Consider the following 167,852-nt stretch of genomic DNA (forward strand, 5'->3'; position numbering starts at 1 on the left):
ACCGGATATGCAATGACTCCCGGTGAGAATTTAAAATGTTCGTGCTGTTTCATAATGATGAATATAGCAAATAATTAACCAACTTAGGGTGATGTGCTAAATTGGCAGATTAACCCCGCGTGAGGGATTGAACGGCCTGTTTGAGCTCCCGACCTTAGGAGGAGCGAGTAGTGAAAGCCGGACCCTTTTAGGGGCACGCCCAAAAAATGTAAAAATAGACTATTGAAGTATTCTAATTTCACGGGAATTTACTTTAATTTTACAGTTATGAACGCACCTTTAGCAGAACGATTACGCCCACAGACCTTAACGGATTATGTTAGTCAAGCCCATTTGGTGGGGAAAAACGGCGCCTTAACGCAACATTTAAAAGTAGGATTAATTCCGTCGATGTTATTTTGGGGTCCTCCGGGAACTGGAAAAACGACCTTGGCAAACATTATTGCAACGGAATCTGGACGGCCATTTTATACGCTAAGTGCTATAAATTCGGGTGTTAAGGATATTCGGGAGGTGATTGATAAAGCCAAACAAAGCGGCGGATTGTTTACCACGAAAAACCCCATATTGTTTATTGATGAAATCCATAGATTTAGTAAATCGCAACAAGATTCGTTGTTGCAAGCGGTTGAAAAAGGTTGGATTACATTGATTGGCGCTACAACCGAAAACCCAAGTTTTGAGGTGATTCCCGCGCTTTTATCGCGTTGCCAAGTGTATATTTTAAATGCTTTTGATAAAAAAGATTTAGAAACTTTGCTGAACCGCGCGATTGAAAAAGACGCCTTGTTATCGAAAAAACATATTATTTTAAAAGAAACCTCGGCATTACTGCGTATTTCGGGTGGCGACGGACGTAAACTGCTGAACATTTTTGAGCTGTTTATAAATAGTTTTGATACCGATACGATTACGGTTACCAATGAAGTCGTTTTGGACAGAATACAAAACAACACGGCGCGCTATGATAAAACGGGCGAGCAGCATTACGATATTATTTCGGCGTTTATAAAATCGATTCGTGGTAGCGATCCTAACGGCGCTGTGTATTGGTTAGCGCGCATGATTGAAGGTGGCGAGGATGTAAAATTTATTGCGAGACGTTTGCTTATTTCGGCTTCGGAAGATATTGGAAATGCCAACCCAACGGCCTTGGTTATTGCTAATAACACCTTTCAGGCAGTGAGTACCATTGGATATCCAGAATCGCGTATTATACTTAGCCAATGTGCAACATATTTGGCCTGTTCTCCTAAAAGCAATGCGGCTTATATGGCTATTGGTAAAGCCCAACAATTGGTTAAACAAACAGGCGATTTAGGAGTTCCGCTAGAGCTTAGGAATGCACCAACCAAACTGATGAAAGAATTGGGTTATGGTGATAATTATAAATACGCACATAACTACAAAAATAATTTTGCCGAGCAAGAATTCTTGCCTAAAGACATTGAAAACACCACGTTTTACGAACCTGGAGATAATGCGCGAGAAAATGCACACCGCGATTTTTTAAAACAACGCTGGAAGGATAAATACGGCTATTAAAAACACACAACACGTTAAAAATTAAGACAATAAAAACTAATATTTTATTCTATTTGAATATTTTGTATGTTTGACCCGCTATTAATTATTCATACAAATATAAAATATGATAAACTTAAAAAAACTAACCTTAGCTATGCTATGCATAGCGGGTTACACCAACTTACAAGCGCAAAGCTATGTAGGTTTTGATGTTGATAATTATGCGGGTGTGCATGGTTTAATCTCTAACCCATCGAATGTTGTGGACTCCCGACTTAAAACCGATGTTAATTTATTTTCCGCGAGTGCTTTTGGTGGGAGTGATTATTTTGGCATTAGTTTAAGTGATGCCGTAAATTCGGACGAAGGCTTCGATTTTGATACAAGTGCTGAAAAATACCCAACAAATGCTAACAATTTCTTTTTGAATGTTGACATTTTAGGCCCCTCTTTTATGTTTAACCTAACGCCAAAAAACAGTATTGGTTTTGTAAGCCGTGTACGTGCTTTTATGAACATTAACAATATTAACGGTGAACTTTATGAAACGGTTGCTGATGATTTTGAAAATACTGATGCTTTTGATTTCGATTTACAAAACCTATCTGGAACCATCCATGCTTGGGCTGAAGTTGGTTTAGTTTACGGACGTGTTTTAGTGGATAACGAAAAAAGCTTTTTAAAAGGTGGTGTAACTTTAAAATACCTACAAGGTGCCGGAAGTTTATTTTTAAGTAGCCCTGGATTAAAAGGAAGATATGACAGTAATGTCGAGAAAGACCTAACCACCAGCGGTAACTTAAATTATGGCACCACTCAAGATTTCGATAACGATGATATTAGTCTTGATAATTTAGGTTCTGGTTTTGGTGCCGATATTGGATTTACTTACGAGTTTAGAGGTAACGATTATACCGATCAAGATTTTGAAACCTTAAAAGATAAAAACAAATACAAGTTAAAAATTGGAGCTTCTATTACCGATATTGGGTCAATAAGTTATGATGAAACGACTGTAAGCACTTATGATTTAGGAACTGCCGATGCTCCAAAAAGCGTGGATACCGATAATGCAGACAATGATACAGAACAGTTTTTAAAAGACAAATACGATGCAACTGACAAAGTTATCGATCAAGAAATCAAACTTCCAACGGCATTACATTTATTGGTAGATTACCACATTAAAAGTAAGTTGTACGTGAGTTTACAAGGGAATTTCTCTTTAATAGATTCCAGTAAAGCGAATGCTAATACTATTATTAATGCCGTAACAGTGGCACCACGTTTAGAAACCAAATGGTTTAGCGTGTACTCGCCAATAAGCATGAGAAAATATGATGAATTTGCTTGGGGTGCTGGTTTACGTTTAGGTCCATTAATGGTTGGATCTGGATCGGTATTATCGAATTTAGTATCGGGGAGTACTGCAAAATCTACAGATGTTTTTGTCGGTTTAAAAATCCCTATTTACCAATAAAACGTATTTATATTTACTTTTAAATAAAAAAAGCCCCTTTTAATGGGGCTTTTTTATGCGTTCTATTTAAAAACTTAACACGATATTAAAACTTAATATTTAAAGTTTCTGTTGTTAGTACCTTGTTTTCTAGGTGTTCTAAAACCCAAGTATTTCCATTTTTATAGATAATAGCCGATTGTCCTTCTACTAAAAACACCTCGTTTAATTGTGTTTTTTGAATGCGGTACAACACTTTTGGCGCACTATCGACTAACTGAAACCCGTTTTTAATAGCCTGTGCGTATAACACATTAGTTGCACTGCTTTCGCTCATGGAAACCTGTTCTGTGATGGTTACTGAAGTTTCTTCTGGCGCTTCTGTTTCATTAACGACCTCAACGGCTTTCTCTTTTTTAAGTGTATTAATTTCTTCTTTTAGTTTTTCTATTTCTTTTGTTTTTTCAGCGGCCACAACTTGGGGTGTTGAGGCTGATAACTGACTTGCTTTAGGTTCGTATTTATAGTCTAAATCTTTAAACGAAAGGAAGGCATTACGAGTGGCTTCAACATAAGATTTATCGAATTCCTTTTTCCTACTTTCCCCAACTTGCGAGGTGTAAACCACTCTATCATTACAATCGGTAAGCTCTACGGTTAGTTTTGTTTTAAACATTCCTGGCGCTTTTAATAGATCGGCATCTAATGCTAAACAACGGTTTCTCATTAAATCTTCAGGATAATCTTCACCCTCAATAAAAGCTTCAAATCCGTATTTGTTAAATAGGAATTTAGACAAATCATTCAATTGATATTGATTGGCTTCTTTTAAAAAATCGAATTTCTTAGAAACAATAACATATTTGTAATTGTTTAATTCTGTTTGAGCGAAAGCGCTAGTTATAAATAAACAAGCGAAAATGGTGGTTAAAAATTTTGTCTTCATTTCTTTTTAAATATATAATTAAATCCTAATTGTAAAGATACATGCTGTGCATCATAAATATTTTTGTAGGCTAATAAATTATCGGCCATTATATAAAAATTAGCTCCCCAAATGTGTGCTGAAACCCCAAGACCTACATTACTAAACGAATAAGAATCTATAGTGTACGCCGCTTTTAAACGCAACCCATTAAACAAACGGCGGTAATAATACGCGGTTAGCGCCAATTGTGGTTGCTTAGGTCTATTTATGCCGTACAACTGCAAACCAACGGCATTTTGATAGCCTGTATCATCAGGTATACAACTACAGGTTTTGCTTCGTTTTTCTCCAAAGGCATAATTTAATGAGGCATTAAACTTCACTGGCCGCCAAGTAGTATATTTTGTTCTTGTTGTATCAACTATAAAGGTATCCTCAAAGTCATCTTCAATAGTATCCCAATAATCATCAGCTGTTTGTCCGTCCTCGGCTTCTGGGAAAAGTGGATTTACACCGCTATATGTAAATTCACCATTTACAACGTAATTTTCCACATCTTTAGTATGACTAATAAACCCGATATCGAGCACACTGGCATCTAAACTCCATTGGTTATTTAGTTGGTAAGTAAACCCTAAATCGACCCCCAAACCTAAATTACCACCAAAAAACGCACGCTTTTTCAATGTGTCGATATTATCGTTAACATCTACATTGTCATCGTCAATTAAACTTGCAATTCCTGAGGTTTGCACCGCTATCCCGAAATCGAACTCATGATCGTAATAATTATCTTCTCCCCGAGTTGTAATAAAGCCGCCTTTATTTTTAGTTGAATGTATATTGGCGAGACTAGAGTATATTTTTCCACGGATCCCGTAAGTGAATTTTTTATTCACTTTTTTATTATATCCCAAATGAAATACCGAAAGTACATCGGCCGTTCCACTTAAATGATTAGCCTTAAATAATTGATTGATGTTATTTTTATTCCCTTCCAAAGCTAAAGTAGCAAAATCTTTTGGAAAGTATAACATAAAATCGAGCTCTTGATAAAGCCCAAAACTGAGGTATTCGTTTTTCTCGAACCTATTCCCCACAGCAACACCTCCCGAAAAAATTTCTAATTGTTGATTAACAGTATAAAAATCGTTTGGGTTCATACTACTAACAGCCGTCCTTAGCTTGTCGTTAAAATCGATATTATCATCACTAAAAACATCATAAACAGTACTTCCTGTCGTTCCCAGATCCACATGAATTTGTGATAACAATGGCACTCCCACATACCAATCATTGGTTACTTTCCCTCCGGGGTTTTGCATGAGTGCTTGTGGAATTTCAGAAAAACCATAGAGTAATTGTTTGTTTTGGGAAAAGGTAAACAAACCGATATGCAAGATAATTATTAGAATGATTTCTCGCATTTCTAGTCTACCAAATTAATTTGAAATGCGGCGTAGGATTTACAGGCAACACGCCCTAAGCTGTCCGTATCTATAGGCGTTCCATTCCGCAAACGTAAGGTATAGGCAATTCTTACGGTTTGTTTTAGGGCTAAAAGGTCTTCATTTTCAAACACCTCGGTATAAGTAGATACTGTATCGGTATGATCTGCAGAAGCATTTTCCTGAACGGTAAAACTGTGTACCACAGTATTTGTAATATCAATAAAATCTATGGTAAAAGCAAAGGCTCTGTTTATGGTGTTTTGTGTTTCAAACACTAGCTCAACTCGTTTTAAATGATTGGATGTAAATTGATATCTAAAAAACTCGATATCTATAAAATCTTGAGAAGTAGATACCTCCACCCCATTCGCCAAAAACCGACTTGCTGGTTCATTAAAATGAATGAAGCTAGCTTCGAATTCTGGAGTCACCTCTAAATCTTCCACTTGATTGAAATCTATAGATTTTGTACACGAGAAAATGAACATACTCGAACATAGAAAAAAAGCAATTTTATATTTAAAAGTATTCATTAAGGTGTCAAACGATTTAAAACAGGGTTTAGTGTATAGGCTATAAATAATGCTTTAAACTCATTAAATTATCAACTTTCTTAATGTTTTCATTTAATTCTGTATTATTAACATCGAAAAAAATAACATCCATCCCTATATTTTTTGCACCGAGAATATCGGCTTCAAAACTATCGCCAATCATAATGCTACGTTCTGCTTTTGTATTGGCCTGCTCTAAGGCATGATTAAATATTTTAGGATTTGGCTTTTTTACACCCACCATTTCAGAATTTGTAACGGTATCAAAATAGTGTAAAATATTAGATTTTTGCATCTTTTTATGCTGAACCTCATCAAAACCGTTAGTAATAATATGCAAACTATACTGTGTTTTTAAATAATCGAGAATTTCAAAAGTGTTATCAAACAAATGATTAAAACTTGATAAATGCTCTAAATAATCATGAGATAATTTATGCACCATATCCACCTCTTGCTCAATATTTAAAGCCAAAAAAGTGTCGTTTAAACGACCAAAACGCAAGTTTTCTCTAGTTACCTTTTCTTCCCTATAAAGTTTCCAATATTTAAAATTAATAGGAACATAGTGTTCTAAAAACGTATCAATTTCAACGTCTATATCATTTATTTCGAATATTTTCTCGAATGTTAATGCCGAATTTTTATCGAAATCCCAAAGGGTGTGGTCTAAATCGAAAAACACATCGGTAATGGTATTAATCTTCATAATCTGCGGAATCTAAAATAATATTAAACAATTCTTTAAAGCCTTGCCATCTATAACCTTCACTTAAGGTATAATTATGAAATACGGAAACAAACTCACCATTCACCTGTTTTACTTCATTAATAATATTATTCAACACCCGCTTTTTATCTAATAATGATTTATATTTTAATAACGCAAAATCCATGAGGTGATAGGGACAAATTTTAAGTGGTGTTTGTACTTCGTAGTCTAAATCGTAAAATAAAAACGGTGTACAGGTGCCTGCTCTAAATCCAATTTCATTAGCATAGCCCATGGTATAATCTTCACGTATATTTAACTCTATTAACCCTCTATAACTTTCTGGCAAGTTTAATTTAGAAAAAGACTGCCTGGTGGCTTTTAAGGGCTTATTAATAATTTCTTCCATTTTATTTTTTTCTTTCTTCAAAATATCTGGTTTATCTATTGCGAAAAAAGACACTTTTAATCCAACATGACAGTAGTCTGCAACGTGTTTTATAAGGGATATAAAGCCTTTATTGTTTGCACTAATTCCCTTATCGTAAGTAGAATATTCGCCCAATAAAAAGAAAAAAACAAATTTAAATTTAGACTGTTTTTGTTTATTTATATAGTATTTAAACGAATCGAATGGATCGTGTTTCAAATTCATAAGCACCATAAAGCGCGTGTATAGGGCTTTAAATTTTAGTTTAAAAACATCTTTTATAGTGCCACCAACGGTTCTAATAATACCATTTAATTTATAAAGGTAGGGGTTAGGAATATCGATAACTGGTTTTATACGATATGTTTTTACTGGAAATTTAAATTCTGGAAATTGTTTCTCTATGGCTTTTTTAAATCTATAAGCCCAGATATCTACAACGGGTTGCTTTAAAAATTGATGTTTAAAAGCTAAGCTTTCGGAGGCGGTAAACCTACCAAATTCATCTTTTACATGAGGTAAATATTCTTCATATCGAGATAATAAATAAAATGCTGCGGCAAATATATCGAAAGGCAAACCACTATTTTCTCCAATATAAAAAAAGCATTTAGTGTTTTCCCAGGGTTGGATATTAATATCGACATCGCTTAAACCTTGCTCAAATAATAAATCGTTACTTTTTATAAAAAACTCATTACCAAGTGCTTGTTTGGTGTAAGACATTTTTATACTATCGTGGGCTATAAAACTTTCTATTTTTGTGGTAAAAGTAACCTCTATGCCTAGTATTCGTGTACAAATATGCTTAAAAACATACTTTAATCGTGGGGATATTTTATGAGTATATACTAATAACATAACTATTTGAATAAGGCTTTCCTATTATTAAATGAAAATTTACAACACATTTTCATCGGCGAAACTAAAGTATGCTTTTTCAGTAATAATTAGGTGATCTAACACCTTTATATCTAAACTTTGTGCGGCAATTTTTAATTTTTGTGTGATATTTTTGTCGGCTTCGCTAGGCTTTAATGTTCCAGAAGGGTGGTTGTGCGCCAAAATTAACCCTAAAGCACCAACTTCGAGCGCGTTTTTAAGAACTAACCGAACATCAACTAAGGTGCCTGTAATACCACCTTTACTTAATTGATTTTTCTGAATGACTTTATTGGAATTATTCAAATAAATTATCCAAAACTCTTCGTGATTGAGATCGCCAATAACCGGTTGCATCAGTTCGAACACCGATTTACTAGAAGTAATTTTCTTTTTCTCTAAAGCTTCTTCACCACGCCTTCTGCGTCCTAATTCTAATGCCGCAATAATACTAATCGCTTTGGCTTCCCCAATACCTTTGAATGCCATAAGTTGTTTTACAGAAAGCTTTCCCAGGGCACTCAAGTTATTTTCTGTACTGGCTAATATACGTTTGCATAGTGCTACGGCACTTTCTTCACGATTACCCGAACCAATTAAAATAGCCACTAATTCCGCATCGCTTAAAGCGGCTTTTCCTTTGTAGAGTAATTTTTCTCGAGGTTGGTCGTCCTGACTCCAATTTTTTATAGAAAATGCACGTTCTTTATTCCTCATTCTATAAATCTACATATTTTTTTTATACCATAGCTATAAATTTAAGTAGAACTATATGATTTTAAAACAGCATATAACTTACTTGCTTCAAAAGGTTTACCTATAAAACCATTCATTTTATATTGTTTGGTTTTTTCTTTTATATCGGTTTGCGCCAATGCGGTTAAAGCAATAATTGGAATATTTGCTATTTTGGGGTCTGGCAATTCTCGAATATATTTTGTAGCCTCGTAACCATTCATTATTGGCATTTGCAAATCCATTAATATTAAATCGAAATCACAAAGAGCCTTATCTATTAGTTTTGTTACTTCCTCTCCATTTTCGGCAACTGTAAAATTAACGTTCCAATTTAAAAACATTTTTTTTAAAACAAACACGTTCATTTTACTATCTTCTGCAACTAAAACATTTATGTTTAATGGTTTATATGTAGGTTTTAAATCGATGTTTTTATTATTAAATGAGTCACTTTTTTTATCTAACTTAAAATCTATTTTGAAAAAAAACATAGATCCTTTTCCTAATTCACTTACAAGTTTTAAATCGCTATTTTGTAGTTTTAATAAGCGCCTACAAATAGAAAGCCCAAGTCCTGTTCCCCCATATTTAATAGCCGTTTCGGAACTGGCTTGAACAAAACTTTCAAAAATTGCTTCTTGCTTACTTTTAGTAATACCAATTCCTGTATCGATAACTTTAAATTCAAGAGAGATTCTATTAGCAACTTCCTCTAGTTTTTTTATACTGAGCGTTACACTGCCATGCGCTGTAAATTTAAATGAATTACTTAATAAGTTTTGAATAATTTGGGTTAAAACGACTTGATCTCCAATAATGTTTTTGGGCAGGTTATTTTCTTTTATCAATTTAAAAACGAGTCCTTTTTTATTGGCTTGGTAATCGAATTGTTCTTTAATTTTATCTAAAAAAGTCAACAAATTAAATTCGCGTTGTATAATTTCTACTTTACCCGATTTTATTTTATCAAAATCTAATAAATCATTAATTAAATCAAGCAAGTGTTCGCTAGAGTATTTTAACCCTTTAAGGGTTTCCTCTTGGTGTGGCAAATATGTTTCCATTAACAAAACATTAGACAAACCGGTTACTGCATTTAGTGGTGTTCTAATTTCGTGAGACATGGTAGAGAGAAACTCATCTTTAGATATGCTGGCTTTATGTAGTTGTATTTCTATTTCTTTTAAATTGGTTATATCGATAATGGTTCCTATAAAACCATGCTCTTTATTTTCTGTATTATAAAAAATTTTTGCAGTTAACTCGAACCAAATATCTTTATTTGGTGTTTTTAATTTAAACGTAAAAACGGTCTTATTTTTCCTAAAAAATCTATAGTTACTTTTATTTTCATTTATATCTGTATTGGATATAAATTCTTTATAATTTCGCCCTAAACTCTCTTTTACCGAATACCCAGTATATTTTTCCCATGCCACATTTAAATAGGTAAAATTCCCTTTCAAATCAGTTTCAAAAATAATACCGCCAATATTATCTACAATATGCTCTAATTTAGACGCTGTAGTATCGCGTTCTTTAATTAATTGTTTATTTACAGCCAAAAGCTCCTTAGAGCTTAACTCTAAAATATTTTCTAACCTATAAATATCTTCATCAAAACTAGTATAAGCGGCGCTTACTGCTTCTAAAAAGCATTTAAAATTAAGATTATCAATAGGGTTTACTCTAGATTTTTTTAATTGACGTCTTAACAGTTTATGATAGCCTTTGTTTAACATTCTTTAAGTGTTGTTATGGTCATTGTTTGATGGTGTAATTCGCAGGGAGACCACTCACCAAAAGGAGCTATTTCTCCATAAGAATAAACCCCAGTTATTTTTGGATCTCTTCCAACAACCTCTTGGACGATCTCTACCTCCTCTTCTACTAATTGTTTTAAAATCAATCTTCTGCCTAAACAGCTTATTAATATTGCCAATTCTACCTCTTCTTTTAACTGTTGGGTAACCGCAACAGCTGAATCTCTGGCACCTTTAATTAATTTATAGGTACTCCCTTTTATTAAGGGTCTTACGGCGCCTTCAGGAATATTGATTCCAAAAATTAAACTTTTATCGTTTTTATTAATTCCAGAAATACCACGAACTACAGGTGTTTCATTTTCATTAGTTCGCATGCTTAACGGAAATAGTAAGCCTTTTCCTGGAAAATCACCTACATTACTACCTAACAATCGTTTATAAATGGCTAGGGCGGACTCGACATCTAATTCATATAATGTTTTTTTATCCGATTTTGTTACCAAACGTTCAATACCAAAACTATCCCAACCGCCTTCAGAACCATAACCAACCTGTAAACTATTACCATAGAGCCCAACAGCGACTAAGGTTTTAGTAAAATTTTTATCAGCTAAAGCCAGACCTCCGGTAATACTAACACCATTTAAATTCTTTTTTAAACCTGCTAACAATTCTGCACCATCCACGTGCAATCCTTCACTTAAAACAAATACATGTTTTAAATTTTCAGCATACCATTTTTCAGCAATTATTTGACCCGCTTTTTCACTAGATAAGCTGGCTTCAACTTGAACAGAAGCCAATTTTACTCGTGTATTTTCAAATTGAATAGCGGTTAAAGCAATGGTATTATCTTTAACTGTAATTTCAGAAATCTCGCCAGCTGTCGAGCATCCTATCATTATGGCTTCTGGATATCGCTGATGTAATTCGGATAAAACGTCAGCTTTTAAAACGAAATCTGGAGACACAAAAAGTAAAAATAAATTTGGAGTAACCGTAATAGCCGATAAAGCATCGAGCCAATGGCTTGCGCTTAAAGATAGTTGATAAACCTTCATAGTTAAGTTTAATTTGCAACGCCTTAAACAAGGACTGCGTCTTTAATTTAATAAAAAACAATATGCTTTTCTGTTAATTATTTTAAAAACGCATAACATTTTTAACATTACTCAAAAATAACAAAAAGAATCTAAGTAATAAAACTGCTGTTTTTTGTTTGGTAGATTATTTTAGACCAATAATGAAACCTATATAAACCAATACATAACCTTATTTATTTTTTTAAAAAACAAAGGACTTTATTTTAAGCTAATACCACTAAACTCTAAGCCATAAGCTTTTTTACAGCATCAAAATCTAAACCACCATAATTACCCGAACTCATTAAAAGCAAGGCTTTATCATCAAAATTTTGGTCGAACAAAAAGGTTTTAAAATCCTCGGGGTTTGTGTAAATAATTAAATCGTCTCGCTCAAAAGCATCAGCAATTTGTTCGTGCGTTACAGCTTCCAATTTTTTAATTTCTACAGCGTGTGGCGAGTAAAAAACCACCGCCACATCGGCAGCATCAAGAGTGCCTTTGTATTCTTTTAAAAACTCGGCATTTAAACTGCTATAGGTGTGTAGCTCTAAACAAGCCACTATGGTTCTATTTGGGTACTGCTCTTTTACGGCATTAGTTGTCGCTTCCACTTTACTTGGCGAGTGTGCAAAATCTTTATAGGCTACACTTGTTTTACCTTCGGCAATTTTCTCCAAACGTTTACTAGCGCCTTTAAAGGTGGCAATGGCTTCGTAAAAATCATCTTCATCAACCCCCATGTGTTGGCAAATCCATTTAGCACCCGCTAAATTATTAAGATTATGTTTTCCAAAAACCTCAATTGGCAAAAGACCTTCGGGAGTATCTAAGAGCGTTTCGCCATCTTCCACCGTATATTCGGGTGTTTTATAAGCTATTTTCCGAATGGTATTTTCACTAGCTTCCACCACACGTTTTACCTCGGCATCTTCTTCATTATAATTTATGCTCCCACCTTTTACAATAGAATCTACAAATATGCTGAATTGCTCCACATAATTCTCATAAGTAGGAAACACATTTATATGATCCCAAGCAATACCACTCAACAAGGCAATATTAGGTTTGTAGAGATGAAATTTTGGGCGTCTGTCTATAGGCGAACTCAAATATTCATCACCTTCTAGCACTATAAAATCGTTGTCTTCGGTAAGTTTTACCATCACATCAAAACCTTCCAACTGTGCGCCAACCATATAATCAACATCAATATCATGATAATGCATCACGTGTAAAATCATTGAGGTAATGGTTGTTTTTCCATGACTTCCACCAATAACCACACGGGTTTTGTTTTTAGATTGTTCGTATAAAAATTCCGGATAACTATAAATTTTTAAACCTAAAGCTTGTGCTTTTAATAGCTCCGGATTATCAGCTTTAGCGTGCATACCTAATACCACAGCATCTAAAGTTTCAGAAATTTTTTCGGGAAACCAACCAAATGCCTCAGGCAATAAGCCTTGAGATGCTAAGCGCGATTTCGAAGGTTCGAAAATAGTATCATCACTTCCTGTTACTTGGTATCCTTTATTGTGAAGCGCTAAGGCTAAATTGTGCATGGCCGAACCGCCAATGGCTATAAAATGTACGTTCATCTGCTTTTTTTGAATATATCAAAGATACTTTTTTGTCCTGAATTGCTGAAGGGTTCCTTAGGAAAATTGTTCCTTTATTTTAATTTTTAAAAGGCTTTAAAGCTCGTTTTTTATTGATGGCTTGCAAAACCAAAAAGCATGATCTTTTTTTTATTTTATTTTTCACCCCCTTGAATTTATAACAAAAAGTAATAACTTCGTTTAACTCATTTTATAACACCCCATTGTATGATATGAATTGGATTCTATTAATAATAGCAGGTCTTTTTGAAGTCGCCTTTGCTGCCTGCCTAGGGAAAGCTAAAGAAGCCAACAGCCCGGAAAGCCTCTATTGGTATTTAGGCTTTTTAATCTGTTTATCTTGTAGCATGATTTTACTGGTAAAAGCCACACAAAACATTCCTATTGGCACAGCATATGCCGTTTGGACCGGTATTGGTGCCGTAGGAACCGTGTTATTGGGCATCCTAATTTTTAAAGAACCCGCCACCTTTTGGCGTCTCTTTTTTCTATCGACTTTAATTGCCTCTATTGTGGGGCTGAAATTTGTTTCGAACTAACTGTTTTAATACACCTTAACCCACAGGCATTCCTAAGAAGTTTTATTTCATTATTGTTGTTATAATTCGTTTTTAAATTGGTTTTAAATCTGGCCACTACTTGGGACGATTTATCACAATTTCTAAAAAAAAGGAGTGCTGTTCGTCTCTCGTTCGGGAGTGTTTTTTCTAGATGGAGGTTTGAACGAACAAAGGTGGAATAAGGCTGTATTGAAACCTTATGGATGCGCGTTTTAAGCGGTTAAAAAATAATTAACTCCTGGCTTGTTTTGGCTGAAAGTACGGTGCTAGTACTATATTATATTTTAAATATATGCTTATAAATACAATAAAAATATAGCAATTATGTAAGAAAGTGATTATATTCGTGACATGAGTTAAAGGCGATAGCATAGGAATGGAAAAGAAGGTAAAAACCATTGTTATACTTTCTTTTTGGAATGTTATTTGGCTTTTGATTATTTATATGAACACGTTGTAAGTAATGCCGAAAAACCCAGAAACCGAATGAAAAAAACAATATTCGAAATTACCAAAATGGACTGTCCTTCAGAGGAAAATCTAATCCGAATGAAATTGGACGGAATTTCAAGTATTGCGAATTTGGACTTTGATATTCCGAACCGAAAACTGACTGTTTTTCACAGCGGAGAATCCGACCAAATCGAAAAGTCCGTTATTGAACTAAATTTAGGCGGAAAGAAAATCTCGACCGAACAGACCGACCAAACAGAATTTAATGAAAATGCAAACCAAAAAAAGCTACTTTGGTCTGTACTTGCAATCAATTTTGCCTTTTTTATTATCGAAATGACAACAGGAATAATCTCAAAATCAATGGGTCTTGTTGCCGATAGTTTGGATATGCTTGCCGACAGTTTCGTATACGGAATTAGCTTGTTTGCGGTTGGCGGAACGTTGATTAAGAAAAAGCGGATTGCAAAACTTGCTGGATATTTTCAAATAACACTTGCGATTATTGGATTTGTGGAAGTTTTAAGAAGATTTTTTGGAAACGAGAAACTTCCCGATTTTTCGACAATGATTATCGTTTCGATTTTTGCACTTATTGCAAACGGAATTTGTCTTTACATTTTGCAAAAGTCAAAAAGCAAAGAAGAGGCTCATATGAAAGCGAGTATGATTTTCACATCAAATGACGTGATTATCAATTTAGGAGTAATAATTGCTGGAATTTTGGTAAATTGGTTGAGTTCGAGCAAACCTGATTTGATTATCGGAACAATCGTTTTTGTTTTGGTAATTCAAGGAGCATTTAGAATATTGAAATTAAGTAAGTGAATAAAAAAGCACTACTTACAACACCGTGTATAATTCATTGCTAGTTATAGTTTACTTACGAAAGTCCTCGCGGACTTTCTATCTGTGATTTATTTGCTAACTTTAGTGCTTAAACACGCAACGAAATCATACACAAACACGTTAGGCATAATTATGACCGAACGCTAACTAATTTATCGAATTTGATTGTTTTTTTCGAGTCATCTAAAGACAATTTATATAAATCTTCTGACTGGATACACTCTAAAACTTTTTTATATAAATAAGCTTTTGACTCATCTGTTATGTTATCCGAACCTTGAGAACCTGTTTTAGGATGGACAAACATTAAATACAAAGAATCATTTTTAATTACTAATAAAAAGTAAACTCTAAAACCACCTCGACCACCTAATCTCTTTTTTATATATGTAACATCAATACTGTGATTTAATCTTACACCTGAACAAAGCTGTTCGGTTGTCTTTCCAAAAAAAAAGTGATAATTTCTTGCTCGATTGTTTTATAAGATTTTTTAGATTTTAATTTATCAAATTCAACCTTAAAATCTTCTAAACAATACAATTCCATATCTACACAAGAGAAAGTTTTGAAGTAGTTTCAACAAAATCTGGCATTTCAGGAAGAAAGAAAAATACAGATTCTAAATCCTCATAGGCTTCTTTTAATTCATCAATAGAATTTTTGAAATCTTTTATTTCTTCTTTAGCAATTCCTTTTCTTCTAAAAGAATTCATTGAAATAAATTGTCTGATTAAAGAAGTTCTTAAATCTTTTGCAGATGAAATTAAATCATTCAAAAGCATTAAACTTTCTTCATCTAACTCATTAAACCAAGTGATTTTTTCAATTCTTTCACTTACATTATAAATCTTATCGGTCTTTTCTTTTAAACTATTTTTAAAATCAAGAATAGCGTCCAAAAGCGAATTCACTCTTTCTTCGTCCATTAAAGGAGCTTTCTTCTCTTGGTAAGAAAAACTTCTGACATTAGAAAAAGTGTTAACAATTTCTGATTTATGTGATAAACATTCCATCTCGAACAACAGTTTTATAAAGTGAATTTACAAAATAATAAGCAAATATAAATAACTATGGCTAACAACGTATATAAAAAATAGCTAATTCTGTGCCAAATATTATTGTATTGCTCATTTAATAACGTTATTTTAGTCGGAAAAGTATACGTTTCTTTACACGCTACTTTTCATATACAAGACCGTTGTGCATAATTTAAGCGGAACGTATAAAAATGAAAAAACCCCTCGGAAATTGAGAGGTTTTGTATATCTTTCACTTAATTACGTTTCTATAAAGAAAGAGGCTTGATTAAGCATTACAATACAAAATAAGTGAATTATTTTGTATTAGACAAATAAAAGTAAAAGAATATTGGAATATCAAAATTTAGAATACTACTTATCTCAACCAAGATTAGACCGATTTTTAATCGCTACAGGAAACTCAAAATCGAAAGCACAAAAATTATATAGAATAAATTTGAGAGTAGCACAATCCTTTTACCCTGTTTTAAATCTTTTCGAAATATTTTTTAGAAACATTGTCAACTACCAAGTTTCATCACATTTTGCAAATCCGAATTGGATAATAGCGGAAAAGAATGGGTTTATGAATCATCCTTCACTAACTGGCTCAAGGTTCTTTTTAAAAAATTCAGTAAACAAAGCCGAAAGAACAATTAGACGGAAAGGCGGAATTGTAACCTCTGGAAAAGTCATTGCGGAACAATCTTTTGGTTTTTGGACAAGTTTGTTTGACACTCATCACTACAGGTTAATTGGAGGTGTTGTAATCCATTGCTTTCCCAACAAACCAACTCACGTGAACAGAAATATTTTAAACCAAAAATTAAATAACGTTAGAGAATTTAGAAATAGAGTTTATCATAACGAACCTATTTGCTTTAATAGAAACGCAATTGATTTTACAGAAGCAATTAATATTAAAAATGAAATTTATGAATTATTGGAATGGATAGACGCTGACTTGACTGATTATGTGGACTATTTCAATGGAATTGACACTAGAATAAATATGATTAATAACCTATAAAAAACTATGCCCAACAAAGTACTGTGGTAAAAAACAAGTAAAACCTCATTAACTTTTCACTAAAACACTTCTATAATTATTATCATAGGTTAGACCAGATTTTGCGATAGCAAAAGCCTGTTTTAAAAGCTTATTACAAACCGCTATTAAGGCTAGTTTTTTTTGCGCTTTCCTTTGGCTACTAAGCGATCGTAAATTGCTTTGCAAGCATGGTTATATTTACAGGTATTAAAACTGTAGACTTGCGCCCTATAGATTAATTATTTACCTTGCCGTAAATACAAGATGCCCATACTAGGCACACACATTGTATAAAAATAATGCGTAAGTTTAGTGCTTAATCAAGAGTCCGTGCACTTTTGTTACGTCTGATTTTCCTGCAGAAAATCCTCGCATACAAACTCGCAACTATTCTTATACATAACCGTTGCCAACAATACAAGCGCACTCTTACGCGTTAAAAGACTTACTGAATTATTTCTTAGTTACTCGTTTATTTTATAATTTATTCGATGATATTTGAAAGTTAAAAACAATTAAAAGACTATTTTTCTATAGCTAAAAACTATAACTAGTAAATACAATATAAATACATAGTATACTAAGTATATACTTAATTTGGAATAGTTATTGTAGTTTTGTATGTAATTAACAAACAAGTATAACGCAATGATACGCTCAACGACAATAAAAGCTAATCACAATACAATTAAAGTATTGGAAAAAATGGCTCTTGATAAAAAAGAGCACAGAAAGAAAATCATAGCTAAAATAAAAGAAAAAGCTAAGGATAACAACTAGTTATGTATAAATATTATAAAGAACAAGGGGCTGATGGCCCCTATTTTTATTTTTACACAGAGCACAACCTTACATATTACGTTGCGTTTAGAAATATGTATCAAGAAACCTTTCCTTTAAATAACGTATACTCTCTAGACTTTGGAGAAATTAATGAAAAAAAAGGCAGAAAGGATACTAAAATATCCTCAACAATATTAAGTATTATAATTGAATTTTTAGAAACAGACCAATCTTTAGTAATTCATTTTTTATGCGATAGTGCAGATTCTAGACAATTAAATAGAAAAAGATTATTTAGCCGTTGGTTTTCAATTTGCGGGATGGAACAATGGGTTAAATATGATTATGACTTTGATTCAGCAGATTATAATATTTCATTTTTGTATTGTTCAAACATCTATGATACTGCACTTATGGAAACTGAAATACTTTTAACGTTAGACGTTTATGAAAGAGCTAAAAATGAATGATTTCAGTATGTCTATGAACATATTTAAAAAGTACTGTTGGCAACAAAGTACTGTGATAAAAAACAAGTAAAACCTCATTAACTTTTCACTAAAACACTTCTATAATTATTATCATAGGTTAGACCAGATTTTGCGATAGCAAAAGCCTGTTTTAAAAGCTTATTTCAAACCGCTATTAAGGCTAGTTTTTTTGCGCTTTCCTTTGGCTACTAATCGATCGTAAATTGCTTTGCAAGCATGGTTATATTTACAGGTATTAAAACTGTAGACTTGCGTCCTATAGATTAATTATTTACCTTGCCTTAAATACAAGATGCCCATACTAGGCACACACATTGTGTAAAAATAATGCGTAAGTTTAGTGCTTAATTAAGAGTCCGTGCACTTTTGTTACGTCTGATTTTCCTGCGGAAAATCCTCGCATACAAACTCGCACTATTCTTATACAACAACGTTGGCTGTAATGCAAAACGACATTCCCGAAAACAAAGAAAATGACCCAATCTGAACTTATAGTTTTAAATTTTACAGAAATAAGAAGAAGAAGTATAAAACTTTGGAATGGATTACCAGAGAAATATTATAATTGGAAACCTGACGAAAAAGCAATGAGTGCGTCAGAAATGATAAGACACGTTTTAGAGGCTGATTATGGATGGAATATTATTATTAATCAAGGTGATATGACAAATTATAAAACACCTTGGGAAAACCGACCATTCATTAACGTTACTGATGAACTTGAATATGCCGAACCTTATAGAAAAAAATTTATAGAAAGTGTAAGGCAATTTTCGGAAACGGAATTAAACGAAACCGAAATCATTCATCCAGGGAACGGTGAAAAAAAAATACTTGGAAAATATTTATTGCGGATTGGATATCACGAATCAGTTCACGCAGGACAATTTTTATCTTATTTAAGAGCAATGAAAATTGATAGACCAAAAATATGGGATTGAAAAAACACTACAGCCAACATTAGTACTTAAACGTAAATCATTTTTATAAATTTAAGGTTAGTATAAATCCGAAAAGCTAGTGCATAAAAATCCACTACTTTTCAAATACAAAACCGTTGTGCGTAATTAAAAAAAACGATAATGAAAACACCTTTTAAGGTATTATTTATACTCTTCCTGACTATTTTTAGCACGAAATCTTTTTCACAGAAAATGGTTGAATATTACGAACCCGTAAAAAATGATAGTCTAAAAGTCGGAATAAGAGAAAAGGACTTTTTGCCTTTTATTCAAAAAGGTTATACTCTAATGCTTCCTGAAAATAAAGAAATTAAAGGCGTACTTATTTTCCTCGAAGACTCAAAGTATGACAAAAAGAATTTTAGTTCAAAGCAGATGTATAGTCAAGCATCTGAAAATAACTTTGCGGTATTGTCAATTTCAACCGAAACCCCATTAGACTTTTACTTTTCTAAATCATCTATGAATTATACTCATAATTTAATTCAAAAGGTTTTTAATAAACATAATTTACCTAATAAAAATATTTTCTTTTTAGGTGCAAGTTTAGTAGGTCATAGAGCGATGAAATATATTGAATTTATCAAAAAGGGAAATTATGATTTTCAGGTTAACATAAAAGGAGTTGTTATTTGTGATTTCACATTAGATTGGTTAAGAAAATGGCAACAACACAAACGAGATATAAAAATAAATCGAATTAACCTTTGGGAGCCAATATTTATGAATTTTATGTTGGAAACCTATTTGCAAGGCACGCCGAAAACTGCCCAAGATAATTACCACAATTTCTCGACGTATAGTTACTCTGATGAAAATAATGAAAATATTAAATTTTACAAAAATTATGCTGTTAGAGCTTACATTGAGCCTAAAATAAAATATAGACTAAAAAAATACTACAGAACCTTATATGAAAACAATTCGACTGACATCGTTGGATTTTTAGCTGAATTAGAACTTGCAGGAAATGAAAATACGGAATTAATTGTTTTACATCCGGATTATAATCAATCCGAAAATCGGAATACACAGACAACTTGGAATGAAATAAATAAAGATGAATTAATGGATTGGATAAATAAGCAAACGGAAAAATAACGAACGCCCAACACAGTATAAAATTTATTGCGGTTTAGTGCCTAACCAAAGGTCGTTGCGAGTTTGTTACGCCTGATTTTCCTGCGGAAAATCCTCGCACACAAACTCGCTATTATTCTTATACATCAACGTTGTGCCCAATTAAAAAATTCCGTTTCATTAGATAATTCAGAATAAATGATTGTATCTTTGATAGTATCAAATGATAGTATCACAAATGAAACCACCTTACGAAATAACATCGTCTATTTTAAAATTAATAACTTCGATTTCAGAAAAAATAGGAGAAGTAAATGCTAATTTATTAAACAGACCTTCACCTAAATTGAGAAAACAGAATAGAATCAAAACTATTCATTCTTCTTTAAAAATAGAAGGAAACACACTTACAGTAGAACAAATAACAGCACTTCTTGAAAACAAAAGAGTTATTGGCCCTAAAAAAGATGTTATTGAAGTTTTAAATGCAATTAAAATCTATGAAAACTTAGAAGATTATAATCCTTCAAATGAGAAATCCTTTTTAAAAGCACATCAAAACTTAATGGAAGGTTTAATTGAAAATTCTGGAAAATATAGAAATCAAAGTGTCGGAATTGTAAAAGGCTCAAAAGTTGAGCATTTAGCACCACCTTATGAAAATGTGCCATACTTAATGAAAGACCTTTTTGAATATTTGAAAAAATCTGATGAAATTGAATTAATTAAAAGTTGTGTGTTCCATTACGAAATGGAATTTATACATCCATTTTTGGATGGAAATGGTAGAATGGGAAGATTATGGCAAACTTTAATTTTAATGGAAAAATATCCAATCTTTGAGTTTTTGCCTTTTGAAACCCTAATTAGTAAAGACCAGGAAAAATATTATAAATCTTTAGCTGAAAGTGATAAATCTGGAAAGTCAACTAATTTTATTGAATATATGCTAAACGTTATTGATATTTCAATAAGTGAACTATTAGATTTCAATAATCGAACGTTAAATGAAAAAGATAGATTAGAATATTATGTTTCTTTAAATAAAACTGAATTTACAAGAAAAGATTATATGAATATTTTTAAAGATATTTCTTCAGCAACTGCAAGTAGAGATTTAAAGAAAGGATCTGAATTGGATTTATTTGAAAAAATTGGAGAAAAAAATAAGACAATCTATCGTTTAAAATAACTGGGCACAACAAAGTACTGTGGTAAAAAACAAGTAAAAAGGCATTAACTTTTCACTAAAACACTGCTATAATTATTATCATAGGTTAGTCCTGATTTTGCGATAGCAAAAGCCTGTTTTAAAAGCTTATTACAAACCGCTATTAAGGCTAGTTTTTTGCGCTTTCCTTTGGCTACTAATCGATCGTAAATTGCTTTGCAAGCATGGTTATATTTACAGGTATTAAAACTGTAGACTTGCGTCCTATAGATTAATTATTTACCTTGCCTTAAATACAAGATGCCCATACTAGGCACACACATTGTATAAAAATAATAGACGAGACAGTAGTCAATTTATGGCTTGCAACCCGCTTCAGCTTTCTTATAACTTGACAGGAATAAAGTCCAAAATTGGCTACTATTATACTAACCGTTAGGCAACATTAACAATACTGTATTTTAAAATTGAAAAATACCAATAACACATACCCTATTTTTATTCTGGGGATTATAATATGCTTATTTTCTTCTTGCTCAAATATAGAAACTGATAAAATAAAACATTCATTTAAGTATGCTATTAATGTTGAGCAAAGCATTAACGAATTTGGTAACGTAAAATATGAAACTTTTAACAATTTAAACCTTGGTTTCTTTAGAGGTAATTTATGGATAAAATTAGAAATTAAGAATGAAGAAAGTGAGAATAAATCATACATGTTTGTTAGTAATGATAGGTTTAATAGAAATTATGTTTTTTATAAATTCGATACGATTGATAATTCATTAAAATTAGTTCATCAAATAAAAGATACCTTAAAAACGGATTATAGAACATTTAACAACCCCAATCCAAACCTCAAGATAGATTTAGCACCAAATGAGAAAGCAACATTTCTAATTACATCAGCTAGTGACGGAAGAACAAAAGATGCAACCCCCAAAATAATGGCTTTAGAAAGTTATTTTAATTTTGTAAATGAAACCACCTACTGGAATATTGTTTTTTACGGAATAATCTTTTGTCTTTTACTAATCAATTTGTATCAATGGAATATCTATAAACAAAAAATCTATTTTTATTACATTTTTTACATAATATCTACTGTACTCGTATACTTGGGAATAGAAGGTTATTTGTATAATCTCAAGATAAATCAAATTATAATTGATCATTTTATATTTGTATCTGTTAAGTTGTGGGCGCTATCTTTAATTATTTACACATCTAAATTTTTAGAAATTCAAATAATAAATCCTAAATACTATAAATTTATTAAAATTGTTTTATTTGTAGTATTGGGTGGTACGCTACTCTACCAATTTTCTTTCTACAATTCTTCAATTCAGTATTTACACTATTTTGAAAATGTACTTTCATCACTTTGGTTACTATTAATAATTGGGATGATCCTATTCTCTGTAAAAACAAGACAGCTAGAATTGAAATACTACCTAATTCCCTTAGCTTGTTTTATTCTCTTCACTATCATTGGACTCATTGATGTTCATCTTCAAATTACATCAATTAATTCATTTACCTTTGTTAAAATTGGAGCTATTATTGAACTCAGTGGTTTTACTTATTTTATGACCGTTTTAATTAAGAAGAAACTCAAAAAAACAGAACGTTTAGAAAATGAGCTTCTTGAAAATAGAAAAAAACTACAAACGGCTTCGGAAGAATTAGAAGAAAAAGACAAAATTTTATCAACTAAAACAAACATTGAAAAAACGGATTTGATAAGTATTTTCAAGTTATTAGAAAACTCATTATCCACAGAAAACGAATGGAATGAATTTAAAGTAAAGTTTAATGAATTAAAACCTGAATTTCATAAAAAACTTTTAGCCCACCAACCTAATCTAACTAAATCAGAAATCAGACTTTTAACTTTGATAAAAATAGGATATTCTCAAAAAGAAATAGCAAACATACTATCTATAGCTCCTGATAGTGTAAAAAAAGCAAGAAGTCGGGTTCGAAAAAAAATGAATTTACCGAAAAATGTAAGTCTGAGAGAAATGTTCTCACAGCTTTAAAAGTACTATAAATAAGTCGATTATAGTTTTGTCCCCCGCTTTGTCCCCTTTGTAAATTACTAAAACACAGTTTTTACTTCTATGTTTGTTTTCCTAACATAAAAACAAACGAACATGAAAAAAACATTACTTTTTTTAACAGCTAGTTTTACATACGTTATAGGATATTCGCAAACAATCTTTACAGATAATAATATCGAATATACCGTAATCCCTTCTACTACGAATGTTAAAGTTTCAGGTTATAATACAACAGGAGGTGTTGTAAATATACCTGCCACTATAACAAATAATTCAACTAATTATAATGTTACAGTAATAGGAGAAAGTGCTTTTTTGAACAAATTTATAACAGGCGTTACTATTCCAGATGGAATTGTATCTATAGAATACCAAGCTTTTCGTGGCAATAACTTAACAAGTGTAACTATACCTGGAAGTGTTAACACTATTGGATCTAGCGCTTTTACTACTAATTTATTATTAACTAGCGCAACCATTGAAGAAGGAGTTGTAACCATTTCTAATAGTGCTTTTTTCTATTGTGGATTAACAAGTATAGTTATTCCAAACACTGTTACTTCCATAGGACACCAAGCTTTTGATGATAATGACTTAACCAGTGTAACATTAGGCAACAACTTAGAATCTATTGCATATGGTGCATTTCGGAATAATGAAATAACAACTCTAACGCTCCCTTCTAGTGTAACAACTATTGGTGCTCTTGCTTTTCAGAATAACCTTTTAACAGATGTTTATTCATTATCTACAACGCCGCCAACAATTGTGACAAGCGCTACATCTGACACTTTTGATACTAGAAGCAATATACATTTACACATACCGGCTAGCACCATGGGAGCTTACGTTACAGACCCTGGTGCCTTATGGACAAGTTTTAACCCTGTTACTGAAAATGCTGCATTAAGTGTTTCCGACTTTGAGTTAGCTAACGATATAAAAATCATCTCAAACTCAGATAGTATAAAAATATTCAATGCTAATAGCATTCACTTAAAAAACTATACTGTTTACAGTATTTCTGGAACTAAAGTAGCTACAGGCCCTGAAAATGAAATCCCAACTTCCTTTTTATCTAGTGGCATTTATGTTTTAAAACTTGAATTTGATAGAGGTGTTATGACAAAGAAAGTCCAAATTAATTAGCCAAGTATTATATAAAATACCACTAAAATGCAAGTGTCTAAATTTTTTAGAAAAATATAAATTAAAGCTGTTTTTAGTGGTATTTTTTTACACTGGTTATTTTGTTAGTTTTAAACATAATATAATTATTACCAAAGCTAGTAAAACAAGACTATGTTGTTATAAATATACCATAATTATAGTTTATGTTGTAATCTTATTTAGTTTAGCATGTTATGGGCCAGTAAATTTTAATACTATAAATCCTAATACACTTTTATACATAAGACCTCAAACTAAGCAGCACCTAAAATGATGGCGTTTTAATTCCAAGAATAGATAGTTTTTAACCATTGATCCAACTGCTACTTAAAACGGTTCAATCCATTTCTAACTGATGTATCTCATTTAACAAAGGGAGTATACGTTTACAAGCACATACGGATAAAGGGTTGTTAGTTCATGAAAAATTCATCAAAGTCCTTTACTCCCATGGCATTATCTTCTATTTTAAGCATAGGCAACAACAAGTGCTCCTATACGAATTTTGAAGTACATAACGTTCAGTCCTTCCTTACTTGTGAGTCCATCGGAGGTATTTCTGCTCATTTCCCGCAGGTACTATAACCGCTATTGACTTCCCCAAATAACTGCGGTAAAAACCAAGTAAATTATTCTTTAATAATTAAGGGTTAAAGAATAATATCTAAAAATAACACCTATTTTAGCGATTAATCTAGGGTTGACACCGTTTTTCATATGTTTTATTTTTCACCGAAAAACCATCGCCATCAATACTAGACTATTTTTATTTTTAACCATTGCACTTAATTAACCCCAATAAAAATGCACCATAAATTTCTTAACCTATTTTTTTTAACCATGTTTCTTTCACTAGGCGCTTCTTCTTTCGGACAAAAAAAAGCACCAACAACGGGCCCCGTTTTTGATACTATTGGAGCGGTATTCTCTATTGATAATTTAGATTTTATACCCGATACTTCGCAACACTTAAAAGCCATTTTTGATGTGGATAGAAAGCAAACTAAACCAAATGAAATCAACTCTATTATCTCGAGTTTGCACCGCTATTACAATATGCACGTACGCTACGGCATCCCAAAGGACCAAATTCATTTAGCTCTTGTTTTACACGGGAATTCAACTAAAGAAGCCCTATTATCTTCTGTTTACAAAGAAAAATTTAAAGTAGACAATCCTAATAAAGACTTAATTAAGTCTCTTTCGGATATTGGTGTCGAAGTATTTATATGTGGTCAATCCATGTCGTATAGCGGCTATACTAAAGAAGATTTATTACCCGAAGTTAAAGTGTCATTATCAGCCATGACCGTGTTAACCGTATATCAAATGAATAATTACGCCTTAATTAAATTCTAAATCCAAGCATGACAATCTCTAAACGACATGAAGAATTCGTTTAGCAAAAAGCGAATAAAGTGATCATTACTAAACATTTTAATTTTCTATAAATAGTAACCCTTGAAAGTAGGCAAATAATTGAAATTATAGGTGATACCCACAGATTTTCTATTCAATTTTTATTTATTAAATTAGGTGCTTAAGCATGCACAAAAACGTCTGTGAAAATATAAAATTATGAAAACAAAACTACTTTCTTTAATATTAATGACACTAACATTATTATTAACTACAAACCTATATAGTTTAACAGGTATTACTAAAAGTGAGCTCAATGATCTGGCTGATATAAAAAACGGAGTTAGTGACTTATCTTTTGTAGCTGATTATTGCGATGAAGATAATAATGGCGGAATAATGGATATACAAGAATTAGATGATACATTTTTTTTAACTTTAAATACTGGTGCTCTAATTTTAATTGAAATAGATTTGGATCAATTTTCAACAGAAATTGGATGGTCATTATCGCAAGAAGCTACAACACTTTTCTCGGTGCCGTATGGAACTTATACTGCAGGAAATATAACAGTAACTCAAACAATAACCGTTACAAAAAACGGTAATTATCAGTTTATTATTACTGATCTTTTTGGTGATGGTATGCAAGGAAACTCGTACCGAATAATAGTAGATGGGGTTACCGTTATCAATAGGACTTTTGGAACACCTACAGGTGCAACTACATTCTCACAAACAAATGATTTCTTAATTAATACAATTACAACACTAGGTACTACTACTAATTCATTTGATGATGAAATGATAGTTTATCCAAACCCAACTCATGATAGCTTTGAAATTTCATTCAATAACAATCAAAAGGCATTAAAGATTAATATCTATTCATCTTTGGGCCAATTAGTACAAACTGGAATTTTTAAAAACACTGACCAAATTCAGATGAATTTAAATCAGCCAAGTGGAACTTACATTGTTGAATGTATAAATGATATAGGAAATCAAACTGCTTTCAGATTAATTAAAAAATAAACTAACAAAAACGTTTGCTAACACTTAGTATAATTCATTGCTAGTGCTAGCCTTGCTAACTCTAGTCTCTACTAGTACCGTTAAAGGCAGAATATACAAGCTTCAAAATAAATAAGATCTGTATATTGTGAGTTTTACTAGTGTTAACGGGATAGACGGCTTTTTAAAAACTTTTAAAGAAACTCCCAAAAGATTATGGCTACTTAGTATGCTTCCCTTAAAATTAAATATCTATATTTCTTCTTTATTTAAATAAACCTACTCAATTATGAAAAAAATAGTTTCAGTGATATTAATAATGCTGTTGGTAATGAGCTGTAAAAACCCCACAGAAAAAAAGATTAAAAACACGGCAAAAGCAAATGAGTTTGCCATTGTAATTCATGGCGGTGCGGGTACTATTTTAAAGAAAAACATGTCGCCGGAAAAAGAAAAAGCATACCAAGAAAAATTAACCGAGGCCATTACCGTTGGACATAACATTTTAAAAAATGGCGGTACTAGCGTGGATGCCGTTATAAAAACAATTCAAGTTATGGAAGAAAGCCCTTTATTTAATGCTGGTAAAGGTGCTGTTTTTACACATGATGAAACCAATGAATTGGATGCTTCCATAATGACAGGAAACGATTTAAATGCCGGAGCTGTCGCTGGCGTATCGAATGTGAAAAGTCCTATTGCTTTAGCCAAAGAAGTTATGTTGCATTCGCCTCACGTCTTACTTTCGGGTCAGGGCGCTAGTGTTTTTGCAAAAGAACAAGGCTTAGAAATGGTAGATCCATCGTATTTCTACACAGAAAAAAGATTTGAATCCCTTCAAAAAATCAAAAAGAAAATGAAAGCAGAATTGGATCATAACACCACCACTGCTTTTTACGACCCCGACATAAAAGACGCGAAGTTTGGAACCGTTGGCTGTGTTGCTTTAGATAAAACCGGAAACATTACCGCAGGAACCTCAACCGGTGGCATGACTAACAAACGCTGGAACAGAATAGGTGACTCACCTATTATTGGAGCAGGCACTTATGCTAATAATGAAACCTGCGGCGTATCGTCAACAGGTTGGGGAGAATATTTTATTAGAGGTGTGGTAGCCTACGACATCTCGGCAATGATGGCCTATAAAGGCGTTTCTTTAAAAGAAGCTACAACAGAAGTTATTCAAAATAAATTAAAAAAACTTGGCGGAACAGGTGGCGTCGTGGCTATTGACAAATATGGAAACATGGTGTATGAATTTAACACCGCAGGCATGTACAGAGCAAGTATGAACGATAAAGGCGTATTAGACGTTAAAATTTATAAAGAATAAAACATGGCTTTTAACAGGCTTTTTTATTAGATATATTTTTTACTTTTTAGCTTTTATCTCCACCATACACTTAGTTAAAGCTGCCATAAAACTATATCTTATAAAATGATATTCCGTTTTTTTAAGGTCTTTAAATTACTTTTTTTAAGTGTATTTATATCTCCAAAACTCTAGCCAACCCTTCAAAATATTTCCATATTTTCCATTCCGTTTTTATTTATTAAATTAGGTGCTTAAAAACAGCTCACTAAACAGATAGAAACACCAACTATAAAAACTCCAATGAATAAAATTGTAATCGCCTTTTTCGCCCTTTTCTTATTAGCCCCTTTTAGTTTTGCCCAAACTTCGGAAAACGATAGTCAACAGGACATCAATCCAAATATCGAACTAAAACAAAAAATTGAAGAGTTAAATAAATTGTATAGCATTCTTAAAAATCAAGTCGATCACTCCAATGCAAAGCTAGACAATCAAGTGCAAGACATCAATTCCAGATTGGAACATTTTTCCGAAAACATCAATACCTCCTACAGTAAAATTGATAACAGAACCGGTTCTATTGAAGGCAAATTAAAAATAAGCGAAGCTGAAAAAAGAAAGAACTTTACCACCAGTGTAGAACGTAATATTGAAGTTCAAGAAAACTTTTCGCAATACATAAAATTTTATGGAGATAAATACAGCCAATTGGATGAAAAAGTCACCAGCGAAGAATTGTCTTTAGAATTAAGAAAAATAGTAAACCCACAATCCGGCTCTTTAGGGTTTAAACTAAGCGATACGCTTAACAATGTGCTATCGAAAAACTTAATGAATTTGGTAGACGAAGTTATCGTAGATAAAAAAGCCACCAAAGAGGAAATAAAGGAAAAAGTTAATAATACGGTAGGTGTGGTAACCTCTATTTTAGATAATAAAACAGTCACCGATATTGTTGGTATTATTCCTTACGGCACCAATATTAAAAATATGATTGGTACGGTATCGGGCTTAGTGATTAATCTGTTTGATAAAAAGAGTGTGAAAAAAGAGTTTCAGGAAAACTTTACGGCAAAAATATCCGACTATCAAAACCATGTAATTTCGGATATACGACCTATTTTGTCCTTTTACGATAACATTGCCAAACTAGATAGTGAATACCAAATTACACTGCAAACCATTCGTAACGATGTCGATGTTTTAGGTATTGAATTAAAAGAGTTTTGCATGGCCATGGAAGTACCTTTACAGAAAGTAAGCCCATCATTATCCATCAATAAAAATGATAAATTAAGAGAAATTACTATCGCCCTTGCCGATATATTTGAAGGCCTTAAAAATGATGAAGATTTAAACAAAAAGAACTTAGGTATATTAACCAATGTTTCTTTAGAAATAAAAAACAGATCTCGCGATTTGTTTAATCGTTACAGAGAAATTCAAGAAAATAAAATTAATGCCAATAATGAGTTTGTTAATGAATTTAAAAAGGTTGTTGAAGACAGCAAAATTACTTTAAACACCAACTATATTACTAAAAAATTAAACGATAAAAACATGGAACTTCTTGAAAAAATGGAAAGTAACCATGCCATTGATAAAACCGAATTTGAAAAGTATTTGAATAAAATTTCGGAATTGAATTAGGTAATAACTGGCTTCCCTAAAAAGGAATCGTTTATATACCGATTTTGCAACGTAACAAGCCACTATATAAGACCTAGCATCGCCAAAATAATAGGCGTTAATATGGCTGTAAATAATCCGTTTAAAATAAGTCCCATACTAGAGTAGGCACCAAAACGCTGACTTATAGCCATAGCTTGAGCCGTTCCTAGTCCATGGCCAGCAGTCCCCATAGATAAACTTCTAGACATTGGATTTTTCACATGTAAAAGTTGTAAAATTTTAAAACCCGCTACAGAACCAAAAATACCTACCATAACCACCATGGAAGCCGTAAGCGATGGAATCCCTCCAATTGACGATGAAATATCGATAGCCAGCGGTGTGGTTACAGACTTAGGGGCTATAGATAAAATCACCTCTTTTGAAGCGCCCAACCATTTGGCTATAAAAACCCCTGAAAGAATACCAACGATGGACCCCACTAATTGCGAAATAACAATAGGCATCACTTGTTTTTTTATTTTACTTAATTGCAGGTATAAAGGCACGCCCAACGCTACAATGGAAGGCTTTAGAAAAAATTCGATATATTTTCCAGCTTCATGATAGGTATCATAAGTAATACCGGCAGATTTCAAAATACATATTACCGCAATTATGGTTATTAATATGGGATTTAAAAGCACAGAATTGGTTTTATTTTGAAGTAACTTTGTTATCCAATACATACCCACAGTTATGGTTAATAACATATAAGGTTCGGCTATCAATTTCATTTTTTTCCTTTTTTTAGTTTCTTAGACCTTATTTTTCTCAACACTTGATGCGTAAAACTTGTGCTTACCAAGACTAAAAATGTACTCCCTATAATCGATGCCAATATGGGAAGTAATTCTTTTGAAATTAAATCAAAATAGCACATAATGGCCACGCCAGGAGGGATAAAAAAGAATACCATATTGTCTAAAAGAAAATCAGCAATACTTTGTATCGATTTAAGTTTAATAACTTTAAAATGAAGCGCGGCAGTTAACAACAACATACCGATAATACTTGATGGTATTTTAACACTTGTGAAGTAGACGATAATTTCACCAAAAGCAAGACATATTAGTATTATAAATAATTGTCTAATCATAACTATTTTTTTCTACTACAAAAGTAAGGTTCTATCAGAGGATAGCCTTAATAATTCCTATAGAATCCGCTCATTATTTCTTATTTTATTATATTGAAAAGAAAGCCCCTATAATAAAATGAAAAGCACTAAAACCTGATAAATAAAATGTATTTTTTATAGATAAACCACCGGATTCTTAAAAAAATTGATAACTTCGTTTTACTACAAATTCAAAACATAGAAACGGTTTTATTTTATAGAAACTAAACGCTCTAAAATCACCAAATTTAAAAACGAACAGGATGTTTAGACACCAAGGGAAAAGCAGAACCTTAAAACATAATCTGCGCATAGCCACCGTATTATCTTTTGTTGCTGGCATTGTAAATATCACAGGTTTTTTATACGCCAAACAATTAACAACAAATGTAACCGGCCATTTCGCCTTATTTATTTACGATATGGCTAATGTAAAATTTTGGAAAGGCACTATCTATTTTCTTTATATTTTTTCGTTTCTTTTTGGGTCGTTTTTATCCAGTTTTTTAATTGAAAAATATCGAGAAAATAAACAACTTAATGTTTTTGTTTTACCAACCATTATCGAATCTGTTATTTTAATATCTATTGGGATATTGGGCGATAATACGGGTACAGATTTTTTAAATCTTATTGTGTGTTTATTGCTGTTTGCCATGGGGATTCAAAACTCGTTTGTAACTAAAATATCGGATGCCGTTGTAAGAACCACACATTTAACAGGGCTATTTACCGATTTAGGTATTGATCTTTCTCATTTATGTTTTCCGAAATCGTACAAAAACAGAACAACTATTAAAGCGAATATTAAACTTCGTATTTATATTATTCTATTCTTTTTCTCTGGCGGATTGTTTGGTGGATTTTTATATTCTGAAATTAATTTGAAGCTAAACACCTTAATTTTTGGTGCCTTATTTTTACTACTCAGCTTATTTTTCGATGATTTTAGATATAAAGTTATAAAAACAAGACGACGATACACCCGTTAAAAAAACAAACTAACTTCCAAAAACAGACCTTTCTCCCTGCGTTAGGGATTGTAGTGAAAAGCCCACAGCCTGACGAAGGAAGTGCGAGGACTTGTAGCGTAAAGCCCGACCTTTATCCTGACCTTATTTCAGGATAAAGGTAACGCCCAATTTATTTTACAAATGGCCTCCTAGATTTTATCGGTTTCTCCAGAAAAATGGGGTAAATAATATGAGTACGGTAAAGAGTTCTAAACGCCCGATAAGCATTAAAAAGGATGCCCACCATTTTGCTAGTGGCGGTAGTGCGGCGTAGTTATTTACGGGACCAAAATCGCCCAAAGCAGGCCCAACATTCCCGAGACTAGATGCGGCTAAACCAACTGCCGAATCGTATTGAATGCCGAACATAGAAAACACTAGCGCCCCAATAATAAAAGACAGCATATAAAGGATAAAAAAGCCAAGCACATTAAACACGATATCTCCAGAAACGGCACGTTTATTATAACGAACAGGTAAAATAGCGTTGGGATGCAGGGTGCGTTTAAACTCTAAAAAGCCATTTTTAATAAGTATTAAATGACGCACTACTTTTACACCACCCGAAGTGCTTCCTGCCGAACCTCCCAAAAACATAAGTCCGAAAAAGAACACCACCAAAAAGGACGTCCAAAGGGTGTAATCTGCCGACACAAAACCGGTAGTAGTAATTACCGACAAAACTTGGAAGAGCGCATGCCTAAAAGCACTTTCAGCTTTTCCCCAAACCATAGGGTGCTCTATACTCGATATGGAAGCATCGGCTTTAAAATAAATAATTACGGCTGCTATTACCGTGAATATTATGATAAATCTGGTATAGAATTTAAACTCTTCGTCTTCTATAATTTTTTGAACTTTACCTTTAAAAGCGAAATAACTCAACACAAAATTTATCCCTGCCAAATACATAAATAGGATAATGATATACTGTATAATAGGCTGATCGTTCCAATAGGCTACACTGGCATTTTTGGTTGAAAACCCGCCGGTGGACAGCGTGCACATAGCATGATTGATAGCATCGAAAAAGGACATACCTGCCAAGTTTAAAAGCAAGGTTTCTGCGGCGGTATAGCCAAAATAAATAAGCCATAAACGCTTGGCTGTGTCTGTAATGCGCGGATGCAATTTATCGGCACTTGGGCCTGGCGCTTCGGCTGCAAAAAGCTGCATCCCTCCAATTCCAAGCAAGGGTAAAATAGCGATGGCTAGCACAATAATGCCCATCCCTCCTATCCAGTGGGTTAAACTTCGCCAAAACAATACGCCTTTTGGTACGGCTTCAATATCGTTTAAAATAGAGGCTCCTGTGGTGGTATAACCCGACATGGTTTCGAAAAAGGCCTCGGTAAAACTAGGAATACTACTGGTGAAAATATAAGGTAATGCCCCAAAAACAGACATAATAACCCAGCCAAAAGTTACCACAATATACCCTTCGCGTTTGTTCATTTCTTTGTTATGGTGCCTGGTTAAAAACATAGAAATAACGCCTACCAGTAAGGTTGCAACACCGGCTAAACTAATTTCTAAGGTAACCCCATCTTTATAAAGAAAACCGACTAATGCCGATAGCAACATAAAACCCCCATTAAATAATAGTAAGAGTCCTAAAAAATGAAAAATAATTTTGTAGTTTAATTTCATGTGGGCGTTTATGTTTTTTTGTGTAATAGTTTTTTTGTATTAGGTAGCGTGTTAGTACACAAATACTTTATCGACTAAAATAGCGTTATTAAATTAACAAGACAAATATAAGTTAGACGAGTCTTTCATTGTTTTTTATTTACGCTGTGATACAAAAGTTTTATTTAATATATTTGTTTGTATCAGAAGTATATAAAAATATTTTAATGCAATTACTTCATACAATTGAAGATGTTCATAAAGTTTTTGACACGTAAGGAAGTAGTCCGTTACTTGTAACTTGCGATGATTTCAGAGATTGGGTATGTAAGTATGATAGGTTTCCTAAATATTTGTTTAACGAGTTGATAGCATCTGAATTTGCTAAAATATGGGGAATTAAAACACCCGAAACTTGTTTTATCAATGTTAAAAGAGAACATATACCAGATAAAAAATTTCCACAATTACAGTTAGGTTGGTTTGAAAAGGATTGTTTCGGGTCTTTGTATTTAGAAACTTCTAAAGAATTAGACCACACTATGGTGTCTATGTTTAAAGAAAAATCTTTTAGAGATAAAATAGCTGATAAGACCGATTTTTTAAAAATAGCATTATTTGATATTTGGACAGCAAATGAAGATAGGAATCACAACAACTTTAATTTACTGTTATATGTTTCTCCTGATAATATGAGTTTTTTCTATGCAATAGATCATGTAAATATTTTTAATATGACATTTCTTGATTATGGAATAGCAGAATTGACTGAGGATGATTCAATAATTAAGACTGATATAGCAAAAATTTTATTTGGAAAAGACAGGAAATTAACAGCCATTGTGAATAACTTGGTTGAAATGTTATACATTTGTACCAAAGAATGTGAAAATAAATTAGACGATATTTTAGATTTAGTACCTGGCTCTTGGAATATCGACAAAATCTTAATTAAGAAAAGAATTATTGATAATTTATTTTCTAATGATTGGAAAAATCAATGTGAATCGAACTTTAGAGAGTTTATACAATCTTTTGTAGCTAATTAAAATGAAAACTATTTATTCAATACTTTACGTTAATTTGAATACTACTCTTAATGAAAGAGTTAGTATAGGCGTTCTTGTGTCTAATGGTTCGAAAAATTATTTTAAATTCTCTTCAGACAAGCTTTCTGCTTTTAAAGGTATTTTAAATAGTGAGAGATATGGTTTAGTTAAAAGTTACCTTAAGTCTTTTGATAAAGAGATTGTTTCTGATAATATAGTTGACTCTAATAAATTATTTATTAAAGGAGATTTTAAGAATGATTGGATTAATGAGAGTTATTTAGTTTATCTTTCTAGATATTCAAATAATATTATTCAGTTTTCTGAACCAAAAACGATTGATGTAGATTTAAATGATAATACATTTAGAAGAATTTTTGAAAAATATATTTTTAAATTTTCTGATGACTCGAATGTTGAACCTGAATTTAATGTTCATTCTATAGTCAAAAAACAATTATTTCCTAAAATTCAAGAGAAAGTTAACATTGAAAAGACATTGACCTCTGATGATTTTGAAAATTTATTTGCACCAATAGATATAGATTTTATAGGTGTAAATGGAATACCTGTTGCTGGTCAAACAATAGATTTTGATAAAAAACATTATTACCTTGAAAATGATGTTACCCGATTTGTTTCATTAACAAAAGCTATCGAATTAGAAGGTGACTCTAGAGGAAAATATTTTGTTTTAGGAAGAGAACCCCAAAAGAAAATAAACAAAAATCATTTGCTCTGGGAACATATTAGAAATACTGAATTTCTAGAGTTTGTTGATATTAGCGAAGTTGGAATTATTGAAGATTATATTCAAAAAAATAATGTTAGACCTTTTTTTGATTAAAATTTGACATTAAGAATTTAGATTGCTTTACTTTCTTTTTTTCAGAATTTCTGATTAATATTATTTCCTTAATTCTTAAAACTTGCAGCAAAATTAACGGAGAGAATTATGCAAATTCAGTAATATTCAATTTTATTATTAATTACATTTTCTATTATTTCTTTAATTTCTTCTGGACTCATAAAGGTTCATTTTAGCATTACCCACAACCCGAGTATTACAATATTCATCATTTTAACGAAATAATTTTTCAACCCCTTTTATAGATTGCAATAAACTACAAACAACAACGCGGTCTCCAGCTTCAATTTTAAAATCACCTAAAGCAATAACGCCCAATCCATTGCGGATAACGCCGCCAATAATAGCAGAACGCGGAAAATCGACATTTTTAATAATTTTATTACAGATCTCCGATGTTGATTTTACTTCAAACTCTAAAAGCTCGGCATTCATATTACTAAGCTTGGTCATGGCAACAACTTCCCCTTTTCTAATATATCTAAAAATATTATTTGCAGCTAGTAGTTTTTTATTGATTAAGGTTTCGATACCAATAGAATGCGATAACTCAAAATAATCCATATTTTCAACCAAGGCAATGGTTTTTTTAACCCCTTTAGATTTGGCAACTAAACAGGACATAATATTAGTTTCGGAATTTTTACCTACGGCAATAAAAGCATCCATATCGCTAATATTTTCTTCTTCCAATAAATCGACCTTTCGGCCATCACTATGCAGTACCAAAACCTTTGGTAGCTCGTCGGCAATATCGAAAGCCCGTTCTTTATTTTCTTCTAACAGTTTTACATTAAATCCTTTATCGGAAAGGGATCGCGCTGTTTTAAAACCAATTTGGCTCCCCCCTAAAATCATCACGTCTTTAATAATTCTGTTAGGTTTTCCTGTAAGTCGGCACAACTCATCTTCACCACCTTTAGAGGTTACAAATACCACATGATCGCCACGTTGAAACTCCGTATCGCCACGTGGAATAATAGTATATTGAGTACCAAAACGCTGAATAGCAATAGGTACAAAGTGTAATTCTGGAAATATTCTAGCCGCCTCTTTCACCGTTTTTCCCACAAAGGATGCGCTGCTTCTTAAGGTAAGTCCAATCATCATTAAGGCGCCATTTTCAAATTCATAAGAATCATTAAACGACGATTGTTTAAGTGATAATTCAATCTCGGAAGCCGCTAAGGCCTCAGGCGAAATTAATTCGTCTATTCCAAATTTGGTAAAACCAACTTCATCTTTATGATGGATAAATTCGGTATTAGAAATTCTAGCAATGGTACGTTTAGAACCCAACTGCTTCGCCAACACACACACCGTAATATTCGTGGTTTCACTTGCTGTTACGGCTATTAACAAATCGCTAGATTCTACTCGAGATTCTTTTAAAATAGATATAGAAGTGGCATCGCCCTTAATAACTCTAATATCTAAATGATTATCAGCGTAAGCTAAACTCTCCTTGTTGGTATCTATTAAAGTAATTTCTTGAGACTCGTACGAAAGGAGTTTTGCTAAATGAAACCCAACCTCGCCAGCTCCTGCTATTATTATTTTCATTTGTAATGCTTCAGGATAAAGTGTTGCAAATATAGTGCAAAATAAATATTTGTTTCTGTATTGAAGTAATAAGTAGAATATGCACCCATTTGAAAATCTACATTATAAACCAAAATCTAACCTAATGATACCAATAAATTTAATAAATTTGACTGCGTAAAACAGCAGAACCTCCTATTCACTTTACGGAATATTATAAAGTAGAAATAATTTATGTAGGTTTGCCAAAAAATTAAAGATTTGTCGAAAATTAAACCATACAAAGACAGCGATTTAGGTAAAAAAGAACAAGTTACCCAAATGTTTGATACTATTTCTGGAGATTATGACGGGCTAAACCGTGTTATTTCTTTTGGAATTGATATAAAATGGCGGAAAAAAGTTGTTAAAATCGTTAAGGATAGCAACCCGGATAGCATTTTAGATGTTGCCACCGGAACAGGAGATTTAGCGATTAATTTAGCTGAAACTAATGCTTCTAGAATTGTTGGTTTCGATATTAGCAATGGTATGCTAGAGATTGGCAAAACTAAAGTGACTAAGAAAGGTTTAGATTCTAGAGTTGAAATGATTTTAGGCGACGGTGAAAGTATGCCTTTTGAAGACAATAGTTTCGATGCCATAACCGTGGCTTTTGGGGTGCGTAATTTTGAATCTTTAGAAGATGGTTTAAAGGAAATTTACAGAGTGCTAAAACCTAAGGGGACTTTTGTAATTTTAGAAACCTCGATGCCAGACAAAACACCTTACAAGCAAGGCTATTATTTTTATACCAAAAATATTTTACCACTTATAGGAAAATTATTCTCGAAAGACCGCAGTGCTTATAAATATTTATGCGAATCGGCCTCGGTTTTTCCTTATGGAGAAGCTTTGAACAATATTTTACGAAAAATTGGGTTTATAGATGTTGAAGATTTACCACAAACTTTAGGTGTGGCAACAATTTATAAATCGAGTAAGTAGTATTTATGAAACAGGCTTTTGCATTATTTGCATTTTTATTTCTTTTTCAAACATCGAATGCGCAACTTTTTAAAAAAGAAAAGATAACCTACGATGCCAACCAAGGACGTGGCACCACAGATTTTAAAAGATTTCGTTGGGGGTATTTTTTAGGCTTTAATAATTACGATTTCAATTTTGACTACAACCAAGATTTACAAGATATTTATGTAAAAACAACGACCGGTTTTAATGTGGGATTAATAGGAAATATGCGTATTAATAATTTTTTAGATTTACGCATAGAACCCGGTTTAAACATTACAACAAGAGAATTAAACTACAGTACCACCTATTTTCTAGACGAAGAACCTCGAGACATTGATTTAATACGCGAAGTAAAATCGACCTATATCCATCTACCTCTATTATTAAAAGTTTCAACAAAACGAGTTAGTAACTTTAAACCTTTTATTGTAGGTGGGTTTTCTGTGGCTTTAAACTTATCGAGTAATCAAGATAACCCGAACGATAATAAAAATGGTGAATTTAGATCTATTAAAAACCCAACATTTTACGAATTAGGATTTGGAATAGATTTCTATTTACACAATTTTAAATTTTCCCCTTCCATTCGTGGCGTATTTGGTTTAAATGATGAATTGGTTAGAGACGAAGACCCCAATAGTCCTTGGACAAGTAATGTACATAGTATGAAAACCAGAGGTCTTTTTGTTAATTTCACCTTTCAATAAAAATAAAACAGCCAAAATAAGTTCACCTTTTTTACTGTAAACTGAGACCGCTACTAAGACTGTGACTGAGACTGAGACTGTGACTGTGACTGTGACCGCGACTGCAAACTTAAACCTCTACCCCCGTCTAAATTCACTTAACAAAATAGCGGTTGCCGTAGCCACATTTAAGCTTTCCGTAGCTTGCAAATCGCCAAATCTTGGAATGGTTATTTTCTCTGTAATTAAAGCTTCCACAGTTTTAGACACGCCGTTAGCTTCATTCCCCATGACCAAAATTCCTTGTTCTGGCAATGCTATTTTATAAACCTCATCGCCGTCCATAAAGGCGCCGTAAATAGGTAAATCTACATCATTAAAAAAGGTTTCCAAATCCACATAACTAATATTCACCCGGGTAATAGACCCCATAGTAGCTTGTATCACTTTTGGGTTAAAACAATCCACTGTAGCTTTACTACACACCAATTCTTTAACGCCAAACCAGTCGCAAAGTCTAATGATAGTTCCTAAATTCCCAGGGTCGCGCACATCGTCCAAAGCTACAATTAATCCTTTGGTATCAATAGGGGCTTGTTTTGGAATTTCAAAAACAGCCATGGCTTTATTTGGTGTTTTCAAAAAACTAATACGCTTTAAATCGGTTTCAGAAATTAAAACCTCATCTTTGGCATCAATCTTGAACGATTCCGTCGTATATAATACGTGGAGTTTTAAATGAGACGCCAACAGTTCTTTTATTGTTTTAACCCCTTCAACAACAAAAAAACCTAGGTCCTGTCTATATTTTTTTTGCTTTAAACTCGTTATTAATTTTATTTGGCTTTTACTTAGCATGCCTTTTTTAAATTTTTTATAAAGAAAAAGAAAATATTAGTAACATTGGCCTTGACCATAATTTTTAAGTTGAAAAAATGTATTTTTGAACGCCTAACATATATTTTAATTATTTTTTTCAGTTGAAATAAACTTTAAACAAATTTAACCCCTATTAACTATTAGCACATTTGAAAGCTCAACTCAAAAATATATTAATTTTAATAGTTTGCTTTTCCGGACTTACCGCATGTAACACTTTAAAACGAGTTGCTGAAGATGACCATATACTTTCGGAAAACACGATTCTTGTTAATGGTAAAAAAGAAAGCTCGGAAACTCTAAACAATTTGCTTTACCAAAAACCGAACACTAAAATTCCGTTTTTAGGGCTCCCTTTACGCTTAGTTATTTATAATTTAGCCCGACCAAATATAGATTCTATTATAGATGCTCGGCTTAATTCTAGACCCAATAAACAAAAACATTTAGAAAATTTCTTATCAAAAAAACAACTCAATAAATATTTAGACTCTAAAAAAGCATTTAATACTTGGTTAAAAAAAACAGGTGAAGCTCCCGTTATTGTAAACGAATTAAAAACAAAAAAATCGATAACCCGCCTAAACGATTACTACATTAATAACGGCTGGCTAGATGTAGAAACTAATTACACCATTAATAACACCAGTGATAAACGCGCAAAAATTGAATACCAAGTAAACACGGGAAAACCTTTTATTATAGATTCCATTACCACAAATATTAAATCGCCCATTATTGATACACTGTATCAAAAAATAAAAAAGGAAAGTTTAATTAAAAGTAATGAGCAATATAAAACCTTAAATTTTGAACAAGAACGTGAGCGCATAGCAAACAATATTAGAAATTCTGGTGTGTACCACTTTAGCCCCGATTATATTACGATGGATATTGACACCATTGGCACCAATAAAAAAATGAATGTTGGCATCCATATTCAAGATCGTGCCATTAGAAATCAAGACTCTATAACTCGGGTTCCTTTTAAAATTTTCACCATTAGAGATGTTAATATTATTACCGATTACTCTTTTGAAAACCGTGGAAAACCTTTTCAAGATTCTATAAAATACAATGGCTATAATATTTATGCTTACAATAAAATAAAATATAGACCCCGAGCCCTTACCGATGCCATGTTTATTAATGTAGGTACCATTTTTAAAGATTTAGACCGAACAAGAACAAACCGTCACCTTAACGAGCTACGCACCTTTAAATACCCAAACATTGAGTATTATGAACATGAAGACCATACGCTAACCGATACCATTAGGCTTACACCATTAAAAAAATTCAACTTTGGTTTTAGTACCGATGTGTCTAAAAGCAATATTCAAAATTTCGGATTTTCCATAAATCCAAGTTTACAAATACGAAATATATTTAGAGGCGCTGAAACCTTTCAAGTTTCAGGAATAGCATCTATTGGATCTTCCATTGATAAAAATAATCCCAGCGATCCTTTTTTTGATATTAATGAATTTGGCATCGATTTAAAATTAACCATTCCAAGGTTACTTTCGCCTTTTTATACCGAGCGTATTATCCCCAAATACATGTCGCCCAGTACAAGTATTAGTTTATCAACTACGAGCCAAACTAATGTTGGCCTCGATAAAGAAACCTTTAGCGGTATGTTTAGCTATAAATGGAAACCTAATAATAGTGCTACCAACAAATTAGATATTTTCAATATTCAGTATATTAATAATCTCAACATAAAAAATTATTTTAGAGTCTATTCAACTTCTTTCAACACTTTAAACGGCATCGCTCAAGATATTGGTTACATTTCCGATGATGCAGATTTAAACGTCCCAAATCCCGACAACCCAAATAACGAAGCCGATGCTTTTATAGCCTACGCCCTTGCCGATGATACACCTTCGGAAATATCAACCAGTCAATTATCAACCATTCAAGCTATAGACGAACGTAAAACACGGCTTACCGAAAACAACTTAATTTTATCATCTGCTTTTAGTTTTACACAAGACGGACGAACGAATATTTTTGACGAAGATTTTTCAATCTTTAAATTTAAAATCGAACTCGCTGGTAATTTATTATCCAGTGCATCCAACCTATTAGGACTTAGCAAAGACGAAAAAGGACGATACGAATTACTAAACGTAGCGTTTTCACAATATGTAAAAACAGAATTAGACTATACCAAACATTGGGATTTAGGAAGCAAAAACGTACTCGCTATGCGTAGCTTTTTCGGTATTGCTATTCCTTACGGAAACTCTACAAGTATTCCGTTTTCAAAGAGTTTCTTTGCTGGTGGCCCCAATGATAATCGCGCCTGGTCGGCCTATAATTTAGGCCCAGGAAATTCGCAAACCACAAATGAGTTTAACGAAGCCAACCTTAAAATTGCCCTAAATTTAGAACACAGGTTTAACTTATTCGGAAACTTAAACGCTGCTTTTTTTATAGATGCTGGAAACATTTGGAATGTATTTGACGACGTAGAAACCGAAGGTGCGACCTTCGATAACTTCAACTCATTAAAAGATATCGCCATAGGTTCTGGAACCGGTTTACGCTACGACTTTAGTTTCTTTGTTTTTAGGTTCGATGTTGGCTTTAAAACCTATAACCCATCCAACGAAACTCAAAAACGTTGGTTTAACGAATATAACTTCTCCAATGCCGTGTATAACATTGGCATAAACTACCCTTTTTAACCCTCTATTTATTTCTATTTTCACTATAACGTTTTAGTAAAATTTACATTTTTCAACACAATAAATACAAAGGTTTTATTTAAAAATTCATTACTTTTGATAACTTAGTAATTATAAATAAATAATTTAAAATGGGACACAATATAAAACCAGGTGTAGCTACAGGCCTAGAAGTACAAGCAATTTTTAATCACGCTAAAGCAAACGGATTCGCTTTACCTGCCGTAAACGTAATTGGATCGGATACCATTAACGGTGTTTTAGAAACAGCAGCCGAATTAAATGCGCCAGTAATAATCCAATTTTCTAATGGTGGTGCGCAATTTAATGCAGGTAAAGGCTTAAGCAACGACGGTCAAAAAGCAGCAATTGCTGGTGGTGTTGCAGGTGCAAAACACGTACACACTTTAGCCGAAGCTTACGGTGTTCCAGTAATTTTACATACCGATCACTGTGCTAAAAAATTATTACCTTGGATCGATGGTTTATTAGACGCTAGTGAAGTGCACTTTAAAGAAACTGGAAAACCATTATTCAGTTCTCACATGATTGACCTTTCTGAAGAGCCAATTGAAGAAAACATCGCAATTTGTAAAACATACCTAGAACGCATGTCTAAAATGGGCATGACACTAGAAATCGAATTAGGTATTACAGGTGGTGAAGAAGATGGTGTAGATAATTCAGATGTTGATGATTCTAAATTATACACACAACCAGAAGAAGTTGCTTACGCTTATGAAGAATTAAGTAAAGTAAGCCCACAATTTACAATTGCAGCAGCTTTTGGAAATGTACACGGTGTTTACAAACCAGGAAACGTAAAATTAACACCGAAAATCTTAAAAAATTCTCAAGAATTTATCACTAAAAAATACGGTGTAGAAGAAAACCATATCGATTTCGTATTCCACGGTGGATCTGGTTCTACTGTAGAAGAAATTAGAGAAGGAATTAGCTACGGGGTTATCAAAATGAACATCGATACCGATTTACAATATGCTTTTATGGAAGGTATTCGTAACTACATGGGAGACAAAGCGGAGTATTTAAAAGCTCAAATTGGAAACCCTGACGGATCTGATGCTCCAAACAAAAAATATTACGACCCAAGAGTTTGGTTACGCGAAGGTGAAAAAACCTTTGTTACCCGTTTAAAGAAAGCTTTTGAAGATTTAAACAACATAAACACCCTATAAATTTAGGTCGTTTTAACACATATATAATAAGGCTCTGCATCGCGCGGAGCCTTTTTTACGCTTAATTAACTGTATTACAAACAATTAAACTATAAAAACTAATAAAATGACTTTGGCGTTACCGCAAAATTAAAAAAAGGTTTAATTTTGCGGTCAGGCTTTCCGCTGTATCTTTTTTGTTTTACTTAAAATGGCTTACCATTTCAAATAAAACAAAAAAGGATGCCGCATCAATCCTTAACGCAGTTAACGGCTTAATATTAAAGCTTTAAACTTTAAAACACACATTACTATGTCTTGGTTTAAAAGAAAAACAAAAGGTATTACTACAACTACGGAAGAAAAAAAAGACACACCCAAAGGGCTGTGGTATAAATCTCCAACAGGTAAAGTTGTTGATGCCGAAGAATTAGAAAAAAACTTTTACGTAAGCCCAGAAGACGGCTACCACGTAAGAATAGGAAGTAAAGAATATTTCGAAATCCTTTTCGACGATAATACATTTAAAGAATTAGATAAAAATCTAGATTCTAAAGATCCCTTAAAATTCGAAGACACTAAAAAATATCCAGCGCGTTTAAAAGCCGCACAAGAAAAAACAAACCTAAAAGATGCCGTACGCTGCGCCGTAGGAAAATCTAAAGGAAAAGACCTTGTAATAGCTTGTATGGATTTCGCTTTTATTGGTGGATCTATGGGTAGTGTTGTTGGAGAAAAAATTGCACGCGCTGCCGATTATTCTTTAAAAAACAACCTACCATTAATGGTCATCTCAAAATCTGGAGGAGCAAGAATGATGGAAGCGGCATTATCTTTAATGCAATTAGCTAAAACATCAGTAAAACTAGCTCAATTAGCCGATGCTGGTATTCCATACATCTCGCTTTGTACAGACCCTACAACAGGAGGCACAACCGCATCCTTCGCTATGCTAGGCGATATCAATATTAGTGAACCAGGCGCCTTAATTGGCTTCGCAGGGCCTAGAATTGTACGCGATACTACTGGAAAAGAATTACCAGAAGGTTTTCAAACCGCAGAATTTTTATTAGAACACGGTTTCTTAGATTTTATTACCCTAAGAAAAGATTTAAAAAGCAAAGTAAATCAATACATCGATTTAATTACAAATCAACCGTTGAGAGCTTAAAAACACGTAACAAAGGAAATTCAAAATTTCTAATAGAACAATTTATTCTTCATTAGAAAAAAATTAAAATATAAAAAAAGCGTTTCAAGATTTTGAAACGCTTTTTTTATCACTTATAACTTCGAAATTACTAAAGCTCTAATGCTTTTTTAACATCGTTATCCATTAATAATTCTATTGGGTTTTCTAAAGCTTCTTTTACAGCAACCAAGAATCCTACACTTTCCTTACCATCAATAATTCTATGGTCGTAAGATAAGGCCACATACATTATTGGACGAATAACCACCTGCCCATCTACAGCAATAGGACGCTCAACAATGTTGTGCATACCTAAAATACCACTTTGTGGTGGATTAATAATTGGTGTAGATAACATACTTCCAAAAACACCTCCATTAGTGATCGTAAAGGTTCCTCCGGTCATTTCATCAACTGTAATTTGCCCGTCTCTTGCACGAAGTGCTAAACGTTTTACTTCAGATTCCACGCCTCTAAACGATAAGTTTTCGGCATTTCTAATAACTGGAACCATCAATCCTTTTGGACCTGAAACGGCAATACTAATATCGCAAAAATCGTATGATAACATTTCTTTACCATCCATCATAGAATTCACTGCTGGATACATTTTTAACGCTCTAACCACCGCTAAAGTAAAGAAACTCATAAACCCTAAACCAACGCCATGTTTGGCTTTAAAGGTTTCTTTGTATTCTGATCGTAATGCAAAAATAGGCGACATATCAACTTCGTTAAACGTCGTTAACATAGCCGTTGTATTTTTCACCTCAACTAAGCGTTCGGCTACTTTTCTACGCAACATAGACATTTTACTTCTAGAAGTACCACGGCTACCACCTGTTGGGGTTCCCATAGAAGGCACTGCTTTTACAGCATCCTCTTTAGTGATACGTCCTGCTTTCCCTGTACCGGTAATCGAGGCTGCATCAATGCCCTTTTCAGCCAAAACTTTTTTAGCTGCTGGACTTGCAGAACCTGTAGCATAGGTTTTAGTTTCCGCCGCTTTTGGAGCTTCCACTTTTGGTGTTTCTACCTTAGCTTCTGCTTTTGGTGCTTCACCACCTGCTGGTTTTTCTGCGCTTGTATCAATTAAACAAACTACAGCTCCAACTTCTACAGCATCACCTTCTTCCGCTTTAAGTGTAATAGTCCCACTCACTTCCGCTGGTAATTCTAAGGTTGCTTTATCACTATCAACTTCTGCAATAGCTTGGTCTTTTTCAACGTAATCGCCGTCTTCAACTAACCAAGTCGCTATTTCTACTTCTGTAATAGATTCGCCTGGTGAAGGCACTTTCATTTCTAAAATCATTTTTTATAATTTTAATGGTATATGAATTTTATTTTTTTTTAATTTCCAAAAACTTCGTCAATAACACGACGTTGTCTTCGTTTATCTCTAGTACTAGATCCTGGCGCTGGTACAGAATTAAAAGGACGCGATGCTACTTCTAGCTTCACTAAATCCATGCGCTGTGCCATGTGCATCCAAGCTCCCATATTTTTTGGTTCTTCTTGAGCCCAAACATAGGTTTCTACATTTGAATATCTATCTATAACGCTTTGTATTTTTTCTAAATGTAGTGGAAATAATTGCTCTATTCTTACTAGTGCAATATCTTCTCGTCCAAGTTCTTCACGTTCCGCCAATAAATCGTAATAAAATTTACCTGTACAGAACACTAATTTCTTAACGTTTGTTGGGTTAATGGTATCATCGATAACTTCTTCAAACTGACCATTTGCTAAATCTTTAATACTAGACACCGCTTTTGGATGACGCAATAAACTTTTAGGCGTGAAAACAATTAAAGGTTTTCTATAATTACGTTTCATTTGGCGACGTAACAAGTGGAACATATTTCCAGGTGTGGTACAATCGGCAACCGTCATATTATCCTCTCCACATAATTGTAAGTAACGTTCTATTCTTGCCGATGAATGCTCCGAGCCTTGCCCTTCATAGCCATGTGGTAATAATACAACAATACCATTTTGAGATTTCCATTTATCTTCCGCAGCCGATAAATATTGATCGAATATAATTTGAGCACCGTTACTAAAATCACCAAACTGAGCTTCCCATATAGTTAATGTATTCGGATTTGCCATCGCATAACCATAATCGAACCCTAACACACCATATTCTGATAAAAAGGAATTATAAATATCCATTTTACCTTTATTTTCTGGGTTGGTATTTAAAAGATTAATACGTTCTTCTGAAATTTCGTCGCGTAAAATAGCATGACGGTGACTAAATGTACCACGTTCTACATCTTGTCCAGAGATACGTACATTAAAACCTTCTTCAAGTAAACTTCCATAAGCTAAGGTTTCTGCCATACCCCAATCTAAGGTATCGGTTTCAAAAACCATTTTAGCACGTCCAGCAAGAATACGTTCTGCTTTACGCAAAAACTTAACACCTTCTGGTACTGTAGAAACCACTCTAGAAATCCCTTCTAAACGCTCCTTAGAATAGGTTGTATCTTCTGGTTTTAACATAGATTCTATTCCCTGACGTTCAAAACTATCCCAACGTTCTTGCATAAATTCGCGAACTACCGAAGATTTTGATTCTTTAGCTTTTGCGTATTCTCCTTCTAATGTTCCTTTAAAATCTGAAATAATTTTATCAACATACGCTTGATCAATCGTTTTTTCAGCGATTAATTTATCGGCATAAATTTTAAATGGGTTAGCATGTTTCGAAATTTGTTTATATAACTTAGGCTGGGTAAATCGAGGTTCATCACCTTCATTATGGCCATATTTTCTATAACCTAATAAATCGATATACACATCTTTTTTATAACGCATTCTGTATTCTAATGCCATTTCCACAGCGTGAACAACCGCTTCTGCATCATCAGCATTTACGTGTAAAACAGGCGATAAGGTTACTTTTGCAACATCTGTACAATAAGTACTAGATCTCGCGTCTAAATAATTGGTTGTAAAACCAATTTGATTGTTTACCACAATATGTACCGTTCCACCAGTTTTATAACCAGCCAATTTACTCATTTGTCCCACTTCATAAACAACACCTTGACCAGCTATGGCGGCATCTCCATGTACAATTATTGGTAAAATTTTAGAATCATCACCATTATAGTCACTATCAATTTTTGCACGAGTAATCCCTTCGGCTACTGGCCCAACAGTTTCTAAATGCGATGGATTTGGCACCAAATTCATCTTGATATTTTTACCATTTTGGTATGTTTTATCAAGGGTTAAACCAAGGTGGTATTTTACATCACCATCGATATCCATATCTTCAAAATCCTTTCCATCAAACTCACTAAAAAGTTCGTGTAAAGGTTTTCTAAAAATATTAACCAAAGTACTTAAACGTCCACGGTGTGCCATACCTAAAACACATTCTTTAACACCGTATTTTTCTACAGCATAAAAAAGCGCATTACTTAAGGCAGGGATTAAAGATTCTCCTCCTTCTAAAGAAAAACGTTTTTGCCCAACATATTTAGTTTGTAAAAAGTTTTCGAAAGTAACCGCTTGGTTAAGCTTTGAAAGAATATACTTTTTAGTCTCTGTAGAAAAATTAGGTTGATTATCGTTAACATTAAGCTGACTTTGCCACCAACCAATCACCTCGGGGTTACGTAAGTACATGTACTCTACACCTATAGAGCTACAATAGGTTTTATTGAGGTGAACAATAATTTCACGAAGTGTTTTTGTTCCAATACCAAGAATTTCTCCGGCAGTAAAAACGGTATCTAAATCGTTTGCGCTAAGTCCGAAATTTTCGATATCCAAAGTTGGTTCATAAGTACGACGATTACGCACAGGATTTGTTTTTGTAAACAAATGTCCACGCATTCTATAGCCATCGATAAGCCTTACTACTTGAAATTCTTTTTGAACTTGTTCTGGTATTTGTGCAGAAACGTTTTCTACGGTTTCTGCTTCAAATTCGCTGTTTTCACTACCAAAATCATATCCTTGAAAAAAAGCTCTCCAACTCGGTTCTACCGAATCTGGGCTTTGTAAATATTGATCGTATAAGTCAGCAAAATATGCTGTGTGTGCTGCATTTAAAAATGAAAATTTATCCATTGCTATTTTTAATCCCTTGTAGGTTAGTCAAAATATTTTTCAAAAATACAACTTTTAGTAAAATTAGAGGTTTCTTTAACTATATTTATGCAAATATTGTTCATTTAGCGAATACACCAGTAATTACTGTTAAATTCTTAATCTTTTCTAATTCCTATGAAACTTTTTTTCTCAATTAACAAAGGCTTTCTTGTTTTTTCAATCTTTTTTATTGTTCTGGTTAACCAATCCAATTCTCAAAATTTTAAAAGTGATTTTTGGAACCATGTAAAATACGGTGGTGGTATTGGCTTAAATTTTGGCGATGGCTTTTTTAGTGGCACTTTAGCTCCAAATGCGGTTTATGAATTTAACAATTCATTTTCTTTAGGATTAGGAATAAACGGCACCTATAATAGTCAGAAAAACGCTTATAAATCCACTATTTTGGGTGGTAGTCTCATTGGATACTACAATCCATTAAGGGAAATTCAACTTTCTGCAGAATTTGAACAACTTAATGTAAACCGTAAGTATAATGTAAATTTAAATATCCCAAATGATAACTACTGGATTCCCGCTTTATATTTTGGAGCCGGTTACAGAAATGGCAACGTTACTTTTGGTATTCGTTACGATGTATTATACGACCAAGATAAAAGCATATACTCCGAAGCTTGGGCGCCATTTGTTCGGTTTTATTTCTAAATACCTACCCAAAACAAAAATTAATCTTTAAACCTGACTTTTGTCATATTCTATGATTGGCTTTGTTATTAATTTCGCTTCAACTAATTAAGACAAAATTGTCTTTTTTAAAAAACTATTTTAAATAACTAAAAACCAACACTAATGAAACAATCACATTTATTATTTGGCTTCACCTTATTAAGCGGATTATTACTAAATTCTTGTTTTGATTCTAAAGAAAAAGAATACCAAAGCACAGCTGATATTCCTGTAAGTAGAGAAATGATAGCGGAATTAACATCGCCCCCGCACGTCCCCACTCCTGTTGGCCGACGAAAAGCCAAAAAACTAATTGTAGAAATGGAAATTCTTGAGAAAGAAGGCGAAATGACCGATGGCGTAAAATACATGTACTGGACCTTTGGCGGTACCGTTCCGGGAAGTTTTATAAGAACTCGTGTTGGAGACGAAGTAGAATTTCATTTGCAAAATCACCCAGATAATAAGTTACCTCACAATATAGACATGCACGCCGTTACTGGACCAGGTGGTGGAGCCGAATCCTCCTTTGTAGCACCAGGACATGAAAAAACCTTTAGTTTTAAAACATTAAATCCTGGCTTATTTGTTTACCACTGTGCAACTGCTCCTGTGGGCATGCATATTGCCAATGGTATGTACGGCTTAATTTTGGTTGAACCCGAAGGCGGACTACCTCCTGTAGATAAAGAATACTACATTATGCAAGGCGATTTCTATACCAAAGGTGCTAATGGCGAACGTGGTTTACAACCCTTCGATATGCAGAAAGCCGTTGATGAAAATGCCGATTACGTCGTATTTAACGGCAAAGTAGGCGCACTTACTGGCGACAACGCTTTAACCGCAAAAGTAGGTGAAACCATTAGATTGTTTGTTGGTAACGGTGGCCCTGGTTTGGTATCTTCTTTTCACGTTATTGGAGAAATATTCGACAAAGTACATGTTGAAGGAGGCGACCTAATTAACGAAAACGTACAAACCACATTAATTCCTGCTGGCGGCGCCGCCATGATGGAGTTTAAAGTGGATGTTTCTGGCACTTTTATTTTGGTCGATCACTCTATTTTTAGAGCCTTTAATAAAGGAGCTTTAGGCATGCTGAAAGTAGAAGGTGAAGAAAACAAAACACTTTATTCTGGTGAAATTCGTGATGATATTTACTTACCAGAAGGCCCTGGAATACAAAATATGCCAACAACCGATGAAATTGTAGCTTCGGAAATTCCGGCAAAATCTTTTGAAGAACAAATGGAATTTGGAAAACAAACCTATATGCAAACCTGCTTTGCTTGTCACCAAGCCGAAGGACAAGGTATTCCAAACGCCTTTCCGCCTTTAGCTAAATCCGATTATTTAAATGCCGATGTCGATCGTGCCATAGGCATTGTGCTTCATGGTAAAACGGGTGAAATAACCGTTAATGGCAACAAATACAATAGTGTCATGACCAGACAAATGCTTTCTCCAGATGAAATTGCAAACGTATTAACCTATGTTTATAACAGCTGGGGCAACTCTAAAAAAGTCGTTACAAAAACCATGGTAGAAAAAGTAAAAAACAGTAAATAATTAATAGTATTATGAAAAACCTAGCCTTTAGATTATTGTTTGTTTTGTTGGTTATCCAAACATGTGCTTTTAGCCAATCTAAAGGTATGGTTTATATTGAGGGTAGCAGATACATTCCATTATATGGGAGAGATTCTACGGTGGTTGAAGTTAAAGATTTTGAAATAGATGTTTACCCAGTTACCAATGGAGAATATGAGAAGTTTGTTTTGGAACACCCAAAATGGCAAAAATCTAAAATTCTAAAATTATTTTCAGATAAAAGTTATTTAGCCAATTGGAAATCGGACATAGAACTCAAAGATTCCGAAAACCCAAATAGCCCCGTAACTTATATATCGTGGTACGCCGCAAAAGCTTATTGCGAATGCCAAGACAAACGCTTACCCACTATAGACGAATGGGAATACGTGGCCATGGCAGACGAAACCACTAAAGACGCTCGCGTAAAACCAGAATTCAATAAACAAATACTCTCTTGGTATGAAGCGCCGCACTCTAACGAAAACACTATTGGTTTACACCCTAAAAACGTATGGGGCGTTTACGACCTACACGGCTTAGTTTGGGAATGGACTTTAGACTTTAATTCGGTTTTAATTACAGGAGAATCTAGAAAAGACGTTGATAAAGATTCTAATTTATTCTGCGGAAGTGCGGCATTAAACGCTACCGATTTAATGAACTATGCCGCCTTTATGCGTTACGCTATTCGCGGAAGTTTAAAAGCAAAATATTCAATGAAAAACTTAGGGTTTCGTTGTGTGAAACCTATTAAAAAATAATTATTATGAAACCACTTAAATATATCCTCATCCTTTTTGCTACAGGTTTACTATTCCAAAACTGTCATTCTGATAAAAAGAAAAACACTGAAATGGCACAAGTTTATAAGTGTCCAATGACCTGTGAAGATGATAAAACATACAGTGCTCCAGGAAACTGTAATATCTGCAAAATGGACTTAGTAGCTATTGATGAAACTCCAAAAACACAGGTAAATGACGATAACATTTCCGAGGAATCGATATTCAATTTAACTTCAAACTGGCACACCGAAGAAAATAAAACCATTCAATTAAAAGAACTCAAAGGAAAGACTTTGGTGATGGTTATGATTTATACCTCCTGCAAAGCCGCCTGCCCTAGGTTAGTTGCCGATATGCGTAATATTGAAGCCCAACTTCCTGATGATAAAATAAAAGATCTACAATTTGTTTTAATCAGTATCGACCCGACAACAGACACGCCAGAACGCTTAAAATCTTTTGCTATAGAAAATATGATGGATGGCGAACAATGGATGTTTCTCCAAGGGACAGAAAGTGGTGTACGCGAATTCGCCAATGTACTCTCTGTAAAATACAAAGAAATTTCACCAATAGATTTTTCACATTCAAACATTATAAGCGTGTTTAATCCCGCAGGCGAATTAATTCATCAACAAGAAGGTTTAGGGGTGGATAATAAAGAAACCATTGCAAGCATATTAAAAACTGTTGAATAAAAAGGACGCAACTTTTCAGATAAAACTAAATTAAACCACTTTATTTTTTATCAAATTAAACAGTATTAAAGCAATTCCAAAAGGCAATAACGTACTGCAAAGAAAAAGCAAAAGGTAATAGTTTGACAACATGCCGCTTCCAACAAAAAACTTATAACCTTGAATAAGCAGTAGCATTTCGGTTAAAACAAAGCCCAGTAAAAAGCTATAAATTCCAATATAAAGCCTTTTAGAATAGGCGAGTAAATTATTTTTCAGAATAAAAGAAAACAGAAATCCAGAAATAACGCCAAGCATTAATAAGTGAATAAAACCAATTACAAAATTACGATGTGTATAAACCACATTTGAAAATTCTGAAACGATGGAACTGGCCTGAAAAACCGTTTTTAAAATAAAGCACAACACGGCAAAACGATATAAATTAAGGACGACTAGGCTATCTTTATTAACTTTTTGATACGCTTTAAACTTAATAAGTTTTAGGAATAAAACAAGTGTTACAAGCTGTAAAATAACACCAACACCATTTATCCAAGGTAAGATAGGATGTGGCGCAAACCACTGAATAGGAAGCGCAAAAGTTAATACAGTCGAGATCACTAAAACCCAATAAAAAAGCTTGAATTGCTTTGTATTTTCAACTTGAAATAGATGAAAAAACACAGCGAAAACAGCCATTAAAAACCAACCGTTAAACTGAAAGTGTAAAAAGAATTGGATCGCTATTTGATAAAAAGCCGATGCTTGCCCTAGCATAGACACCGCTGGCCCTAAGCACCAAACGCCTGCTGTGGAAACCAACATAAATACTAGCGCCGTTTTTAGTAAACGACTAACCACTACAGATTCCGTTTTATGATGTTTCCAAACTAGATAAGCGAAATAATAACTACAAAAAATATGCAAGGTTGAAAAGGAAATTGAAACCGCCGCATAGCCTTGAAACGGAAAACTACACATCATGCCTAAAACCGCAAATTCTGTTAACCAAAACAACTTTGTAAAAGCAGGTTTCTTGTCTGGTACAAAATAATGCACCATACAAACATAAAGCATTAAATACACCCAACCCAGCATGGCTATATGCGAATGTGCATGGGTTAAAAACCTATAATTTAACCCCACAAAACCAATAAAAGAATAGCGCAATGCTAAACCCATTAAGGCGGCTATTAAAAAATTAACTAAACAAACTACAACAAACTTTTTAGGCATTATTATGTTTTATAAACTACTAAATTAAAAATAAAAATCCCAAAAGGTTTAATAAACGTTCTGGGATTAGAACACGACTTAAAAAAGTTAGTGATTCAAACTACCAATTAAAATGACGGCTTAAGCGCATAAAATATAACAGATGTGTTTTTAATACTAAGCGTGTAACACAAGTACTGGCTTTGGTATTTTAGAAATGCTTATTTGAGTGCTTTTCTGTGAAAATAAAGTGTCTAAAACACGCTCCTTTTTCATAAATACAACTAAAACATCAATAGGATTTGTTTGCAAATAAGTGAGTAACGCAAATTCCATTGGCACGCCATTTACAACATGATATTTACATGCCAATATGGATAAGTTAGACTTATCCTCTTTCTCTATTTTTTGGTTTTCATGATTTGGATTAATCCTTAAAACATGTAAATTTAATTGATACGCCTCTATAAATTCCAATAAATCCAGGTAATGTTTCCCTTCAATATGATCACGAGAATCTAAGGGTAAAAACAATTCTTTCATTGGAGAAAATTTATAATCTTCAGGAATAGCCAAGGTTTTACAATGCACTTTTTTAATAACATTTATGGTGTTACTTCCAAAAAGTACTTCTTTAGCACCACTAATTCCATTGGTTCCCATCACAATAAAATCGATATGCTTAGTTTTCACCGCTTGTTTTACAGCATCGGTAAAAACATCAAAATCGATATGAATTTCAAATTGATGCTTATCATTTTTATAAGTAGTCTTTAATTCTTCAGAAATACTATTTAATTTCTCTCTTGGTACTTTTGTAATAGATTGGTAAATGCTTTCTTTAGGAGAATGCATTAAATCATCGGACACAAAACTTCTTATTTTATGTACATGCATTAAATAAAATGTACAGATTTCGTTTTTAAAAAAGTGCATGGCATAATGCATAGCATTTTTTGAATTGCTCGAAAAATCTGAAAGTAAGAGTATATTTTTCATGATATTACAGATTAATTCTTAAAACTATTCAAAATAAAAAAGAAATACTATGATAAAAATCAATTTTCCAATTACTGAAAACCCTTGAAACATAAACCTAATAATGCTCCAAGAGTTACACTAATAAAATTTGCTATTAATTAAACTGTTTCTCTAATTTCACTGCCTTTGGAAATAAAATATTATTTTCTAAATGAATGTGTAAATGCAAATCTTTTTCAAATTCATCGAGCATGGCATAAGTAACTCTATAAGTATTACAAGCATCTGCAGGCGGCGTATAATTATCCGTAAGTTCTGCTATTTGTCTAAAACGTTCGCCTTCGGTATCATGTTCCTCCATCATCATAGCTATAGGGTTTTCAACGGTTCCAAAATGCGGTGCTTGCACGGCTCCATTTTCTAAAGTGGCTTTCACCATTTTTTTTATGAATGGAAAAAGGATCAATTCTTCTTTTTTTAAATGTGCCGATAATTCGCCGGCCGATGCTGTAAACAATTCATTAATTTTAAAAAGCTCCGGATGGTGCTCGCCGTGCACTCGGCATAATTTATCTAAAAACTGACGTAATACAGGGATTTTTTCTTCCACATAGCGGTGATGGGTTTTCTCAATATATTCTGCCAATAAATCTAAAGGCCAAGATTTATAATCTATAGATTGTCCGGTAGACGTATTTAATACGGCTTCGAGTTCGTCTAGCAATCTATTACGGTCTATACCTTTCTTTTGGCAAGCTTCTTCAATAGATCGGTTGCCGTTACAACAAAAATCAATTTTATATTTAGAAAAAACCGCAGCGGTTCTAAAATCTTCGGCAACAAATTGCCCAATGTGTTTTTGAGTGTCTTTATGTAGTGTTTCCATAGGTTGTTTTATTTCGGATAAATTTATCCTATTTATGTTTAAAAAATTTTTTATGTCTTTAAAAATGCTGTTCCAGATTTAATATTAAGCGCTAACTCTTCCAACGTGGTATTTTCTAACATGTTTTTAAGCTCGTCTCTAACAATTTTAAACTTGTCGTGTGCGGGACATGGGTGGTTTTCATCGCACTTTTCCATACCTAAACCACAACCAACATATATTTTATCGCCATCAATGGCTTTTACTATTTGCGCTAATTTAACTTCGGAAATTCTATCTTTTTGAATTTCGAAACCACCGTGAGCCCCTTTTATAGAATTTACAACATGATGCCTAACTAAGGATTGCAATATTTTTGCTGTGAACGCTTGAGGCGAATTAATTTTTTCGGCTATTTCTTTAGGGCTAACACGCAAACCCTCATAAGATTTTGTAGCAATAAAAATAGCTGCTTTAATTCCGTATTCACAAGCTTTAGAAAACATAATGATAATTTTGAGTTACAAATATACAAAGATTTTTTAAATAGGATAAAAACATCTTTATTAAATTTTAGGAATATTTATTTCGAAACCAGACCTTTTGCCATTCCCTTTTCAGAATTAAAAATGAAACCGCTTCGGAGAGCATTAATACATCATCGCCGTTTAGCGCTTTCACATCTTTTTCCGGAACATCAATAATGTAAAGCAAGTTTAAATACTCGGTAAATTTTTCCTGAATAAGTCTATAGACCGTTTCGTGCAACAATAGCTTTAAACTAGACGGTAACACGTCTTCATGAAAATCTAAATCCACATTGGCCAACAAAAAATCTTTATTAAGTTGTAAAATAAGTTGTTTGTATAAATCCAAAGCGTTAGCTTCTTCAATTAACTGATTAAAATTAGTTGGTACTTGCATCATTGAGATTTACACTTCTGTGGAAAAAATAAATTTTAAACTACACGGCTCATTAAATTACTACCAAAAGTTTTAAGCGTCGCTTTTTTACCTTCCGGAATATTTAAAGATTCTAAGACTTCAAAAGCTTTTAACGTATAAGTTTCTATAGCTTTTTTAGTAGCATCGGCAGATCCTGAATTTACAAAAAACAGTTTTGCTTTTTCTATTTTAGTGGCCACATCTTCTGGATTAGATGCAAATAACTGAGTAAGCTCGGCACTATCCGTTTCATTCGAAAACTCCAAAGCTTTTAAATACAAATAGGTTTTTTTATTTTCTATAATATCGCCACCAACTTGTTTTCCAAAGGTTTCTGGATCGCCAAAAGCATCCAAATAATCGTCTTGCAATTGAAACGCAATCCCTAAATAACGTCCGAAACTATAAATATGATCTTGATCTTCTTTTGACGCTTTTGTTACAATAGCACCCATTTTCATGGCAGCAGCCACTAAAACTGCGGTTTTATATTCAATCATTTTTAAATACTCTACCACCGTAACATCGGTTCGTGTTTCAAAATCAACATCATATTGTTGCCCTTCGCAAACCTCTAAAGCGGTTTTACTAAATAGTTTTGCGAGCTCAAGAAACACAGGGGCTTCGTAATTTTCAAAAAGTTGATATGCCATAATTAGCATAGCATCACCCGAAAGAATCCCGGTATTTATATCCCATTTTTCATGGACCGTTTTATGTCCTCTACGCAAAGGAGCATCGTCCATAATATCATCATGAACTAAAGAAAAGTTATGAAAAACTTCGATACTTAAAGCCGCGTTTAGAGCTTCTTTATAATCGCCTCCAAAAATATCGGCAGCCATTAAAGTTAAAACAGGACGCAACCGCTTTCCTCCTAATTCTAAAATGTATTGGATAGGTTGATACAGGTTTTTAGGTTCTTTTGCTGTTGAATAATTTTTTAAAAAATCAACAAATTCCTTTTGGTATTTTTCTATTACAAGCATGGCACAAAAATAAACCAATTGATCACATTAATAACTCAGAACGTAAATTTAATATTAAAAAATCATTAAAACTTAGGAAACTATTTTTGTTTTTAAAGTTTCCTATTGTACATTTGTTGCAAATTATGAAAGAGAAGATAATAAAAAAAGCCACCGATTTGTTTTTAAACCTAGGGTTTAAAAGCGTTACCATGGATGATATTGCTCATGAAATGGGCATATCTAAAAAAACCATTTATGTTCATTTCACTAACAAAACCAAACTTGTAGAAGCTGTTTCGTTTTCTGTTTTTGATGTTATTTGCGATGGCATTGATGGTATTTGTAGCACATCATTAAATCCCATTGAGGAACTATACGACATAAAAATGTTTGTCATGAACCATTTGGAGCGCGAGAACTCGTCTCCTCAATTTCAACTAAAAAAATATTACCCTCAAATATATGCAACACTCCATTTAAAACAATTTGAAAAAATGCACGACTCGGTTTGCGAAAGTCTTAAAAGAGGTGTAGATACCGGATTGTTTCGTGACAATATTGATATCAACTTTATATCTCGAATGTATTTCAATGGTATGTCTGGCATAAAAGATCATAGCATTTTTCCTTTGGAGCTATTTTCAATGCATTATTTAATGGAAAGCTATTTAGAGTATCACCTTAGAGCTATTGTTACCGAAAAAGGATTCAAAATTTTAAACCAATTTATAACCACTAACCAATTATAAAAATGAAAAACAAACTAATTGTATTTTTTAGTTTATTAATTTCTATAACAGCTGCTGCTCAAGAAAATATACAGCATTTTTCTTTAGAAGAAGCGATTTCTTTTGCCTTAGAAAATAATAGAACTGCAAAAAACGCCAGCCGCGATATCGAAGCTGCCAAGCAACAAAAATGGGAAACTACTGCTACCGGTTTACCGCAACTTAGCGCCTCCGTAGATTATCAAAACAGCATAAAACAGCAGCTACAAGTTGCCGAGGCCTCTGCCTTTGGTGGTCCTGAAGGTGAATACGTTGCCTTAGCCTTAGGCTTAAAACAAAGTTTAATAGGATCTACTACTTTAAGTCAGCTGCTTTTTGATGGTTCTTATATCGTAGGCTTACAATCTGCTAAAGTGTATTTAGAAATATCTAAAAACGCCAAAGCTAAAACAGATTTAGAGGTTAGAAAAGCTGTTGTTAATGCTTATGGCAATGTTTTATTAACCGAAGAAAGTGTCTCTATTTTAGAACGTAACAAAGCAACACTTCAAAAAAACCTGGATGAAACTACCAAAATTTACGAAAATGGTTTAGAAGAAGAAGAAAGTGTAGAGCAATTAAAAATAACACTTTCTAGCATTAACAGCACCCTAAACAATAGTAAAAGGCTAAAAAAAGTAGCCTACCAAATGTTTAATATTACCTTAGGTTTAGATATTGATAATAACACCGTACTCACAGATAATCTAGAAACTTTAACTGCAAAAAACATCGATTTAGAGTTTACAAACAATCCCTTTTCTGTAGAAAACACCATAGATTATAAAATTGCAGAAAACGACAAAACTTCTAAAGAATTATTATTAAAACTAGAAAAATACAAAACATTACCTACGCTTAGCGCATTTATGACGGGAGGATACAGCGCCTACAGTCCAGAATTCACCTTTTTAGATAGCGACCAAAAATACTACGGTTATGCTATATTTGGAGCAAAATTGAGTATTCCTATTTTCTCTTCGGGAGGAACAAATTCTAAAATAAAACGCGCCCAAATAAACTTAGAAAAAGCTAAAGATGATTTAACTGAAACGGAACAACAACTAAAACTTCAAATCGCATCGGCAACAAGCGATTATCAATATGCCATTGAAGAATACAGCAATAAAAAAGAAAACTTAAATTTAGCCGAACGTATCGAGAAAAAAAATCAAACCAAATTTTTCGAAGGTATCGCCTCTAGCTTCGAGCTACGACAAGCACAAACCCAACTTTATTCGGCACAGCAAGATTTTTTACAAGCCATGCTTAATGTTATAAATAATAAAGTGGCATTAGAAACCATAACGAATCAATCAAATTAAACCAATCAACTTAATTTAGTAAACTCAGCAATATCATGAAATACATATATTCACTATTACTTACAACCCTAATTCTTTCATCTTGTGGTGGTAAAAAAAACCAATCTGTTGAAGAAATTATTGCAACAGATAACCTTGAATTAATTAGAGAAAAGAAAACAGAATTAGACCTTTCTGCTCAACAAATTTCTACGCAATTAAAACAACTAGAAGCAAAAATAAAAAGCCTTAACCCACAAACTAAAATACCTTTAATAACAACATTTACAGTTAAGGAAAGTGTTTTTACACATTTTGTAGAATTACAGGGGAGTGTAGATACGAAACAAAACTTAATAATTTTCCCAGAATATTCGGGTGTTTTAACCAAAGTGTATGTTAAAGAAGGTCAAAAAGTAAATAAAGGACAAATACTTGCAAAAATTGACGATGGCGGTTTAAGTCAGCAATTAGCACAAATTCAAATTCAAACCAATTTAGCTAAAACCACCTTTGAACGTCAAGAGCGCCTATGGAACCAAAAAATAGGCAGTGAAATTCAATTTTTACAAGCCAAATCTAGTTTTGAAGCGCAACAAGAAGCTGTAAACCAATTAGAACAACAAGTGAGTAAAACGGTAATTCGCGCACCGTTTTCTGGAACGATAGACGATGTTATTACCGATCAAGGTAGTGTTGTGGCTGCGGGGCAATCGCAACTATTTAGAATTGTAAATTTAAACAACATGTTTATTGAAACTGAAGTTCCAGAACGTTACGTATCAGACATTACAAAAGGTAAAGATGTTAAAATCAATTTCCCAATATTAGGAAAAGAAATAGACGCTAAAGTTCGCCAAGCTGGAAATTTTATTAATCCAGCAAATAGAACTTTTAAAGTTGAAGTTGAAATTCCAAATAAAAACGGAGATATAAAACCAAACCTTACAGCTAAACTTAAAATTAACGATTACACCAATAACAAGGCCTTTTTAATTCCGCAAAGCATCATTTCAGAAAATGCCGAAGGCCAACAATACGTTTACACGATAACCGATAAAAGTAACAATATAGCTAAAGCAAAACGTGTTATTATAGAAACAGGAAAAACACAAGGAGATTTAATTGAAGTATTATCTGGTGTAGAACACAACGAAGAAATTATTGTTGAAGGCGCACGTAGCGTGAAAGAAGGACAAAACGTAAAAATTCTTGAAAATAACGCTAACTAATTATAAAAACCAAAATAATGACTGAGAAAAAGAAAAGCGTAGATAAAGAGTTTTGGTTATCCTCTTGGGCCATAAACAATAAAACAACCATGTATGTTTTAATTGTTATGATCCTCTTTTTAGGAACTGGCGCCTATTTTAGTATGCCCAGAGAAAACTTTCCTGAAATAAAAGAAACCAAAATTTATATAAGCTCAATATACCCCGGAAATACCGCTGAAGATATTGAAAAGCTGATTACAGACCCTATTGAAGACAAAATTAAAACCATAAGTAATATTGTTGAAATTACCTCAACATCTCAAGAAGATTACTCTATTGTTATTGTTGAATTTGACGAAAATATTTCGGTTGAAGCTGCCAAACAAAAAATTAAAGATGAAATAGATTCTGAATCTGCAGGAGAAGATTGGCCAACCTTTAATGGTGCCAAAGTAGAACCCGATGTTTTCGATTTAAGCATTTCGGAAGAAACCCCTATTTTAAACATAAATATTTCGGGAGATTACCGCATTGATAAATTAAAAGAATTTGGAGAATATCTTGAAGATGAAATTGAAAGTTTGCAGGAAATTAAACAAGTAGATATTCGTGGCGCTCAAGAAAAAGAAGTTGAAGTTGCTGTAGATATCTATAAAATGATGGCGGCTCAAGTTAGTTTTTCCGATATTATTAATACCATAAACAACGAAAACATTACCATGTCTGCGGGTAATTTAATTTCTAGCGGACAACGACGTACGATTCGTATTTTAGGTGAAATTGAAAACCCAAAGGAACTTGAGGATTTTGTTGTAAAATCCGACCATAACAATCCTATTTACTTAAAAGATGTTGCTAAAGTGTCTTTTAAAGATGAGGACAAAACCACCTATGCTCGAGAATTTGGACATCCCGTAGTCATGCTCGATGTAAAAAAACGTGCAGGTAAAAACATGGTAGCCGCAGCAGAACAAATTCAAGACATCGTTAAAAATGCTAAAGACAACGTTTTTCCACCAGATTTAACGGTTACCATCGCCAACGATCAATCATCTAAAACCATTGGCCAAGTAGACGATTTAGTAAACAACATTATATTTGGTATCATTCTAGTGGTTACCGTTTTAATGTTCTTTATGGGCTTTAAAAGTGCCCTATTCGTCGGGTTTGCCATCCCAATGTCTATGTTTATGTCTTTAATGATATTAGAACTTTTAGGCTACACCATGAATACCATGATTCTTTTCGGACTTATCATGGGCTTAGGAATGCTGGTTGATAATGGTATTGTAGTTGTAGAAAACGTTCATCGACTTATGAGTGATGAAGGTATGAGTAGGATTGAAGCTGCTAAAAATGGTATTGGCGAAATTGCCTTTCCTATTATTATATCTACAGCAACTACCGTTGCCGCTTTTATTCCTTTAGGTTTATGGCCGGGAGTTATGGGGCAATTCATGATCTATTTTCCAATAACACTCTCCGTAGTTTTAGGTTCATCGCTATTTGTTGCTATATTTTTCAATTCCGTAATTGTATCTCAATTCATGACTATTGAAGATACAGATATGCCTTTAAAACAAATTATTAGAATCTCTGTAATCTTTGGAATATTAGGAGTTTTAATATTCATTTTTGGCGGAAGTTACAAAGGCTTAGGAACTTTAATGATTATTACCGTTATTTTACTTTGGATATTCAGACTGTTTTTAAGAAAATGGACAAATAGTTTTCAAAATAATCTTTTACCAATTTGGGAACGTATGTATGAAAAAACATTACGCTTTGCTTTAAGTGGTAAAAAACCTATTTTTATTACCATTGCTACGGTTGTTTTATTATTTATTGCTTTTATGGGCTTTGGAACCTCCGTAAGTAGCCAACGTACCAAAGTAGAATTCTTCCCAGATAACACGCCAAACCAAATTATAGTTTATATAGAATATCCCGAAGGCACAGATATTAAAAAAACAAACACCATTACAAAAGATATAGAGCAACGCGTGTTTAAAATTATTAACGATCCGATTTATAAAGATGGTGATTATAATTTTTTAACAGAAAGTGCGGTATCTCAAGTGGGGGCAGGTGCTGGAAATCCGCAAACTGATGGTGGTTCGGCTGCAGAAATGCCACATCGTGCTAAAATTACAGCCTCAATGCGTGAGTATAAATTTAGAAGAGGACAAGACAGTAAAGAATTACTTAAAAAAATTCAACTAGATTTAAAAGACATCTATCCTGGCGTTGCTATTTCTGTTGAAAAAGATGCGGCTGGCCCTCCTGCTGGATATCCTATCAATATAGAATTGGAAGGAGAGGATTATTCCGAATTAATAAATACTGCCGAAAAAATGCGCGATTTTATTAATTCTAAAAATATCCAAGGTATCGATGAGTTAAAAATTGATGTTAATAAATCGAAACCTTCCATGCAAGTTGTGGTTGATAGAAAAAAAGCAGGAGAACTGGGCGTAAGCGCAGGACAGGTTGGGCAACAACTTCGTAACTCTATTTTCGGGTCTAAAGCTGGAATTTATAAAAAAGATGGTGACGACTACGATATCTATGTGCGTTTTAATGAAGAAAATCGATATAATACCAGTGCCATTTTCAACCAAAAAATAACGTTTAGAGATATGGCTTCTGGCCAAATAAAAGAAATCCCGGTTTCTACAGTAGCTAAACAAAAAAACACCTCTGGTTTTAGCGCTATTAAACACCGCGACGTAAAACGTGTGGTTACTTTATACTCTGCTTTAGCGCCTGGTTTTACCGATGCTGGTGCTATTGTTTCTAAAATTAGAAACGAAATGCAAGGTTTTACCGAACAACCAGACCAAGTTAACATTGATTACACGGGCCAAATTGAAGAACAAAATAAACAAATGGCCTTTTTACTTGGTGCTTTTTTCACGGGTTTAGGTTTAATTTTCTTTATTTTAATTTTCCAATTTAACTCTGTTTCAAAACCAGGCATTATCATGTTAGCTATTTTTCTAAGTTTAATTGGGGTATTTGGTGGTATTGTAATCACAGGAAGCTCATTCGTTATTATGATGACCATGATGGGAATTATCTCTCTTGCAGGTATCGTGGTAAATAACGGTGTGGTACTTTTAGATTACACCCAACTTTTAATAGATAGAAAAAAGATTGAACACGATTTAGACGACGATCAATACATTGAGACCAACGAGCTTTTAGAAATTATTGTTAGAGGTGGTAAGGCTCGTTTACGCCCTGTTTTACTAACGGCAATTACCACAATTTTAGGTTTAATTCCATTAGCTACAGGTTTAAATATTAACTTCTTTACATTCCTAAGCGATTTTGATGCTAATATTTATGTTGGTGGAGATAACGTGATATTTTGGGGTCCATTGGCTTGGACCGTAATTTACGGACTTTTTGTAGCCACTTTTTTAACCCTAATTGTAGTGCCTATTTTGTTTTATTTAGTAACACAATTTAAAATGTGGTTATTTAAAAACAGAGTAGCCAACAACAAAAATATTAATAAAATTGGCAGTGATATAGATTAATTTAATTGTGCGACTAACTCAATTAATAGCGAAAACCCAGACTTTCTTAAATGAAACGTCTGGGTTTTTAATTTAAATTTAGTTGAAGTTTTAATTGCTATTAAAGTATTTTCAATCTAGAAAATGTACATTATTACAAGACAAACATTTCTATTTTAAACTGAAGTCTTCAATTATTTTAAATTAAGCCTTCATTTAATTAAAAAAACAATTATAATAATTTATACTCCGCGGTATTTCATTAAATTTGCACCTCAATTTTACAACACATGTACAGAAGTCATAATTGCGGCGAATTAACAGCAGCACATATAAATACAGAAGTTACCCTATCTGGTTGGGTTCAAAAATCTAGAGATAAAGGTTTTATTGTATGGGTCGATTTACGTGACCGTTACGGTATTACCCAATTGGTTTTCGATGAAGAGCGTACCAGCAAAGATTTAATAGAACAAGCCCAAAACTTAGGGCGCGAGTTTGTTATTCAAGTTACAGGAACGGTAATAGAACGTGCTTCAAAAAACCCTAATATTCCAACAGGAGAAATAGAAATATTAGTTTCTAAACTAGACATTTTAAACAAATCTATACTACCTCCATTTACTATTGAAGATAAAACGGACGGTGGCGAAGATATTAGAATGAAATATCGCTATTTAGATATTCGTCGTAATCCAGTGAAAGACAGTTTAATTTTTAGATCGAAAGTATCTCAAGCCGTTAGAAATTATCTTTCAACTGAAGGTTTTATCGAAGTTGAAACCCCGTATTTAATCAAATCTACTCCCGAAGGCGCTCGTGATTTTGTGGTACCTTCTCGAATGAATGCCGGCGAATTTTACGCCCTTCCGCAATCGCCACAAACCTTCAAGCAATTGCTTATGGTTGGTGGAATGGACAAGTATTTTCAAATTGTAAAATGCTTTAGAGATGAAGATTTACGTGCCGATCGTCAGCCAGAATTCACACAAATTGATTGCGAAATGGCTTTTGTAGAGCAAGAAGATATTCTTAATGTTTTTGAAGGTTTAACACGTCACTTGCTTAAAGAAGTAAATGGGGTTGAGATCGAAAAATTCCCAAGAATGTTGTACGATGACGCCATGCGTTTATACGGAAACGACAAACCAGATATCCGTTTTGGGATGGAATTTGGTGAATTAAATGAAGTAACACAACACAAAGATTTTGGCGTTTTCAACAATGCCGAATTGGTTGTTGGTATTGCTGTACCTGGCGGAAACCGTTTCACAAGAAAAGAAATTGATAAATTAATCAACTGGGTTAAACGCCCACAAGTTGGTGCTTTAGGCATGATTTATTCGCGTTGTAATGACGACGGAAGCTTCAAATCATCAGTAGATAAATTCTACGATCAAGAGGATTTATCCAAATGGGCCGAAATTACTGGGGCAAAACCAGGCGATTTAGTGTGTGTTTTATCGGGCGATAAAAACAAAGTACGCGCACAATTAAGTGCTTTACGTATGGAATTGGCCGAACAATTAGGCTTACGCGATCCAAAAGTATTTGCGCCTTTATGGGTAATCGATTTTCCTTTATTAGAATTAGATGAAGAAACCGGACATTACCACGCCATGCACCACCCATTTACTTCACCAAAACCAGGTCAATTAGAGTTATTAGATTCTAATCCAGGCGAGGTAAAAGCCAATGCCTACGATTTGGTGTTGAATGGAAATGAAATTGGAGGGGGTTCTATTCGTATTCACGATAAAGAAACACAAGCCATTATGTTTAAACATTTAGGTTTTTCTGAAGAAGAAGCTAAAGCTCAATTTGGTTTCCTAATGGATGCCTTTCAATACGGTGCACCACCTCACGGCGGTTTAGCTTTTGGATTAGATAGACTGGTTGCTATTTTAGGCGGACAAGAAACCATTCGAGATTTTATTGCCTTCCCGAAAAACAATTCGGGCCGCGATGTTATGATCGATGCTCCTGCTCCAATTGACGATGACCAATTAACTGAATTAAGCTTAAAACTTAATTTAAAATCATAATATTAAAATCCTGCTTTTGCAGGATTTTTTAGTAAATCGAATATATGAAAAACTTAACCTTTCTTTTACTAATTTTCACTTCAACCCTGACCTTTGCCCAAAATATAACCGGTTCGGAATTATTAAAAAAATCAATCCAATTTCACGACCCAAATAACAATTGGAAAACCTTTAATGGAAATTTCGCTATTACCATGGAAATACCAAACAAACCCAACCGAGAAAGTGAAATTAAAATAAACTTACCCAAAGAATATTTTTCTTTAAAAATTATAAAAGACACTGTAGTTACCGAATCTATCGTTGATAAATCGGAATGTCAATTATCAATTAACGGCAACACCAAATTAACAGACGCACTTAAAAAAGCACACAATCTAAATTGTAAACGGGCCAAGTTTTTTAAAAATTATTATACCTACTTGTATGGATTACCAATGAAATTAAATGACGAAGGCACCATAATCGACCAAAACGTCATTCAAAAAACCTTCAAAGGAAAAAATTATTTAGTTTTAAAAGCAACCTACACCAAAGCAGTAGGTAAAGATACTTGGTATTTCTATTTTAACCCAAAAACATACGCCATGGAAGTTTATCAGTTTTTTAAAGATGAAACAAAAAACGACGGCGAATACATTTTACTAACCGATTTAGAAACCATAAACGGAATTAAAATGCCAAAAAACAGAGCTTGGTATTACAACAAAAACGATAAATATTTAGCAACAGATATTTTATCCAAAAACACACAACACTAAAAATGCCAGCTAAAAACACCTTCTTAAAACAAATACTTATTTGGAGAGCCAAACATATTTCCAAAAAGCAATTTGTAATGATATTGAGTATCATTATAGGTTTTACTGCAGGAATGGGAGCCGTGGTTTTAAAAAACTTAACGCACTTTATTCAGCATTTATTAGAAACAAAACTAGTAAAAGATTATCATCACGCTTTTTATTTCTTATTCCCTATTTTGGGTTTAAGTTTAGTGTATTTAAGTATAAAATATATTATTAGAAATAAAGTAAGTCATGGTATTCCGTCTACACTTTACGCTATTTCTAAACGTAAAGGGATCATGAAACCCTTTCAAATGTTTGGATCTATTTTAACCGCACCTTTAACGGTTGGTTTTGGTGGATCGGTTGGATTGGAAGGACCAACGGTTGCAACAGGTGCCGCCCTAGGGTCTAACATTGCCCGAATGTTTCACATGAACCAAACAACCAGAACATTACTGGTTGGTTGTGCTGCTGCCGGAGCCATGAGTTCTATTTTTAAAGCCCCCATTGCGGCTATTATTTTTGCCATTGAGGTCTTTAGTTTAGATTTAACCATCGCCTCTATGCTTCCTCTATTACTAGCCTCACTTTCGGCAATTTTAACATCGCAATTTTTCTTTGGAGACGATGTATTATTACCATTTAGAATAGAAGATAAATTCTATCTTGCCGATGCGCCTTTTTATATCCTTTTAGGAATTATAGCCGCATTCATTTCCATATACTTCACCGAAGTTTACGATCGTATTCATAAATTTTTCGACACCCTAGGTTCACCTATAAAAAAACTTTTAGTTGGTGGAGTTGGTATCGGTTTACTAGTGTATTTAGTACCACCTTTATATGGTGAAGGTTTCGACGTTATTAATAATCTAATTGCTGGAAATCCACAAAAAGCAATAGCTAATAATATTTTTAACTTAGATATCACAAATGTTTGGAACGTTATCATACTTCTTATAGCACTTATGTTATTCAAAATTATTGCAAGTGCCCTTACTTTTGGAGCTGGTGGTGTTGGTGGTATTTTTGCTCCAACATTGTTTATGGGAAGCATTATGGGATTTTGCATGTCGAAAATTATTAATCATAGCGGTTTATTTGGACATCAACTTTCGGAAAGCAATTTCACTTTAGTGGGTATGGCAGGCCTTTTAGCAGGTGTATTACACGCCCCACTTACAGCCATATTCTTAATTGCAGAACTTACTGGTGGCTACGAACTTTTTGTACCACTTATGCTAACCGCAACCATTTCATTTAGTATCACAAAATACTTTAAACCGCATTCCGTTTATAATATGGAATTGGGACGAAAAGGAGAATTATTAACACACAATAAAGATCATGCGGTTTTAACCTTAATGGATATTGATCGCGTTCTTGAAACCAATTTCACGATTTTAAATCCAAAAATGACTTTAGAAGAAATCATTCAAAAAGCGGTGATAAAATCGAAACGAAACATTTACCCAGTTGTCAACCCAAGTACAAAAAGATTAGAAGGCATTATTTTATTAGACGATTTGCGATCCATTATGTTCGACAGATCGTTATATAAAGACATTACAGCATCAGATTTAATGCAAAAACCACCAGAGGTTATCAATCTTAATAAAGATAAAATGACCGATATTATGAAAAAATTTCAAGACAGTAGCGCTTGGAATTTACCCGTAAAAAAAGACGGAAAATATTATGGTTTCATTACAAAATCTAAACTTTTAACCTCTTATAGACGCCAGCTTATCAATTTACAAGCCGAATCTTAAATCTCAACACTTCGCTAAAAACACAAAATTTATGCGATTAAATCGTGTAATTCCAAAAAAATTACAGAAATTAGTGTGTTTTTGATATAAGCACACTAATCTGCTTTATATATAGATAAGCACTAAAAGTTTTAGTCATTTAAAACCATGCCTTCAGCCACAAACAAACTCTTACGAAAATTCTTAATTTGGAAATACAAACATGTTTCCGAACGCGAATTTGTATATGTGCTTAGCATTTTAGTTGGTTTTTTAGCAGGAATAGGTACCGTTTCCCTAAAAAACCTTACGCATTATATCCAAATGCTTTTTGAATTTGAAACCTTTAGAGATCACCATCATGCGCTGTATTTCATTTTTCCAATAATAGGCTTACTGCTTGTTTACATTATTAAACAAACTTGGTTAAAAAAACATATTGGGCATGGCATTTCATCCACATTACATGCCATTTCAAAATTAAACGGCATCATTCCTAGATACAATATTTACGCCTCCTTAATAACAGCACCATTAACAGCTGGTTTTGGTGGATCGGTAGGTTTACAAGGCCCAGCCGTAAGCGTAGGATCGGCATTAGGTTCTAACGCCGCACGCTTATTTAATATGAGTACAAAAACACGCTTGCTACTTATAGGTTGCGCTGCAACAGGCGCTATGGCCTCCATGTTTAAAGCCCCCATTGCGGCCATTGTTTTTGCTGTAGAAATTTTCAGTTTAGACATTGCTTTCACCTCTTTAGTACCGTTGCTATTAGCGTCGGTTTCGGCCGTGGTAACATCGTATATGTTTTTAGGAACAGACGTTTTACTTCGGTTTGAATTAACCGATAAATTTGAAGTAAACGACATTGGGTTCTATCTCGTTTTAGGCTTAGTAACTGCGGTAGCTTCTGTTTATTTTTCAAAAGTATTTTTCGCTATAACCCATTTTTTTAAACAATTTGAAAGTCGAGCAGTTCGTCTCCTTATTGGCGGATTAGCCATTGGCACGATGCTTTATTTTATCCCGCCATTATACGGTGAAGGCTATGGCATCATGAATAATTTATTAAAAGGTGATCATTTGGCCGCTATTGGAAAAACCCCTCTAAATTTCGATGTCTCGAACATTTGGGTGGTTATTGCTCTCTTATTTGGCATTGCTGTTTTTAAAGCCATTGCCATGACCACTACTTTTGGTGCTGGTGGTGTTGGAGGTATATTTATCCCAACGCTTGTTATGGGAAGCGCCATAGGAAATGCCTTTGCTAAAATTATTAATAACATCGGACTTGGGTTTCATGTGTCCGAATCTAATTTCACATTAATTGGGATGACGGGTTTAATGGCCGGTGTACTACACGCCCCGCTAACCGCCATTTTCCTAATTGCGGAAATTACCAGTGGTTACGAACTTTTTGTGCCCTTAATGATTGTTTCGGCCATATCCTTTACCATCACAAAATACTATATTTCCCACTCTATTTACACCTTAAAATTGGCTGAACGTGGCGAACTCATGACCCACGATAAAGATCAAAATGTCCTTATGGTTTTAGATATCGATAAAATTCTTGAAACCAATTTCATTATCCTAAAACCCGAAATGAAACTTGGGGATATTCTTAAAAACGCGGTAGCAAAATCCTCCCGAAATCATTTTCCCGTGGTTAACGACCAGCATGAATTTCTCGGGGTTATTCGCCTAGACGATGTGCGCCATATCATGTTCAATTCCGATTTATACGACACCGTAAATGCCCAAAGCCTCATGCACGCCTCTGCCGGAATTATAGATTATAATACCGATAATATGAACACCATTATGACCAAGTTTAAAACCACCGGCGCATGGAACTTACCAGTCACTAAAGATGGCAAATACTACGGTTATATTTCAAAATCCAAATTATTAACCGCCTATCGCGAACAACTTATTCAGTTCACCAAATAGCACTAAATATCATATTCAAACCTAAATGAAATACCTTATATCTCTTTTAACCATTGCAGCATTTACCAGTATTCTTCTCGGATTTTTTTTAGACGTCGATTATTCAGAAAAACTCATTGGTTTTGGCGTTATGGGACTATTTTTTATTGTTTTCCCCATATTTTCATACCACCGCTGGAAAGATAAAGACCCTAAAGATTATATGCTTACTAAAGAAAATTTAGATAAAATGAAAGCTTCTCAACGCGATAAAAAAATTTAATTTTTTGGGCGTTACCCAAGGGTCGGGCTTTTACTACTCGCTCCCTCCCAAAAGGTCGGGGAGCTCAAACAGGCCGTTCAATCCCTAACGCGGGTATATCTGCTAAATACATTTTTCAACCCGTACTTGGTTATTGTCAAATTAAAAATGCTAGTTCAAATTTCGGCGTTCAATAAAAAAACGTTTCATAAGCGCCGAAGCTTCTTCAGCTAAAACACCGCCTTTTATTGTGGTTTTAGGATGTAGTTTCGTGTTCAAATTAATACAACCACGTTCCAAATCTCTCGCCCCATAAACAATATTAGAAATCTGACTCCAATACAAAGCCCCAGCACACATTTGGCAAGGCTCTAGGGTAACATACAGCGTACATTTTTGTAAATACTTGCCACCCAAAAAATTGGCCGCTGCCGTAATAGCTTGCATTTCTGCATGTGCTGTTACATCGTTCAGTGTTTCGGTTAAATTATGTCCGCGTGCAATAATTTTATTATCAATAACAATTACAGCTCCCACCGGAATTTCGCCTTGCTCATAAGCAGCCTCGGCTTCCTGTAAGGCGCGTTTCATAAAATAGGTATCATCAAAAGGTTGTATCATAAAAGCAAAAATACAATTTGAAATACTACATTTGTAAATTAATGAGCAATCTTTTAAACCATATAAACTCCCCTAAGGAACTTCGTCTTTTAAACCAAAAAGACTTACCGCAACTTGCTCAAGAATTACGTGAGTTTATTATTAACATTGTCGCTACAAAAGAAGGCCATTTGGGCGCTAGCCTTGGTGTAGTAGAACTCACCATTGCATTGCATTACGTTTTTAACACGCCAGACGATCAACTTATTTGGGATGTGGGCCACCAAGCCTACGGCCATAAAATTTTAACCGAGCGTCGCGAAATTTTTCACACCAATCGGCAATTACACGGCATAAGTGGTTTTCCAAAACGCAGCGAAAGTATTTACGATACGTTTGGCGTTGGACACGCTTCCACCTCTATTTCCGCAGCCTTAGGCATGGCCATTGCTTCCAAATTAAAAGGTGATTTTAGTAAACAACACATTGCCGTAATTGGAGATGCTAGTATTGCGGGAGGCATGGCTTTTGAAGGTTTAAATCACGCCGGTGTTACCGATGCTAATTTACTCGTTATTTTAAACGATAATGCCATAGGCATAGACCCAAGTGTTGGTGCTTTAAAACAATATTTAACCAATGTAAAAAAGGGCACACAAAAACAAGATAATATTTTTGAAGCCTTAAATTTTAATTATTCGGGTCCTATTGACGGGCATAATTTACCCAAACTTATTACCGAGTTGGAACGACTAAAAACCGTAAAAGGTCCAAAGTTTTTACACGTAATAACCACGAAAGGCAAAGGTTTAAAACAGGCCGAAGAAGATCAAGTAAAATACCACGCACCAGGAAAATTCAATGCTAAAACAGGCGATTTAAATATAAAAACACCTGTTATTGAACCTCCAAAATATCAAGATGTTTTTGGACATACCATTGTAGAACTTGCCAAAACAAACCCAAACATTGTAGGTATAACGCCTGCTATGCCCACAGGAAGTTCTCTTAAATACATGATGAACGACATGCCAGACCGCGCTTTCGATGTTGGCATAGCCGAGCAACACGCTGTAACCTTAGCCGCAGGTATGGCAACACAAGGTTTGGTACCGTTTTGCAATATTTATTCCACCTTTTTGCAACGTGCTTACGATCAAATTATTCACGATGTGGCCACACAAAAATTACCTGTTATTTTTTGTTTGGATCGCGCCGGTTTGGTTGGAGAAGATGGGGCAACGCATCATGGGGTTTTCGATTTGTCGTATTTACGCTGCATTCCTAATTTAATCATTTTCGCTCCAAGAAATGAAATTGAATTACGAAACATCATGTACACCGCACAACTAGGATTAGAATACCCTATTGCCATTAGATATCCAAGAGGTCGTGGCGTCACTATAGACTGGAAACAGCCTTTTTCGAAAATTGGAATAGGACAAGCTACCGAATTAAAAAAAGGAAAAAACCTGGCTATTTTGAGCATAGGTAATATGTCCAAAAATGTAAGCGAAGCTATTGAAAACTTAAACGTTTCGCATTATGATATGCGTTTTGTAAAACCTTTGGATGCCAATTTACTTCATCGTGTTTTTAAGGACAACAAAACTATTATTACGGTTGAAGATAATGCCATTACGGGTGGTTTTGGATCGGCTATTTTAGAATTTGCTGCACATCATAATTATAAAAACACGATTAAAACACTGGGAATTCCAGATCAATTTATAGAGCACGGTAACGTATCTTTACTACACAATATCATAAACTTAAATGCTGAAAACTTAGAAAATTACTTTAACAAATATCTTTGATAACTTTCAACACTTCTCATTTAATGAACAGTTTTAATAGAACTTTGCCATTTTTGTTAAAACCCGTAAGTACTAAAAATGAAGAAACCCTGTGGGTCTCTCACCTCCACAGGGAATATCTAATGATAAATCAGTAACAAAAAAAATGAAGTATATATTTTTTAGGCAACCAATTGTTCAAAGATAAACATATATTTTCTTTTAAACATAAGAAAATTTAACGGTTTTTAACAAAAAAATACTATTTTCCTTATAAGGTAGATTTATTTTTTACAATACTGGTTTTTACAATAATGGTTTTTACATCGGCATTAGCATGTTCCTTTTGCATTCTGGTAATTAACATTTGAGCAGCATTTACTCCAATGGCTTTGGCATGCTGACGAATAGTTGTTAGTTTTGGAATCGTATGATGCGAATCGGATTTACTAGCAAAAGCAATCACCGAAAAATCTTTAGGAACTTTTAAACCTAAATTTATAGCGGTGTTTAAAGCAATAATTCCAGACGAACTATCGGCAGCTACTACGGCATCAACCGTTCTATTTTTCTTTAAAAAAGACTTAATAACTTTTTGATGATCGTCTTTTCCTTTCTTTATTTTTAAAACTAAAGGCTCTTGCTTACCGTGTTCTAGAATGGCTTTATTGTAACCACGTTCGCGTAATTTACCAACACTTAAATCGTTTATGTTACTTACAAAAAGAATGTTTTTTCTTTTTTCCAATAAAAGACTTTTTGTGGCGTTATACATGGCATCAAAATCATCCACAATTACCTTATCACACATCACATCATGAGCCACACGATCGAACATCACAATAGGCAAGCCTTGACTAATGGTTTTTTTAAAGTGTTCTATTTCATTTTTAATTTGCGTTTCTTCTGCAACCGACAAAATAAAACCATCTACACTACCATTAGCAAGTAACTGTAAACTTTGTTTTTCTTTCTCTAAAGACTCGTTGGATATACAGGTAATAATATTGTAACCGTGTTTTGCTGCTTCCGTTTCTATACCAAAAAGGACTTTTGCTAAAATTCTATTTAAAATATTGGGAATAATAACACCAATTGTTTTGGTTTTATTATTTTTTAAACTTAACGCGACTTTATTCGGTTTATAGTTATACAATTCAGCTAGTTCTTTTACACGTCTTACTGTTTCCTCTCCAATTTCTTCGCTATTATTTAATGCTTTTGAAACCGTAGAAATAGATACGCCTAATTCTTTTGCTAACTGTTTTAATGTAACCATATATTTTTTTATATAACGCTAACGCAATTTACAAAAATACACGTTGCAAATTACTATGCTAAAAATAAGTTATAATAATTTTATATTTTTACAAAATACAATTAAAATTTCCTTTTTTATTTTTAAAATATTCCCTTTAAGCCATAGGTATATGACAGAACTTACAATAAAAGATAAAACTAAGGCTCAAGAATATATAAAAATTGAATCGTTTAGAAAACATACCCGAGTAACAAAACCACATAAGCACAACAAATATTTAGAATTTGTTTATTTTAAAAAAGCTACAGGTTTTCATGTTATCGACCATTTTAAAATTGAAATTACCAATCCTATTTTTTTTATAGTTAGAAAGGAGCAAATTCATTATTGGCATTTAACTTCAGAGCCTGAAGGTTATGTTATCATTATAAAAGAAGCTTTTATCGAGCAGTGCGTAGATATTGAAATAAAGCAACAATTAGTAAAAATAAGTGCGTTTCCTTATTTAACACCAGAAGATAATAGGACGATAGAACAGTTGTTTCAATTATTAATTTCTGAAAACAAGCACAAGAAAAACAAAACCATTGTTGAAAGTTTATTGAAAGTACTGTTAAGCAAATTACTTCAAATTGAAAACAAAAACGAACTTCCCCATCAATCCATTTACCAAGAATTTATTGGGTTATTAAGCAACCAAGAAACGTTATCTAATAGCGTAAAGTTCTATGCCGATTTACTCAATACAAGTCCGCAAAACTTAAATAAAAGTTGCCGAAATGAATGTAACAAAACAGCCTCTGAAGTATTATCCGATTTTATTTTAAGTGAAGCCAAGCGTTTGCTTTTATATACTGAAAAAAACATCTCTGAAATTGCTTACGCCCTTTCTTTTCGAGATAACTCTCATTTTACAAAATACTTTAAACGCCATGTAGGTAAAACGCCTAGTGCCTTTAGAAGTAAAACATCATATATACCATAAATTTTTCAAAAACACCATTCTGTTTTATTAAATAAGTATAATTTCGCACCAAATTACCAATCCAAATTAATAAAACTAATATCGAATGAAAATTAAAATTTCAGTAGTATTTACACTCCTATTCTTTTCTTCCCAATTTATTTTTAGTCAAATTACCGGAAAAATAATCGATGGTGATGTTAACGAACCATTAGAATACGCAACGGCTGCGCTATACAAAACAAACGGCAATTTAGTTACAGGTGTTGTAACCAATACAGAAGGTCTGTTTTCTTTAGAAAACATAAAAACCGGAAGCTATTTTCTAGAAGCATCTTTTATGGGATATACCGCTTTTAAATCGGAAACCATTTTGGTGAACAAAAAAGGTCAAGCCATTAATTTAGGAAGCATCAAATTAACTTTAGGAAGCCAATTAAACGAAGTGTTGGTAAAAGCCGAACGTTCTGCTGTTGTTCACAAAATTGACCGTCAAGTATTCGATACTAAAAAATATCAAAATGCCGAAGGTGGAAATGCCGTTGATGTTATAAAAAACTTACCATCGGTTACCGTAGATGGCCAAGGTGAAATTAGCGTTCGTGGCAGTAAAGGTTTTACCGTATTAGTAAACGGAAAACCAACGCAAGGCGATGCCGCTTCAATTTTAGCGCAATTACCTGCAAATGCTTTAGAAACCGTAGAACTTATTACAGCACCATCTGCAAAATACGATCCCGAAGGAAAAGGAGGTATTCTAAATATTAAAACTAAAAAAGGCGCTACAAATGGTACGTTTGCTCAAGTGAATGTTCGTGGTGGTTTTCCTTCTATTGAACCTTACGACACTCAAGTTCCAGCAGAACGTTACGGTATAGATGCAACTGTAAATAAACGTACCGATAAATGGAATATTTCCGTTGGAGCAAGTTACCAACGTAATGATAAAACAGGGCGTCGTGAAGGCGATATGTTTATTGTAAATCAAGCGGAAGATAAAACCACTTTCTTACCTTCGGATGGTGAACGTAGTTTTGATGACATTAGTTATAATGGTCGTTTTAATATTGATTTTACACCAAATGAAAACGATGAATTTTCATTAGGTTTTTTCGCTGGAAAACACACAAAAGAACGTCTTGCCGATATTGTGTATTATGATAATCACGCCCTTTCTCCAATTGGAACAGAAAATAGATTATATACTTTTTCATATTACAACCACAACTTAAGAATTAGAAAAGGCGATTTTGCTTTAGGAAGTTTCGATTATGCGCATAAATTTAATAACGATTCTAAATTATCAACTTCCATTTTATATGAATATACTTTTCTTGGAGGACCAACAGTGAATGATAATTTAGGATTCTCCGACAACTCTAACGACCAACAAGAATACAACACCAATGATAATCCTCTTTACGGTACACGCTTTAACCTCGATTACGCGTGGAAACCTTTCACATTTGGAACGCTTGAAACTGGCTACCAATACCGCGATATTGATCACACAGGCGAGTTTGTTTACGAACGTGATGGTGAATTAGTCGAGGCATTCTCTAGTGATATCCAATTAAAACGTGCTATTCATGCTGGATACGCGCAATTAACAGGCAAAAAAAATAACTGGGATTATAATGCTGGCGTGCGTTTAGAATCTATGGATAGAACCTATACAGAAACCTTAGAAGGTAAGTCTCCAAATGTTTACCAATACGATTTTGTAAAATTATTCCCTTCGGCATCTGTGCAATATGCCGTTAACGACAAAACAAATATTAAAGCCGCCTACAGTAAACGTGTAGAACGCACCACCACTTTTAAAATGAATAGTTTTGCAGAGCGCGAGCATTCGGAAGTTTTTGAACAAGGGGATAACACCTTACTGCCAGAGTTTATCGATTTAGTAGAATTAGGGGTTACTAAAAAATTAAAAGGCGGCAATTCCGTTTATGCCACGACGTATTTCAGACATGTAGACAACGTCATAAACCGAGTAAACACCTTAGCTTACGAAACTAACGGTGCCGTAATTGATAGTGTTATAAACCGTGTATATTCTAACGTTGGAAAAAGCAATGCGATAGGCTTAGAGTTTGGAGCAACCATAAAACCTACAAAAAACTGGACAAACGTTATTGGTGCAAATGTCTATAATTATGCTATTGATGGCGTTCTAAACTTTAATCATAGAGATGGAATTCCTAGAAGTTATGGTATTGATTCAAAATCGACTATTTATTCTTTCAACTTAAATTCAACCTATTTATTTTGGGATAATGCATCGTTACAATTTACATTCAATTATTTATCCGATAGAAATACAGCTATGGGTGAGGATTCACGATTCTACTCGCCAAATTTAGCCTTTAGAAAAACCTTTATCGACAATCGTTTAACGGCAACGCTACAATGGCAAAACATAGATATGGGGCTGTTAGATACCAACGAGCAACGTATTACAACCTCGAGACCCGACCAATTTTATACCACTACAAATTATGTTTACGAAGTCGATATGGTATCCTTAAACCTATCATACACCTTCAATACGGTAAAAAACAAATCTAAATTTATTGATAGTGAATTTGGTAAAAAAGAATTTTAGTAAACCTACTCGTTTTTAAAAACATAATCCTGTAAGACTTCAAAACCTTACAGGATTTTTTATTTTAATAGTTTACTAACATGCCTATCAGTTCTAGTTTGTACTTTTGTAACAAGAATTATATTATATGAATTTATCTGAAGTAAAACTCGTAGTCTCCGATATGGATGGCACGTTGTTAAATAATAATAGCGAAGTAAGCGATCGCTTTTTTAAACAATTTGAAGCATTAAAAAAACGAAACATACATTTTGTGGCTGCCAGTGGACGCCAGTACCAAAGCATTGTGCATAAACTAGACACCATAAAACATGACATTTCTATCATTGCAGAAAATGGAGGATTAATGCAATATAAAAATGAAATTAATATTTTATTAAAATTATCTTCGGAAGATGTTTTTAAATCAATTGAAATACTTCGGAAAATACCAGGTTGTTACATTGTTTTATGCGGAAGAAAAGCCGCTTATGTTGAAACGAAAGATGATGAATTTATTTCAAAATTTAGTGAGTATTATACCGCTTATAAAATTGTTGAAGACTTAACAAAAGTAACCAACGACGATTTTATGAAAATAGCTGTCTATCATTTTGAATCGTCCGAGAATTGCATTCTACCCAATATTTCGGGGCTTAAAGAAGACTATAAAATTACGATTTCAGGACAAAATTGGCTCGATATTTCGCATAAAAACGCTAACAAAGGTTACGCCTTACATATGCTTCAAAAAGATATGGGCATTAGTAAAAATGAAACTATGGTTTTTGGCGATTATAACAACGATTTACAAATGCTAGAATTAGCACATTTTAGCTATGCTATGGAAAATGCGCACCCAAACGTTAAGAAAATAGCCAACTTTGAAACTAAAAGCAACATGAATGAAGGCGTAGAATCTGTTTTAGAAGCATTGATAAACAGCAAATGCATTTAAAATTTCACGCTTATAAAAAATAAAAAAACCTTCCTGTTTCAATTAAAAAAAGGAAGGTTTTTATTATATATTTATTTTGAAACTTACTTTCTAACCGACTTTACAATAGCTAAAGCCGCTTTAACATCTTGCTCTAATTTTGCATAATCTTTGTTAGCAATAATCTCTTTAGAAATTAATTTAGATCCCATTCCAACGCAAGTTACACCTGCATCGAACCAACCTTTTAGGTTTTCTTCGGTTGGAGAAACACCACCTGTAGGCATCACGCTTGTCCATGGTTGTGGCCCTTTAATACCTTTTACAAATTGAGGTCCGTAGATATCACCAGGGAAAAGTTTTACGATTTCGCATCCTAATTCTTCAGCTCTTGCAATCTCAGTTAATGTACCACATCCTGGAGACCATAATACTTTTTTACGGTTACAAGCAATGGCGATATCTTCTCTTAAAACAGGAGTTACAATAAAGTTTGCACCTAAAGCCATATAAAGAGAAGCTGCAGCACCATCGGTAACCGAGCCAACCCCCATAATCATTCCTGGTAATTCTGCAATAGCGTATTTAGTTAATTCACCAAAAACTTCATGAGCGAAATCACCACGAGCCGTAAATTCCATTAATCTTGCGCCACCATCGTAACACGCTTTTAATACCTTTTTACTTAATTCTATATCGTTATGAAAAAATAAAGGAATCATTCCGGTATCTTTCATGGCTTGCGCCACTTCTAATCTTGAAAATTGTGCCATTTTTTATTTAATATTTAATTGTTGATTTGTGTTTTTGTTGAACTGTTAAACATATTAAACCATTTAACAGTTCAACAATGAAACACTAATATTATCTTGCTACACGTCCAGAGGCATCACCACCCATAAGTTTTTCAACTTCAGCAACAGTTACTAAATTTGCATCACCTTTAATGGTGTGTTTTAAACAAGAAGCAGCTACTGCAAAATCTAATGCGTTTTGGTCGTCTTCTGGGTATTTTAATAATCCGTAGATTAAACCTCCCATAAATGAATCTCCACCACCTACTCTATCTACGATATCTGTAATTTGGTATTGACGTGTTTGGAATAATGTTTTTCCATCGTATAAAACACCAGCCCAAGTATTGTGCGATGCAGAAATAGAACCTCTTAAAGTTGTAATTACTTTTTTAGCTCTAGGGAATTTAGCCATCATTTGCTCACAAACCGATAAAAAAGCTTCAGCTTTTACGTTGTGGCCTTCAGTTTGCACAGAAATACCTTCTGGTTTAATGCCAAAGTGCATTTCTGCATCTTCTTCATTTCCTAACACAACATCACAATATGACGTTAACTCTGTCATAACCGCTTCTCTATGAGCATCATCACAATATTTCCATAATTTAGCGCGGTAATTTAAATCTGTAGAAATTTTCACACCTAATTTGCTAGCCGCTTTTACAGCTTCTAAACAAACATCGGCAGCCCCTTGAGAAATAGCAGGAGTAATACCTGTCCAGTGAAACCATTCAGCTCCTTCGAACACTTCATCCCAGTTAATCATTCCAGATTCAATTTCAGCAATTGCCGAATGTGCACGATCATAAACCACTTTAGACCCTCTTGATACTGCACCCGTTTCTAAGAAATAAATCCCTAAACGATCTCCTCCGTAAACAATTTTATCAACTCCAACGCCTCTTTTACGCATTTCCATCATGGCACACTCACCAATATCATTCTTTGGCAAACGTGTTACAAAATCTACATCTACGCCGTAATTAGCTAAAGAGACTGCTACATTAGACTCACCTCCACCATAAACAACATCGAAATTATTTGCTTGTGAAAATCTTAAAAATCCTTGTGGAGCTAATCTTAGCATGATTTCTCCAAATGTTACTACTTTACCCATTTTTTAATACTTATTTTATTTTTAATTAAAGTTGCTTAAACGTTTAACCTTAAATTTAGAAATAACATCAAAAAGCACATATTTTAAATATAATATTTTGATTCTATAAAGGAAGGCTATACCTTTGCTTAAACGTTTAAGCAAAGGTATAAAAAAAAACAATATGAAAAAGAAAACGACTATAAAAGATATAGCAAACGTTTTAAATATCTCTGCTGCTGCTGTTTCGAAGGCACTTCATGACGATTCTAGAATTAGTGAAAAAACGAAAAAAGCCGTGAGACAGGTTGCCAAAAACCTAAACTATCAGCCCAACCATTTAGCCAGTGCATTGCGAAAAGGAAAAAGTAATTTGGTAGGCGTTATTGTTCCTCGAACTAATAGTAACTTTTTTTCATCGGTAATTCAAAACATGGAAGAAGTTTTAAATAAAGCTGGGTACAATATTATTATTACCCAATCTAACGAATCGTACATAAAAGAATGTAATAATATAGACACCTTATTGTTTACCCAAGTTGATGGTATTATAGCCTCTATGGCCAATGAAACTATAGATTTAGGATATTATGAAAAAATAAAATCTAAAGGCATTCCGTTAATTTTATTTGATCGTGGTGAAAACGATTTGAATGTAGATTATATAGGAATTAACGATTACAATAGCAGCCATATGATTGTGGAGCACTTGGTAAAACAAGGCTGTAAACGTATTGCTCACATTGGCGGTTTTAAACGTACTCGAATTTTTAATAATAGAATTCGTGGTTATGTGGATGCTTTAAAAAAACATAATTTACCTTTAGATAACGAACTTTTAATTGAAAGCAGCTTAACGACTGAAGATGGCCGAGAAAAAATGATCCAACTGTTAGCGCTTAAAACAAGACCCGATGCTGTTTATGTTGCTGGCGATTATGCTGCGTTGGGTGCCTTTCAGGTTTTAAATGAACAACAGATTAAAATGCCCGAAGACATTGCTTTAGTAGGTTTTGGAAACGAGCCTTTTACCGCCATGGTGTCTCCTACCATAACAAGTATAGAACAACACAGTTCGGAAATTGGGCAACAAGCAGCAAAAACATTTTTGCAGTATGTTAAACAAAAACCCGTTAAACAAACACTAAATAAAATTATTTTAAATGCGGAATTAGTAGTTCGCGATTCTTCTAAAAACAATAAAGCGCTTTTGTAACGAAACAAAAGCGCTTTATTATTTTAATAAAATCTATAATTTTTTAGATACCTAAAGCTTGACCACCACCTATTTGTACAGTTTCAGCAGTCATAAAAGACGCATCTTTACTAGCTAAAAAAGACACCACTCCTGCAACTTCTTCAGGCTGGCCTAACCGACCTAATAAAACACTGTTTGCCCATGAAGCAAAAACTTCTGGTTTCGTAGATTTAATTTGTGCATGAAAAGGCGTATCGATAGTACCAGGAGATACTGCGTTGACTCTAATTCCATATTCTGCTAAATCTTTAGCTAAAGCTCTAGTGATAGATTGTACTCCACCTTTAGAAACTGAATAAATTCCAGCTCCAGGTCCTGCTCCATTCCATGCGGCATTAGAAGTATAGTTAATTATGCTAGGATTTTCACTTTTTTTAAGGAAAGGAATAGCCGCTCTTGATGCAAAAAATACTGAATCTAAGTTTAATGCCATAACAAATCTGTATTGTTCCGTTGTCATTTCTTCAAATCTAGCTCTAACACCGATACCACCTGCATTATTAACAAGGACATTAATTTTTCCATATTTTTCACCAATTTTATTAATATTTGCTGTTACTTCATCTTCATTTGTAACATCAAATCCATAATATTCAGCTTTAATACCTGCTATTTCAAGTTCCTTTACACGTTTATCCCCTGTTTCACTCTCTATACCATTTAAAATTATGGTATAACCATCTTTACCTAATCTTTTTGCGACTTCGAAACCAATACCTCCTGTGGCTCCTGTTATCACTGCAACTTTTTCGTTTGAATTACTCATTTTTTTTATTTTAAGTTATACTTCTTTATTCTTAATTACTTATTCTACAGATTTAATATCTTTTGCGAAATAATAGATAGCTCCAATTCCTAGAGGTACAAATAATGCTATGGCAATAAATACAGGTGTATAAGAAACTTTGGCTACTATAGGCACAATAAAATTCATGATAATAACGGAGAATACCCCAACCATTCCGCCTAATCCAGCTAACGAGCCAACATTTTTGCCACTAAACAAATCGCTAGGTAATGTTTGTACATTACCAATTGCAAATTGGAAACCAAATAATACTACGAATACAATACCCACAAAACGCTCTGGTGTATTACCAAAAAATATGGTTGCCACAAGCCCCGAGAACATAATAATTCCACCAATTAAAATGGTATATTTTCTACCTTTGTCTATAGAGTTAGTTTTAGATATAATTTGGCCAGACACATATCCGCCAACAATACTACCAATAGCTGCGCCTACATAAGGTACCCAAGCAAACATGCCAACTTCTTTTACGTTGAAACCATAAACATCAAATAAGTAAATAGGCATCCATCCTACAAATAACCACCAAATTGGCTCTAAAAAGAAACGCCCAACAACAATAGACCAAGCTTCTCTATGTGATAAAATTTCTCTTAAACTTAATCCTTTTGCACTTTCTTCGGCATCACGATCGGCTTGACTTTGCCCATCTAAAATATATTTCTGTTCTTCTTCTTTAATCCATGGGTGTTTTTTTGGACCTGCTTTATTAATAAGTAACCAAGGAATAATCCATAATATACCAAAAGAACCTACCACCATAAATGTTGTTCTCCATCCATAAGCTACAAAGAGCATAGCTATAAATGGTGGCGCCACTACAGATCCTATAGAAGCTCCGGCATTAAATAAACCTTGAGCAATTGCCCGTTCTTTAATTGGAAACCATTCTGCATTACTTTTAACACCGCCAGGCCAGTTTCCTGCTTCGGACAAACCTAAAGTACTTCTAAAAAAAGCCAAACCAATAAACCCTCTTACTGTAGAGTGTAAAAACGACGATAATCCCCAAACGCCAATACTAATAACATACCCAATACGGGTGCCTACTTTATCGAATAATTTACCTGAAAATAATTGACCTAAGGCATAAGCAACCATAAAAATGTTAAGAATATAACTATAATGTTCTTTTGTTAAACCTAAAGAATGTGAAATGGAACCTTCTAGGTTTTCATTTCCCCACATAACGGCTAACGCACTTCTATCGATATAATTAATTACTGACGCCAAAAATATGAGTCCAATAATAAACCAACGTAATCCTTTTACTTTCATATAAATACATTTTAAAGTAAACTATATATGCTTACTAAATTGATATGGTAATTAAACTTTTTAATTATCCATTTATATACTTTTAAAGTTTTCTATTTTAACATTTAAAAACTACCTACCTTAATTACAAGTCCTTAAACTTTATAACAGTACTGATAGAGAATTTTAAAATGATCTTTCATTTTTTGTTTTGCCAATGCTGGATCTTGTTTCTTTATGGCTTCATAAATACCACTGTGTTCTTCAATTCCAGTAACAGCTTGGTTAATATCGCAAACATGATATTTCCCAAAATCAATAATTATTTGTGGTGTAATAGTTAACATAAACGTGTTTATAGTACTATTTCCACATGCTTTAGCAATAGCTAAATGAAAAAGTAAATCTTCTTGAACCGCATCTTCTCCGGATAAAGCTTTTTCTTTATAAGCATCTAAAGCTGCTTTTATATTTTTTAAATCTTCATCTGTTCTTCTTAAAGATGCTAACCTAACTGTTTTTAGTTCTAATAGAATTCTGGTTTCTACTAAAGATTTAAAATCTGGCGTTTCCAGTCTTAGAATATCTTCAATCATTCCATTCATAGCGATTACGCCAATATTGGCAACAAAAGTTCCGCTTTGAGGAATGGACTTTAATAATCCATAAAACTCCAATCTTTGGATAGCATCTCTAACATTAGATCGAGTTACTCCAAACTTTTCAGATAAGGTTCGCTCTGCCGGTAATTTATCACCTGGCTCTAAATTTTTATAATTGATAAGATCTCTTATTTTAACAATTATTTCATTTTGTGTTTTTTGGCTATCGCCTACTGATATTGCTCCTAATTTCATATATTATGACATTTTTTTACTCATATTTTAACTAACCCTACAATTGGTTAACCAAGCAATGCTGCTAAATTTATACAAAACCACTAAAAATTTCTATCGGATTTTATTTAGCTTAAATTGCATTATATAGTAAAACTTAACAAATCATGTTATTTTAATGTATTAGCACCACATTATAATATTTCACTTTAGAATATAGTATTAATCTATGCATGTTAAATAACTATTGCCTTTATAATAATTTCTAAAAAACGTTCTGTTTTTTTTTGATAACATCACTATAAATTATAAGTTATTTAACGTTAAAAAGCACCTCTATTTATTCACTATTACATTATAAATTTTACTCTTAAGTTTTCTATAAAATTGTAACTTTGTAGAATGCATGTTTTTTTATTATGAAACGTCATGTTTTAATTTACTATGCTACAAAAAGAAGTAAATTATTTAAAAAAAGGGCAGGCGGCAACCTGTCCTTTTTTGCTTTTTAGTCTATGGTATTTTATTAATAGTTCTCATGATATATTTAGTTTATGTTTTTTATTTAAATCTGGTATACCAGATTGGTTTACCAAATATATACATTTTTTTGTTAATTATGAACTTTTATTAAAATTTAAATAAAAAATGTTGCTAATATTTTTAACTACACTATAAACCGACTCGCAAAGGGCAAAAATTATTAAATTTCCTATCTAAGTTGATTATTTATTTCCAAAGTAAGACACTTCACCTCCACTTAAAAAATCTTCCCTTACTGGGCTAAAGGTGTCAATAAGCTCCCCTGCTTCTATGCAAACAGCACTATGCAATAAATTAGGCTCAATATAAACGCCATCACCAGCTTCTACAATTTGTTTTACGCCATCAATTTCAAACTCAAATTTACCCGAAACAACAAAGGTAGCTTGGGTATGAAAATGTTGATGAGGAGCCCCTAATGCGCCTTTGTCAAATTTCACTCTTACCATCATAATTTGGTTATCGTAACCTAAAAACTTTCTGGATACACCGCCGCCAAGCACTTCCCATTCCATGTCTTTTGTGATTACGTACTTTTCACTAAATCTTTTCATAATAATTTTATTTAATTGTTTTTATTTGAAATAATAAGAACCTGACCATTCATAATTCTTATTGCTAATTGTTAATTTATGTTCCGGTTCTGTATTCGTATTTGCTGTTATAAATAATTTAGAAACACCTTTAACAGTCGTAATCATGATTGCTGTATAATCTTCGGTATCTAAAACGACTTTTAAGTCGGCTATGTTACTTTTAGAGTTTACCGCAGATTCTGTTACGGTGCTATAACTTCCATGAGCTTCAATTGCAGATACAAACGTGGTGTTTTTTACATTTTTACGTCTTAAAAGCAAAGCAGCCTCTCTTCTTAAATTAAAATCTGGATCGTTTGCACCTATTCGGGTAAATAACAAATCGTCGGCAGCAGTAGTCACTGTGGTTAAGGTATAAAACTTACCGTTATTTAACCAAGATAGTTTACTATTGTTACTTTGAGCCTTTGCCGATCCTTCAACAAATAAATGCTGGTACCCATTTTTAGTTCCTAAAGGTTTAAGTATTTCTGGTATTTTATATTCAAAATTAGTTTGCAAAACCTGCCCCAAAAAGTAATACGGAAAATCATATTGATTAGCTTTATCGGACGTTACTCTCATAAGATCTAAAACATAAGGTTTTTCGAAATCTTCATCTTTTATAACAGCCATGGTACGCAGCATTTCTGTTCCTGGATATGCATGAACATCTTTGGCACTGGCTACTTGAATACGTGTATCCTTTGAAGAAAAATAATTAAGGTCTGGGTGATATTTATTACCTGTTTCAAATTCACCTTTAAAATGAGAGGTTTCATTTTGGGTAACTGTATTATGAGCTATGGTTTGTTTAGCCCAAGTTTTATTTTCTTTTAAATAATTCCCGCCACCTTTTTGTTCAATATTTACAAAACGTGCTAAACCATAATCCTGAATAACCTCATCGCCGTTGTCGTATAATGAATACGATAATTTATCATAATGCCCGTGACTAGAACCTTGTGACGTATATTTAAAAACAAGTTCTATCTCTTCGTTACGCAAAATACTTACACCACCTTGATTGCCATTAGGCCCATCGGTTAAGTTAATCGACTTTTTATCAAAGGGTTTTTCTTCGCCATTTTTTATTCCAAGTGCTACTGCTAAACCAGAATCGTCCAACAATACGCTATTTTGCAGCTTTGCAATACTTAACAACCCTGGATCTTGTCCTCCAAAATGATAAGAAATATCTACAGCACTAACTAAAGCACTGTTGTAATACGACATGCCTTTTTGACCATCGTTAAGAGGGAAAAACTCACCGTCGGCATCGGATAAGTTCAAAAGGGCTTTTATAGATTTTAGAAGTACACCCTCCTTATATTCAAAAATCTTCACCTCTGGTTTTACATGATGTAAACCTTCAGCAAAAATTAAAAAAGGATACATGGCATATCTTTGGTAGTATGGCCCTTCGTTATAATATCCATCCGGAGAAAAAGGCTCTTCAATATTTGCTAAAAATCCTGCTTTTCCATCTTTATTAATATATCCGCCGTCATCATCTTTAGCGGTTTTATCCATTTCCAAACCTCTAATACCATATAATGCACGGTTGATTAATTCCTCGTCATTCATAACCAAACCAATCATTCCAACTGCGGCATTTCCCCATGTACTATGGTTATGCACTCTGTTATAAAATTGTGGATTCTCTATAGAAATATAATCGGCAAACGGCTTAAATAAATTAGTCTCTAATTTGTTTCTTTCTTCTTCCGTTAAATAATTATAAATACAATCGTAAGCCTGACTAACATACACCAACCAATTAGAATCATTTAAACATTGCCAGAATAATTTACCTCTAGCATACGATCTTGTTTTAGGGTGTTTAGGTAATGTTTTGTACATACCCTCGTATTGCATAAGCATATTTTTTGCATATTTTGCATACTTTTCATCATTTAAAATTTGATATAAAACCCCTGCTTTTTGCAAAATGATCATGTTTCGTTTATGGCGTGCATGCGTATACCCACCCGAATAATCTTTTGGTATGGGCGTATCTATACCTAAGGCCATCTCGGTATCTACCTCGGCTTTGGTTTCAGCTAAACTTTTATCGAAAATCGGGATATGTCCTAAATTTGCCCGAATATCCTTTACGCCTTTTTGAGTTAAAATCAAGTTTGGATGATTGCTTTCAGCTTCAACAGAAATGGCTTCTTGATTTTCATTTTCTGCTTTTTCTTTACAAGAAAGCATTATTAATAGGACGAGCGTTATAGCCAGGAAACTAGCTCTTGAATTATTCATATGATTAGTCGTTAGTTTAATTGGTTTACCAGTTTGGTTTACCAAATATAAGTATAATTATCACATAAGCCAAAGAATGCTTTATAAATTCTAAATTTTAACAACTAGGACGTTATTTTTATTTTTTTAAAAATAAGTGATACCCTAAAAAAATAATTAAAAAATTATACTCAAATTGATTAAAAAGGTTAAATTATAGAATAAAAAGCACTCCCAATTTTAAAATGAATAGGTTTAAAATGGATTTCAATTTGTTTAAACAACATAAAAAAGCACCATTTATACCGTTCTTAACTTACCAAGCAAATAAATTATAACTCATTTTATTTTTTTTAAACCATACATTATCAGTAACAATACAGGCTTTTAAGCCTATTTTATTATCTAAATTATTTAAAACAAACCTAGCATTTCTTGTTTATAATAAAAAATTAACTATATTTGGTAAACCAAACTGGTAAACCAAATTGGTATGGCAGTTAAAATTTGTATTAATTACTAAGCTTTAATTTAAACTGATAAAAAAATATGAAACGCTAAAAAAAATTTAAGAAAACAACCAAACCAAGATGTTTGTTAAATCACCACGACAGCCAACACATATCTTATTATTATTCTAATCTAAACGTATAAAACTAATGAAAAAACACAAACGATTAAAAAAGGTTTACCTATTATTACTAGCCTTTTGTTTTGCTTTTACACTAAACGCACAACAAAAAACTGTTACAGGAACAGTGACTTCCGAAACTGATAACATGCCACTACCTGGCGTTAATGTTATAGTTAAAGGAACAACCACGGGAGCATCGACAGATTTTGATGGAAATTACTCTATAAATATAGAAGGAAGCGCTGCTGAATTAAGTTTTAGCTATATTGGATATGTATCCAAAACAATAACCATAGGAAATCAATCTAAAATTAACGTGGCCTTAGCAGAAGATGTTAGCGCTCTAGAAGAAGTTGTAGTTGTTGGATATGGCGCTCGGAAAAAAAGTGACTTAACGGGAGCTGTATCTTCAGTTAAAGCAGAAGAATTAAGTGCATTTCCCGTATTAAATGCCGAACAAGCACTTCAAGGACGTGCTGCCGGGGTTGTTGTACAATCTAATAATGGAGGGGAACCGGGTGCTCCTATCAATATTAAAATTAGAGGTAACACCTCTATTAATGCAAGTAGTAGTCCACTTATTGTAGTTGATGGTTTTGTAGGTGCTAGTATGCCACAACCAAACGATATTCAATCTATGGAAGTTTTAAAAGATGCTTCTGCCACAGCAATTTACGGATCCAGAGGTTCTAATGGTGTGGTTTTAGTAACTACAAAAAAAGGTAAGAGCGGAAAATTATCTATTGAAATAAATAGTAATTACGCAACGCAAACTACAGGAGATAAATTAGATTTATTAAATGCAGACGAATTTGCAGCTTACCAACAATTAAGAAACCCATCTTATGTTCAAGGAACCGAAGATACAGATTGGCAAGAACTACTGTACAAAACAGGCCATACTCAAAACCACCAATTTTCTTTTTCTGGAGGAAGCGATAATATAAATTTCTATGCGTCTGCAAACTATTTTGAACAAGCAGGTGTTATTGTAAATTCAGATTACGAAAAAATGACCTTTTTATCAAATATTGATGCTCAAGTAACAGATAAATTAAAATTGGGGTTTAACCTTTTTGGAAGTAGAGCTACTAAAAATGGCGTTTCTACGCAATCTACAGGTGAAACTGCTAATGGAGGTGGTGATGATGTTATTTCACTATTAGTTAGATTTTCACCAGATTTAGGTATTTTTGATGAAAATGGTGATTATACAGTTAACTCTGTTGGAGACAACGTTGACAACCCTTATGCAGTAGCTACTGAACGTGTTAATGAAACAAAATCTGATAGATATAGAGCAAATTTATATGCTAACTACGATATCATAGAGAATTTTACTTTTAAAACAACCTTTGGTTATAGTACCTTTAACGAAAACGTTGGAACATATATTCCTAAAACGCTACTTATAACAGATGGAGGAAACAACGGGACTGCAGAAATCAATAACAGACAATCTACAACCTTATTAAGTGAAAATTACTTAACCTACAAAACAGCTATTGGCAAAGGTGATTTAACTTTATTAGGTGGTTATTCCTATCAAAAAAATACAACCACTAGGTTTTCAGCAGGGGTACAAAACTTAATTGATGATGATTTTTCTTTCTATAACTTATCTGGTGGAGATACGCCATTAATTCCAGACTCTTCGATAGTAGAATCTGAAATTCAATCACAATTTGGTAGAATAAATTATGATTATGATGATAAATATTTAATTACTGCTACAGTAAGACGCGATGGAGCTTCTAACTTTGCTTCAAACGAAAAATACGCTATTTTCCCTTCAGGAGCTATAGGTTGGAAAATATCAAATGAAGATTTTTTAATAGATCACGAAACCATCTCAAACTTAAAATTAAGAGCTAGTTATGGGTTAACAGGTAACCAGGCTATTGATTCTTACCAATCCTTAGCAAAATTTGATAACATTAATGGCCTATACGGTGGCAGTGTTGTAAATGCAGTTGTACCAGATCAAGCTGCAAATGACGATTTAAAATGGGAAACATCCTATCAAACAAATGTTGGTATAGACTTAGGTTTATTTAATAGTAAAATTTCGTTGTCTTTAGATTATTACAATATCGACACTAAAGATCTTTTAATGGAAGATGGTAGTCAAGCGCAATATTTAGGTTTCCTTACAGCTGCTAGTTTAAGAAACGTAGGAGAGGTAAACAATCAAGGATTCGAAATATCATTAAACACCAGAAATATTACAAACGATAATTTTACTTGGACAACAGATTTTAACTGGGCTACTAATAAAAATGAGTTTAAAAAATTATTAAATGGTCAAGATGTATTTTTAAATGCCGCACCAAGTTATTTATCATTAGGAGGTAGCACCCACGTTTTAAGAGAAGGTGAAGCTATTGGTGTATTTTACGGATATGAATACCGTGGTGTTTATGACGGTACTAACATTCCTGAAGGAACAGCTGTTTTTAATGGTGCCGTTGCCGGAGATGCCTTATACACCGATGTTGCGGATGCTTCTGGTAACAGTGATGGATTGATTAATACAGACGATCAAAAGATAATAGGTGATCCAAATCCAGATTGGACTTTAGGTATAAACAATAACTTCTCATACAAAGATTTCGATTTAAATATCTTTTTTCAAGGTGTTCAAGGTGGCGAGATATATAACCTAACAAAACTACAAGCTAATGTTGGAGATTCTAACACCACTAGAGATGTTTTAGATGCCTGGTCACCAACTAATACAGACTCAAATATCCCAACAGTATCTGGGGTAAGACGTTCAACTTCTAGATTTGTAGAAGACGGAAGCTATATTAGACTAAAAAACATTGCATTAGGTTACAACTTACCAGCAAACATTACTGAAAAGTTAGGATTAGATAATCTTAGATTATCAGTAAGTGCGCAAAACCTATTAACGTTCACTAGCTACTCTGGTTTAGATCCAGAAGTAAGCTATTCTGGTTCTGGTGGAAGTAGCGATTCTAAAGCGAACACCACCCAAGGATTTGACTTTGGTAACTACCCAACAGTAAAATCGGTTACGATGAGCCTTAATGTGAAATTTTAATACTAAACTAAAAAAACTGATATAATGAAAACATATAAATATTTATTTTTATTGATAGGGCTATCAATGATAAGCTGTTCAGACTTAGAAGAAGAACCTGTAGGTTTATTATCTCCTACAACTTATTTTACGTCTCTAGACAAATTACAAGTAGCGGTTAATGGTGCTTATGGTTATATGCATAACAGGTTTTTCTTAACTCGTGAAACCGGCCTGACACTGATGCTTAGAAGTGATATGGTTGAAATTTCAGACCCTAACACAAGACAAGAAAGAATTGACCACGATGAATTTACTGATTTAGATGACAACGGACAAACATTAGTAAGCTGGCCAATAATGTATCAAATTGTAGCAGCGGCTAATCAAGCTATTGCAGGTGCAGAGACTGTAGATGCAGATGAAGCAGAAATAAATGCAATTGTTGCGCAAGCCTATTTTGCAAGAGCTTTAGCTTACTATCACTTAGTAAGACAATTTGGAGACATTCCTTACTTAAGTGAACCAGTAACCAATGTGGAAGAAGCAAATAATATAGAAAAAACAGCTGTTGCAGATGTTTACGCAAACATTATTGCCGACTTTACTTTTGCCAAAACATGGTTGCCATTAACTCAAGATAAAAGATCTATACCATCGGCAGGAGCTGCTAGCTCTTATCTAGCTTCGGTGTATTTAACTATGGGAGACTACCCAATGGCTTATGCAGAAGCTAAAGATGTTATCTCTAAAAAGAATATTTACGGGTATGACTTAGAACCAGATTTTCAAAATTTATTTAATTCATCTGTAGTTCGCGATTCAAAAGAACCAATATTTACATTAGATTATATTGGAGATACTTCTCTTGGAAATTATAGTACAGATTATCTAGTACCATTAACAGGAATTAGAGCAGATAATCAATATGGTTCTGGTCAAGAAGGCTGGGCTGTTACGGTTCCACCACTTAAAGCATACACGACTTGGGATGACAACGATTACAGAAAATCGGTTAGTTTTGATGCTACAGGTGTTTTTAACGGTGTTGAAAGAGCGTATAACCAACCTCCTACTGCTCAAGAATTAATAGACGACGCAGATAGTCAAGGAGGCTTTAATGCGGTAGACGCTAGAAATAAAAACCAACCATATTGCGCAAAATACACACGTTTTAGAGGGGAATCTGGCGGAAACGGTAGAGCCTCTAGTCATGCATACTTACTGATGCGTTATGCAGAAGTATTATTAATTGCTGCAGAAGCTGCTAACGAAGTTACTCCAGGAAGCCAAGAAGCTCACGACTGGGTTAATGAAGTAAGAGGAAGAGCTAGAGATGGAGCTGCAGGTAGTACACCAAGTGCGTCTCCAGCAGATGTTTCTGGATTATCTGGAGCTACCTTTACAGACATGGTTTTAGAAGAACGCCGATTAGAACTTGCTTTCGAACTTAAAAGATGGTATGATATAGCTAGAAGAAAACTTGGTTCAGAGGTTTTCAGTGCATCTGGTTTAGAAGGCGCAAAGTCTTTTAGTGAAGACAATTACTTATTAGCAATACCAGAAGTAGAGCAAGAGAGAAACCCAAATCTTTAAACCCAATAAAAGCATATTAATTACCATTAGTTTTAAAACCTCATATCAAAAATTGATACTGAGGTTTTTTTTAACACCCTCTTTCGTTTTACTTAATACACCACTATTAAAGCAAAATCTTGATGAAAAAACACCTATTAATCATTGCACTAATAATTACCTTTTCAAGTTGTAAAAACAAAACTATTTCAGAAACTACTCCTGTAAACTTGAGATATAAAAAACTACTAGAATATCCATTAGATTCTTTAGCTCTACCAAGAAGTATTAATTTTAAAACAAATAAGATTAAAACTATAAAATCTACCGATTGGTGCAGTGGGTTTTTCCCAGGAAACCTTTGGCAGATTTACGCCTTAACAGGAAACGACGCTTATAAAAACAAAGCCAAACAATGGACAGCTTATATTGAAAACGAAAAGTTTAATAACCGTACACACGATATGGGTTTTAAAATATTTTGCAGTTTTGGAAGCGGTTTAAAACATGAAAACAATGAAGATTACAAACAAATCATTGTTGAAAGTGCAAAAACGCTAAGCACGCGCTTTAATGAAAACATAGGTAGTATTCGTTCGTGGGATTTCAATAAAGACGTTTGGCAATTCCCTGTCATTATAGATAACATGATGAACTTAGAATTACTGTTTGAAGCTACAAAAATCTCCAAAGACAGCACTTACCACAAATTAGCAATTAAACACGCTAACACCACCTTAAAAAATCATTTTAGACCCGATAACAGCTGTTTTCACGTGGTAGATTACGATACGGTTTCACACCAACCAAGAATGAAGGTGACACATCAAGGTTATAGTGATGAATCGGCTTGGGCACGTGGACAAGGTTGGGGCATTTACGGCTACACTATGGCCTATCGTTATACCAAGGATAAACGCTATTTAGATAGAGCTAAAGCTACGGCAGATTTCTTTATAAATCATAAAAACTTACCCGAGGATGGTATTCCGTATTGGGACTTTAACGATCCAGCCATTCCAAATGCACCAAGAGATGTTTCAGCTGCAACGGTGGTTTCGTCTGCATTAGTAGAATTATATGGATATACCAAAAATGAAACTTACCTAAACTACAGTAAAAAAGTAGTAAACAGCCTAGAGTCGAAAAATTATCTTTTAGATGAAACGATTCAGGCACCTTTTATTTTAGATCACAGCACCGGAAATTGGCCTAAAAAAGATGAAGTGGATGAACCTATTGTTTATGGTGATTATTACTTTTTAGAAACATTAGTTAGACTTAAAGCGCAATAAAAATCTAACATCAATTTTTGCCCTGAGGTTTTAAAACTTACAAAGTTTATAAAATACTGTCTATAAAGGATTCAAAAAAAGGCTCCATAAAATTTATAAATTTTATGGAGCCTTTTTTTGAAGAACTCTTACAAAGTAAACGACTTCTAAAAGTACGTATATTAACTATAAACTGAATTCAAATTAAAGTCTTAATACATCAACTTCATTTTTAAATTTTCTTCGGTTTTTATTTTACCAGAGTTACTGATGGTATTATCCGATGCGTAATTTTCTTTCGCTCCCCAAAGTATCGATACAAATTCAACCTTGTTATTTTTAAACGTGTTTTTATCGATGTTTACATAAACAATACCTCGGTGATTTAATAATATTTTATTAGGTTCTTTTTCTCCACAATTGGTAAACGTACTGTTAGACACTAATAAATTCCCACCAATAGTGGATTCATCATAACCGCCACGGTAATAATCAATCACGTTTTGTTTTACATTATCGAATGTACAATGATTTACGGTTAAATATTCCGTATTATAATCGCCTTTATCATTTGTTTCTTCAGATAATTCTAGGCCATTTTCACAGTTTGAAATGGAAGTGTTTTCAAACGTAATGTTTTCAGCAAAAGATTCCTTATACACTTTTAAAGCATAATCAAAATTACTTATTTCGCAACCGGAAACTGTTAACCCAAAATGATTAGACATGTTTTCCTTTAAACTTGCAAAGGCATAATTTGAACTATTTCCAGTAAGAATAATATTTTTTAAATTTAGAATTCCATAAGGATTTAGCTCAAATAAAGGTGTTTGATTTTGACCTTCAAATACAATCTCTGCCTTTTCACCAGCTTTAGATTGAATGGTTATAGATTTATTAATTACTATAGATTTTGACACCTGATATGTTCCAGAAGTTAAGGAGATGATGTCTCCAGCTTTCGCCGATTCTATTTTAGTTTCTAATGATTCATTTGTTGGAGAAACGTCTATCACATTTGGTTCTGCAGGTTCAACAACATTAGAATACCAACTTGCTCCATATTTAGTTTTATCCAAAATGGCTGGAGCATTTAATTTACCTTGAATGGTTGCGCCAATAGAATTATTATTGTCACGAGAATTTCCAAAAAGATCTTTTGTAATATTTTCAAACCCAAAACCCTGATAGATAACAAAGTCTTTAGTTAATTTAGGTATATAAATATATTCGCTAACCTTTTCTAATTCAAATGTACTAGGCTCAATTCTTTCAGCATTACCAAAATCTACACCTTGATTATTAATAACGTTATTACTAAACTGAACACCATCTGCTTTGTCATGCTCAATAATTACATTTTTATCACCAATTTCATTGTAAATAATATTGTTCGCAACATGGGTTCTAAGCGCTCTTGCAGAACGTATTTCAGAAACAGGTAATACATCGGCTTGTGCAATATTGGTTCCTACTCCAAACTGCCAAGGTGATTTACAATTTACATAGGTATTATAAGCCACCACAACATCGGTAACTTGGTTGTATCTATTTAATGGTGATTTTGGAATGCCGTTCATTACAGCAAGAGGACTTCTAAAGTTTTCACCAATAATATTATAGAAATAATTATTTATCACCCAATGCCCCGTGTTTACAAGTCTGATACCTCCGTAATTTTTATTTACGCCATCTCCAATAAAATAATTTCCATCAATAACGGCATAATTACCATGACGAGTTACTACAGAACCTTCACTCTTATAGAAGACGTTATTTCTAATTTCATTAAAATTTGTTTTACTAGAAATAATTTCAACCTCTCCGTTACATGCTTCAAATAAATTATTTGCAATCGTTGTGTTACTTGGAGTCATAGAAGTAAAACTACTACCTAATTGAATAGTCTCTCCTCTCGCACCACCTTTTCTTGGTCTTGGTCCAAAATGATTATTTACAATTTGATGATAATTTCTAATGCTTTGATTTCCTTTTAAATCGACCCTAACTGTTGGGCCTCCATTGGTTTTACCAGCAATATAACAATGGTCTAATGTATTATGTGTTCCATAAAACTGAACCCAAAGATCTTCTTGATCGCGATGCTTTTGGTTGTAATCTAAAATAACACAATTAGTAACCGTAGAATAGTTGGCTACTTTTTCTTCACTTGTTCTAAACGCGATAACATTACCTGTTGGCGTATAACCATTTCTAAAAAATAAGCCCTTTACAACTAAATAATGTCCCGCAATTTCCAGGTTAGAGGCACCTTCAACAAATACATTACCTGTTGTTTCTGCACTTAAAGTAATTGGAGCATTTTCAGAGCCTTCTGCTACAAATTTTATTTGAACATCCTTCCATGTACCATTGGTCATAACAATGTTATCACCAGGTTTTGCGTTTTTGATAGCTTCATGCAACTCTGCATTAGTTTTCACTAATATGCCACCAGAACTCTTTATGTTTTCCTTACAAGAAAAACAACATAATAATACCAATAAAAGGCCAAATAACTTATTCATAAATTAAGGATTTTAATAATACAATAAAAGAAAGCCTTTATATTTCAAAAGGCTCGCTTTACATAAAACAACAAACAATTCAACTATAAGTTAATTTTACCTAAATACATGATAAGTGAATCGGAGTATTATTTAGTTTTAGAATTAGATTTACCCTTAAAAGGCTTTTAAAACACTTTGATAAGAAGATAAGTTTAAAACAAGTAGGCATAATTAACAATATAGTTAGAAATCAAACTGGTTAACCAAACTGGTTATCCAAATATACGTATAATTTAGCAGTATACCATTTTTTTAATCAAAAAAATATCAATCTAACATACCTAATAGTTAAAATTATACAGATTTACATAGAAAATAGAATATATAACAACAAAAGTTTATAATCTAAATTGTTTTTAAGCTATATGTTTTCATTAAAAAATGAAAACATAAAACCCCTTAAATACATTATGAAGTTGAAAAATATGTTTAAAGTAAAGGGAAAATTAATAATCGAAATACCAATTAAATAAATCAGTTCTAATTCCGAAGTTAAACCAAACGGTACTATTTTTAAAGGTTGAAGCCGTAGTTGCATCTGGATTAAAATTACGAACCGTAATGTCTGTAAATAATTTTAAGTTGGATGCAGGATTAACCACATAACCTGCTTGCAGATTACCATTAAAAATATTGGTTTTAATGCCTTGCCCTATTATTACTCCAGAATCGAAAGGGCGATCGTTATAATTTTTAAAAATGTCTCCACCGTAACTAAAGCTATCTGTATCATCATTAAAATCTAAGCCTCGAACACCAAATATGAGCTTAGCATCGGCAAACCAACGCTTGTAATGGTAACGCCCAATAAAAATAGCCTCACTAAAATTCGCTCCCCAAAGGTGCGCCATAGATTGGTTATTATGTCCGTAATTTGTAGCAATGGTATTGTGTGAATAAGTATACGGACGAATACGATTATATTCAAATTGAAGTAATAAATTTTTAATTTTAAAAGCATTGTAATATTTAACACCTAATTGATAACCAAACTTGTTTTTCCAACTCTTTTCACCTCCTTTTATATCGGCCAAAGAAAATTCGTCTAAAACAAATTGGCTGTATAAATTAACATTATCATTCCATTTATATTTTGCAGTTGCACCCATAATGGCATTACCTGCATCTTGACCGGTTTCAAATTCAATGGCTCTATAAAAAATGATAGGGTTTAAGTAATTTACATCGAAACCACGGTTACCGGAATTACTCCAAATTACCGATTCAAATAAACCTAGATTAAAACGTTTGGATACATTCCAACTTAAATAATGATTGGCCATATATTTAGTTAAAAAAGCACCATCTTCCGTAACTTCCGGACGTACATCTTTTAACCACATCCAGGTATTTGTATACTTAATTTTCCAAAACTTCGTATTCAATTTTAAAAAGGGGTATGGACTAGCAACATCACTTAGCAACAAAGAACGATACCCATCTCCAATAAAATTTTTACCATGCCCAAACTGAATATTTATATATTTTGCAGGGGCATAAGACATATAGGCCTCTGCCACCGGATAATCATAAGAATCTGTTTTAAACCGTTTGGCAATACCACGACCAGGAATAATGGCTGGATCGGGACCAAAAGCCTTTAAACTTTCAGCATAACGGTTTACATAATCTGCAAAACGCCCTTGACTTTCAAAAACCGATGCATAAAAATTAAATTTTTCACCCAAACCACCTCGTACCAGAAATCCGCGTGTATTATTATAAGTAGAACTAAATGCTGCATCGGTATCTTTCCCGACTTCCAAATCGAAAATAGGATCGATGGTAAACCAATAATCCTCATTTTGCAGCTCCACTAAATGTTCATTCCAAAGCTTTTGCCCCGCCCAAGTTTTAGTTTCGCGGTGTAAAGCTTCTGCCTCAGCATCAAAGTCGTAATAGGGAGCAACATCACTATAAACAAAAGGTTTAGACCCTGTATGGCTATTGGTGCCAACAAGATTCATTTGCCTATCAAATTTAGCATAATCACTATGCGTAAATTGAATATTTAATTGACTTTTATAAGCCTTGTTTTCAAAATCTTGTAAATCCTTATTTACTTTATCGAACTCTTGTTTTGCCTGTTGCTCTAATTTCGAAATTTGATTTATGGTATTAATTTCTTCATTTCCTACACTGTTATCAACTAAAGGTATGTTAATTTCTAGAGCATATTGTTTAAAAATTGCACGTCCATTATAGGTTGCAGGTTTTATTTTTGGAAGCTTTGAAAAGACCCTTTTGGCCTCTTTTTTTAATTCATTATATATAGCATTGGCATAAATAACTTGAAACTGCCCTATTGTATCTACTTCAAAAAGTACAACCACTTGTCCCTTATAATTTTCGGCTAACACCCTTTCTGGCACCTTAAAATTATTGTAAATGAGGTTATGAATTTGATTATTGAAACATTTTTCCTGTTTACTAAAAGTAATACTATCGCATGCTGGAAACATTGGAGGTTTTTCAGAATACGCATTACTTTGGGCAAAACTAAAATATTGAACCAAAGTGAAAATTATTACAAAAACTTGTTTCATCACGGGTATTGTATATTGATAAATAAGATAAATGTCTTTAAGCTCGAAAGATACTATATTTTTTAGATACGGGACCGATACTCTACTTCTTCATTTAAACAACAAAAGCCACTAACTGATATTGGTTAACGGCTTTTGCATGATTATTGTAACTTTTCTACTGTACACTAAATACTATGGGTAAGGTGTAGATAACCCCAACATTTTTATCGCGTTGTTTACCAGGTGTCATTTCTGGAAGTGTATTAATAACACGTTGCGCTTCCTTTTCTAAATCAGGATGTGTACCTCTAGTTTTTATATCCGTAACATGTCCTGTTTTATCAATTTTAAATTGAGTCCGAATTACTTGTTTACCAGATAAACCAAGTTCATCACCTAAATTAGTATCAAATTTTTTCTGGACTAATTTGGTAATTTTTTCAGACATACATTTTCGTTTGTCTTTATTTGTTTTTTTGTTTTCACAACCTGGATAAATAGGGACTTCTTCAACACTAATAAAATCTACGGGAGTTTCATCTATAGGCGCTTTTCCAACTATAATATCTTTAATTTCAACAGGACTTGAGGGTATGTTTTCCTCTGGTGTTTTTATTTTAAGGACTTCTTTTACCGGATTATCATCTTCAATTTGAATAATTTTATCAATTACTTTTGTCGATTTTTTTGATTCTGGTTGAACCTCCTTAATGGGCTCTACATAAATTTTAAAATTTTCTATCCGAATTTCTTCAGGCTCAGAATCAAAAGTCATAACCGTTTCTTTGGGGAGTTCTGTTTCAAATTTCATTTCAAAAAGGCCGTAGACCATAAATAAACAGAGGATTAAACCGATCTGAAAATAAAAAGTAGAGTTTTTTTGTAAATTTGCATCATGTTTTTGCGGTTTTTTCACGATTTGCTCATTTTGCCGAATGAGTTCGTGAGTTTCCTTTGGGTTTCTCATAATTATTAAAGTTTAAAATGTTAATATTATGATAAAACCACAATAAGCGTACCACAAAAAAGAAATCCCGTTACATTAAATGTAACGGGATTTTATATTTACTATACTGTTTTATAACAGCAATAAAAAACTTAATCTTGAACTTGAAATACGATTGGTAATGAATAAGGTACTGTAACTGCTTTTCCACGTTGCATACCTGGTTTCATTTTTGGTAATAAATTGATAACTCTAGCCGCTTCTTTTTCTAAACCTGGGTGCGGTGCTCTAGAACGAACTCCGGTAACCTTACCAGATTTATCAATTTTAAATATTACGTTAATACGTTGTCTTCCTGATAAACCTAAATCACTAGCTAACTCGGTGTTGAATTTTTTTGTTACAAATTTTTGTATTTTTTCAGACATACATTTTTTCTTTGCAGCATTGTTCCCTTTTTCACAACCTGGAAATACAGGTACGTTTTCAATAACTGCAAAAGGTACTTCTATATCTTCCTCAACGGCTTCCACTTCAACAACTTCTTCTACCTCTACAATTTCGGTTTCTTGATCCACTTCTGTAGATTCTATTACGGTTTCTTCTACTTCTACTTCATCCTCAACAATCTCTATAACTTCTGGAGCCGCTGGTGGTGGTGGTGGCGGTGGTGGTGTTGCCATTAAGTTCGTTATTGGAATTTCTTCTTCAATAACTTCTTCCATAGTTACTACACCAATATCTGTAACCACTTCATCGTAAGTTTTGTAATTAATAGCATAGTTCGTTAAAAATAACATTAACGCCAAGCCAATAGCAAAGTATAAAGAACTGTTACGTCCAACATTTGCTTTAGAATTTTTTTTAGGTTCCATAAATTTAATTAGTTTTTCAAGATTGCTAAAATAACTATTTATTTTTCAAAAAAACAAGCCTTTATAATTTTTTAACTTGTATTTTATTAATTCGCCACAAAATTATAGCGGCTATAAAGGCCCCAGAGGTATTTGCTACAACATCATAAACATCCATTGCGCGATTGTCTGTCATTGTACCTTGTAACACTTCAATAATTATACCAAACACTACTGCAAATATGGTAACGTATAGTAAAGCTTTCATTTTTTTCAACTTAACGTTAAAGATAAGAGCGGTGTACCATAAAATGATAAACACAGCATATGCTCCAAAATGAAAAATTTTATCCGCATGAGACACGTGGACATCGGGTATATTTTTAAGTGACATTAAACAGGCCACAACCAGAATTCCAGTGTACAATACAGCAATTCCCATTGCTAATTTTTTAACCACCAATTAAGGATTTGTAATCATCGGCAGACATTAAGCCTTCGATTTGAGACACGTCGCTACATTTTACTTTAATCATCCAACCTTCACCATAAGGATCTGAATTTACTTTCTCTGGTTCATCTTCTAAAGTTTCATTAAATTCAATAATTTCACCTGATACTGGTAAAAATAAATCGGATACGGTTTTTACGGCTTCTACCGTTCCAAATACCTCTTCAGCTTCTAAGGTTTCGTCTAAAGTTTCAACTTCAACATAAACAATATCGCCTAATTCACTTTGTGCAAAATCGGTTATACCAATAGTAACAACATCGTCGTTAATTTTTACCCATTCGTGATCTTTTGTGTATTTCAATTCTGATGGAATGTTCATTTCAATTTTTTTTTACAATTAATTTATTAAATAGACTTGGTGCTATAAGTTTTCACAAATGTATTTATTCAAAATTGAATTTCAAATAGATTACTTATTAATTACCAAAATTATATCTAAGTGTGAACCCAGAACGAATGGTTGTTAACGGAAATGCTGTTGAAATGGCATATTCGGAGAACGAATAATCGAAATAAAAGATTCCTGTTAAATTTTTACTAAAGGCATAATCGGCCGAGTATTTTAAGCCCCAAATGGTTTGTCCAGAGGTTACTTGGTTATTTTCGAGATCTAAATATCGAATAATGGTTTTATTATCACGTATGGATATATCGGCTTTCATATTTAAATCGCTTACAATTCGCTGTTTTGGGCCTGCCAATTTGGATCTAATTCTTAAATCCTTTATTCTATATCCTAACCCTAAAATAAACTCATTTCCTATAATTTCGGTTAATAAATTATTATCGAAACTTAAAGAAAGTAAACGGTCTTTTTTTATTTCTGCCAGAATTTTTACAGAATTTTTCATTTCCATATCTATTCGTATTAAAGGGCTAAACATTTCGGTTAAGTTAATATTACTAAACAAACGTTCGCTTTTATAATTTCCAGATTGATCTTTGGTGTCGTTTGCCAAATCATCATAGGGTAAAGAATAATCAATATCGTTATAATCTAAATTAGATTGAAATTGATTAATAGTGTAGGATGAGCGGTAACCATGGGTTAAAGAAAACCGCTTGAAACGTTTTTTAAACCAGGCCATTTTCATGAAACCAGAATATTTTAAATCCCAATTTGGTATAGGCACATCTCTAAAAGCACTGGTGCTTACTTTATTTGCATCTGTGCCAGTATATGCTGCTAAAAACGCTGGTAATAATACATTTTGACTGTTTTTACCAAAACCTTTTGGGTAACCTTCATCATCTAAATCGTTAACATCGGTTCCTTTTTCTGCGGCTAAACGGCGCGCGATAATGAGTCTATTACTTCTAAAATCGTTAAAGGCATCGGATGTGTTTTCATCACTATTACTAAAGGCTGTTTTTATTAATAATGTTGAAATATTAAAATTACCAAATGTATTTGGCGTTAACGATATATACTGGTTATCATTATTAACATCCACTCTATAATTTTCGGTAAAGTTTTTATAATATGTTCGGTTTCCAACAATATCAATTTTTAAATTTTTAACGGGTTCCAAACTCGCAGAAATATCTAATTGTTTCGTATTTGTAGATGTATATTGTTGGTTAAAATCCTGATATAAAGTTAACCACCCATTTCTTGCAGCCAAATCTCTAATATCGTTTTGACTACCAAAAGTATAGCCCAAAGTAGGTTTAAGTGTTCCTATGAAACCAGGTGTTTGTGTATAGCCTGGTAAATAAGTTCCATTGTTTTCAGAATAATTAAACTGTATTCTTTTAACGGAAGTTAAAATATCTATTCCTGTATTTAATAATTTAGACTGTTTTTTACTTTTGTTTTGTTTTTTATTATTGGCAAATGTTCTGTTTCCAGAAGGGCTCGTTGTTCTAGGTTGTAAACGTCTTGTTCGTTTTTTTACCAAACCAATATATTTATACAGCTTATCCATATCTAAAGCAGCATTTATATTATGAGTATTGGCATTTTGAATGGTATTTCCTAAGTTATACGTTTCTCCGTCTAATTCTATATTGCCATATAAATCGGAACCTTTTTGCCATTGAAAATCGCCAGAATATTGATAAGTAGCATTTATAAAACTAAAGGTTGGTATTTTATCTAACGGTATTTTATAGGTAACGCCAAGGCTTTGTGTTTGTCTATTGGGATCTCCAAAATCAAAAAAGCCATCCCAAACATCGAGAAGCGGATCCTGTTCACCATTAATAATATTATCTTTAAAATAATTTCGAACAATATTATTATTTGAAGCTATAAAATTAAATTGTAATGACTCTGTTAAATTATAATTGATTCCGTATTGAAAATCGAAAGTGTAATTCCTTCTAAATAATTCTTCTATTTCAATATTTGTACTTCCTGATAAATCGGTATCTCTAAATTTTTGTCTGTTAAACTGACGATTTAAATCTGTATTTATAGTAAAACTGGAAGGCATAAGATTAAGATTGAAATCTTTTAAAATTCTCCAATATTTCCCTGTAAATAAGGAGTCGTTCTTTTTAAATGGTTGAATAGTAACCGGCTCAAAATTATGCGCATAATTTGCACCAACCCGTACCGTTTTACTTACAGAATTTTCTATTTCAAAATCTCGATGTTGTTCTTTATTATAAGAATAGTTTAGTGTCAGGTTTTCAACATCGTAAAAACGAGGTTTAGCATCGCCTGTTCTATTCTTTCGAATACCAATAAAATTAATACTTTGACGTTTTGTATAATTTTCGGATTGCTTTCTAACCCTATCCTTATCTGCCTGTGTTTCCTCGGCATCTATCCTAGAATCTAACGTTAAATCTTCATAAAGCTGGTCGTATTTTGGAGTAATTAACTCTTCACTCTGCCCGTAATTAAATGGTAATTGAATACCCCATTTTTCTGGTAATAATTGCCCAATATTAACATTGGTTACCACATCGTATTGTTTTACATCTTCGAGACTACGTTGGCTAGGCCCTTGCTCGATGGATCCAAAACCAGATGTACTTTGGCTACCGGTAGCACTAATATTAGCAAAATCTGCTAAATTAGTATCCATACTTACCACAGCCGCCCAACCACCTTCATTATCCATATCAGACAAGCGCATTTCGTTAAACCAAACCTTACCGCAAACGGTACCTCCATCTTTAGCTACGTTTTTAACACCTACCATAAGGGTTCTAATATCTCCATAATTTGGATTTCCTTTAATTCCTACACGGTGCTGATTGGCGGTATATCCAGAATAGGCATCATCCACTATCCTAATCTGATCATCTATAACATCATAAAATGTAGCATCTTCATTAGAAAAGGATCTATCTGAAATACCTTTCGCTTTAACCTTTCCTAAAATTTCAATTGGCAAATTAATTTCATTGGGCCATAATAAATCTCTATCTGTAGTGCCTTCTTCTGAAACTTTTAAAGGTATTTCAATTTGATAGTAGTTTTCAGTAAGATCATTTCCCATTCTAATAAACCCAACCAATTCTTGCTCATCATCATCACCTTTTAAGTTATTAGAATCATCATCATCGGCATGCATAAACATGCGTATGCGTTTATATTGGCGCATATCAAAACTTACATTTTTAAAAACGGCTCTAGAATCTTCAACTTCTAAATCGCATGTTTTTAGCACTAAGGCTTGTTCATTTTGTTCAATAACCGAGTTATTATAATATAGTTCTTCTGGATTAATTCCTGGGGGGCTTTGGTAGCTTCCTTCATTTTCAATAGTTCCTACAATTTCTACAGAGAAATCGGTATTAGAATTATAGGGAATATCATTATTCAAGGTTTGCGTATAGCGACGCCAATCACTTCTTACCAAATCTAAAGTTCCAAAACGGAAAACTGTGGTTTCTGTAAATTCCTTAAGGTAAATTCTAGAAAACCTAACGGAACGCAAATCTGATATTCCACCAATGGCTTTACGGTTTGAACTTTCAACAGGTATTCTTATTTGGTACCATCTTACATCTACAGTTTCACCATTTGGAAGGCTTCTTTTTTGAAATTTATAATCTCTTAAATATTCTTTTAAAGGATTGCTATCTGGAATATTATCAAAATCGGCCTGACTGGTTGGTAAATTTTGTGGTTTAATATCCAATTCGTACTCAAAATAACTATTAATCGTATTCATGGTATTATCACGATTAATATCTTCTACATCGGGTTTGGTATTAGCTCCTCTATTAGTATCTGTAAACGTATTGGGCGTATTTCCTTCTACGCCATTATATTTTTTATAACGTTCAAAAATATCACCTTCGGTATTTAAAAAATAGGTATAATTATCATTTGAAGGGTCGTTGCCAAAAACAGAGCCAAAAGCCGAGGCTTCTTCGGCATCATTATAACCATCATAACCAACATCTTGATTTACTCGCTCATCGCCAGTGGTATCAAAAGCATAAATTAAGGATTGATTTTGTGGCACTACTGTTCCCCATTCTGTAGGCGTTTGTTTTAACAATTCAATATTTCCATCATCAGGCAGTCCGTTTTCATATAATTTTCTACCATCTTTAATAATATCTTCGGAAATATTCCCTAAGTTAAAAACGAGTTTACCCCCTGGGTTTGATCTATTTTCTTGAAAAGGATCTTGTAACCAAAACTCGATATATTCTACATTTTGCTGTTCAAAATCTGTGGATGTAATTTGCCTAGTAATACCTGCCCAACTATCTTTGGCTTCTATATTATCAATGCCATCTGCGGCATCTGGATCGAAATTATAAGGCCCGCGTTCTTGTGGATAATATGCTAAATCTAAAGTATAAATTACAGAACTTTGCCCTTGTACTATATCGCGTTCTGGAAATAATTCATTAATAAAAACACGACTAGTATATAAGCTAGATAGGTCTTCGTCTGTAATTTCATCTGGTCTTCGTGCACTATAAAAAATAGGATCGATAGTGTACCAGTTTAGCAGCGCGCGTTGATAACCATTTTGAATGCCATTTTCATCTTCGTTTGGATTGGAAGCTACGTTTAAACCTACAGGTCTACTGGATAAAGACCAAGATTCTTGCGAACGCAAATCAATCGCATTTTGAGAGCCTTCAAAGTCATCAATATAAGAAGTAGCTTCTCCATTTAAATTTGTGGCGTTGGGTGATCCTGGCAATAAATAAGCAACTTCCCCACGAACAGAGAAATTAGATTCGGCATCGGTATCAATATTTGGTAATTTGTTTACTAAACGTGTTAAAAAAGGAACTTTAGTAGAATAATTTCCATTAAACCCAATTATAGTATTGTTAATAGACTCGGTACCATAATTTGCTTTTTGCGTTATTGGGCGTTCATTAAGATTTAAAAATGTTCCACCGAGGACAAAATTTTCGTTAAATTTATGTTCCACATTCAAACCTGTAAACCGTTTAGTTTGTTGTGCAAAAATAGCATTACTTTCGGTTGAAACTTCAATAGGTGTATTAGATGCTTTTAACGATGAATCTAAAATTTGAACAAGTCCCAATTGATAATTTACAGTATAATCTACACCCTCAACCAATAGCCTCCCTCCTGCCGTAACCCGAACAGAACCTTGTGGTACATTAAAACTTCCTATAGGAATACCGTCGCTTCCAGAGGATTTATAACTTCCTTTTAATTTAAATTTATTTTTTTCATTTTCATTTAAAGCTGCTGTTTTTGTGCTTTTATAAAGTACATCATACACATACTTAGCTTGGTTTTCATTATATGATGTTTCATTTTCATAATCGCCTCCTCCTAAAACCTCAAATAAATATTCGCCAAAAGGTTCTACGTTTGGAAAAATAATTTGTCCATTTTGTGAAAACACGGTAATACCTTCAACAAAATCGAAAAAACCATCACCGTTAGTTTGTGGATCGTTATTATAATTTAATTTATCTAAATTAAAAACGCGTAATAAGGGCTGTTCATCTAAGGGTTTTTCACCTGCGTCTTGATCTGGAAAACTTGTTGTTCCAACCGGAATTATATAGTTTAAAGGTGAAGCTTCATTATAAAAAATATTAAGTTTAAAATCCTCAGAACTTAAATTATAGGCTCCCGTATCGTAGATGTTTTTCATCATTAAATCCCAGATAGGCAATTCCACACTAGTCACACTACTTTTTAATAATTTGACTATTAAATTACTGTTTGTAACTTGAGTAACTTGCCCACTAGTATTTGTAGTAACCTCGGTAGCATTAACGCCATCGTTAGCAAACTCTCCCACTTGATAAACCTCACCTCCAAGGGTATATTGAAAAGCTACCGCTAAAACTTCATCATTATTTAAACGTTGGTTTAAAGAGATATAACCCAGCTCGGTATTTAATACATACTCCTGTCCATTTATTAATTTTCTTGCATTTTCTAAGGTTGCATAATCGAAACCTTCATTAATACCAGACACACTAATTCCCGATTTTACAGTTGCTACATCCCTAATACTACTAGTTAATTGAGAGGTTGCGCCACCACCATCAATTTTAGTTGGGTCGAAGGCATTATTTTCATTTTTAGGAAATGCCCCTGGTCCTCCAAAAACATTGACCGCCGAGTACACTTTATCTGTTTCTCCTAAATCCTGAAGCGCAACAATATTCCTTACATTTTCAGTTTGGTTTGTTCTATTGGTAACCCAAACTTCAATTCTGGTAATTTGTAAGCCTTTTGTGTTTAAATATGGATAACTCTTTAAAGCTTCATCATAATGATCTCTAAAATATTGCGCTAAAAAAAAGTGCCTGTTTTCATCATAATCCTGAACAAAAAATTCAAAATCCTGAATAGTTCCTCCGCTTTGAGAAATTACGGTATTTGATTCTGACCTTTGCTCGGAAAACACCCCGGTTACCGTTGTTTTACCAAATTGTAGCTGCGCTTTTACACCAAAGAGACTTTGTGCTCCTGTAATTAACGAGCTATTTAAAGGCATACTCACGTTACCAATTTCTATTTTTTGAAGAATATCATCCTCGGTTGGTTCGTATTCTAATTTTATAAGATTTTGAAAATCGAATGTAGATTGGGTGTCGTAATTTGCATTAACTTGAAGTCGAGTTCCCACTTTGCCCAGAAGGCTTAAACTAATTCTCTGATCGAAATCAAAAGAAAAATTGGTTCTATTTCTAGGTGAAAATGATGGGTTATCTTGTTTTGAAAATAAAACTCCCAAATCCATTTCTACAGAACCTTGAGGAATAACCTCGATTGTATTACCTCCAAAAACAGATTGAAAAAAATCGGAATCAACATAAAATTCTGGCAGTAAATTTTTTTGAGCATCTTCCGAACCTTCTTTTTGTCCTGAAAACGCATCGACTTTCTCTTTATAATAACTGCTTAAATTTTGCTTTGCGACCAAGGCATAATATTCCTTTGGTGTTAAAATTACGGGATAATTTATATTAAACTGGCCAATTTTCTCAGTATAAATATAACGATCTGTTAAGGCATCATAAGTGTATTTAGTTTCAATACCACGGGGTTGTGCGGTTTTAATTTCACCTTGTTGATAGCCCTTTTTAACAGAATCTTGTTCCTTTTCTTGCCCCCAAGAAACGCCGGAAAAACACATTATGAATACAATAAAACTAACGTGCTTTAATAATTTATAAAAATAAAGGTTCGTTTTTTTCAAAATTTACTATAATTTTTTTAAGGCTTGTTTTATAATAGATTCCACCGTGGCATCGGGCTCTGCTACTACAATTTTATCCACAACGCGTTCGGCTTGTTTTTTAACAAAACCTAATACTTCTAAGGCAGATAACGCTTCATTTTTATTCGTATTGTCTTTAGAAACAGAAACTTCGTCAATATCATAAATTTTTAAAATTTTATCTTTCAAATCCAGAATAACACGTTGTGCAGTTTTAACTCCAATGCCTTTTACAGATTGTATTAACGCCACATCACCTGTAGCGATACCTTCTCGTATTTGTTTAGGAGTTAAGGAAGATAGCATGGTACGGGCTATATTAGCACCAATACCACTTACAGAAAGTAATAACCTAAAAATCTCACGTTCTGCAACCGAAGAAAACCCGTATAAAGTATGCGCATCTTCTTTTATTTGAAGATGAGTATATAATTTTAGGCTTTCTGCATCTGGAATTTGAGAAAAAGTATGGAGAGAAATATTTAGCATATATCCAACACCATTGCAGTCTATAACCACATGTGTTGGATTTTTTTCTACTAGTTTCCCTTGAATGTGTGTTATCATAACAAGTTATTAGTGCTCTTTCAAATGTAATAAAATTATTTTAAGCAGATATATTCTATTTCCTACTTCTCTTTATGCTGTGCATCTATAACAGCAATTGCTGCCATATTAACAATTTCGTCTACTTTGGCTCCAAGTTGAAGGATATGCACAGGCTTACGCATCCCCATCATAATTGGCCCAATAGATTCGGCTTCGTTTAATTCCTTTAATAACTTATATGTAATATTTGCTGAATCTAAATTTGGAAAAATTAACGTATTCACTTTTTTACCTACCAATTTAGAAAAGGGAAATTTTTCACGAAGCATATCATCATTTAAAGCGAAATCTGTTTGCAACTCGCCATCCACAATCATATCTGGGTAATGTTTATGTAAAAACGCTACCGCTTCTCTTACTTTTGAAGAACGCTCGTTGGTTGATGAGCCAAAGTTTGAATATGACACCATAGCCATTACCGGCTCTAAACCAAACATTTGAACCACTTTTCCTGTCATTTGTGTTATTTTAGCCAAATCTTTAGCTGTAGGATCTATATTGATTGATGTATCACTTAAAAATAACGGTCCACGCTTTGTCATCATTAAGTTTGTTGTTGCTGCTCTGGTGATACCTTTATCCATTCCTATCAACTCCAACATTGGTTTTATAACGGTTGGATAATTTCTAGAGTATCCAGAGATTAACCCATCGGCATCACCTTCGTTCACCATCATGGCAGCAAAATAATTACGCTCACGCATTAGGCGTTGTGCCGAATAAAGCGTTACACCTCGGCGTTTACGTTGCTCCCAATATACTTTGGCGTATTTATTTTTTCTATCGTTTTCTTCTTCTTCTTTTGGATCGATAATTAAAATATCGGAATTAAATTCAATTTCCTTCATTAAGGAAGCAATGGTTTCTTTTCTTCCTAATAAAATAGGGATAGCAATCCCTTCATCATGTACAATTTGCGCCGCTTTTAAAACATCTAATTGATCTGCTTCTGCAAAAACAATACGCTTTGGCGCTAATTTTGCTCTATTTAAAAGCAAACGCACTAGTTTATTATCCGATCCCATGCGTTGTAATAAACTATCCTTATAGTTTTCCCAATCGGTGATATGATGCTTAGCCACACCACTTTCCATAGCTGCTTTTGCAACTGCTGGTGGTACTTCACTAATTAAACGTGGATCGAACGGTTTTGGAATAATATAATCTTTACCAAAAGTTAAGCGGGTTTCACCATAGGCAATATTTACTTGCTCTGGAACAGGCTCTTTTGCCAATTTAGCCAAGGCTTTTACTGCTGCCATTTTCATGGCTTCATTAATTTTAGTTGCGCGAACATCTAGTGCGCCTCTAAAAATAAAAGGAAAACCTAATACATTATTAACTTGGTTAGGATGATCGCTACGTCCCGTTGCCATGATAATATCTTTCCTTGTATCTACTGCTAATTGATATTTAATTTCGGGGTTTGGATTAGCCAAAGCAAAAACAATAGGGTTTTCTGCCATTGTTAAAAGCATTTCTGGCGATACAATATCGGCCATAGATAAACCAATAAATACATCGGCATCTACCATAGCTTCCTCTAAAGTGTCTATTTTTCTATCGGTAGCAAATTCTGCTTTTTCATTAGAAAGAACTTCTCGATCTTTACGAATAACGCCTTTACTATCCAACATTACCATATTTTCTCGTTTAGCACCACAAGCTTGGTATAAACGTGAACAGGAAATGGCTGCCGCTCCAGCACCACTAATTACAATTTTTACCTCTTCAAATTTCTTCCCTGCTAATTCTATTGCGTTTATTAATGCTGCCGAGGAAATAATTGCTGTTCCGTGCTGGTCATCGTGCATAACAGGAATATTTAATTCTTCCTTTAAACGACGTTCTATTTCAAAAGCTTCGGGAGCCTTTATATCTTCTAGGTTAATGCCTCCAAAAGTTGGTGCTATATTTTTTACGGTTTCAATAAAAGCGTCTACATTTTCGGTATCTACTTCAATATCAAAAACATCAATATCGGCAAAAATTTTAAACAATAAGCCTTTACCTTCCATTACAGGCTTGGAGGCTTCTGGTCCAATATTCCCTAATCCTAATACAGCGGTTCCATTGGATATTACAGCAACTAGATTCCCTTTTGCTGTATATTTATAGACGGCTTCTGCATCTTTTTCAATTTCTAAACATGGCACAGCAACACCTGGAGAATAGGCTAAGGATAAATCGCGCTGTGTTGCATATTTTTTTGTTGGAACAACAGCTATTTTACCCGGAGTTGGTTTTGCGTGATAAATAAGAGCTTCTCTCCGTTTACTTTCTTCACTCATTTTCATGGATATGATATTTATGATTGATTACATTTTAACTACTAAAATAATCTCAATTAAAACGAGACCATCAAATCTATTAAAACGATTTGTTTCTAACTCACAAATATAATAATCCTACTAAGGAAACCGCTATTCTTTTTAAAAATTGATTTTTATTTTGAAATTTAAAGTTTATATAAAGTTCATCTTAAAAGCCCCATGTTTTCGTAATTTCATTTTCTGAAAATTTAATTGAGAATAATTTAGTTTGAAGATTCGCTTTAAAATATGCAAAATCATTTTCATGAGTCCAAGAAATATCTATCTGATGCGCTTCGGAATCATTAATTTTTACTGTTCCTAAAAAAGCTTTAGATGTATTTCTTAATCTAATTAATTCTAATTGATGAAGAACAATATTCTTTTTAAGTCCCGTGTCTATATCTTGTTGGGTTAATGTTGTTCTATTAATTTCCTTATGGCCCGCACTGCCTCCTTTATCGGCAGATTGGTAATCATTCTTACCCGCAAAAATATCTAAATACCACACTTGCGGAATACCAGGCATAAACATTTGGATAGCACGAGCAAGTAATAGTTTTTGTTCATCTTCGCCTAGAGCACTAAAAAAGGTAGCATTTACCTGATAGTAAGAGATTTTATTACCCGCTGGATCGTACAAATTTTTAACGCGCCCACCACGATCTAATATTTTATTCATTATAGCTTCAATCTCACCATCTTCTAGTAAACCTTTATTATACACACCATCCACGGTTTTACCTTTTAAATCTAAAACGGGAATACCATCATGACAGCCAAGCATATTAACCGTTTTGTAACCTTTGGTAATAATTTCTTTAGCCCAAGTTAATAAGGCTTTACTATTCTCATTTTCTAGTGTATGTATGGTTAATCCAGGTAGGAAAAAATCGTATATTTGATAACCTTGCTCCGCAACTTCATCATGTAAATGCAAACCATATTCGGCATGAATTTCTGGCAACAATGTTAAATTATTTTTTGTAGCAATTTGTTTTATCCGTTCCAAATGCTCCCAAGTCCCTGGTTTATTAAAAAAGTTAGATTGTCCAATTTCTTTATGTAAATAAGCAAAGGCATCTAACCTTAGAATTTTGCAACCAAAATCACTAACTTTCTGCAATGTCTCTTCGTAAAACTCCCAAACTAACTCAGAATTTGCATTAACATCCATTTGGCCTAAGTACGACCGGTTTTTATTTACAATTTGTAATATTTCGGCTTTTAGATGCTGAACGTTTTCAAAATTTAAAGCTGAAAGATCTTCATTATTTTCAATAGCTTGGTTTACTATGTTACAAACCGCATTTGCGTCTTCCAAAGTTAACCCCTTTAATTGATCTAAATGAGATGTATTTATTTTATGATACGTAATTTGTTGATAAAAGGTATTCCAATACGGCTGTTCACTACCATCTGGAAAAAGTACTTTTAATACGGGAAGCCCCGATTTTCTCATAAATAATTTATCAAGAAATTCTTTGTTCGGGATAATAATTCCATCTTCACCTAGGGTGCCTTTACCTTCCCAAAAGGTATTCCAGTTAATAAAAAAGTCTTTGTATTTTGATTTATTCCCGTATTTTAATAAATCTTTAAACTGTGGAGATGCTACCGATAAATGATTTAAAACAATATCAAATTTTAGTTGAATATTTAGTGCCTCTAAAGCTTTTAAATCTTCTTTAGACACTAAATCTAGATTAAGGTTATAATCTATTACCGAAAAACCGCGATCTAAATCACTATTAAAAAAAGTTGGCAACACATAGAATAATGAAAAAACATTATTAAACTCTGGTCTTTTTAGCATAGCAATGGTATCTGCTAAATTATTCCCTATACTGTCTGGGTATGCATTAAGCATCACTCCATGACTTATTATGTTTTCTTTAGACATGATTTTAAAAATTTACAGAAGTTCTGATAGTATATTAATATTGTCTGGCAATCTTCCCACATTTTGAAGTTTTAAAGCCGCTAATTGTAAAGCAACTTCCAAACATTTCTCAATAGGTTTTTCTTTTACGTAAGCAAATAAAAATCCAGACCAAAAAGCATCGCCAGCACCTGTAGCATCTTGAACTACATCTATTTTAATTGCTGGTAACTCAATAATATCTTTACCTTTTTGAGACAACTTAACACCTTTACTTCCCAATGTTAAACATACCGTATCTACGCCCTGTGAATGGAAAAACTCAAAAATTTCTTGATGGGCTAATTCTTTTTCAAAAAGCCTTAACATATCATCTTCACTAATCTTAACGAGCGGATTAAATTTGCAATACGCTTGTATTACAGCAAGTGCTTCTGCTTGACTGTCCCAAAGTTTTTTAGCGTAATTAACATCAATACTTAATTGGCATCCTGCATTATAAGCTGCCTCTGCCTTTGCTAAAATAGTAGTTTGTGCAGGCTTTTTACTTAACGCAAAACAGGTAGTATGGTATATTTTTGTTTTTAAAAGCAAGGTTTCGCTAATTTGGTCTTCGGAAATACAAAAATCGGCTTCACGAAAAGGAATAAAATCTGGAGTACTATCTGTTCTCGACACAAAAATTACGCTAGATGCTTTATCATTTAACTCTTTAATATGGTCTGTAATCACGCCTACTTCTTTAAGTCTCTCTAAAATATATTCCCCAAATCCATCTTTTCCTACGGTTGCAACCATAACGGATTTTAATCCAAGTCTTGCAGAATTCATGGCTACGTTTGTAGGCGAACCGCCTAAATACCTATGATAATCTCTAGTATTGTTTATTTGAACACCAGATTGATGGCCAATGAAATCCACTAGAACCTCACCAACGCATAAAATATCTATATTTTTTGTTTTACTTTTCATCTATTAAAACTCTATTTTTCATTTATTAGGCAGATTGAATTTACCCTAAAACATCAAAATGTTTATCCATTGTTTCTGGGGTTATTTCAATGCTTCATATTTTTTTATTTACTTATATACTAATGTCCTGCTTCTTTAGAAAAAACCATATTACCATCATTACCAGTTTTAGGCTCCTTAAGGCGCAATGCTAGAATACCAGCTATTACAAAAAAAACACCCCCAAAAACTATGGCACTAATAGCACTATTGTTTAGCAAGTTTTTTACTATTGGACCAAAGGTTACGGTTTGAATTCCCATTGGGATAACAATCATCATGTTCAAAATCCCCATGTAAACCCCACGACGCTCTTGTGGCACAATTTTAGACACCATAGAATAAGGTATACCCATCATGGCTGCCCATCCAATACCAAACAAAATCATTGGTAAAATAACCAAAATGGGATCTTGTATATATGGAATAGAAAGCATTGCGGCTCCGGTTAAAAACAAACTAAGTACATATACTTTTTTACCTCCAAATTTTAATGCTAGCGGCACTAATGCCAAAGCAAAAACAATTGTAGAAAGATTGTATGTGGTGTTCATTTTTGCAGCTTGACTTAGAGCTTGAGACTTATCGAAACCCATACTTTCCTCGAACATTGGAGAAATAAATTGCCAATACACAAATAGAGCATACCACTGAAATAAATAAACAGCAGATAGTTTCCACATAAATTTGGGCATATCTTTTATGGCCTTAACAATCTCTATAAATGGATTTTTTATTCTATTTGAAAGCGAAAGCGCATTGTGTTTTTTAATAGCTATTAATTCCTTATCGGAAGGAGGAATTTCTGGTGTTTTTAAAACTGACCATAAAATGGTAGATATGGATAAAATAGCACCAATAAAAAATGAATAGTATAACCATTGCGGTATAACTTTTACCGTTTCGGTAACAGATTCTTCGCCACCAAACCAATCTTGAAAAAGAAAAATAGAAGCATTGGCCAATACAATACCAGCACCTACAAATAAACTTTGCATTTGATAACCAAAACTTAATTGTTTGTTAGGTAGTTTATCGCCTACAAAAGCACGATAAGGTTCCATAGCCATATTATTCCCTACATCTAATATCCACAATAAACCTACGGCAAACCAAAGCGCTGGACTAAAAGGAAACGCAAATAAACATAAACTACCAATTAGGGCTCCTATTAAAAAGAACGGTTTACGCCTACCCCAACGTGGGGACCATGTTTTATCTGAAATAGCCCCAATTATAGGCTGAATAATTAAGCCTGTTACAGGGCCTGCAAGATTTAACAATGGTAAATCTTCATGATGTGCTCCCAAAAATGAAAAAATTGGATTTACGGCTGTTTGTTGCAAACCAAAACTGAATTGAATTCCTAAGAACCCTACATTCATATTAAAAATTTGCCAGAAACTTAAGTTTGGTTTTTTTAGCATAATGGGCTTATTGAGTTAGTTGGTTATTACTTTTAAAAATGCTTTAAATTGAGTGGGATTATTTTGATACATAATTCCTTTTTTATCAATTACAGGTAGACTTAAACTAGAAAGGTCTATACCTGCATTCTGTAACTTTATAATCATCTCGTTTTGCTTATCTAGATCGATATCAACATCATAATACATAAAATCAATTTTATTTTCTTTTAAATATTGCTTTGTTTCTATGCAGTAGTGGCATGTATCACTACCATAAACAACAATTACTTTTTTTTCAATTTCTGTATTTAAGGCTAAATGAGGTGAAGTAGAACTTACGGCCTGAGCAAAACTAATTTGCAACGAACCCACAATAAAAAAGATAAATAAAACAATGATTCTCATAATTTTAATATTTAAGTTAAAAAAGAGCTGAGACTTAGCAAACCACTCAGCCCTTTATTACTAAAAAACTAACTAAACTAATTCATTTAAAATTTATACTGTAATGATACTGTTGAAGAACGACCACTAATAGATCTTGCTCTTACTAAACGGTTAGAACCAAAAGCACCGTCTCCATTACCTTCTACTTCTGTAATACCAATAGTATCAAAAAGGTTGTTTACACTTAAAACTACTGAAAGACCTTTAGTTAAACCTGCACGACCAACTAAATTGAAGTATGCATATGCTGGCATTACTAAGCTATTATCGTCTTGCGCATAAGATTTTGTAGTTCCTAAAACACTAAGGGCTACACTGTGTTGGTTTGCTTCACCAAAAAGATAAGATGGTGATAAGTTATACACTAAATCGGCCTGCCTTCTAGGTGTATTTCCTTTGTTAGCCCCGCCATCAATTTCAGCTTTCGTCCAAGTAAAAGAACCATTAAAAGACATATTTTCTCCAAAAGACAAAGCAGTTTCTGCTTCTAAACCAATGGCTTTAAATGGGTTTCCTACAGATCTATTCAATTCATTACTTAACCCTTCATCTGTTTTACTACTAAAACCTGTTAAATTAAGCACACCATTTTTAAGTCTTTTCTTGTAACCAACTTCTAATTGAGATACTTCATCATACTGAACATCAGCTTTTCCGTTTAAACCATAAGTATTTCTATCAGCAGCTCTTCCCGATGCACCAGAACTATATCTTGCAAATACTGCAGCACCTTCATCTAATTTATAATTAAGCCCCATTGAGTAGGAAATAAAGTTATAATCGTCGTTTACAATTTGTCCAGCATTACCAATAATTAATGGCACACTTTGCTCAATACCTTCAATAATTCCGTTTCCATTATAATCATAATTACCTTGACTTGTTGGACCACCTTGAATACTTCCGTTAACATTAACATTTTCAAAACGTACACTACCATCAAAGTTTAATTCTTCTGTAATATCTGCATCTAAACCTAAATATGGTGCGTTTACATTGTGAACTGTGTTGTATTTACGTTGACAGCAGTTACCCCAAACAGGAGTTCCGTAAGAAAACTGTCCGCCTCTAGAAAAACCATCTACATCTCCTAATCTTGCTTGTCCGCCTCCATTAACTTCAGATAAGAAAGAATTCCATTGCCATCCAATTTTAGTGTTTTGTGTAGCTGTAAATAAACCTGCGGTTACACCAACATTATCCCCTAATTTCTTAGAAATTTTTACATCACTAAAAAAGTTACTTAAATCATCGATAGAAACATCGAACATGTGAATAATTTGTGCTAAACCATTTGATGGATTAAAAGCCTCTCTATTACCATCAGTATACACTAAGTTTGACGGCACATCTGCAGCTGTAGCATATTCACCTAAATGAGATTGCACACCAGCCGTTTTAACATCGTTATCAGCAGTTAAAGTATTTTGAATTTCTGAAACAGTACCAACAGCTGCTGTAAAGGGTGCAACCCATTCTCCGCTGTTATTAGAATATCTTGCTTTACCTGCAATTTTCCAATTGTTTCCTAAATCGAAAGAAAACTCTGCACCTAAGGCTTTTGAAATTGGATTGTTTCCATTTCTTACATCGTTAACATGTCTTTCACCTGTAAAAGGAGATGTTCCTGCACTTTGCTGTAAGTAAGCAGAGTGCAACGCATCTGAAGTGGCATCGAAACCTGGTAAATTAGAATATGTTGGGTTATCGTTACTACCTTCTAATTGCATTGGCATTGGTAAGTACATTACGGCTTTATCATTTAAAAACTTAAAGTACGTACGCACATAACCATTATCAAACTTTTTAGTTAAGTTCGCTTTAATTTGGCCACCTTTATTTCCTTGGTATCCTATTTCTCTTGGTCCCTCACCTGCTCTCATAAACCCACCAATATGGTAAGATAATCCGTTACCAAGTGGTGTTCCATATTCAAAATCTAAACGACTTGTTTGATAATCTAACCCAAAAGTTGTTGCAATAGAACCACCTTCTGTAGCACCTGTTTTACTAATCATGTTAATAATACCTGCTGGTCCGTTTGATGTTTGTGTAGATGCAGATCCACCTCTAATAGCCTCAACTCTTCCAATATTAGAATCAATTCTTAAAAAATTATCAGCATTTCCAAAAGATGTATCACCAAATAAATTTAGAGGCAAACCATCTTCTTGAATTTGAAAATAACGAGAACCACCAGAAGAAATTGGTACACCACGCACATTAAAGTTGGCATTACCCTCACCACCTGAAGACTCTGCACGAATACCTGGAACATTTCTAAAAAGCTCTCCTGCACTTCTAGGAGAAGCTTGCTCTATAAGTTTAACACTCATTGAGGAAACCGATACACTCGATTCTAGTTTAGATTTTGGGTTAACAACCCCAGTTACTACAATTTCATCTAAAGATGCAGCATCTTCGGCCATTGTAAAATCTAATACAATGTCTACACCACTAGCAGTAATACTTTTACTAAATGTTTTGTAACCAATAAAAGTAGCTTTTAAAGTATACTCACCACTTTCAACACTAGAAATAGAATAATTTCCATCAAAATCTGTTACGGCACCCTTAGTGGTACCTTCTAAAATAACGTTTACCCCGCCAATTGGAACGCCTCCTTCATCTTTTACCAATCCGGAAATAGAAGATTGCGCAAACATTGCGGATACTGAAAATAACATTAGGAGCAAAAAACTCCATTTAGTTGTAGTTGTAGTTGTTTTCATTTGTCTTTAAATTTAGTTATTTAATAATTATTAGGTTTCAATAATGCGAATCTAATAACGTAACAAGTAAAACATTACGAAATAAACATCGAAAACGTTTTCGAATATACCGAAAACGTTTTAGATTTTAGTTTTTATTGGTATCTTTAAGCATAAATTCATTCTTTTTTATGAAACCAGTTACATTAAAAGACATTGCTGAGCAATTAAACATCTCTATTACAACAGTTTCAAAAGCCTTAAAAGATTATCCAGATGTTAGTAAAAAGACAAAAGGCTTAGTTAAGGAGCTTGCTAAAACTCTAAACTACAAGCCCAATACCTTTGCTGTAAATTTAAGAATGAAGGAATCTAAAACAATAGGATTAGTAGTCCCTGTAATTGTTCATCATTTTTTTTCGAATATTATTAAGGGCATCATTTCACAAGCTGAAAAGAAAGGCTATTTGGTTATTATACTTCAATCTAACGAATCTTATGAACTAGAAAAAAAACAAGTTGACCTGCTACTAAGTCAACGTGTAGATGGTATATTGATATCTTTAGCTAATGGTACGGCAGATTTTAGTCATTTAAATGGCATTATTCAACAAGGTAAACCACTAGTTATGTTTGATAAGATTGCCAAAATAATAAAATGTTCTAAAATTATCATTGACGATCGAAAAGCGGCATATAACGCCACACAACATTTAATAGATATTGGTTGTAAGCGTATTGCTCATTTTAGAGGTGCACTTTTACCACAAAACTCTATAGATAGATTTCTTGGGTATAAAAAAGCGCTACTCGATAATAATTTTCCATACGATCCGTCTTTGGTTTACATATGCGAACTTGGCGATAATAGTTTTGAAGAAGGGAAGGAAAATGCTAGAAAACTATTAAAAGATCATAACGACGTTGATGGTATTTTTATCAACACAGATTTAGTCGCTATAGGTGCCATGACGGAATTTAAAAAACATGGTGTAAAAGTTCCAGAAGACATTAATATAGTAGGTTTTAGTAACTGGTTTATGTCCTCGGTAATTTCACCAACACTAACCACTATAGATCAGCCGGGTTATAAAATGGGCAAAACAGCTTTTAAACAGCTTTACAAAGAAATGAAGGCGATAAAAAACAAAAAGCCCCTACCGTCAAAAATTATTACTCTTGAAACAGCGTTAATAAAGAGAGAATCTACAAAATCAGAGATGGAATAATGTTTTTTTTAGTTTCTTAATTATTTTTAATAGATAATAAAATAAAAAGCCTTAATTATCAACTTGTGACAACTAAGGCTTTTTAATATTATTTGTTGATTAATTATTTATTCAATACTTCTGCCCCTTCTGGTTTAGAAAAGAAATTATCTTCTACAGTTGGCGAAAAACTAATATCGCTAACATCTATTTTAGTAATATATTCTCCTAAACCGTCTGGGTTTTCCTTGGACGACCAATATGTTTTAAAACCCGTTGCTAGATTAAGTCCACCTACATTAATTATCCCTTGTGTTACTGTAGTTTTCTCAGGAGCATGCCCGCCGTTAGGAAAATATTGCGGATAAGACACAATATATTTAAAAGCATCTACCAAATTAGTTTTTGCATTTACGTACAAAATATAATAATCGTCTGGTGCCGATCCTACACCAGCATCATAAGTTGCTTTTATCACTTTATGTAAATCACCTTTGAATACAACCTCAGGTAATAACTCAAGATTAACACCTTCTCCATCTAAAACAAAAGGTTGTCCAGAAAAATATAACGGCGTTAATGCCCAAAACTGAGTATCATATTTAAAAGAAGTACTATCTTTTGCTTTTACCCAAGCCTCCTTGCCATCCCAACCAAAAACAGATGTTGGATCTTCTACACTGTTATGCCTTGCTTTATTACTCCAAGTATCAATAGTTTGGTATGAATCTCTAATTCCTTTACCATTTAGTGGCTGATAATTAAAACGCATGGAAAAATAACCATTTGCATACCATGTTTCTAATCCTCCATGAGCCTCCATAGCGTTCCATAAAACTTGTCCAGCTTTAGTTGCATTTAATCTATGTTTTGCTGCATTAACTCTTTTTTGTATCCAAGAATCTGGAATATGATATACTTTTTCCGCAGTTTTTACTTGGGAATGAGTTACTTGTTCTTTTTTACTTGTTTCTTTACAAGCAATAAAAATTAATACTAAAAATAAACTGAATGATTTAAGTAGGTTTTTCATCTAAATAATTTTATTGATAGGTTAAAGTCGAATTAATCGATTTAGTATTACAAAAAAATCAACTTTTTTTTAGCTATCATTTATAAGTTTCGTTAATATTATTTTTAGAATGAAATTAATAGAATGTTTTATTACTAACACCGTATGGTGTTATGTCTCTAAAAACTTAATGTTTCGAGTTAATCCTGCATACTTTGTTCGTTTAACCGCAGATTTTTGAAACACTTTTTTAAAGGTATCTTCAGTAATTTCTTCCCAATCTTTTTTTGACATAGAGAGTAATTCGGGGTGTGGATTAAATAGCGGTTCATTATGCGGTTTAGAAAACCGGTTCCATGGGCACACATCTTGACATATATCGCAACCAAACATCCAATTATCCATTTTTCCTTTAAAATCATTTGGAAGATTTTCTTTTAACTCAATGGTTAAGTATGAAATACATTTACTACCATCCACAACATAAGGCTCTGTAATGGCTTGAGTGGGGCAAGCATCTATACAGGCTGTACAGGAACCGCAATGATCGGTTGTAATAGTGTCGTATTCTAACTCTAAATCGATAATAAGTTCGGCTATAAAATAAAATGATCCTACTTGTTGTGTTATTAAATTACTGTGTTTACCAATCCATCCTAGCCCAGATTTAGCTGCCCATGCTTTATCTAATACAGGTGCCGAGTCTACAAACGCTCTACCATTTACGGCTCCTATTTCCTTTTGAATAAAATGCAAAAGTTGCTTTAATTTATCTTTAATTACAAAATGATAATCTTGTCCATAGGCGTATTTACTTAATTTAGGCGCATCCTGACATTCTTGAAGTTGCGCTGGATAATAATTTAACAATAAAGAAACCACACTTTTGGAGTTCTCAACGAGTAAGGTAGGATTCAATCGCTTATCAAAATGATTTTCCATGTAACGCATTTCACCATGCATACCTTTTTCTAAATAACTTTCTAACCGAGGAGCTTCTTCTTCTAAAAACTCGGCTTTACTAATTCCACAAGACAAAAAACCGAGGCGTTTGGCTTCGGTTTTAATTAATGCGGTATATTTACTTTTACTGCCTATCACAAATAAAATTAATTAGTAAAATTGACTAAAACAAGCCTCCTTGCGTTGGCCCTTTAATTCGCCCTAAATGTTTATAAGCTTCTGGTGTTACCTCACGACCTCTTGGAGTTCGCATAATAAATCCTTGTTGAATTAGAAAAGGTTCATATACCTCTTCAATAGTTTCAGGGCTTTCACTTACTGCAGTAGCTATGGTAGAAATCCCAACAGGTCCTCCTTTAAATTTATCAATGATTGTGGATAAAATTTTGTTATCCATTTCATCCAAACCATGGGCATCTACGTGCAAAGCCTCTAAAGCATATTTAGCAATACGAATATCAATCTTTCCATTTCCTTTAATTTGTGCAAAATCTCGAACACGCCTTAATAGGGCGTTTGCTATTCTAGGTGTTCCACGGCTTCTTCCTGCAATTTCAATAGCCGCTTCCATAGAAATAGGCACCTTTAAAATCATGGCACTACGTTGCACAATACTGGTTAACAGATCAGTTTTATAATATTGCAATCTGCTTTGAATTCCAAAACGTGCTCGCATAGGTGCAGTAAGCAAACCAGAACGCGTAGTTGCTCCAACCAAAGTAAATGAATTTAAATTTATTTGAACAGTTCTAGCATTTGGTCCAGTTTCAATCATTATATCAATTTTATAGTCCTCCATTGCCGAGTATAGATACTCCTCAACAATAGGACTTAACCGATGAATTTCATCAATAAAAAGCACGTCACGTTCATCTAAGTTAGTAAGTAAACCAGCCAAATCTCCTGGTTTATCAAGAACAGGTCCAGACGTTATTTTAATGCCAACATTTAACTCATTTGCAAGAATATTAGCCAAAGTTGTTTTTCCTAGTCCTGGTGGCCCATGAAATAAAGCGTGATCTAAGGCTTCGCCTCTTTGGTTGGCTGCCTGAACAAATATTTTAAGATTTTCCAACACCTGATCTTGCCCCATAAAATCGGAAAAAGATAACGGTCTTAATTGTTTTTCAACATCCAATTCTTCTGGAGAAAAATGCGCATCGGTTGGATCTAGGTTTTCGTTCATTAAATAACATTTTGGTATACTAAAACCGCTCTAAAGAATACAGAACAGAAAAAACAAAGATAAATAAAAAGCCTCTCCAAATTTGGAAAGGCTTATAAATAATATGTTTTATTACTATTAAAATAGTATAAAGATTAGTGCTGTAACTCTTCCTCACCCTCCATTAATGGAACATTTTGAGGAACAAAGTCAACATCATGACCTGGTTTACTATAATCGTAAGCCCAACGATAAACGTGCGGAATTTCTCCAGGCCAGTTTCCGTGAACATGTTCTACAGGTGTAGTCCATTCTAAAGTTGTGGCTTTCCAAGGGTTCTGTTCTGCTTTTTTTCCATAATACATGCTAGCAAAGAAATTATATAGATATATTAATTGTACCACACCACCTATAAGGGCAAATATTGTAATTACTACATTAACATTAGCTAAATCATCGAATAATGGAAAATTAGAATTCGTATAATAACGACGAGGTAAACCAGCCATACCAATAAAGTGCATAGGGAAAAATACGCCATAAGCACAAACTGCGGTAATCCAGAAGTGAATATATCCTAAGTTTTTGTTTAGCATACGTCCATACATTTTTGGATACCAGTGATAAATACCAGCAAACATACCATAAAGTGCAGATATACCCATTACCAAGTGAAAGTGAGCAATAACAAAATATGTATCATGAACATTAATATCTAGTGCAGAATCTCCAAGAATAATACCTGTTAAACCACCAGTAATAAAAGTAGAAACAAAACCAATAGAAAATAACATCGCTGGATTCATTTGTAAATTTCCTTTCCAAAGTGTGGTAATCCAGTTAAAGGCTTTAACCGCCGACGGAATTGCAATTAACAAAGTTGTAAAGGTAAATACAGATCCTAAAAAAGGATTCATGCCTGATACAAACATATGATGTCCCCAAACAATAGTTGAAAGGAATGCAATAGCTAATATTGAAGTAATCATGGCACGATAACCGAAAATTGGTTTACGCGAATTTGATGCCATAATTTCGGATACTAAGCCCATTGCAGGTAAAATTACAATATATACCTCTGGGTGACCTAAGAACCAAAATAAATGTTCAAACAATACTGGAGACCCGCCTTGATAATGTAAAACTTCACCTTGTATAAATATATCTGATAGGAAAAATGATGTTCCAAAACTTCTATCCATTATTAATAATAACGCTGCCGATAACAACACTGGGAAGGATACAATACCAATAATAGCAGTAACAAAAAAGGCCCAAATAGTTAAAGGTAATCTTGTCATAGACATCCCTTTTGTACGTAAATTTAATACTGTAACAACATAATTTAGTGACCCTAATAATGAAGAGGCTATAAAAATAGCCATAGAAACAAGCCATAGCGTCATTCCCATTCCGGAACCTCCTTGAGCCATTGGTAATGCACTTAACGGGGGATAAATTGTCCATCCGGCTGCAGCTGGCCCTGCTTCAACAAATAATGAAATTAACATGATTATACTAGATAAAAAGAATAACCAATAGGATACCATGTTTAGGAATCCAGATGCCATATCACGAGCACCTATTTGTAATGGAATTAATAAGTTACTAAACGTACCACTTAAACCAGCCGTTAAAACAAAGAATACCATAATAGTTCCATGTATTGTAACTAATGCCAAATAAATATCGGCATCCATAACACCTCCCGGTGCCCATTTACCTAATAACGCTTCAAATAATACGTTCGGTTCCTCAGGCCATGCAATTTGCATACGAAACATCATAGACATTAGTATACCTATAACCCCCATAATAGTACCTGTAACCAAGTATTGTTTTGCAATCATTTTATGATCTTGACTAAATATGTATTTAGTTACAAACGTTTCTTTATGATGATGTCCGTGGTCGTCGTCGTGAGCGTGAGTATCTGCGTGTGCTGACATAATCTTATATCGTTTTATCTTTTTTATTAGTTAATTAGAGAGTTTTTGAATTCTTTTTGCTCTTTTATCCAAGCATCATATTCATCTTGCGTTTCTACAATAATTTTCATTTGCATATTGTAGTGCGAAGTTCCACAAATTTTATTACATATTAATAAATAGTCAAACTCGTAACGTTCCAAAGCATCTTCTCCTTTAGCTATTAATGCTTTACTATTTTCAACTCTTATTTCATTTATATGTTTAACTTTTTCTTGCATTTGCTCTGTCTGGCGCATATCAGCGGTAGTGACTGTTGGTGTAAAACCAAATTGAGTAATCATACCTGGAACACAGTTCATTTGTGCTCTAAAGTGAGGCATATAAGCAGAGTGCAGTACATCTTGTGATCTCATTTTAAACAACACAGGTTTTCCTACAGGTAAATGTAATTCGGTGGTAATAATATCATCTTGAGCATTAGGATCGGCTTCATCTAAACCTAAAATATTCGCTTTATCGATATCAATTAATCGCACGTTTGCTTTTCCTAAAGTATTATCTGCTCCAGCATATCTCGCTTTCCAGTTAAACTGTTGGGCATATAATTCAATAATAAGCGGATCATCACTTTCATCAACACTAGTAATGTTAATCCAAGTATTTAAACCATAGATTATTAAACCGGCTAAAACCACTACGGGTATAATAGTCCAAATAAATTCCAATTTATTATTATCGGCAAAGAACAACGCTTTTCTTCCTTTTTCACCTTTATATTTAAAAGCAAAATAATGTAATAAAAACTGAGTTACTGTTTGCACAAAAAATATAAGTACCATGGAAATTACCATAAGGTTATCCACCGTGGAACCATGTTCTGATGCGGAGTTGGACAGCAAAGGTAAATCTCCCCATTTTACAAAACAGACTATGGTAATGATATAAATGAACGCTAAAAAGCCCATCATTAAATACGCATTCATTGTGTTGTCTTTTTCTGTTGCAACACTTGAATTCTCACCTTTAGCTTGGGCTAAATCAAAAATTTTAACCATTTGCCATATGGCAACTAAAATAAATACTAAAACTATAATTGTTAATAAAGCAGTCATTGGTATCGTTCGTCTTTATTTATTTCTTAATTAATAATGAAAATCTTCACTTTCTTTTCTAAAAGGGTAACCTTTTACTAATAATGGTGCCTTGGTTAAAGCTGTAAACACCACAAATATAAACAACCCTGCGAAAAGCAAAACAGAAGCTATTTCTGGAATTCCGATAAACCATCTATCTCCAACGGTTGCAGGCATAATCATATTGAAAATATCTATGTAATGTCCGCACAAAATTACCAAACCAGCCATAACAACAAACCATGGTATACGTTTATAATCAGCATTCATTAACAATAATAAAGGGAATACAAAATTCATAACCACCATACCCAAGAAAGGTAATTGATAATCTTGGAAACGTGTTACAAAATACGTCACCTCTTCTGGAATATTTGAGTACCAAATTAACATGAATTGTGAGAACCATAAGTAGGTCCAAAAAATACTAATGGCAAACATAAATTTAGCCACATCATGTAAATGGTTTTCATTAACAAACTCTAAATAGTTTTTAGATTTTAAGTAAATAGTAACTAAAGCAATTACTGTAATTCCACTTACAAACATACTTGCAAATACATACCATCCAAATAATGTTGAGAACCAGTGAGGATCAACACTCATAATCCAATCCCAAGACATTATAGATTCTGAATAAATAAAGAACACTAAGAATGCCGCAGCTATACGAAATGATTTTTTGAAATTACTATTATCTTCAGCCGTATCTTGTGCGATAGAAAATTTACGCGCAAAATGACGATATAAACTCCATCCTGCAATAAAGATTAAACCTCTTACAGCAAACCATCCAATGTTTAACCATCCCGATTTACCTGCAATTAATTTATCAAAATGTGGACTATCTGGATTTGACAACTCAGGATCCATCCAAATAAAAATATTGTAATGTCCTATAGTACCAGAGGCAACGGCAATGGCTAAAACTATTAAAGCTCCAGGTAATAAATAGGCAGTAATACCTTCCATAACTCTAAAAAGTACAGGAGACCAACCAGCCTGTGAAGCAATTTGTATAGCATAAAAAGCTAAAACTCCTAAGGCTATCATCATAAAGAAAAATGCCGCAACATATAGTGCAGACCAAGGTCTATTCGCTATTTGATGCTGTACATGTTCGATGTGTTTTTTGTGAGCATCCACATGATGATCTTCAGACGACGCGTGGGCTGTTTCACCGTGAGTATTTGCTTTTGTATGTTCATCATGAGTAGGTGCAGCATGTGCCGCTTCCTCTCCATGCCCACCACCGTGATGCGCTTCTTCTGCCAGTAAGGTTTCAACCTCGTCAAAAGATAAATGAGATGTCATAAAACCATATCCAACTCCTAATGCTCCTAAAATCATTAGAGTGAAAGAAAATGTCTTTAATTTATTTGAAAATGTGTACATATCTATAATAATCTTATCAATCTTACTTTTCTAAATCTTCTTTCAACTTTAAAACATAAGCCACAACTTGCCAACGCTCTTCTTCGTTTATTTGGTTTGCATACGATCCCATCGCATTCTTCCCATAATAAATGGTATGATAGATACTTCCTTCATTAATTGCTCTACCGGCATCATCATAACTAGGAATACCCAATATTTTTTCACGTTTAACTAGGTTGCCTTGGCCGTTACCTTTTGTTCCGTGACAAATAGCACAATATATATTGTACAACTCTTTTCCGCTTTCAAGATCTATTTCGCTTTCAGATAGCGGGTTTTTTAACGTAGCTTTAGCTAATTCATATCCCGCAGTAGAATTTTCTATATCAAAAGGTACGTATCCTCGTGCAATAGAGCCATCTGCAGGTAACTGAGCTTCTACTCCATTTTTAAATGCGGCTTCGCCATAAGTTTCATAACCAGCAGATTCATACATACTTGGCATAAACTGATAGTTAGGTGCTGTATCCTTTTTACAAGATACTGCAAGTAAAACAACTGCGATTACTAATATTTTAATTAAGCTTTTCATACTTTAAATTAATGCGCTTTATCAACTAAATTAATTTCTACGGCTCCAGTTTCGGCTAACAAACTTTTTAATCCCTCTTCATTACCATTAACAGCAATTTCCATTAAAAAATGATCATCTGTTGTTCTTGGGTCAGGATTTTCAGCACTTTTAAATGGCCACATTCTACTTCTCAAATAAAACGTTAACACCATTAAGTGGGCCGCAAAAAACACCGTAAGTTCGAACATAATTGGAACAAATGCTGGCATATTTTCAATATAACTAAAACTTGGCTTACCACCTATGTTTTGTGGCCAATCTTCTATCATGATGAAATTCATCATAACTGTTGCAACCGTTAAACCAATTAAACCGTATATAAATGCGGTAATTGCAATACGAGTAGGTGCTAACCCCATTGCTTTATCTAGTCCGTGAACTGGAAATGGTGTATATATTTCTTCGATATGAAAACGTTCTGCCTTAACTTTTTTAACAGCCGACATTAAAACGTCATCATCCGTATAAATAGCGTGAATTACTTTAGATGCTTCCATTATCTACGCTTCGTTTTTTTTATTATTTACTTTATCTACAGTTGTTCTAGGATCTGCTCCCGTACCAGCTAAACTTTCACCTCTTTCTCTAATGTTCTTATAACGTTCACCAGAAGATTTCAATATAGTTTTAACCTCTGCCTGCGCAATTACAGGGAATGTTCTGGAATATAACAGGAATAACACGAAGAAGAATCCTATAGTTCCGACAAATATTCCAATATCCACAAAAGTTGGTGAAAACATAGTCCAAGATGACGGTAGATAATCTCTATGTAACGAAGTTACAATAATTACAAAACGTTCAAACCACATTCCTATATTAACTACAATTGAAATAAAGAAAGAAAACATAATACTCGTTCTTAATTTTTTAAACCACATAAATTGTGGAGAGAATACATTACAAGTCATCATAGCCCAATATGCCCACCAGTAAGGTCCAGTTGCTCTATTCAAGAAAGCATATTGCTCATATTCCACACCAGAGTACCATGCGATAAATAACTCAGTAATGTAAGCCACACCAACTATGGAACCAGTAATCATAATAACTATGTTCATTAATTCAATGTGCTGTACTGTAATATAATCTTCTAAGTTACATACTTTTCTCATAATAATAAGAAGCGTATTTACCATAGCAAATCCTGAGAATACCGCACCAGCCACGAAATAAGGAGGAAAAATTGTAGTATGCCATCCAGGTATAACCGATGTGGCAAAATCGAAAGATACAATTGTGTGTACAGAAAGTACTAAAGGTGTTGCTAAACCAGCTAGCACTAAAGATACTTCTTCAAAACGTTGCCAATCTTTTGCACGACCAGACCAACCAAAACTTAACAAGGCGTAAATTTTCTTCTGAAAAGGTTTTACAGCTCGATCTCTAAGCATAGCAAAATCTGGAAGTAACCCGGTCCACCAAAATACTAATGATACGGATAAATATGTAGAAATTGCAAATACATCCCAAAGTAATGGTGAATTAAAGTTAACCCATAATGACCCAAATTGATTTGGAATTGGCAGTACCCAATATCCCAACCATGGACGACCCATATGAATTATTGGAAATAAACCAGCTTGCACAACAGAGAATATAGTCATCGCTTCTGCCGAACGGTTAATAGCCATTCTCCACTTTTGACGGAATAATAATAGTACCGCAGAAATTAAAGTTCCTGCGTGACCAATACCAACCCACCAAACGAAGTTAGTAATATCCCAGGCCCAACCTACGGTTTTGTTTAAACCCCAAGTTCCAATACCTGTTGAAACGGTATAAATAATACATCCTATTCCCCAAAGGAAAGCCACAACTGCTATAGAAAAAACTATCCACCATTGCTTATTTGCTTTTCCTTCTACAGGTTTTGCCACATCCACAGTAACGTCGTGGTATGATTTTTCTCCTGTAACTAAAGGTCTTCTAATAGGTGCTTCGTAATGAGACGCCATAATTATATAATTGATTCTTTAATTAGATTTATGCTTCGGTTGTATTTCTCACTTTTGTTTGATATTGTACGTTAGGTTTTGTTCCAACGTGTTCCAACAAGTGATACATACGGTTATCTTCTTTAAGTTTTGCAACTTGACTTTCTTTATCATTGATATCTCCAAATACCATTGCCCCACTGCTACAAGCTGCCGAACAAGCCGTTTGGAATTCTCCATCCTTAATAACCCGTCCATCGCGTTTAGCATCAAGAATTGTTTTTTGTGTCATTTGAATACACATTGAACATTTTTCCATAACACCACGAGAACGAACTACAACATCTGGATTTAATACCATACGTCCTAAATCATCATTCATATGATAATCGAACTCATCATTACCATTATATAAGAACCAGTTAAAACGACGGACTTTATAAGGGCAGTTATTTGCACAATATCTTGTACCTACACAACGGTTATATGCCATATGGTTTTGACCTTGACGACCGTGTGATGTTGCCGCAACTGGACAAACCGTTTCACAAGGAGCGTGATTACAGTGTTGACACATGATTGGTTGGAATGCTACTTGAGGATTATCCGAGGCATGTTCCATTTCACCAAATTCGCTTAATGAACTACCTAAACCAGAAATATTTTCTTTCTTTTCGTTGTCTCCTTCAAATGATTCTTCAGAAGAATAATATCTATCAATACGTAACCAGTGCATATCTCGACTACGACGTACTTCTGATTTACCAACAACAGGAACATTATTTTCTGCGTGACAAGCTATAACACATGCGCCACAACCCGTACAAGCATTTAAATCTATTGATAAGTTAAAATGATGTCCTATAGAACGATCAAACTCATCCCACAAATCTACCTTTGGGTCTGTTACCGGAGTTTCTTCATGATTTAAAGAAACAACAGCCATTGGATTCCAAATATCCTTGTCTTTCGTATTAAAAATCTCTAAAGATGTTTCTTTTATAATATCACCACGCCCCATTAAGGTATTATGCAACTGTACAGAAGCAAATTCATGCTCACCAGCTGCAACTTCTACAGTTACATTTTGAACTGTATTGAAATTATGGTATAAAGCAAAGGCGTTAACACCGGTTTGCATTTCTTCTTTTAATCCTTTTGTTTTTCCGTAACCAAATGATAAACCTACAGATCCTTTAGCTTGCCCTGGTTGGATTAAAACAGGTACAGTTAAACTCACACCATTTACAGTAACATTAGCATAACTACCATTTAATGCACCGTTTGCAACGTGCTTGTTCATTAAACCTAATGCTTCTGCATCAGCGTTAGAAACTGTTAAATAGTTATCCCAAGATGTTCTTGTAATTGGATCTGGAAATTCTTGTAACCAAGGGTTATTGGCTTGCTGCCCATCTCCCATACCTACTTTGGTATATAATACTAATTCTAAACCATTAGGTTTAGCAGATGATGCAAGCGCACTTGCCGCATTACCTACAACAGTTTCGTTTGTTTTTTCTTCAACTTCTACTTCGGTTTCTTCAACACTAGTAGCAATTTCACCAACATATACACCATCGTGTAGTGCTTGATTAAAAGAACTACCTCCTAAAATAGTGGTTCCCCAAGTTTCTTTTATATAATCGTGATAAGAAGAATCATTCCCTGTCCACTTTAATAAAGCATCTTGAAATTGACGCGTATCAAATAGCGGACGTATTGTTGGTTGCATTAAAGAATAATGTCCCTTTTTTATTTCAACATCACCCCAAGATTCTAAATAATGTGGTGCTGCGCCTATATATTCTGTTTCAGTCGACGTTTCATCTTCCTTTAATGAAAAAGTAATAGATAAATCGACTTTCTTTAACCCTTCTAAAAACTCTGAAGAATTTGGTAGGCTATATACCGGATTAACACCGCTCATAATTAAGGCGCTAATTTTTCCAGCTTTCATATCAGCAACTAATTTAGCCACTGCTTTATCACTACCTTGTCTTGTTTTTATTGGTGTGCTTGGATCAAATGCTTTACTTTTTATAGCCTCATTTATTTCTAAAGCTACAGTTTGCGCATTCCTATCTTGAATACCAGTAACAACAACAGCATTACTTCCAGCATTTTTAATCTGGGTTGCAGCATTTTTAACTGCTTCCTCAATCTTTGCTGGCAAGGTACCAGAAACAGAACCTCCAACAATATAACTATATAATTTAGCTAACGCTATTTTTTGTTCTGACGGTGTTAACGGTACACGCTTATCTGCATTAGCACCGGTAAGAGACATATTAGATTCGAACTGAATATGACGAGACATTTTACCATGATTAGGCACTTTGTTTTTCGCATATCCGGAATCGAAACCACCACCTTGCCAATCTCCTAAGAAATCTGCACCAACAGAAACGATAGTCATCGCCTTAGAAAAATCGTAGTTTGCTAATCCGCGCTCACCATATTTAGCTTGGTAAGCATCTAGAGCCGCAGATTCTGATATAGCATCATAAATCACATGATTTACATTACCAAATTTATCTTTAAATTCTGAAATTAATTTACTAGTAGATGGACTAGCAAAAGTTTGCGTTAGCAAAACAATTCTTTCGTTTGCCGCTGCTAATTCAGATAATTTTTTTGTTGTTTCACTATCAAATGTATCCCAAGAAATAGAGCTTCCTGCTTTTTTAGGGCCTTGAACTCTTAAACTATCATACAACCCTAAAACAGAAGCATTTACTCTAGCATTAGCACTACCATTGGTAGTAGCCATCACATTATTCTGTATTTTAATTGGACGACCTTCACGGGTTTTTACTAAAACACTTGCAAAATCAAAACCATTCGCTATAGTTGTTGCGTAATAATTGGCAACACCTGGAATAATTTCTGTTGGCTGAACTACATAAGGAATCGCTTTCTTAACCGGTCCCTCACATGCAGCTAAAGAAGCTGCAGCAGTACTAAACCCAACATATTTTAAGAAATCACGACGTGTTGTAGAACTTTCTTCTAATGATTCTTTATTACCTAAAAATTCATCAGTAGGAATCTCAGCTACAAACTCGTTTTGTTTTAGCGTCTCAACAATAGAGCTATTTTCGTTTAGCTCTTCAACACTTTTCCAGTATTTCTTGTTTGATGACATATTATATAATTGAATTACTTCTTAATATTATTATTTAGAGTTTTCCGCCTCCGCGGAAAAGAAAAACTATTCTTTTAATAATGACATTTACCACATTCTAGCCCACCCATTTGAGCGGCAGTCAAGTTATCTACACCATATTTTTTTGATAATTCTTCATGAATTTTAGTATAGTACTCGTTATCTTTCACTTTAACATTTGTGTCTCTATGGCAATTAATACACCACCCCATAGTTAAAGGAGAATACTGATAAACCTCTTCCATAGTTTCAACAGGACCATGACATGTTTGACATTCTACCCCTGCCACTGTAACGTGCTGCGAGTGATTAAAGTAAGCGAAGTCTGGCAAGTTATGAATACGAACCCATTTTACTGGACTAGATTCCCCAGTATATTTTTGTTCAGAATCATCCCATCCTGCCGCAGCATATAACTTTTTAATTTCACCATCGTAAAATTCTTTAGAATATTCTGGCGTTGTTTCACCGTTATATTCATATACAGATTTATGACAGTTCATACAAACATTTAAAGAAGGGATACCCGATGTTTTACTAACTCTTGCTGAAGAGTGACAATATTTACAATCGATCCCATTATCTCCCGCATGTATTTTATGTGAAAAGTGAATTGGTTGTACGGGTTGATAACCTTGATCTACGCCTATTTGAGACAAATAACCATAAACAAAATACGCACTAGATAGTAACAAGAAAATAGTTACCACAATTACTAAAAACTGATTTTGCACAAAAGCTTTCCAAAGCGGTGTTCTTTTTGAATCTTCAGGTAGTTCTATATTGGAAGCAATAGCATAACGGCGCAATGTTTTGTTTACTAAATATAAGCCAGCAGCTAAAAGAATAAATAAAATAGCTAACGCCCCTAATACAATTTCGTTAGAAATACCACCCGTTGCAGCTACAGGCTGTGTGGCAACCGCTGCACCAGCAGCTGGTGCAGCCGGCGCTTTCTTTTCTTCGGCAGTATATGCTAATATATTACTAATATCATCATCCGACAACTGAGGAAAAGCCGTCATTGCTGCCCCACCAAAGTCATTGTAAACCTTGTTTGCGTATGCATCTCCCGACTTTATAAGTCCAGAACTATTACGAATCCATGAATGAATCCAGTCCCGATCCAACCCTTGCTCTTCAGACAAACGCGCCTCTACATTACGTAAAGCAGGTCCCGTCATTTTCTTGTCTAGCTGATGACAAGCCGCACAATTGGCATTAAATAAAGTTTTTCCTTTTGCTGGATCTCCTTCCTGAGCAGAAAGGACTGTTGTAAACGCTAATAAAATAATTAAGCTGAAACTAAGAGTGTTTTTACTTAATATACGGTGAATCACCTGTCTCATATTGTTGGTTAAATTAACTTCTAAACTTTGGTATGATTTTTTCATTACCAAGTAACGAAAAAAACAGTTAAAAAATTCTCTCGCAAAAGTAATATTAAAAGTCGATTTTAGAAATCAACCGCATGGATTATTACTAATTTAGAGGAATTCTAAATAAGAAAAAAAGCCAATAATAGAATTACAACGTATATATTTGCATAAAATAATTTAAAAATGAACCTATTGAACCTGAAATTTAAGTTGTTATACTTATCTGGACTAGCATTTACATCAATGACATGTTTAGCACAGGAAGGCCATATAGCTTTAAATCAAGACAGGAATATATCTGTTTTGCTAGATTTAAAAAAACAAATGAATAAAAATGAATACGATTCTAATCGTTATAAAATCCAAATTTATTCAGGAAATCGTGCTACTGCGCAAAAAGCAAAAGCCGATTTTAAGGAAACCTTTAGCAATTGGAATCCAACAATAGAGTATGAAACTCCTAATTTTAAAATTTGGGCAGGAAATTTTAGTACCCGTTTAGATGCAGACCGCGCACTAGTAAAAATTAAAAAGAAATTTCCCAGTGCCTTTATATTTAAACCAAAAAAGGATAAGAATTAGAATTTAAAAAACGCTACAAGTATACTGAATACTTGTAGCTTTTTTATAAATCCAAGGCTTTTAAAATTAGAAAGTAGTAACGTTTACTCCTAACTCTCTGGAGCTAACTCGACTTCTAACCCTTCCATTTCTGGACCAATTTGTATTTGACATCCTAAACGACTATTTTCTTTTACATCAAAGGCTTCCGATAGCATAGCTTCTTCATCATCTCCCATTTCAGGCAATACGGTATCACTTAAAACGTAGCATTGGCAGGATGCACACATAGCCATACCCCCACAGACACCAATAGTGCCTTCCGGTGCCAATTCGTAAGAACGTACAACTTCCATTAAATTCATTGCCATATCTGTTGGCGCTACAATGTCGTGTGTAACTCCGTCTCTATCTGTAATTTTAATATTTATGTCTTGCATGTTTCTTTTTGTAATTCTTTTAGTGGCACGTCATAATTTCTGCCGCAAATTTAAGTTTTGTCTCTTTATTTTTACATTAATTTTTAAAAAAATAAAGAACCTTCAAAATTTCTCAAATCGAAGATTCTTTTTATTCAAAAATAAAATGATATGAGCCATTACATATCAATATTAACCACCTTTTCAATTTGTGGCACATATTTTTTAATAGTCATTTCTACTCCAGATTTCAATGTCATTTGGTTAACGGAGCAGCCCACGCAAGCTCCTTTTAACTGTACTTTTACCAAAGTATCATTATCTTCAATAGACAATAATGAAATATCTCCCCCATCACTTTGTAAAAACGGACGTATTTCTTCTAACGCTTTTTCAACATTTATTTTAACTTCTTCGCTGGTCATAATTCTTATTTTTTCACGGCAGAACATCCAGCCATTGTTGTAATTTTTATTGCTTCGGTAGGAGGTAAATCGTCATTTCTACTCACAACTTCTTCCACAACATTTTGTGTTAATTTCTCAAACGCCCCCTCTAAAGGAGTTCCTTTCTGCATCGCTGCTGGTCGTCCAACATCTCCCGATTCTCGGATACTTTGCACCAACGGAATTTCACCTAAAAATGGCACTTTTAAATCCTCGGCTAAATTTTTAGCGCCTTCTTTTCCGAAGATATAATATTTATTATTAGGTAATTCTTCTGGAGAAAAATACGCCATATTTTCAATAATACCTAAAACTGGTACATTTATACTCTCTTGCTGAAACATAGCTACACCTTTTTTAGCATCGGCTAAAGCCACGTTTTGCGGCGTACTCACTACAACCGCTCCGGTTATTGGCAGAGATTGCATAATACTTAAATGAATATCTCCTGTTCCTGGAGGTAAATCTAAAAGTAAGAAATCTAATTCGCCCCAATGCGCATCAAAAATCATTTGATTTAATGCTTTAGCAGCCATTGGCCCTCGCCAAACTACAGCTTGATCGGGTTGCGTGAAAAAACCAATCGATAATATTTTTACTCTGTAATTTTCAACAGGTTTCATTTTCGATTTCCCATCAACATTAACCGCTAATGGTTTTTGCTCTACCACATCGAACATGATTGGCATAGATGGTCCATAAATATCGGCATCTAAAACACCAACATTAAAACCCATTTTGGATAAAGTTACCGCTAAATTTGCCGTTACAGTTGACTTTCCAACACCACCTTTACCAGATGCCACCGCCACTATATTCTTAATGCCAGGAATTGCTTTTCCTTTTATTACATTTGGTTTTGGTTTAGCCGGCGCATCAACTTTTACATTAACGGTAATTTTAGCTTTTTCGTAAACTTGCTCGTGAATGGTTTTTAAAATATCCACTTCCGTGCGTTTTTTTGCTTGTAAACTTGGATTATTAATAGTTATATCTACAATAACTTCATCTCCAAAAGTCACTACGTTCTTCACTGCACCACTTTCCACCATATTTTGCCCTTCACCAGGTACTGTTATCGTTTCAAGTGCTTTAAGTATGTCTTGTTTATTTAATTTCATTGCTTTATTAAGAATAAATCTAAGTACAAAGATAATTAATTAACCCTATAAATAAGACGTACTAGATTAGAAGTTTTACTTATATGTCCATAAGATTTTATTATTCTTTATATATTTTAAAAAATCGCGTAAATTGGCACAATTAATGTTGAATTTTCTCATAACAAATACAACTGGAATTTATGAAACTAAAAACAATAGCCATCATTTTTTTACTCATATTTAATTCCATTAGCTATAGCCAAGGTAAAATAAAGCAAGCTGAAGACGACTTAAATGAAGAAAAGTCATCAACTACCACCCCGTATACAACTAACCACAAAAACCTTAACAACAGTAACAATTATAGTGACAACTTTCTGTCGGATATTGTTGGCGGTCTATTTATTCAACTTTTTGCCTACACCGCTTATGGCGTCGCTATTGAAAGTCCTTTTGAAATAAACCACAAAGCCAGTGGTGCTTATCTAACAAAACACCCATATTCAAATACTAATACAGGTCATTATTCCTATGATTGGAATGATAATACCGAAATTTTCACCACCACTATTAGTAACCGTTTAGTTTATGAAAGCAATTCTGTTTACGGCAACCATTTAAACCTAGATCTGCGGTTTTTAAAACGCATAGAATTAGAGTTGGACTTTTTACAATTATGGGAACAAAACACAAATGTTCCAAGAAATTCACTAGGAATTTATACGGCTTTAGTAAAATACAACCGCGTACGCACAGAACGTTTTAATGCCTCTTGGGGGTTGGGAGCTGCCTATGTAGCTGGTAATGTTAATAAACTCGGATTTACTTACGGATTAAGTGCAGAATTATTTTTCGTTAAACCCTTAAGCTTAGAGTCTAATTTTACTGAGACTTTAGTGAATAGCGAAACCATTAATAAATTTAATGGACTATTGAATTACCATAAAAACCAATACAAATACATATTAGGTTACGAACATTTACAAATAGGAAGTGTTCCTTTTTCAAATGTTACAGCCGGATTCGGTATTTCTTTTTAATAAGGACTTATAATTCTACGGAAGGATCCCAATACACCGTTTCCAAATCTTGAATTTGATTTTCAATAACCTGAATCCCTTCACTTTCTAAAAGTTGCTGCATCAGGTTTGTGCCATCAAAATGATGTTTTCCCGTTAGCAACCCTTTTCTATTCACTACCCGATGCGCAGGAATATCTTTACCATGCGAACCATTCATGGCATACCCCACCATTCTAGCACTTTTTGCTGCACCTAAATATTTGGCAATTGCGCCATAACTAGTTACGCGACCAAAAGGAATCTTTTTAGCCACCTGATAAACTTTATCGAAAAAATTAAGCGTTTCTGGTTTCATACTTATACTTCTCTAATAATATTTATTAATGTTACAATGGCAATAATACCAGTAATACTTCCAATAATACGGTTCATGTTTTTTTGAGATGTGAATGTTTTACTTTTTATTCTATCGAAAAAGAAAATATACATATATAAGGTAACAAATGTTCCCATGGCAGCTCCAGCAACATAAGAAATAATACTAATTTGAGTAAAATCTAACCATCCAAAGGACGCCAAAGTAATCGTCATATAAGCTTGGTACGGTATAGGAAACACATTAATCCCCGAGAGAAATAACCCCTGAAAAAACCGACTCCCTTTGCTTCTTATTTTTGGTTCCACTTGCTCCTTAGGTTCCGATTTTGCAATAAACAAAAAATAAATAGCCACCAATACAAAAACAACAAAAGCTACACGCTGTAAAACATCTATAACATCATGATTTTTACTTAAATAACGTGCAAAAACTGCTGCAAGCGTCGTTTGAACAATAACAACAACACAGGCTCCAATAGAAAATATAATACCACGAGCATGTCCTTCCTTTAGACTAATTTTTGCTGCTGTCATGTTCAATAATCCCGGTGGAATAACGCCAATAAGTGCAAAAACCAACCCTAAAAAGAAAATAAATGTAATGTTCAAAATTATTTTATTTTAAATTTGATATAAGTAATAGCTTTATTCTGTTCTAAATATTGAGATTCATAAAAGGTTTGAATACTTGTTACCTCTTCTGGGCTGCCTTCTTGTTTATAAACATTATGGTTAGCATACAAAACTTCGTGGCCAGCGCCATGCAACAAACCAAGCGTATAACCGTGCATAAATTCACTATCGGTTTTTAAATTCACCACACCATCGGGTTTTAAAATTTGCTTGTAGCGCTCCAAAAAAACAGCGTTCGTCATGCGGTGTTTGGTACGTTTGTATTTTATTTGTGGATCGGGGAAAGTAATCCAAATTTCATCGACTTCATGATTTGCAAAGGCATGATCTATAAGTTCTATTTGTGTGCGTAAAAAAGCAACATTTGGTATGTTTTCTTCTATAGCTGTTTTTGCGCCTCTCCAAAAACGCGCCCCTTTAATATCGACACCAATAAAATTTTTATTTGGGTATTTTTTTGCTAATGCGACTGAATATTCTCCTTTTCCACAACCTAGCTCGAGTACTAACGGATTCTCGTTTTTAAAAACTTCGGAACGCCAATGGCCTTTTAATTTGAAAGTTGACCCGACTAATTCGTCGCGAGATGGTTGAAATACGTTGGAAAAGGTTTCGTTTTCTCTAAATCGTTTCAGTTTATTTTTACTACCCACTATATCTTAACTATTTGTTATTATTAATTTTGATTTGGTAAAATTACGGAAATATACTCAAGTGTTTATATGCTTATCTTTGAATTTACGGAAATGTGCGTTAGGGATTGATGCGGCATCCTTTTTTGTGCTCACTTAAACATAAAAAACATGCAACAATTTTTGGGTTTGCTTTTCTTTAATATATATGCTGAAAAACAGCGCACAAATAAAGATATAGCGGAAAGCCCGACCCTTGTGGTAACGCCCAAAGTATACTTTTTATTAAGCTATTTAATTGATGAAAAAACGAATTTTAATTGCACCATTAAATTGGGGTTTAGGACACGCTACACGATGTATCCCTATTATTAACGCGTTAATTGCAAATAATTTTGAACCTGTAATTGCCAGTGATGGCGTGGCTTTAGCTTTATTGAAGAAGGAATTTCCCGATGTAAAATGTTTGGAATTACCATCGTACAATGTTACTTATGCTAAAAATGGAAAACATTTTAAATTGAAGCTTATTAAGGATTCCCCAAAACTATTGAAGGCGATTAAGGCGGAAAAAAAAGTAGTTAAACATATTATTGAAGCGGAAAAAATTGAAGGTATTATTTCGGATAACCGATTGGGGGTGCGCAGTAAAAAAGTCCCTTCGGTTTTTATTACACATCAATTAAATGTGCTTAGTGGCAGCACGACTTGGTTGAGTACTAAAATGCACCAAAAAATTATTAATAAATTCGACGCGTGTTGGGTTCCCGATACCGCTGGTGAAATTAATTTAAGCGGAAAACTTGGCCATATTAAACGTTTTGAAATTCCAACGACTTATATTGGCCCGTTAAGCCGATTTACGAAAAAAGACACTGAAATTAAAAATGATATCATGGTTTTAATTTCGGGACCAGAACCGCAACGTAGCATGCTGGAAGAACATCTTTTAGAAGTTTTAAGGCTTTATAAAGGTAAGATTGTGTTTGTTAAAGGCGTGATGGAAAGCGAACAAACCATGCAAGTAAACGGTAACATGACGATTTACAATTTTATGACTTCTGCTTTGTTGGAACAAACGATAAACGAAAGTGAATTAATTATTTCACGATCCGGTTACACGACGGTTATGGATTTAGCGAAGCTGAATAAAAAAGCCATTTTTATACCAACACCTGGGCAGTTTGAACAGGAATATCTCGCTGAACGCTTAAGTGATATGCGCCTAGTTCCAACCTGTAGTCAGGGCGATTTTAGTTTAAAAACACTAGAAAATATTACGGGTTTTGCGGGCTTAAAAGCTTTTAATTTTGAAGTGGATTTTAAAAAACTATTACGCTTTTTCGAGCGTGAATGAAAACTCACTACCCACACTAAATTCACTTTCTACATAAATTTTTTCGTTGTGAGCTTCAATAATATGCTTCACTATAGATAGGCCTAAACCGGAACCGCCTTCTTTTCGAGAGCCGGTTTTATCGACGCGATAGAAACGCTCGAATAAACGTGGCAAATGTGTTGCAGAAATACCTTCGCCATTATCGGTTACTCGAACTATGACTTTATTCTTTATTAGATTTTCTATACTAATTTCGGTTGTTCCTTTTTCGCTTCCGTATTTAATAGAATTTACAATTAAATTAATTAATACTTGTTGGATACGTTCTTTATCGGCTTTTACAAGAATTGGTGTTTTATAATTCATATCGAAGGTAAGCGTAATTTTCTTTTTTGCCGCTTTCATTTCCAGCATATCGAAAATATTGTTAACCAACTCTACAATATTAAAGGTTTCAATTTTTAGTCTTAAATCGCCAACTTCTAGTTTGGTAATCATATCCAAATCCTCCACAATATAGCTTAACCGCTCAATACCTTTGTTGGCACGTTCAAGGTATTTTTCCCGAATTTCTTTGTTATTCATTGCACCATCTAGCAGCGTTAAAATATAACCTTGTACTGTAAAAAGAGGGGTTTTTAACTCGTGTGATACGTTACCTATAAATTCTTTTCGGTATTGTTCTCTAATTTTAAGTGTTTCAATTTCTAATTTTTTTCCTCGAGCAAATTTTTCAATTTCTTGAGTAAGCGTGTGCATATCAGTTGTTATGGCACCTTTTGAAAGTTTAGCCGATTCTAAAAGTGTTAAATCGTCGTATATTTTTTTTACCCGACGGTAAATAAAACGTTCTACACGATATTGAATAATAATAAAACAAAACCAAAAAGTTATGACTGCTAATACTGGGATTTCCCAAAACTCTATATTAGAAAAATGATATAAAAAAACGCCCAAAATGAGCGTTATATATATAGTAATATAAAGCGAAGTCATTATCGCAAATCGATAGTTTTTTTTCAATCTCTTATCTTGCATACGCTTTTTAATCTACAAACTTATACCCGACACCTTTAACAGTTTTAAAGCTTTTATCGCCAAGTTTTTCACGTAATTTTCTAATATGAACATCTATAGTACGTCCGCCAACAACGACTTCATTTCCCCAAACGGTATCTAAAATTTCGTCGCGTTTAAACACTTTTCCTGGTTTTGATGCTAGTAAAGATAATAGTTCAAATTCTTTACGAGGTAAAATAATTTCTTTGCCTTTAGAGGTTACTTTATATTCATCTCGGTTAATAACCAAGGTTCCTATTTTTAAAGTATCGGCAATGTCTTCTTCTTTAAAACGACGTAAAAGCGCCTTTACCTTACTTACCAAAACTTTTGGTTTAATTGGTTTTGTAATGTAGTCGTCGGCTCCAGCATCAAATCCAGCAACTTGAGAATAATCTTCACCACGAGCTGTTAAAAAAGTGATAATACTATTTGATAATTCTGGTTGTTTTCTAATAAGTTCGCAAGCTTCAATACCATCCATTTCTGGCATCATAAGATCTAGAATTATTAATTGAGGTAATTCTTTTTTTGCAACCTTAACGCCTTCAGCACCATTTTCAGCCGTAAATACCTGATACCCTTCACTTGATAAATTGTAGCCTACAATTTCTAAAATGTCCGGCTCATCGTCAACCAATAAAATTTTAATGTCTTTTTTTTTCATTTTTAAAGAAAATCTGTTTCTTGATGTAAAGATAAAGCTAATAACATCAATTCATTAAAATTAAAAAATTAATAACACTAAGGTAACAATACTGAAACAAATTCTTAAACTTTTAAATCATTTATTCTAATCTTAACGGTTTTTTGGCATTAAAATTGCAATATTATACTAATTTTGTAATACCAAATTTTTCGATATGAAAAACCATTACTTTTTTATCTTTTTTACTATTTTTTCATTTTTTGCTATTCAAGATATAACTGCTCAAAACGGTATAGGTTTTGAATCTAAAAATGATAAAATTGAAGGCTTATCGATTTATCCAAACCCGGTAACCAACCAACAGAATGTGGTTTATATTGCTTCTAAAAAAAACTTAACTAAGCGCGTTAAAGTTTTCAATGTTTTAGGAAAACAAGTATTAGCATTACATCTTGTTGGAAAATCTTTAGATATTTCCAATTTAAAAAAAGGTGTTTATATTTTAAACATAACTGAAAATAACGTTAGTGAAACAAGAAAACTGGTTGTAAAATAATTTTTTTTCCAATCGACAAATATAATAGCGTTACCTTTTTTGGTAGCGCTTTTTTATTTTATATATTTTTGTTTTTATAAAATGAAACGGTAGAATAAAGTAAGATTCATTTTAGTATATAACCATTATTCTAATCCATTTATGATCGATAAAAATGCCATTTTTAAGATAAAAACTCCAGCCGAATTTGAAACATTGGCGCTAGAGATTTTTAAATTTCAGTTTAAAAACAACAAGGTGTATCGTTCGTTTTGCGACTTGTTATACAAACATCCTAGTGATGTAAAAACCATCACCGATATTCCATTTTTACCCATTCAGTTTTTTAAAACCAAAGCCATTTTAAGTTCTACAAATAAAGTACAAAGCACTTTTACAAGTTCGGGAACTACGGGAAGTGCAACAAGCAAACACCAAGTAACCGATTTAAGCATCTACGAACAAAGTTTTAATAAAGGCTTTGAACATTTTTATGGTCCCATTGAAGATTATGTGATTTTGGGTTTACTACCTTCTTATTTAGAACGCGAAGGCTCATCTTTAATATATATGGTAGATGCTATGATTTCTAAATCGAAATATGCTGAAAGCGGTTTTTACCTTAATAATATTTCTGAGTTAAAAGATACCTTGATAAAATTAGATTCCGAAGGTAAAAAAATATTACTTATTGGCGTTTCTTTTGCTTTATTGGATTTAGTTGACATGCATCAATTTCATTTAAAAAACACGATAATTATGGAAACTGGCGGCATGAAAGGACGCCGAAAAGAATTAATTCGCGAAGCACTACACCAACAACTTAAAGCAGGTTTTGGAGTGGATTTTATACATAGTGAATATGGCATGACAGAATTATTAAGCCAAGGTTACTCGCAAGGCAACGGCATTTTTAAATGCCCGAGTTGGATGAAAATTTTAACAAGAGATACCGAAGACGCTTTAACCATAAACACCAACAGAAAAGCAGGTGGCATTAATGTGATAGATTTAGCAAATATCAATTCTTGTTCGTTTATTGCTACTCAAGATTTAGGCCGTATAAATCCCGATGGTTCTTTTGAAGTTATTGGCCGCTTTGATGATTCGGATATTCGAGGTTGCAATTTAATGGTTCTATAAATCGTGTTTAAAATACAGATTCATATTTTTAATAAACAAAACATATTATTGTAAGGTTTCGAAAAAAGTTACGACAAAACTCTTGCTAAGAAAAAGCAAGATTAGAAATTAAAATTGGTTAACGTTTTTTAAAGCCCGATGCAACATTCGGGTTTTATTATTTTTGTTTAAGTTCCCTAAACGATTGTAAATTGATCCCGATCACTCAAAAACTTAAACTTATTTCTATAAGCTTCCACGTGTCTTTTCTCTAATGTAATGATTTGAGTATCTTCCGCGTGGAAATTAGAAGTTGATAATTGATTTCCCAATACATCGTAAACTGCCGAATGTCCAGGATATTCACAATTTACACCATCTACACCCACTCTATTCACCCCAATACAATAACTCATGTTTTCGATAGCTCGGGCTTTTAATAAGGTATCCCAAGCAGATATTCTGGGTTTTGGCCAATTGGCCACATAAATTAAAACATCGTAATTCTCGGTGTTTCTTGCCCAAACGGGGAAACGTAAATCGTAACAAATTAAAGGGCAAATTTTCCATCCTTTATAATCTATAATTACTTTTTCGCGCCCTTCAGCATAGGTTTCTTGTTCTCCCACTAAAGTAAACGCATGGCGTTTATTATACACCGTAATTTTCCCCGACGGTTCTACAAAAAGCAACCTATTATAATATTTATTTTCTTCGGAAATCACTAAACTACCAACAATGGCTGCATTGATTTTTGCTGCCATAACCTGCATCCAATTTACCGTTTCACCTTGCATGGTTTCGGCAACTTTTTCGGCATGCATAGTAAAACCGCTTGTAAACATTTCAGGCAGTATAATTAAATTTATACTGCCTGAAATTTGCTCTATTTTCTTTGTAAACTGTTCACGGTTTTTAATAGGATTTTCCCAAATCAAATTGGCTTGAATTAATGCAACCTTAAGTTCCTTTTCCATACCGTAACTATATTTTTATAATTTACTCTTTGCTTTTTCTAGCTTTTCTTTTAGCTTCTCTATTTTTTCTAATGACTTAGCTTCATCAACCGGAGACAATTTACCTTTATTTTTCAACTTTTCATACTTAGCAATAGCATCTTTGTGCTTTTTACCTGCTTTTTCAAAATTAGATTTTGCTTTCTCTTTAGCCTTTAAAGCTTTTTCAGCCTTTTTCTGTTCTTTTTGAGCTTTTTTCAAGGCTTTCTCCTGTTCCTTTTGCGCTTTTTCTTCTTTTTTAAGGGCTTTCTCTTTGGCTTTGCGTTCGTCTTCTTTCTTCTTGAGTTCGGCTTCTTTCTTTTTATTCTCTTCTTTTACTCGTTCGGCTTCTGCTTTTACTTTTTCTAATTCAGCTTTTTTAATAGTAAAAGCCTCTTTTATTTGTAGTTGATCTTCAACCGATAACACTTTTGTTACATCGACACCATTCTTTAAAATTTTGTCTCCTTTTACTTGATAAGTCACTTCCTTAAATACAACATCCTGCGCTTGTAAAGTTAATCCAAAAACCATACATGCTGCTATCATCCAAATTTTCATAATCTAATTTTTAAATTTTATATTATATAAATTTAGACACTAACCTTGTTGTTTTGTCACTACTTTAAGATGACTTTAACTAAAAATATCAATAATAAAACTAAGCTTTTTTTTTCGCACTAAATATTAAATGCAACCTGTATTTATTATACAAAATTTCATCTATCTCTAACAATAAATACCATATAATTTTAGTTCTCCAAATAATTTTATGTGAAGTAAAATCGCTTAATTACAGTCTCAAAAACACACTCGAATGTGATGTTGCTTTAAATAGACATACCCCCTTTAAACAATCTCCATTTTCTTCAGTAAAAAGGAAGCATTCATGTTTTTACAAACACCTTTCTTTAAGGTATAATCAAAATGCAATTCATCATTTATAATTTCAGCATCGAAATAATAGTTCTTTACTTGCGGCAACTCTTTTTCAATTTCGCATAAACTTAAATCGTGTGTTGCAATAATTCCGGTAGCATTGGAAGCTACCAATTTTTCAACAAACTTGCGTGAACCAATAGCTTTATCGGTGCTGTTTGTACCTTTTAAAATTTCATCTAAAATGATAAAATACGGTTCTTTCTGAATGGCATCAACAATGTATTTTAAGCGCGTTAATTCCGAGAAAAAATACGAACTATCATCGGTTAATGAGTCTGTAGTACGCATACTTGTAATTAATTTTACTGGTGTATACTCACTTGTTTTAGCACAAACAGGCAACCCCACATTTGCCATAACAATATGTAAAGACAGGGTACGTAAAAAGGTACTTTTTCCCGCCATATTTGCTCCAGTTACAATAAAAAACTGCTCGTTTTCCATAGTAACATCACTATCCACACGTTTGGTTTTATTTAATAACGGATGTCCTAAACCAGTTGCTTTTACAATAGAACCTTTATTGGTAATTTTAGGAAAAACAAATTCTGAATGATTAAAATGAAATCCGCCTAAAGAATTATAAGCATCGAAAAAGGACACCACTTGAAACCAATCTTCAACTTTATCACCATATGCTTTAATCCATTTTTCAATACGATAGCTATTTTTAATATCTGATAAAAATAATCCATTAGAAAAAATGGCTGAAATAATATTATTCCGATTATCTAAAGCATCCAATCCTTTTGATAGTTCCTTAAAAATGAGCGATGCTTGTTTATGTTCCGATTGAATTTGTTTTTGTTTTTCTTGAAGTAATTCTGAAGTAAAAGTTTCGTTTTCTATTAAATTCAACAATACAGCATACTGACGAAAGGTGTCTTTTACTTTATCGGCTCCCGAAGATAGTTGATTTACTTTTTTCACATAAAAACCTGTAAAACCCAATCCAACTAATAGCCAGTACCCAACAATGTCTTGACTAATGATTTCTAAAATGGTTAGCCCAAATAACACTACAGAAATAACGGTAAATAATATAGGTAACCATTTCATCAACTTTGGCAAAAAACTTTTGTAATCTTTCAACCAAGCCACAATATGTTTTGCCGATGTTTCCGTTTCTATCAAACTAGAATTTGCTGCGTAATGTTGGCGCCATTCTGGTTTTTCACTTAATTCCTCAATTGCTTTTTGTCGAGAAACAATACCTTCTGTGTTATTTGCTTTTAATAAATCGGCTAATTTTTCTTGACCTTCATTAATCGTTGTTCTATCTATAAATTGAAAAAATGATCCTCGACCAAACAAATCGATATCTAAACTATAAAAATGGTTTGGATCTTGAAATTTTAAACCCGTTTCTCTATTGTGAAAATTCCCTGAAGCAATTTCTATTTCTTCTTCATTAATAGATACCAATGCTTTATTAAAAAGCCGTACGTGCTTAATAGTATTATATTTCGACAGTAAAAAAAGAAAAACAGCAATACCAACAACAGCAATCCCCAATGCTATTTGCCAAGTTTGAAAAGTGACATATATTCCAAACCCCGTTGCTACAAAAACCAATAACCTCAACATGCTTAAGGATATCATTTGCTTATGCAACTTTTGTGCTTCTGCGGTGTACTTTGCTTGATGTTCTTTGTAATATGCTATATTATTTACACTCATGGTATTCATTTAATTGGTAAAGGAACAAAAAAGCTCTGAAAAATAGATTTCAGAGCTTATTTTATTTTAGTTTAATACTTCAACTAATTCATGATAAAATGGGTCTATTAGAATTTTCATTTCACGTAGTGCAACTAATCCCTAGAACCACCAAACACTTGAAATGCCCAATATACCAACGAAGCCAAAGATCCAATAGCGGCAACCAAGTATGTTCTAGCTGCCCATTTTAACGCATCTTCTGATCCTGCATATTCCTCTTGAGATAGCATATTTTTATTTTTCAACCAAGCCAAAGCACGGTTACTAGCGTCGTACTCTACAGGTAGCGTTACAAAACTGAATAAAGTTGCAAAACTCATCATTACTAATCCGGCAACTGCAATCCAATACCCCAAACCTAATCCTGCTGCTGCGCCTAACATTAACCCGCCAATAACAACCCATTGCGACATACTAGACGTTACACTTACAATAGGCACTAATTTAGATCGTAATCCCAACCATTCATAAGCCCGAGCATGCTGTACAGCATGTCCACACTCGTGAGCTGCCACAGCCGCCGCCGCTGCATTTCTTTGGTTGTAAACAGACTCACTTAAGTTTACTGTTTTGTTTTTTGGGTTATAATGGTCGGTTAATTGCCCTGGGGTAGAAATCACTTCCACATCTCTAATACCGTGATCGGCTAACATTTTTTCAGCAATTTCGGCACCACTCATACCATTTCTTAAATGTACTTTGGAGTATTTAGCAAACTTCCTTTTTAAAGTACTGCTCACTAACCAGCTTACCAGCGCTATACCTCCTAATAATATATAATATCCAATCATTTTATTTTAGTTTTTAAATTCTAATGTAAATATATCAAAAATAAAGCCAATTATCGGTTGTGCTAATTTGTCAGTGCAATTTTAAACAAAGTACCTATTTCATTTTTAAAACTTGGCGTTTTAACACTTTAATCTCTCTTTTATAAAAAAATGGTTAACTTCGTTTTGCTCCTTAAATTAAGGTATCATCTATTTTACGTCAATACCAACTCATACTTTTAAAATGAAAATATTACTAACAGGTTCCACTGGATATATAGGAAAACGACTCATTCCTGTTTTGGTTGAGGCTGGCCACGACGTTGTTTGTTGCGTGAGAGACCCAAAAAGATTCAATCCGCCAAAATCGTTATCAAAAAATATTACCGTACTCCAATTAGACCTTTTAGATCAGGCGTCTTTAGAAAATATCCCAAAAGATATTGATGGCGCTTACTATTTGGTGCACTCCATGTCTTCTTCCGGAGATTATAAATCTATGGAAGAAACATCGGCTCAAAATTTTAGAAATGCGCTTAAAAACACCAATGTAAAGCATGTTATTTATTTAAGTGGTATTGTTAACGAAACGGAACTTTCTAAACATTTATCTTCCAGAAAAAATGTAGAAATAGAACTTGCAAAAGGGAATTACAATTTCACAACGTTAAGAGCAGGAATTATTATAGGATCTGGAAGTGCGTCTTTTGAAATTATTAGGGATTTAGTTGAAAAGCTCCCCATTATGATTACTCCAAAATGGCTAAACACCAAATGCCAGCCCATAGGAATCTCCGATGTTCTTGCTTTTCTTTCTAAGTCTCTGTTCAACCCAAAAACCTTTAATGAGAATTTTGATATTGGAGGCCCCGATATACTCACTTATAAAGAAATGCTTTTAAACTTTGGAAAAGCACGACAATTAAAACGCAAAATTATTACCGTACCTATAATGACGCCTAAATTGTCCTCCTATTGGCTTTATTTTGTTACATCAACCTCATACAAACTTGCAACATCGCTTGTAAATAGTATGAAAATTGAGGTCGTTTGCCGTGATAACCGCATAAATACCATTCTTGGAATTACACCTTTAAGTTATAACGAATCTCTTAAACGGGCTTTTAGTAAAATTGAAAACAATGAAATTCTTTCAAGTTGGAAAGATGCTTACTCCAGCAGCGGCTTAAACTTTGATATATCCGAATTTATTAATGTGCCTTCCTTTGGATGTTTTAAAGATCATAGAATCCAAACTATTAATAACCGCGAAGCAACTATAGATAAAATTTGGGCCATTGGAGGAACTACCGGTTGGTATTATGGCACTTGGCTCTGGAAAATTAGAGGGTATTTGGATAAGGTATTTGGTGGCGTTGGACTTAGACGTGGCCGAACAAATCCATCCATAATAAATGTTGGAGATTCCATAGATTTTTGGCGTGTATTGTATGCCGACAAAACAGAAGGTCGATTACTTTTATTTGCTGAAATGAAACTCCCAGGAGAAGCTTGGCTAGAATTTAAAGTTGTTAACAATAAACTGACTCAAACAGCTACATTTAGACCTTTGGGCTTAGCAGGCCGATTGTACTGGTATGCCGTGTTGCCTTTTCATGGGTTTATTTTTAAAGGGATGCTGAAGGCACTAACAACAGATAATTAAAAAACATTAACTAATAAAACACAACATGAAAGAACAAGTTAAAACCTCTAAAAACAGCAAAACCATTGGTATTATCGTTGGTATTATTTCGGCCGTATTCTCATATTATTTTGTTAAAAAGGTTTTGTTAAAAACAGATATTGAAACAGAATTAAAAAGTGCCGCAATAGAATTAAATAAACAAACGCCTTTGTTTATTGATGAATTCTCTAGATTAGACAGCGCTTCAACTAAAGGAAAAACAAATTTTATATATCACTACGCACTAATTGGGATAGAAAAATCTGAAGTAAACATCGACACTGTAAATAAATATATTAGGCCAGGAATTATTGAAAATGTTACAAACAGTCCTGAACTAAAATTCTATCGCGACCATAATATTACCATGGATTATAGATACTACGATGAAAACGGTGACTTTGTAATGGAAATTTCTGTAACACCAGAACACTATAGAAAATAATTTTATGTCTGTTTTTATAAAACTAAACCCCATCAAATTAATAATTTGATGGGGTTAAATACTTAAAATTATAAGTTTCTATTTAATCAATCCAGCACGTTTTAATAAAGCTTCCGGTTTTGGTTCTTGTCCTCTAAAACGTTTATAAAGCACCATAGGGTTTTCTGTTCCTCCTTTCGAAAGCACATTGTCCTTAAATTTAGTAGCGACCTCTTTATTAAAGATTCCGGCTTCCTGAAAATACTCAAAAGCATCAGCATCTAAAACTTCTGCCCATTTATAACTATAATATCCCGATGAATACCCTCCCTGAAAAATATGAGAAAATGCGGTACTCATACATGTTTCTTCTGTTTTTGGATATAAGTTGGTATCTTTAAAAGCTTCGGTTTCAAAATCTTTAACATTTTTAATAGCTGAAGGATCTTGTCCGTGCCATTTCATATCTAATAATCCGAAACTTAACTGGCGTAAGGTTTGCATCCCTTCGTGAAAACTCGCCGAATCTTTAATTTTTTCAATCAAATCCATCGGAATTATTTCACCCGTTTCATAGTGTTTAGCAAACAATTCTAAGGCTTCTTTTTCGAAACACCAGTTTTCCATAACCTGACTTGGCAATTCAACAAAATCCCAAAACACACTAGTTCCAGATAAACTTGGGTAAGTTGTATTGGCTAACATGCCGTGTAGGGCGTGCCCAAATTCATGGAATAAGGTCGTCACCTCGTTAAATGTTAATAAGGACGGTTTGCTTTTTGTTGGTTTTGTGAAATTACAAACGATGGAAACATGCGGACGGCTATTTTCACCATCAACAATATACTGCGGTTTATAGGATGTCATCCAAGCACCATTTCGTTTTCCGGCTCTTGGAAAAAAATCGGCATAAAAAATGGCTACTAAATCCCCGTTTTTATCGGTTACTTTATAAGTTAAAACATCTTCATGATATTTATCAATGGTATCAATTTCTTCAAAATTTAAATCGAATAATTTATTGGCCACTGTAAAAGCACCATCAATAACGTTTTCTAATTTAAAATATGGCTTAAGTTGCTCATCATCTAAACTGAATAATTTTTGTTTCAACTTTTCAGAATAATAAGAGCCATCCCATTTTTCTAATTGATCGATATCATCCAATTCCTTAGCGAACGCTTCTAAGTTTTTAAATTCTTTTTCCGCAGCTGGTTTTGCTTTTTCTAATAATTCATTAGAAAAACTAAGTACTTTTTCTGGTGTTTGCGCCATACGTTCTTCCAAAACAAAATGTGCATGCGTTTTATATCCTAATAAATTAGCACGCTCGTGGCGTAGATTTACAATTTGAAGGACCACATCTTGATTATCTAAATCGTCACCTTTAAATCCTTTGCTCCCAGCTGCTAAAGTTATTTTTTTACGTAATTCTCTATTATCGGCATAAGTAACAAAAGGGATATAACTAGGATAATCTAATGTAAATAACCAACCTTCCTTTTCTTTAGATTCTGCTAATTGTTTCGCAGCTTCAATAGTCCCTTCTGGTAAACCTGATAAATCTTTTTCATCGGAAATTAACATCTCAAACTTATTCGTTTCAGCTAAAACATTTTCACCAAATTTTAAACTTAACTGGCTTAATTGTTTATCAATTTCACGAAGCTTTGCTTTTTTATCTTCAGGTAAATTAGCTCCATTCCTAGAAAATCCTTTGTATTTTTTATCAAGTAAAGTTTGCTGTTCTGTGGTTAAATTTAGTTCGCTTTTAGTGTCATAAACCGCTTTAACGCGCTTAAATAAACCTTCATTTAAAGTAATATCATTACTAAATTCTGACAATAACGGAGAAATTTCTTGTGCTATCTTCTGAATAGTTTCATTAGTTTCAGCAGAATTTAGATTAAAAAATATACTCGAAATTCTATCCAATTGTTCTCCCGAAAAATCTAAAGCAACTATCGTGTTTTCAAAAGACGGTGCTTCGGGATTACTTACTATAGTATCAATTTCAGCTTTAGCTTGTTTTATAGCTTCCTTAATAGTTGGTAAATAATCATCGTTTTCAATAACTGAAAAAGGCGCTGAATGATATGGGGTTTTAAATGGGGTGATTAAGGATTTTTTTATCATTTTAATTAAAATTATTAACTTTTATTATGCATACATAATAAAATATTGTAAATTAGCAACAACAATTTAAGGGTGACTAACTCGTTTAAGATTATTGTTAATAGCAAGAAAAACCTTGATATATATATTTCAAGGTTTTTCTATTTTTAAGCTTATCCTAAATTTTTAGCCGATTCGTTTACTTTTACTTTAAGTGCTTCTTTATAGGCTATAATTTTATCGAGAACGTTTTTATCACTAGCTCCAATAATTTGAGCTGCTAAAATGCCCGCATTTTTTGCACCGTTTAAAGCTACCGTAGCAACTGGAACACCACCTGGCATTTGCAGAATAGATAATACAGAATCCCAACCATCTATAGAATTACTACTTTTTACAGGAACACCAATTACTGGTAATGGCGATAAAGATGCAATCATGCCTGGTAAATGTGCTGCGCCACCTGCACCTGCAATAACAACAGCAAAACCTCTAGTATGTGCATGTTTTCCATAATCGAATAATTTTTCGGGTGTGCGGTGTGCCGAAACAATATCTACTTCAACTTCTATATCAAATCCTTTTAAAACATCTATAGCATCTTGCATTACTGGCAGGTCGCTTTTGCTTCCCATGATAACTCCTACTTTATTCATTTTTTATATGAATTAAATTTATAATTATTTTATTTTGAATGGTTTCAACTTTAAAAACCATCTTGTTTTTTTATTCTGAAATGACCCGAATAGACTTTTTAACCTCTTCGGCAATTCGTCTGGCTTCATTTAAATCTTCATTTACAATGGTGACATGCCCCATTTTTCTAAACGGACGGGTTTGTTTTTTACCATAAATATGTGGCGTTACACCATCCATTTTCATGATTGTTTCGATGTTTTCGTAAACTACATTGCCGCTAAAACCTTCGGCGCCAACAAGGTTTACCATAACCCCACCCACTTTATTATCGGTGCGGCCTAAAGGTAAATTTAAAACGGCACGAATATGCTGCTCAAACTGCGAGGTGTAACTCGCTTCAATAGTTTGGTGTCCAGAATTATGAGGTCTTGGCGCCACCTCGTTCACTAATATGTCATCGTTTTGTGTTTGAAACATTTCTACCGCCAATAATCCCACATGATGAATAGCTTCAGAAACTTTTAATGCTACAGCTTCTGCTTTTTCAGCAACAGCAGCATCAATTCTCGCAGGACAAATAACATATTCTACTTGGTTAGCTTCCGGATGAAATTCCATTTCCACCACCGGATAGGTTTTAGTTTCACCATCGGCATTTCTTGCAACAATAACCGCCAATTCATTTTTAAAAGGCACTAAATTTTCAGCAATACATTCTACGTTTGGCAAATCGTTTAAATCGTCCACCGTTTTTACAATTTTAACACCGGTACCGTCATACCCAAATTGTGCACACTTCCAAACAAAAGGCAAGCTTAAACCGCCATGGTTTAAAGCTTCCTTTATTTCCGAAGTAAAAGCAAAACGCGTAAATGGCGAGGTTGGAATGTTGTGATCTACATAAAACAATTTCTGTGTCGCTTTATTTTGAATAATACGCAATGTTTTGGCCGACGGATATACTTTTACACCTTCTTTTTCAAGCACTTCCAAAGCGTCGATATTGACGTTTTCAATTTCAATAGTTAAAACATCTACTTGTTTTCCGAAGTTATAAACCGCATCATAATCCATTAAATCTCCAAGATGAAATTCATCGCAAGCTGTTTTGCAAGGCGCTTCATTGCTAGATTCTAAAACACAGGTATAAATATCGAATTTTCGCGTGTTGTAAAGTAACATTTTTCCCAGCTGGCCACCGCCTAAAATACCGAGTTTAAAATTGGAGGAAAAGTAATTCATTGGCTTGTTTTTAACTAAATCGTCATAATTGGAAGCAAAAATACGTTATAATCTTAAAATAGGCTTCAATTCATAAATCAAAAAAGCTTAAAACGTTAATCTATTGATTATCTTTGCCACTTTAAAAATTAATAACGGTGATCAAGTTACACGACAAATATTTTAAACCATTTATTCCAGCTAAACAAATCGATGAGGCTTTAGCAAAAATGGCCGATGATATAGCAAATGATATTGGAGATGAAATCCCTGTTTTTATTGGAATTCTTAACGGTTCCTTTATGGTGGTAAGCGATTTTGTAAAAAAATATCCAAAACCTTGTGAGGTTACTTTCATCAAATTAGCATCGTATGAAGGTGTGAAATCTACCGAAGACATCCAACGTTTAATTGGTTTAACCCAAGATTTATCTGGACGTACCGTAGTTATTCTGGAAGACATTATAGACACTGGAAATACGCTTGCAGAAGTACACCGCATTTTTAAAAATGAAAATGTAAAATCGTTAAAAATTGCCACGCTATTTTACAAACCCGAAGCGTATAAAAAAGACTTTAAACTACACTATGTTGGTATAGAAATCCCTAATAAATTTATTGTAGGTTACGGCCTAGATTACGATGGATTAGGACGTAATATACCAGAAATATATCAAATAAAAGAAACACAACACATGACGAATTTAGTACTATTTGGCCCTCCAGGAGCAGGTAAAGGAACTCAAGCAAACTTTTTAAAAGAAAAATATAACTTGGTACACATTTCTACCGGTGATGTTTTTAGATTTAACATTAAAAACGAAACCGCTTTAGGTATGTTAGCCAAATCGTTTATTGATAAAGGTGAACTTGTTCCAGACCAAGTAACTATAGATATGTTGAATGCTGAAGTTGAAAAAAATTCTGATGCCAACGGATTTATTTTCGATGGTTTCCCAAGAACAAATGCACAAGCTGAATCTTTAGATAAATTAATGGAAAGCAAAGATTCGCAAATTGATGCCATGATTGCTCTAGAGGTTGACGATGAAATTTTAGTTGGTCGTTTATTAGAAAGAGGAAAAACAAGTGGAAGAGCCGATGATGCTGATGAATCTATTATTAGAAATAGAATTACAGAATATTACAGCAAAACCGCCATATTAAAAGATTATTACAACGCACAAAACAAATATTTTGGTGTTGATGGCGTTGGAAGTATCGAAGAAATTACCGTGCGTTTAAGCACAACAATAGACAATCTATAAGTTGTAAACGTTTATTCGATTAGCTGTTTAGAAGGAACAGATACGCTTATTTGGTATTACACCAACTAAACAACTTAAAAAAGCAAATAAACAAGAAAGAAAAATGACAGAAGGAAATTTTGTAGATTACGTAAAAATGTACGTAAGCTCTGGTAAAGGTGGCCGTGGATCGGCCCATTTACATCGTGAAAAATATATAACCAAAGGTGGCCCCGATGGTGGAGATGGTGGTCGTGGAGGCCACGTTATTCTGCGAGGAAACGCTAACCTTTGGACCCTTCTGCATTTAAAATTTAAAAAACACATTCGTGCCGGTCACGGAGAAAATGGTGGAAAAAGTAGAAGTTTTGGTGCCGATGGGGAAGATTTTTACCTAGACGTACCATTAGGAACGGTAGTTCGCGATACAGAAACCAACGAAATACTTCTGGAAATCACCGAAAACGGAGAAGAGCAAATTATTGCCGAAGGTGGAAAAGGTGGTCTAGGAAACTGGCACTTTCGCTCTTCCACAAACCAAACCCCACGCTATGCGCAACCGGGTTTACCTATGGAAGAAAAGTACATCACTTTAGAGTTAAAAGTACTTGCCGATGTGGGTCTAGTAGGTTTTCCAAATGCAGGAAAATCAACCCTATTATCTGTAGTAACTTCTGCTAAACCAAAAATTGCCGATTACGAATTCACGACCCTAAAACCAAATTTAGGAATTGTAGAATATCGTGATTTCCAAACCTTTGTTATGGCCGATATTCCTGGAATTATCGAAGGCGCCGCCGAAGGTAAAGGTTTAGGGCATTACTTTTTACGTCATATTGAGCGTAACTCCATTTTGTTGTTTCTGATTCCTGCCGATGCAGAAGACATTAAAAAACAATACGATATTTTACTCGATGAACTCCGTCGTTACAACCCAGAAATGCTGGATAAAGATCGTATAATAGCCATATCAAAATGCGATATGCTAGACGACGAACTTCAAGCCGAGTTAAAAATAGAACTAGACAACGAACTTCCAATTCCTTATTTATTTATTTCGTCTGTAGCCCAAAAAGGTATTACCGAATTAAAAGATACACTATGGAAAATGCTTAACTAATACCTTATTTAGGGCGTTACCCAAAAGGGTCGCGCTTTCACTACTCGCTCCCTTCCTTCGGTCGGGGAGCTCAAAACATTTAGTCTGTCCTATACTGTTGAAATCACAAATACAAGTAAAAACCTGCTAAAATTTATTTGATCGCTATCTTTTAGCCAATTTACCTTCAAAAAAAGAAATAATTTACTACAAGCCTATTGTTTTCTTATAGTAAGAGCTGTTAATATTAACATCAAAATAAAACATATTCATATTTTTACTCTATTTTTGATAAAAATATTTAAGCCATGCCGAAACACGAAATACATCCAGACCAATGGATAGATTTATATGCCGACTACTTGTTTAATTACACTATTACCCGTGTAAACGATCGAGAAATTGCGCAAGATTTGGTACAGGACACCTTTTTCGCTGGTTTAAAATCAATGAAAAATTTTAAAGGAGAAGCTAGCGAACGTACTTGGCTAGTATCTATTTTAAAGAGAAAAATAATCGATCACTACCGAAAAATAAATTCTAATAAAGGCAAAGCAGAGGTTAGAGTGCAATATAACGACACAGAAACAGAAGGAAATTGGCTCGAAGAGCGTATTGCAGATCCCTTCGACAAAACAGCAGAAGATAGCATGCAAAACACGGAGTTAGGCAATGCTATACACAACTGTTTAAGTAAATTACCCTATAAACAAGCTAGTGTTTTTAAAATGAAAACCATACTTAATTATGAAACCGAGGTAATTTGTAATGAACTAAACATTACTGCGTCTAACCTATGGGTAATTATCCATAGAGCTCGAACTGCTATGGCCGACTGCTTAAAAGAAAATTGGTTTTAATTATGAGTAAAAAAATAAACATATTTATACCTTGCGATGAAGCAAATCATATTTGCGATAAAAGCCAATACAACGAGGCTAACATATGGGAAAAACTAAAACTAACTTTACATTTAGCAATTTGTAAAGCCTGTAGACGCTATTCTAAAAACAATGGAAAATTAACCAAAAGCATTAAAAAATCGCACGTAGATTGCCTAACGCCAGAATGTAAAGAAATAATGAAAAAAGAACTAGAACAAGCTTTAAAAACAAAAGAAAACTAGTTTATAAAAGCATTAAAACCAACCATAAAATAGGTAAAGATTCTACCCAAAACGACGCAAAATACACACTTTGTTGCTTATTAGATATTAACACAGACGCTCCCGTAACTAGAGACATTATAAGTAAAATTAACACTTTTATTTGATGGGTTTCATCCTTAAAAAATTCTAATAAAAAATACAGTATCAACAACAAAACCCCCATTAATTTCGTCCCCTTCACTCCAATTTTTTGAGGTACTGTGGATAATTTTAAACTATCAAATTTTAAATCTCGAATTTCAAAAGGTAACATTAATACCAAAATGTAAGTATAGCGCTGTCCAGCCGTTAAAATCACATCAGTATCAATAGTGTAATTATTTTCTACTAAGGGAAGGAATACGGTAACGCCCATCCAAACCAAGGCAATAAGATAAATTTTAAGTCCTCCAATACTTCTTAAATTATTCTTTTGATCTAAGAATAACTTTTTAGGTAAAAAAGGAATGGCATACAAAAACGTGACCAAACCAAATCCTGCAATACAAACTAAAGTACTTGTACTTAACTGAAAACCATAGTAGCACATCAAAATAAAAGCGAAAAAAGAAAAAACCTGAATAGTCTTTAACCACCCAGTCAAGCCACGATGATGGAATTTGGCGACCCCAAAATACTTTACAAAATTATACCCCGTAATGGAGGCAAAAAACACAAAACAAAGTACATTTTTTTCATACGAAAAACCAAACTCTAAAAGCGTTATATATGTTAAAGAATAAACTGATAACGCGACATGTATACTACTATTCAAATAAAAATTAAAAAGTTGTTTTACGAGCTTCATGCCGTAAAAATAAACAAACTGTTGATAACATATTTAAATGGTTCAAAACTTTCCTATTTCTGCAACTCAAGACATCAATTATTATTTATTTTTGCGAATTATATAACAAATTGTAACTGTAATGAATACAAATGCTTTCGCTTTACGTCATATTGGTCCCCAAGCAGACGACCAAAAAAAAATGTTAACAACTATTGGTGTAGATTCTTTGGATCAGCTTATAAATGAAACCATCCCCAATGATATTCGTCTAAAAAAAGGGTTGAATTTAGATGATCCCATGACGGAACATGAGTATTTATTGCATATCCATGAATTATCGAAAAAAAACAAAGCCTACACAACTTATATAGGTTTAGGATATCACCCAACAATATTACCTGCAGTTATCCAACGTAATATTTTAGAAAATCCAGGCTGGTACACTGCGTATACACCATACCAAGCAGAAATTGCACAAGGTAGATTGGAAGCCCTTTTAAATTACCAAACCATGGTTATTGATTTAACCGGAATGGAAATTGCTAATGCATCGCTACTGGATGAAAGTACTGCAGCAGCCGAAGCAATGAGTTTACTTTTTGCTGTTAGAGAGCGTGACCAGAAAAAATCTGGAATTAATAAGTTTTTTGTTTCCGAAAATATATTGCCTCAAACTTTAGCTTTACTAAAAACCAGATCCTACCCTATTGGTATTGAATTAATTGTTGGCAAAGAAGAAGACTTTAGTTTTTCTGAAGATTTTTTTGGTGCTATTCTTCAATATCCAGGAAAAGATGGTCAAATTACAGACATCAAATCATTTATATCAAAAGCTAACGATAACAGAATAAAAGTTGCCGTAGCAGCAGATATTTTAAGTTTAGTAAAACTAGAAGCACCTGGTAAGTTTGGTGCCGATGTTGTGGTTGGAACTACCCAACGTTTTGGAATCCCTATGGGGTATGGAGGTCCTCACGCCGCTTACTTTGCAACAAAAGAAGCTTACAAACGTGATCTTCCCGGACGTATTATTGGAATTACTAAAGACGCCAATGGTAATCGTGCTTTACGTATGGCCTTACAAACGCGTGAGCAACATATTAAACGTGATAAAGCCACATCAAATATTTGTACTGCTCAAGTGCTTTTAGCCGTTATGGCAAGTATGTACGGCGTATATCACGGCCCAAAAGGTTTAAAACACATTGCCAATAAAGTGCATAACAAAGCTGTAACTTTAGCTAATGCCTTAGAAAAATTAGGATACAAACAAGTTAACTCTTCGTTTTTTGATACGCTTCAAATAAAAACGAAAGCGAAAAAAATCAAAAAAGTAGCTACAGAAAAAAAGGTTAACTTTTACTACCCCGATAAAAACACAGTAACTATTTCTATAAATGAAACCACTTCAATTAGAGATATTAACTATTTAATTTCTGTTTTTGCTGAAGCTGCAGATAAAAAAACAATTCGCATTTCTGCTATTGAAAATTTTAATAATATCGATGTTGTTGCGCAACGCCAATCCGATTTTTTAACAAGCGATATTTTCAACACGCACCATTCTGAAACAGAATTAATGCGCTATATAAAAATGTTAGAACGTAAAGATTTATCTCTAAATCATTCTATGATTTCTTTAGGTTCTTGTACTATGAAACTTAATGCAGCATCCGAAATGTTACCATTAAGCATTTTTAAATGGGCAAATATTCATCCTTTTGTACCTAAAAAACAAGCCAAAGGTTACTTAACGGTAATAAAAGAATTAGAAAATCAACTTACAGAAATTACTGGATTTGCAGCCACATCATTACAACCAAACTCTGGAGCTCAAGGTGAGTTTGCCGGTTTAATGGTAATAAAAGCATATCACGAATCTCGTGGAGATGCCCATAGAAAAATATGTTTAATTCCATCCTCGGCACACGGAACAAATCCTGCTAGTGCCGTTATGGCTGGTATGAAAGTCGTAGTAACAAAATCGACCGCAGAAGGAAATATTGATGTCGACGATTTACGCGAAAAAGCAGAATTACATAAGGATAATTTAGCTTGTTTAATGGTTACTTACCCATCTACACATGGTGTTTACGAGTCGGCTATTAAAGAAATTACACAAATAATTCACGATAACGGCGGACAAGTTTATATGGATGGCGCCAACATGAATGCCCAAGTAGGCCTAACAAACCCTGGAAATATTGGAGCAGATGTTTGTCATTTAAATTTACATAAAACTTTTGCTATTCCTCATGGTGGTGGTGGTCCTGGTGTTGGTCCTATATGCGTTGCCAAACAATTGGTTCCTTTTCTTCCAGGCAATCCAGTAGTAAAAACCGGTGGTAAAAAAGCTATTTCTGCTATTTCTGCAGCCCCTTTTGGATCGGCTTTAGTTTGTTTAATTTCTTATGGATATATTAAAATGCTGGGGGCTGAAGGTTTAACCGAATCTACAAAACTAGCCATTTTAAACGCCAATTACATCAAAGAACGTTTACAAGGTAATTTTGATACCTTATATTCTGGAGAACGCGGCCGTGCAGCTCACGAAATGATTGTAGATTGTCGTCCATTTAAAGTAAATGGTATTGAAGTTACCGACATAGCCAAACGCTTAATGGATTATGGATTCCATGCCCCTACCGTATCCTTTCCTGTAGCCGGAACCTTAATGATTGAACCTACAGAAAGTGAAAGTAAAGCAGAAATTGATCGTTTTTGCGACGCCATGATATCCATTAAACAAGAGATAGACAGTGTATCTAAAGAAGATGATAATAACGTATTAAAAAACGCACCGCATACTTTAGACATGATTACTTCAGACCAATGGAATTTCCCTTACTCTCGTGAAACCGCAGCTTTTCCAATAGGTTACGTGCGAGAAAACAAATTCTGGCCAAGTGTTCGACGCGTTAATGATGCCCATGGAGATCGCAATTTAATATGCTCATGCACACCTATTGAAGAGTATATAGAAGCTTAAAAACCGTTTGAACATCGTAAATTTAATTAAATCAATTTCTCTATTTTTTAAGAAGATTATATATTGCCGATATAATAAACCATATCGGCAATTTTTTGTAAAATGAATATTAAAATTACTGGAACAGGAAGTTACATTCCATCCTACGTTGAAAAAAATGAAGATTTTCACAATAACGAATTTTTAAATACAGATGGTACACTTATTAATGCACCAAATGAAGTCATTGTCAGGAAATTTAAAGCCATTACGGGTATTGATGAACGTCGGTATGCAGACAAACATTTAAACACATCAGATTTAGCATCCTTCGCTGCTGAAAAAGCCATTGAAAACGCTAAAATTAACAGAGAAGATTTAGACTATATCATAGTCGCACATAATTATGGCGATGTACGTCATGGAAGCATACAAAGTGATACCGTGCCAAGTATGGCATCCCGAGTTAAACATTTACTGCGCATAAAAAATCCTAACTGTGTTAGTTACGATCTTCTTTTTGGATGTCCAGGCTGGATACAAGGTGTAATACAAGCTAATGCTTTTATAAAAGCAGGTATTGCAAAAAAATGCTTAGTGATAGGAGCAGAAACACTATCTAGAATCCTTGACCCTCACGATCGTGATTCTATGATTTATAGCGATGGAGCTGGAGCGGTCATTATTGAAGCTACAGATGATGAAGGCGGCATACTAAATCACAAATCAGCCACACATTCTTTAGATGAGGCGCTCTATATTTATTTCGGGGAAACCAATAACCCAGAGATAAAAGAAGACCGTCGATATATTAAAATGTACGGACGTAAAATTTACGAATTTGCGTTAACCAATGTTCCCCTAGCCATGAAATCTTGCCTAGACGAAACAAATATCGATATTAAAGACGTTAAAAAAGTATTAATCCATCAGGCAAACGAAAAAATGGACGAAGCCATTGTAAAACGCTTCTTTAAACTATACAACTTAGATATGCCAGAAGGTATAATGCCTATGTCCATAGCAAAATTAGGAAATTCTAGCGTTGCAACAGTACCAACTTTACTCGACATAATCTTAAAAGGAGAACTTGAAAATCAAGAAATTAAAAAAGGTGATATTATACTTTTTGCAAGTGTAGGAGCAGGTATGAATATAAATGCTATTGTCTATAAACATTAAAATATAGTGTTTTAACAAAAGTGAGGTAAATATCTTTTAATAGCAATATATAAAAGGTGTTTACCTCACTTTTTTTTAATGGTTCCATCTATTTTTATATAAAAAATCCAACAACTACTTATAATCTTTTTACACTCCTTAAAATAGACCAAAACTTAAAATAATGTAGCGTAGATATATAAATCAAGAATTAATCTCAATATATTTACCAAACATTACAATCGAATGAATTTACAACCATTTTACAAGATCATATATCAGAAGCATATAAATTATATATTACGACATATAAATTTAGGTTTAAGTCCAATATTGACGGGTATAAAAATTCCTCCTTCAGGAACGATAACCTTAAAAACAGACTCTGGTCATATAAAATTAGCTACCAATCAAACGAGTTACCTCACACAACTCCTTTTTTGGAATGGATATAAATCATTTGAATATTCGGAGATTTTCGAAAAACTTTCCAAAAACACAACGGTTTTTTTAGATATTGGGTCTAATATAGGTTACTATTCGCTTATAGCTGCAAAGTCCAACCCCAATATAAAAGTATATGCCTTTGAGCCTGCTATTGGCCCAAAGCATTACTTAAATAAAAATATTGCACTAAATAATTTTCAAAATATAATAAAATCAATCAATTTGGCTTTAAGCAACCAAACAGGAATCATCGATTTTTATGAAGTAGAAAGCTTAAAATATAAAAACTTAAAATACAACCTATCTGGAGAAGGTAACGCTGGTACAAAAACAACCTCTCGCAATTTTATAAAAAACACGGTTACTGCCATAACTTTAGAGCATTTTATAACTCAAGAAAACATAAACCAAATAGATTTAATAAAAATAGATACCGAAGGCACTGAAATCGATATCCTAAAATCTGGCGAACACGCCATCAAACAATTTAAACCAATAATAATTTGTGAAACTTTATACAATACTATAGAAAACGAATTAGACCACTTCTTTAAAGGGCTAGGTTATGAATTTTATAATCACACACCACAGGGTTTAAAAAAAGTGCCAACAATTGCAAGAACCATTGATAACGGTATTAGAAACTGCTTTTTTGTGCCTAAATCCAAATTAAATTTAATATCCGAATTTATAATTAAATAGTTTTGAATATACACATTGTTATTCCCGCACATAATGAAGAAAGCTCTATTGGTCTTACTTTAGAGTCTTTAGTAAACCAAACCCTTCTTCCTAAAAAAATTGTTGTTATAAATGATAATTCAAGCGATAACACAGAAAAAATTGTTCGTGACTTTACAGAAAAATATCCTTTTGTTACACTAATCAACAATCAATCTTCAAAAGCTCATTTACCAGGAACCAAGATTATAAATGCATTCTATAAAGGGTTTAATACTTTAGATCCAGATTACGACGTGATATGTAAATTTGATGCCGATCTCATTTTCCCAAACCATTACCTACAACAATTATCAAGTCATTTCAACTCAAATCCAAAACTAGGTATGGCTGCAGGCTTTTGCTACATTAAAAAAAATAACGATTGGGTACTAGAAGACTTAACCAACAAAGACCATATAAGAGGCGCTCTAAAAGCATACAGAAAAGCTTGCTTTCTAGAAATAGGAAAACTAAAATCTTCAATGGGATGGGATACAGTAGATGAACTCTTAGCTAAATATTATGGTTGGGACATTCTTACTGATGAATCTTTACAAGTAAAACACCTAAAACCTACAGGTATAAGCTATAATAAAGCGTCTAAATACCTCCAAGGTGAAGCCATGTATAAAATGCGATACGGATTTACAATAACCCTAATTTCAGCTATAAAATTAGCTTATAAAAAAAGAAGTCTCACTTTATTCAAGGATTATATTTCAGGATACTTCAAAGCGAAACGAGAAAACATAACCCCCTTAGTAACCATAGACGAGGGTAAATATATTCGTAACCTACGCTGGCAAGGTATAAAAGGTAAATTCAAAATTTAATGCACTAAAATAATTCCATACATATCATGGCGGGTTTTTAAGAAAAATAAAAACCGCGCTATCCGTTATATCTTTTTACGAGTGTATTTACAACTGGCCAATAAATAATCGTGCTTAA

At 33.6% G+C, this 167,852-nt stretch carries 132 protein-coding genes and 5 pseudogenes (1 of these 137 cut by a window edge); 60 read left to right on the forward strand and 77 right to left on the reverse strand.

From position 1 onward, the window contains the following. A protein-coding gene (locus FQU21_RS11895; RefSeq protein WP_147678222.1) for a rhomboid family intramembrane serine protease crosses the window boundary here: on the reverse strand, positions 1 to 53 show its 5' end (the start). It extends 685 nt beyond the left edge of the window; 53 of the gene's 738 nt are visible here — the first part of the coding sequence; it begins with the start codon at positions 51 to 53; the stop codon falls past the left edge of the window. A gap of 214 nt (positions 54 to 267) precedes the next feature. Between FQU21_RS11895 and FQU21_RS11900 the strand changes: the two genes are divergently transcribed. Continuing rightward, on the forward strand, positions 268 to 1,545 hold the full coding sequence (locus tag FQU21_RS11900) for a replication-associated recombination protein A (RefSeq protein ID WP_147678223.1): 1,278 nt from the start codon (positions 268 to 270) through the stop codon (positions 1,543 to 1,545). Positions 1,546 to 1,651: 106 nt separating this feature from the next. Continuing rightward, positions 1,652 to 3,007 carry a DUF5723 family protein gene (locus FQU21_RS11905; protein ID WP_147678224.1) on the forward strand — a complete coding sequence of 452 codons (1,356 nt, stop codon included), beginning with the start codon at positions 1,652 to 1,654 and terminating at the stop codon, positions 3,005 to 3,007. Between the two features lie 85 nt (positions 3,008 to 3,092). On the opposite strand, the gene FQU21_RS11910 is transcribed toward FQU21_RS11905, so the two are convergent. The 9 genes from FQU21_RS11910 to FQU21_RS11950 form a co-directional block, all read right to left on the reverse strand. Then, on the reverse strand, positions 3,093 to 3,932 hold the full coding sequence (locus FQU21_RS11910) for a hypothetical protein (RefSeq protein ID WP_147678225.1): 840 nt from the start codon (positions 3,930 to 3,932) through the stop codon (positions 3,093 to 3,095). After that, positions 3,929 to 5,341, reverse strand: a complete 1,413-nt coding sequence (locus FQU21_RS11915; protein WP_147678226.1) for a DUF5723 family protein — start codon at positions 5,339 to 5,341, stop codon at positions 3,929 to 3,931. The genes FQU21_RS11910 and FQU21_RS11915 overlap by 4 nt, the downstream gene beginning before the upstream one ends. Positions 5,342 to 5,343: 2 nt before the next feature. Next, positions 5,344 to 5,898, reverse strand: a complete 555-nt coding sequence (locus FQU21_RS11920; protein WP_147678227.1) for a hypothetical protein — start codon at positions 5,896 to 5,898, stop codon at positions 5,344 to 5,346. Between the two features lie 40 nt (positions 5,899 to 5,938). Further along, positions 5,939 to 6,628 (reverse strand): YjjG family noncanonical pyrimidine nucleotidase, encoded by a 690-nt coding sequence (locus FQU21_RS11925; RefSeq protein WP_147678228.1) that lies wholly within the window; start codon positions 6,626 to 6,628, stop codon positions 5,939 to 5,941. Then, on the reverse strand, positions 6,618 to 7,922 hold the full coding sequence (locus FQU21_RS11930) for a polysaccharide deacetylase family protein (RefSeq protein WP_147678229.1): 1,305 nt from the start codon (positions 7,920 to 7,922) through the stop codon (positions 6,618 to 6,620). Before FQU21_RS11930 ends, FQU21_RS11925 begins: the two co-directional genes overlap by 11 nt. 39 nt (positions 7,923 to 7,961) lie before the next feature. Beyond that, positions 7,962 to 8,660 carry a RadC family protein gene (gene radC / locus FQU21_RS11935; protein ID WP_147678230.1) on the reverse strand — a complete coding sequence of 233 codons (699 nt, stop codon included), beginning with the start codon at positions 8,658 to 8,660 and terminating at the stop codon, positions 7,962 to 7,964. Between the two features lie 41 nt (positions 8,661 to 8,701). Further along, positions 8,702 to 10,423 carry an ATP-binding protein gene (locus FQU21_RS11940; RefSeq protein ID WP_147678231.1) on the reverse strand — a complete coding sequence of 574 codons (1,722 nt, stop codon included), beginning with the start codon at positions 10,421 to 10,423 and terminating at the stop codon, positions 8,702 to 8,704. Continuing rightward, on the reverse strand, positions 10,417 to 11,508 hold the full coding sequence (locus FQU21_RS11945; protein WP_147678232.1) for an FIST signal transduction protein: 1,092 nt from the start codon (positions 11,506 to 11,508) through the stop codon (positions 10,417 to 10,419). The genes FQU21_RS11940 and FQU21_RS11945 overlap by 7 nt, the downstream gene beginning before the upstream one ends. A 266-nt stretch (positions 11,509 to 11,774) precedes the next feature. Further along, positions 11,775 to 13,130 (reverse strand): UDP-N-acetylmuramate--L-alanine ligase, encoded by a 1,356-nt coding sequence (locus FQU21_RS11950; protein WP_147678233.1) that lies wholly within the window; start codon positions 13,128 to 13,130, stop codon positions 11,775 to 11,777. A 233-nt stretch (positions 13,131 to 13,363) separates the two neighbouring features. Between FQU21_RS11950 and FQU21_RS11955 the strand changes: the two genes are divergently transcribed. Next, positions 13,364 to 13,690 carry a DMT family transporter gene (locus tag FQU21_RS11955; protein ID WP_147678234.1) on the forward strand — a complete coding sequence of 109 codons (327 nt, stop codon included), beginning with the start codon at positions 13,364 to 13,366 and terminating at the stop codon, positions 13,688 to 13,690. 507 nt (positions 13,691 to 14,197) lie between these two features. Then, positions 14,198 to 14,992 (forward strand): cation efflux transmembrane domain-containing protein, encoded by a 795-nt coding sequence (locus tag FQU21_RS11960; RefSeq protein WP_141422662.1) that lies wholly within the window; start codon positions 14,198 to 14,200, stop codon positions 14,990 to 14,992. A 572-nt stretch (positions 14,993 to 15,564) separates the two neighbouring features. On the opposite strand, the gene FQU21_RS11965 is transcribed toward FQU21_RS11960, so the two are convergent. Then, a complete protein-coding gene (locus FQU21_RS11965) occupies positions 15,565 to 16,029 on the reverse strand; it encodes a hypothetical protein (RefSeq protein ID WP_147678235.1) in 465 nt (154 codons plus the stop codon). A 355-nt stretch (positions 16,030 to 16,384) separates the two neighbouring features. Between FQU21_RS11965 and FQU21_RS11970 the strand changes: the two genes are divergently transcribed. Then, the gene (locus FQU21_RS11970; RefSeq protein WP_187269376.1) at positions 16,385 to 17,065 is read left to right on the forward strand and encodes an Abi family protein; all 681 of its coding nucleotides are present in this window, start codon (positions 16,385 to 16,387) and stop codon (positions 17,063 to 17,065) included. Between the two features lie 48 nt (positions 17,066 to 17,113). On the opposite strand, the pseudogene FQU21_RS17715 reads toward FQU21_RS11970, so the two are convergent. Further along, positions 17,114 to 17,301, reverse strand: a pseudogene (locus FQU21_RS17715) (IS110 family transposase); the annotation flags it as partial. A 567-nt stretch (positions 17,302 to 17,868) separates the two neighbouring features. Here FQU21_RS17715 and FQU21_RS11980 point away from each other — a divergent pair. Further along, positions 17,869 to 18,339: a DUF6169 family protein gene (locus tag FQU21_RS11980; protein WP_147678237.1), complete on the forward strand. Its 471-nt coding sequence runs from the start codon at positions 17,869 to 17,871 to the stop codon at positions 18,337 to 18,339. 77 nt (positions 18,340 to 18,416) lie between these two features. On the opposite strand, the pseudogene FQU21_RS17840 reads toward FQU21_RS11980, so the two are convergent. After that, a pseudogene (locus tag FQU21_RS17840) lies at positions 18,417 to 18,603 on the reverse strand (IS110 family transposase); the annotation flags it as partial. A gap of 230 nt (positions 18,604 to 18,833) precedes the next feature. Between FQU21_RS17840 and FQU21_RS11990 the strand changes: the two are divergent. The 3 genes from FQU21_RS11990 to FQU21_RS12000 all read left to right on the forward strand — a co-directional run bounded on the left by FQU21_RS11990 (position 18,834) and on the right by FQU21_RS12000 (position 21,594). Continuing rightward, positions 18,834 to 19,301 (forward strand): DinB family protein, encoded by a 468-nt coding sequence (locus FQU21_RS11990; protein ID WP_147678238.1) that lies wholly within the window; start codon positions 18,834 to 18,836, stop codon positions 19,299 to 19,301. 141 nt (positions 19,302 to 19,442) lie between these two features. After that, positions 19,443 to 20,423: a hypothetical protein gene (locus FQU21_RS11995; RefSeq protein ID WP_147678239.1), complete on the forward strand. Its 981-nt coding sequence runs from the start codon at positions 19,443 to 19,445 to the stop codon at positions 20,421 to 20,423. A gap of 217 nt (positions 20,424 to 20,640) precedes the next feature. Further along, positions 20,641 to 21,594, forward strand: a complete 954-nt coding sequence (locus FQU21_RS12000) for a Fic family protein (RefSeq protein WP_147678355.1) — start codon at positions 20,641 to 20,643, stop codon at positions 21,592 to 21,594. Between the two features lie 44 nt (positions 21,595 to 21,638). On the opposite strand, the pseudogene FQU21_RS17725 reads toward FQU21_RS12000, so the two are convergent. Beyond that, a pseudogene (locus tag FQU21_RS17725) lies at positions 21,639 to 21,824 on the reverse strand (IS110 family transposase); the annotation flags it as partial. A 216-nt stretch (positions 21,825 to 22,040) separates the two neighbouring features. Here FQU21_RS17725 and FQU21_RS12010 point away from each other — a divergent pair. The 6 genes from FQU21_RS12010 to FQU21_RS12035 all read left to right on the forward strand — a co-directional run bounded on the left by FQU21_RS12010 (position 22,041) and on the right by FQU21_RS12035 (position 30,150). Next, complete coding sequence (locus FQU21_RS12010) at positions 22,041 to 23,618, forward strand: 7TM diverse intracellular signaling domain-containing protein (protein ID WP_147678240.1); 1,578 nt, start codon at positions 22,041 to 22,043, stop codon at positions 23,616 to 23,618. 114 nt (positions 23,619 to 23,732) lie between these two features. Further along, positions 23,733 to 24,788: a leucine-rich repeat domain-containing protein gene (locus FQU21_RS12015; RefSeq protein WP_147678241.1), complete on the forward strand. Its 1,056-nt coding sequence runs from the start codon at positions 23,733 to 23,735 to the stop codon at positions 24,786 to 24,788. An 861-nt stretch (positions 24,789 to 25,649) separates the two neighbouring features. Continuing rightward, positions 25,650 to 26,168 carry a DsrE family protein gene (locus FQU21_RS12020; protein WP_187269377.1) on the forward strand — a complete coding sequence of 173 codons (519 nt, stop codon included), beginning with the start codon at positions 25,650 to 25,652 and terminating at the stop codon, positions 26,166 to 26,168. A 219-nt stretch (positions 26,169 to 26,387) separates the two neighbouring features. Further along, positions 26,388 to 27,203, forward strand: coding sequence for a T9SS type A sorting domain-containing protein (locus FQU21_RS12025; RefSeq protein WP_147678243.1), 816 nt, complete (start codon positions 26,388 to 26,390; stop codon positions 27,201 to 27,203). Between the two features lie 268 nt (positions 27,204 to 27,471). Further along, the gene (locus FQU21_RS12030; RefSeq protein ID WP_147678244.1) at positions 27,472 to 28,518 is read left to right on the forward strand and encodes an isoaspartyl peptidase/L-asparaginase family protein; all 1,047 of its coding nucleotides are present in this window, start codon (positions 27,472 to 27,474) and stop codon (positions 28,516 to 28,518) included. 282 nt (positions 28,519 to 28,800) lie between these two features. Further along, a complete protein-coding gene (locus FQU21_RS12035) occupies positions 28,801 to 30,150 on the forward strand; it encodes a hypothetical protein (protein WP_147678245.1) in 1,350 nt (449 codons plus the stop codon). 62 nt (positions 30,151 to 30,212) lie between these two features. Here the strand turns inward: FQU21_RS12035 and FQU21_RS12040 are convergent, their stop codons facing one another. Both FQU21_RS12040 and FQU21_RS12045 read right to left on the reverse strand, forming a co-directional pair. Next, positions 30,213 to 30,908 carry an LrgB family protein gene (locus FQU21_RS12040; RefSeq protein WP_147678246.1) on the reverse strand — a complete coding sequence of 232 codons (696 nt, stop codon included), beginning with the start codon at positions 30,906 to 30,908 and terminating at the stop codon, positions 30,213 to 30,215. Next, positions 30,905 to 31,270 carry a CidA/LrgA family protein gene (locus FQU21_RS12045; RefSeq protein ID WP_147678247.1) on the reverse strand — a complete coding sequence of 122 codons (366 nt, stop codon included), beginning with the start codon at positions 31,268 to 31,270 and terminating at the stop codon, positions 30,905 to 30,907. Before FQU21_RS12045 ends, FQU21_RS12040 begins: the two co-directional genes overlap by 4 nt. A gap of 284 nt (positions 31,271 to 31,554) precedes the next feature. Between FQU21_RS12045 and FQU21_RS12050 the strand changes: the two genes are divergently transcribed. Beyond that, on the forward strand, positions 31,555 to 32,283 hold the full coding sequence (locus tag FQU21_RS12050) for a YoaK family protein (protein WP_147678248.1): 729 nt from the start codon (positions 31,555 to 31,557) through the stop codon (positions 32,281 to 32,283). Between the two features lie 177 nt (positions 32,284 to 32,460). On the opposite strand, the gene FQU21_RS12055 is transcribed toward FQU21_RS12050, so the two are convergent. Continuing rightward, positions 32,461 to 33,954 (reverse strand): TrkH family potassium uptake protein, encoded by a 1,494-nt coding sequence (locus tag FQU21_RS12055; protein ID WP_147678249.1) that lies wholly within the window; start codon positions 33,952 to 33,954, stop codon positions 32,461 to 32,463. A 278-nt stretch (positions 33,955 to 34,232) separates the two neighbouring features. On the opposite strand from FQU21_RS12055, the pseudogene FQU21_RS12060 reads away from it, so the two are divergent. Together FQU21_RS12060 and FQU21_RS12065 are read left to right on the forward strand one after the other, a co-directional pair. Beyond that, a pseudogene (locus tag FQU21_RS12060) lies at positions 34,233 to 34,982 on the forward strand (HipA family kinase); the annotation flags it as partial. A 1-nt stretch (position 34,983) separates the two neighbouring features. Next, entirely contained in the window at positions 34,984 to 35,829 is an 846-nt protein-coding gene (locus tag FQU21_RS12065) for a hypothetical protein (protein ID WP_147678251.1), read from the forward strand. Between the two features lie 234 nt (positions 35,830 to 36,063). On the opposite strand, the gene trkA is transcribed toward FQU21_RS12065, so the two are convergent. Beyond that, a complete protein-coding gene (gene trkA / locus FQU21_RS12070) occupies positions 36,064 to 37,413 on the reverse strand; it encodes a Trk system potassium transporter TrkA (RefSeq protein ID WP_147678252.1) in 1,350 nt (449 codons plus the stop codon). 240 nt (positions 37,414 to 37,653) lie between these two features. Between trkA and ubiE the strand changes: the two genes are divergently transcribed. Beyond that, on the forward strand, positions 37,654 to 38,379 hold the full coding sequence (gene ubiE, locus FQU21_RS12075) for a bifunctional demethylmenaquinone methyltransferase/2-methoxy-6-polyprenyl-1,4-benzoquinol methylase UbiE (protein WP_147678253.1): 726 nt from the start codon (positions 37,654 to 37,656) through the stop codon (positions 38,377 to 38,379). Positions 38,380 to 38,384: 5 nt separating this feature from the next. Beyond that, a complete protein-coding gene (gene porT / locus FQU21_RS12080) occupies positions 38,385 to 39,113 on the forward strand; it encodes a type IX secretion/gliding motility protein PorT/SprT (protein WP_147678254.1) in 729 nt (242 codons plus the stop codon). A 117-nt stretch (positions 39,114 to 39,230) separates the two neighbouring features. On the opposite strand, the gene FQU21_RS12085 is transcribed toward porT, so the two are convergent. Beyond that, positions 39,231 to 39,950 (reverse strand): TrmH family RNA methyltransferase, encoded by a 720-nt coding sequence (locus tag FQU21_RS12085; RefSeq protein WP_147678255.1) that lies wholly within the window; start codon positions 39,948 to 39,950, stop codon positions 39,231 to 39,233. Positions 39,951 to 40,120: 170 nt separating this feature from the next. On the opposite strand from FQU21_RS12085, the gene tamL reads away from it, so the two are divergent. The 3 genes from tamL to accD all read left to right on the forward strand — a co-directional run bounded on the left by tamL (position 40,121) and on the right by accD (position 45,019). Beyond that, positions 40,121 to 42,670, forward strand: a complete 2,550-nt coding sequence (tamL, locus tag FQU21_RS12090; RefSeq protein ID WP_147678256.1) for a translocation and assembly module lipoprotein TamL — start codon at positions 40,121 to 40,123, stop codon at positions 42,668 to 42,670. Positions 42,671 to 42,801: 131 nt separating this feature from the next. Continuing rightward, entirely contained in the window at positions 42,802 to 43,869 is a 1,068-nt protein-coding gene (gene fbaA / locus FQU21_RS12095) for a class II fructose-bisphosphate aldolase (RefSeq protein ID WP_147678257.1), read from the forward strand. Positions 43,870 to 44,161: 292 nt separating this feature from the next. Then, the gene (gene accD, locus FQU21_RS12100; protein WP_147678258.1) at positions 44,162 to 45,019 is read left to right on the forward strand and encodes an acetyl-CoA carboxylase, carboxyltransferase subunit beta; all 858 of its coding nucleotides are present in this window, start codon (positions 44,162 to 44,164) and stop codon (positions 45,017 to 45,019) included. A 130-nt stretch (positions 45,020 to 45,149) separates the two neighbouring features. On the opposite strand, the gene odhB is transcribed toward accD, so the two are convergent. Beyond that, positions 45,150 to 46,355, reverse strand: a complete 1,206-nt coding sequence (odhB, locus tag FQU21_RS12105; RefSeq protein WP_147678259.1) for a 2-oxoglutarate dehydrogenase complex dihydrolipoyllysine-residue succinyltransferase — start codon at positions 46,353 to 46,355, stop codon at positions 45,150 to 45,152. 38 nt (positions 46,356 to 46,393) lie between these two features. Beyond that, a complete protein-coding gene (locus tag FQU21_RS12110) occupies positions 46,394 to 49,132 on the reverse strand; it encodes a 2-oxoglutarate dehydrogenase E1 component (RefSeq protein WP_147678260.1) in 2,739 nt (912 codons plus the stop codon). Positions 49,133 to 49,288: 156 nt separating this feature from the next. On the opposite strand from FQU21_RS12110, the gene FQU21_RS12115 reads away from it, so the two are divergent. The 4 genes from FQU21_RS12115 to FQU21_RS12130 all read left to right on the forward strand — a co-directional run bounded on the left by FQU21_RS12115 (position 49,289) and on the right by FQU21_RS12130 (position 52,919). After that, positions 49,289 to 49,819 (forward strand): alpha-ketoglutarate decarboxylase, encoded by a 531-nt coding sequence (locus tag FQU21_RS12115; RefSeq protein WP_147678261.1) that lies wholly within the window; start codon positions 49,289 to 49,291, stop codon positions 49,817 to 49,819. Positions 49,820 to 49,963: 144 nt separating this feature from the next. Beyond that, the gene (gene nirK / locus FQU21_RS12120) at positions 49,964 to 51,412 is read left to right on the forward strand and encodes a copper-containing nitrite reductase (protein WP_147678262.1); all 1,449 of its coding nucleotides are present in this window, start codon (positions 49,964 to 49,966) and stop codon (positions 51,410 to 51,412) included. An 11-nt stretch (positions 51,413 to 51,423) separates the two neighbouring features. Next, a complete protein-coding gene (locus FQU21_RS12125; RefSeq protein WP_147678263.1) occupies positions 51,424 to 52,197 on the forward strand; it encodes a formylglycine-generating enzyme family protein in 774 nt (257 codons plus the stop codon). A 5-nt stretch (positions 52,198 to 52,202) separates the two neighbouring features. Continuing rightward, positions 52,203 to 52,919, forward strand: a complete 717-nt coding sequence (locus tag FQU21_RS12130) for an SCO family protein (RefSeq protein WP_147678264.1) — start codon at positions 52,203 to 52,205, stop codon at positions 52,917 to 52,919. Between the two features lie 30 nt (positions 52,920 to 52,949). Here FQU21_RS12130 and FQU21_RS12135 read toward each other — a convergent pair whose 3' ends face one another. The 6 genes from FQU21_RS12135 to FQU21_RS12160 all read right to left on the reverse strand — a co-directional run bounded on the left by FQU21_RS12135 (position 52,950) and on the right by FQU21_RS12160 (position 57,896). Next, on the reverse strand, positions 52,950 to 54,137 hold the full coding sequence (locus tag FQU21_RS12135) for a hypothetical protein (RefSeq protein WP_147678265.1): 1,188 nt from the start codon (positions 54,135 to 54,137) through the stop codon (positions 52,950 to 52,952). A 156-nt stretch (positions 54,138 to 54,293) separates the two neighbouring features. Then, complete coding sequence (locus FQU21_RS12140; RefSeq protein WP_147678266.1) at positions 54,294 to 55,115, reverse strand: universal stress protein; 822 nt, start codon at positions 55,113 to 55,115, stop codon at positions 54,294 to 54,296. Positions 55,116 to 55,251: 136 nt separating this feature from the next. Continuing rightward, complete coding sequence (ric, locus tag FQU21_RS12145; protein WP_147678267.1) at positions 55,252 to 55,983, reverse strand: iron-sulfur cluster repair di-iron protein; 732 nt, start codon at positions 55,981 to 55,983, stop codon at positions 55,252 to 55,254. Positions 55,984 to 56,033: 50 nt separating this feature from the next. Beyond that, entirely contained in the window at positions 56,034 to 56,468 is a 435-nt protein-coding gene (locus FQU21_RS12150) for an RrF2 family transcriptional regulator (RefSeq protein ID WP_147678268.1), read from the reverse strand. A gap of 67 nt (positions 56,469 to 56,535) precedes the next feature. Further along, entirely contained in the window at positions 56,536 to 56,886 is a 351-nt protein-coding gene (locus FQU21_RS12155; RefSeq protein WP_147678356.1) for a hypothetical protein, read from the reverse strand. A 35-nt stretch (positions 56,887 to 56,921) separates the two neighbouring features. Beyond that, positions 56,922 to 57,896, reverse strand: a complete 975-nt coding sequence (locus FQU21_RS12160) for a polyprenyl synthetase family protein (RefSeq protein ID WP_147678269.1) — start codon at positions 57,894 to 57,896, stop codon at positions 56,922 to 56,924. 125 nt (positions 57,897 to 58,021) lie between these two features. On the opposite strand from FQU21_RS12160, the gene FQU21_RS12165 reads away from it, so the two are divergent. The 9 genes from FQU21_RS12165 to FQU21_RS12205 all read left to right on the forward strand — a co-directional run bounded on the left by FQU21_RS12165 (position 58,022) and on the right by FQU21_RS12205 (position 71,489). Next, positions 58,022 to 58,627, forward strand: a complete 606-nt coding sequence (locus tag FQU21_RS12165; RefSeq protein ID WP_147678270.1) for a TetR/AcrR family transcriptional regulator — start codon at positions 58,022 to 58,024, stop codon at positions 58,625 to 58,627. 2 nt (positions 58,628 to 58,629) lie between these two features. After that, positions 58,630 to 59,970 carry a TolC family protein gene (locus FQU21_RS12170; protein ID WP_147678271.1) on the forward strand — a complete coding sequence of 447 codons (1,341 nt, stop codon included), beginning with the start codon at positions 58,630 to 58,632 and terminating at the stop codon, positions 59,968 to 59,970. Between the two features lie 35 nt (positions 59,971 to 60,005). After that, on the forward strand, positions 60,006 to 61,181 hold the full coding sequence (locus FQU21_RS12175; RefSeq protein WP_147678272.1) for an efflux RND transporter periplasmic adaptor subunit: 1,176 nt from the start codon (positions 60,006 to 60,008) through the stop codon (positions 61,179 to 61,181). Between the two features lie 17 nt (positions 61,182 to 61,198). Then, positions 61,199 to 64,708 (forward strand): efflux RND transporter permease subunit, encoded by a 3,510-nt coding sequence (locus tag FQU21_RS12180; protein ID WP_147678273.1) that lies wholly within the window; start codon positions 61,199 to 61,201, stop codon positions 64,706 to 64,708. Positions 64,709 to 64,977: 269 nt separating this feature from the next. Further along, complete coding sequence (aspS, locus tag FQU21_RS12185) at positions 64,978 to 66,732, forward strand: aspartate--tRNA ligase (RefSeq protein ID WP_147678274.1); 1,755 nt, start codon at positions 64,978 to 64,980, stop codon at positions 66,730 to 66,732. Positions 66,733 to 66,776: 44 nt separating this feature from the next. Further along, positions 66,777 to 67,493 (forward strand): DUF6503 family protein, encoded by a 717-nt coding sequence (locus FQU21_RS12190; RefSeq protein ID WP_147678275.1) that lies wholly within the window; start codon positions 66,777 to 66,779, stop codon positions 67,491 to 67,493. A 2-nt stretch (positions 67,494 to 67,495) separates the two neighbouring features. Next, the gene (locus FQU21_RS12195; RefSeq protein ID WP_147678276.1) at positions 67,496 to 69,292 is read left to right on the forward strand and encodes a chloride channel protein; all 1,797 of its coding nucleotides are present in this window, start codon (positions 67,496 to 67,498) and stop codon (positions 69,290 to 69,292) included. A gap of 147 nt (positions 69,293 to 69,439) precedes the next feature. Then, a complete protein-coding gene (locus FQU21_RS12200; protein ID WP_147678277.1) occupies positions 69,440 to 71,227 on the forward strand; it encodes a chloride channel protein in 1,788 nt (595 codons plus the stop codon). A gap of 25 nt (positions 71,228 to 71,252) precedes the next feature. Further along, on the forward strand, positions 71,253 to 71,489 hold the full coding sequence (locus FQU21_RS12205; protein WP_147678278.1) for a hypothetical protein: 237 nt from the start codon (positions 71,253 to 71,255) through the stop codon (positions 71,487 to 71,489). A 150-nt stretch (positions 71,490 to 71,639) separates the two neighbouring features. On the opposite strand, the gene FQU21_RS12210 is transcribed toward FQU21_RS12205, so the two are convergent. Beyond that, positions 71,640 to 72,089 carry a nucleoside deaminase gene (locus FQU21_RS12210; protein WP_147678279.1) on the reverse strand — a complete coding sequence of 150 codons (450 nt, stop codon included), beginning with the start codon at positions 72,087 to 72,089 and terminating at the stop codon, positions 71,640 to 71,642. A gap of 41 nt (positions 72,090 to 72,130) precedes the next feature. Here FQU21_RS12210 and dxs point away from each other — a divergent pair, with 41 nt between their 5' ends. After that, on the forward strand, positions 72,131 to 73,885 hold the full coding sequence (dxs, locus tag FQU21_RS12215) for a 1-deoxy-D-xylulose-5-phosphate synthase (RefSeq protein ID WP_147678280.1): 1,755 nt from the start codon (positions 72,131 to 72,133) through the stop codon (positions 73,883 to 73,885). A 250-nt stretch (positions 73,886 to 74,135) separates the two neighbouring features. Here dxs and FQU21_RS12220 read toward each other — a convergent pair whose 3' ends face one another. Further along, positions 74,136 to 75,143, reverse strand: coding sequence for a LacI family DNA-binding transcriptional regulator (locus tag FQU21_RS12220; protein WP_147678281.1), 1,008 nt, complete (start codon positions 75,141 to 75,143; stop codon positions 74,136 to 74,138). Between the two features lie 151 nt (positions 75,144 to 75,294). Here FQU21_RS12220 and FQU21_RS12225 point away from each other — a divergent pair, with 151 nt between their 5' ends. The 3 genes from FQU21_RS12225 to FQU21_RS12235 all read left to right on the forward strand — a co-directional run bounded on the left by FQU21_RS12225 (position 75,295) and on the right by FQU21_RS12235 (position 79,634). Then, the gene (locus tag FQU21_RS12225) at positions 75,295 to 76,110 is read left to right on the forward strand and encodes a helix-turn-helix domain-containing protein (protein WP_187269378.1); all 816 of its coding nucleotides are present in this window, start codon (positions 75,295 to 75,297) and stop codon (positions 76,108 to 76,110) included. 85 nt (positions 76,111 to 76,195) lie between these two features. Next, entirely contained in the window at positions 76,196 to 78,697 is a 2,502-nt protein-coding gene (locus FQU21_RS12230) for a TonB-dependent receptor (RefSeq protein ID WP_147678283.1), read from the forward strand. A 127-nt stretch (positions 78,698 to 78,824) separates the two neighbouring features. Continuing rightward, positions 78,825 to 79,634: an HAD family hydrolase gene (locus FQU21_RS12235; protein ID WP_147678284.1), complete on the forward strand. Its 810-nt coding sequence runs from the start codon at positions 78,825 to 78,827 to the stop codon at positions 79,632 to 79,634. Positions 79,635 to 79,717: 83 nt separating this feature from the next. On the opposite strand, the gene FQU21_RS12240 is transcribed toward FQU21_RS12235, so the two are convergent. Beyond that, positions 79,718 to 80,386, reverse strand: a complete 669-nt coding sequence (locus tag FQU21_RS12240; protein WP_147678285.1) for a bifunctional 4-hydroxy-2-oxoglutarate aldolase/2-dehydro-3-deoxy-phosphogluconate aldolase — start codon at positions 80,384 to 80,386, stop codon at positions 79,718 to 79,720. Between the two features lie 91 nt (positions 80,387 to 80,477). Next, positions 80,478 to 81,524 (reverse strand): sugar kinase, encoded by a 1,047-nt coding sequence (locus FQU21_RS12245; RefSeq protein ID WP_147678286.1) that lies wholly within the window; start codon positions 81,522 to 81,524, stop codon positions 80,478 to 80,480. A gap of 163 nt (positions 81,525 to 81,687) precedes the next feature. On the opposite strand from FQU21_RS12245, the gene FQU21_RS12250 reads away from it, so the two are divergent. Further along, positions 81,688 to 82,719: a LacI family DNA-binding transcriptional regulator gene (locus tag FQU21_RS12250; protein ID WP_147678287.1), complete on the forward strand. Its 1,032-nt coding sequence runs from the start codon at positions 81,688 to 81,690 to the stop codon at positions 82,717 to 82,719. A 43-nt stretch (positions 82,720 to 82,762) separates the two neighbouring features. Here the strand turns inward: FQU21_RS12250 and FQU21_RS12255 are convergent, their stop codons facing one another. From FQU21_RS12255 to FQU21_RS12275, 5 genes are all read right to left on the reverse strand, one after another. Next, complete coding sequence (locus tag FQU21_RS12255; protein ID WP_147678288.1) at positions 82,763 to 83,527, reverse strand: SDR family NAD(P)-dependent oxidoreductase; 765 nt, start codon at positions 83,525 to 83,527, stop codon at positions 82,763 to 82,765. Between the two features lie 39 nt (positions 83,528 to 83,566). Further along, positions 83,567 to 84,850: an MFS transporter gene (locus FQU21_RS12260; RefSeq protein ID WP_147678289.1), complete on the reverse strand. Its 1,284-nt coding sequence runs from the start codon at positions 84,848 to 84,850 to the stop codon at positions 83,567 to 83,569. A 134-nt stretch (positions 84,851 to 84,984) separates the two neighbouring features. Further along, entirely contained in the window at positions 84,985 to 85,686 is a 702-nt protein-coding gene (locus FQU21_RS12265) for a FadR/GntR family transcriptional regulator (RefSeq protein ID WP_147678290.1), read from the reverse strand. 704 nt (positions 85,687 to 86,390) lie between these two features. Beyond that, entirely contained in the window at positions 86,391 to 86,762 is a 372-nt protein-coding gene (locus FQU21_RS12270; protein WP_147678291.1) for a cupin domain-containing protein, read from the reverse strand. Between the two features lie 21 nt (positions 86,763 to 86,783). Then, a complete protein-coding gene (locus tag FQU21_RS12275; RefSeq protein ID WP_147678292.1) occupies positions 86,784 to 89,051 on the reverse strand; it encodes an alginate lyase family protein in 2,268 nt (755 codons plus the stop codon). A 638-nt stretch (positions 89,052 to 89,689) separates the two neighbouring features. Here FQU21_RS12275 and FQU21_RS12280 point away from each other — a divergent pair. The 3 genes from FQU21_RS12280 (at position 89,690) to FQU21_RS12290 (ending at position 95,580) form a co-directional block, all read left to right on the forward strand. Beyond that, positions 89,690 to 92,731 (forward strand): SusC/RagA family TonB-linked outer membrane protein, encoded by a 3,042-nt coding sequence (locus FQU21_RS12280; RefSeq protein ID WP_147678293.1) that lies wholly within the window; start codon positions 89,690 to 89,692, stop codon positions 92,729 to 92,731. A 24-nt stretch (positions 92,732 to 92,755) separates the two neighbouring features. Then, positions 92,756 to 94,306, forward strand: a complete 1,551-nt coding sequence (locus FQU21_RS12285) for a RagB/SusD family nutrient uptake outer membrane protein (RefSeq protein ID WP_147678294.1) — start codon at positions 92,756 to 92,758, stop codon at positions 94,304 to 94,306. 122 nt (positions 94,307 to 94,428) lie between these two features. Continuing rightward, positions 94,429 to 95,580, forward strand: coding sequence for a glycoside hydrolase family 88 protein (locus tag FQU21_RS12290; RefSeq protein ID WP_147678295.1), 1,152 nt, complete (start codon positions 94,429 to 94,431; stop codon positions 95,578 to 95,580). A 191-nt stretch (positions 95,581 to 95,771) separates the two neighbouring features. On the opposite strand, the gene FQU21_RS12295 is transcribed toward FQU21_RS12290, so the two are convergent. From FQU21_RS12295 to FQU21_RS12360, 14 genes are all read right to left on the reverse strand, one after another. Beyond that, positions 95,772 to 98,087 (reverse strand): chondroitinase-B domain-containing protein, encoded by a 2,316-nt coding sequence (locus FQU21_RS12295; RefSeq protein ID WP_147678296.1) that lies wholly within the window; start codon positions 98,085 to 98,087, stop codon positions 95,772 to 95,774. 488 nt (positions 98,088 to 98,575) lie between these two features. Further along, complete coding sequence (locus tag FQU21_RS12300) at positions 98,576 to 100,675, reverse strand: gliding motility protein RemB (RefSeq protein WP_147678297.1); 2,100 nt, start codon at positions 100,673 to 100,675, stop codon at positions 98,576 to 98,578. A 157-nt stretch (positions 100,676 to 100,832) separates the two neighbouring features. After that, on the reverse strand, positions 100,833 to 101,624 hold the full coding sequence (locus FQU21_RS12305; RefSeq protein ID WP_147678298.1) for an energy transducer TonB: 792 nt from the start codon (positions 101,622 to 101,624) through the stop codon (positions 100,833 to 100,835). 131 nt (positions 101,625 to 101,755) lie between these two features. After that, a complete protein-coding gene (locus FQU21_RS12310; protein ID WP_147678299.1) occupies positions 101,756 to 102,478 on the reverse strand; it encodes an energy transducer TonB in 723 nt (240 codons plus the stop codon). Between the two features lie 61 nt (positions 102,479 to 102,539). After that, complete coding sequence (locus FQU21_RS12315; RefSeq protein ID WP_147678300.1) at positions 102,540 to 102,899, reverse strand: VanZ family protein; 360 nt, start codon at positions 102,897 to 102,899, stop codon at positions 102,540 to 102,542. Positions 102,900 to 102,909: 10 nt separating this feature from the next. Then, on the reverse strand, positions 102,910 to 103,290 hold the full coding sequence (gene gcvH, locus FQU21_RS12320; RefSeq protein ID WP_147678301.1) for a glycine cleavage system protein GcvH: 381 nt from the start codon (positions 103,288 to 103,290) through the stop codon (positions 102,910 to 102,912). Positions 103,291 to 103,387: 97 nt separating this feature from the next. Further along, the gene (sov, locus tag FQU21_RS12325) at positions 103,388 to 110,596 is read right to left on the reverse strand and encodes a T9SS outer membrane translocon Sov/SprA (protein ID WP_456236600.1); all 7,209 of its coding nucleotides are present in this window, start codon (positions 110,594 to 110,596) and stop codon (positions 103,388 to 103,390) included. Between the two features lie 6 nt (positions 110,597 to 110,602). Next, positions 110,603 to 111,184, reverse strand: coding sequence for a Holliday junction branch migration protein RuvA (gene ruvA, locus FQU21_RS12330; protein WP_147678303.1), 582 nt, complete (start codon positions 111,182 to 111,184; stop codon positions 110,603 to 110,605). 62 nt (positions 111,185 to 111,246) lie between these two features. After that, positions 111,247 to 113,517 (reverse strand): NADP-dependent malic enzyme, encoded by a 2,271-nt coding sequence (locus FQU21_RS12335; protein ID WP_147678357.1) that lies wholly within the window; start codon positions 113,515 to 113,517, stop codon positions 111,247 to 111,249. Between the two features lie 190 nt (positions 113,518 to 113,707). Next, positions 113,708 to 115,441: an alpha-amylase family protein gene (locus FQU21_RS12340; RefSeq protein WP_147678304.1), complete on the reverse strand. Its 1,734-nt coding sequence runs from the start codon at positions 115,439 to 115,441 to the stop codon at positions 113,708 to 113,710. Positions 115,442 to 115,453: 12 nt separating this feature from the next. Then, positions 115,454 to 116,392 carry a carbohydrate kinase family protein gene (locus FQU21_RS12345; RefSeq protein ID WP_147678305.1) on the reverse strand — a complete coding sequence of 313 codons (939 nt, stop codon included), beginning with the start codon at positions 116,390 to 116,392 and terminating at the stop codon, positions 115,454 to 115,456. Positions 116,393 to 116,511: 119 nt separating this feature from the next. Then, positions 116,512 to 117,858, reverse strand: coding sequence for an MFS transporter (locus FQU21_RS12350; RefSeq protein WP_394348403.1), 1,347 nt, complete (start codon positions 117,856 to 117,858; stop codon positions 116,512 to 116,514). A 15-nt stretch (positions 117,859 to 117,873) separates the two neighbouring features. Further along, entirely contained in the window at positions 117,874 to 118,245 is a 372-nt protein-coding gene (locus FQU21_RS12355; protein WP_147678307.1) for a glutaredoxin family protein, read from the reverse strand. A gap of 86 nt (positions 118,246 to 118,331) precedes the next feature. Further along, the gene (locus FQU21_RS12360) at positions 118,332 to 121,019 is read right to left on the reverse strand and encodes a TonB-dependent receptor (RefSeq protein WP_147678308.1); all 2,688 of its coding nucleotides are present in this window, start codon (positions 121,017 to 121,019) and stop codon (positions 118,332 to 118,334) included. A gap of 170 nt (positions 121,020 to 121,189) precedes the next feature. Here FQU21_RS12360 and FQU21_RS12365 point away from each other — a divergent pair, with 170 nt between their 5' ends. Then, positions 121,190 to 122,227 carry a LacI family DNA-binding transcriptional regulator gene (locus FQU21_RS12365; RefSeq protein WP_147678309.1) on the forward strand — a complete coding sequence of 346 codons (1,038 nt, stop codon included), beginning with the start codon at positions 121,190 to 121,192 and terminating at the stop codon, positions 122,225 to 122,227. A gap of 103 nt (positions 122,228 to 122,330) precedes the next feature. On the opposite strand, the gene FQU21_RS12370 is transcribed toward FQU21_RS12365, so the two are convergent. From FQU21_RS12370 to FQU21_RS12420, 11 genes and pseudogenes are all read right to left on the reverse strand, one after another. After that, positions 122,331 to 123,239, reverse strand: coding sequence for a hypothetical protein (locus FQU21_RS12370; RefSeq protein ID WP_147678310.1), 909 nt, complete (start codon positions 123,237 to 123,239; stop codon positions 122,331 to 122,333). Positions 123,240 to 123,389: 150 nt separating this feature from the next. Further along, the gene (gene queG / locus FQU21_RS12375) at positions 123,390 to 124,319 is read right to left on the reverse strand and encodes a tRNA epoxyqueuosine(34) reductase QueG (protein WP_394348404.1); all 930 of its coding nucleotides are present in this window, start codon (positions 124,317 to 124,319) and stop codon (positions 123,390 to 123,392) included. A 25-nt stretch (positions 124,320 to 124,344) separates the two neighbouring features. After that, positions 124,345 to 125,367, reverse strand: coding sequence for a Holliday junction branch migration DNA helicase RuvB (gene ruvB / locus FQU21_RS12380; protein WP_147678311.1), 1,023 nt, complete (start codon positions 125,365 to 125,367; stop codon positions 124,345 to 124,347). A gap of 134 nt (positions 125,368 to 125,501) precedes the next feature. Further along, complete coding sequence (locus FQU21_RS12385) at positions 125,502 to 127,295, reverse strand: cytochrome c oxidase subunit I (protein ID WP_147678312.1); 1,794 nt, start codon at positions 127,293 to 127,295, stop codon at positions 125,502 to 125,504. Between the two features lie 26 nt (positions 127,296 to 127,321). Then, positions 127,322 to 128,389, reverse strand: a complete 1,068-nt coding sequence (locus FQU21_RS12390) for a cytochrome c oxidase subunit II (protein WP_147678313.1) — start codon at positions 128,387 to 128,389, stop codon at positions 127,322 to 127,324. Between the two features lie 30 nt (positions 128,390 to 128,419). Next, positions 128,420 to 129,805, reverse strand: coding sequence for a quinol:cytochrome C oxidoreductase (locus FQU21_RS12395; protein WP_147678314.1), 1,386 nt, complete (start codon positions 129,803 to 129,805; stop codon positions 128,420 to 128,422). A gap of 22 nt (positions 129,806 to 129,827) precedes the next feature. Continuing rightward, positions 129,828 to 130,379: a c-type cytochrome gene (locus tag FQU21_RS12400; protein ID WP_187269379.1), complete on the reverse strand. Its 552-nt coding sequence runs from the start codon at positions 130,377 to 130,379 to the stop codon at positions 129,828 to 129,830. 8 nt (positions 130,380 to 130,387) lie between these two features. Continuing rightward, positions 130,388 to 130,918, reverse strand: a complete 531-nt coding sequence (locus FQU21_RS12405; RefSeq protein ID WP_147678315.1) for a DUF3341 domain-containing protein — start codon at positions 130,916 to 130,918, stop codon at positions 130,388 to 130,390. 39 nt (positions 130,919 to 130,957) lie between these two features. Next, a pseudogene (nrfD, locus tag FQU21_RS12410) lies at positions 130,958 to 132,379 on the reverse strand (NrfD/PsrC family molybdoenzyme membrane anchor subunit); the annotation flags it as partial. Positions 132,380 to 132,407: 28 nt separating this feature from the next. After that, positions 132,408 to 135,506: a TAT-variant-translocated molybdopterin oxidoreductase gene (locus FQU21_RS12415; RefSeq protein ID WP_147678317.1), complete on the reverse strand. Its 3,099-nt coding sequence runs from the start codon at positions 135,504 to 135,506 to the stop codon at positions 132,408 to 132,410. Between the two features lie 74 nt (positions 135,507 to 135,580). Continuing rightward, positions 135,581 to 136,876 (reverse strand): cytochrome c3 family protein, encoded by a 1,296-nt coding sequence (locus FQU21_RS12420; protein WP_147678360.1) that lies wholly within the window; start codon positions 136,874 to 136,876, stop codon positions 135,581 to 135,583. Positions 136,877 to 137,149: 273 nt separating this feature from the next. Here FQU21_RS12420 and FQU21_RS12425 point away from each other — a divergent pair, with 273 nt between their 5' ends. Further along, positions 137,150 to 137,488 (forward strand): SPOR domain-containing protein, encoded by a 339-nt coding sequence (locus FQU21_RS12425; RefSeq protein WP_246124830.1) that lies wholly within the window; start codon positions 137,150 to 137,152, stop codon positions 137,486 to 137,488. Positions 137,489 to 137,577: 89 nt separating this feature from the next. On the opposite strand, the gene FQU21_RS12430 is transcribed toward FQU21_RS12425, so the two are convergent. The 3 genes from FQU21_RS12430 to FQU21_RS12440 form a co-directional block, all read right to left on the reverse strand. Next, on the reverse strand, positions 137,578 to 137,907 hold the full coding sequence (locus FQU21_RS12430) for a 2Fe-2S iron-sulfur cluster-binding family protein (RefSeq protein ID WP_147678319.1): 330 nt from the start codon (positions 137,905 to 137,907) through the stop codon (positions 137,578 to 137,580). A gap of 158 nt (positions 137,908 to 138,065) precedes the next feature. Beyond that, positions 138,066 to 138,311 carry a NifU family protein gene (locus FQU21_RS12435; protein ID WP_147678320.1) on the reverse strand — a complete coding sequence of 82 codons (246 nt, stop codon included), beginning with the start codon at positions 138,309 to 138,311 and terminating at the stop codon, positions 138,066 to 138,068. Positions 138,312 to 138,316: 5 nt separating this feature from the next. Next, positions 138,317 to 139,453, reverse strand: coding sequence for an Mrp/NBP35 family ATP-binding protein (locus tag FQU21_RS12440; RefSeq protein ID WP_147678321.1), 1,137 nt, complete (start codon positions 139,451 to 139,453; stop codon positions 138,317 to 138,319). Positions 139,454 to 139,635: 182 nt separating this feature from the next. Here FQU21_RS12440 and FQU21_RS12445 point away from each other — a divergent pair, with 182 nt between their 5' ends. Then, on the forward strand, positions 139,636 to 140,475 hold the full coding sequence (locus FQU21_RS12445; protein ID WP_147678322.1) for a hypothetical protein: 840 nt from the start codon (positions 139,636 to 139,638) through the stop codon (positions 140,473 to 140,475). Between the two features lie 7 nt (positions 140,476 to 140,482). Here FQU21_RS12445 and FQU21_RS12450 read toward each other — a convergent pair whose 3' ends face one another. From FQU21_RS12450 to trmB, 3 genes are read right to left on the reverse strand one after another with little or no spacing between them, the layout of a single operon-like run. After that, positions 140,483 to 140,812, reverse strand: coding sequence for an MGMT family protein (locus FQU21_RS12450; RefSeq protein WP_147678323.1), 330 nt, complete (start codon positions 140,810 to 140,812; stop codon positions 140,483 to 140,485). A gap of 2 nt (positions 140,813 to 140,814) precedes the next feature. Next, the gene (locus FQU21_RS12455; protein ID WP_147678324.1) at positions 140,815 to 141,444 is read right to left on the reverse strand and encodes a LysE family transporter; all 630 of its coding nucleotides are present in this window, start codon (positions 141,442 to 141,444) and stop codon (positions 140,815 to 140,817) included. Positions 141,445 to 141,446: 2 nt separating this feature from the next. Continuing rightward, a complete protein-coding gene (gene trmB, locus FQU21_RS12460; RefSeq protein ID WP_147678325.1) occupies positions 141,447 to 142,121 on the reverse strand; it encodes a tRNA (guanosine(46)-N7)-methyltransferase TrmB in 675 nt (224 codons plus the stop codon). Positions 142,122 to 142,401: 280 nt separating this feature from the next. On the opposite strand from trmB, the gene FQU21_RS12465 reads away from it, so the two are divergent. Beyond that, positions 142,402 to 143,457 (forward strand): glycosyltransferase, encoded by a 1,056-nt coding sequence (locus FQU21_RS12465; protein WP_147678326.1) that lies wholly within the window; start codon positions 142,402 to 142,404, stop codon positions 143,455 to 143,457. Here FQU21_RS12465 and FQU21_RS12470 read toward each other — a convergent pair. Together FQU21_RS12470 and FQU21_RS12475 are read right to left on the reverse strand one after the other, a co-directional pair. Beyond that, on the reverse strand, positions 143,434 to 144,477 hold the full coding sequence (locus tag FQU21_RS12470) for a sensor histidine kinase (protein WP_147678327.1): 1,044 nt from the start codon (positions 144,475 to 144,477) through the stop codon (positions 143,434 to 143,436). The genes FQU21_RS12465 and FQU21_RS12470 overlap by 24 nt on opposite strands. A 7-nt stretch (positions 144,478 to 144,484) precedes the next feature. Next, a complete protein-coding gene (locus FQU21_RS12475; protein ID WP_147678328.1) occupies positions 144,485 to 145,165 on the reverse strand; it encodes a response regulator transcription factor in 681 nt (226 codons plus the stop codon). Positions 145,166 to 145,361: 196 nt separating this feature from the next. Between FQU21_RS12475 and FQU21_RS12480 the strand changes: the two genes are divergently transcribed. Both FQU21_RS12480 and FQU21_RS12485 read left to right on the forward strand, forming a co-directional pair. Next, positions 145,362 to 145,703: a T9SS type A sorting domain-containing protein gene (locus FQU21_RS12480; RefSeq protein WP_147678329.1), complete on the forward strand. Its 342-nt coding sequence runs from the start codon at positions 145,362 to 145,364 to the stop codon at positions 145,701 to 145,703. Positions 145,704 to 145,844: 141 nt separating this feature from the next. Beyond that, positions 145,845 to 146,825, forward strand: a complete 981-nt coding sequence (locus FQU21_RS12485; protein ID WP_147678330.1) for a LuxE/PaaK family acyltransferase — start codon at positions 145,845 to 145,847, stop codon at positions 146,823 to 146,825. A 176-nt stretch (positions 146,826 to 147,001) separates the two neighbouring features. On the opposite strand, the gene FQU21_RS12490 is transcribed toward FQU21_RS12485, so the two are convergent. The 4 genes from FQU21_RS12490 to FQU21_RS12505 form a co-directional block, all read right to left on the reverse strand. Continuing rightward, positions 147,002 to 147,781, reverse strand: a complete 780-nt coding sequence (locus FQU21_RS12490) for an amidohydrolase (protein ID WP_147678331.1) — start codon at positions 147,779 to 147,781, stop codon at positions 147,002 to 147,004. 15 nt (positions 147,782 to 147,796) lie between these two features. Beyond that, positions 147,797 to 148,360, reverse strand: coding sequence for a hypothetical protein (locus FQU21_RS17460; RefSeq protein ID WP_187269380.1), 564 nt, complete (start codon positions 148,358 to 148,360; stop codon positions 147,797 to 147,799). Positions 148,361 to 148,648: 288 nt separating this feature from the next. After that, a complete protein-coding gene (locus FQU21_RS12500; protein ID WP_246124831.1) occupies positions 148,649 to 150,421 on the reverse strand; it encodes a MutS-related protein in 1,773 nt (590 codons plus the stop codon). Positions 150,422 to 150,555: 134 nt separating this feature from the next. Beyond that, a complete protein-coding gene (locus FQU21_RS12505) occupies positions 150,556 to 151,254 on the reverse strand; it encodes a zinc metallopeptidase (RefSeq protein ID WP_147678334.1) in 699 nt (232 codons plus the stop codon). Between the two features lie 223 nt (positions 151,255 to 151,477). Between FQU21_RS12505 and FQU21_RS12510 the strand changes: the two genes are divergently transcribed. Together FQU21_RS12510 and FQU21_RS12515 are read left to right on the forward strand one after the other, a co-directional pair. After that, on the forward strand, positions 151,478 to 152,899 hold the full coding sequence (locus FQU21_RS12510; RefSeq protein ID WP_147678336.1) for an SDR family oxidoreductase: 1,422 nt from the start codon (positions 151,478 to 151,480) through the stop codon (positions 152,897 to 152,899). Positions 152,900 to 152,924: 25 nt separating this feature from the next. Then, entirely contained in the window at positions 152,925 to 153,365 is a 441-nt protein-coding gene (locus FQU21_RS12515; RefSeq protein WP_147678337.1) for a hypothetical protein, read from the forward strand. A 78-nt stretch (positions 153,366 to 153,443) separates the two neighbouring features. Here FQU21_RS12515 and FQU21_RS12520 read toward each other — a convergent pair whose 3' ends face one another. The 3 genes from FQU21_RS12520 to FQU21_RS12530 all read right to left on the reverse strand — a co-directional run bounded on the left by FQU21_RS12520 (position 153,444) and on the right by FQU21_RS12530 (position 157,340). Further along, the gene (locus FQU21_RS12520) at positions 153,444 to 155,480 is read right to left on the reverse strand and encodes a M3 family metallopeptidase (RefSeq protein ID WP_147678338.1); all 2,037 of its coding nucleotides are present in this window, start codon (positions 155,478 to 155,480) and stop codon (positions 153,444 to 153,446) included. Positions 155,481 to 155,632: 152 nt separating this feature from the next. Next, positions 155,633 to 156,115: a 5-(carboxyamino)imidazole ribonucleotide mutase gene (gene purE, locus FQU21_RS12525; RefSeq protein ID WP_147678339.1), complete on the reverse strand. Its 483-nt coding sequence runs from the start codon at positions 156,113 to 156,115 to the stop codon at positions 155,633 to 155,635. A 70-nt stretch (positions 156,116 to 156,185) separates the two neighbouring features. Beyond that, on the reverse strand, positions 156,186 to 157,340 hold the full coding sequence (locus FQU21_RS12530; protein WP_147678340.1) for a 5-(carboxyamino)imidazole ribonucleotide synthase: 1,155 nt from the start codon (positions 157,338 to 157,340) through the stop codon (positions 156,186 to 156,188). 137 nt (positions 157,341 to 157,477) lie between these two features. Between FQU21_RS12530 and FQU21_RS12535 the strand changes: the two genes are divergently transcribed. The 4 genes from FQU21_RS12535 (at position 157,478) to FQU21_RS12550 (ending at position 160,791) form a co-directional block, all read left to right on the forward strand. Beyond that, on the forward strand, positions 157,478 to 158,587 hold the full coding sequence (locus tag FQU21_RS12535; RefSeq protein ID WP_147678341.1) for an adenylate kinase: 1,110 nt from the start codon (positions 157,478 to 157,480) through the stop codon (positions 158,585 to 158,587). Positions 158,588 to 158,690: 103 nt separating this feature from the next. Then, entirely contained in the window at positions 158,691 to 159,686 is a 996-nt protein-coding gene (gene obgE, locus FQU21_RS12540; protein ID WP_147678342.1) for a GTPase ObgE, read from the forward strand. Between the two features lie 287 nt (positions 159,687 to 159,973). Continuing rightward, a complete protein-coding gene (locus FQU21_RS12545) occupies positions 159,974 to 160,525 on the forward strand; it encodes a sigma-70 family RNA polymerase sigma factor (protein ID WP_147678343.1) in 552 nt (183 codons plus the stop codon). A 2-nt stretch (positions 160,526 to 160,527) separates the two neighbouring features. Next, positions 160,528 to 160,791, forward strand: a complete 264-nt coding sequence (locus FQU21_RS12550; RefSeq protein WP_187269381.1) for a hypothetical protein — start codon at positions 160,528 to 160,530, stop codon at positions 160,789 to 160,791. Between the two features lies 1 nt (position 160,792). On the opposite strand, the gene FQU21_RS12555 is transcribed toward FQU21_RS12550, so the two are convergent. Further along, positions 160,793 to 161,620, reverse strand: a complete 828-nt coding sequence (locus FQU21_RS12555) for a UbiA prenyltransferase family protein (protein WP_147678345.1) — start codon at positions 161,618 to 161,620, stop codon at positions 160,793 to 160,795. A gap of 121 nt (positions 161,621 to 161,741) precedes the next feature. Between FQU21_RS12555 and gcvP the strand changes: the two genes are divergently transcribed. From gcvP to FQU21_RS12575, 4 genes are all read left to right on the forward strand, one after another. Further along, positions 161,742 to 164,591 carry an aminomethyl-transferring glycine dehydrogenase gene (gene gcvP, locus FQU21_RS12560; protein WP_147678346.1) on the forward strand — a complete coding sequence of 950 codons (2,850 nt, stop codon included), beginning with the start codon at positions 161,742 to 161,744 and terminating at the stop codon, positions 164,589 to 164,591. Between the two features lie 102 nt (positions 164,592 to 164,693). Further along, positions 164,694 to 165,752 (forward strand): 3-oxoacyl-ACP synthase III family protein, encoded by a 1,059-nt coding sequence (locus FQU21_RS12565; protein WP_147678347.1) that lies wholly within the window; start codon positions 164,694 to 164,696, stop codon positions 165,750 to 165,752. A gap of 225 nt (positions 165,753 to 165,977) precedes the next feature. Beyond that, entirely contained in the window at positions 165,978 to 166,880 is a 903-nt protein-coding gene (locus FQU21_RS12570) for an FkbM family methyltransferase (RefSeq protein ID WP_147678348.1), read from the forward strand. A gap of 2 nt (positions 166,881 to 166,882) precedes the next feature. Then, on the forward strand, positions 166,883 to 167,734 hold the full coding sequence (locus FQU21_RS12575) for a glycosyltransferase family 2 protein (protein WP_147678349.1): 852 nt from the start codon (positions 166,883 to 166,885) through the stop codon (positions 167,732 to 167,734). Positions 167,735 to 167,852: the final 118 nt, after the last annotated feature.

Origin of the sequence: Algibacter pacificus, assembly GCF_008033385.1 — a bacterium.
Taxonomy (GTDB): domain Bacteria; phylum Bacteroidota; class Bacteroidia; order Flavobacteriales; family Flavobacteriaceae; genus Algibacter; species Algibacter pacificus.

Bases quoted from the DNA above. Each gene is read 5' to 3' on its own strand.
- FQU21_RS11900 (WP_147678223.1), top strand. From the start codon at position 268: ATGAACGCACCTTTAGCAGAACGATTACGCCCACAGACCTTAACGGAT.
- FQU21_RS11905 (WP_147678224.1), top strand. From the start codon at position 1,652: ATGATAAACTTAAAAAAACTAACCTTAGCTATGCTATGCATAGCGGGT.
- FQU21_RS11910 (WP_147678225.1), bottom strand. From the start codon at position 3,932: ATGAAGACAAAATTTTTAACCACCATTTTCGCTTGTTTATTTATAACT.
- FQU21_RS11915 (WP_147678226.1), bottom strand. From the start codon at position 5,341: ATGCGAGAAATCATTCTAATAATTATCTTGCATATCGGTTTGTTTACC.
- FQU21_RS11920 (WP_147678227.1), bottom strand. From the start codon at position 5,898: ATGAATACTTTTAAATATAAAATTGCTTTTTTTCTATGTTCGAGTATG.
- FQU21_RS11925 (WP_147678228.1), bottom strand. From the start codon at position 6,628: ATGAAGATTAATACCATTACCGATGTGTTTTTCGATTTAGACCACACC.
- FQU21_RS11930 (WP_147678229.1), bottom strand. From the start codon at position 7,922: ATGTTATTAGTATATACTCATAAAATATCCCCACGATTAAAGTATGTT.
- radC (WP_147678230.1), bottom strand. From the start codon at position 8,660: ATGAGGAATAAAGAACGTGCATTTTCTATAAAAAATTGGAGTCAGGAC.
- FQU21_RS11940 (WP_147678231.1), bottom strand. From the start codon at position 10,423: ATGTTAAACAAAGGCTATCATAAACTGTTAAGACGTCAATTAAAAAAA.
- FQU21_RS11945 (WP_147678232.1), bottom strand. From the start codon at position 11,508: ATGAAGGTTTATCAACTATCTTTAAGCGCAAGCCATTGGCTCGATGCT.
- FQU21_RS11950 (WP_147678233.1), bottom strand. From the start codon at position 13,130: ATGAACGTACATTTTATAGCCATTGGCGGTTCGGCCATGCACAATTTA.
- FQU21_RS11955 (WP_147678234.1), top strand. From the start codon at position 13,364: ATGAATTGGATTCTATTAATAATAGCAGGTCTTTTTGAAGTCGCCTTT.
- FQU21_RS11960 (WP_141422662.1), top strand. From the start codon at position 14,198: ATGAAAAAAACAATATTCGAAATTACCAAAATGGACTGTCCTTCAGAG.
- FQU21_RS11965 (WP_147678235.1), bottom strand. From the start codon at position 16,029: ATGGAATGTTTATCACATAAATCAGAAATTGTTAACACTTTTTCTAAT.
- FQU21_RS11980 (WP_147678237.1), top strand. From the start codon at position 17,869: ATGTATAAATATTATAAAGAACAAGGGGCTGATGGCCCCTATTTTTAT.
- FQU21_RS11990 (WP_147678238.1), top strand. From the start codon at position 18,834: ATGACCCAATCTGAACTTATAGTTTTAAATTTTACAGAAATAAGAAGA.
- FQU21_RS11995 (WP_147678239.1), top strand. From the start codon at position 19,443: ATGAAAACACCTTTTAAGGTATTATTTATACTCTTCCTGACTATTTTT.
- FQU21_RS12000 (WP_147678355.1), top strand. From the start codon at position 20,641: ATGAAACCACCTTACGAAATAACATCGTCTATTTTAAAATTAATAACT.
- FQU21_RS12015 (WP_147678241.1), top strand. From the start codon at position 23,733: ATGAAAAAAACATTACTTTTTTTAACAGCTAGTTTTACATACGTTATA.
- FQU21_RS12020 (WP_187269377.1), top strand. From the start codon at position 25,650: ATGTTTCTTTCACTAGGCGCTTCTTCTTTCGGACAAAAAAAAGCACCA.
- FQU21_RS12025 (WP_147678243.1), top strand. From the start codon at position 26,388: ATGAAAACAAAACTACTTTCTTTAATATTAATGACACTAACATTATTA.
- FQU21_RS12030 (WP_147678244.1), top strand. From the start codon at position 27,472: ATGAAAAAAATAGTTTCAGTGATATTAATAATGCTGTTGGTAATGAGC.
- FQU21_RS12035 (WP_147678245.1), top strand. From the start codon at position 28,801: ATGAATAAAATTGTAATCGCCTTTTTCGCCCTTTTCTTATTAGCCCCT.
- FQU21_RS12040 (WP_147678246.1), bottom strand. From the start codon at position 30,908: ATGAAATTGATAGCCGAACCTTATATGTTATTAACCATAACTGTGGGT.
- FQU21_RS12045 (WP_147678247.1), bottom strand. From the start codon at position 31,270: ATGATTAGACAATTATTTATAATACTAATATGTCTTGCTTTTGGTGAA.
- FQU21_RS12050 (WP_147678248.1), top strand. From the start codon at position 31,555: ATGTTTAGACACCAAGGGAAAAGCAGAACCTTAAAACATAATCTGCGC.
- FQU21_RS12055 (WP_147678249.1), bottom strand. From the start codon at position 33,954: ATGAAATTAAACTACAAAATTATTTTTCATTTTTTAGGACTCTTACTA.
- FQU21_RS12065 (WP_147678251.1), top strand. From the start codon at position 34,984: ATGAAAACTATTTATTCAATACTTTACGTTAATTTGAATACTACTCTT.
- trkA (WP_147678252.1), bottom strand. From the start codon at position 37,413: ATGAAAATAATAATAGCAGGAGCTGGCGAGGTTGGGTTTCATTTAGCA.
- porT (WP_147678254.1), top strand. From the start codon at position 38,385: ATGAAACAGGCTTTTGCATTATTTGCATTTTTATTTCTTTTTCAAACA.
- FQU21_RS12085 (WP_147678255.1), bottom strand. From the start codon at position 39,950: ATGCTAAGTAAAAGCCAAATAAAATTAATAACGAGTTTAAAGCAAAAA.
- fbaA (WP_147678257.1), top strand. From the start codon at position 42,802: ATGGGACACAATATAAAACCAGGTGTAGCTACAGGCCTAGAAGTACAA.
- accD (WP_147678258.1), top strand. From the start codon at position 44,162: ATGTCTTGGTTTAAAAGAAAAACAAAAGGTATTACTACAACTACGGAA.
- odhB (WP_147678259.1), bottom strand. From the start codon at position 46,355: ATGATTTTAGAAATGAAAGTGCCTTCACCAGGCGAATCTATTACAGAA.
- FQU21_RS12110 (WP_147678260.1), bottom strand. From the start codon at position 49,132: ATGGATAAATTTTCATTTTTAAATGCAGCACACACAGCATATTTTGCT.
- FQU21_RS12115 (WP_147678261.1), top strand. From the start codon at position 49,289: ATGAAACTTTTTTTCTCAATTAACAAAGGCTTTCTTGTTTTTTCAATC.
- nirK (WP_147678262.1), top strand. From the start codon at position 49,964: ATGAAACAATCACATTTATTATTTGGCTTCACCTTATTAAGCGGATTA.
- FQU21_RS12125 (WP_147678263.1), top strand. From the start codon at position 51,424: ATGAAAAACCTAGCCTTTAGATTATTGTTTGTTTTGTTGGTTATCCAA.
- FQU21_RS12130 (WP_147678264.1), top strand. From the start codon at position 52,203: ATGAAACCACTTAAATATATCCTCATCCTTTTTGCTACAGGTTTACTA.
- FQU21_RS12135 (WP_147678265.1), bottom strand. From the start codon at position 54,137: ATGCCTAAAAAGTTTGTTGTAGTTTGTTTAGTTAATTTTTTAATAGCC.
- FQU21_RS12140 (WP_147678266.1), bottom strand. From the start codon at position 55,115: ATGAAAAATATACTCTTACTTTCAGATTTTTCGAGCAATTCAAAAAAT.
- ric (WP_147678267.1), bottom strand. From the start codon at position 55,983: ATGGAAACACTACATAAAGACACTCAAAAACACATTGGGCAATTTGTT.
- FQU21_RS12150 (WP_147678268.1), bottom strand. From the start codon at position 56,468: ATGTTTTCTAAAGCTTGTGAATACGGAATTAAAGCAGCTATTTTTATT.
- FQU21_RS12155 (WP_147678356.1), bottom strand. From the start codon at position 56,886: ATGCAAGTACCAACTAATTTTAATCAGTTAATTGAAGAAGCTAACGCT.
- FQU21_RS12160 (WP_147678269.1), bottom strand. From the start codon at position 57,896: ATGCTTGTAATAGAAAAATACCAAAAGGAATTTGTTGATTTTTTAAAA.
- FQU21_RS12165 (WP_147678270.1), top strand. From the start codon at position 58,022: ATGAAAGAGAAGATAATAAAAAAAGCCACCGATTTGTTTTTAAACCTA.
- FQU21_RS12170 (WP_147678271.1), top strand. From the start codon at position 58,630: ATGAAAAACAAACTAATTGTATTTTTTAGTTTATTAATTTCTATAACA.
- FQU21_RS12175 (WP_147678272.1), top strand. From the start codon at position 60,006: ATGAAATACATATATTCACTATTACTTACAACCCTAATTCTTTCATCT.
- FQU21_RS12180 (WP_147678273.1), top strand. From the start codon at position 61,199: ATGACTGAGAAAAAGAAAAGCGTAGATAAAGAGTTTTGGTTATCCTCT.
- aspS (WP_147678274.1), top strand. From the start codon at position 64,978: ATGTACAGAAGTCATAATTGCGGCGAATTAACAGCAGCACATATAAAT.
- FQU21_RS12190 (WP_147678275.1), top strand. From the start codon at position 66,777: ATGAAAAACTTAACCTTTCTTTTACTAATTTTCACTTCAACCCTGACC.
- FQU21_RS12195 (WP_147678276.1), top strand. From the start codon at position 67,496: ATGCCAGCTAAAAACACCTTCTTAAAACAAATACTTATTTGGAGAGCC.
- FQU21_RS12200 (WP_147678277.1), top strand. From the start codon at position 69,440: ATGCCTTCAGCCACAAACAAACTCTTACGAAAATTCTTAATTTGGAAA.
- FQU21_RS12205 (WP_147678278.1), top strand. From the start codon at position 71,253: ATGAAATACCTTATATCTCTTTTAACCATTGCAGCATTTACCAGTATT.
- FQU21_RS12210 (WP_147678279.1), bottom strand. From the start codon at position 72,089: ATGATACAACCTTTTGATGATACCTATTTTATGAAACGCGCCTTACAG.
- dxs (WP_147678280.1), top strand. From the start codon at position 72,131: ATGAGCAATCTTTTAAACCATATAAACTCCCCTAAGGAACTTCGTCTT.
- FQU21_RS12220 (WP_147678281.1), bottom strand. From the start codon at position 75,143: ATGGTTACATTAAAACAGTTAGCAAAAGAATTAGGCGTATCTATTTCT.
- FQU21_RS12225 (WP_187269378.1), top strand. From the start codon at position 75,295: ATGACAGAACTTACAATAAAAGATAAAACTAAGGCTCAAGAATATATA.
- FQU21_RS12230 (WP_147678283.1), top strand. From the start codon at position 76,196: ATGAAAATTAAAATTTCAGTAGTATTTACACTCCTATTCTTTTCTTCC.
- FQU21_RS12235 (WP_147678284.1), top strand. From the start codon at position 78,825: ATGAATTTATCTGAAGTAAAACTCGTAGTCTCCGATATGGATGGCACG.
- FQU21_RS12240 (WP_147678285.1), bottom strand. From the start codon at position 80,386: ATGGCACAATTTTCAAGATTAGAAGTGGCGCAAGCCATGAAAGATACC.
- FQU21_RS12245 (WP_147678286.1), bottom strand. From the start codon at position 81,524: ATGGGTAAAGTAGTAACATTTGGAGAAATCATGCTAAGATTAGCTCCA.
- FQU21_RS12250 (WP_147678287.1), top strand. From the start codon at position 81,688: ATGAAAAAGAAAACGACTATAAAAGATATAGCAAACGTTTTAAATATC.
- FQU21_RS12255 (WP_147678288.1), bottom strand. From the start codon at position 83,527: ATGAGTAATTCAAACGAAAAAGTTGCAGTGATAACAGGAGCCACAGGA.
- FQU21_RS12260 (WP_147678289.1), bottom strand. From the start codon at position 84,850: ATGAAAGTAAAAGGATTACGTTGGTTTATTATTGGACTCATATTTTTG.
- FQU21_RS12265 (WP_147678290.1), bottom strand. From the start codon at position 85,686: ATGAAATTAGGAGCAATATCAGTAGGCGATAGCCAAAAAACACAAAAT.
- FQU21_RS12270 (WP_147678291.1), bottom strand. From the start codon at position 86,762: ATGAAAAGATTTAGTGAAAAGTACGTAATCACAAAAGACATGGAATGG.
- FQU21_RS12275 (WP_147678292.1), bottom strand. From the start codon at position 89,051: ATGAATAATTCAAGAGCTAGTTTCCTGGCTATAACGCTCGTCCTATTA.
- FQU21_RS12280 (WP_147678293.1), top strand. From the start codon at position 89,690: ATGAAAAAACACAAACGATTAAAAAAGGTTTACCTATTATTACTAGCC.
- FQU21_RS12285 (WP_147678294.1), top strand. From the start codon at position 92,756: ATGAAAACATATAAATATTTATTTTTATTGATAGGGCTATCAATGATA.
- FQU21_RS12290 (WP_147678295.1), top strand. From the start codon at position 94,429: ATGAAAAAACACCTATTAATCATTGCACTAATAATTACCTTTTCAAGT.
- FQU21_RS12295 (WP_147678296.1), bottom strand. From the start codon at position 98,087: ATGAATAAGTTATTTGGCCTTTTATTGGTATTATTATGTTGTTTTTCT.
- FQU21_RS12300 (WP_147678297.1), bottom strand. From the start codon at position 100,675: ATGAAACAAGTTTTTGTAATAATTTTCACTTTGGTTCAATATTTTAGT.
- FQU21_RS12305 (WP_147678298.1), bottom strand. From the start codon at position 101,624: ATGAGAAACCCAAAGGAAACTCACGAACTCATTCGGCAAAATGAGCAA.
- FQU21_RS12310 (WP_147678299.1), bottom strand. From the start codon at position 102,478: ATGGAACCTAAAAAAAATTCTAAAGCAAATGTTGGACGTAACAGTTCT.
- FQU21_RS12315 (WP_147678300.1), bottom strand. From the start codon at position 102,899: ATGGGAATTGCTGTATTGTACACTGGAATTCTGGTTGTGGCCTGTTTA.
- gcvH (WP_147678301.1), bottom strand. From the start codon at position 103,290: ATGAACATTCCATCAGAATTGAAATACACAAAAGATCACGAATGGGTA.
- ruvA (WP_147678303.1), bottom strand. From the start codon at position 111,184: ATGATAACACACATTCAAGGGAAACTAGTAGAAAAAAATCCAACACAT.
- FQU21_RS12335 (WP_147678357.1), bottom strand. From the start codon at position 113,517: ATGAGTGAAGAAAGTAAACGGAGAGAAGCTCTTATTTATCACGCAAAA.
- FQU21_RS12340 (WP_147678304.1), bottom strand. From the start codon at position 115,441: ATGTCTAAAGAAAACATAATAAGTCATGGAGTGATGCTTAATGCATAC.
- FQU21_RS12345 (WP_147678305.1), bottom strand. From the start codon at position 116,392: ATGAAAAGTAAAACAAAAAATATAGATATTTTATGCGTTGGTGAGGTT.
- FQU21_RS12350 (WP_394348403.1), bottom strand. From the start codon at position 117,858: ATGCTAAAAAAACCAAACTTAAGTTTCTGGCAAATTTTTAATATGAAT.
- FQU21_RS12355 (WP_147678307.1), bottom strand. From the start codon at position 118,245: ATGAGAATCATTGTTTTATTTATCTTTTTTATTGTGGGTTCGTTGCAA.
- FQU21_RS12360 (WP_147678308.1), bottom strand. From the start codon at position 121,019: ATGAAAACAACTACAACTACAACTAAATGGAGTTTTTTGCTCCTAATG.
- FQU21_RS12365 (WP_147678309.1), top strand. From the start codon at position 121,190: ATGAAACCAGTTACATTAAAAGACATTGCTGAGCAATTAAACATCTCT.
- FQU21_RS12370 (WP_147678310.1), bottom strand. From the start codon at position 123,239: ATGAAAAACCTACTTAAATCATTCAGTTTATTTTTAGTATTAATTTTT.
- ruvB (WP_147678311.1), bottom strand. From the start codon at position 125,367: ATGAACGAAAACCTAGATCCAACCGATGCGCATTTTTCTCCAGAAGAA.
- FQU21_RS12385 (WP_147678312.1), bottom strand. From the start codon at position 127,295: ATGTCAGCACACGCAGATACTCACGCTCACGACGACGACCACGGACAT.
- FQU21_RS12390 (WP_147678313.1), bottom strand. From the start codon at position 128,389: ATGACTGCTTTATTAACAATTATAGTTTTAGTATTTATTTTAGTTGCC.
- FQU21_RS12395 (WP_147678314.1), bottom strand. From the start codon at position 129,805: ATGTACACATTTTCAAATAAATTAAAGACATTTTCTTTCACTCTAATG.
- FQU21_RS12400 (WP_187269379.1), bottom strand. From the start codon at position 130,379: ATGAAAAGCTTAATTAAAATATTAGTAATCGCAGTTGTTTTACTTGCA.
- FQU21_RS12405 (WP_147678315.1), bottom strand. From the start codon at position 130,918: ATGGAAGCATCTAAAGTAATTCACGCTATTTATACGGATGATGACGTT.
- FQU21_RS12415 (WP_147678317.1), bottom strand. From the start codon at position 135,506: ATGTCATCAAACAAGAAATACTGGAAAAGTGTTGAAGAGCTAAACGAA.
- FQU21_RS12420 (WP_147678360.1), bottom strand. From the start codon at position 136,876: ATGAGACAGGTGATTCACCGTATATTAAGTAAAAACACTCTTAGTTTC.
- FQU21_RS12425 (WP_246124830.1), top strand. From the start codon at position 137,150: ATGACATGTTTAGCACAGGAAGGCCATATAGCTTTAAATCAAGACAGG.
- FQU21_RS12430 (WP_147678319.1), bottom strand. From the start codon at position 137,907: ATGCAAGACATAAATATTAAAATTACAGATAGAGACGGAGTTACACAC.
- FQU21_RS12435 (WP_147678320.1), bottom strand. From the start codon at position 138,311: ATGACCAGCGAAGAAGTTAAAATAAATGTTGAAAAAGCGTTAGAAGAA.
- FQU21_RS12440 (WP_147678321.1), bottom strand. From the start codon at position 139,453: ATGAAATTAAATAAACAAGACATACTTAAAGCACTTGAAACGATAACA.
- FQU21_RS12445 (WP_147678322.1), top strand. From the start codon at position 139,636: ATGAAACTAAAAACAATAGCCATCATTTTTTTACTCATATTTAATTCC.
- FQU21_RS12450 (WP_147678323.1), bottom strand. From the start codon at position 140,812: ATGAAACCAGAAACGCTTAATTTTTTCGATAAAGTTTATCAGGTGGCT.
- FQU21_RS12465 (WP_147678326.1), top strand. From the start codon at position 142,402: ATGAAAAAACGAATTTTAATTGCACCATTAAATTGGGGTTTAGGACAC.
- FQU21_RS12470 (WP_147678327.1), bottom strand. From the start codon at position 144,477: ATGCAAGATAAGAGATTGAAAAAAAACTATCGATTTGCGATAATGACT.
- FQU21_RS12475 (WP_147678328.1), bottom strand. From the start codon at position 145,165: ATGAAAAAAAAAGACATTAAAATTTTATTGGTTGACGATGAGCCGGAC.
- FQU21_RS12480 (WP_147678329.1), top strand. From the start codon at position 145,362: ATGAAAAACCATTACTTTTTTATCTTTTTTACTATTTTTTCATTTTTT.
- FQU21_RS12485 (WP_147678330.1), top strand. From the start codon at position 145,845: ATGATCGATAAAAATGCCATTTTTAAGATAAAAACTCCAGCCGAATTT.
- FQU21_RS12490 (WP_147678331.1), bottom strand. From the start codon at position 147,781: ATGGAAAAGGAACTTAAGGTTGCATTAATTCAAGCCAATTTGATTTGG.
- FQU21_RS17460 (WP_187269380.1), bottom strand. From the start codon at position 148,360: ATGAAAATTTGGATGATAGCAGCATGTATGGTTTTTGGATTAACTTTA.
- FQU21_RS12500 (WP_246124831.1), bottom strand. From the start codon at position 150,421: ATGAGTGTAAATAATATAGCATATTACAAAGAACATCAAGCAAAGTAC.
- FQU21_RS12505 (WP_147678334.1), bottom strand. From the start codon at position 151,254: ATGATTGGATATTATATATTATTAGGAGGTATAGCGCTGGTAAGCTGG.
- FQU21_RS12510 (WP_147678336.1), top strand. From the start codon at position 151,478: ATGAAAATATTACTAACAGGTTCCACTGGATATATAGGAAAACGACTC.
- FQU21_RS12515 (WP_147678337.1), top strand. From the start codon at position 152,925: ATGAAAGAACAAGTTAAAACCTCTAAAAACAGCAAAACCATTGGTATT.
- FQU21_RS12520 (WP_147678338.1), bottom strand. From the start codon at position 155,480: ATGATAAAAAAATCCTTAATCACCCCATTTAAAACCCCATATCATTCA.
- purE (WP_147678339.1), bottom strand. From the start codon at position 156,115: ATGAATAAAGTAGGAGTTATCATGGGAAGCAAAAGCGACCTGCCAGTA.
- FQU21_RS12530 (WP_147678340.1), bottom strand. From the start codon at position 157,340: ATGAATTACTTTTCCTCCAATTTTAAACTCGGTATTTTAGGCGGTGGC.
- obgE (WP_147678342.1), top strand. From the start codon at position 158,691: ATGACAGAAGGAAATTTTGTAGATTACGTAAAAATGTACGTAAGCTCT.
- FQU21_RS12545 (WP_147678343.1), top strand. From the start codon at position 159,974: ATGCCGAAACACGAAATACATCCAGACCAATGGATAGATTTATATGCC.
- FQU21_RS12550 (WP_187269381.1), top strand. From the start codon at position 160,528: ATGAGTAAAAAAATAAACATATTTATACCTTGCGATGAAGCAAATCAT.
- FQU21_RS12555 (WP_147678345.1), bottom strand. From the start codon at position 161,620: ATGAAGCTCGTAAAACAACTTTTTAATTTTTATTTGAATAGTAGTATA.
- gcvP (WP_147678346.1), top strand. From the start codon at position 161,742: ATGAATACAAATGCTTTCGCTTTACGTCATATTGGTCCCCAAGCAGAC.
- FQU21_RS12565 (WP_147678347.1), top strand. From the start codon at position 164,694: ATGAATATTAAAATTACTGGAACAGGAAGTTACATTCCATCCTACGTT.
- FQU21_RS12570 (WP_147678348.1), top strand. From the start codon at position 165,978: ATGAATTTACAACCATTTTACAAGATCATATATCAGAAGCATATAAAT.